The organism is Pseudonocardia parietis (genome assembly GCF_017876315.1).
Taxonomy (GTDB): Bacteria; Actinomycetota; Actinomycetes; order Mycobacteriales; family Pseudonocardiaceae; genus Pseudonocardia; species Pseudonocardia parietis.
Window position 1 is genome coordinate 5,299,565 of sequence record NZ_JAGINU010000001.1, and the last position, 224,875, is coordinate 5,524,439.

The 224,875-nt window shown below is 73.8% G+C and carries 213 protein-coding genes, 1 pseudogene and 1 riboswitch (1 of these 215 only partly in view); of the genes and pseudogenes, 103 read left to right on the top strand and 111 right to left on the bottom strand.

What is annotated here, in order from left to right:
- The 3 genes in view from JOF36_RS24825 to JOF36_RS24835 are tightly spaced (at most 58 nt apart) and all read left to right on the top strand, a layout consistent with a single transcriptional unit that may run on beyond the window.
- Positions 1 to 445, top strand: partial view of an AAA family ATPase gene (locus tag JOF36_RS24825; RefSeq protein WP_372447410.1) — the final stretch only. Its footprint begins 644 nt before the window's first position; the window shows 445 of its 1,089 coding nt (coding positions 645-1,089); the start codon falls outside the window, past its left edge; the stop codon is at positions 443 to 445.
- A 1-nt stretch (position 446) separates the two neighbouring features.
- Positions 447 to 1,817, top strand: a complete 1,371-nt coding sequence (locus JOF36_RS24830) for a DUF58 domain-containing protein (RefSeq protein WP_210031248.1) — start codon at positions 447 to 449, stop codon at positions 1,815 to 1,817.
- Positions 1,818 to 1,875: 58 nt separating this feature from the next.
- A complete protein-coding gene (locus JOF36_RS24835; RefSeq protein ID WP_210031249.1) occupies positions 1,876 to 4,221 on the top strand; it encodes a transglutaminase TgpA family protein in 2,346 nt (781 codons plus the stop codon).
- 419 nt (positions 4,222 to 4,640) lie between these two features.
- Here JOF36_RS24835 and JOF36_RS24840 read toward each other — a convergent pair whose 3' ends face one another.
- Together JOF36_RS24840 and JOF36_RS24845 are read right to left on the bottom strand one after the other, a co-directional pair.
- Positions 4,641 to 5,051: an SCO2097 family morphological protein gene (locus JOF36_RS24840; RefSeq protein ID WP_210031250.1), complete on the bottom strand. Its 411-nt coding sequence runs from the start codon at positions 5,049 to 5,051 to the stop codon at positions 4,641 to 4,643.
- Between the two features lie 339 nt (positions 5,052 to 5,390).
- Entirely contained in the window at positions 5,391 to 6,149 is a 759-nt protein-coding gene (locus JOF36_RS24845; RefSeq protein ID WP_307862579.1) for a class I SAM-dependent methyltransferase, read from the bottom strand.
- 119 nt (positions 6,150 to 6,268) lie between these two features.
- Between JOF36_RS24845 and JOF36_RS24850 the strand changes: the two genes are divergently transcribed.
- Entirely contained in the window at positions 6,269 to 7,108 is an 840-nt protein-coding gene (locus tag JOF36_RS24850; protein ID WP_210031252.1) for a ParA family protein, read from the top strand.
- A 37-nt stretch (positions 7,109 to 7,145) separates the two neighbouring features.
- On the opposite strand, the gene JOF36_RS24855 is transcribed toward JOF36_RS24850, so the two are convergent.
- Both JOF36_RS24855 and JOF36_RS24860 read right to left on the bottom strand, forming a co-directional pair.
- Positions 7,146 to 7,874 carry an SAV_6107 family HEPN domain-containing protein gene (locus JOF36_RS24855; protein WP_210031253.1) on the bottom strand — a complete coding sequence of 243 codons (729 nt, stop codon included), beginning with the start codon at positions 7,872 to 7,874 and terminating at the stop codon, positions 7,146 to 7,148.
- Positions 7,875 to 7,912: 38 nt separating this feature from the next.
- Complete coding sequence (locus tag JOF36_RS24860) at positions 7,913 to 8,242, bottom strand: hypothetical protein (protein ID WP_245352541.1); 330 nt, start codon at positions 8,240 to 8,242, stop codon at positions 7,913 to 7,915.
- Between the two features lie 330 nt (positions 8,243 to 8,572).
- On the opposite strand from JOF36_RS24860, the gene JOF36_RS24865 reads away from it, so the two are divergent.
- Complete coding sequence (locus JOF36_RS24865) at positions 8,573 to 9,196, top strand: GNAT family N-acetyltransferase (protein WP_307862580.1); 624 nt, start codon at positions 8,573 to 8,575, stop codon at positions 9,194 to 9,196.
- Positions 9,197 to 9,234: 38 nt separating this feature from the next.
- Positions 9,235 to 9,933 carry an LppM family (lipo)protein gene (locus JOF36_RS24870; protein ID WP_210031255.1) on the top strand — a complete coding sequence of 233 codons (699 nt, stop codon included), beginning with the start codon at positions 9,235 to 9,237 and terminating at the stop codon, positions 9,931 to 9,933.
- A gap of 50 nt (positions 9,934 to 9,983) precedes the next feature.
- On the opposite strand, the gene JOF36_RS24875 is transcribed toward JOF36_RS24870, so the two are convergent.
- A complete protein-coding gene (locus JOF36_RS24875) occupies positions 9,984 to 10,916 on the bottom strand; it encodes a methylenetetrahydrofolate reductase (protein ID WP_307862581.1) in 933 nt (310 codons plus the stop codon).
- A 121-nt stretch (positions 10,917 to 11,037) separates the two neighbouring features.
- On the opposite strand from JOF36_RS24875, the gene JOF36_RS24880 reads away from it, so the two are divergent.
- From JOF36_RS24880 to JOF36_RS24895, 4 genes are all read left to right on the top strand, one after another.
- Positions 11,038 to 12,156 (top strand): polyprenyl synthetase family protein, encoded by a 1,119-nt coding sequence (locus tag JOF36_RS24880; RefSeq protein ID WP_372447461.1) that lies wholly within the window; start codon positions 11,038 to 11,040, stop codon positions 12,154 to 12,156.
- Complete coding sequence (gene crtI, locus JOF36_RS24885) at positions 12,153 to 13,754, top strand: phytoene desaturase family protein (protein ID WP_210036223.1); 1,602 nt, start codon at positions 12,153 to 12,155, stop codon at positions 13,752 to 13,754. The genes JOF36_RS24880 and crtI overlap by 4 nt, the downstream gene beginning before the upstream one ends.
- Before the next feature lie 266 nt (positions 13,755 to 14,020).
- On the top strand, positions 14,021 to 15,607 hold the full coding sequence (mptB, locus tag JOF36_RS24890; protein ID WP_307862582.1) for a polyprenol phosphomannose-dependent alpha 1,6 mannosyltransferase MptB: 1,587 nt from the start codon (positions 14,021 to 14,023) through the stop codon (positions 15,605 to 15,607).
- Positions 15,597 to 16,574 (top strand): phytoene/squalene synthase family protein, encoded by a 978-nt coding sequence (locus JOF36_RS24895; RefSeq protein ID WP_210036224.1) that lies wholly within the window; start codon positions 15,597 to 15,599, stop codon positions 16,572 to 16,574. Before mptB ends, JOF36_RS24895 begins: the two co-directional genes overlap by 11 nt.
- Positions 16,575 to 16,601: 27 nt before the next feature.
- On the opposite strand, the gene JOF36_RS24900 is transcribed toward JOF36_RS24895, so the two are convergent.
- Entirely contained in the window at positions 16,602 to 16,958 is a 357-nt protein-coding gene (locus JOF36_RS24900; protein WP_210031262.1) for an Rv2175c family DNA-binding protein, read from the bottom strand.
- A gap of 105 nt (positions 16,959 to 17,063) precedes the next feature.
- Between JOF36_RS24900 and pknB the strand changes: the two genes are divergently transcribed.
- Both pknB and JOF36_RS24910 read left to right on the top strand, forming a co-directional pair.
- Positions 17,064 to 18,917 carry a Stk1 family PASTA domain-containing Ser/Thr kinase gene (gene pknB, locus JOF36_RS24905; protein ID WP_210031263.1) on the top strand — a complete coding sequence of 618 codons (1,854 nt, stop codon included), beginning with the start codon at positions 17,064 to 17,066 and terminating at the stop codon, positions 18,915 to 18,917.
- A gap of 116 nt (positions 18,918 to 19,033) precedes the next feature.
- Complete coding sequence (locus JOF36_RS24910) at positions 19,034 to 20,773, top strand: purine-cytosine permease family protein (RefSeq protein ID WP_210031264.1); 1,740 nt, start codon at positions 19,034 to 19,036, stop codon at positions 20,771 to 20,773.
- Here the strand turns inward: JOF36_RS24910 and JOF36_RS24915 are convergent.
- From JOF36_RS24915 to uriH, 3 genes are read right to left on the bottom strand one after another with little or no spacing between them, the layout of a single operon-like run.
- A complete protein-coding gene (locus tag JOF36_RS24915) occupies positions 20,749 to 21,651 on the bottom strand; it encodes a ribokinase (RefSeq protein WP_210031265.1) in 903 nt (300 codons plus the stop codon). The genes JOF36_RS24910 and JOF36_RS24915 overlap by 25 nt on opposite strands.
- Positions 21,648 to 23,078 carry a uridine transporter UriT gene (uriT, locus tag JOF36_RS24920; RefSeq protein ID WP_210031266.1) on the bottom strand — a complete coding sequence of 477 codons (1,431 nt, stop codon included), beginning with the start codon at positions 23,076 to 23,078 and terminating at the stop codon, positions 21,648 to 21,650. Before uriT ends, JOF36_RS24915 begins: the two co-directional genes overlap by 4 nt.
- Positions 23,075 to 24,043, bottom strand: a complete 969-nt coding sequence (gene uriH / locus JOF36_RS24925) for a uridine-preferring nucleoside hydrolase UriH (protein ID WP_210031267.1) — start codon at positions 24,041 to 24,043, stop codon at positions 23,075 to 23,077. The genes uriT and uriH overlap by 4 nt, the downstream gene beginning before the upstream one ends.
- A gap of 113 nt (positions 24,044 to 24,156) precedes the next feature.
- Here uriH and JOF36_RS24930 point away from each other — a divergent pair, with 113 nt between their 5' ends.
- Positions 24,157 to 25,383: a LacI family DNA-binding transcriptional regulator gene (locus JOF36_RS24930; protein WP_210031268.1), complete on the top strand. Its 1,227-nt coding sequence runs from the start codon at positions 24,157 to 24,159 to the stop codon at positions 25,381 to 25,383.
- Between the two features lie 46 nt (positions 25,384 to 25,429).
- On the opposite strand, the gene JOF36_RS24935 is transcribed toward JOF36_RS24930, so the two are convergent.
- From JOF36_RS24935 to JOF36_RS24950, 4 genes are all read right to left on the bottom strand, one after another.
- On the bottom strand, positions 25,430 to 26,179 hold the full coding sequence (locus JOF36_RS24935) for a GIDE domain-containing protein (RefSeq protein WP_210031271.1): 750 nt from the start codon (positions 26,177 to 26,179) through the stop codon (positions 25,430 to 25,432).
- A gap of 44 nt (positions 26,180 to 26,223) precedes the next feature.
- Positions 26,224 to 27,627, bottom strand: coding sequence for a class II 3-deoxy-7-phosphoheptulonate synthase (locus JOF36_RS24940; protein WP_210031272.1), 1,404 nt, complete (start codon positions 27,625 to 27,627; stop codon positions 26,224 to 26,226).
- Between the two features lie 10 nt (positions 27,628 to 27,637).
- Positions 27,638 to 28,156: a polyadenylate-specific 3'-exoribonuclease AS gene (locus tag JOF36_RS24945; RefSeq protein ID WP_210031273.1), complete on the bottom strand. Its 519-nt coding sequence runs from the start codon at positions 28,154 to 28,156 to the stop codon at positions 27,638 to 27,640.
- Positions 28,157 to 28,312: 156 nt separating this feature from the next.
- On the bottom strand, positions 28,313 to 29,068 hold the full coding sequence (locus JOF36_RS24950) for a lysophospholipid acyltransferase family protein (protein WP_210031275.1): 756 nt from the start codon (positions 29,066 to 29,068) through the stop codon (positions 28,313 to 28,315).
- 160 nt (positions 29,069 to 29,228) lie between these two features.
- On the opposite strand from JOF36_RS24950, the gene JOF36_RS24955 reads away from it, so the two are divergent.
- Positions 29,229 to 29,669: a DUF308 domain-containing protein gene (locus JOF36_RS24955; RefSeq protein ID WP_210031276.1), complete on the top strand. Its 441-nt coding sequence runs from the start codon at positions 29,229 to 29,231 to the stop codon at positions 29,667 to 29,669.
- Here the strand turns inward: JOF36_RS24955 and JOF36_RS24960 are convergent.
- The 6 genes from JOF36_RS24960 to JOF36_RS24985 form a co-directional block, all read right to left on the bottom strand.
- On the bottom strand, positions 29,645 to 30,634 hold the full coding sequence (locus tag JOF36_RS24960; RefSeq protein ID WP_307862583.1) for an ROK family protein: 990 nt from the start codon (positions 30,632 to 30,634) through the stop codon (positions 29,645 to 29,647). The genes JOF36_RS24955 and JOF36_RS24960 overlap by 25 nt on opposite strands.
- Positions 30,631 to 31,002: a hypothetical protein gene (locus JOF36_RS24965; protein WP_210031277.1), complete on the bottom strand. Its 372-nt coding sequence runs from the start codon at positions 31,000 to 31,002 to the stop codon at positions 30,631 to 30,633. Before JOF36_RS24965 ends, JOF36_RS24960 begins: the two co-directional genes overlap by 4 nt.
- Positions 30,999 to 32,246 (bottom strand): ArsA family ATPase, encoded by a 1,248-nt coding sequence (locus JOF36_RS24970; protein WP_210031278.1) that lies wholly within the window; start codon positions 32,244 to 32,246, stop codon positions 30,999 to 31,001. The genes JOF36_RS24965 and JOF36_RS24970 overlap by 4 nt, the downstream gene beginning before the upstream one ends.
- Before the next feature lie 92 nt (positions 32,247 to 32,338).
- Entirely contained in the window at positions 32,339 to 32,776 is a 438-nt protein-coding gene (locus tag JOF36_RS24975; RefSeq protein ID WP_210031279.1) for an SRPBCC family protein, read from the bottom strand.
- 21 nt (positions 32,777 to 32,797) lie between these two features.
- Positions 32,798 to 33,592, bottom strand: a complete 795-nt coding sequence (locus JOF36_RS24980; protein WP_210031280.1) for a metallophosphoesterase family protein — start codon at positions 33,590 to 33,592, stop codon at positions 32,798 to 32,800.
- Positions 33,593 to 34,009, bottom strand: a complete 417-nt coding sequence (locus tag JOF36_RS24985; RefSeq protein ID WP_210031281.1) for a polyketide cyclase / dehydrase and lipid transport — start codon at positions 34,007 to 34,009, stop codon at positions 33,593 to 33,595.
- Between the two features lie 174 nt (positions 34,010 to 34,183).
- On the opposite strand from JOF36_RS24985, the gene JOF36_RS24990 reads away from it, so the two are divergent.
- Positions 34,184 to 36,028, top strand: a complete 1,845-nt coding sequence (locus tag JOF36_RS24990) for an AMP-dependent synthetase/ligase (RefSeq protein WP_210031282.1) — start codon at positions 34,184 to 34,186, stop codon at positions 36,026 to 36,028.
- A 52-nt stretch (positions 36,029 to 36,080) separates the two neighbouring features.
- Here JOF36_RS24990 and JOF36_RS24995 read toward each other — a convergent pair whose 3' ends face one another.
- Positions 36,081 to 37,211 (bottom strand): glycosyltransferase family 4 protein, encoded by a 1,131-nt coding sequence (locus JOF36_RS24995; protein ID WP_210031283.1) that lies wholly within the window; start codon positions 37,209 to 37,211, stop codon positions 36,081 to 36,083.
- Between the two features lie 375 nt (positions 37,212 to 37,586).
- Between JOF36_RS24995 and JOF36_RS25000 the strand changes: the two genes are divergently transcribed.
- Positions 37,587 to 37,928: a hypothetical protein gene (locus tag JOF36_RS25000; RefSeq protein ID WP_210031284.1), complete on the top strand. Its 342-nt coding sequence runs from the start codon at positions 37,587 to 37,589 to the stop codon at positions 37,926 to 37,928.
- A 56-nt stretch (positions 37,929 to 37,984) separates the two neighbouring features.
- Here JOF36_RS25000 and JOF36_RS25005 read toward each other — a convergent pair whose 3' ends face one another.
- A complete protein-coding gene (locus JOF36_RS25005) occupies positions 37,985 to 39,472 on the bottom strand; it encodes an NYN domain-containing protein (protein WP_210031285.1) in 1,488 nt (495 codons plus the stop codon).
- Positions 39,473 to 39,580: 108 nt separating this feature from the next.
- On the opposite strand from JOF36_RS25005, the gene JOF36_RS25010 reads away from it, so the two are divergent.
- On the top strand, positions 39,581 to 41,329 hold the full coding sequence (locus tag JOF36_RS25010) for a DEDD exonuclease domain-containing protein (RefSeq protein ID WP_210031293.1): 1,749 nt from the start codon (positions 39,581 to 39,583) through the stop codon (positions 41,327 to 41,329).
- Positions 41,330 to 41,526: 197 nt separating this feature from the next.
- Here the strand turns inward: JOF36_RS25010 and qcrB are convergent, their stop codons facing one another.
- From qcrB to ctaE, 4 genes are all read right to left on the bottom strand, one after another.
- Positions 41,527 to 43,242: a cytochrome bc1 complex cytochrome b subunit gene (gene qcrB / locus JOF36_RS25015; RefSeq protein ID WP_210031295.1), complete on the bottom strand. Its 1,716-nt coding sequence runs from the start codon at positions 43,240 to 43,242 to the stop codon at positions 41,527 to 41,529.
- The gene (gene qcrA, locus JOF36_RS25020; protein WP_281071738.1) at positions 43,239 to 44,375 is read right to left on the bottom strand and encodes a cytochrome bc1 complex Rieske iron-sulfur subunit; all 1,137 of its coding nucleotides are present in this window, start codon (positions 44,373 to 44,375) and stop codon (positions 43,239 to 43,241) included. The genes qcrB and qcrA overlap by 4 nt, the downstream gene beginning before the upstream one ends.
- Positions 44,372 to 45,160 (bottom strand): cytochrome bc1 complex diheme cytochrome c subunit, encoded by a 789-nt coding sequence (gene qcrC / locus JOF36_RS25025; RefSeq protein ID WP_210036227.1) that lies wholly within the window; start codon positions 45,158 to 45,160, stop codon positions 44,372 to 44,374. The genes qcrA and qcrC overlap by 4 nt, the downstream gene beginning before the upstream one ends.
- Before the next feature lie 168 nt (positions 45,161 to 45,328).
- A complete protein-coding gene (gene ctaE / locus JOF36_RS25030; protein ID WP_210031296.1) occupies positions 45,329 to 45,937 on the bottom strand; it encodes an aa3-type cytochrome oxidase subunit III in 609 nt (202 codons plus the stop codon).
- Between the two features lie 243 nt (positions 45,938 to 46,180).
- Between ctaE and JOF36_RS25035 the strand changes: the two genes are divergently transcribed.
- Both JOF36_RS25035 and trpD read left to right on the top strand, forming a co-directional pair.
- Positions 46,181 to 46,576 carry a response regulator transcription factor gene (locus JOF36_RS25035; RefSeq protein WP_372447462.1) on the top strand — a complete coding sequence of 132 codons (396 nt, stop codon included), beginning with the start codon at positions 46,181 to 46,183 and terminating at the stop codon, positions 46,574 to 46,576.
- A 13-nt stretch (positions 46,577 to 46,589) separates the two neighbouring features.
- Positions 46,590 to 47,633: an anthranilate phosphoribosyltransferase gene (trpD, locus tag JOF36_RS25040; protein WP_307862584.1), complete on the top strand. Its 1,044-nt coding sequence runs from the start codon at positions 46,590 to 46,592 to the stop codon at positions 47,631 to 47,633.
- Between the two features lie 55 nt (positions 47,634 to 47,688).
- Here trpD and JOF36_RS25045 read toward each other — a convergent pair whose 3' ends face one another.
- Entirely contained in the window at positions 47,689 to 47,967 is a 279-nt protein-coding gene (locus JOF36_RS25045; protein ID WP_210031298.1) for an Lrp/AsnC family transcriptional regulator, read from the bottom strand.
- Between the two features lie 307 nt (positions 47,968 to 48,274).
- On the opposite strand from JOF36_RS25045, the gene JOF36_RS25050 reads away from it, so the two are divergent.
- Entirely contained in the window at positions 48,275 to 48,583 is a 309-nt protein-coding gene (locus JOF36_RS25050; RefSeq protein ID WP_210031300.1) for a hypothetical protein, read from the top strand.
- A 79-nt stretch (positions 48,584 to 48,662) separates the two neighbouring features.
- On the opposite strand, the gene JOF36_RS25055 is transcribed toward JOF36_RS25050, so the two are convergent.
- The 8 genes from JOF36_RS25055 to JOF36_RS25090 all read right to left on the bottom strand — a co-directional run bounded on the left by JOF36_RS25055 (position 48,663) and on the right by JOF36_RS25090 (position 57,080).
- Entirely contained in the window at positions 48,663 to 50,048 is a 1,386-nt protein-coding gene (locus tag JOF36_RS25055; protein ID WP_210031301.1) for an FAD-dependent oxidoreductase, read from the bottom strand.
- 59 nt (positions 50,049 to 50,107) lie between these two features.
- Positions 50,108 to 51,025 (bottom strand): PaaI family thioesterase, encoded by a 918-nt coding sequence (locus JOF36_RS25060; RefSeq protein ID WP_210031315.1) that lies wholly within the window; start codon positions 51,023 to 51,025, stop codon positions 50,108 to 50,110.
- A gap of 142 nt (positions 51,026 to 51,167) precedes the next feature.
- Positions 51,168 to 52,133 (bottom strand): helix-turn-helix domain-containing protein, encoded by a 966-nt coding sequence (locus JOF36_RS25065; RefSeq protein ID WP_210031317.1) that lies wholly within the window; start codon positions 52,131 to 52,133, stop codon positions 51,168 to 51,170.
- 68 nt (positions 52,134 to 52,201) lie between these two features.
- The gene (locus JOF36_RS25070; RefSeq protein WP_210031320.1) at positions 52,202 to 53,260 is read right to left on the bottom strand and encodes a winged helix DNA-binding domain-containing protein; all 1,059 of its coding nucleotides are present in this window, start codon (positions 53,258 to 53,260) and stop codon (positions 52,202 to 52,204) included.
- 73 nt (positions 53,261 to 53,333) lie between these two features.
- On the bottom strand, positions 53,334 to 54,461 hold the full coding sequence (locus tag JOF36_RS25075; RefSeq protein WP_307862585.1) for an LLM class flavin-dependent oxidoreductase: 1,128 nt from the start codon (positions 54,459 to 54,461) through the stop codon (positions 53,334 to 53,336).
- 70 nt (positions 54,462 to 54,531) lie between these two features.
- On the bottom strand, positions 54,532 to 54,996 hold the full coding sequence (locus tag JOF36_RS25080) for a pyridoxamine 5'-phosphate oxidase family protein (protein ID WP_210031322.1): 465 nt from the start codon (positions 54,994 to 54,996) through the stop codon (positions 54,532 to 54,534).
- A gap of 75 nt (positions 54,997 to 55,071) precedes the next feature.
- Complete coding sequence (locus JOF36_RS25085; protein WP_210031331.1) at positions 55,072 to 55,920, bottom strand: IclR family transcriptional regulator domain-containing protein; 849 nt, start codon at positions 55,918 to 55,920, stop codon at positions 55,072 to 55,074.
- Positions 55,921 to 55,928: 8 nt separating this feature from the next.
- Positions 55,929 to 57,080, bottom strand: coding sequence for a lyase family protein (locus JOF36_RS25090; RefSeq protein ID WP_210031334.1), 1,152 nt, complete (start codon positions 57,078 to 57,080; stop codon positions 55,929 to 55,931).
- Positions 57,081 to 57,121: 41 nt separating this feature from the next.
- Here JOF36_RS25090 and JOF36_RS25095 point away from each other — a divergent pair, with 41 nt between their 5' ends.
- The 5 genes from JOF36_RS25095 to JOF36_RS25115 all read left to right on the top strand — a co-directional run bounded on the left by JOF36_RS25095 (position 57,122) and on the right by JOF36_RS25115 (position 61,300).
- Positions 57,122 to 57,778, top strand: coding sequence for an HAD hydrolase-like protein (locus tag JOF36_RS25095; protein ID WP_245350971.1), 657 nt, complete (start codon positions 57,122 to 57,124; stop codon positions 57,776 to 57,778).
- Positions 57,779 to 57,822: 44 nt separating this feature from the next.
- Positions 57,823 to 58,722, top strand: a complete 900-nt coding sequence (locus tag JOF36_RS25100) for an MOSC domain-containing protein (RefSeq protein ID WP_210031338.1) — start codon at positions 57,823 to 57,825, stop codon at positions 58,720 to 58,722.
- A 213-nt stretch (positions 58,723 to 58,935) separates the two neighbouring features.
- Complete coding sequence (locus JOF36_RS25105; protein WP_210031340.1) at positions 58,936 to 59,130, top strand: hypothetical protein; 195 nt, start codon at positions 58,936 to 58,938, stop codon at positions 59,128 to 59,130.
- Between the two features lie 794 nt (positions 59,131 to 59,924).
- The gene (locus JOF36_RS25110; protein WP_210031342.1) at positions 59,925 to 60,668 is read left to right on the top strand and encodes a CoA transferase subunit A; all 744 of its coding nucleotides are present in this window, start codon (positions 59,925 to 59,927) and stop codon (positions 60,666 to 60,668) included.
- Between the two features lie 5 nt (positions 60,669 to 60,673).
- Positions 60,674 to 61,300, top strand: coding sequence for a 3-oxoacid CoA-transferase subunit B (locus tag JOF36_RS25115; protein WP_281071743.1), 627 nt, complete (start codon positions 60,674 to 60,676; stop codon positions 61,298 to 61,300).
- 45 nt (positions 61,301 to 61,345) lie between these two features.
- On the opposite strand, the gene JOF36_RS25120 is transcribed toward JOF36_RS25115, so the two are convergent.
- Positions 61,346 to 62,551 carry a cytochrome P450 family protein gene (locus JOF36_RS25120; RefSeq protein ID WP_210031343.1) on the bottom strand — a complete coding sequence of 402 codons (1,206 nt, stop codon included), beginning with the start codon at positions 62,549 to 62,551 and terminating at the stop codon, positions 61,346 to 61,348.
- A 39-nt stretch (positions 62,552 to 62,590) separates the two neighbouring features.
- Positions 62,591 to 63,727 (bottom strand): NAD(P)/FAD-dependent oxidoreductase, encoded by a 1,137-nt coding sequence (locus JOF36_RS25125; protein ID WP_210031345.1) that lies wholly within the window; start codon positions 63,725 to 63,727, stop codon positions 62,591 to 62,593.
- 263 nt (positions 63,728 to 63,990) lie between these two features.
- On the opposite strand from JOF36_RS25125, the gene JOF36_RS25130 reads away from it, so the two are divergent.
- From JOF36_RS25130 to JOF36_RS25140, 3 genes are all read left to right on the top strand, one after another.
- On the top strand, positions 63,991 to 64,428 hold the full coding sequence (locus JOF36_RS25130; protein WP_210031347.1) for a hypothetical protein: 438 nt from the start codon (positions 63,991 to 63,993) through the stop codon (positions 64,426 to 64,428).
- Positions 64,429 to 64,651: 223 nt separating this feature from the next.
- Positions 64,652 to 65,359: a 4'-phosphopantetheinyl transferase family protein gene (locus JOF36_RS25135; protein ID WP_307862586.1), complete on the top strand. Its 708-nt coding sequence runs from the start codon at positions 64,652 to 64,654 to the stop codon at positions 65,357 to 65,359.
- Entirely contained in the window at positions 65,356 to 66,960 is a 1,605-nt protein-coding gene (locus JOF36_RS25140) for a DNA polymerase IV (RefSeq protein ID WP_372447411.1), read from the top strand. Before JOF36_RS25135 ends, JOF36_RS25140 begins: the two co-directional genes overlap by 4 nt.
- 16 nt (positions 66,961 to 66,976) lie before the next feature.
- On the opposite strand, the gene JOF36_RS25145 is transcribed toward JOF36_RS25140, so the two are convergent.
- The 7 genes from JOF36_RS25145 to JOF36_RS25175 form a co-directional block, all read right to left on the bottom strand.
- Positions 66,977 to 67,366 (bottom strand): hypothetical protein, encoded by a 390-nt coding sequence (locus tag JOF36_RS25145; RefSeq protein ID WP_210031350.1) that lies wholly within the window; start codon positions 67,364 to 67,366, stop codon positions 66,977 to 66,979.
- A 37-nt stretch (positions 67,367 to 67,403) separates the two neighbouring features.
- Positions 67,404 to 67,572: riboswitch (cobalamin riboswitch) on the bottom strand.
- A 46-nt stretch (positions 67,573 to 67,618) separates the two neighbouring features.
- Positions 67,619 to 68,839 (bottom strand): uroporphyrinogen-III C-methyltransferase, encoded by a 1,221-nt coding sequence (gene cobA, locus JOF36_RS25150; RefSeq protein WP_210031352.1) that lies wholly within the window; start codon positions 68,837 to 68,839, stop codon positions 67,619 to 67,621.
- A gap of 439 nt (positions 68,840 to 69,278) precedes the next feature.
- Positions 69,279 to 69,698 carry a cobalamin biosynthesis protein gene (locus JOF36_RS25155; RefSeq protein WP_210031354.1) on the bottom strand — a complete coding sequence of 140 codons (420 nt, stop codon included), beginning with the start codon at positions 69,696 to 69,698 and terminating at the stop codon, positions 69,279 to 69,281.
- A gap of 76 nt (positions 69,699 to 69,774) precedes the next feature.
- Entirely contained in the window at positions 69,775 to 71,292 is a 1,518-nt protein-coding gene (locus JOF36_RS25160) for a cobyrinic acid a,c-diamide synthase CobB (RefSeq protein ID WP_210031356.1), read from the bottom strand.
- A gap of 16 nt (positions 71,293 to 71,308) precedes the next feature.
- A complete protein-coding gene (gene cobO, locus JOF36_RS25165) occupies positions 71,309 to 71,923 on the bottom strand; it encodes a cob(I)yrinic acid a,c-diamide adenosyltransferase (RefSeq protein WP_210031358.1) in 615 nt (204 codons plus the stop codon).
- 56 nt (positions 71,924 to 71,979) lie between these two features.
- Positions 71,980 to 74,193, bottom strand: a complete 2,214-nt coding sequence (locus JOF36_RS25170; protein WP_210031366.1) for a VWA domain-containing protein — start codon at positions 74,191 to 74,193, stop codon at positions 71,980 to 71,982.
- Positions 74,190 to 75,716, bottom strand: coding sequence for a cobyric acid synthase (locus tag JOF36_RS25175; RefSeq protein ID WP_210036234.1), 1,527 nt, complete (start codon positions 75,714 to 75,716; stop codon positions 74,190 to 74,192). Before JOF36_RS25175 ends, JOF36_RS25170 begins: the two co-directional genes overlap by 4 nt.
- A gap of 46 nt (positions 75,717 to 75,762) precedes the next feature.
- Between JOF36_RS25175 and JOF36_RS25180 the strand changes: the two genes are divergently transcribed.
- The gene (locus tag JOF36_RS25180; protein WP_210031368.1) at positions 75,763 to 76,605 is read left to right on the top strand and encodes an SURF1 family cytochrome oxidase biogenesis protein; all 843 of its coding nucleotides are present in this window, start codon (positions 75,763 to 75,765) and stop codon (positions 76,603 to 76,605) included.
- A 103-nt stretch (positions 76,606 to 76,708) separates the two neighbouring features.
- Here JOF36_RS25180 and JOF36_RS25185 read toward each other — a convergent pair whose 3' ends face one another.
- On the bottom strand, positions 76,709 to 77,656 hold the full coding sequence (locus tag JOF36_RS25185; protein ID WP_210031370.1) for a cobalamin biosynthesis protein: 948 nt from the start codon (positions 77,654 to 77,656) through the stop codon (positions 76,709 to 76,711).
- Between the two features lie 55 nt (positions 77,657 to 77,711).
- Here JOF36_RS25185 and JOF36_RS25190 point away from each other — a divergent pair, with 55 nt between their 5' ends.
- From JOF36_RS25190 to JOF36_RS25200, 3 genes are all read left to right on the top strand, one after another.
- Complete coding sequence (locus JOF36_RS25190; RefSeq protein WP_210031381.1) at positions 77,712 to 78,341, top strand: flavin reductase family protein; 630 nt, start codon at positions 77,712 to 77,714, stop codon at positions 78,339 to 78,341.
- Between the two features lie 197 nt (positions 78,342 to 78,538).
- Positions 78,539 to 79,447: a sugar phosphate isomerase/epimerase family protein gene (locus tag JOF36_RS25195; RefSeq protein WP_210031383.1), complete on the top strand. Its 909-nt coding sequence runs from the start codon at positions 78,539 to 78,541 to the stop codon at positions 79,445 to 79,447.
- Positions 79,448 to 79,457: 10 nt separating this feature from the next.
- Positions 79,458 to 80,057 carry a carboxymuconolactone decarboxylase family protein gene (locus JOF36_RS25200; RefSeq protein ID WP_210031392.1) on the top strand — a complete coding sequence of 200 codons (600 nt, stop codon included), beginning with the start codon at positions 79,458 to 79,460 and terminating at the stop codon, positions 80,055 to 80,057.
- A gap of 26 nt (positions 80,058 to 80,083) precedes the next feature.
- Here the strand turns inward: JOF36_RS25200 and JOF36_RS25205 are convergent, their stop codons facing one another.
- Genes JOF36_RS25205 through JOF36_RS25225 form a run of 5 tightly spaced genes read right to left on the bottom strand, consistent with a single transcriptional unit; the run spans position 80,084 to position 83,926 of the window.
- Entirely contained in the window at positions 80,084 to 80,629 is a 546-nt protein-coding gene (locus JOF36_RS25205) for a hypothetical protein (protein WP_210031394.1), read from the bottom strand.
- Positions 80,626 to 81,330 carry an ABC transporter ATP-binding protein gene (locus tag JOF36_RS25210; protein WP_210031401.1) on the bottom strand — a complete coding sequence of 235 codons (705 nt, stop codon included), beginning with the start codon at positions 81,328 to 81,330 and terminating at the stop codon, positions 80,626 to 80,628. Before JOF36_RS25210 ends, JOF36_RS25205 begins: the two co-directional genes overlap by 4 nt.
- Positions 81,314 to 82,093: an ABC transporter ATP-binding protein gene (locus JOF36_RS25215; protein WP_210031403.1), complete on the bottom strand. Its 780-nt coding sequence runs from the start codon at positions 82,091 to 82,093 to the stop codon at positions 81,314 to 81,316. Before JOF36_RS25215 ends, JOF36_RS25210 begins: the two co-directional genes overlap by 17 nt.
- Positions 82,090 to 83,073, bottom strand: a complete 984-nt coding sequence (locus JOF36_RS25220) for a branched-chain amino acid ABC transporter permease (protein ID WP_210031406.1) — start codon at positions 83,071 to 83,073, stop codon at positions 82,090 to 82,092. Before JOF36_RS25220 ends, JOF36_RS25215 begins: the two co-directional genes overlap by 4 nt.
- Positions 83,066 to 83,926, bottom strand: a complete 861-nt coding sequence (locus JOF36_RS25225) for a branched-chain amino acid ABC transporter permease (protein WP_210031408.1) — start codon at positions 83,924 to 83,926, stop codon at positions 83,066 to 83,068. Before JOF36_RS25225 ends, JOF36_RS25220 begins: the two co-directional genes overlap by 8 nt.
- A 201-nt stretch (positions 83,927 to 84,127) precedes the next feature.
- On the opposite strand from JOF36_RS25225, the gene JOF36_RS25230 reads away from it, so the two are divergent.
- The 6 genes from JOF36_RS25230 to JOF36_RS25255 all read left to right on the top strand — a co-directional run bounded on the left by JOF36_RS25230 (position 84,128) and on the right by JOF36_RS25255 (position 90,269).
- A complete protein-coding gene (locus JOF36_RS25230; protein ID WP_210031415.1) occupies positions 84,128 to 85,099 on the top strand; it encodes a ketopantoate reductase family protein in 972 nt (323 codons plus the stop codon).
- A complete protein-coding gene (locus tag JOF36_RS25235; protein ID WP_210031417.1) occupies positions 85,096 to 86,328 on the top strand; it encodes an MFS transporter in 1,233 nt (410 codons plus the stop codon). The genes JOF36_RS25230 and JOF36_RS25235 overlap by 4 nt, the downstream gene beginning before the upstream one ends.
- Before the next feature lie 64 nt (positions 86,329 to 86,392).
- The gene (locus JOF36_RS25240) at positions 86,393 to 87,085 is read left to right on the top strand and encodes an SDR family NAD(P)-dependent oxidoreductase (RefSeq protein ID WP_210031419.1); all 693 of its coding nucleotides are present in this window, start codon (positions 86,393 to 86,395) and stop codon (positions 87,083 to 87,085) included.
- A gap of 220 nt (positions 87,086 to 87,305) precedes the next feature.
- Positions 87,306 to 88,061 carry a class II aldolase/adducin family protein gene (locus JOF36_RS25245; RefSeq protein WP_210031420.1) on the top strand — a complete coding sequence of 252 codons (756 nt, stop codon included), beginning with the start codon at positions 87,306 to 87,308 and terminating at the stop codon, positions 88,059 to 88,061.
- A gap of 103 nt (positions 88,062 to 88,164) precedes the next feature.
- Positions 88,165 to 89,373 (top strand): ABC transporter substrate-binding protein, encoded by a 1,209-nt coding sequence (locus tag JOF36_RS25250; protein ID WP_210031422.1) that lies wholly within the window; start codon positions 88,165 to 88,167, stop codon positions 89,371 to 89,373.
- 2 nt (positions 89,374 to 89,375) lie between these two features.
- Positions 89,376 to 90,269 (top strand): beta-keto acid cleavage family enzyme, encoded by an 894-nt coding sequence (locus tag JOF36_RS25255; protein WP_210031424.1) that lies wholly within the window; start codon positions 89,376 to 89,378, stop codon positions 90,267 to 90,269.
- Between the two features lie 61 nt (positions 90,270 to 90,330).
- Here the strand turns inward: JOF36_RS25255 and JOF36_RS25260 are convergent, their stop codons facing one another.
- Positions 90,331 to 92,043 carry an AMP-binding protein gene (locus JOF36_RS25260; RefSeq protein ID WP_210031425.1) on the bottom strand — a complete coding sequence of 571 codons (1,713 nt, stop codon included), beginning with the start codon at positions 92,041 to 92,043 and terminating at the stop codon, positions 90,331 to 90,333.
- Between the two features lie 164 nt (positions 92,044 to 92,207).
- On the opposite strand from JOF36_RS25260, the gene JOF36_RS25265 reads away from it, so the two are divergent.
- Both JOF36_RS25265 and JOF36_RS25270 read left to right on the top strand, forming a co-directional pair.
- Complete coding sequence (locus tag JOF36_RS25265; RefSeq protein ID WP_210031427.1) at positions 92,208 to 92,885, top strand: hypothetical protein; 678 nt, start codon at positions 92,208 to 92,210, stop codon at positions 92,883 to 92,885.
- A gap of 97 nt (positions 92,886 to 92,982) precedes the next feature.
- The gene (locus tag JOF36_RS25270; protein ID WP_210031429.1) at positions 92,983 to 93,393 is read left to right on the top strand and encodes an SsgA family sporulation/cell division regulator; all 411 of its coding nucleotides are present in this window, start codon (positions 92,983 to 92,985) and stop codon (positions 93,391 to 93,393) included.
- A gap of 103 nt (positions 93,394 to 93,496) precedes the next feature.
- Here the strand turns inward: JOF36_RS25270 and JOF36_RS25275 are convergent, their stop codons facing one another.
- A complete protein-coding gene (locus tag JOF36_RS25275; protein ID WP_210031431.1) occupies positions 93,497 to 94,009 on the bottom strand; it encodes a DUF5709 domain-containing protein in 513 nt (170 codons plus the stop codon).
- Positions 94,010 to 94,108: 99 nt separating this feature from the next.
- On the opposite strand from JOF36_RS25275, the gene JOF36_RS25280 reads away from it, so the two are divergent.
- Positions 94,109 to 94,690 (top strand): TetR/AcrR family transcriptional regulator, encoded by a 582-nt coding sequence (locus tag JOF36_RS25280; RefSeq protein WP_210031433.1) that lies wholly within the window; start codon positions 94,109 to 94,111, stop codon positions 94,688 to 94,690.
- Here JOF36_RS25280 and JOF36_RS25285 read toward each other — a convergent pair.
- Both JOF36_RS25285 and cobF read right to left on the bottom strand, forming a co-directional pair.
- Positions 94,680 to 95,660: an SDR family NAD(P)-dependent oxidoreductase gene (locus JOF36_RS25285; protein WP_210031434.1), complete on the bottom strand. Its 981-nt coding sequence runs from the start codon at positions 95,658 to 95,660 to the stop codon at positions 94,680 to 94,682. The two genes, JOF36_RS25280 and JOF36_RS25285, sit on opposite strands and share 11 nt — an antisense overlap.
- Before the next feature lie 62 nt (positions 95,661 to 95,722).
- On the bottom strand, positions 95,723 to 96,517 hold the full coding sequence (gene cobF, locus JOF36_RS25290) for a precorrin-6A synthase (deacetylating) (RefSeq protein ID WP_210031436.1): 795 nt from the start codon (positions 96,515 to 96,517) through the stop codon (positions 95,723 to 95,725).
- Between the two features lie 147 nt (positions 96,518 to 96,664).
- Between cobF and JOF36_RS25295 the strand changes: the two genes are divergently transcribed.
- The gene (locus JOF36_RS25295) at positions 96,665 to 97,831 is read left to right on the top strand and encodes a glycosyltransferase family 4 protein (RefSeq protein ID WP_210031437.1); all 1,167 of its coding nucleotides are present in this window, start codon (positions 96,665 to 96,667) and stop codon (positions 97,829 to 97,831) included.
- 6 nt (positions 97,832 to 97,837) lie between these two features.
- Here JOF36_RS25295 and JOF36_RS25300 read toward each other — a convergent pair whose 3' ends face one another.
- From JOF36_RS25300 to JOF36_RS25310, 3 genes are read right to left on the bottom strand one after another with little or no spacing between them, the layout of a single operon-like run.
- A complete protein-coding gene (locus JOF36_RS25300) occupies positions 97,838 to 98,638 on the bottom strand; it encodes a fumarylacetoacetate hydrolase family protein (protein WP_210031438.1) in 801 nt (266 codons plus the stop codon).
- Between the two features lie 4 nt (positions 98,639 to 98,642).
- Positions 98,643 to 101,597, bottom strand: a complete 2,955-nt coding sequence (locus JOF36_RS25305) for an FAD-binding and (Fe-S)-binding domain-containing protein (RefSeq protein ID WP_210031439.1) — start codon at positions 101,595 to 101,597, stop codon at positions 98,643 to 98,645.
- 58 nt (positions 101,598 to 101,655) lie between these two features.
- Positions 101,656 to 102,822, bottom strand: a complete 1,167-nt coding sequence (locus JOF36_RS25310; RefSeq protein ID WP_210031440.1) for a pyridoxal-phosphate-dependent aminotransferase family protein — start codon at positions 102,820 to 102,822, stop codon at positions 101,656 to 101,658.
- Positions 102,823 to 103,068: 246 nt separating this feature from the next.
- Here JOF36_RS25310 and JOF36_RS25315 point away from each other — a divergent pair, with 246 nt between their 5' ends.
- Positions 103,069 to 104,511, top strand: a complete 1,443-nt coding sequence (locus JOF36_RS25315) for an SLC13 family permease (protein ID WP_210031441.1) — start codon at positions 103,069 to 103,071, stop codon at positions 104,509 to 104,511.
- A 29-nt stretch (positions 104,512 to 104,540) separates the two neighbouring features.
- On the opposite strand, the gene JOF36_RS25320 is transcribed toward JOF36_RS25315, so the two are convergent.
- Complete coding sequence (locus tag JOF36_RS25320; protein ID WP_307862587.1) at positions 104,541 to 105,275, bottom strand: GntR family transcriptional regulator; 735 nt, start codon at positions 105,273 to 105,275, stop codon at positions 104,541 to 104,543.
- Positions 105,276 to 105,347: 72 nt separating this feature from the next.
- On the opposite strand from JOF36_RS25320, the gene JOF36_RS25325 reads away from it, so the two are divergent.
- Both JOF36_RS25325 and JOF36_RS25330 read left to right on the top strand, forming a co-directional pair.
- A complete protein-coding gene (locus JOF36_RS25325) occupies positions 105,348 to 106,532 on the top strand; it encodes a CaiB/BaiF CoA transferase family protein (protein WP_210031443.1) in 1,185 nt (394 codons plus the stop codon).
- Complete coding sequence (locus tag JOF36_RS25330) at positions 106,529 to 107,341, top strand: enoyl-CoA hydratase (RefSeq protein WP_307862588.1); 813 nt, start codon at positions 106,529 to 106,531, stop codon at positions 107,339 to 107,341. The genes JOF36_RS25325 and JOF36_RS25330 overlap by 4 nt, the downstream gene beginning before the upstream one ends.
- Here the strand turns inward: JOF36_RS25330 and JOF36_RS25335 are convergent, their stop codons facing one another.
- On the bottom strand, positions 107,342 to 108,607 hold the full coding sequence (locus tag JOF36_RS25335) for a glycosyltransferase family 2 protein (RefSeq protein WP_210031445.1): 1,266 nt from the start codon (positions 108,605 to 108,607) through the stop codon (positions 107,342 to 107,344).
- Positions 108,608 to 109,241: 634 nt separating this feature from the next.
- Between JOF36_RS25335 and JOF36_RS39400 the strand changes: the two genes are divergently transcribed.
- The gene (locus JOF36_RS39400; RefSeq protein ID WP_245350972.1) at positions 109,242 to 110,468 is read left to right on the top strand and encodes a C40 family peptidase; all 1,227 of its coding nucleotides are present in this window, start codon (positions 109,242 to 109,244) and stop codon (positions 110,466 to 110,468) included.
- 76 nt (positions 110,469 to 110,544) lie between these two features.
- Here the strand turns inward: JOF36_RS39400 and galT are convergent, their stop codons facing one another.
- Both galT and JOF36_RS25350 read right to left on the bottom strand, forming a co-directional pair.
- Positions 110,545 to 111,627 (bottom strand): galactose-1-phosphate uridylyltransferase, encoded by a 1,083-nt coding sequence (gene galT, locus JOF36_RS25345; RefSeq protein ID WP_372447463.1) that lies wholly within the window; start codon positions 111,625 to 111,627, stop codon positions 110,545 to 110,547.
- 8 nt (positions 111,628 to 111,635) lie between these two features.
- Positions 111,636 to 112,430 carry a DeoR/GlpR family DNA-binding transcription regulator gene (locus JOF36_RS25350; protein ID WP_210031448.1) on the bottom strand — a complete coding sequence of 265 codons (795 nt, stop codon included), beginning with the start codon at positions 112,428 to 112,430 and terminating at the stop codon, positions 111,636 to 111,638.
- A gap of 318 nt (positions 112,431 to 112,748) precedes the next feature.
- On the opposite strand from JOF36_RS25350, the gene JOF36_RS25355 reads away from it, so the two are divergent.
- From JOF36_RS25355 to JOF36_RS25370, 4 genes are all read left to right on the top strand, one after another.
- Positions 112,749 to 114,434 (top strand): sodium:solute symporter family protein, encoded by a 1,686-nt coding sequence (locus JOF36_RS25355; RefSeq protein ID WP_210031450.1) that lies wholly within the window; start codon positions 112,749 to 112,751, stop codon positions 114,432 to 114,434.
- Positions 114,435 to 114,448: 14 nt separating this feature from the next.
- Positions 114,449 to 114,718, top strand: coding sequence for a hypothetical protein (locus JOF36_RS25360; protein WP_210031452.1), 270 nt, complete (start codon positions 114,449 to 114,451; stop codon positions 114,716 to 114,718).
- A gap of 310 nt (positions 114,719 to 115,028) precedes the next feature.
- Complete coding sequence (locus JOF36_RS25365) at positions 115,029 to 115,655, top strand: IMPACT family protein (RefSeq protein ID WP_210031454.1); 627 nt, start codon at positions 115,029 to 115,031, stop codon at positions 115,653 to 115,655.
- A gap of 4 nt (positions 115,656 to 115,659) precedes the next feature.
- Positions 115,660 to 116,145, top strand: a complete 486-nt coding sequence (locus JOF36_RS25370) for a GNAT family N-acetyltransferase (RefSeq protein ID WP_210031455.1) — start codon at positions 115,660 to 115,662, stop codon at positions 116,143 to 116,145.
- A 24-nt stretch (positions 116,146 to 116,169) separates the two neighbouring features.
- Here the strand turns inward: JOF36_RS25370 and JOF36_RS25375 are convergent, their stop codons facing one another.
- Complete coding sequence (locus tag JOF36_RS25375) at positions 116,170 to 116,958, bottom strand: crotonase/enoyl-CoA hydratase family protein (protein ID WP_210031457.1); 789 nt, start codon at positions 116,956 to 116,958, stop codon at positions 116,170 to 116,172.
- A 9-nt stretch (positions 116,959 to 116,967) separates the two neighbouring features.
- Positions 116,968 to 117,858, bottom strand: coding sequence for an alpha/beta fold hydrolase (locus JOF36_RS25380; RefSeq protein WP_210031459.1), 891 nt, complete (start codon positions 117,856 to 117,858; stop codon positions 116,968 to 116,970).
- A gap of 109 nt (positions 117,859 to 117,967) precedes the next feature.
- Between JOF36_RS25380 and JOF36_RS25385 the strand changes: the two genes are divergently transcribed.
- The 4 genes from JOF36_RS25385 (at position 117,968) to JOF36_RS25400 (ending at position 122,428) form a co-directional block, all read left to right on the top strand.
- Positions 117,968 to 119,797 carry an SDR family oxidoreductase gene (locus JOF36_RS25385; protein WP_307862589.1) on the top strand — a complete coding sequence of 610 codons (1,830 nt, stop codon included), beginning with the start codon at positions 117,968 to 117,970 and terminating at the stop codon, positions 119,795 to 119,797.
- Entirely contained in the window at positions 119,794 to 120,705 is a 912-nt protein-coding gene (locus JOF36_RS25390; protein ID WP_210031461.1) for a metal-dependent hydrolase, read from the top strand. The genes JOF36_RS25385 and JOF36_RS25390 overlap by 4 nt, the downstream gene beginning before the upstream one ends.
- The gene (locus JOF36_RS25395) at positions 120,702 to 121,736 is read left to right on the top strand and encodes a PDR/VanB family oxidoreductase (protein WP_210031463.1); all 1,035 of its coding nucleotides are present in this window, start codon (positions 120,702 to 120,704) and stop codon (positions 121,734 to 121,736) included. Before JOF36_RS25390 ends, JOF36_RS25395 begins: the two co-directional genes overlap by 4 nt.
- An 83-nt stretch (positions 121,737 to 121,819) precedes the next feature.
- Positions 121,820 to 122,428, top strand: a complete 609-nt coding sequence (locus tag JOF36_RS25400) for a TetR/AcrR family transcriptional regulator (RefSeq protein WP_210031465.1) — start codon at positions 121,820 to 121,822, stop codon at positions 122,426 to 122,428.
- A gap of 15 nt (positions 122,429 to 122,443) precedes the next feature.
- On the opposite strand, the gene JOF36_RS25405 is transcribed toward JOF36_RS25400, so the two are convergent.
- The 3 genes from JOF36_RS25405 to JOF36_RS25415 form a co-directional block, all read right to left on the bottom strand.
- Complete coding sequence (locus JOF36_RS25405; RefSeq protein ID WP_210031467.1) at positions 122,444 to 123,808, bottom strand: phosphodiester glycosidase family protein; 1,365 nt, start codon at positions 123,806 to 123,808, stop codon at positions 122,444 to 122,446.
- A 218-nt stretch (positions 123,809 to 124,026) separates the two neighbouring features.
- The gene (locus JOF36_RS25410) at positions 124,027 to 125,409 is read right to left on the bottom strand and encodes an LLM class flavin-dependent oxidoreductase (protein ID WP_210031469.1); all 1,383 of its coding nucleotides are present in this window, start codon (positions 125,407 to 125,409) and stop codon (positions 124,027 to 124,029) included.
- Positions 125,406 to 126,737 carry an MFS transporter gene (locus JOF36_RS25415; RefSeq protein ID WP_210031471.1) on the bottom strand — a complete coding sequence of 444 codons (1,332 nt, stop codon included), beginning with the start codon at positions 126,735 to 126,737 and terminating at the stop codon, positions 125,406 to 125,408. Before JOF36_RS25415 ends, JOF36_RS25410 begins: the two co-directional genes overlap by 4 nt.
- 247 nt (positions 126,738 to 126,984) lie before the next feature.
- Here JOF36_RS25415 and JOF36_RS25420 point away from each other — a divergent pair, with 247 nt between their 5' ends.
- The 3 genes from JOF36_RS25420 to JOF36_RS25430 all read left to right on the top strand — a co-directional run bounded on the left by JOF36_RS25420 (position 126,985) and on the right by JOF36_RS25430 (position 128,377).
- Positions 126,985 to 127,215 carry a hypothetical protein gene (locus JOF36_RS25420; RefSeq protein WP_210031474.1) on the top strand — a complete coding sequence of 77 codons (231 nt, stop codon included), beginning with the start codon at positions 126,985 to 126,987 and terminating at the stop codon, positions 127,213 to 127,215.
- 65 nt (positions 127,216 to 127,280) lie between these two features.
- Positions 127,281 to 127,946 (top strand): DUF1990 family protein, encoded by a 666-nt coding sequence (locus JOF36_RS25425; RefSeq protein WP_307862590.1) that lies wholly within the window; start codon positions 127,281 to 127,283, stop codon positions 127,944 to 127,946.
- 20 nt (positions 127,947 to 127,966) lie between these two features.
- Positions 127,967 to 128,377, top strand: a complete 411-nt coding sequence (locus JOF36_RS25430; protein ID WP_245350973.1) for a DUF5313 family protein — start codon at positions 127,967 to 127,969, stop codon at positions 128,375 to 128,377.
- 18 nt (positions 128,378 to 128,395) lie between these two features.
- Here JOF36_RS25430 and JOF36_RS25435 read toward each other — a convergent pair whose 3' ends face one another.
- Genes JOF36_RS25435 through JOF36_RS25445 form a run of 3 tightly spaced genes read right to left on the bottom strand, consistent with a single transcriptional unit; the run spans position 128,396 to position 131,855 of the window.
- Positions 128,396 to 129,721 (bottom strand): LLM class flavin-dependent oxidoreductase, encoded by a 1,326-nt coding sequence (locus tag JOF36_RS25435; RefSeq protein WP_245350974.1) that lies wholly within the window; start codon positions 129,719 to 129,721, stop codon positions 128,396 to 128,398.
- On the bottom strand, positions 129,718 to 130,647 hold the full coding sequence (locus tag JOF36_RS25440) for an HpcH/HpaI aldolase/citrate lyase family protein (protein ID WP_210031478.1): 930 nt from the start codon (positions 130,645 to 130,647) through the stop codon (positions 129,718 to 129,720). Before JOF36_RS25440 ends, JOF36_RS25435 begins: the two co-directional genes overlap by 4 nt.
- The gene (locus tag JOF36_RS25445; protein WP_210031480.1) at positions 130,647 to 131,855 is read right to left on the bottom strand and encodes a CaiB/BaiF CoA transferase family protein; all 1,209 of its coding nucleotides are present in this window, start codon (positions 131,853 to 131,855) and stop codon (positions 130,647 to 130,649) included. Before JOF36_RS25445 ends, JOF36_RS25440 begins: the two co-directional genes overlap by 1 nt.
- Positions 131,856 to 132,123: 268 nt before the next feature.
- Here JOF36_RS25445 and JOF36_RS25450 point away from each other — a divergent pair, with 268 nt between their 5' ends.
- The 6 genes from JOF36_RS25450 to hepT all read left to right on the top strand — a co-directional run bounded on the left by JOF36_RS25450 (position 132,124) and on the right by hepT (position 137,013).
- A complete protein-coding gene (locus JOF36_RS25450; protein ID WP_210031482.1) occupies positions 132,124 to 133,146 on the top strand; it encodes a LacI family DNA-binding transcriptional regulator in 1,023 nt (340 codons plus the stop codon).
- 28 nt (positions 133,147 to 133,174) lie between these two features.
- Complete coding sequence (locus JOF36_RS25455; protein ID WP_210031484.1) at positions 133,175 to 134,302, top strand: TRAP transporter substrate-binding protein; 1,128 nt, start codon at positions 133,175 to 133,177, stop codon at positions 134,300 to 134,302.
- Complete coding sequence (locus JOF36_RS25460; protein WP_210031492.1) at positions 134,295 to 134,819, top strand: TRAP transporter small permease; 525 nt, start codon at positions 134,295 to 134,297, stop codon at positions 134,817 to 134,819. Before JOF36_RS25455 ends, JOF36_RS25460 begins: the two co-directional genes overlap by 8 nt.
- On the top strand, positions 134,819 to 136,111 hold the full coding sequence (locus JOF36_RS25465) for a TRAP transporter large permease (protein WP_210031494.1): 1,293 nt from the start codon (positions 134,819 to 134,821) through the stop codon (positions 136,109 to 136,111). Before JOF36_RS25460 ends, JOF36_RS25465 begins: the two co-directional genes overlap by 1 nt.
- Before the next feature lie 116 nt (positions 136,112 to 136,227).
- Positions 136,228 to 136,623 (top strand): type VII toxin-antitoxin system MntA family adenylyltransferase antitoxin, encoded by a 396-nt coding sequence (gene mntA / locus JOF36_RS25470; RefSeq protein ID WP_210031496.1) that lies wholly within the window; start codon positions 136,228 to 136,230, stop codon positions 136,621 to 136,623.
- Positions 136,624 to 136,626: 3 nt separating this feature from the next.
- Entirely contained in the window at positions 136,627 to 137,013 is a 387-nt protein-coding gene (gene hepT, locus JOF36_RS25475; RefSeq protein ID WP_210031498.1) for a type VII toxin-antitoxin system HepT family RNase toxin, read from the top strand.
- Positions 137,014 to 137,023: 10 nt separating this feature from the next.
- Here the strand turns inward: hepT and JOF36_RS25480 are convergent, their stop codons facing one another.
- Positions 137,024 to 138,166, bottom strand: coding sequence for a Glu/Leu/Phe/Val family dehydrogenase (locus JOF36_RS25480; RefSeq protein ID WP_245352578.1), 1,143 nt, complete (start codon positions 138,164 to 138,166; stop codon positions 137,024 to 137,026).
- A gap of 336 nt (positions 138,167 to 138,502) precedes the next feature.
- On the opposite strand from JOF36_RS25480, the gene JOF36_RS25485 reads away from it, so the two are divergent.
- From JOF36_RS25485 to JOF36_RS25505, 5 genes are all read left to right on the top strand, one after another.
- A complete protein-coding gene (locus JOF36_RS25485) occupies positions 138,503 to 139,522 on the top strand; it encodes a LysR family transcriptional regulator (protein WP_245350975.1) in 1,020 nt (339 codons plus the stop codon).
- 115 nt (positions 139,523 to 139,637) lie between these two features.
- Complete coding sequence (locus tag JOF36_RS25490; RefSeq protein WP_307862591.1) at positions 139,638 to 141,239, top strand: molybdopterin-dependent oxidoreductase; 1,602 nt, start codon at positions 139,638 to 139,640, stop codon at positions 141,237 to 141,239.
- 156 nt (positions 141,240 to 141,395) lie between these two features.
- Positions 141,396 to 142,091, top strand: a complete 696-nt coding sequence (locus JOF36_RS25495) for a fasciclin domain-containing protein (RefSeq protein ID WP_210031502.1) — start codon at positions 141,396 to 141,398, stop codon at positions 142,089 to 142,091.
- A gap of 105 nt (positions 142,092 to 142,196) precedes the next feature.
- Complete coding sequence (locus JOF36_RS25500; protein WP_210031504.1) at positions 142,197 to 142,595, top strand: VOC family protein; 399 nt, start codon at positions 142,197 to 142,199, stop codon at positions 142,593 to 142,595.
- Positions 142,596 to 142,764: 169 nt separating this feature from the next.
- Positions 142,765 to 144,765, top strand: coding sequence for an oxidoreductase (locus tag JOF36_RS25505; protein WP_210031507.1), 2,001 nt, complete (start codon positions 142,765 to 142,767; stop codon positions 144,763 to 144,765).
- An 88-nt stretch (positions 144,766 to 144,853) separates the two neighbouring features.
- On the opposite strand, the gene JOF36_RS25510 is transcribed toward JOF36_RS25505, so the two are convergent.
- The 16 genes from JOF36_RS25510 to JOF36_RS25585 all read right to left on the bottom strand — a co-directional run bounded on the left by JOF36_RS25510 (position 144,854) and on the right by JOF36_RS25585 (position 158,856).
- Entirely contained in the window at positions 144,854 to 145,966 is a 1,113-nt protein-coding gene (locus JOF36_RS25510) for an alcohol dehydrogenase catalytic domain-containing protein (protein ID WP_210031509.1), read from the bottom strand.
- A 19-nt stretch (positions 145,967 to 145,985) separates the two neighbouring features.
- Positions 145,986 to 147,485: a class I adenylate-forming enzyme family protein gene (locus tag JOF36_RS25515; RefSeq protein ID WP_210031517.1), complete on the bottom strand. Its 1,500-nt coding sequence runs from the start codon at positions 147,483 to 147,485 to the stop codon at positions 145,986 to 145,988.
- A gap of 1 nt (position 147,486) precedes the next feature.
- On the bottom strand, positions 147,487 to 147,807 hold the full coding sequence (locus tag JOF36_RS25520; protein WP_210031519.1) for an EthD domain-containing protein: 321 nt from the start codon (positions 147,805 to 147,807) through the stop codon (positions 147,487 to 147,489).
- Between the two features lie 35 nt (positions 147,808 to 147,842).
- A complete protein-coding gene (locus tag JOF36_RS25525) occupies positions 147,843 to 148,217 on the bottom strand; it encodes a hypothetical protein (RefSeq protein ID WP_210031521.1) in 375 nt (124 codons plus the stop codon).
- Entirely contained in the window at positions 148,214 to 148,579 is a 366-nt protein-coding gene (locus JOF36_RS25530) for a nuclear transport factor 2 family protein (RefSeq protein ID WP_210031523.1), read from the bottom strand. The genes JOF36_RS25525 and JOF36_RS25530 overlap by 4 nt, the downstream gene beginning before the upstream one ends.
- 98 nt (positions 148,580 to 148,677) lie before the next feature.
- Entirely contained in the window at positions 148,678 to 149,328 is a 651-nt protein-coding gene (locus JOF36_RS25535; RefSeq protein ID WP_210031525.1) for a TetR/AcrR family transcriptional regulator, read from the bottom strand.
- Positions 149,329 to 149,389: 61 nt separating this feature from the next.
- Complete coding sequence (locus JOF36_RS25540; protein WP_210031527.1) at positions 149,390 to 150,517, bottom strand: acyl-CoA dehydrogenase family protein; 1,128 nt, start codon at positions 150,515 to 150,517, stop codon at positions 149,390 to 149,392.
- Positions 150,514 to 151,821 carry an acyl-CoA dehydrogenase family protein gene (locus tag JOF36_RS25545; protein WP_210031530.1) on the bottom strand — a complete coding sequence of 436 codons (1,308 nt, stop codon included), beginning with the start codon at positions 151,819 to 151,821 and terminating at the stop codon, positions 150,514 to 150,516. The genes JOF36_RS25540 and JOF36_RS25545 overlap by 4 nt, the downstream gene beginning before the upstream one ends.
- A gap of 10 nt (positions 151,822 to 151,831) precedes the next feature.
- The gene (locus JOF36_RS25550; RefSeq protein ID WP_307862592.1) at positions 151,832 to 152,977 is read right to left on the bottom strand and encodes a thiolase family protein; all 1,146 of its coding nucleotides are present in this window, start codon (positions 152,975 to 152,977) and stop codon (positions 151,832 to 151,834) included.
- On the bottom strand, positions 152,974 to 153,396 hold the full coding sequence (locus JOF36_RS25555) for a Zn-ribbon domain-containing OB-fold protein (RefSeq protein ID WP_210031533.1): 423 nt from the start codon (positions 153,394 to 153,396) through the stop codon (positions 152,974 to 152,976). The genes JOF36_RS25550 and JOF36_RS25555 overlap by 4 nt, the downstream gene beginning before the upstream one ends.
- On the bottom strand, positions 153,393 to 154,190 hold the full coding sequence (locus JOF36_RS25560; RefSeq protein WP_210031535.1) for an SDR family NAD(P)-dependent oxidoreductase: 798 nt from the start codon (positions 154,188 to 154,190) through the stop codon (positions 153,393 to 153,395). The genes JOF36_RS25555 and JOF36_RS25560 overlap by 4 nt, the downstream gene beginning before the upstream one ends.
- Entirely contained in the window at positions 154,187 to 155,425 is a 1,239-nt protein-coding gene (locus tag JOF36_RS25565) for an acyl-CoA dehydrogenase family protein (protein WP_210031542.1), read from the bottom strand. The genes JOF36_RS25560 and JOF36_RS25565 overlap by 4 nt, the downstream gene beginning before the upstream one ends.
- Positions 155,422 to 156,192, bottom strand: a complete 771-nt coding sequence (locus JOF36_RS25570) for an SDR family NAD(P)-dependent oxidoreductase (RefSeq protein WP_307862593.1) — start codon at positions 156,190 to 156,192, stop codon at positions 155,422 to 155,424. The genes JOF36_RS25565 and JOF36_RS25570 overlap by 4 nt, the downstream gene beginning before the upstream one ends.
- Entirely contained in the window at positions 156,189 to 157,211 is a 1,023-nt protein-coding gene (locus JOF36_RS25575) for a phosphotransferase family protein (RefSeq protein ID WP_210031544.1), read from the bottom strand. Before JOF36_RS25575 ends, JOF36_RS25570 begins: the two co-directional genes overlap by 4 nt.
- Before the next feature lie 88 nt (positions 157,212 to 157,299).
- Positions 157,300 to 158,088: an enoyl-CoA hydratase/isomerase family protein gene (locus JOF36_RS25580; RefSeq protein WP_210031546.1), complete on the bottom strand. Its 789-nt coding sequence runs from the start codon at positions 158,086 to 158,088 to the stop codon at positions 157,300 to 157,302.
- A 72-nt stretch (positions 158,089 to 158,160) separates the two neighbouring features.
- Positions 158,161 to 158,856 (bottom strand): nitroreductase family protein, encoded by a 696-nt coding sequence (locus JOF36_RS25585; RefSeq protein WP_210031548.1) that lies wholly within the window; start codon positions 158,854 to 158,856, stop codon positions 158,161 to 158,163.
- A 75-nt stretch (positions 158,857 to 158,931) separates the two neighbouring features.
- On the opposite strand from JOF36_RS25585, the gene JOF36_RS25590 reads away from it, so the two are divergent.
- The gene (locus tag JOF36_RS25590) at positions 158,932 to 159,666 is read left to right on the top strand and encodes an SDR family NAD(P)-dependent oxidoreductase (protein WP_210031550.1); all 735 of its coding nucleotides are present in this window, start codon (positions 158,932 to 158,934) and stop codon (positions 159,664 to 159,666) included.
- Between the two features lie 5 nt (positions 159,667 to 159,671).
- On the opposite strand, the gene JOF36_RS25595 is transcribed toward JOF36_RS25590, so the two are convergent.
- From JOF36_RS25595 to JOF36_RS25610, 4 genes are all read right to left on the bottom strand, one after another.
- Positions 159,672 to 160,685, bottom strand: coding sequence for an alcohol dehydrogenase catalytic domain-containing protein (locus JOF36_RS25595; RefSeq protein ID WP_210031552.1), 1,014 nt, complete (start codon positions 160,683 to 160,685; stop codon positions 159,672 to 159,674).
- Positions 160,686 to 160,747: 62 nt separating this feature from the next.
- A complete protein-coding gene (locus tag JOF36_RS25600) occupies positions 160,748 to 161,512 on the bottom strand; it encodes an SDR family NAD(P)-dependent oxidoreductase (protein ID WP_210031554.1) in 765 nt (254 codons plus the stop codon).
- Between the two features lie 52 nt (positions 161,513 to 161,564).
- Positions 161,565 to 162,893 (bottom strand): MFS transporter, encoded by a 1,329-nt coding sequence (locus JOF36_RS25605; RefSeq protein WP_210031556.1) that lies wholly within the window; start codon positions 162,891 to 162,893, stop codon positions 161,565 to 161,567.
- A 54-nt stretch (positions 162,894 to 162,947) separates the two neighbouring features.
- Positions 162,948 to 164,288, bottom strand: coding sequence for an FAD-dependent oxidoreductase (locus tag JOF36_RS25610; RefSeq protein ID WP_307862594.1), 1,341 nt, complete (start codon positions 164,286 to 164,288; stop codon positions 162,948 to 162,950).
- A 212-nt stretch (positions 164,289 to 164,500) separates the two neighbouring features.
- Between JOF36_RS25610 and JOF36_RS41455 the strand changes: the two genes are divergently transcribed.
- From JOF36_RS41455 to JOF36_RS25640, 7 genes are all read left to right on the top strand, one after another.
- Positions 164,501 to 164,593: a putative leader peptide gene (locus JOF36_RS41455; RefSeq protein WP_372447413.1), complete on the top strand. Its 93-nt coding sequence runs from the start codon at positions 164,501 to 164,503 to the stop codon at positions 164,591 to 164,593.
- A 317-nt stretch (positions 164,594 to 164,910) separates the two neighbouring features.
- Positions 164,911 to 165,756, top strand: coding sequence for an ABC transporter permease (locus JOF36_RS25615; RefSeq protein ID WP_210031560.1), 846 nt, complete (start codon positions 164,911 to 164,913; stop codon positions 165,754 to 165,756).
- Positions 165,729 to 166,442 carry an ABC transporter ATP-binding protein gene (locus JOF36_RS25620; protein ID WP_210031561.1) on the top strand — a complete coding sequence of 238 codons (714 nt, stop codon included), beginning with the start codon at positions 165,729 to 165,731 and terminating at the stop codon, positions 166,440 to 166,442. Before JOF36_RS25615 ends, JOF36_RS25620 begins: the two co-directional genes overlap by 28 nt.
- Positions 166,443 to 166,450: 8 nt before the next feature.
- A complete protein-coding gene (locus JOF36_RS25625) occupies positions 166,451 to 167,560 on the top strand; it encodes an LLM class flavin-dependent oxidoreductase (RefSeq protein WP_210031563.1) in 1,110 nt (369 codons plus the stop codon).
- The gene (locus tag JOF36_RS41055; protein WP_307862595.1) at positions 167,557 to 168,651 is read left to right on the top strand and encodes an Rrf2 family transcriptional regulator; all 1,095 of its coding nucleotides are present in this window, start codon (positions 167,557 to 167,559) and stop codon (positions 168,649 to 168,651) included. Before JOF36_RS25625 ends, JOF36_RS41055 begins: the two co-directional genes overlap by 4 nt.
- Positions 168,648 to 169,133, top strand: a complete 486-nt coding sequence (locus tag JOF36_RS25635) for a cupin domain-containing protein (protein WP_210031565.1) — start codon at positions 168,648 to 168,650, stop codon at positions 169,131 to 169,133. The genes JOF36_RS41055 and JOF36_RS25635 overlap by 4 nt, the downstream gene beginning before the upstream one ends.
- The gene (locus JOF36_RS25640) at positions 169,130 to 170,104 is read left to right on the top strand and encodes an ABC transporter substrate-binding protein (RefSeq protein WP_210031567.1); all 975 of its coding nucleotides are present in this window, start codon (positions 169,130 to 169,132) and stop codon (positions 170,102 to 170,104) included. Before JOF36_RS25635 ends, JOF36_RS25640 begins: the two co-directional genes overlap by 4 nt.
- A gap of 10 nt (positions 170,105 to 170,114) precedes the next feature.
- On the opposite strand, the gene JOF36_RS25645 is transcribed toward JOF36_RS25640, so the two are convergent.
- A complete protein-coding gene (locus JOF36_RS25645; RefSeq protein ID WP_210031576.1) occupies positions 170,115 to 170,438 on the bottom strand; it encodes an NUDIX hydrolase in 324 nt (107 codons plus the stop codon).
- Between the two features lie 96 nt (positions 170,439 to 170,534).
- Here JOF36_RS25645 and JOF36_RS25650 point away from each other — a divergent pair, with 96 nt between their 5' ends.
- Positions 170,535 to 171,875: an NtaA/DmoA family FMN-dependent monooxygenase gene (locus JOF36_RS25650; RefSeq protein ID WP_210031578.1), complete on the top strand. Its 1,341-nt coding sequence runs from the start codon at positions 170,535 to 170,537 to the stop codon at positions 171,873 to 171,875.
- Between the two features lie 13 nt (positions 171,876 to 171,888).
- On the opposite strand, the gene JOF36_RS25655 is transcribed toward JOF36_RS25650, so the two are convergent.
- The 3 genes from JOF36_RS25655 to JOF36_RS25665 all read right to left on the bottom strand — a co-directional run bounded on the left by JOF36_RS25655 (position 171,889) and on the right by JOF36_RS25665 (position 174,762).
- Positions 171,889 to 172,320 carry a DUF3040 domain-containing protein gene (locus JOF36_RS25655; RefSeq protein WP_210031580.1) on the bottom strand — a complete coding sequence of 144 codons (432 nt, stop codon included), beginning with the start codon at positions 172,318 to 172,320 and terminating at the stop codon, positions 171,889 to 171,891.
- Positions 172,321 to 172,439: 119 nt separating this feature from the next.
- On the bottom strand, positions 172,440 to 173,486 hold the full coding sequence (locus tag JOF36_RS25660) for a TerC family protein (protein WP_210031582.1): 1,047 nt from the start codon (positions 173,484 to 173,486) through the stop codon (positions 172,440 to 172,442).
- Between the two features lie 274 nt (positions 173,487 to 173,760).
- Positions 173,761 to 174,762, bottom strand: a complete 1,002-nt coding sequence (locus tag JOF36_RS25665; RefSeq protein WP_210031584.1) for an SDR family NAD(P)-dependent oxidoreductase — start codon at positions 174,760 to 174,762, stop codon at positions 173,761 to 173,763.
- A 257-nt stretch (positions 174,763 to 175,019) separates the two neighbouring features.
- Between JOF36_RS25665 and JOF36_RS25670 the strand changes: the two genes are divergently transcribed.
- Complete coding sequence (locus JOF36_RS25670) at positions 175,020 to 175,850, top strand: SigB/SigF/SigG family RNA polymerase sigma factor (protein WP_210031586.1); 831 nt, start codon at positions 175,020 to 175,022, stop codon at positions 175,848 to 175,850.
- A gap of 6 nt (positions 175,851 to 175,856) precedes the next feature.
- Here the strand turns inward: JOF36_RS25670 and JOF36_RS25675 are convergent, their stop codons facing one another.
- Positions 175,857 to 176,654, bottom strand: a complete 798-nt coding sequence (locus JOF36_RS25675) for an SDR family oxidoreductase (RefSeq protein ID WP_245352589.1) — start codon at positions 176,652 to 176,654, stop codon at positions 175,857 to 175,859.
- 205 nt (positions 176,655 to 176,859) lie between these two features.
- Here JOF36_RS25675 and JOF36_RS25680 point away from each other — a divergent pair, with 205 nt between their 5' ends.
- Both JOF36_RS25680 and JOF36_RS25685 read left to right on the top strand, forming a co-directional pair.
- Positions 176,860 to 177,552 (top strand): universal stress protein, encoded by a 693-nt coding sequence (locus JOF36_RS25680; RefSeq protein WP_210031591.1) that lies wholly within the window; start codon positions 176,860 to 176,862, stop codon positions 177,550 to 177,552.
- 60 nt (positions 177,553 to 177,612) lie between these two features.
- Entirely contained in the window at positions 177,613 to 177,981 is a 369-nt protein-coding gene (locus JOF36_RS25685) for a TraR/DksA family transcriptional regulator (RefSeq protein WP_210031593.1), read from the top strand.
- Positions 177,982 to 178,338: 357 nt separating this feature from the next.
- On the opposite strand, the gene JOF36_RS25690 is transcribed toward JOF36_RS25685, so the two are convergent.
- Positions 178,339 to 178,917: a type 1 glutamine amidotransferase domain-containing protein gene (locus tag JOF36_RS25690; RefSeq protein WP_210031595.1), complete on the bottom strand. Its 579-nt coding sequence runs from the start codon at positions 178,915 to 178,917 to the stop codon at positions 178,339 to 178,341.
- 157 nt (positions 178,918 to 179,074) lie between these two features.
- Here JOF36_RS25690 and JOF36_RS25695 point away from each other — a divergent pair, with 157 nt between their 5' ends.
- Positions 179,075 to 179,356, top strand: a complete 282-nt coding sequence (locus JOF36_RS25695; protein ID WP_210031597.1) for a DUF6343 family protein — start codon at positions 179,075 to 179,077, stop codon at positions 179,354 to 179,356.
- Positions 179,357 to 179,370: 14 nt separating this feature from the next.
- Here the strand turns inward: JOF36_RS25695 and JOF36_RS25700 are convergent, their stop codons facing one another.
- Positions 179,371 to 179,958 (bottom strand): hypothetical protein, encoded by a 588-nt coding sequence (locus JOF36_RS25700; protein WP_210031599.1) that lies wholly within the window; start codon positions 179,956 to 179,958, stop codon positions 179,371 to 179,373.
- 120 nt (positions 179,959 to 180,078) lie between these two features.
- On the opposite strand from JOF36_RS25700, the gene JOF36_RS25705 reads away from it, so the two are divergent.
- A complete protein-coding gene (locus JOF36_RS25705; RefSeq protein WP_210031601.1) occupies positions 180,079 to 180,261 on the top strand; it encodes a hypothetical protein in 183 nt (60 codons plus the stop codon).
- Between the two features lie 25 nt (positions 180,262 to 180,286).
- Here the strand turns inward: JOF36_RS25705 and JOF36_RS41060 are convergent, their stop codons facing one another.
- From JOF36_RS41060 to JOF36_RS25745, 8 genes and pseudogenes are all read right to left on the bottom strand, one after another.
- A complete protein-coding gene (locus tag JOF36_RS41060) occupies positions 180,287 to 181,507 on the bottom strand; it encodes an RsbRD N-terminal domain-containing protein (protein WP_210031603.1) in 1,221 nt (406 codons plus the stop codon).
- A 292-nt stretch (positions 181,508 to 181,799) separates the two neighbouring features.
- Positions 181,800 to 181,916: pseudogene (locus JOF36_RS25715) on the bottom strand (dihydroxy-acid dehydratase domain-containing protein); the annotation flags it as partial.
- Between the two features lie 319 nt (positions 181,917 to 182,235).
- Positions 182,236 to 184,056, bottom strand: a complete 1,821-nt coding sequence (locus tag JOF36_RS25720) for an HNH endonuclease signature motif containing protein (RefSeq protein ID WP_210031605.1) — start codon at positions 184,054 to 184,056, stop codon at positions 182,236 to 182,238.
- A gap of 378 nt (positions 184,057 to 184,434) precedes the next feature.
- A complete protein-coding gene (locus JOF36_RS25725) occupies positions 184,435 to 185,109 on the bottom strand; it encodes a response regulator transcription factor (protein ID WP_307862596.1) in 675 nt (224 codons plus the stop codon).
- A gap of 15 nt (positions 185,110 to 185,124) precedes the next feature.
- Positions 185,125 to 186,354, bottom strand: coding sequence for a sensor histidine kinase (locus JOF36_RS25730; RefSeq protein ID WP_210031607.1), 1,230 nt, complete (start codon positions 186,352 to 186,354; stop codon positions 185,125 to 185,127).
- Positions 186,351 to 187,739 carry a heparan-alpha-glucosaminide N-acetyltransferase domain-containing protein gene (locus JOF36_RS25735; protein ID WP_245350977.1) on the bottom strand — a complete coding sequence of 463 codons (1,389 nt, stop codon included), beginning with the start codon at positions 187,737 to 187,739 and terminating at the stop codon, positions 186,351 to 186,353. The genes JOF36_RS25730 and JOF36_RS25735 overlap by 4 nt, the downstream gene beginning before the upstream one ends.
- Before the next feature lie 390 nt (positions 187,740 to 188,129).
- The gene (locus tag JOF36_RS25740) at positions 188,130 to 188,594 is read right to left on the bottom strand and encodes an RDD family protein (RefSeq protein ID WP_210031609.1); all 465 of its coding nucleotides are present in this window, start codon (positions 188,592 to 188,594) and stop codon (positions 188,130 to 188,132) included.
- 4 nt (positions 188,595 to 188,598) lie between these two features.
- On the bottom strand, positions 188,599 to 189,801 hold the full coding sequence (locus JOF36_RS25745; RefSeq protein ID WP_210031611.1) for a cytochrome P450: 1,203 nt from the start codon (positions 189,799 to 189,801) through the stop codon (positions 188,599 to 188,601).
- 280 nt (positions 189,802 to 190,081) lie between these two features.
- Between JOF36_RS25745 and JOF36_RS25750 the strand changes: the two genes are divergently transcribed.
- Complete coding sequence (locus JOF36_RS25750) at positions 190,082 to 190,747, top strand: TetR/AcrR family transcriptional regulator (RefSeq protein WP_210031613.1); 666 nt, start codon at positions 190,082 to 190,084, stop codon at positions 190,745 to 190,747.
- Here JOF36_RS25750 and JOF36_RS25755 read toward each other — a convergent pair.
- The gene (locus JOF36_RS25755) at positions 190,722 to 192,383 is read right to left on the bottom strand and encodes an APC family permease (RefSeq protein WP_210031621.1); all 1,662 of its coding nucleotides are present in this window, start codon (positions 192,381 to 192,383) and stop codon (positions 190,722 to 190,724) included. The genes JOF36_RS25750 and JOF36_RS25755 overlap by 26 nt on opposite strands.
- A gap of 141 nt (positions 192,384 to 192,524) precedes the next feature.
- Between JOF36_RS25755 and JOF36_RS25760 the strand changes: the two genes are divergently transcribed.
- Positions 192,525 to 193,178 carry a GOLPH3/VPS74 family protein gene (locus JOF36_RS25760; RefSeq protein ID WP_210031623.1) on the top strand — a complete coding sequence of 218 codons (654 nt, stop codon included), beginning with the start codon at positions 192,525 to 192,527 and terminating at the stop codon, positions 193,176 to 193,178.
- A 30-nt stretch (positions 193,179 to 193,208) separates the two neighbouring features.
- On the opposite strand, the gene JOF36_RS25765 is transcribed toward JOF36_RS25760, so the two are convergent.
- Entirely contained in the window at positions 193,209 to 195,071 is a 1,863-nt protein-coding gene (locus JOF36_RS25765; RefSeq protein ID WP_210031631.1) for a primary-amine oxidase, read from the bottom strand.
- A 250-nt stretch (positions 195,072 to 195,321) separates the two neighbouring features.
- Between JOF36_RS25765 and JOF36_RS25770 the strand changes: the two genes are divergently transcribed.
- A complete protein-coding gene (locus JOF36_RS25770; RefSeq protein ID WP_210031633.1) occupies positions 195,322 to 196,113 on the top strand; it encodes a tetratricopeptide repeat protein in 792 nt (263 codons plus the stop codon).
- 23 nt (positions 196,114 to 196,136) lie between these two features.
- Here the strand turns inward: JOF36_RS25770 and JOF36_RS25775 are convergent, their stop codons facing one another.
- Positions 196,137 to 196,754: a TetR/AcrR family transcriptional regulator gene (locus JOF36_RS25775; RefSeq protein ID WP_307862597.1), complete on the bottom strand. Its 618-nt coding sequence runs from the start codon at positions 196,752 to 196,754 to the stop codon at positions 196,137 to 196,139.
- Positions 196,755 to 196,889: 135 nt separating this feature from the next.
- On the opposite strand from JOF36_RS25775, the gene JOF36_RS25780 reads away from it, so the two are divergent.
- From JOF36_RS25780 to JOF36_RS25815, 8 genes are all read left to right on the top strand, one after another.
- A complete protein-coding gene (locus JOF36_RS25780; RefSeq protein WP_210031637.1) occupies positions 196,890 to 198,038 on the top strand; it encodes an acyl-CoA dehydrogenase family protein in 1,149 nt (382 codons plus the stop codon).
- A gap of 26 nt (positions 198,039 to 198,064) precedes the next feature.
- Positions 198,065 to 198,811: an SDR family NAD(P)-dependent oxidoreductase gene (locus JOF36_RS25785; protein WP_210031640.1), complete on the top strand. Its 747-nt coding sequence runs from the start codon at positions 198,065 to 198,067 to the stop codon at positions 198,809 to 198,811.
- 60 nt (positions 198,812 to 198,871) lie between these two features.
- Positions 198,872 to 200,527 (top strand): class I adenylate-forming enzyme family protein, encoded by a 1,656-nt coding sequence (locus tag JOF36_RS25790; protein WP_210031643.1) that lies wholly within the window; start codon positions 198,872 to 198,874, stop codon positions 200,525 to 200,527.
- On the top strand, positions 200,524 to 201,330 hold the full coding sequence (locus JOF36_RS25795; RefSeq protein WP_210031645.1) for an enoyl-CoA hydratase/isomerase family protein: 807 nt from the start codon (positions 200,524 to 200,526) through the stop codon (positions 201,328 to 201,330). The genes JOF36_RS25790 and JOF36_RS25795 overlap by 4 nt, the downstream gene beginning before the upstream one ends.
- A gap of 168 nt (positions 201,331 to 201,498) precedes the next feature.
- Positions 201,499 to 203,286, top strand: a complete 1,788-nt coding sequence (locus JOF36_RS25800; RefSeq protein ID WP_245350978.1) for a C69 family dipeptidase — start codon at positions 201,499 to 201,501, stop codon at positions 203,284 to 203,286.
- Between the two features lie 91 nt (positions 203,287 to 203,377).
- Positions 203,378 to 206,284 carry an FAD-binding and (Fe-S)-binding domain-containing protein gene (locus tag JOF36_RS25805; RefSeq protein ID WP_307862598.1) on the top strand — a complete coding sequence of 969 codons (2,907 nt, stop codon included), beginning with the start codon at positions 203,378 to 203,380 and terminating at the stop codon, positions 206,282 to 206,284.
- A 181-nt stretch (positions 206,285 to 206,465) separates the two neighbouring features.
- A complete protein-coding gene (locus JOF36_RS25810) occupies positions 206,466 to 206,864 on the top strand; it encodes a hypothetical protein (RefSeq protein ID WP_210031659.1) in 399 nt (132 codons plus the stop codon).
- Positions 206,865 to 206,944: 80 nt separating this feature from the next.
- Positions 206,945 to 208,480 (top strand): CoA-acylating methylmalonate-semialdehyde dehydrogenase, encoded by a 1,536-nt coding sequence (locus tag JOF36_RS25815; RefSeq protein ID WP_210031661.1) that lies wholly within the window; start codon positions 206,945 to 206,947, stop codon positions 208,478 to 208,480.
- A 5-nt stretch (positions 208,481 to 208,485) separates the two neighbouring features.
- Here JOF36_RS25815 and JOF36_RS25820 read toward each other — a convergent pair whose 3' ends face one another.
- Positions 208,486 to 209,802: a PucR family transcriptional regulator gene (locus JOF36_RS25820; protein ID WP_245350979.1), complete on the bottom strand. Its 1,317-nt coding sequence runs from the start codon at positions 209,800 to 209,802 to the stop codon at positions 208,486 to 208,488.
- A 94-nt stretch (positions 209,803 to 209,896) separates the two neighbouring features.
- Here JOF36_RS25820 and JOF36_RS25825 point away from each other — a divergent pair, with 94 nt between their 5' ends.
- From JOF36_RS25825 to JOF36_RS25860, 8 genes are all read left to right on the top strand, one after another.
- Positions 209,897 to 210,670, top strand: coding sequence for an ABC transporter ATP-binding protein (locus JOF36_RS25825; protein ID WP_210031663.1), 774 nt, complete (start codon positions 209,897 to 209,899; stop codon positions 210,668 to 210,670).
- Positions 210,667 to 211,398, top strand: a complete 732-nt coding sequence (locus JOF36_RS25830; protein WP_307862599.1) for an ABC transporter ATP-binding protein — start codon at positions 210,667 to 210,669, stop codon at positions 211,396 to 211,398. The genes JOF36_RS25825 and JOF36_RS25830 overlap by 4 nt, the downstream gene beginning before the upstream one ends.
- Positions 211,399 to 211,406: 8 nt before the next feature.
- On the top strand, positions 211,407 to 212,285 hold the full coding sequence (locus JOF36_RS25835; RefSeq protein ID WP_210031675.1) for a branched-chain amino acid ABC transporter permease: 879 nt from the start codon (positions 211,407 to 211,409) through the stop codon (positions 212,283 to 212,285).
- Entirely contained in the window at positions 212,285 to 213,427 is a 1,143-nt protein-coding gene (locus JOF36_RS25840; protein WP_210031677.1) for a branched-chain amino acid ABC transporter permease, read from the top strand. Before JOF36_RS25835 ends, JOF36_RS25840 begins: the two co-directional genes overlap by 1 nt.
- Positions 213,424 to 214,767 (top strand): ABC transporter substrate-binding protein, encoded by a 1,344-nt coding sequence (locus JOF36_RS25845; protein ID WP_210031679.1) that lies wholly within the window; start codon positions 213,424 to 213,426, stop codon positions 214,765 to 214,767. Before JOF36_RS25840 ends, JOF36_RS25845 begins: the two co-directional genes overlap by 4 nt.
- A gap of 93 nt (positions 214,768 to 214,860) precedes the next feature.
- On the top strand, positions 214,861 to 215,562 hold the full coding sequence (locus JOF36_RS25850) for a response regulator transcription factor (RefSeq protein WP_210031681.1): 702 nt from the start codon (positions 214,861 to 214,863) through the stop codon (positions 215,560 to 215,562).
- Positions 215,559 to 216,821: a sensor histidine kinase gene (locus JOF36_RS25855; RefSeq protein ID WP_210031683.1), complete on the top strand. Its 1,263-nt coding sequence runs from the start codon at positions 215,559 to 215,561 to the stop codon at positions 216,819 to 216,821. The genes JOF36_RS25850 and JOF36_RS25855 overlap by 4 nt, the downstream gene beginning before the upstream one ends.
- 242 nt (positions 216,822 to 217,063) lie before the next feature.
- Positions 217,064 to 217,330 (top strand): hypothetical protein, encoded by a 267-nt coding sequence (locus JOF36_RS25860; protein ID WP_210031685.1) that lies wholly within the window; start codon positions 217,064 to 217,066, stop codon positions 217,328 to 217,330.
- Between the two features lie 21 nt (positions 217,331 to 217,351).
- Here the strand turns inward: JOF36_RS25860 and JOF36_RS25865 are convergent, their stop codons facing one another.
- Complete coding sequence (locus JOF36_RS25865; RefSeq protein ID WP_210031687.1) at positions 217,352 to 219,394, bottom strand: beta-galactosidase; 2,043 nt, start codon at positions 219,392 to 219,394, stop codon at positions 217,352 to 217,354.
- Between the two features lie 196 nt (positions 219,395 to 219,590).
- Here JOF36_RS25865 and JOF36_RS25870 point away from each other — a divergent pair, with 196 nt between their 5' ends.
- Complete coding sequence (locus JOF36_RS25870) at positions 219,591 to 220,319, top strand: hypothetical protein (protein WP_210031689.1); 729 nt, start codon at positions 219,591 to 219,593, stop codon at positions 220,317 to 220,319.
- 45 nt (positions 220,320 to 220,364) lie between these two features.
- Here the strand turns inward: JOF36_RS25870 and JOF36_RS25875 are convergent, their stop codons facing one another.
- Positions 220,365 to 221,267, bottom strand: a complete 903-nt coding sequence (locus JOF36_RS25875; RefSeq protein ID WP_210031691.1) for a hypothetical protein — start codon at positions 221,265 to 221,267, stop codon at positions 220,365 to 220,367.
- Positions 221,268 to 221,443: 176 nt separating this feature from the next.
- Between JOF36_RS25875 and JOF36_RS25880 the strand changes: the two genes are divergently transcribed.
- Positions 221,444 to 222,736, top strand: a complete 1,293-nt coding sequence (locus JOF36_RS25880; protein WP_210031694.1) for a cytochrome P450 — start codon at positions 221,444 to 221,446, stop codon at positions 222,734 to 222,736.
- A 197-nt stretch (positions 222,737 to 222,933) separates the two neighbouring features.
- Here JOF36_RS25880 and JOF36_RS25885 read toward each other — a convergent pair whose 3' ends face one another.
- Complete coding sequence (locus JOF36_RS25885; protein ID WP_210031696.1) at positions 222,934 to 224,349, bottom strand: selenium-binding protein SBP56-related protein; 1,416 nt, start codon at positions 224,347 to 224,349, stop codon at positions 222,934 to 222,936.
- Positions 224,350 to 224,875 lie beyond the last annotated feature (526 nt).

Consider the following 224,875-nt stretch of genomic DNA (forward strand, 5'->3'; position numbering starts at 1 on the left):
CCGGATCAGCGTGGGCTACCCGGATCCGGTCGCCGAGCTCGCGATGCTCGACGAGCACGGCACCGACGAGCCGCTGGACCGGATGCGCCCGGTCGCCGACCTGCGCACCCTCCGTTCGATGCTCACCGCGGTCCGCGGCCTGCACACCGCCACCGAGGTGCGGCGCTACTGCGTCGAGATCGTCGGCGCCACCCGCCGGCTGAGCGAGGTGCGCCTCGGCGCCTCGCCGCGCGCGACGCTGCACCTGCTGCGCGCGGCGCGCGCGTGGGCGGCCACGGCGGGGCGCGGCTACGTCGTGCCGGACGACGTCCAGGCCGTCGCCGTCCCCGTGCTGGCGCACCGGCTCCTGCTCGGGCCGGAGGGGGTGGCCGCCCGCCGGTCCACCACGGATCTGGTGCGGGCCGCCGTCGGCCGGGTCGCGGTGCCGTCCCCGCCGCGGGGCTGACGTGGCGGCGCCCGCTCCCGGCGGTCCCGCCGGGTCCACACCGGCCGGTCCGGCGACCACCGGGGCGGGCCGTCCGTCGCAGGCCCCGCCCGCGCCGACCGCCACCACCCGCAAGGAACGCCGGGCCGGGCTGACCGTCCGCGGCCGGTGCCTGCTGGCCGGGGGGCTCGCGATGGTCGTCTCCGCCGTGGCACTCGATGAGCGCGATCTCGTCCGGATCGGCGCCTTCATCGCGCTCCTGCCCTTACTGGCCCTGGTCGTCGCGCTCCGGTCGCGCCGGACGCTGCGGGTCGAACGATCCCTGGAGCCTTCCCGGATCGAGGCCGGCGCATCCGGCACGGCGCTGCTGCGGATCGCGGGCGGCGCGCTGCTGGGTGCGCTGCGGATCGCCGACCACGTCCCGGACGCCGCGGGCCTGTCGGACCGCTACCCGCCACGCTTCACCGTGCACCGGCTCGGCCGGCGCGGCGCCCGGGTCGGCTACCCGTTGCGCCCGGCCGTGCGCGGCGCCTACCGGATCGGCCCGCTGCGCGGGCGCGGTACCGACCCGCTCGGCCTGGCCGAGTTCCGGCACGACCTGCTGCCCGCCGACCGCTGGCTGGTGCTGCCCCGGGTCACCGCGCTGACCGGCCGCCCGTCACTCAGCTCGACCGCCGTCGGCCGTGGCGCCGAGGGCGGCAGCCGCCCGGGTCCCGGCACCCCGGACGTCCTGATCCGGCCGTACCGCCAGGGCGATGAGCTGCGCCGGGTGCACTGGCGCTCCAGCGCACGGCGCGACGAGCTGATGGTCCGGCTCGACGACCGTCCGGACCCGTCCGGCGTGACCCTGCTGCTGGATCGCCGCGACGCCGCGCACCGCGGCCACGGCGCGGGCTCCAGCCTGGAATGGGCCGTGGAGTTCACCGCGAGCGTCGCCGTGCACCTGCTGCGCCGCGGCGAGGCCGTCACCCTGGTCGACGAGTCCGGGGGGTCGCTCGACGACGGCCCGGCCGGCGGAGGCGGCGGGGAGGACCAGGTGCCGGGGCGGCTGGAGGCCCTCGCCGTGCTGCGCCCCTCGGCCACCGCGGACCTCGGCGGCAGCGCTCCCGAACCGGGCACGACGCCGTCCGACGGCGTGCTGGCCGTCCTCGGCGCGGCCACGCCACAGGACGTGACCGGCCTGGTCGCGGCCTGGCCGCGCGGCGGGCACGCGATCCTGCTCGACGTCGACGGCTGGTCGTCCGGGACGTCCCCGGGCCGCCCGGCCGCGGCCGCCGCAACGGTGCTGCGCCGGGCCGGGTGGCAGGCGACCGTCGTGCCCGCCGGGACCAGCGTGCAGCGCGCGTGGGCCGACGCGTGCGGCGAGCTCTCGACCGCGGGAGCCCCCTGGTGACCACCCGCACCACCGCTCGTCCGCTCCGGGCGGCCGGGCCGCTCCCCCGAGGTGTCCGATGACAGCGCCCACCACGCTCCCGCCGTCCGCCGCGGCACCCGCGTCCGGTAGCCCGCCGGGCACTCCACGCTGGAGCACCGTGCTCGCCCCGATCGCGTCCGGGCTCGCGGTGCTGCTGGCCGGGGCGGCGACCGGCGCCGTCGTCGCGGGATCCGCCTGGCTGTGGCATGCGGCCGTTGCGGTGGCGATCGTCGTCGTGACCGGCGCGCTGTTGCTCCGGCTCCGCCCGTGGCTCGCCGCACCCGGCCAGCTCGCCGCGCTGTTGCTGCTGGTCACCGGCTGGTTCACCAGCAGTGGCATGGCCGTCGTGCTGCCCGGGCCGCAGGCACTCGCCGAGCTCGCAACGCTGCTCGGCGGTGCCGGCACGCAGATCGACACCGGACTCCCGCCGGTCGCCGCGACACCGGAGATCCTGCTGCTGGTCACCCTCGGCTTCGGGACCCTGGCGATCGCCGTGTTCGGGCTCGCGGTGACCGTCGCCGCCCCCGCCGCGGCCGGGGTGCCGCTGCTGGTGGTGTTCGCGGTGCCGACCGCGCTCCAGTCCGAGCTGCTGCCCTGGTGGTCGGTGGTCGCGGCCGCCGCCGGGTACGGCGTGCTGCTGCTCCTGCGCCCGGGCCGGCTCCGGCAGGCCCCTGGCGGGATCGCGGTCGTCGCCGTCGCCGTGGCGGGTGCGCTGCTGGCCGGGGTCGCGGCAGGCGCCGTCGGGACCGCGGGCCGGTTCGACGCCGCCGGGGGCGCGGGTGGCGCGGACGGCTCGATCGGGCTGAACCCGTTCACCTCGCTGCGCGGTCAGCTGACCCGCGACGAGCCGCGGGACCTGTTCCGGGTGCAGGGCCTGGAGCGGGCGACCTACCTACGCGCGCTGACCCTGCAGACCTACGTGCCGCAGGAGGGGTGGCAGGCCGGGCGGCCCGCGCCGGGCGTACCGCTGACCGGGCCGCTGCCGCCGTCGACGTCCGGGCCGGCGGCCGAACAGAGCGTGCAGGTCGAGAACCTGGGGTTCCGCGACTACTGGCTGCCGGTGTTCGGCGACCCGACCGCGATCGGTGTCGGGTCCGAGAGCTGGGCCTACGACGCCGCCGGCGGCATCGCCTACAGCGAGCGGCCCCGCGAGGAGGACGGCTGGACGCAGGCCATGCGATTGCCCGAGCCGTCCGCGGAGCAGCTGCGCGGCGCGTCCGGGCCGGTCACCGTGGACCGTGCCTACCTCGACACCGCGGGGGTCGACCCGCGGGTCGCGCAGATCGCGCAGCAGGTCAGCGCGGACGCCGCGACCCCGTTCGACCGCGCGATGGCGATCGAGAACCACTTCACCGGGCCCGGCTCGCCGTTCACCTACAGCCTGGCGACCGCGCCCGGCGGCGGCGGGGACGCGCTGGTCGACTTCCTGACCCGCGGCCGGACCGGGTACTGCGAGCAGTACGCCTCGGCGATGGCCGTGATGCTGCGGGCCGTCGACGTCCCGGCCCGGGTCGCGGTCGGCTTCACCGCGGGCGACGAGGGCGACTCCGGCCGCACGATCACGACCGAGGACGCGCACGCCTGGGTCGAGGCCTGGTTCCCCGGCTACGGCTGGATGACGTTCGACCCGACCCCGCTGGCCGACGGCCGGACCATCGAGCCCGGGTACACGCAGCAGGCCCGCGAGCAGGACGGCGGCACCCCGGCGCAGGAGCAGCCCCCGGCCCCGGAGCCCTCCGCCGCTCCCCCGCCGCCCGCCGGTGACGGTGCCCAGGAGCCGCCCCCCGCCGACGGCCAGGACGGGCCCGGGGACACCGCAGGCTCTTCCTCGTGGTGGCTCCCGATCCTCGCCGGCGCCCTGCTGCTGGCCGGGCTGGTGCTGGTCGCGCTGGTGCCCGGCTGGTGGCGGCGCCGCCAGTACGCCCACCGCGCCGGCCTCGCCCGCGCCGGCGGACCCGCAGCGGCGACGGCCGCCTGGGACGAGGTGCTGGCCGCGTCCCGGGACCACGGCGTCCCGGTCCCGCCCGGGGACACCGTGCGTGCCGCGGCCGCCCGGATCATCGAGCGGCACGACCTGGCCGGGCGCCCGGCGGAGGCGCTGCAGGAGCTGGCCGAGCGGGTCGAGGCGAGCTGGTACGGCGGTCTGCTGCCCGCGCCGGACACCCTCGACGGCCTGGTGGACGAGATCCGCACGGCGATCGCCGCCGGCGGGTCGTCGCTACGGGCGAAGGTGCTGCCACCGTCGGTGGTGCCGGAGTCGGTGCGGCGCCACCGCACCGGGTCCGGCGGGTCCGCCGGATCCGACGCGTCCGGCGCGTCCGGTGCGGAGGAGCCCGCCGAGGCCGTGGGCGGCACGGGGCCCACGGACGCCGAGCGCCGCTGATCATCGGATCAGTGCCGATCGGTGCCACGGATGGCACCGATCGGCATTCAACGGATGATCACCACTCCCAGGACTGCCCAGGCCACCCGGCTGTGCGGGCCCTGGACCGTCGCCCGGCCTGTGCCGGCCCTGGATCGCCCGGCCCGTACGGGTCGCCCGGCTACCCGCGACCCGGCACTCGGAATGCCGGTCACACGCCACCGGCGATGCCCGGACACACCCCGGCCGGGAGGGCTACCGCCATTCGGCGGACCGATCGCTCCCGGAAGCGACCCCGCCACCCGGGCCGGTCATGCCACACACCCCGATCAGGGCACGCACCGTTCCCGTTCCGCTCACGAAACGCACGACGGCGGGGCGGGACACGAGCATGTCCCGCCCCGCCGGACGTCGTACGGGCGGCGCGACGGCCGCCGGGCTCACTCCTGTTCGAAGCGGCGCCGGAAGCGCTCCTCCATCCGGCCGGTGAAGCCGCCGTTCTCGCCGCCGGACTTGTTCTTGGACGGTTCGGTGGCCTCCTCCGCCGACTCGGCGTCCTTGCTCGCGCGGGCGCCGATCGACGTCACCGCGAGCAGGGCACCTCCGAGCATCGCGAGAAAACCGACCACACTGAGCACCGGGATGTCGCCCAGGTACAGCGCCTGGAACGGAATCCCGGCCACGAGCAGGACGAGGCCCAGGACGAAGACCACCGCCCCCTGGATCCGGCGCCGACGAGCAGGCTTGCTCATCCGGCTACCGCTCACGGAAGACGCGAACTTCGGGTCCTCCTGGTAGAGGGCGCGTTCGATCTGTTCGAGCAGGCGCTGCTCGTGCTCGGAGAGCGGCATGCCTTCACCTCCGGCACACGGAATCGGACGGTAGGCCGAATCGACCCGGGCTTCCCTGCCCCGATCGGAACGACGGGCGCCCCACCTGGGCGTCTGAGCACAAGAGTACGAGGCGAAGCGGGTTGCGACCACCCGGACCGGCCAACCCGCACCACTGATCGTCGAGCGGACGGCCTCGTACGGCGTGTCGTTGCCCACCCGCCGCGTTTCGTAACGCCCAGAACCGGGTGGAACACCGGTGTGAACGGCGGGCGGACGGCCACCGACGGCGACCGTGTGGCCCTCGGCACACCACCGGAGATCTCAGCAGCGCCGGAGGTCTCAGTAGCGCCGGAGGTCTCAGTAGCGCCGGGCGAGCAGATGCAGCCGCGGAGCGACCTCACCGAGTTCCGGGACGGTGGACGCGAGGGCGTCCAGCTCGTCGCGCTCCTCGCGCCCGGCCGGCTCGCTCTCCTGGCCCGGCCCGGGAAGCCACGCCTCCAGGGTGCCATCGCCCTGCAGCGCCTCGACCTCCAGCCGCCCGCTGGCGGCGGCGAGCTCGCGCAGCCGGCCGGCGTCGAACCGGCGCAGCAGCGGGTCGTCCGGGCCCGTGCGGCCGTCCGGGTCGGTCAGCAGCGCCCGGGCCTCTGCCAGCCGGCCGGTGGCGACCCGGCCGACGAAGGCGCCGTAGCGGCCCACCGTCAGTACCGAGACCGCACCGCCGGGTGCCGCCGCGCAGGCGAGCGCTGTCAGCACCCGTCCGGGATCGTCGACGACCTCGAGCAGCCCGTGGCCGAGGACCAGGTCGGACCCGTCGGCCGGGGCGACCTCGGCGAGGGTGTCCACGTCGCCGTTCACCGGGGTGATCAGGCCGGTGACCTCGGCCTCGTCGGCCCGCCTGGCGAGCGTCGCGAGCGCGTTCGGGCTGGTGTCCACGACGGTGACGGGGCACCCCGCGATCGCGAGCGGCACCGCCCAGGTCCCGCTGCCGCCCCCGACGTCGAGCACCCGGGGGGTGCGGCCGGTCTCGCGGCGAACCCGGTCGATCTCCCTGTCCAGCAGCCGGAACACGGCGACACCGCGCGCTGCCCCTGCCTGCTCACGTGTCGGCGATCCCACACCCGCAGCCTAGTGGTCGCCCGCCCGTGCACCACCCGCCACACCCGCCCGGCCGCCGTCCGGACGGGCGGCCCGACTCCGCGGGTCACCGGCACACGACCGCACGGTAGGTTGTCCGGATGCAGGTCGTCGCCACGCTCAGTCTCAAGGGCGGCGTCGGGAAGACCACGGTGGCGCTCGGGCTCGCCGGCGCTGCGCAGCGGCACGGTGTGTCCACCCTGGTGGTCGATCTCGACCCCCAGGCCAACGCCACCACCGCACTGGACCCCGAACCGACCACCGCCACGGTCGCCGACGTCCTCGACGAGCCGCGGCGCGCGGTCGTCGAGCGGGCGATCGCGCCGTCGGCATGGGGTGAGGGCCTCGACGTACTGGTCGGTGCGGAACAGACCGAGCGGCACAACCATCCCGACCCGGGCGCGGCGCAGCTCTACCGGCTGGACCGGGCGCTGCAGCGGATGGCGGGCGAGCTGCTCGCCGACGACGGCGGGAACGACTCCGGCCTGGTCGAGGAGCGCTACCGGCTGGTGATCGTGGACTGCCCGCCGTCACTGGGGCAGCTCACGCGCAGCGCGCTGTCCGCCGCAGACCGGGCGATCCTGGTGACCGACCCGACGATGTTCTCGGTGTCCGGCGTGCAGCGGGCCTTCGACGCGGTGCAGACCGAGCGGGAACGGTCGAACGACCGGCTGCAGCCGCTCGGCGTCCTGGTGAACCGGGTGCGGCCGCGCAACACCGAGCACGAGTTCCGCATCGCCGAGCTGCGCGAGCTGTTCGGCCCGCTGGTGTTCAACAGCGTGCTGCCGGACCGGTCGGCGGTGCAGCAGGCGCAGGGTGCCTGCCTGCCGATCCAGGCCTGGGACACCCCCGGTGCACGCGAGATCTCGGCGGTCTTCACCTCGCTGCTCGGGCGGGTGCTGCGCAGCGCCTCCCGGGACCGCCCGGCCGCGTCCGCCTGACACGCTGAGGGTCCGGCCACCGACGGCCCGGCCGGTCTCACCGCGGCAGCAACAGCTGCACCCGCGCGACGAACTGCTCCGCCTGCCGCAGCAGGTCGTCGGCACCACGCCGGTCCACCAGCCGGTCGATCCCCGCCTCGGCCGCCGCCCGGGTCCGCGAGCAGGACGCGAAGAACATCGCCCACTCCTCCAGCTCCGGCGCGACCTCGGCGAGCAGCCGCCAGACGTCCCGCGGGGCTCCACGACGCGGCCGTGGCCGGGCCCGCATCGCCAGCACCGCGGCACCGGCCCGCAACGCCGCGAGGTACGCCGCCGGGTACCGGCGCACCGGCTCGGGCTCTCGATGCGCCTCGGCGAGCTGGTCGGCGGCCTGCCGGAGCAGGGCGAGCGCATCCCGCGAGGGCGGAGCGGCCACCCGGCGGCCGGCCGCGGCCCGACCGGCCGCGGTTCGATCAGCCGTGGCCCGATCGACCGTTGTCCGACCGGGCGTGGCTCGACCCGCCGCGGCCGCATCGCCGCAACCGGCCGCCCCGCGCGGGGCCGACACCGCGACGTCCGGGGCCCGGGCCTCCGGTCCCGGCGCGGCGGGCCTCCCGGGCGCGGGCGTGCCGGCCGGGCACTCCAGCGGCCACAGCCCGTCGGTCACCGCCCGCTCCACCGCCCGGCGGGCAGGCGCACCGGCACCGGTACCCGGCAGTGGCGCGGGAGCCGCCCGCCGGTCCCGCGCCGACGGCAGCCACAGGTCCAGCTCCATCGTCCTGCCCATCACGCACCTCCCATGCCGTGTCACCCGGCTCCGGTCGTTCAACTCCGGTCGTCGATCCCCACCAGGTCCCAGACCCCGGGCCCGGCCCGCATCCGCAGCACCACCTCGCGCGGCGGGTCGTGCGGCACCTCCACCGACCGCGCGAGCACCCGCCAGCAGCTCAACCGGTCCCCGCCGACCGGCATCGGCGACGGGAACGGCCAGGGCGACTCCTCGATCCACTGGTCCCGCACCCCGGTGACCAGGAACCGCTCGCCGCGGCGCGAGGGACGCCGCTGGAACTCGACCGGCTCGCCGTTCTGCCAGCGCACGTCGATGGCCGCCGGCTGCCGCCCCCGGAACAATCGCGAGAAGCCGCCCACCACCATCACCACGCCCCTTCCCGGTCAGCGGGCCTCGGCTCCCGCTCCCCGGCATCGGTTCCCGGGCGCCCGGCGACGGGGTGCTTCCCCCACCCCGCGCACCGGACGCCCGGACGTCGAACACGCGTTCGACCTCATAAGTAGAACGCGTGTTCGACCGGGCGTCAAGTCCGGCATTCCGGTCGTTCCCGGTCCGCGGCGGACGGTCCACCGGCTGCCGGGGGCGGGGCCCCGGCACTCCCGACCCGCGGGCTGCGTCCGGTCGTGATGTGATGGGGCCATGCATTCGGACGCCGACCGCGCGGCGGGCCCCGGCCGCGCCGGGCGGTGGGGCCCGTGACCGCGGCTCCGGCCCGCCCACGCCTGATCGGCCTCGACCGGGGCGACTTCGCCGACCGGCTGGCCGAGGCCATCGACGTCTACGTCACCGCGATGGGCTACCCGCGCTCCACCGCCCGGCAGCGCCGCTCGCTCTGGCTGGAGCACTCCTACCGGCCTGGCTGGCAGGCGGTCGGCTGGCTGAACGAGCGCGACCGGCTCACCGGGATCGGCTACGGCTACTGGGGCGGCCCCGGGCAGTGGTGGTTCGAGGAGGTCCGGCGCGGGCTACTGGCCCGCCGCGGGGACCCGGACGCCGCCGGGACGGACTGGCTGACCGACTACTTCGAGCTGACCGAGCTGCACGTGCACCCCCGGGCCCAGGGCTCCGGGATCGGGGACCGGCTGCTGCGCGCGCTGGCCGACGACACCGGACGCTCCCGCATGCTGCTCTCCACCCCCGAGTACGGCCGGGACTCCCCCGGCCGGGCATGGCGGCTCTACCGGCGCGCCGGCTTCCAGGACGTGCTGCGGGAGCACCTGTTCACCGGTGACCCGCGCCCGTTCGCCGTCCTCGGCCGGGAGCTGCCGCTGCTCCCGCCGGATCACGGAGCGGATCACCCGACACACGCCCCGGCGTGACGCGGGGACGGTCGGTGCCGGGTGGCACGATGACCGCCATGCCGTTCCCCAGGACCGCCGACGTCCCGCGCCGCCGCACGAAGGCCCCCTGGAAGGCCCGCTCGAAGGCTGCGGTACTGCTCGCGGTGCTGGTCCTGGTCACGCTCACCGGCTGCACCCGGGTCCAGGTCGCGATGGCCGTCCAGCCGGACGACACGGTGGACGGCGAGATCGTCGTCGCCACCCCGGAGGGCGCCCCCAACGGGGCGGGTCCCGAGATGACCGTGCCCCCGGAGCTGGAGGGCAAGATCGAGGTGTCGCCGTACGACCAGGACGGGTTCATCGGGTCGCAGGCGGCGTTCGAGGATCTGACCTTCCCCGAGGTGTCCCAGCTGGCCGTCCTGGGCGGGTCCGCCTCCGGCCGGGCCAATCTGGAGATGCGCCGGGTCGGCGAGCGGATCGCGGTGCAGGGCCGTGCCGATCTGACCACGATGCCGGTGGACCGCTCGGACATCCGGCTGGCGATGAGCTTCCCCGGCGAGGTCGTCGAGACCGACGGCGAGGCCGACGGCGGCACCGTCACCTGGACCTTCGCCCCCGGCGAGGTCTCCCCGCTGAACGCCTCGGTGCTCTCCACCGATCCGAACGCACCGTCCGTGCTGGGCTGGTCGCTGCTGCTGACGACGCTGGTCGCGGTGGCGGCGGGCGCGACCGTCCTGCTCGCGCGGCGCGACCGGAACCCGCTGATCCGCAGATGAGACCGCCCGTGTGTGGTCCGGGTCCGCCGGACCACACACGAGCGGAGCGCCTACACCGGCAGAACGGCCTCGGCCCGGTCCGCCGCGCCGCGCCGCGGCGCCAGTCCCAGCCGCTCGACGAGCTCCGTCGTCGCCGTCGACCGGTTGAGCGAGTAGAAGTGGATGCCCGGTACGCCCTCGGCGATGAGCCGCTCGCACAGCTCACCGGTGACCTCCATGCCCGCCGCCCGGAACGCCTTGGCGTCCCCGGTGTAGGGCGCCAGTCGCTCGACCAGCGCCTCCGGCAGCGGAGAGCCGGACAGCTCCGGCCCCTTGTGGAAGGTCTTCTCCGAGGTCAGCGGCATGATCCCGGGCACGAGTGCCTGATCGAACCCGGCCGCCGCGACCCGGTCGCGCAGCCGCAGGAAGCCCTCGGGCTCCAGGAACAGCTGGGTCACCGCGAACTCCGCGCCCGCCCGGAACTTCCCGATCAGCCGCTCGGTGTCGATGTCCAGGTCCGTCGAGCGCGGGTGCCCGTAGGGGAAGGCCGCCACGCCCACACAGAACGGCCCGGATCGCTTGATCAGCGAGACGAGCTCGTCGGCGTACTCGAGCCCCTCCGGGTGCTTGACCCACTCACCCAGCGGGTCACCCGGCGGGTCCCCGCGCAGGGCCATGATGTTGCGCACGCCGGCCGCGGCCAGCGATCCGATCACGTGTCGCAGCTCGTCGACCGAGTGCGACACCGCCGTCAGGTGGGCCATCGAGCACAGCGTGGTGTCGGTGGCGATCCGCTCGACGGTGCGCACGGTGCGGTCACGGCTGGAGCCGCCCGCACCGTAGGTCACCGACACGTACGCCGGGTCGAGCACTTCCAGGCGGCGGATCGCCCGCCAGAGATCTGCCTCGCCCTGGTCGTCCTTCGGCGGAAAGAACTCCACCGCGAAGAAGGGGCGGTCGACACTGATCCGCTCGGTCACCGTGGATACAGAAGTCGTCGTCACGTAGGGGACCCTACGTGCTGATCTCGGTCCTGTCGGTGCCCCAGGACACACCAGCACCCGTCGCCGGGTGCTGAGCGCACCTCATCGATAGCCTGGATCCGTGGTCGACCGCCCCGCTCCCGTGTCCGATTCCTCCGGCCAGACCGACGTCACGGAGGCCGGCGCCGCACCGCTCGACGACGCGCTTCCCCAGCACGTCGAACGCGTGCTGGCCGGGTACCTGGACCGGCGCCGCGCCGACGTGCTGGGTGTCGATCCGGCCGTCGCACAGATCGCCGACGCACTGGCCGGATTCGTGCTGGGCGGCGGGAAGCGGCTGCGGCCGACGTTCGCCTGGTGGGGCTGGCGCGGTGCGGGCGGCGACCCGCGCTCCGAGCACGCCCAGGGAGTCCTGACGGCGATCGCCTCGCTGGAGCTCGTGCAGGCCTGCGCCCTGGTGCACGACGACCTGATGGACGCCTCCGCCACCCGCCGCGGCCGGCCGACGGTGCACGTGGAGTTCGCCCGCACCCACGCGGCGAACGGCTGGTCCGGCCCGGCCGCTCGGTTCGGTGCCGCGGTGGCGATCCTCGCCGGCGATCTCGCCCAGGTGTGGGCCGACGACATGTTCCACTCCGCGGCGCTCCCCGAGGGCGCGCACGCGCGGGCGGCCGAACCGTGGCGGGCGATGCGCACCGAGGTGCTGTCCGGGCAGTACCTGGACGTGCTGGCGCAGGCGTCCGGGGACACCACCGAGGCGACCGCACTCAAGATCGACCGGTTCAAGACGGCGGCCTACACCGTGGAACGCCCGCTCCACCTGGGCGCCGCGATCGCCGGCGCGGACCCGCAGATCCTCGGCGCCTACCGCCGTTACGGCGGGGACATCGGCGTCGCCTTCCAGCTGCGCGACGACCTGCTCGGCGTGTTCGGCGACCCGCGGGTGACCGGCAAGCCGGCAGGCGACGACCTGCGCGAGGGCAAGCGGACGCTGCTGATCGCCTCGGCACTGCAGCGCGCGGAGCAGCGCGGGGACCGGGCCGCCCACGACGTGGTGACCGGCGCTCTCGGGCACCCGGAGCCGGACCTGGAGCGGGTCCGCGCGGTGCTGTCCGAGCTCGGCGCGGTGCAGACCGTCGAACAGCGGATCGCCGCCCTGACCGGGTCCGCCCTGGATGCGCTCGACGCCGCCCCGGTCGCCGAGCCGGGCCGGTCGCACCTGTTCGAGCTGGCCGAGCGCGCCACCCGGCGGGCGTGGTGAGGCGGATCGACGGGCGCACCGACCACGTCGTGGTCGTCGGTGCGGGCCTCGCCGGGCTGTCGGCGGCGCTGCACCTGCTCGGCGCGGGCCGCCGGGTCACGATCGTCGAGCGCGAGTCGTTCCCGGGCGGCCGCGCCGGACGGCTCGACGTCACCGACGCCCACGGCGGATACCGGCTCGACACCGGCCCGACCGTGCTGACCATGCCCGAGCTGCTGGAGTCGGCGCTGGCCGCGGTGGGCGAGACGACGGCGGACCGGCTCGACCTGGTCCGGCTCGACCCGGCGTACCGGGCCGAGTTCGCCGACGGTTCGGCGATCGCGGTGCACACCGACGCCGCCGCGATGGAGCACGAGATCCGCCGGACGTGCGGCCCGGATTCGGCGGCCGGCTACCGGCGGCTGCGGCGCTGGCTGACCGACCTGTACCGGGCCGAGATGGACTCCTTCATCGGCGCGAACATGGACTCGCCGTTCTCGCTGCTCGGACCGGACCTGGCCCGGCTGGCCGCGCTGGGCGGCTTCGGCCGCCTCGGGCGGCGGATCGAGCGGTACCTGCCCGACGAGCGGCTGCAGCGGATCTTCTCGTTCCAGTCGCTCTACGCCGGGGTCGCCCCGCAGCACGCACTGGGCGCGTACGGCGTGATCGCCTACATGGACACCGTCGCCGGGGTGTGGTTCCCCCGCGGCGGCATGCGGGCGATGGGGACCGCACTGGCGTCGGCCGCGGCCGACGCCGGCGCCGAGATCCACTACGGCCGCACGGTGACCGGGCTGGTCCGCTCCGGGGACCGGGTCACCGCCGTCCGGCACCGTGACCAGGACGGCACCTCCGACCGCACCTCCGACGACTCCTCCGGCAGCGGCACCGCCGAGATCGCCTGCGATGCCGTGGTGCTCACGCCGGAGCTGCCGGCCGCCTACGAGCTGCTCGGCGGACCGCCGCGCCGCCCGGCCGGATTGCGCTGGTCACCGTCCGCGGTGGTGGTGCACGCGGGGATGCCCGCGCCCGCCGGGCCGGTGGGAGACGGCGCGCAGCACCACCACACGATCTCGTTCGGCGCCGCCTGGAAACGCACGTTCCGCGAGATCATCGACGACGGCCGTCTGATGAGCGACCCGTCGCTGCTGGTCACCCGGCCCGGGCTGACCGACCCGGGTCTGCAGCCCGCCGGCCGGGAGCTGCTGAGCGTGCTGGCGCCCTGCCCGAACACCGCCGTCGCCCCGGGCATCGACTGGGACCGGGTCGGCCCCGCCTACGCCGAGGAGCTGTTCGGCGTGCTGGCCGACCGCGGGCTGGTCGATCCGGGAGCCGAGCCGAGCTGGACCCGGCTGTGGACGCCGCAGGACTGGACGGACGCGGGGATGGCCGCGGGCACGCCGTTCTCCGCATCGCACACCCTGACGCAGACCGGGCCGTTCCGGCCACGGAACCTGGTGCGGGGGGTGGCCAACGCGGTGCTCGCCGGGTGCGGCACGACGCCCGGCGTCGGCATCCCGCCGGTCCTGATCTCCGGGCGGCTCGCCGCCGAGCGGATCACCGGCGCCCGCCCGGCGGAACACTCCGGCCGGGCCGCGGGGGCCCGGGCGGTGCGCTGAGACCCCGAATCGCGAGCGGCGCCGCGGCGACCCGGAACGGCGGGCGGCGCCGCAGCGACCCGGAATCGCGGGCGGCGCGCGGCGACGCGGGATCTCGGGCGGCGCCACGGCGACCCGGAATCAGCGGCGGCGCCGCGGCCCGGAGGTCGAGGGTCGCGGAACCGGCACTGCGCCGCCCGTGGGACGATCCACCCACGATGACCGCCCATTCCTCGCCCCCGCTCCCCCGTCCGGCGGGTCCCGAGCCGGCCGTTCCGGCCGGGGACGTGAGTGCCCCCCGGAGCGGCAGCCGGCCGTCCCGCCGGGCGGGTCTCGCCGACCGGCTCGGCCGTCCGCCACGTGGCATCCTGCTGCTCGGCCTGGCCGGGACCGTGCTGATGTTCATCGGCGCGCCCGGCGGGGGCGGCATCCCCGTGCGGGACCCGATCCTGGGCAACTCGGCGCTGTCGTTCTGGCGCTACGGCCACGGCCAGATCCTGGCCTCGCTCGTGGTGTACACCGGGCTGGCCCTGATGGTGTGGGCGTGGGTGCGGCTGGGCCGCGAGGTACTCGCCCGCCGGGCCGGAGGGCGCGCGGTGCTGACGGTGTCGGGGATCTGGGCGCTCCCGATGCTGATCACCCCGCCGCTGTTCACCCGGGACCCGTACAGCTACCTCGCGCAGGGCGCCCTGCCGCTGGCCGGGTTCGACCCGTACCTGTTCGGGCCGGACGCGATGGGCGGGATCTTCACCGACAACGTGCACTTCTTCTGGCAGGACACCCCGGCGCCGTACGGGCCGCTGTTCATCCTGCTGGCCCAGGGCATCGTGCTGCTCGTCGGCCAGAACGTGCTCGTCGGCGTGATCGCGATGCGGTTGGCACTGCTCACCGGCGTGGCGCTGCTGATCGCGGTGCTCCCGGCGCTGACCCGCCGGCTCGGCGGGCGCCCCGCGGTGGCGCTGTGGATCGCCGTCGCGAACCCGGTGATGATCGTCCACATGGTCGGCGGGGTACACAACGACCTGCTGGTCGTCGGCCTGATCCCGCTCGCCGCACTGCTCGCGCTGCAGGACCGCCCCGGGTGGGCCGTCGCCGTCGGATCGCTGGCCATGGCGGTCAAGGCCTCGGCCGGGCTGATCCTGCCGTTCCTGGTGCTGATCTGGGCGGCCCGGCTGACCGGCGGGTTCTTCTCCCGGCTGGTCCGGGCGGGTGTCCCGTCGGTGGCGATGTTCCTCGTCGTGTTCGGCGGCTGCACCTGGGTGAGCGGGTTCGGGCTGGGCTGGCTGCCCGCCCTGAGCGCGCCGTCCATGATCGTGAACTGGCTGTCCTGGTCCACCGGGGCCGGGCAGGCGGCCGCCGGGCTGGTCGGGATCGTCGTCGACGAGGTGAACGAGCAGGCGTTCGTCGACACCTTCCGGGCGATCGGCGGCGGCGTGCTCGCCGTGCTCATCGCGGCCCTGTGGTGGAAGGCCCGCGAGGGCGGCACCGTCGCGATCCGGAACGCGGCGATCGCGATGGCCCTCGCCGCCGTGCTGGCGCCGACCACGCTGCCGTGGTATCTGAGCTGGGGTTTCTGCCTGCTGGCGATGACCGCGTGGAGCGCCCGCGGCATGCAGTGGGTGGTGTTCGGCTCGGTCTGGCTGATGATCGTCTACTTCCCGAACGGCGAGACGGCGCTCTACGTCTGGCCGTTCCTGCTGCTGTGCGCCGTCGCCGGCGTGCTGGCCGCGGTCTCGCTGCTGCGCCCGGACCCGCTGGGCCTGCGCCGGGGCCGTCCGCCCGGCGCGCCCGACGATCGGGTGGCCGGCTCCGGGGACCGGTCCGGTGTGCGCGGTACCACCGCGGTGATCGACGGTGTCCGCGATCGCGGCTGAGCGGGCGGTGCGCGCCGAGCTCGACGCCGCCGGCCTGACCGATCCCGCGCTGCGCGCCGCGTACGCAGGCTGCCGGGCGCTGCACGCCGAGCACGGGCGCACGTACTATCTCGCGACCCGGCTGCTCCCCCCGGGGCGCCGGGTGGACATCCACGCGCTCTACGGCTTCGCCCGGTTCGCCGACGAGATCGTCGACGATCCGGCCGGAGCCGGTGGCGGTGACCCGCACGGCGCGCTCGACGCGCTCGACCGCCAGCTCGAGGCCGCGCTGGCCGGGGGCCCGCTGCCGGACAGCCGGCCCGAGGTCGTCGCCGTCGCCGAGACCGCCCGCCGGCACTCGCTGGACCCACAGCTCTTCCGGGACTTCATGGTCTCGATGCGGATGGACCTCACGGTGACGGGCTACCCGACCGACGCGGATCTGGCGGTCTACGTGCACGGCTCGGCCGCCGTCATCGGGCTGCAGACGCTGCCCGTGCTCGGGACGGTGGTACCGCGGGCCGAGGCGGAGCCGCACGCCGCGCTGCTCGGCGTCGCGTTCCAGATGACGAACTTCCTGCGCGACGTGGGCGAGGACCTCGACCGCGGCCGGATCTACCTGCCGGCGGACGAGCTGGCGGCGTTCGGGGTGGATCGCGAGGTGCTCACCTGGTCCCGGCGCACCGGGCGGGCCGATCCCCGGGTCCGGCGCGCGCTCGCCCACCTGGTCGCCCGCACCCGCGCCACCTACCGGCGGGCCGATCCGGGGATCGCGATGCTGGAGCCGGTGTCCCGGGCGTGCGTCGGGGCGGCGCGGACGCTGTACTCGAAGATCCTCGACGAGATCGCCGACGCCGGCTATGACGTGCTGACCCGCCGCGTCGCGGTACCGAACCGGCGCCGCGCCGCCGTCGCGCTACCGGGGCTGGCCCGGGCGCTCACCGTGCGGGGCAGGCAGCTCGCCCGGGAGCGCACCGGCCGCGGCTGAGACGTCCGGCCGGCCCGGAGGCCGCGGTCAGAGGGCCATCGCCTGGGCGCGGCGCGTGACCTCCTTGTGCCTGCCCGCCCGCATCGCACCGATCGGCGAGCCGGGCAGCGACTCGTCCTCGGTGAACAGCCAGGTCAGGATCTCGCGGTCCTGGTAGCCGCCGTCGCGCAGCGAGATGATCGTGCCGGACAGCCCACGCACGACGTCGTCGTCGTCGGTCAGGAACGCTGCCGGGATGACGACCTCACGCTTGTGGCGGAACGACAGCAGCTGGCCGTCGCGCACCAGCTGGACGACACGGGAGGCGGGGATCGACAACCGGGCCGCGACGTCGGAGACGGTCAGCGTCTCCTCGGTGACGGCCGCGGGGAGGGACTCCTTCACAACCGCACACTGTTTCACACCGGTGCGGGCCCGCCCCACCCGTCCCGGCCGGGCCCCTGGACCACCCGCACGGACCGTGACCGACGCTGAAGTAGCCTTCCCGGCGTGAGCGCACCGTCCGGACCGGCACAGCCCGGTACACCGGGTGGGGCCGGGCGGATGGTGGCCGACGGCTCCGCCCCCGCGCTGCTCGACGGCCGCTACCGCATCGGGCCGGTACTGGCCCGCGGCGGGATGTCGACTGTGTACCACGGTACCGACACCCGGCTCGAGCGCGCGGTCGCGATCAAGGTCATGGACCCCCGGATGGCCGGCGACCAGGCGTTCCGTACCCGTTTCGACCGGGAGGCCCGGCTGGCCGCCCGGATCGACCACCCGTCCGTCGTCGCCGTGTACGACCGGGGCACCGTCCCGGCCGGTCCGCTCGGCGAGCCCAGCCTGTTCGTCGTCATGGAGCTGGTCGACGGTGGGACGCTGCGCGACGTGCTGCGCGCCCGCGGTGCGCTCGGGCTGCCGGCCGCGGTGCAGACCCTCGAACCGGTACTGGCAGGGCTCGCCCGCGCACACCGGCTCGGCATGGTGCACCGGGACGTGAAGCCGGAGAACGTGCTCATCGCGTCGTCCGGCGAGGTGAAGGTCGCCGACTTCGGGCTCCTCACCGCGGCCGCGGAGGCCGGTGTCAGCCACGCCGGGATGATCCTCGGGACGATGGCCTACCTGTCCCCGGAGCAGGTGGTCTCCGGGCGTGCCGACGGGCGCAGCGACGTCTACGCCGCCGGCGTCGTCCTCTACGAGATGCTCACCGGGCAGCCGCCCTACACCGCGGACAACCCGCTGTCGGTGGCCTACCGGCATGTGAACGAGGACGTCCCGCCCCCGTCGGCGACCGTCCCCGGTCTTCCCCCGGAGGTGGACGAGCTCGTCGCCCGGGCCACCGCCCGCGACCCGGAGGACCGCCCGGTCGACGCCGAGCACCTCCGCCGCGAGCTGCTCGCAGTCGCCGACCGGCTGGGCCTGCCCCGTACCGGGGTGCCGCGTCCGCCGGGGCCCCCGCCGCCCGACGACGGCGCCACCCTGCCCGCGGCGCCCCGCCGGGTGCACGCCGACGCCGCGGTACGGCCGTCCGGCACCAGGGTCGCGCCGCGCGGGGTGCACGGCACCGCCGTCACCCCGGCGGGTGAGCCGGAGGCGCTGTCGCGGGCCGATCTGCGCTCACAGCGCCGCCGCGGCCGGCGGGTGTTCGCGCTGTGGATGGTGCTGCTGGTGCTGCTCGCCGCGCTCGCCGGTACCGGCGCGTGGTGGCTGGGTTCGGGCCGCTGGACCACCATGCCGGTCGTCACCGGTATGGACCGTGACCGCGCGACGGCCCTGGTCGCCGAGTCGGATCTGGCACCGTCGGTCACCGAGCGGGCCGACGACGAGGTCGCGCCGGACGTCGTCGCCGAGGTCGACCCGGCCGCCGAGACGAGGGTGCTGCGCGGGTCGACGGTCACGCTGATCGTCTCCACCGGGCGCCCCACCGTGCCGGAGGCCCCGGCCGGGAGCTCCGTCGCCGACGTCGAGGAGGCCGTGCGGCAGGCCGGGCTCACCCCCGTCCGGTCGACGACGGCCGAGGAGTTCAGCTCGGACGTGCCGGCCGGCGCGGTGATCCGGACCGACCCGCCGGCGGGCACCCGGCTGCCGGGCGGATCCGCGGTCACGCTGGTCACCAGCAGCGGCGCGAAACCCGCTCCGACGCCACCCACCCCGGAACCGGAGCCCGACCGGCCGTCCGGTGTGCCGTTCGTGATCGGGATGTCGGCCGACGAGGCGGAGGAGCTGCTCGAGTCGAAGGACTTCGACGTCGACATCGACCGCAGTTTCCCGTTCGGCCGCCGCGACGGCCGGGTCGTCGGTCAGGACCCGGACTCGGGCAGCGACGCCGAGCCGGGCGACACGATCACCCTGACCGTTCTCTAGAGCAGCACTGCTCCTCCCTCTGGAGCGGCGCTGCTCCTCGTCCTGCGGCCTCGGCCACCTCACCGGTAGCGTGCCCGAGGCGTAGATCACAGCCCGCCGGTGCAGCGAAGGAGCGTATGGCCGAGAACACTGTGGAGCAGGTCGACCGGCAGATCGAGGGCCTCGATGCCGAGCAGCTCCCCGTCGGCGAACACGAGCTGCACGGACCCGGGCACTTCGGGGGGCTCTATGCCGCCGAGAACGTCGCAGGAACCGAGTTCGTCTTCGGCGCGACCTTCGTGGCCCTCGGCGCCGGGGTCGTCGACGTCCTCATCGGTCTGGCGATCGGTAACCTGCTCGCGGTACTGAGCTTCCGGTTCATCACCGCGCCGATCGCCACGCAGACCCGGCTGAGCGTCTACACCTACCTCGATCGGGCCGCCGGTGGGCTGACCTCGAAGCTCTACAACGGGGTGAACGCGGTCGTCTTCGCGGTCATCTCCGCCGCCATGATCACCGTCTCGGCGACCGCCCTGCGCATCATCTTCGGCTTCCCGGCGCAGGAGGAGGCCTATCCCACTCACTGGGGCTTCGTCGTCCTCGCGCTGGCTTTCGGCGCGGTCGCGGTCCTGGTGGCGGCCTACGGCTTCAACGCGCTCGCCGAGTTCGCCAGCATCTGTGGTCCCTGGCTGATGGTCATGTTCGCGACCGGTGGCCTGGTGCTGATCCCGGCACTCGCCGACTCGGTGACCGGGAGCCCCACGCTGAGCAGCTGGAGCGAGTTCATCGAGATCGGCGGGAGCGCGGTCTTCACGGGTACGACGCCCAGCGGCGAGGCGGGGATCACGCTGGTGGGGATCATCGGGTACGCCTGGGCCGCCAACAGCTTCGCCCACGCCGGGCTCATCGACATGTCGCTGTTGCGGTACGCGAAGAAGAGCTGGTACGGCTACCTGTCCGGCACCGGGATGTTCCTCGGTCACTACATGGCCTGGGTCTCGGCGGGGTTCATGGGCGCGGCAGCGGCGGCGATCGTGTCGACCAGCATCGAGGTCATCGAGCCCGGAGCCGTCGCGTTCCAGGCTCTGGGCTACGCCGGCCTCGTCACCGTCGTCATCGGTGGGTGGACGACGGCCAACGCCAACCTCTATCGCTCCGGACTCGCCGGCCAGGGCATGTTCCCGCAGCTGTCGCGACAGAAGGTGACTCTGATCCTCGGCGCGGTCGTCGTCGTGGCGGCGCTGTTCCCGTTCATCTACCGGGGTTACCTGAACCTGGTGACCTACATCGGGATCGTCCTGGTGCCGATCGGCGGGATCCTGATCGCCGAGCACTACCTGCTGCCGCGCCTCGGGATGACGACGTTCTGGGCGCGCTACAAGGGCACGCGCAACACCCCTGCGCTGCTGGCCTGGGGAATTCCGGTCGCGCTCGCCGTGATGACGCTCGTGCTCGGCCTCGTCCCCGCCTACCTCCTGTTCCCTCCCGTGTTCCTGCTCTCCATCCCCCTGTACATCGTCTTCGCCAGGAGGATGGGTGCAGCCGAGCGGTACCCCGAGGGCGAGGCCGCCGACAAGCTCTTCGCAGAGCGGGTGAAGGTGTTCCACACCGAGCAGGCAGAGAAGGCTGCCACCGGCGGCGACACGACCGACCGCCGGACGCTGACCAGCGTGCTCAAGGTGGTGTGGATCGTCGACCTCGTCGTGATCTCCGCCGGCGCCGTGTTCGTGCTCTTCTTCAGTCCGGACTTCGCCACCTACCTCGAACACCGCGACCTGTTCTTCTGGATCGCAGGCACCGGAACGGTCATCTACTTCCTCGCCGCGTACTGGCGGCTGCGTCGCATGAAGTCCTACGCCCGGCGCGCCTTGGCGTGATCGTCGACCTCTGCCGGTCCGGGCGGGACGTCCTGGAGGCCGTACCGCGCGCGGACGTCCCCGGTGATCTCCGGCAGCTGCGCGCCCGCGACCGTCACCGCGAAGGCGCCCACCCGGACCGCGTGGCGTGCCGCGTCGGCCAGGGTGTCCCCGGCGGCGAGCCGGACCGCGACGGCGGCGAGGAACGCATCCCCGGAGCCGGTGGTGTCCAGCGGCTCCACCCGGAGCGCGTCGACCGTGGTCGTCGCACCGGCGTCGTCGACCACGCAGCCCCGCGCACCGTGCGTGACGATCGTGCGGGCGACCGGGTGCTCCCCCAGCAGCGCGGCCTCGTGCTCGTTGACGACGAGGACGTCGGTGCTCTCCAGCAGCCCGTCCGGAACCGGCCCGAACGGGGAGAGGTTGAGCAGCACCGTCGTGCCGGCCGCGCGGGCGGCCCGGGCCGCGGCCAGCACCGTGTCCAGGGGGGCCTCCAAGGACAGCGTGAGCACCGCGACGCCGTCGAACGCCGGCAGGTCGCCCGCCGACAGGGTCCCGTTCGCACCGGGCGACACGACGATGGTGTTGTCCGCGCACGCGTCGACGGTGATCACCGCGGTACCGGTGGTGGCGTCCGGGCGGGTGGCGACCCGGGTGACGTCCACCCCGGCGGCGGCGACGGAGTCACGCACCAGCGTGCCGTGGGCGTCCGCTCCCACCGCGCCGACCATGGCGACGTCCCCGCCCAGCCGGGCGGCGGCGACGGCCTGGTTGGCGCCCTTCCCGCCGGGCCCGACCACGAGATCGGCCCCGGCGACCGTCTCCCCGGCGGACGGGAACCGCTCGGTCCGGACCACCAGGTCGGCGTTCAACGACCCGACCACCAGCACCGCACTCATCGCACGTCCTCCAGCTCCCGCGGCTGCGGGGTGCCCGTCTCGGCCGTCGCCGGCCGTGGGATCAGCAGCGACATCGCCAGCGCACCGGCGGTGCAGGCGGCGCCGACCAGCATGCCCGCCGAGTACCCCGCGGTGCTCGCCTGCTCCGCGCCACCCACGGCCACCTGCACGGCGGGCAGGACCACGAAGCTGATGCCGGCACCGAGGTTGAACGCGCCGGCGTTCAACCCGGGCAGCATCCCCGGGTTCTCGGGCGGGGACAGCACGATCCCCAGGCCGTTGAGCATGATGTTGGCGATGCCGGCGTAGGTGACACCGAGTACCAGCGTCGCGATCACGAGCATGGTGAACGACCGGACCCCGCCGAACGCCATGAACAGCGTCGCGGCGACGCTGCCGGCGAGACCGATCCGCAGCACGAACCGGTAGCCGAGCACCGGCGCGATCCGGCCGGCGAACGGGCCGACGACCCACCCGATCAGCGCGTACGGCGCGAGCAGCGCCAGCGCGGTCAGGTCGGCCTGCAGCCCGAACCCGGCACCGGTGTTCTGGGCGAGCGAGGCGACCAGCCCGTTGACGACGGCGAACACCCCGGTCATGGTCAGCAGCGTCGTGCCGAGGGTGGCCCAGGTGGCCCGTCGGCGCAGGTACCGGGTCGCGATCAGCGGCTCCTCGGTGCGGTCCTGCAACCGCCAGAACACCACGAACGCCACCACGGCGAGGGCGCCGTACCCACCGACGAGCGGCCAGTTCGCCGCCGCGAGCGCGCCGGCCTCGTCGAACGCCATCAGCAGCGCCCCGACCGACACGACCAGCGGGGCGACGCCGCGCCAGTCCATCCGGGTGCCTGCCGACGGGCGCGACTCGACCCCCCACACCGCGACGAGCGCCAGCGCGACGACGGTCGTCGCGGCGATCACCCAGAAGATCGAACGGAATCCGAAGTGGGTGGCGAGCCAGCCGCCGAGGATCGCGTCGACCCCGGCGACGCCGCCGTTGACCGCGGTGATCAGGCCCAGCGCGGCGCCGTAGCGGCGCGGGTCGGCGATCTCGCTGCGCAGCATCAGCAGGCCGATCGGGACCACCGGGCCGGTGATGCCCTGCAGGATCCGCCCGGCGAACAGCATCTCGACCGAGACGGCGAGGGCGGCGACCGCGCTGCCGACGAGCATCACGGCGAGCATGACCAGCAGGACCCGCCTGCGGCCCGCGATGTCCGAGAGCCGCGGCAGGAACAGCGAGAACATCGCGGCCAGGGTGAAGAACATCGTCTGGGACAGACCGATGGTCGCGTCGTCGGTGCCGAGCTCGCGGGCCATCGTGACCAGCGCGGGGCTGAGCATCGAGGCGTTGAGCTGGAACGCGACACAGGCGGCGAGGACGGCGACGATCAGCGTGACGACCGGCCGCCGGTCGGTGGCGGTCATGCGGACCGCTCCGTCACGCCGTTGCCGGGCTCGCCGATGCGGACCAGCGCGTCGGTCACGAGGTCCCAGAACCGCGCGTGGTCGAGCTCGACGGCGGCGTGCGTGCGGCAGTCCGCCGGGGCGGGACGGCGCAGGTCGACGACCGTCATCCCGGTCGTGTGCCGGCCCGCCGTCTCGACGACGATCGGCGCCGCCACGGTACGGACGATCGTCGGGTCGATGACGTACGCGACCGCGCAGGGGTCGTGCACCGGGGGCGCCTCGAACCCCTGCGCGTCGCGGTAGCTGTGCTCGAAGAACTCGAGCAGCTCGTCGACGAACCGGGCGGGGCCGGTCCCGACGGTGCGGATCGCGTGCCGCACGGCCGGGGTGGCCAGGGCCTGGTGGGTCAGGTCCAGCCCGACCATGACGACCTCCCAGCCGGCCGAGAACACGGCGTCCGCGGCCTCCGGGTCGATCGCGATGTTGAACTCCGCGACCGGGGTCAGGTTGCCGACGTGCACGCCACCGCCCATCAGCACCACCCGCCGCACCCGCTCGACGATCTCCGGGGCGCGCGCCGCGGCGAGGGCGATGTTGGTCAGGCCGCCGGTCGGGACCAGGGTCACGGTGCCCGGCTCGTGGGCCATGACGGTGTCGACGATCAGGTCGACGGCGTGCCCGCCGGTGACGCCGAAGGCGGGTTCGGGCAGCTCCGGCCCGTCCAGTCCGGTCTCGCCGTGGATGTCCACGGCGACCGCGACCTCGCGCTGCAGCGGCCGCTCGGCGCCGGCCGCGAACGGGACGCCGGTGATCCCGGCCAGCGTCGCCACCGACAGGGCGTTGCGGGTGACCTTCGGCAGGGTCTGGTTGCCCACCACGGTGGTGACGGCGAGCAGCTCGATGTCGGGGCTGCCGTGGGCGAGCAGCAGGGCGATCGCGTCGTCGTGCCCGGGGTCGCAGTCCAGGATGATCTTCTCCGCCATGCGCGGATCTCCACCTCGTCGTAGATCTGGGTACTCGGCCGCAGCGCACTCTGCGACGTCAAGCGCGTGACGTCAAGCGCTTGATGTGTGACGCGTACCGGTACCCTCACCGGGTGGACGGAGCGGGAGGGCCGCGGGTGACCGCGGCGATGGTGGCCGAGCGCGCCGGGACCAGTGTCTCGACCGTGTCGCTGGTGGTGAACGGCAAGTCTCGCGGGCGGGTCTCGCCGGCGATCACCGAGCGGGTGCGCACCGCGGTGCACGAGCTGGGCTACGTCGTCGACCACGCCGCGAGCTCGCTGGCCCGGGGACGCACCGACCTCGTCGTGCTGCTGGCCCCGGACCTGCCCAACCCCTACTTCGGCCGGGTCACGACCGGGATCCGCGAGGCGCTCGGCGACCGGCACCAGCTGATGCTGTCGGTCATCGCGAGCGGCACCCAGCCCGGCGCCGACGACGTCCGCCGGGTCGCGGCGTTCCGGCCGGCCGGCCTGCTGGTGCACGCGCCGTCGCCGACCTTCCTCGACGAGCTCGACCCGGGCGGCCCGCCGCTGGTGCTGCTCGACGCCCCCGGGTTCGAGGACCGTGCCGCGACCGTCACCTTCGACCTGCGTCCCGGAGTCCGTGCCCTGGTCGGGCACCTCGCCGCGGCCGGGCACCGGACGATCGCCTACCTCGACGGGGCGACGCCGTCGGCCACCTTCGCCGTGCGTCGCGCGTGGCTGCGCGAGATCGCCGCGACGCACGGCATCACCGTGCTCGGCGCCGGCGACGACCCCGACCGCCCGCCGGCCGCCACCGGCCACGCCCGGGACGGTAGCGCCGGATCAGACCGTGCCCGGGACGGCAGCACCCGATCGGCCCGCACCCCGGACCACAGCACCCGACCGGACCGCGCCCCGGACGACAGCGCCCGATCGGCCCGTACCCCGGACGGCAGCACCCGATCGGACCGTACCCCGGACGGCAGCGCCGGACCGGTGCGCGCCGGGCTCAGCCTGGACGCCGCCGCGGACACGGCGGTCGGCGCGATCCCCGGCTGGCTCGACGCGGGGGCGACGGCGGTCGTCGCGGCCGCCGACACCCTCGCCTACGGGGTACTCGCCGCCGCCCACCGGCTGGGCCTCGACGTGCCCGGTGACCTCGCGGTCGCCGGTTTCGACGACCTGCCGTACTCACAGGTGACCGCTCCCCCGCTGACCAGCGTGGCGCTGCCCGCCGAGGAGCTGGGCCGCGCCGCCGCCCACCGGCTGACCGCGCTGCTCACCGGCACGGACACGCCCGGGCCCGCGCCGCTGGCGTCCCGCCTGGCCGTGCGCGCCAGCACCGCACCGCCGTGAACCGGACACACCCGGGACCCGCGTGTCTCAGAGCAGCACGCGCGACTCAGAGCAGCACGACGACCACAAGGACCAGCACGGCACCGGCCGCGTAGCCGGCGGCCCGGCGCACCGCCGCGCGGCTGCCCGTCCGGCCGCCCTCGATGTGGTCGCTGCGCTCGGACGCGGTCATCGTGAGCGGCTGCTCCGGCGACGCCGCGATCCGCACCTCGTCGCCGTGCAGGCGGGCCTCGCCGATCACGGTGAGCCGGGTACCCGGCTCGATCCGCCACTCGGTGCGCTCGTGGCCCAGTGTCGGGTCGAGCATCCGGAAGACCCCGAAGTCCCGCTCCCCTCCGAGTCCGGGCTCGTGCTCGTCGCGGCGCCGCTCGGCGGCCGGGACGTCGACCTGCGCGTCCCGGGTGTCGACGAGCACCGCCGCGTCGCCGTCCCGCAGCCGGAACCGGGTGTCCCACCGCCGGTCACCGACGACGTCGTGGTCGGTGCCGCCCTTCTTCCCGCGCGAGAGCCGCACCTCGAGCACCCGGAACCACACCGATGCGGTCCCGCTGACCGGCGCGGGCCGGGCGCCCTCCGCCGTCGCCTCGACGGTCCCGGTGAGGGCGACGACCTTCCGGAACGCACCGGCCCCGAGATCGGACCGCACCGCGTCGGCCATCCCGACCAGCTCGGCGACGCCGGCGTGAGTAGCGCCGAGCCCGCGGGTCCACCGGGCGTGACCGGCACGGGCCTCGCCGAACGCCGTCCAGGCCCGCCACCCGAGGATCCCCACGAGTACCAGCAGCACCAGCTCCATGCGCGGAGCCTAGCCGGACGAATCGGACATCCGGCTCGGTAGTACTACCCGCGCAGCATCTCCGCGACGAGGAACGCCAGCTCCAGGCTCTGCTGGGTGTTCAGCCGCGGGTCGCAGGCGGTCTCGTAACGCCCGGCCAGGTCGGTGTCGGAGATTCGCTGCGCGCCGCCCAGGCACTCGGTGACGTCCTCGCCGGTGACCTCGACGTGGATGCCGCCCGGGTGCGTGCCCAGCGAGCGGTGCACCTCGAAGAAGCCCTGCACCTCGTCGACGATCCGGTCGAAGTGCCGGGTCTTGTACCCCGTGGAGGCCTCGTGGGTGTTGCCGTGCATCGGGTCGCACTGCCAGATCACCTTGTGCCCGGAGGCGGTGACCTTCTCGACGATCGCCGGCAGCACGTCGCGGACCTTGTCGTTGCCCATCCGGGAGATCAGCGACAGCCGGCCCGGACGGTTGTGCGGGTCGAGCCGCTCGACGTACTCGACGGCCTGGTCCGGCGTCGTCGTCGGGCCGATCTTCATGCCGATCGGGTTGGCCAGCAGCTCCGCGAACGCGACGTGTGCGCCGTCGAGCTGGCGGGTGCGCTCCCCGATCCAGAGGAAGTGCGTGGACAGGTCGTAGAGCTTCGGCGACGCGCCGCCGCTGTCGTCACGCTCGAGGTCCAGGCGCAGCATGGCGCGCTCGTAGTCGAGCAGCAGCGCCTCGTGGCTGGCGTAGAACTCGACCTGGTGCAGGTTGTGGTCCTGCACGCCGCAGGCGTCCATGAACCGGACCGCGCGGTCGATCTCGGCGGCGACGGCCTCGTACCGCACGCCCGCCGCCGAGGTCCGCACGAAGTCCTTGTTCCAGTCGTGCACCTTGGTCAGGTCGGCCATGCCGGTCGCGGTCAGGCCGCGGACCATGTTCATCGCGGCGGACGCGTTCGCGTAGGCGCGGATCATCCGGGACGGGTCCGGGATCCGGGCCTGCGGGTCGGGGGCGAGCGCGTTGACGATGTCCCCGCGGTAGGATGGCAGGCCCGCCGAGTCGATCGAGCTGCTGCGCGGCTTGGCGTACTGGCCGGCGATCCGGCCGACCTTCACCACCGGCAGCGACGCGCCGTAGGTCAGCACGACGGCCATCTGCAGCAACGTGCGGATCGTGGCCCTGATGTGCGGCTCGGTGTTGTCGACGAACGTCTCGGCGCAGTCGCCGCCCTGCAGCAGGAACGCCTCGCCGTTCGCGACGTCGGCCAGCCGGGTCTGCAGCCGGTCCACCTCGGGCGGCAGCACCACCGGCGGCACGGACTCCAGGACCGTCCGCACGTGGCCGACGTTCTCCGGGTCGGGCCACTCGGGCTGCTGCGCGGCGGGACGGGAGAGGGCGTCGTCCAGCGCGGAGCGCAGGTCCGCGGGCAGCGGCGGCAGCTCCGGGAGGACGTCGATCGGCGCGTCGACGGACCAGTTCACGGGGACCAGCCTAGGCCTGTGCGCTCGGCGCCGGCGTCCCGGCCCCCGTCCCGAGGACCTCGGAGATCACCTCCCACCGGCGCAGGTTGTGCCGGGCGTCGGCGAGCGCGTCGTGCGCGTCCGGGGGCGGCACCGGCAGGGTCGGACGCCCGGCGTCCTCCCAGCGCTGGCGCAGCTCCCGGGTGAACCGGGGCATCGCCCGCGGCAGCGCGGGCATCGCGCCCCACAGCTGGCAGAGCACGACGTGGTCGTAGGCGGCGATCCAGGCCCACAGCTCGACGTCACCGGGCGCCGAGGTGCAGAACTCGAGCAGCTCGTCCCGGATCCGGGACCGGGACATCCACGCCCGGTCCGCCGGCGACGGCAGCTTGGGCAGCACGTTGGCGCGCACCCACTTGCCGGCCCGGTCCGGGTCGAACTCGGTGGAGACCGCGTAGAACTCGCGGCCGTCCTCACCGACGACGCCGATCGACACCAGGTCGATCGTGGTGCCGTCCTCGATGAACTCGCAGTCGTAGAAGAAGCGCATACCCGATCCGTTGTTGCTGGTCAGCGGCCGTTCATCGGCCGCCCGGTCCCCATCTGAGCCTACGTGTCCGGCCGGTGACCGACGCCCGTGGAGCGCCGGCGACGCCTCGCGTACGGGACACTCCACGACCGGTGATCACGCACCGGCCGGCGGGCGTCAGCTCGCCCGCGAGTCCGGCACGTTCGCGTCGGGCCGCTGTCCCGACGAGCGGGACGGGGCGGGCGGCGGCGAGTCGGTCGCGGCCCGCTCCTTGACCGACGCGGCGTAGAGGTCGACGTAGGTCTGCCCGGACAGCTCCATGAGGTTGTACATGATCTCGTCGGTCATCGACCGCTCGATGAACCGGTCCCCGGCCATGCCCTCGTAGCGGCTGAAGTCCAGCGGCTCACCGATGACGATCTGCACCTTGCGCGGGCGCCACATCTTCGAGCCGATCGGGTTCACCCTGTCGGTCCCGACCATCGCGACCGGGATCACCGGGACGCCGGCCTCCAGGGCCATCCGGGCGACACCGGTCTTGCCCTTGTAGAGCCTGCCGTCGGGTGAGCGGGTGCCCTCCGGGTAGATGCCGAGGAGCTTCGCCTCGCCGAGCAGCCGTACCGCGGTGTCCATCGCCGCGCGCGCCGCGGACCCGCCGGAGCGGTCCACCGGCACCTGGCCGACGCCGGTGAAGAACTGCTTCTTGAACCAGCCGCGGACACCGGGCTCGGTGAAGTACTCGCGCTTGGCCAGGAAGGTCACCCGGCGCGGCAGCATCAACGGGAGGAAGAACGAGTCGGCGACCGCCAGGTGGTTGCTGGCGAGGATCGCGCCGCCGTGGAGGGGCACGTTCTCCGCGCCCTTGATCTCGGGTCGGCAGAACAACCGCATCAGCGGGCCGAGCAGGACGAACTTGGACCACCAGTACAGCACCCTGCGCTGCCTCCCTACCGACTTCGCCGGGTCAGCCTACGGAGCGTCCGCCGCTCCTCACAACGGGGCCGTGCTCACGCCCGGTGTGCGTCCCGGCACGGCGGTGGCCCGGGTGGGGCGGCATGACAGGATGGGCCGGCACGAGCCGGGAAGGACGGGCATGGAGCCAGCACGTGGCCGGGGCGACCGACCCGACGACGACTTCGAGTCGATCGTCGCGGACTGGCGCAGCGAGGGTTCGGTCCCCGACTGGCCGCCGGAACCCGCCGAACCGGCCGAACCCGCCGTGCAGCCCCGGGACGGCGCGGTACACCGGCCCGGGCCGTCGGAGCCGGTCGACCAGGACGAGGGGCACTACCACCCGCCCGACCCGCCGCCGCTGCCCCGCCCGGGCCCGCCGGCCGTCGTCGGGGGCGGGCTGATCCTGCTGGGTCTGCTGCTCTGCGTCGCGCCGGGCGTGCTCGGTGCCGGCGGCACCTGGCCGCTGCCGCTGGGCCTGGTGCTGATCGCCGCCGGGCTGACCTGGCTGGTGCTGCGGCTGTGGACCACCGACCCGCGGGACGACGGCCCCGACCTCTACGACGACGGCTCGCGCCTCTGACCCGCGCCCTCCCGCGCCAGGGTGGCCGCGCCCACGACGGCGGCCGCGGCGCCCAGCTGCGCCGTGCGGATCCGGGCCAGCGGCCGGTGTGACGCCCCGGTCGCGATCCGCGCGTAGTGCTCGCGGGCGGCGTCGAGGAACAGCGGCGCGGACACCGAGACCCCGCCGGCGACCACCACGAGGTCCGGGTCGAAGACGTCCGCGACCAGGGACAGCCCCTCCCCCAGCCAGCGGCCCAGGTCGTCGAGCGCGGCCCGGGCGACCGGGTCGCCCTCGCGGGCCGCGGCGGCGACCCGCCTGCCGGTGATCCGGCCGGGGTCGCGGGCCGCCTCACGGGCGAGCACGGAGGGTCCCGGCACGTCGCCGGCCGAGATCAGCTCCAGCGCGGTGGCGGCCAGCGCGGTCCCGCTGCAGTAGCGCTCCCAGCAGCCGCGCTTGCCGCACGGGCAGGCCCGGCCGTCCGGCACGACACGCAGGTGCCCGAGCTCCGGCGCGACCCCGTGCGCCCCGCGGAACAGCTCGCCGCCGAGCAGCAGCGCGCCGCCGATGCCGGTGCCGATCGCGACCAGCACGACGGTGGAGGCCCCGGCCGCGGCCCCGTACCGCCGCTCGGCCAGCGCTGCGGAGTTCGCGTCGTGCTCGACGACGACCGGCAGCCCGCCGAGGCGCTCGGAGATGCGGCCTGCGACCGGGGCGTCGCGCCAGGACAGGTGCGGGGCGTAGCGGACCAGGCCGCGCGGGGCGTCGACGAACCCGGCCAGCGCGAGCCCGGCGGCACGCACCGGGTAGCGGCCGCGGAGCTCCGTGACGGTGCCGGCGATCGCCACCTCGAGGGCGTCGTCGGTGCGCGGGGTCGGTGCCGTGGCGGTGTCGAGGACCTCGCCGTCGGCGTCGACCACACCCGCACGCACGCTGGTCCCACCGACGTCGACCCCGATCGTGAGTGCACGGGGACCCACGCTCACGTCCGGTGCACCACGATCCGCTGGACCGAACGCCCGCGACCGTGCGGGCGGTGGGCGTCCGCGGCCGAGTGGCGCGGCGGCTGCTCGGCCGTCTCCTCCAGCACCGCGACCAGCACGCTCAGCAATCCGCCGGCGTGCACGGCGAGCCGCGCCGCCAGCTCGGAACGCTCGCCGCGCAGCACCGCGACCAGCGCGCACACCGGGCACGCGGTGCAGGCGCCCGGGGCCCCGGGGTCGGGGGCCTGCCCGTCCCCGGCCGCCGTCCCCAGCGGTTCGACGACCGTCCGCAGCCGTTCCAGCAGCTGGAGTGCCAGGGCCCGCAGGTCGTCGGGGATCCCCGCGTGGGCGCCGCAGCCCCGGCCCGTCACGAGGTCATCCAGGTGCCCGGATCGGGCACGAAGCTGATCACCAGCCGGGCGTCGGCGCCGGTGCCCTCCAGCCGGGCACCGGTGGCCTCGCAGCGGCGCAGCACGGCCGGGAGCGACACCACCCGCCGGGAGAACCCGATCCCGACGACCATGTCGTCGCCGATCCGGGCCAGGTCCAGCGGGGCGTCCTGGGCCCCCGGCAGCGCGATGTCCAGCTCGAACTCGGTGTCGCGGGAGACGCCGTGCCCGGCGGTGCGCCGCATCTCCATCAGCGGGCGGACCGGCGCGTCCTCCGGGGCGCCTGCCGGATCGGACTCCCCGTAGATCGAACGCCCCAGCTCGCGCAGCGCGCCGACCCCGGTCGGCTCGGCCGCGGTGTAGCGCACGGCCGTGACCGGGACGTCGGCGCCGAGCTGCCCCAGCTCGCCCAGCACCGCCTGCTGTTCGGTGGCGCGCTCGCGCAGCCAGCGTGCGGCGGGACCGCGTAGCGACCGCGGCGGCCCCGGCATCACCCGGTTCGCCAGCAGCGCGTCCACCCGCAGCTCGTGCAGGGCCAGCGCGGTGAGGGTGCGACGGGTCTCCGCGGCGACCACCCGCTCCGGGGTGAGCACCAGGCGGATCGAGGTGCGGGTGCGGTCGACGAGCAGCGCGCGCAGGCCGGCCAGCTGGTCGGCGAGCGCGCCCAGCGCGTCGACCGTGCGGTCCCAGCCGCCGTTGTCGCTCTTCGCCCCGGCCAGGTTCGCGACCAGCCCGCGGACCGCACGCCGGTGTGCCGGGAACAGCCGCTCCACATACCCGGCCAGTGCCTCGGGCAGGGTCAGCAGCCGCAGCGTCTCGGCGGTCGGCCCGCAGTCGACGACCACGACGTCGTACTCACCGGAGTCGGCGTACCGCGCGACCTCCACCAGCGCGAGGAGGTCCTCCACGCCGGGCAGCACGGTCAGCTCGTCGGCGACGAGCTCGTCGACGCCCGCGCCGGCGAGCATCGTGCGCAGGTGCCCCTGGATCTCGCCCCAGGCGCCCTCCAGCAGGTGCCGGGCCTCGATGTGGGCGGCCCACAGGTTTTCGGCGACCTTCGTGGGCTCGGCGCCCAGCTCGGTGTCCAGGGCGTCACCGAGCGAGTGCGCCGGATCGGTCGACACCACCAGCGCCGAGCGGCCGGATCCCGCGAGCAGCGCGCCCGTCGCCGCGGCGAGAGTGGTCTTGCCGACCCCGCCCTTGCCGGTGAACAGCACGACGCGCACGGGGCGGAGGGTAACGATCGACCCGAAGCGATCTCCGCCCGGACCCGCCGAAGGAGCCTCGTGCCGCTGCTTCGACCCTCGACCGCCGGGCCTCAGGCCTTCTCGACGCGCCGCTTCAGACCCTTCAGCGCGGCGTCGATGATCACTTTCTCGGCCTTGCGACGCAGCATGCCGATCATCGGGAAGTTCACCTCGACGGAGAGCTCGTAGGTGACCTTGGTGCCCGCACCCTCCGGCTCGAGCCGGTAGGCACCGTCCTGCGCCTTCTGGATGCCGCCCTTGACCAGGGTCCAGGTCACCGACCGGTCGTCGTCCGCCCAGTCGTAGTCGAGGGTGTAGGAGTCCTTGATCGCGCCGGCGTCCATAGAGAACCGGACCTGCTTCGCGCGCTCACCCGCGCCGGGATCGAGGATCTCCACGGCGGTGATCTGGCCGGTCCACTCCGGGTACGACTCGAAGTCCGCCACCACGGCCATCACCTGTTCCGGCGGGGCGTCGATGTGGATCGAGGAGGTGGTCGCGTCGGCCATGGCGGCGAGGTTATCCGGTGGCTAGAGCCGGAGCACGTAGGGCCGCTCCAGCGCGCGGAAGTGCCCGACGTTCACGCACTCCGTACGGCCGACCCTGGCCCGGCGGGCGAGCGGCTGGTGGACGTGCCCGAACAGGGCGTGCGACGGCTGCTCGGCCCGGATCCGGGCGGTCAGCGGCGCGCTGGCGATCTCGGCCCGCCGGGTGACGACGTCGTAGGTCAGCACCGGGTGCGCCGGCGGGACGTGGGTGCACAGCAGCTCCGCGGGCCCGAGCGCATCGAGCCGGGCCGTCCAGTCGGAGTGCTCCAGGAAGTACGGCTGCCACGGCCCGGCGCGGCGCGGATCCACCCCCGGCGGGAGCGGGACCCCACCGATGAAACCGATCCGGCGGCCGCCGATCTCGATCACCCGTCCGTCGGCGCGGGTGACGCCCTCGGTCTCCGGCCACGCCTCCGGCATGTCGACGTTGCCCGGGATCGCCCACACCGGCACGCCGAGCGACCCCAGCACGCCGAACAGCGCGGCGTACTGCTCGCGGACCGCCTCCTCGACCGCCGCGGCCGGATCGGCGAACCTGGCCCAGGACCGTTCGAGCAGCCCGAGCATCTGCGCCCGCGGGGCCCCGATCCGGCGCATCCGGCCGAACTCGGCGGCGACCGCGGTGCCGAGCAGCCGGGAGACGATCCCGTTCTGCGGATCCCGGTAGTCGATGAACTCGAGCAGGTCACCGAGCATGATCAGCCCGTCGGCGCCGTCCGCGGCGCGGGCCAGCGCGCGGGCGTTACCGTGGACGTCGGAGACGACGTGCAGCCGCACTCAGTACTTCCCCTCCGCCGGGGCGATCCCGGCCGACGGTGCTGCACCGGCCGGGCGCCCGCCCTCCAGGCGCCGTTTCAGTGCGAACGCGTGCGCCTTGAACTCCCGGTGCCGCCGGTCGCCCTCGGCCCGGTTCCACCGGCGGCGGTTCCCGTCCTGCTGCCCGTACGCGGGGTCGGCCCGCAGGAAGAAGTGCAGGACGGTGCCGTCGAGCACCTCCTCGCACCAGACCTCCATGGTGCCGGTGAGCGCGCCGGTGACCGTCCAGCGCACACCTGCGGGTCCGCGGTCGTCCGCGATCTCCGGGCGCAGGTCGGGCCAGTAGGACGACCACCGCGCGGGGTCGGCGAACTCGGCCGCGACCCGCTCGCGGGACACGGCCAGAAACGTCTCGTCGATCACGTCCACCGCCGGCACACCGGTCAGCGTGCCATCCGCTCCGGACGCCACCTGCGCCCGGCGTTCCCCACCCGTTATGCCCGGGTCGATGTACGCACCCCCTACTTGACGGTAGGTTCGGTCCCGGTCAGGTCGGCGCGCGCTCGTGCCGGCCCGCAATGCCCTGCCGAGGCTGCCAGGAGGTCGATCCCCGTGCGTGAGTACAGCGTCCCCGCCACGGTGTCCGTGGGAGCCGAGGAGTCGCTCTCCGACGCCGTCTTCACCAACGCCGCGCAGCACCCCTCGGACGTGCTCTTCCGCCGCAAGGACGCGGAAGGTGTGTGGACCGAGGTCACCACCCGCGAGTTCGCCGAGCAGGTGACGCGGGTGGCCGCCGGCCTGATCGCCGCGGGCGTGCAGGCCGGCGACCGGGTCGCGGTGCTGTCCCGCACCCGCTACGAGTGGTCGCTGTTCGACTACGCGATCCTCGCGGCGGGCGGCGTCACCGTGCCGATCTACGAGACGTCCTCGCCGGACCAGGTCTCCTGGATCGTCTCCGACTCCGGCGCGGTCGGGATCATCGTCGAGACGGCGGACCACACCGCGACGGTGGAGAAGGTCCGCGACGGCCTGCCGGGCCTGCGCAACATCTGGCAGATCGAGCCGTCGCCCGCCGCGCCGGACGCTCCCTCGGCGGTCGAGCAGCTCACCGGCCTCGGCTCGGACACCCCGGACGACGTGGTGCACGAGCGCCGGGGCGCCGTCCGCGCCGACGACCTCTGCACGCTGATCTACACCTCCGGCACGACCGGCAGGCCCAAGGGCTGCGAGCTCACCCACCGCAACCTGGTCACCGAGGTCCGCACGATCGCCTCGACCATTCCGGACCTGCTCGCGCACGGTGGCTCGGTGCTGCTGTTCCTCCCGCTCGCGCACGTGTTCGGCAAGGTCATCCAGTGCGGCGCGCTGACCACCCGGACCACCGTCGGGCACACGCCGGACGTGAAGAACCTGCTGCCCGACCTGGCCGAGTTCAAGCCGACCTTCCTGCTCGCGGTGCCGCGGGTCTTCGAGAAGGTCTACAACGGCGCGCGGCTCAAGGCGCACAACGACGGCAAGGGCAAGATCTTCGACGCCGCCGCGGAGACCGCGATCGCCTACTCGGAGGCGATCGACACGGGCGGCCCCGGCCTGGTGCTCAAGGCCAAGCACGCGCTGTTCGACAAGCTCGTCTACGGCAAGCTGCGCGCGGCCGTCGGCGGGAACGTCGTCGCTGCCGTCTCCGGGTCCGCGCCGCTCGGCGCCCGGCTGGGCCACTTCTTCCGCGGTATCGGGCTGCCGGTGCTGGAGGGCTACGGGCTCACCGAGACCGCGGCCGGCATCACGCTGAACACGCTCGACGCCCAGCGGATCGGCTCGGTCGGCCGTCCGGTGCCCGGCTGCTCGGCCCGGATCGCCGAGGACGGCGAGCTCCTGCTGCGTGGTGACATCGTCTTCCGGGGGTACTGGAAGAACGAGGAGGCCACGGCCGACGCGATCGAGAGCGACGGCTGGTTCCACTCCGGGGACATCGGCGAGATCGACGACGCCGGGTTCGTCACGATCACCGGCCGGAAGAAGGAGATCATCGTCACCGCGGGCGGCAAGAACGTCGCCCCGGCGGTGCTCGAGGACCGGCTGCGGGCGCACCCGCTGGTCGGGCAGTGCATCGTGATCGGCGACAAGAAGCCGTTCATCTCGGCGCTGGTCACCATCGACCCGGATGCGCTGCCGGGCTGGCGCGAGCGCAACGGCAAGCCGGCCGGCGCGGGTGGATCGGCGTCGGACCTCGTCGACGACCCGGAGCTGCGGGGCGAGATCGCCGCGGCGGTCGAGGAGGCCAACCAGGCGGTGTCGCGGGCCGAGCAGATCCGCAAGTTCCGGATCCTGCCCACCGACTTCTCCGAGGCGGGCGGTGAGCTCACGCCGACCCTGAAGGTCAAGCGCGCGGTCGTCGTCGACTCGCACTCCGAGGACATCGAGGCGCTCTACTCCGGCACCACGGCCGACCGGAGCTGAGCTCCGCACGCTGCGCTCCGCGCCGATGTTCGCTCCGCACGCTGCGCTCAGCTCAGCCGGGCTGCAGGAAGGACCGCAGGCGGGCCGCGGACGCCGGGCCGCCCCAGACCCGGCGCACCCGCTCGCGACCGGCCCGGCCCATCGCCGCCGCCCGCCGCGGGTCGGTCAGCAGATCGGCGACCCGGCAGGCGAGCGCCGCCACGTCCCGGCCACCGACGACGTACCCGGTGACGCCCTCCTCGACGGTCTCCGGCGCCCCGCCCGAGTCCCCCGCGACGACCGGCAGGCCGGACGCCGCCGCCTCCAGCAGGGCGATGCCCAGGCCCTCGACGTCCAGGCCGCCGAGGTGCGTGCGGCAGGGCAGCGCGAAGACGTCACCGGCCGCATGGTGTGCGGCCAGCTCACCGGACGGGACCCCACCGGTCAGTACGACGGCGTCACCCACCCCGTGCCGGTCGGCCAGGTGCTGCAGCCGGTCCCGGTACGGGCCGCCGCCGACCAGCAGCAGCCGGGTGCCGGGCACGCGTTCCCGGATCCGCGGCAGCGCCGCGACCAGCACGTCCTGTCCCTTGCGCGGCACCAGCCGGGACACGCAGCTGACGACCGGTGCGTCACCCAGGCCGTACCGCTCGCGGATCGCGGCGCGGGCGGCCGGGTCGGGGGCGAAGCGGGTGGTGTCCACCGGAGGCGGCAGCGGCTCCAGCGCGGCGTCCGGGCCGAACGCGGCGGCGAACCGGTCGCGGGTCCAGCGGGAGACGGTCGTGACGACGTCGGCGTCGGATCCGATCCGGCGCAGGGCGTGCCGGGCGCCGGGCAGCATCGACCAGCCGACCTCGTGTCCGTGCGTGGTCGCGACGACGCGGGCGATCCCGGCCCGGCGCCGCAGGTACGGCCCGAGCAGCCCCAGCGGGGCGGCGGCCCCGAACCAGACGGCATCCGCGCCGTGCTCGCGGGCGAGACCCGCGGCGCGCCGTGCGACACCGGGGACCGGGAGCATCACCGAGGTCGGATGCCGGTGCACCGGGAACGGGAGCGTCGCGTCGAACTCCCGGTCCCCGCGCCACGCGGGCGCGTAGACGACCAGCTCACCGGGCGGCAGCGCGCGGGCGAGATCGTGCAGGTAGCTCTGGATCCCGCCGGGACGCGGCGGGAAGTCGTTGGTCACCAGCAGCGTGCGCGCCACGGCCGCCGACCGTATCGGCCGGGCACCACACCCGAGGGACCGGGACGGCGGCGCCGCACGCGTCGGGACGCGCCGGGGACGCGGGCCGCCGTCCGGCCTCGGGGAGCGGACGGACCGCTCGGCCCCACCGGTGCTCCGGGGTACTCCCGTCGGGGCGGGAGCACCGGGCCGGGCCGGCCGGGATGACGGGGATCATCCGGCGGCACGACCGGTGAGGACGTCCTGCTGCCCGGATCAACGAGCGCGGACGGTGCACGGTTACGGATCGGCAACGAGAACCTCGCAGGAGCCCGTGGGGCTCCGGCGCCCGCATTCTGTCGGACCCCTCCCCTAGCGTCCGCGGCGATCGCACGAAAGCTCCACGAGGGAGGCACCATGCTCGTCGACTGCGACCGCTGCGAGGTCCGCGGCACCGCCTGCGGTGACTGCGTGATCGGTGTGCTCATGAACGTGCCCGAGATCGACCGCCCGATCCCGTACCTGCCGGTCGACCTGTCCGCCGAGGTCGCCGTGAGCGCCGGCGGCCCGGTGGGCGGGCCGGTCGAGTTCGCCGAACCCGAACGCCGCGCCCTGCAGGTACTCGCCGACCACGGCCTGATCCCGCACCTGCGGCTGGTGGAACCGGCCCGTCCCGGGCCGGGCACCGCGGCGGACCGACCGATGCTGCCGGTGCCGGCGGTGCCGCCACGTACGCAGCGCCACCGTGACGCAGGGTGAGCCGCCGTGACGCGGGGTGAGCTACTGTGACGCAAGGTGAGCCGCGGAGCCCCTGCTCAGCCGCCCAGCCGGCGCAGCAGGACGGCGGAGGGCACGGTGTGCGCCCCGCGCCGCCGCACCGACCGCACGACCTCCTGGTCCGAGGTGGCGACGAGCAGCGGGCGACCGCACGGCTCGGCGGCGACCAGGTCGCGCACCACGTCGTCGGCGATCACCCCGGCCTCGCTGAACAGGACGCGGACCCCGCGAGTTCCGCGCAGCGGCGCCGCGCTGACGGCCGCGCCGTCGAACACCACCGTGATCTCGACGCCGGTGCGGGCGCCGAGGGCTCCCAGCTGACCCACCAGCCGGGATCGCTGGTCGGCGAGCGGCAGGTCCGGGTAGCCGGTCTTGCTGACGTTGTAGCCGTCGACGATCAGGTGCACCGACGGCACGGCGAGCAGCGTGTCCAGCGCGGCGAGCCCGTCGACCGGGACCCCGGCCCGGCCGCTGACGGCCGCGCCGTCGCCTGCGGTCCCCACCGTTCCCGCGACGAAGTCGGCCGGCCGCGGCCCGCCGGCGCCGATGTCGAGCTCCCGGCGCAGCCCCGCGATCGCACCCCCGACGGTGTCCAGCAGCAGTTCCAGGCGCACCTCGTCGCCACGCCGGGCATCGCGTGCGGCCTGCCGGGCGGCGGCGACCTCCCGGGCGGCGGACTCGGCCCGGCGGTGCTCCTGCTCGGCGCGCTCCCGCTCGGTCTCGCACTCCGCACGCGCCTGCGCCAACCGGTCGTCGGCACCGGCACGCAGCCGGGCGACCTCGGCCTCCAGCTCGGCGCGGGCGTCGAGGGCGGAGCGCAGCTTCGCACCCTGCTCGCTGACCCGGCGCCGCATCTGCTGGTACTCCGCCTCGCGGTCGGCGACGAGCGCCTGCGCCTGCTCGCGTTCCTCGCCGAGCTCGGCCCGCACCCGTTCGAGCTCGGCGGTGACCTTGTCGACCTTCGCGAGCGCCTCGTCCCGCTCGGCACGCAGCGCGGACAGGTCACCGGACTGCTCGACCTCGGCGACCCGGCGAGCGGCCAGCGGATCACCGGTCAGCAGCGCGACCGCCGCCGCGTCGAGCTTGTCCACCGGCGCGGGGAGGTCCCCGGACGGGTCGGCGGGATCGGCGGGTTCCTCGCGGTCGGGAAGCTCCAGCTCGCCCGGCCGGTGCTCGGCCCACCACGCGACGACCACCGCCCGGAAGGCGGCATCCTGCTCGAGCCGGGTGACCAGGAGGTGGCCGCCGAGACGGGCCCGCTTGGCGGGGGTGAACTTGGCGAACCGGCGCAGCGGCGGGGGCACCTCGGTCGGCGACAGACCGCCCAGGGCGATGCCGGCGATCTCGGCCAGCCGCGCACGCAGCGGGGACGGCAACGGCGGCCAGGGGTCACCCGCCCCGGCCCCGGCCCCGGCTCCGGCTCCGGCGCAGGGCTGCCCCGCAGCATCCGGCTCCGGCTCCGGCTCCGGACACGACGGGGCGCCGGTGCCCGTGGGGCCCGGTGCCCCTCCGTCGTCGTGCGCCATCGGTCCAGGCTATCCCCGACCGCGGCAGCACGCCGACGCCCCGCGCTGCCCGGGCCCGGCCCGGCGGCCTTCGAACATACTGTCGGGCCCCGGCGCTACCGTGCGCGAGTGACCACCTGCTCCCCGCAGCTCGCGTTCGACGAGCTGGGCACACCGCTGCGCGACGTCACGTTCTGCGTCCTCGACCTGGAGACCACCGGCGGCAGCCACCGGACCGACGCCATCACCGAGGTCGGAGCGGTCCTGGTCCGCGGAGGGCAACGGATCGGTGAGCTGTCGACACTGGTCGATCCGGGAGCGCGGATTCCGGCCGACATCACCCGCCTGACCGGGATCACGAACGGGATGCTCGCCGGGGCACCGCCACTCGGCGCGGTACTCCCGTCGGTGCTGGACCTGCTGCAGGGCTCGGTGCTGGTCGCGCACAACGCCCCGTTCGACACCGGGTTCCTGCGTGCCGCGTGCGAGCGCCACGAGCGCCCGTGGCCCACGCCCCCGATCCTGTGCACCGCCCGGCTCGCCCGGGCGGTGCTCCCGCGCAGCGAGTGCCCCAGCGTCCGGCTCGGTGCCCTCGCCGAGCACTTCGGCTGCACCACCACGCCGGACCACCGGGCGCTCACCGACGCACGGGCCACCGTCGAGGTGCTGCACCACCTGCTCGAACGGATCGGGAACCTCGGGGTGCAGAGCCTGGAGGAGCTCGTCGCACTGGTGAAGGACCGGGCGCCGCACCGCCCGACCACGGCGCAGCGGCAGCGCAGGCACCTCGCGAACGGCGTGCCGTCGGCCCCGGGGGTGTACCTGTTCCGCGGCGGGGGCGACGAGGTGCTCTACGTCGGCACCAGCGGCGACCTGCACCGCCGGGTCCGGTCGTACTTCACCGCCGGGGAGCGGCGGCGCCGGGTCCGGGACATGGTGGCCCAGGCCGAACGGGTCGACACCGTCGTCTGTGCCCACGCGCTGGAGGCCTCGGTCCGCGAGCTGCGGCTGATCGCGGCGCACCGCCCCCGCTACAACCGGCGTTCCCGCAACCCGGGCCGGAGCTGGTGGGTGGCGCCGACCGCCGAGGCGTTCCCCCGCCTCTCGGTCGTGTCGACGCCGCGCGAGGGGGCGCTGGGGCCGTTCACGTCCCGCAGTGCCGCGACCGAGGTCCTCGACGCCGCGCTGGAGGCGGTGCCGCTGCGCCGGTGCACGATCCGGATCCCGGCCCGCCGGCCGTCCGCCACCCCCTGCGCGCTGCACGAGCTGGGCCGCTGTGCCGCGCCGTGCGCCGGGCTGCAGCCGCCCGACGACTACGCACCCGCGGTCGACTCGTGGCTCGATCTCGTCGCGGGCCGCGACGACGCCCCGCTGCGCACCCTCGCCGCGGCCGTCGACACCCGCTCCGCGGACGGCCGCTACGAGTCCGCGGCCCGGGTCCGCGACCGGCTGGCCGCGCTCGCCTCCGGCGTCGACCGTGCGGGCACGCTGGCCGGGCTCGCGTCGCTCGAGGAGGTCGTCGGGGCCCGGCCGGACGGCTCCGGCGGCTGGGAGCTCGCCGTCCTGCGGTACGGGCGCCTCGCCGCCGCGGGGAACGCGCCGCGCGGGGTCCGCCCGATGCCGGTGGTGGAGGCGCTGCGCGCGGGGGCGCAGACCGTGCTGCCCGGGCCCGGACCGCTGCGCGGGGCCCCGCCCGAGGAGGTCCGGCTGCTGTACCGCTGGCTCACCGGCGGGGGCACCCGCCTGGTGTACAGCACGCCGTCCTGGGCCGAACCCGCACACGGCGCCGGCCCGTGGCGGGCCTGGGCCGAGCGCGCCCGCGAGGCATCCCACCGCACCGGCGACCACGCCCCGGACGAACCGGCCCGCACCGTCTGAGCCGGCCTCCGACCACCACGTCCGGCCACGACGCCCGGCCACGAACTCCGACTGCGCCTCCGACTACGACTTCCGGTTACGGCCTCCGACCACTACCGCTGACCACGACCGCTGACACGACGAGGCCCCGGGCGGAGCGGGTGCTCCGGCCCGGGGCCTCGTCGTCGGTGTGGCGCTAGTACCGCGTCACCGGACGGTCACTCGGTCGGCTGCTGCGGACGACCACCGTCGTCCGGGCGACCGGCGAGCTCCTCGCGGCGCGACTCGAGCTCGCGGCGGGCGGCCGCCCGCTCGTCGCGCTCGGCCAGCTCCCGCTCGTGCGCCTCGTGCTGGGCCTGGGCCAGAGCGCGCGACTCGTCGGCCGGGTCCGGCGACAGCATCGAACCGGGGACCGGCTCGCCTGCCGAGCCCAGCTGGTTCATCCGCTTGGGCACCGAGGTGCCCTGGTAGGCCAGCTCGATCGGGTGCCCGTGCGAGTCGACACCGGCCAGCGGCTGGTGCACCTCGATGAACTCGCCGTGCGGCAGCCGCTTGATGATGCCGGTCTCGATGCCGTGCTCGAGCACCGCGCGGTCCGACTTCTGCAGTCCGAGGCACCAGCGGTAGGTGACCCAGTACACGATCGGCGGCAGGATCATCAGGCCCAGCCGGCCGGCCCAGGTCGTCGCGTTCAGCGAGATGTGGAAGAAGTACGAGATCCAGTCGTTGAACCCGCACATCACGAGCCACAGGTAGAACGTGATCCCCATCGCGCCCAGCGCCGTGCGGACCGGGACGTCCCGCGGGCGCTGCAGCAGGTTGTGCAGCGCGTCGTCGCCGGTGAACCGGCGCTCGATGGACGGATAGGCCCCCGCCAGCACGAACAGCACCGGCAGGAAGCCCGCGGTCGGGATGAACGCGGACGGGATCGTGTAGGTCCCGAAGAGGTAGAACTCCCACGGCGGGAAGATCCGGCCCATGCCCTCGGACCACAGCATGTAGAAGTCGGGCTGCGATCCCGCGGAGATGTGCGAGGCGTCGTACGGGCCGAGCGTCCAGACCCCGTTGATCTGGAACAGACCGGAGATCAGGGCCAGCACGCCGGCGACGACCGCGAAGAAGGCACCGCCCTTGGCCGCGAACTGCGGAAGGATCCGCACGCCGACCACGTTCTTCTCGGTCCGGCCGGGACCGGGGAACTGGGTGTGCTTCTGGTACCACACCAGACCCAGGTGCACCGCGATCAGCGCGAGGATGATCCCGGGCAGCACCAGCACGTGGATGATGTAGAGCCTCGGGATGATCTCCGTACCCGGGAACTCGCCGCCGAACAGCGCCCAGTGCACCCAGGTTCCCATGATCGGCACGGTCAGCGTGATGCCCGAGGCGATCCGCAGACCGACACCGGAGAGCAGGTCGTCCGGCAGGCCGTAGCCGGTGAAGCCCTCGAAGGTGCCGAGCAGGATCAGCACGATGCCGATGATCCAGTTGGCCTCACGCGGCTTGCGGAACGCTCCGGTGAAGAACACCCGGAACATGTGGATGATCATCGAGGCCACGAACAGCAGCGCCGCCCAGTGGTGCAGCTGGCGCATGAACAACCCGCCGCGGACCTCGAACGAGATCTCGAGGGTGGACTCGTAGGCGCGCGACATGTGCACGCCGCGGAGCGGGTCGTACGGGCCGTTGTAGACGACCTCCTCCATCGAGGGGTCGAAGAACAGGCCCAGGTAGGTGCCCGACAGCAGCAGGATGATGAAGCTGTAGAGCGCGATCTCGCCCAGCATGAACGACCAGTGGGTCGGGAAGACCTTGTTGAACTGCTTCCGCAGCCCGGCCGCCGGGTGGTAACGCTGGTCCAGCTGGTCGAGAGCCTCAGCGGCTCTGGCGGACGACCCTCCCGAAGAGGACGTCGGCGTGGTGATCGAACTCATGTCGTCTTCGGCCTCTCCCAGAACGCGGGTCCGACGGGCTCCACGAAGTCGCTCCGGGCGACGAAGTAGCCCTCCTCGTTCACCGTGATCGGCAGCTGTGGCAACGGACGCGCGGCCGGGCCGAAGACCGGCTCCGCGTCCTGGGTCGCCAGGAACTGCGACTGGTGGCAGGGGCACAGGATGCGGTTGTCCTGTGCCTGGTACAGCGATGTCGGGCAGCCGAGGTGGGTGCAGACCTTCGACCAGGCGTAGTAGTCGCCGTAGCTGAAGTCCTCCTGGCCGGGCCGCGCCGTCACCTGCGTGCCCGGGCGCAGGCGGATGAGCATGACCGGCGCGTCGGAGGCGCGCTGCGCGTGCAGCAGCTCCTCCTCGTGCCCGCGCTCACTCTCCCGGAAGGGGAAGACCGTCATCATCGAACCCGGCTCCATGTCCTCGGGCCGCACGCGTGCGATCTCGCCGACGATACCGGTGTCGGTACGCAGGTACACGGTCTCGTTGCCCTCGGGGCGCCAGCCGGTGTGCCACAGCGGCGCCTCCTCCCCCGCGGCCCACGGGTTGCGGATGATCCCGCCGAGCGCGATGGCGCCGGTGCCGACCCCGAGCACGGCGGCCGACAGGCCGGCCGAGCGCAGGATCAGCTTGCGGCGGCCCAGCGTGCTCTTCTCCCCCGCGTCGGCCAGCTGCGCCATGAACGTGCGCCGGTCGACCTCGTCCGACCGGCCGTCGTGGCGCTGCTGCACCGCGACCTCGTGCGGCCACAGCTTCTTGACCATCAGGATCACCGCGATCCCCAGCGCGAGGATCGAGAACCCGAAGGTGAACCCGATGACCGGGGTGTACAGCGAGTAGATCTCGTGGCCGGGCTCGCCGGCGTTGACGTACTCCCACGGCCACCAGATGAAGGCGACCAGGAACGCGAGCCCGGACAGCGCAGAGATCAGGAACCACAGCGCGACCGAACGCTCGGCCCGCTTCTCCGCCCTGGTCCCCGGGATCGGGTGCGGCGGAGCGTTGTGCACGACCTCGACGTCGTCGAGCTCACCGGCCAGTCGGGCCAGCTGCTCGGGCGTCATCGCGTCGAGCTCCTCCTGGGTCGGGCGACGGCCCGGCCCGGTGCTGACGTCGCTGCTCAACTCTTCGCCCCCAACCAGATCGCGAACCCGACCAGCCCGGACATGACGACCATGAAGATGAAGACACCCTCGGCCGTCGGGCCGAGCCCCATCAGGGCGTTGCCACCCGGGTGGTTGGTCCCGTTGACCGACTTGATGTACGCGATGATGTCGCGCTTCTCCTCCGGCGTGAGCTGCTGGTCGGAGAACCGCGGCATGTTCTGCGGACCGGTCTGCATCGCGGTGTAGATCTGCGACTCGCTGGCCGGAGCCAGGGCCGGCGCGTACTTGCCGGACGACAGCGCGCCGCCGACACCGGTGAAGTTGTGGCACGACGCGCAGTTCAGGCGGTACAGCACGCCGCCCCGCCCCGGGTCGTCACCGCGCAGCGCCTCGCCCCGATCGGCCGGGGTGACCGGGCCGCCGCCGTTGGCCTGGATGTAGGCGCCCAGCGCCTCCAGGTTCGCGCGGCCCTCGCCCGTCTCCGGGTCGAAGATCGGCAGCGGGTGCTTGCGATCGGCCTGGGCCTCCTGGCGGGCCATCGGCATGCGACCCGAGGAGACCTGGAAGTAGACCGCCGCGTCGCCGACACCGATCAGGCTCGGTCCGCGGTCCGCCTCACCCTGCAGGTTCGATCCGTGACAGGTGATGCAGGTGTTGTTGTAGAGCTCCTCGCCCTTGGCGATCAGCGCGGCGTCCGGCTGCGCCTGCGCGACCTGCGGCTGGGGCGCGAAGGCGGCGTAGAGGAAGCCGACGGACAACAGGCCCAGACCGATGGCGAGGGCGCCCGCGATCCGGCGGCGCATCTTGCCGTGCGGACGGCGGCCGCCGGGCTTCTGGTCCGGCCGGTTGCCCGGTGGAGGATTCTGGGCTGTGCCCTCGGGATTCTCGGTCATCGCTGGGGTCTTCCAACCTCGACGTCGTGGCGGGTGGGGAGTCTCGGGACGGGAGCGGGCTGCAGTCGCTACTGCCCGTTATCGGATGAAGTAGATGACGGCGAACAGCCCGATCCACACCACGTCGACGAAGTGCCAGTAGTAGGACACGACGATCGCTGCAGTGGCCTGTGCCGGGGTGAACTTGCTCAGTTTCGTGCGGATGATCAGGTAGACGAAGGCGATCAGACCACCGATGACGTGCAGGCCGTGGAAGCCGGTCGCCATGTAGAAGACCGAGCCGTAGGCGCTGGAGGCCATGGTGGTGCCGTCCTCGACGAGGACCAGGTACTCGTAGCCCTGGCCGAGGACGAAGACCGTCCCCATCGCCAGCGTCAGCAGGTACCACCGGCGCAGCCCGAACACGTCCCCACGCTCGGCCGCGAACACGCCGAACTGGCACGTGAACGAGGACGCCACCAGGATGATGGTGATCGTCAACGCGTACGGGACGTTGAGGTGCGTCGGAGGCGGCGGCCAGGGGCCGTCGTTCTGCGCTCGCGCGGTGAAGTACATCGCGAACAGCCCGGCGAAGAACATCAGCTCGCTGGAGAGCCAGACGATGGTGCCGATGCTGACCAGGTTGGGTCGGTTCAGCGAGTGGATCCGCGCGCTGATGTTGGGTGCCGCTGTCGTCACGCCCGGCATTATGACCCGAGCCGAACTTCTACGGCTTGTCGGGATACCCCTTGTCGCATCACGATCGGCGAACGGCGCCCATGATCAGGGCGTCTGCACCGGCCGGCGTGCCCCCGCGAGCCCGGTCCCGGGGGTGTTGCGCGGATCGACGTTCGGGTGTCGCGGCCCGTTCCCCTAGTATCCGCACCCGTGGCGAGCGGAGCAGCGGCAGAGATCGGCGGCGCGGCCGGATCGGTGACGGGGACCAGCACGGTGCTGGTCTACAGCCACCGGCCCGAGATCCGTGAGGGCATCATCAACTCGGTCGGGCGACGCCCGGCACCGGACGTGGGCCGGGTGCGGTACGTCGAGGCCGCCGGCATCGCCGACGTCCTCGCTTCCTGCGACGCAGGGGAGGCCGACCTGCTGATCCTCGACGGCGAGGCACAGCCGACCGGTGGCATGGGCGTGGCGAAACAGCTGCGGCACGAGATCGTCGACTGTCCCCCGATCGTGCTGACCGTCCGCCGCCGCGACGACCGCTGGCTGGCGACGTGGTCGGAGGCGGACGCGGTGCTGGTGCACCCGCTCGACCCGATCGAGGCCGCCGAGGTGGTCGCGCAGGTGCTGCGCGGCTCCCGGGCCGGAACACTGACCGAGAACGAATAGGACACCCCACCGCGTGAGCGCATCGACCTGGCCCTCCGTGATCGGCCGCCTGATGGCCGGCGAGGACGTCACCGCCGAGGAGTCGACCTGGGCGATGGGACAGGTCTTCGCCGGCGAGGCCACACCCGCGCAGCTCGCGGGCTTCCTCGTCGCGCTGCGCGCGAAGGGCGAGACACCGGCCGAGATCTCGGGCATGGCCGACGCGATGCTGGCGCACGCGCTGCGGGTGGACGTCCCCGGCCGCGCCGTGGACGTCGTCGGCACCGGTGGCGACCAGGCACACACGGTCAACATCTCCACGATGGCGGCGATCGTCGTCGCGGCCGCCGGGGCGCCGGTGGTCAAGCACGGCGGCCGGGCCGCGTCCTCCCAGTCCGGGACGGCGGACGTGCTCGAGGCGCTCGGCGTCGCGATCGAGCTGACCCCGGCCGCGGTGGAACGCTGCGTGGCGGAGCTGGGCATCGGGTTCTGCTTCGCGCAGGCGTTCCACCCGGCCATGCGCTACGCCGGCGGGGTGCGGCGCGAGCTGGGCGTCCCGACGGCGATGAACCTGCTCGGCCCGCTGTCCAACCCGGCCCAGCCGGCGACCGGCCTGATCGGCTGCGCGGAGCCGCGGCACGCCGCGACGATGGCCGAGGTGTTCGCCCGGCGCGGCAAGTCGGTGCTGGTGGTGCGGGGCGACGACGGCCTGGACGAGCTGACCACGACCACCACGAGCACGGTCTGGATCGCCGACGGCGGCACGGTGCGCCGGGAGCGCCTCGACCCGGCCGCGCTGGGTGTGCGGCCGGCCACCACCGAGGACCTGCGCGGCGGCACCCCGGACGTGAACGCCGCCGTGGTGCGGGACCTGCTGGCCGGCAAGGCCGGCCCGGTCCGCGACGCCGTGCTGCTCAACGCCGCCGGGGCCCTGGCCGCGCACCGCGGGGTCGGTGACGACCTGGCGACGGCCATCGGCGACGCCCTCGACGCCGTCACCCGGGCGGTCGACTCCGGCGCCGGCGCGGACCTGCTGAGCCGCTGGGCGGCCCTGTCCAGCTCGCTGGCGAACAGCTGACCGGAGTCGTCCTGTCGACCCGGCGCGGTGCCGGCCGGCACCGCAGGGGTCACGGTCAGTCGAGACCGATCGCGTAGGCCACGTCGGTGTCGGCCTTGGAGTAGGACCGGAAGGCGATGTGCGTGTCGGTCCCGACGACGCCGTCGACCTTGCTGAGGTGGCCCGCGATGATGTCGGCGAGCTGCTCGTGCTCGCGCACCTTGACGATCGCGATCAGGTCGACGTCCCCGGCGCACGAGTAGACCTCGGCGACCCCGTCGAGGTCGGCGATCGCCTGCGCGGTCTCGGGGATCCGGTCGGCGGCGGTGTGCACCAGGACGATCGCGGTGATCACGGCGGGGTTCCCCCTCGGGACGGCGGTCCGGCGCAACGCGCCGATCGGTCGCCGGTCAGGTTAGTGCGGGCTTCCGGTGTGGCGCAGGCCCCACCTGCTTGCTACGGTGAGCGGCATGCGCCCCGTCGAGCACACCCCTGCTCCGAGCGCAGTGTCGGCCGCACGACTTCTCGCGGTAGTAACACTGCGCGTCGGCTGACCCAGGCTGCCGCCGCGCCGCGCCCGATCCCAGGCGCACTCTCTCGTATGCCGAGACCTGGCTCGCGTTCTGAGCATCTTCTCGCGCAACGCACGGAGCCCACTCATCATGAGCATCACCGCCGACCGCCCGACCACCTTCAGCTTCCCCGCCGGTTCCGGCAGGCCCGAGGACATCGCGGCCCGGATGCCCCGCCGGCACACCGTCGTCACCAGCGACGGCCTGCACGGCGCCATGCAGGTCGCGACCGCGCTGCAGACCTGCGGCCGCACCCTGCGGGAGTTCTGCGTCGATGTCCGCGAGGGCGTCGCCTACGGCTCGGTCATCTGCACCATGTCGATGACGCCTGCCGAGGCCGCCGACTTCGAGAGCCGGATGCTCGCGATGCCGTGCGTCCTGGCCGTCGACCCGTACTGATCAGCGACCCGTACTGACCGGCGCCGACCCGTACTGGTCGGCGCCGGGCGCGTGCTGATCGACGCCCGACGCCCGGGCCTCACCGGGGCGAGGTCCGGCTCCCGCGGGCGGCATCCAGCATCGCCGCCCGCTCGGCGATCTTGACCCGTTCGGTGCCGCCGCGCCGCTCCCCCAGCGCCTTCTCGGCGGCGTCGAGGCGCTGCCAGTCGTCCCACAGCACCGGCTCGAGGCCGAACTCGCGCAGGCGTTCCAGCACGGCGTCGCCACCCGGCCGGGGCGGCGACGCCAGGCCGGGGAGGTCGGCCAGCACCGAGGCGGCGGTCTCGGCGCCGTCCGCCTTGTTGGTGCCGATCACCCCGGTGGGGCCGCGCTTGATCCAGCCGGTCACGTAGCTGCCGCGCACCGGTTCCCCGCCCAGCAGCACCCGCCCGGCATCGTGCGGCACGGTGCCGGTGGCCTCGTCGAAGGGGAGCCCGGCGATCGGTTCGCCGGCGTAGCCGATGGCGCGGACGACCAGCCCGGCGTCGAGCACCTCGGTCTCCCCCGTCCCCCGGACCCGGTCACCGTCGCCGATCTCGTTGCGCTGCACCTCGACGCCGGCGACACGGCCGCCGTCGTCGCCGATCAGCCGGACCGGGCTGCGCAGGAAGCGCAGGTGGATCCGGCGCCGCCCGCCTGCACCGGGCGGGTCGGCCGCCCACGCGGTGAGCGTCTCGATGTTCTGCCGCATCCGGCGTTCCGCGGGCTCCTCCACACCGGCGGCGAGCACGCCGTCGTCGTGCACGCGCACCTCGACGTCGTCGAGCTTCGCCAGCGCCCGCAGCTCGGCCGGGGTGAACCTGACGTGCTGCGGCCCGCGCCGGATCAGCACGTGCACGTCGGTGACGGCGCTGTCGCGCAGCCGGTCCAGCACCGTGTCGTGCAGGTCGGTGGCGGCCAGGTCCTCGGCCGGGCGGGCGAGCACCCGGGCCACGTCGATCGCGACGTTGCCGGCGCCGACCACGACCACCCCGGGCCGGTCGAGCGCCGGTCCCGGGCCCGCCGCATCGGGGTGCCCGCAGTACCAGGAGACGAACGCGCCGGAGCCGACCGAGCCGGTCAGGTCCTCACCGTCGACGCCGAGCGCGCGGTCGACGGCGCTGCCCGTGGCGTGCACGACGGCGTGGTAGTGCTCGCGCAGGATCTCACCGGGGATGCCGGAGTCGCCGACCTGGGTGTTCCCGAGGAACCGCACCCGAGCGGCGTCGTCGAACGTGGAGACCAGCGCGCGGATCACCGACTTCATCTTGAGGTGATCGGGCGCGACGCCGTAGCGCACCAGGCCGTAGGGGGCGGGGAGCCGGTCGACCACGTCGACGTGCACGTCCGGGTCCGCCTCGAGCAGGGCCTCTGCGGTGTAGAGGCCGGACGGGCCGGAGCCGATCACCGCGACCCGATAGGGCCGCTGGTCGGGCAGGGACGTCATCGATCGCACCTCCGTGTACGGATGGTCACGACGCTAACAGCAGCTCCCGCCGCGGGCGATCATCCCGCGGTGCGGAGGCCCCCGCCCACCGCGCGCACCGCGGGACGCCCGTCGGGAAGCAACAGCTCGGTGCGCACCGACCAGAACCGGCGGCCGTCCCGGACGATCTCGGAGCGCGCGCGCAGGGTGGTGTCGACATGGGCCGGGCGCAGGAAGTCGACGGTCAGCGACAGCGGCCGGACCTGGTCTGCACCGGCCCGCCGCAGGTGCGACGCCTGCGCCGACTGTGCGAGCCCGGAGAGCACCGCACCGTGCGTGGTCCCGTTGAGGTTCACCGTCGAGGGCCCGGGCGTGAACACCGCGTCACCGGTCGCGTCGTCGATCTCGAGGTTCTCCGGTGCGAGCCGGGCCGGGTCGAACGGCGGCAGCGTCGAGCGGAAGTCGGCGCCGTCGGTGCTGCCGGTGCCGTCGGTGCGGGGCGCCGCATCCGGGTCGATCGACCCACCGGGGCGCGCGAGCCCGCCCGGCCGGTCCGGGACGGCGGTGAGCGCCATCGTGACGACGGCGTGCGCGACCAGCACACCGGTGTCGTCGCGCATCTCGGCCCGGCCGACCCCGATCTCGTCGTCGAGGTGCAACAGGGTCAGCTCGGCGACGAGCCAGCGCGCGTCCGGCGCGGGCGCACCCGCGAGGTCGATGCGCAGGTCCAGGGTGGGCGCCCCGGCGTCCAGGCGCGCCGTGGAGTAGACGAGGTAGCCGATCCCGGAGTCGGCGAGCAGCGCGGGCAGCACGGTCAGGACCCGGCCGTCGCCGGTGCGGACGCCGTCGTGCAGCGGGGCGCGCAACCGCGTCCGGTCCCGGGAGGATGACGGGTCGGGCTCCATCCCGAGGCCGGTCTCGACCGGGGCCCACCGCATCCGCTCACGGGTCGAGGGACCGGGACGGTGGGTGCTGGACGGCGCTGTCGTTCCGGTCATGCCCGTCATCGTGCGACAGGGACGCGGTACGCCGGGACCCGCGCCGCTGTGCCATCGATCACGCAGGGCCATCGATCACGCAGGGCCCCGCTCGCGCAGGGCCGCCGCTCACGCAGGGCCATCGATCACGCAGGGCAGGCGATCACGCGGGCTGGGCGTCCCGGTTGCAGCGGAACGTGCTGCGGTAGTCGGCCGGGGCGACGCCGAGGGTCCGCCGGAAGTGGTGGCGCAGCAGTGCCGCGGTGCCGAACCCGGAGCGGGCGGCGACCGCGTCCATCCCGAGGTCGGTCTCCTCCAGCAGGGTGCGGGCGTGCAGCACCCGCTGCGCGGAGATCCACCGGTGCGGGGTGGTGCCGGTCTCCTCGACGAACCGGCGGGCGAAGGTCCGCTCGGACATCGCCGCCCGCCGGGCCAGCGCAGCGACCGTGTGCTCGCCGTCCAGGTTCTCCAGCAACCACGCGAGCACCGGGGCGAGCGAGTCCGCGGTGCACTCCGGCACCGGCAGGTCGACGAACTGCCGCTGGCCGCCCTCGCGCTGCGGCGGGACGACCATCCGGCGGGCGATGCCGTTCGCGGCGACACCGCCGAGCTCGCGGCGGACCAGGTGCAGGCAGGCGTCGATCCCGGCGGCGGTGCCCGCGCCGGTGACGAGGTCGCCGTCGTCGACGTAGAGGGCGTCGTCCTCCACGAGCGCCTCCGGGTGGGCACGGCGCAGCTCGTCGGCGTGCAACCAGTGCACGGTGCAGCGGCGCCCGTCGAGCAGGCCGGCGGCGCCGAGCACGAACACCCCGGAGCAGACCGACAGGATCGTCGCGCCGCGGGCGCTCGCCTCCCGCAGCGCGTCGAGGGCGGCCGGCGGGAACTCGCGCAGGGCGGTCGCGGCGACACAGACCAGGTCGGCGCCGGGCAACGCGTCCAGACCGTGCTCGGGAGTGACCGTGATGCCGCTCTTCGTGCTCAGCGGCCGCCCCGCCTCGACCCCGCAGACCGACCAGTCGAACGCGGGCAGCCCGTCGTCGGAACGGTCCAGGCCGAACACCTCGCAGAGCACGCCGAACTCGAAGATCGCCAGCTCGTCGAGCACCAGCACGGAGACGCTGCGCAGCATGGACCGACGATAGGCGCGGCAGGAACGCGCCGTCCAGCGAGATACTGCCGTCCGCCGTCGGGATCCCGTCAGGACGCGTGCCAGGCGGTCAGTCGCTCGGCCTCCTCGTCGACGGCCCGGCGGTCATCACCGGTCAGCTCGGCGAACGGCTCGACGGCGACGCACCCGTCCCGGTACGTCCAGGTGCCGGCGACCCGCCCGTCGACCAGGAAGGTCGGCGCGGAACGCGGCTTCGTCGTCGCGAACACGTGGTGGCGGTGCTCGGCGGGCAGGATCCGCGCGCGGGCGGCGTGCCCGAGCAGCAGGACGGCGTCGAACGGGCCGAGGAAGCGGACCGGGGCGGGGGTGCGCGGATCGGGCAGCGGGGCGCGCGGGAGGTCGACCAGTTCGGTGCCGTCCTCGGCGCTGAACCGGCGCAGGGTCAGCTCCCCCAGCGCGGTGCGCGCGACACCGACCGGCCAGCCGGCGAACCGGGCGACGTCCGGGGCCGACGCGGGGCCGAACGCGCTCAGGTAGCGGCGGGTGAGCTCGACCTGCGCCTCGCCGGAGCCGGTCTCCGGGTCCGGCGACACCGGGCCGCCGCGGGTGTCGACGAGGCCGTAGACGTGGGCTCGCGGTGTCTCCCAGGTCCCGGCGGGCGGTACGCGGACCAGGCCGATCCAGTGCTGGACGCCCGGGAACGTCCCCGGGGGGAGTCCACGCGCGGCGAGCTCCGCGGTGATCTCGGCCTGCCGGCGCGGGCCGTCGGCCAGGAACTCCCGCACGGCCCGGGCGGCCGCGGCCATGTCGGCGTCGGTGACGTCGCGGTGCATCCGCAGCCACCCGGCCCGCTGCTGCGTGCGCACGGCCGCCGTGAACGGGCCGTGGTCGCGGCGCGCCAGCATGTGGATGGTCGAGCGCATCGCCCAGGCCTGGACGACGCGGCCGTCGTGCAGCATCGCGGTCAGGTCGGCGCGGTCGAACTCCGCCAGCCGGGCGTACAGGCCCAGATAGCCCGACGGCGCGTGCTGGGTCTGCAGCCCGCACAGCCGGCGCAGGGCCCGCGGCACCGTCAGATCGGCACGCTCGAGCAGCAGCTGGCGCGCGAGCAGGGCGCGCAACGACTCGTCCGCACCCAGAACCCGCACCGGCTCCCCCGTATGATCGACCGTTGTGGAGCGGAGCGCACGCTACGCGTACGCGGCACTCCACGACCGTCGATCATGTCACCACGTACCGGTTCACCGGGCGGGTCAGCCCGAACCGCTCGCGCAGCGACCCGCCGTACGGGGCGGGTGCGATCGCGTCGCCGAGCGCGGGCAGCAGCTCGTCCACGATCTCGTCGATCCCCGACGGCAGCGCCAGCGGCACGAACACGAACCCGTCGGCGGCGTGCTCCTCGGCCGCCTCACGCAGCAGCGTCGCCAGCTCCCCCGGGTCGCCGACGTGGCGCACCGTCGACGGCGCGACGTCCGCGCCGGCCGGTGCGAGCCCGTCCAGCTCCCGCAGCCGGTCGTCGGCGCCGGGCCCGAGCAGGGTCTCGACGTCCAGCAGCACCGCGACCCGGTCCGGGTCCCGGCCGGCCTCGGCGACGGCGGCGCGGACCCGGTCGCGGGCCTCGGCCGCACCGGCGACCGTGTCCGCGGCGATCCGGACGACGTCGGCGTAGCGCCCCACCACCGGCAGCGCGGCCGGCTCGTCGCCGCGCAGCACGGTCAGCGGGTGGCCCTGCGGCGGGCGCGGGGTGATCGACGGGCCCTTCACGCCGAAGAACTCGCCGGTGAAGTCGATGTGGTGGAGCCTGTCCCGGTCGACGAACCGGCCGGTGGCCGCGTCGCGGATCTCGGCGTCGTCCTCCCAGGAGTCCCAGAGCCGGGCGACGACCTCGATCACCTCACCGGTCTCCCGCCACAGCGCGGCGGGCTCCGCCGGATCGGTGCGGCCGAACAGGTCGGCCTCGGCCCGGGTGCTGGACACGTCGGGCTGCCAGCCGGCGCGGCCGGTGGCGACGAAGTCGAGGGTGGCGATCGCCTTGGACAGGTGGAACGGCTCGGTGTGGGTGACGGTCGCCGTGGGGACGATGCCGATGCCGGGTACGGCGGGCGCGACCCGAGCGGCGATCGCGACGGCGTCGAGGGTGCCGGGCAGCGCGGCCGGGTCCGACGGCGGCGGGAGCAGCGAGTCGGGCAGCGCGACCAGGTCGAGGCCGCCGCGGGCCGCGGTGCGGACCAGACCCACGTGGTGCTCGGCGGCGAAGAGCCGGTCCGGGTCGACGCCCGGCAGCCGCCATGCGCCGGGGTGCCGCCCCGCCGCCCCGAGTTCGACCGCCAGGTGCAGACGTCCGCTCACCGTGCCTCCTCGTCGTGCCTCCTGCGGGCCAACCCGCCGGCGGTTCCCGATGTTCCCCGCGAGGCCGGCGTCAGCGCGTGCGGGCGACGATCCGGTCCAGGCCGTCCGGGCCGGCGTGCCAGGCGACGATGCGGTGCAGCCGCACCCGGATCGGCTGGGCGAACACCTGCCGCCAGGCATCGAGGTCCTGCCCGCCGAGCATCGTCCGGTACTTCTCACCGAACGCCCGCAGCTCGGCGGGCGGCGGCTCGCCGGCCAGTACCGCGTCGCCCTCGGCCAGGACGACGTCGGTACCGGACGCGGCCGTGTCCAGCGCCAGGCACACCCCGGGCCGCCTCCGCAACCGGCCGACCTTCTCGGTGTCCGGACGGCTGAAGATCACGATCTCGGGATCGGTGAACAGGAACCAGACGGGCACCGAGTGCGGCCGGGCGTCGTCGCCGACGGTGGTCAGCCAGACGACCGGCTCGGACGCCAGCCGGGCCGCGGCATGGTCGTGCCGGACGTCGGCCGGGTCGAGCAGCGGAGCGGTCATCGCGAACTCCCGTCCCTACAGCCGTCGGGGTGCCGTGTGATCGGCGTCATGGTGTCCATGCCGGACGATGGTCCCCTATCCGGACGCCCGCAAGTCGGCTTCGATCGCCGCCGCGCACGCCCGGAGCTCGGGGAGCACCTCGGTGCGCAGCACATCGGCGTCCCGGCGGGACGCGTGGGTGGACACGTTCGCCGCCGCCGTCACCCATCCGGCGCGGTCGTGCACCGGGACCGCGATCGACCGCAGGCCTGCCTCCAGCTCCTGGTCGACGACGCAGTGCCCGTCGGCCCGGACCCGCTCCAGCTCCGCGCGCAGCTCGCCCGCCCCGGCGATCGTGTGCTCGGTGAGGGTCTCCGTGCGCAGCCCGGCCAGGTAGGTGTCCAGGGTGGACGCCGGCAGCGCGGCCAGCAGAACCCGGCCCATCGACGTCGCGTAGGCCGGGAAGCGGGTACCGATGGTGATCGTCACCGTCATGATCCGGGAGGTGGGGACCCGGGCGACGTAGACGACGTCGTAGCCGGTCACCGGGTCGCCGTCGAGCACCGAGATCGACGCCGACTCCCGCACCGTCGCGACCAGGCGTTCCAGGTGTGGGGCCGCGATCTCGGGCAGTCCCATCGCGGACAGGTACGACCAGCCGAGCTCGAGCACCCGCGGGGTCAGCGCGAACAGCCTGCCGTCGGTGCGGACGTAGCCCTCGTCGGCGAGGGTGAGCAGGAACCGCCGCGCGGCCGCCCGGGTGAGGCCGGTGGCCCGCGCGACGTCGGCGAGGGTCTGCTGTGGACGGTCGCCGTCGAACGAGCGGATGACGGCCAGCCCCCGCGACAGCGAGCGGACCTGCTCCCGGCGCTCCCCGGTCTCCTCCGGGACGGCGCCGGCTCCCCGATCGTCCGGTACGGCACCGGCACCCGGGCCCGGCGGCACGGCCCGGCTCACTGCGGCCGCCCGGCGAGCACCCGGTCCACCAGCTCGGTGGCGTGCCCGGTCCCGGCACCCTGCGCCCCGGCGGCGAGCGCGAGGTTGCGGGCCATCGCGTCCTCGTGGATCTGCAGGCCCTCCAGGCAGACCCGCAGCCGGGCCGCCGCGCCCGCGGTGACGCGCAGCAGGCCGGTGAGCGTCTCCCACTCGGCGTGCCATGCCCCGGCCGCGCGCTGGAACTCCTGCTCGGCACCCGCCAGCAGGGTCGCCACCAGCCCGGGTGCCCGCTTCGCCGCGCCGCGAGCGGTCACCGCCGCCGCCGGGTTCCGCTTGTGCGGCATCGACGACGAGTCGCCCGGCGTCGCCTCGGACACCTCGCCGACCTCGGTCGCCGACAGCAGCACGACGTCGGTCGCCGGCTTGGCGCAGACCCCCGCCGCGACGCCGAGCGCACCGGCCAGCTCACCGATCCGGCTGCGCTCGGTGTGCCACGGGACGCCCTGCGGCGCCAGCCCGAGCCGTACGGCGAGCGCGTCGGCGACGGCCGGACCGTGCGGATGCGAGGCGGCGAGCGTGCCCGCGGCGCCGCCGTACTGGACGGGGAGCTCGTCGAGCACCTGCCCGAGGCGCACGCGGGCCCGGTCCAGGCCCGCGCACCAGTTCGCGGCGACCAGGCCGAACGTGGTCGGCAGCGCCTGCTGGCCCAGCGTCCGGGCTGCACAGGGGGTGTCGCGGTGCGCGCGGGCCAGCTCGGCCGCGGCAGCGGCGCAGGCGGTCAGGTCGTCGACGATCCGGTGCCCGGCCCGGCGGGTGAGCAGCATGAGCGCGGTGTCCAGGACGTCCTGGCTGGTCGCGCCCGGGTGCACGGCCCGCTCGGAACCCGGCTGGATCCGGGCCGCGGCCGCCTTGAGCCGCTTGACCAGCGGGATCACCGGGTTGCCACCCTCGACCGATTCGGTCGCCAGCTCGGCCGGGTCCACCCCCGCGACGGCGGCGACGGCCCGCTCGACACCGTCCGCGTCGGTCTCGGAGACCGTCCCCTGTTCCGCCGCGACGGCCGAGAGTGCCAGCTCGACCTCCAGCAGCGCCGCGATCCAGGCTCCGTCGTCGAGCAGCCCGTCCACCCGGCAGGCACCCGACAGCGGCCCGAAGAGCGTGTTCGCCATGCGGACGAGTGTACGCAGATCGCACTCGGGCTCCGGGGATAATGGGTGCCGTGCTGACCCACATCCTGCTCGACCTCGACGGCACCCTCGTCGACTCGGCCCCCGGCATCCTCGGCTCGTTGCGGCGCGCGATCGACGAGGCCGGCCTCGACGTCCCCGACTCCGCGCTGGGCACCCACCTGCTCGGCCCGCCGCTCTACCGCTCGCTGCCCCCGATCCTCGGTGTCGAGGGCGCCGCGACCGTGCTGCCGATCTACCGCCGGATCTACGGCGACGAGGACGGCTGCCTCGACTGCGTGCCCTACCCCGGCATCGAGACGCTGCTGCGCGCGCTGCACGAGGCGGGCGTCACGATGGCACTCGCGACCAGCAAGGCCGAACCGCCCGCGCACAAGATCCTCGCCCACCACGGCTGGACCGACCTGTTCACCGAGATCGTCGGCGACACCCGTGCCGCCGAGCGACCGACCAAGGGCGCGGTGGTCGGCGAGGCGCTGCGCCGGCTCGGCCACCCGTCCGGCACCTCCGCCCCGCTGATGGTCGGCGACCGGCTGCACGACGTCGAGGGCTCGGCCGAGCACGGCCTGCGCTGCGTCGGTGCGGGCTGGGGGTATGCCGAACCCGGCGAGCTGGAGGCCGCGGGTGCCGCGACCGTGTACGCATCCGCGGACGATCTGCGGGTGGCACTCCTCGGTTGAGGCGATCCTCGCGCTGAGCGGGCGCAGCCGGTAGACACCGGGGCATGACGGTCGTGTCACTGCACCGGTACCCGGTCAAGTCCATGCTCGGCGAGTCCGTGGAGCGTTCGGTGGTGACCGGGCGAGGCCTGCTCGGCGATCGGGCACTGGCCGTGTACGACGTCGAGTCCGGCACCGTCGCGAGTGCGAAGGTGCCCCGCCTGTGGGCCGGACTGCTGGACTTCTCCGCCCGGTTCGCCGCCGATCCGGAGCCGGGGCGGTCGCTGCCCGAGGTCGAGGTCCGCTTCCCGGACGGCTCCATGCTGCGCTCCGACGACTCCGGAATGGACACCGCGCTCTCCGCGGCACTGGGCCGGGAGGTGCGGCTGATCGCCGAGCCGCCGGAGGGCAGCCAGTTCGAGGAGGTGTGGCCGGAGATCGACGGCCTGCCGATCGACCAGCTGGCCCCCGGACAGCTGATCGAGGGGACGACGGCGCGGCGCGAGGACTCGGGTGAACCGGTGAGCCGGTTCGACGTCTCCGCGTTCGGCGCGCCGGGGACCTTCTTCGACCTGTCCACCCTGCACGTCCTCACCGAGTCCACCCTGGACCGGCTGCGCGAGCTGTCGCCGGGGACCACGTTCGACGTCCGCCGCTACCGGCCGAACATCATGCTGAACGGCGCCGACGCCGGCTTCGTCGAGAACGACTGGCCGGGCTCGGACGGGACCATCGGCGGCGTCGGCGTGCGGTACTCGTTCGCCACCATGCGCTGCGTGATGACGACACTCGCCCAGAGCGACCTGCCCCGCGACGCCGACATCCTGCGCACCGTCGCGAAGCACAACCGAATCGAGATCCCGCAGGTCGGTGGGGTGTGGGCGTGCGCAGGGGTGTACGCCGACGTCACCGGCGACGGAGAGATCGCCGTCGGGGACGACTACACGGCACCCACCACGGCCTGATCGCCCACCCACACTGGTCGCCCGGGTCGCGCACCCCGGACCGGACGCGCGAGGGCACCCTCGAGGCACCTGCGCCACTCGAGGCACCCGCGCCACTCGAGGCACCTGCCGCCACGAGCGTGCCCTCCCGGGCGCCGACCCGGGCCGTCGAACGCCGGTCCGATCATCGAGCAGGACGTCATCCGGGTCGGCCACGGCGACACCACCGCCGACATGGTGCGGCTCCAGTACGCCGGCGTGCCCGCCCGCATCGTTCTGCCGCGCCGGCTGATGCTGGTCGCGACGCCGGTAGCGGCGACCGTGGAGATCGTCGTGCGGCGGGCCGGGACATCGAGCGCCTGGCCCTGGCGCTCGCTGACCCGCCTGGCCCTGGCGCTCGCTGACCCGCCTGGTCCTAGCGCTCGCTGACCCGCCTGACCCAGCCGCTGCTCGACCACCTGCGCGCCTCGGCCGCGCGGATGCGGCCCGCGGCTGAGCCGGCACGCCGAGAACCGGGTACTGATCAAGGGCGACCGGACCGTCGTCCTCCGACAGCCCGGTCCGCCGCCGCGCCCCACCGCTACTCCCCGCGTCTCTCCCGCCGAGATGCAGCTCAGCGGGGCGTGGAGATCGACAATTCCCGCTGAGCCGCATCTCGGCGCGAATCGTCCGGGGTCGGGGTCGCGCTCGCCGATGCCCCGCACGTAGGCGGTCCGCACTCGCCGAGATGCAGTTCAGTGCACGAGAGAGGTCAACAAGTCGCCCTCGGCTGCATCTCGGCGAGTGGAGTCGCCATGATCACCGGTTGTGGAGTGTGACGTACGCGTGCCGTACGCAGCACTCCACAACCGGCGATCACCGAGCAGCCGGCGCGCGCCGACCGCGGCGGAGAGCCACTCGCGCGGCGCGCATGAGCGGGCGGCCGGCTTCGCGCACATCGCGGCGGCCCGGGCCCTCCACGCCGGCCGCAGCAGCCCGCGGCGAGCCCTGCTCCGCGCCGCAGCCCGAGGCTCCGCGCCGCGGCGCAAGGCTCCGCGCCGCAGCCGGTGCCGAGCCTGCTCCGCGCCGAGCCCGCTCCGCGCACAGCCCGCGCCGCGCACAACCCGCGCCCCGCACAGCCTGCGCCGCGCACAACCCGCGCGAGCCACCGGTGTTCGCAGAGCGAACGCTTGTACGTTTCTCGAACACTGCGGTACAGTGCGGGTCGACGGAGGTGCGTGTTGATGGACAAGGTGGTGGCATCCGCCGCGGAGGCGGTCGCCGATATCGGTGACGGTGCGTCGCTGGCGGTCGGTGGGTTCGGGATGTCCGGGGTGCCGACGGTGTTGATCGCGGCGGTGCTCGAGCAGGGCGCGACCGGCCTGGAGACGATCTCGAACAACCTGGGTGTGGACGGGTTCGGGCTGGGCACGTTGTTGGCGGCGGGGCGGATCCGGCGCACGATCGGCTCCTATGTCGGCAACAACAAGGAGTTCGCCCGCCAGTACCTGGCCGGGGAGATCGAGTTGGAGCTGACCCCGCAGGGCACCCTGGCCGAGCGGTTGCGGGCCGGGGGTGCGGGGATCGCGGCGTTCTACACCCCGGCCGGGGTCGGGACGCTGGTCGCCGAGGGCGGGCTGCCGTGGCGCCATCACCCGGACGGGTCGGTGGCGGTGGCGTCCCCGGCCAAGGAGGTCCGCGAGTTCGCCGGCGCCTCGTATGTGCTCGAGCAGGCACTGGTGCCCGACTTCGGGCTGGTGCACGCCTGGAAGGGCGACCGGCACGGCAACCTCGTCTACCGGCGCTCGGCCCGCAACTTCAACCCCGATGCCGCCGCGGCCGGGACGGTCACGATCGCGCAGGTCGAGCACCTGGTCGAGCCCGGTGAGATCGACCCGGACCACGTACACACCCCCGGTATCCACGTCGAACGCGTGGTGCACGTGCCCGAGGTGGACAAGCCGGTCGAGTTCAGGACGGTGCGCTGACAATCATGGCTCTCACACGTGAACAGATGGCCGCCCGGGTCGCCGACGAGCTGCCCGACGGTTCCTATGTCAACCTCGGGATCGGGATGCCGACCCTGGTACCCGGCTACATCCCGGCCGGGCGCACGGTGGTGCTGCACTCGGAGAACGGCATCCTCGGAGTCGGCCCCTACCCGGGCGACGACGAGGTCGACCCCGACCTGATCAACGCCGGGAAGGAGACCGTCACGGTCAACGACGGCGCCGCCTACTTCGGGTCCTCGGACTCGTTCGGCCAGATCCGGGCGGGCAAGCTCGACGTCGCGGTACTGGGCGGGATGGAGGTCGCCGCGAACGGCGACCTGGCGAACTGGGCCGTCCCCGGCAAAATGATCAAGGGGATGGGTGGGGCGATGGACCTGGTACACGGTGCCAAGCGGGTCATCGTGATGATGGATCATGTGGCCAGGGACGGCTCGGCGAAGATCGTCGAACGCTGCTCCCTGCCGATCACCGGTCTGGGTTGCGTGACCCGGATCGTGACGGACCTGGCCGTGATCGACGTGACCGGGGACGGCCTCGTACTGGTCGAGACCGCCCCCGGCGTCACCCCGGACGAGGTCCGCGAGAAGACCGGCACCGCACTACGTTGATGCACTCCTGAGTGGGTGGCCACGACCGGGGCCGTGACCACCTACTCACGTGTGGCTACGCCGCACGGGCATGCTCGTCAGGCCGCGGATCAGCGTCGACTCCCGGTAGGTCAGCTCCGCGGGGTCGACAGCGAGCTCCAGGTCCGGGCGCTGCTCGATGAGCTTGCCGATCGCGACCCGGCCCTCGGTGCGGGCGAGCTGCGCGCCCAGGCAGAAGTGGATGCCGTGGCCGAAGAACACCCCGCTCGAGGCGTCGCGGGTGATGTCCAGCTCGTCCGGCCGCTCGGCCCACTCCGGGTCCCGGTTCGCGGCGGCCAGGCCCAGCATCACGGTGGCCCCGGCAGGGATGGTCACCCCGGAGTAGGTCACCTCCTCGGTGGCGAACCGCAGCGGCGTGTTCGACACCGGCGACTCGTAGCGCAGGAACTCCTCGACCGCCGAGTTGAGCAGCGACGGGTCGTCCTGCAGCAGCGTCCGCTGCTCGGGGTGGGTCAGCAGGGCGAGCACGCCGTTGCCGATGAGGTTGACCGTCGTCTCGTGCCCGGCGATGAGCAGCAGCATCGCCATCGCGACCAGCTCCTCGCCGGACAGCCGGTCGCCGTCCTCGTCGCTGACCGCGAGCAGCGACGACAGGAGCGCGTCGTCGGGCTCGGTGCGCTTGCGCTCGAGGAGCTCGCTCAGGTAGCCGTGCAGGCTCCCCATCGCGGCGAACTTCTCCTCCCCCGGCGAGTCGTCGACCATCACCGACGACCACGCGGAGAACTGGTCCCGATCCTCCGCCGGCACCCCGAGAAGCTCGCAGATCACCAGCACCGGGACCAGGAACGCGTACTCGCGCATGAGGTCCACCGGCCGGTCGTCGGGCAGCTGGTCGAGCAGCTCCTGGGTGATCTCCTCGACCCGCGGCTGCAGCTCGTTCATCCGGCGGACCGTGAACGACCGGCTCACCAGCTTCCGCAGCCGGGTGTGGTCCGGCGGGTCCATCAGGAGCATCATCGGCGTCGGCGCGGCCGCGTGCTCGCCGCGCTTCTCCTCGGGCAGCGTGTAACGCCAGTCCTTGCTCAGCCGCGGATCGACGAACGCCTCGCGGACGTCGGAGTAGCGGGTGAGCAGCCACGCCGGGCCGTCGGGCAGTGCGAGCTCGCGCACCGGATCCTCGGCGCGCAGCGCGGCGTATGCGGGATGGGGGTCCGTCCAGAACGCGCCCGAGAACAGTTCGTGCTGCTCGGTGCCGGTGGTGGTCAGCGCCATACCCTCATGGTGCCAGCCCGACGTAAGCGCGCGCTTACATCAGTCCAGCCGTGTGGCCGAGCACACTCCCGGAGCCAGTGCGACGTCGTCGGGGGCCGGCCGTCCGAGGATCACCGACGCGGCCAGCGCAGCCAGCGCCGGCGCGGACTCGATACCCGATCCGCCCTGTCCGGCGACGAAGTGGAACCCGGGATGGCCCGCCCGCTCCCCCAGGACCGGAGCGCGGTCCGCGGCGAACGTCCGCAGGCCCGCCCACGCGGTACGCACCGAGCGCAGCCCGAGCGTCGTCGCCTCGCCGACCCGGTCCAGGGCGAGCGCGACGTCGAGCTCATCGGGGCGGGCGTCGCCGGGAGCCTGCGGGGTCTCGTCGGCCGGGGACACCAGGACCGTGTCCGCCTCCGGTTTGAGGTACCAGCGCTCGGCCGCGTCGGCGATCAGCGGCAGCGGGGCGCCGGCGGGAGTCAGGACGGACGGGTCCGGCACCGGGCAGGCGGCGATCGTCCGCCGGTACGGGGTCAGCCCCGCTCCGGGGACGCCCGCGAGGGCCGCGACCTCGTCGGCCCACGCCCCGGCCGCGTCGACGACGGCGCCCGCGCGGACGACGTGCCCGGCCGCCGTCCGGACGACCCAGCCGGCACCGTCACGGACCAGCTCCGCCACCCGCGCCCCGCGGAGCACGGTTCCGCCGCGGGCCCGCAGGCCGCGGCGGTAGCCGTCGTGCAGGGCGGTGGCGTCGACGTCGGCGGCACCGGCGGTCCAGGCGGCGGCGTGCGGCGTGCGGCGCAGGACGGGTGCGCGGCGCTGTGCCTCGGCCGGATCCAGCGCGACGGGTGCGCCCGGCTCACCGCGCTGCTCGGCCAGCATGGCCGCGAGCCCGGCTGCACCCTCGTCGTCGACACCGATGTGCAGGACCGGGCGCGGGGAGAGCAGCGGCGGAGTGCCGAGCTCGCGCTCCAGGCGGGCGAACCGCGGACCGGAGGCGTCGATCAGTGCCCGGAACGGGCCCGCCCCGTGCCCGGGGATGTAGGTCGCCGCGGACCGCGCGGTGGAGTGCACCGGCATGTCGGCCTCCGCCTCGAGCAGCACGACGCCGGTATGCGCGGCCAGCTCGTACGCCACCGAGACGCCGGCGATCCCGCCGCCGACGACCACCAGGTCCGTCACGTGCTCGTCCATCGCCTCCGACCGTAGTCGCGGAAAACCGGTGGCGGCCGGTGCCGGGCGTTCCCTATCGTCGTCGCCATGCTGATCCGGTTCCTCTGAGCGACCCGCGGAGCGTTCTCCGCGTCCCTCGCCGCCGGCCCGTGACGTCGTCCACCGGGCCCGGAACCGATCCTGCGCACTCGTCGCGCGCCTGCTTCCGGAGCACGTCACCGGCCCCTCGCGTCTTCATCCACCCGCACCCGTCACGGGTGCGTCCGCCCACGCAGGAGGCCCGTATGCGAACCACCCGATCCCGCTCCACCGACCCGGCGAACACCACTTCACCCGTGCCCGGCCCGCTCGGTTCCCCGCTCGTCGGGGAGGGTCCGGCACCGCTCGACCTCCGGAGCAACGGAGAAGGCCCGGCACCGCTCGGCGCGCTGAGCACCGGAGAGAGTCCGGCACCGCTCCGGGGCGCCGGGGAGGGTCCGGCACCACTCGACGGCGTCGGCGACGGCTCGGCGGCGCACGGCTCGGCGGCGCACGGCTCGCCTGCCACCGAGGACGGTGCGGCGCCTGTTCGCCCGGCGAACCGTGCCGAGCGTCGGGCCGCCCGGCGCGGTCGCGCCTCGGAGTCGGCCGGCGGCCCGGCCGTCCCGCGCAACGCCGGTCCGGCGCCGCACGCGAAACCCGTGCACGTCCGCACGGACTTCGCGGCGCGTCGCAGCGGCTGAGCCACCGGGGGCCGTGTCCGTGTCCGACGAACGGGCACGGTCCCCGGCCGCCATGGGCTGCCCGATCGAGGAGCGGACGTCGCACACCGCCGGGGGATCGCGCACCGGGTGCAGCCGGTGCGCGGTCCTCTGTCGAGGTGCGAGGTTCCCGGGGCTGCGCGCGGGGCGTGATCACACCCGGGACCGCTCCCGGGCCGGGTGGGCTCGTGCGACGCTGGACGGCGTGACCGTCACCGTCTGGTGGGCCGCGCCGACCGATCCGGTGTCGCGGCCCGATCTCGTCGCGTTGCTGGACGAGCACGAACGTCAGCGGATGGCCGCGCTCCGCCGCGACGACGACCGCGCCCGCTACCTGGCCGCGCACGCGCTGACCCGCCTGGTGCTGGCGTCGCGCCTGGGCGGCGACCCGGCCGCGCTCGACATGGACCGCACCTGCGGCTGCGGCAAGCCGCACGGCAAGCCGCGGCTCGCCGGCCACCGCGACGCCCCCGGCTTCTCGCTGACCCATTCCGGCGCGCTCGTCGGCGTGGCGCTCGGGGCCGGCCCGGTCGGCGTCGACGTCGAGCGGCACCGTCCGCTGTCGGACCTGGACGGCCTCGCCCGGCACACCCTCTCCCCCGCCGAGCGTCGATCCGGGGACCTCGGCGCCGACGGCTTCCTGGTCACCTGGACCCGCAAGGAAGCCCTGCTCAAGGCCACCGGCACGGGCCTGGCCAGCCCGATGGACGCGATCACGCTGTCGGATCCGGGCGCCCCGGCCCGCGTCCTGGACTGGCCGGACGCCGGCGGCCCCTGGTGGGTCGCCGATGTCGTGACCCCGCACGACGACCACCCCGGCGCGGTCGCCGGTGCCGGGCACAGCGCCCCGGCGATCACGGTCGCGGACGGCGACGCCGTTCTGTCGGTGGTCCGGGGCACCATGAGCCGGTGACGACGGCGGAGAGGAGTGGCGCCCGCTGGGTGCTGCACCTGGACATGGACGCGTTCTTCGCGTCCGCCGAGCAGCTCACCCGGCCCACCCTGGCCGATCGCCCGGTGCTGGTCGGCGGGGCCGGCCCGCGCGGTGTCGTCGCGGGCGCGAGCTACCAGGCGCGGGTGTTCGGAGCGCGCTCGGCGATGCCGATGGGCCAGGCCCGGCGGCGGTGCCCGCACGCGACCGTGCTGCCGCCCCGGTTCGCGCTGTACAAGGCGCTCTCGGACGAGGTGATGGGCGTCCTCGCGGAGTTCTCGCCGGTGCTGGAACCGGTGTCGGTGGACGAGGCCTTCGTCGAGCCACCGTCGCTGGCCGGGGCGTCGCCGTCGGAGGTCGAGGAGTTCGGCACGGCGCTGCGCGTGGCGGTGCGGGAGCGGACCGGGCTGCCGGCGTCGGTCGGGGCCGGCTCGGGCAAACAGGTCGCGAAGATCGCATCCGAGCTGGCGAAGCCGGACGGGCTGCGGGTCGTCGCGCACGCCGAGCAGGACGCGGTGCTCGCCCCGCTGCCGGTGCGGTCACTGTGGGGCATCGGGCCGGTGTCCGGCGAGGCGCTGCGCAAGATCGGCATCGAGACGATCGGGCAGCTCGCCGCGATGGACGGTCGCGAGGTCGCAGGCGTCCTCGGCGCCGCGATGGGGTCCGAGCTGCACCGGCTGGCCCGCGGGATCGACGACCGCCCGGTCGCCCCGCGCGGGGCGGCGAAGCAGATCAGCGCGGAGACGACGTTCGACACCGACCTGACCACGATGTCCGCCGTGCACTCCGCCGTCGAGTCGATCTGCGTCGCGGTGCACCGGCGGCTGGTCGCCGACGGCCGCGCGGCCCGCACCGTGACCGTCAAGGCCCGGACCGGGGACTTCGTGACCCACACCCGGTCGGAGACGACGCCGTTCGCCGGCCGGGACCTGTCGACGCTGACAGCGGTGGCGCGGCGGCTGGCGGACACCGCGGTCGGCCAGGGCGGGGTGCGGCTGCTCGGCGTGTCGGTGTCCGGCTTCGGCGACGAACCGCCGCCGGCATTGTTCGACGCGGTGCCGTCCGACCAGGGCTGGACGGCCGCACCGGCCGCGCTGTCCGACCCCGCACCAGCCGACACAGCACCGTCGGCTGTTCAGTCCGGCCCGGCACCGTCGGCTGTCCCGTCCGGCCCGGCACCGTCGGCTGCCCGGTCCGGGCCGGCACCGTCGGCCGTGCTGTCCGACACCGCCCCGCCGGTCACCGGCCCCGGTGCGCCGGAGGCCCCGCCGGACGGTCGCACGGTGATCATCGACACCCCGCTCGCGCCCGGCCCCGACCCGCACGCGATCGGCCCGAACACCGGCCGCCCGGACACCCTCCGCCCGGACCGCGAGCCGGACCCGGACCGTCCGTGGCGGGCCGGCGACGACGTGCACCACCCCGAGCACGGCCACGGCTGGGTGCAGGGCGCCGGGCACGGCCGCGTCACCGTGCGGTTCGAGACGGCGTTCACCGGGCCGGGCCGGACCCGCACCCTGGACGCGGCCGACCCGGAGCTGACCCGCGCCGACCCGCTGCACAGCTGGCGCCCGGCGTCCTGACCCGGCGGGCGGGGGTTCAGCCGATCATCGGGCCCCGGTGCGGCGGCGCCACGCGTGTCCCGGCCGGCATCCGGACGTCGAGGTCCGGCGCCGTACACGCGAGGCCGTCGAGCACCGCACCCAGTCCGACGTCGCCGGACGGCTCCCCCGCGACCAGGAGCACCCCGGTGCCGGGCGGGGCCGCATCGGCCCACGCGGTGATCCGGGCGACGGCGTCGCCCGGGGTGACCCGTTCCACCCGCCACGCCTCGGCGTAGAACAGCGCCACCGACTCGGGGCCGCGCGGGAACGTGAACACGGTGTCGGCCTCGGCCAGCAGGTCCTCGACCCCGTGCCCGGCCGGCGCGGACGCACCGGCCGGCTCGGTGCCGAGCACGACCAGGCCGGGGTGCACGTCGTCACTCATCGCCAGTCCTCCCCGAGGGTCCTCGCCCTCAGACACAGAGATACGTGCGACGACGGCCAGTGTCCTGGCTTCCGGATCGTCGTGTGCCCCTGCCTTCCCGCCCTGCGTCGGGCCGTGGCAATGGGGTGGGACACACTCCCCGGTGACAGTGGCGGGACCGCGCCGGAATCGCACCGGCTTCCTGCACCGTCGTCGGCGGTCAGCCCACCACGCGGCGGTCCGGGGGTCAACCGCTGGGGTCGGAGCCCACACCTAGCCCCCGACGGGTGCCTCCAGCCCGGCGACCGGACCGATCACGACGATCGCCGGCGGGTTGATCTCCTCCTGCGCGGCGACGTCCTCGGCGGTCTCCAGGGTGGTGCGCACGGTGCGCTGGATGCGGGTGGTGCCGTCCTGCACGATCAGCACCGGTGTCTGCGGGGGGCGTCCGTGGGTGATCAGGGCGTCGGCGAACCGGCCGAGCCGCTCGACGGCCATCATCAGCACGATCGTGCCGGTCATCCGCCCGAGCGCGGCCCAGTCGGTGAGGCTGCGCGGATCGCCCGGCGCGACGTGCCCGGACACGACGACGATCTCGTGGGCCACCCCGCGGTGGCTGACCGGCGTCCCGGCGACGGCGGGCGCGGCGAACGCGCTGGTGATGCCGGGGACGACGGTGACCGGGACCCCGGCGGCCGCGCAGGCCTGGACCTCCTCGAACCCGCGGCCGTAGACGAACGGGTCACCGCCCTTGAGCCGGACGACGAACCGGCCCGCCCGGGCGTGCCCGATCATCAGCTCGTTGATCTTCTCCTGGGCCATCGCGCGGCCGTAGGGGATCTTGGAGGCGTCGATCACCTCGACGTCCGGCGAGAGCTCGTCCATGAGGTCGCGCGGGCCGAGCCGGTCGGCGACGACGACCTGGGCGCGCGACAGCAGCCGGCGCCCGCGGACGGTGATCAGCTCGGGGTCCCCGGGCCCGCCGCCCACCAGGGCGACCCCGGGCGCCGGGGCCTCGGCGTTCTCGTCGACGACGCCGGCCTGCAGCGCCTCGACCAGCGCGGTCCGCACGGCCGCCGAGCGGCGGTGCGCGCCCCGGGCGAGGACGCCGACGGTGAGTCCGTCGTGCGCGCCGGTCGCCGGGGTGACGGCGGTGCCGCGCGCCCCGTCGTCGGCGCGGACGCAGAAGACGCGGGTCCGCTCGGCCTCGGCGGTGACGGCCTCGTTCACGACGGCGTCGTCGGTGGCGGCGATGGCGTACCAGGCGCCGGTGAGGTCGCCGTCGGTGTAGCGGCGTGCGGTCCAGGTGATCTCGGCGGCCGACACCATGCCCTCGACGGCCGGGGTGACCTCCGGCGAGACGACCTCGACCACGGCGCCTGCGGCGATCAGCCGGGCGATCCGGCGCTGGGCGACCTGCCCCCCGCCGACGACGACGACCCGTCGGCCGGACAGGTCCAGTCCGACCAGATACTGCTCGTGCTGCGCGCTCAACGGCGTTCCTCTCCCGGGGGTGTCCGCGCCCGGACGTGGGCCTATCCCACCGGCGACGAGGTCCGGCTCCCGGCCCCGGGCAGGCCCGGTGCGCGGTCACGGTGGCGGGACCGCCCCGGGCTCGCACCGGGTTCCCGTTCGACGGCGACGATCGAGGGTAGCGACCGGCGCGGCGTCACCGAGGCCGCGGAGGCCAACCCCACATCCGGAACCGGACCCCCGGCACGGAACCGGACGGAACGGGACGGGACAGGACAGGACAGCGAGCCGGGGTCCAGGCCGCGAACCGAACGGACCGGCTCAGCGAGCCGCGGCCGGCGGGACGTGAACCGGCGGGACGGGAACCGGCGAGTTGTGAACCGGCGGGGGCGCGAACGGCGGGGCATGGCCGGTGGGGCATGGCCGGTGGGGCATGGCCGGTGGGGCATGAACCAGCAGGTCAGCGAGTGCGGCGGCGGGCTACCGCGACCGTGACGCCGTCGCCGGTGGTCTTCGGCACCACGAGCTCGGCTCCCGGCCCGGCGGCGAGCAGGGCCGCGGCCTCGGCGACCCCCGGTGCCCCGGTGGCGGCCGCGACGCGTTCGCTCGGGTTCGGGACCGCGATCGCGGCGAGCTCGTCGGGGGTGAAGCCCAGCGGCACCCGCGGTGCGACGGCCGCGAGCAGACCGGGCTCGGTCAGCCGCCGGTCCAGCGTCGCGACGACCGCGGAGCCCAGGTCCGGCCCGGGACCCGCGGCGACCCGGTCCAGCAGCTCCCGCACCGCCCGCTCAGGTGTGCCCGGCCGCAGCCCGATCCCGATCGCGACCCGCACCGGGACACTCGCATCCGCCGCGCCGCGGTCTCCCGACCCGGCGCTCACCCCCGCGACCGCCTGGTGATCACCCGTTGTGGAGTGCAGCGTTCGCTACGCGTGCGCTGTGCTCCCCAACGGGTGATCATGCGGCGGCGACGAAGCGGGCCACGGCCCCGGGAACCCCCGCCGGATGGGTGTGCAGGAACGACGCGTGCACCCGGGCCTCGACGAAGCCCTCGGGCTCCCCGTCCCGCCACGCCCAGGCCGGCGCGGCTCCGGCCCGCGGGGTGACGGTGCACCGGTGGAACTCGTGCGCCCCGGCCCGGCTCCCGGCGGGGAACAGCACGGAGCCGGACACGGCGACGGCGTCGCGGTAGCCCAGGGTGAGCGACGAGGACATCGCGGCCGTCGCGTCGAGGACCCCGCACATCGGCGCCCCGTCCAGCTCGCGGCACAGGTAGAGCAACCCACCGCACTCGGCGTGCACCGGCGCGCCGGACCGGGCCAACCGGGCCACGTCCGCCCGTAGCGACGCGTTCTCGCCGAGTGCGCCGACGTGCTCCTCCGGGAACCCGCCCGGCAGGACGAGCGCGGCTGTCCGGTCCGGCAGCGCCGGGTCGCGCAACGGGTCGACGGTGACCACCTCGGCCCCGGCCGCGGCGAGCAGCTCGGCGTGCTCGGCGTACCCGAACCCGAACGCCGGTCCACCGGCCAGTGCGACGACGGGCCGCTGCCCCGGCCGGGCTGCCCGGAGCTGCTCACCGCGCCCGGCCCCGGCCCCGGACACCTGCCCCGATGCCCCAGGCGCCGGCCCTGACACCGCGTGGGACCCCTTCGATGCGCCCGGCGCCCCGAGGGTGTCCCTCGCGGCGCCCAGGTCGCCCTCGGCCGCAGCCGGTGCGAGGCCGGCCCCGTCCCGGGCGGCGGCGATCTCGGCGCCCGGGTCCCAGGCGGGGCCGGGCGGCAGCGGGTCCGCCAGCGCGACGACGGCGTCGAGGTCGACGTGCGCCGCGACCAGCTCCGCCATCGCGTCCACGGCGGCGGTCGCCGCGGCACCGTGCTCGGCGGCGGTGACCAGACCGAGGTGCCGGGAGGGCACCGCCAGCTCGGCCCGGCGCGGCAGCGCGCCGAGCACCGGTAGCCCGGCCTCGTCGGCCGCGGCCCGCAGGACCTCCTCGTGGCGCGCCGAGCCGACCCGGTTGAGGATCACGCCGCCGATCCGGACCGACGGGTCGAAGGAGCGGAACCCGTGCAGCAGCGCGGCCAGCGACCGGGACTGCCCGCGGACGTCGACCACCAGCACGACCGGCGCGCCCAGCGCCGCCGCCACCGAGGCGGTCGAGCCGGCACCGTCGGGGATGCGGCCGTCGAACAGCCCCATCACGCCCTCGATCACCGCGATGTCCGAGCCCGCGGCCCCGTGCCGGGCCAGCGGCGCCAGCCGCTGCGGGCCCTGCAGCACGACGTCGAGGTTCCGGCCGGGCCGCCGGGCCGCGAGGGCGTGGTAACCGGGGTCGATGTAGTCCGGGCCGACCTTGAACGGCGCGACCCGGGTACCGCGCCGTTGCAGCGCCGCCATGAGACCGGTGGCCACGGTGGTCTTGCCGCTGCCCGACGACGGCGCGGCGATCACCACCGCGCGCGGCGTCACCCCGCTCACGCGACCGCCACCCGAGTCACCACTCGATCCCCCGCTGCCCCTTCTGGCCGTCGTCCATCGGATGCTTGATCTTCGTCGTCTCCATGACGAGGTCGGCGGCGTCGATCAGCGCCTGCGGGGCGTCCCGGCCGGTGATGATCACGTGCTGGTGCCCGGGCCGCTCCGTCAGCGCCTCCACCACCTCGTCGACGGAGATCCAGCCCCACTTGAGCGGGTAGGTGAACTCGTCGAGGACGTACACCCCGTGGCGCTCGTCGCGCAGCCGGCGGCGGATCTCGGCCCAGCCCTCGACGGCGTCGGCGGCGTGGTCGGTCTCGCTGCCCTTCCGGCGCGACCAGGACCAGCCCGAGCCCATCTTGTGCCACTCGACCGGGCCGCCCTGCCCGGTCTGCTCGTGCACCGTCCCGAGCGCGCGGAACGCCTCCTCCTCGCCGACCTTCCACTTCGCCGACTTCACGAACTGGAACACGCCGATCGACCAGCCCTGGTTCCAGCCGCGCAGCGCCATCCCGAACGCGGCGGTCGACTTCCCCTTCATCACGCCGGTGTGCACCACCAGCAACGGCCGGTTCCGGCGCTGGCGGGTGGTCAGCCCGTCGTCGGGCGTGACGCTCACCTGTCCCTGCGGCACGGTCTCGCTCCTTCCAGTACTGACATTCGGTGCTGACGTGCGGTGCTGCTGCGCGCTCAGGCGGCGCGCGCGGAGCGCACCACGCCGCCCACGCTGTCGGCGGTCAGCTCGTCAAGGGTCACGAGATCGCCTCCGCCGGCAGCGGCCAGCGGCGCGGCCAGGCCGAGCCGGACGTGCCCGCTCTCGCAGTCGACGACGACGGTGTGCACGCCGTCCGCGGCCAGCAGCCCGGCGGCACGGCGGGCGTCGGCCACCGGATCGCCACCCGCGCGGGCGGCGACGGTGGCCCGGCCGTCGGTGAGCAGGACCAGCAGCGGGCGCCGCCGCGGGTCGCGGCGCCGCTCGGCGGCGAGCACGGCGCGCGCCTTCAGCAGGCCCTCGGCGAGCGGGGTGCGGCCGCCGGTCCGCAGCTTCGCGAGGCGCTGCTGCGCCGCCGGGACCGACGACGTCGGCGGCAGCGCCAGCTCGGCCGCGCGGGCCCGGAACGTCACCAGCCCGACCTTGTCCCGGCGCTGGTAGGCGTCGCGGAGCAGGCCGAGGACGGCGCCGGAGACGGCCGTCATGCGCTTGCGGGCGGCCATCGACCCGGACGCGTCGACGACGAACAGCACCAGGTTCCCCTCGCGTCCCTCCCGCTCGGCGCGGCGCAGGTCGTCGCGCCGGACGAGCAGTCCCGGTCCGCTGCGGCCGCGTGCGGCCTGGTGCGGGGCGGCGGCGAGGACGGTCGCCGGCAGGTGCAGGTCCGCGGCCCGGGTGGCGCCGGAGTCCGTGGGGCGCACGACGCGGCCGGTGTCGGTCCGTGCCCGGGACCGGCGCCCGGGCGCACCCGCGCCGAGACCGGGGACGGTGAACTTGCGGACCGTGGCCCGGTGCAGTCGCGCCGCGTCCCCGAGGGCGACGGCGCGCCCCGCTCCCCCGTCCCCGCCGACCTCCGGGGCGTCCTGGGCCTCGGAACCATCCGTCCCGGCATCGTGGCCGTCGGCGCGGGGGTCCTCGCTGGCGTCCGAGCCCGCTCCCGCCGGATCCTGCGTCCCCGGGTCGCCGGACGCCTCGGAGGTGTCCTTCGCAGCATCGGAGCCTGGCGCCCCCGGGTCCTCGGAACCCGCCGAGCCGTCGGGCCCGGCGTCGGGGCCGGCCTCCGGGCCGGCCTCGGGGTCGGTGCCGCCGTCCGGGCCGCCGTCGGGGTCCTCGGGGCCGTCGTCACCGGGACCGCCGGGGTTCGGGTCGTCGTCCGGGTCCTCGGGGCCGAGATCCTCCTCGGCGTCGCGCAGCGCCTCCTCGAGGTCCTTCTCGTCCAGGCCCGGCTCGTCGAACGGGTCGCGGCGGCGCCGGTGCGGCAGCGCGAGCCGGGCGGCGACGCGGACGTCGTCCTCGGTGACGGCGGTCCGCCCCTCCCAGGCGGCGTGCGCGGCGGCGGCCCGGGTGATGACCAGGTCGGCGCGCATCCCGTCGACGTCGAACCGGGCGCACACGAACGCGATCCGCCGCAGCTCCCGGTCGGACACGCGCACCGAGGCGACCCGCTCGCGGGCGATCCGGAGCCGCTCGGCGGTGTCGCTCTCGGCGGCGGCGAACCGGGCAGCGAACCCGGCCGGGTCGTCCTCGAACGCCATCCGCCGCCGGGTCACCTCGACCCGCGTGTCGACGTCACGCGAGGCCCGTACCTCGACGGTCAGCCCGAACCGGTCGAGCAGCTGCGGACGCAGCTCGCCCTCCTCCGGGTTCATCGTCCCGACCAGCAGGAACCGGGCCGCGTGCGAGACGGAGACGCCGTCGCGCTCGACGTGCGCGCGCCCCATCGCGGCCGCATCGAGGAGCAGGTCGACCAGGTGGTCGTGCAGCAGGTTGACCTCGTCGACGTAGAGCACGCCGCGGTGCGCGTCGGCGAGCAGCCCCGGCTGGTAGGCGCGCCTGCCTTCGGACAGCGCTCGCTCCAGGTCCAGCGACCCGACGAGGCGGTCCTCGGTCGCGCCGACCGGCAGCTCGACGAGCGTCGCCGGACGCGCCCCGGCCGACGCGCCGGGCAGGTGCGGCCCGTCCGGGCAGTCCGGGTCCGGTGCCGCCGGGTCGCACCCGAACCGGCACCCCTCGACGACGTCGAGGTCCGGCAGCAGCGCGGCCAGCGCGCGCACGGCCGTCGACTTCGCGGTGCCCTTCTCCCCGCGCACGAGCACCCCGCCGACACCGGGGTGAACGGCGTTGAGCAGCAGGGCCAGTCGCAGGTCGTCGTGGCCGACGACGGCGGAGAAGGGGAACCGGGGGGAACTCACGGCCGTGAGGCTGCCAGACCGGAGGCCAGCACCGGGAGGTCCGCGGGAGCACCGTGTCCGATCACATGTTCAAGTGAGGACATGTCGAGGTGATGTTCGACCAGGTCTGCCAGCAGATCCTGCTGCCGGACCCGCTCCGCGGCGAACGACGTGTCCTCCGCCACCCGGAAACCGCGCCGGCCGGCCTCGGCGGCGAGCCGGGTGAGCAGCGCCCGGCGGAACCCGTCGTTCTCCGCCAGCCCGTGCCAGTGCGTGCCGAGGACGTGGCCGCGGTCGCTGCCCTCGTCCCCGAGGAGTCCGGGGTCACCGGAGCGCACCACCCGGCCGTGATGGATCTCGTAGCCGGTGACGGTCTCGCCCCACGCCGTCGTCGTCGGGGTGCCCAGGTGCTTGACCGGGTCGAACGCGATCTCGAGGTCCAGCAGCCCCAGCCCGTCGACGCGGGTGCCGGCGTCGGCCTCCACCCCGTCCGGGTCGGCGATCGAGCGGCCCAGCATCTGGTAACCGCCGCAGATCCCCAGCACCGGCCGCCCGGCCGCGGCGTGGGCCAGCACGGCGTCGGCCATCCCGGACGAGCGCAGCCACGCCAGGTCGGTGACGGTGGACTTCGAACCGGGCAGGACGACGACGTCGGTGTCGGCGATCCGCGACGGCTCGGTCACGTACCGCACGGCGACGCCCGGTTCGCAGGCCAGCGCCTCGGCGTCGGTGGCGTTGGAGATCCGCGGGAACCGGACGACCGACACCCGCAGCCACTGCTCGCCGCGCGGCGGGGCGGGCCGCCCGAGGACGCCGTCGGCGACCGCGGAGAGCGAGTCCTCGGCGTCCAGCCAGAGCCCGTCGACGAACGGGAGCACCCCCAGGGTCGGCCGCCCGGTCAGCGTGCGCAGCTGGTCGAGGCCGGGCTCGAGCAGCCGCGGGTCGCCCCGGAACTTGTTGATCACGAAGCCGGCGACCAGCGCCTGGTCGGCCGGCTCGAGCACGGCGAGGGTGCCGAACAGGTGCGCGAGGACACCGCCCCGGTCGATGTCGCCGACGACGAGCACCGGCAGCCCGACCCGGCGCGCGAGCCCCATGTTGGCCAGGTCGGTGGCCCGCAGGTTGATCTCGGCCGGGGAGCCCGCACCCTCGCAGACGACGACGTCGTAGCGGCTGCGCAGGGTCGCGAGCGACTCCGCGACGACGTCGGCCAGCGCCGCGGTGCGGTGCCGGTAGGACAGCGCCGACACCTGCCCGTCGGCCCGTCCCCGCACCACGACCTGGGAGGTCCGGTCGCCGCCGGGCTTCAGGAGCACCGGGTTGAGGTCGACGCCCGGTGTGATCCCGCACGCGTGGGCCTGCATGGCCTGGGCGCGACCGATCTCACCACCGTCCGGGGTGACGACGGAGTTGTTACTCATGTTCTGCGCCTTGAACGGCGCCACCGACACCCCGCGCCGGTGCAACCACCGGCAGATCCCGGCGACGACGGCGCTCTTGCCGGCGTCCGACGTCGTCCCGGCGATCAGGACCGCTCCACGCATGACCACGCGATCAGTATCACCGGTGCGCCGCGGCTACCCTGGGACCGTGCGTTTCCTGCTGCGTCCCGGGTGGATCGCCTTCACGGTCGCCGTGCTGGCGTTCGTGGTCCTCTGCTACACGCTTCTCGCGCCGTGGCAGTTCGACCGGGAGGCCGAGCGGGACGCGCAGAACGAGGCCATCGCCGCCGCCGATGCGACGCCTGCGGTGCCGTTCGACGAGCTCGTCCCGGCGGGCGCGGCCGTGTCCGACGACGAGGTCTGGCGCCGCGTCGCGCTCACCGGCACCTTCGAGCCCGACGCCGAGGCGCTGGTCCGGCTGCGCGTCGTCGACGGCGCCCCGGCCTACGAGGTGCTGACGCCGCTGCGGCTGGCCGACGGGCGCCTGGTCGTCGTCAACCGGGGATCGGTCGCGGCGGGCGACGGCGGCGTCGTCCCGGAGTTCGCGCCGGCACCGGCCGGGCAGGTGACCGTCGAGGGGCGGTTGCGGCTGAACGAGAACGATCCGCAGGGCCGCGCGCCGCTGTTCGACGGCGACACCCGCCAGATCTACGCCGCCGACTCCCGGGCCGTGGCGGACGCGACCGGTACGACCCCGGTCGAGGGCGTCGTCTCGCTGGAGCAGGGGCAGCCCGGCGTGCTGAACCCGATCCCGATCGCGCCGCCCGGCGGCGGGGCCCCGTTCACCAACTTCTCCTACGCGCTGCAGTGGCTGACGTTCGGTCTGGTCGCGCTGGTGGCGCTGGGGATCTTCATCCGGCTCGAGCTGCTGCAGCGACGCGGGCGCCGGGCCTCCGCGGGCAGCCTGCGCGACCAGCTGTCCGGCCGCGACGGGTACGGGACGGACCAGGATCCCGGTGGGTCGGACAAGGAGAAGTCCCCGGTGCGGTGAACGCGTTCCGCGGAACGCGAACCTCCCGCACGTCAGGCCGCATTCCCCGGGCCCATCGCGTAGGCCGCATTCCCCGGGTACCTCGCGTTCCGCGGAACGCGCGTCAGCGGACGCTGCGCCCGAGTACGGACGCAGCACCCACCGCGAGCAGCCCGGTCACCCCCGCGACCAGCCGCGACAGCCGGGCCGCCCGGTGCAGGTCCGCGGTCCCGGGCCGGCGCCCGTCCCCCAGCGACGGGCGTTCCTCGATGCCGTAGGCGTAGGTCGTCGCCCCGCCCAGTCGCAGCCCGAGGGCGCCGGCGGCGGTGGCCTCGACCGGGCCGGCGTTCGGGCTCGGGTGCCCGCCCGCGTCCCGTCGCCAGGCCCGCAGCGCGACCCGCGGCGAGCCGCCGACCAGCGGCGCGACGGCGACGGTGACCGCCGCGGCCAGCCGGGCCGGCCCGAGGTTGACCAGGTCGTCGAGCCGCGCGGCGGCCCAGCCGAACCGGGCGTGGCGCGCCGACCGGTAGCCGACCATCGCGTCGAGGGTGTTGACGGCCCGGTACCCGAGCAGCCCCGGCACCCCGGCGACGGCGCCCCAGACCAGCGGCCCGACGACGGCGTCGGAGGTGTTCTCCGCCAGCGACTCGACCCCGGCGCGGGCCATGCCGTCGTCGTCGAGCAGGGCGGGATCGCGGGCGCACAGGCTCGGGATGCGTGCCCGCGCGGCCGCCCGGTCCCCGGCGTCCAGGGCAGTGGCGAGCGCCGCGCCCTCGCGCACCAGCGACGTCCCGCCCAGCGCGACCCAGGCCGACACGGCGGTGAGCACGGTCCGGGCCGCGGGACGGTCGGCGAGGCGGTGCTCCGCGAGGGCACCGGCCAGGACGACGCCGCCGACCAGCACCGCCGTGTACGCGACGCCCGCGGTGCGTGAGTCGCCGTACAGGCGCTGCTCCAGCCGGGTGGCGAGCGTCCCGAACCCGGCCACGGGGTGCCCGCGGCGCGGGTCGCCCAGCACCGCGTCCGCCAGGATCCCGATCATCAGCCCGGCCGCCCGGGCACTGTCGCGCATGGGAACCGACCGTAGGGCGGCGGTGTCCGGGGCCGACAGGGGAGGATCTAGCACCATGCGCACGGACCTGAACCCCTCCGAGCTGGGCTCCGGCCCCTTCTACAAGCTGCTGACCAGCGTCGTCGTCCCCCGCCCGATCGCCTGGGTGTCCACCCGATCCGCCGAGGGCGTCGACAACCTGGCCCCGCACTCGTTCTTCACGGTCTCCTGCGTCGACCCGCCGATGATCCAGTTCACATCGGTCGGGAAGAAGGACTCGCTGCGCAACGTCTCGCAGACCCGGGAGTTCGTCGTCTGCCTGGCCGGTGAGCCGATGTTCGAGAAGATCAACGCCACGTCGACCGACTTCCCCGCCGAGATCAGCGAGTTCACCTCGGTCGGCCTGACCCCCGAGCCGAGCGCCACGGTCGCGCCGTTCCGGGTCGCCGAGTCTCCGGTCGCGCTCGAATGCGTGCTGCACGCGAACATCGAGCTCGGCAACTCGACGGTGGTGATCGGCCGCGTGACCCACGCGTCGATCGACGAGGACGTGTTCGTCACCGACGCCCGCGGCAACCACCTGCCCGACGTCCGCAGGCTGGCCCCGCTGGCCCGGCTCGGGCGCAACGAGTGGTCCCGGCTCGGCGAGGTCGTCGAGATCAGCCGGATCCCGTACAAGGACTGGCCGGGCCACTACGGGCAGTGACTCCTCGTCCGGCGGCACCGCCTCGCGCCGGGTCTGAGGAGTCCCACCTGAGCAGCCCCACCGCCGGGCTGTCCGCGGTAGCATCCATTAGGCGTCAGTGTCCTGACGACTAACTGAGAGGGCCTGACGACCAGCGGGGGCCGGCGACCAACGGAGGTGTGCGTGCGCACGGTGGCTGCTGCCCGGCGGGCGCGAGCGTGACCACGCACGGCCGTCCACTGGCCCTCGCCGCCGGAACCGTGCCCGACCTCGATCCCGCGGCCGCCGTACGGTGCGCCGCCGACGCGGGCTATTCCCTGGCGGGGGTGCGCCTCACGGGAGCACACCCGGCGGACTCGGTCCGGCCGGTCGCCGCCGCGCTGACCGCCACCGGTGTCGGGCTCCTCGACGTCGAGTACGTCCGGCTCCTGCCGGGACCGTTGTCCGACGCCCAGCGCCGGGTCGCCGATGCCGCCGGTGAGCTGGGCGCCCGGCACCTGCTGGTGGTCAGCGACGATCCGGACGAGGCCGCGACCTGCGCGAAGCTCGCCGAGCTCGGCGAGCTGCTCGCCGGGTCCCCGACCCGGCCGGCGCTCGAGTTCATGCTGTTCACCGCGGTGCGGACACCGATCGACGCGGTACGCATCGCACATGCCGTCCCCGGTGTGGGGGTGGTGCTCGACGTCCTGCACCTGCACCGCGCTGCCGGCCCTGCCACGGGCGACGCCGCGGGCCCTGCCATCGACCCTGCCATCGACCCCGCCGTCGACCCCGCCGTCGACCCCGCCATCGACCCCGCGGTGATCAGCTACGCGCAGCTGTGCGACGTCACTGCGGCGGTAGCGCCCGCGGACCCTGACGGGCTCGCCGACGAGGCCCGGCACCGTCGGGAACCGCCCGGCCGGGGCCTGCTGGCACTGGACCGGTTCGTGGCCGCGTTGCCGCCGGCCTGCCCGATCAGCGTAGAGGTGCAGTCGGCCCGGCTCACCTCCGCGCTGGGCCCCGCCGCCCGTGCGGCGCTCGTGCTGGACGCGGCGCAGACGGTGCTCGCCCGCGCACGGCCGCAGCCGCCCTCCGTACCCACCATCGGCGGCGGCGGGCTCCCGCCCGGCGTCATCCCGTCCTGAGGAGCGACCCATGGCCCGGCTGCGCGCACTTCCCCTCGCCGACTTCGATCCCGCTCTGCGCACCACGCTCGGTCCGGCCGCCGACGCCGACCCGCAGGGCCTCGGGCTGCTGCGGGTCTTCGCCCAGCGTCCGGAGCTGGCCCGCGCCTTCCTCGCGTTCCGCTCCGAGCTCACCGCGCGGTCGGACCTGCCGCCGCGGCTGCTGGAGCTGGTCCGGCTGCGGGTCGCCTTCCACAACCAGTGCCGCAGCTGCATGGCCCTGCGCACGGCGGGCGGTGCGGCCGACGGCGTCACCGAGGCGCTCGTCTGCTCACTGGAACGCCCGGCGGAGGCCCCCGACCTCACCGAGGCGGAGAAGGCGGCGCTGACCTACGCCGACCTGCTCGCGACCGACCACCTCGCCGTCGACGACGCGGTGTTCGACCGGCTGCGTCTGCACTTCGGCGAGCCGCAGATCGTCGAGCTCGGCGTCGCGCTCGCGGTGTTCATCGGGTTCGGGCGGCTCTCGGCCACCTGGGACCTGGTCGACGACCTGCCCGAGCGCTTCCACGACCGCGACGCCCCGGTGACCCCGTGGGGCGACGGGACGGTCGTGGCCGACCACCGCTGACGCCTCCGGGCGGCAGCACGCGGTCGTCAGCGGGCGATGCGCCAGGTGCAGTGCTCCGCCGGGTCCGCCGGCGGAGCGACGGTCCACCGTCCGCCGCCGTGCCCGGCGATCGTGTGCATGCACCGCGCGCAGTACCGGGGCCGCTCGGCAGGCACGCCCTCGACCTCCCCGTCACCGACGGTCGCGGTGGCGGGATGGTCGCGCCAGTACCGCAGCCCGCTGCCGCACTCGTGCCGGAACTCGACGGCGTCGGCCGTCTCGTGCACGGTCCCGGTGGAGCCGTGCGCACGGAGCAGCGCGGCGATCGCAGCCGGGTCGATCCGGTCCGGCACCAGGGCGTCGAGCCCGACCCGGGTGCGGTCGACCAGCTCGTCGAGCACCTCCTGCAGCGGCGTGCCGTGGTCGACGGCCACGTCGATCGCCGCCGCGATGATGCCGATCAGGCGGTCGTGCAGCTCGCGCCAGCGCGCGTGCTCGGCCTCGACGAGTGCCGCCACCTGCGGTGACGGGCCGAGGGCGGCCAGCCGCTCGGGCAACGGTGTCAGGTCGAGTGGCCCGGGATCGGTGCTCATCGCAGGTAGGAGCCGGCGAGGTCACCGGAACGCAGCAGCACCGCGGAGTCGTCGTCGAGGACGTTGCGCCCGTCCCGCATGACGTAGGTGCGGTCGGAGACCTCCAGCACGGACGCCTGCTGCTCGACGACGAGGAACGTGACGCCGTCGTCGCGCAGGTCGCGGATGATCGCGAACAGCTCGCTCACGATCCGCGGGGCCAGGCCGAAGGACAGCTCGTCGATCATGAGCAGGGTCGGGCGCGACATCAGTGCGCGGCCGAGCGCGAGCATCTGCTGCTGCCCGCCGGACAGTGACGCCGCGGGTGCGGCCAGCCGCGCGGACAGCTCCGGGAAGATCTCCAGCACCCGGTCGCGGTCCGCCCGCCCCTGCACGGGCGACCGCCGGGCGGCGACCAGCCCGAGGTCGAGGTTCTCGCGCACCGACAGCGTCTGGAAGATGCCGCGGCCCTCCGGCAGCTGGCACAGGCCCAGTGCGGCCCGCTGCTCCGGCGGGGTGCGGCCGAGATCGCGGCCGTCGAAGCTCACGGTTCCCGACCAGGCGGGCAGCACGCCGGACAGGGCGCGCATCAGCGTGGTCTTGCCGGTGCCGTTCGGCCCCAGCACGGTGACGATCTCGCCGCGGTCCACCGCGAGCGACACCTCGTGCAGCACCTCGAGCCGGCCGTAGCCGGTCTGCAGCCTCTCAACGGTCAGTAGCAAAGCCGGCTCCCAGGTAGGCCTCGACCACCACGGCGTCGTCCAGCACCTCGGCCGGAGGGCCGTCGGCGATGATCCGGCCGAAGTGCAGCACGGCGACCCGCGGGCACAGCCGGCTGATCAGTTTGAGGTCGTGTTCGATGATCACGACGGCGGTGGTTCCGCCGGCCAGATAGCCGTCGAGCCCTCCGACGAGGGCCTCGACGTCCTCGGCACCCAGCCCCGCGGCCGGCTCGTCGAGCAGGAGCAGGTGCGGTTCGTTCACCAGGCCGCGGGCCACCTCGATGATCTTCTGACTGCCGATCGGGAACGCCGCGGCGGGCTCCTGCGCCTGGTCGGCGAGCCCGAACCGGTCCAGCAGCTCGTGGGCACGCGCGCGCACCGCCGCCTCCTGGCGACGGGCCGAACCCAGCCCGAACAGCTCGGCGAGGTGGCCGCGGCGATGATGGCGGTGCCCGCCGAGCATGACGTTCTCCAGCGCCGAGAGCGCGGAGACCACCCGGGGGGTCTGGAACGTCCGGGCGACACCCCGGGCGGCGATGTCCTGCGGGCGCGCGCCGACCACCGAGGCGCCCCGCACGCGGACGTCGCCCGCGGTCGGCCGGACGTATCCCGAGATCAGGTTGAGGCAGGTCGTCTTGCCCGCCCCGTTGGGCCCGATGAGGCCGGTGAACCCGGCCCCGATCTCCAGCACGAGCTCGTCGAGCACCACGTTGCCGCCGAAGGACTTCCGGACGTCGTCGATCTCCACCAGCGGCGCGCTCATGCCGACCTCTCCGTGATCTCCCGGCCGGGCGCCGGCCGGCGTCCGAGCAACCGGCCCGTCCATCGGGCCCGGCGCACCTCGGCGACCAGCGAGACGAGCCCGCCCCGCAGGAACCCGATCGCCACCATCAGCGCGACGCCGTACGCGAGGCTCTGCAGTGCGCCGAAGTCCTGGAACAGCTCCACCAGCAGCACGGTGACCACCGCACCGACACACGGGCCCCACATCGTGCCCGCACCGCCGAGGAAGACCATGACGAGCATCGGGACCAGCAGGTTCATGTCGAACATGGTGGGGAAGACGAAGGTCTGCAGCTGCCCGTACAACGCACCGGCGACCGCGGCGACGAACCCCGAGACCACGAACGCCGTGAGCCGGTAGCGGACCGCGGGGATGCCCAGCGAGCCGACGACCGGCCCGAGGTCGCGCACGGCCTGCAGGGTACGACCGAAGCGCCCCCGCAACGCCCGCCACGCGCAGCCGTAGACGACCACCACGACCAGCACCGTGAGGAAGTACAGCGACGCAGGTGTGGTGAGCGGGGGCAGCTGCCAGGCCGGGACGGCGAGACCGGCCCCGCCGCCGGTGACCGGGCCGCCTGCGATGAAGGCCTCGACGATGACCAGCCCGAATGCGAGCGTCGCGATGGCGAGGAAGAACCCGCTGAGCCGGATCGCCGGGAACCCGATCAGCAGCGCCACGACCCCGGCGGCGACACCGACCAGCGGGATGGTCACCAGGAACGGCACGCCGGCGCCGGTGAGGATCGCGCTGCCGTAGGCGCCGACCCCGAACAGTGCGGCGTGTGCGAGGCCGATCTGGCCCGACCAGCCGACCAGGATGTCGAATCCCAGCGCGGCCACCGCATAGACGAGGATCAGGTTCGCGATGAACAGGATGTAGTTGTTCGCCGCGAACGGGAGCGCGACGAGCAGGGCCACCACGACCACCGGCACCGCGGCCGACACCGCCCTAGACATGACGCAGCCGCATCCCGGTCGCGAAGCCGGTCGGCCGCAGGAGCAGGACGACCACGACGGCCAGCAACGCGACGGCCGCCTGCGCGCTCGTGGAGATGTAGAGGCCGGCGAGGTTGGTCAGCACCCCGAGCACGAGGCCCCCGGCGAACGTCCCCCACAGCGAGGTGAAGCCGCCCATCGTCGCGGCGACGAACGCGTAGACGATGAGGAAGTGCGCCGAGGTGGTGGACACCAGCGTGGACTGGGCCTGCAGCATGATCGCGATCGCCGCGATGCCGCCACCGATCCCCCAGGCCAGGGCGGACAGCCTGCCCACCCGCACCCCGACCAGGCGTGCGGTGGCCCGGTTCTCGGCGGCCGCCCGCATCCCCGCGCCGAGCGGCGAGGCGAAGAAGGCCGACAGCACGACGGCGGCGAGCGCGCCGACCCCGATCGTGACGAGCTGGGCGACACTCAGCGCCGACCCCGCGACGACCAGGTACGACTCGCTCCACGGAGCGCGGAACTCCTTCGAGGTCTGCCCCCACACCAGTGAGATCAGGGCGCTGAGCGCGAGCCCGAGCCCGATCGTCATGAGCAGCATCGGGAAGTGCCCGTGCCCGGCGAGCCTGCGCATCAGGAGCAGGTCGACGAGGACCGCGGCGAGCACGCCCGCGACGATGGTCACCACCACGGCGACCCAGAAGCTCAGGCCCGAGCCGTTGAACATGTGGCCGACATAGGTGGCGAGCAGGCCGATCTCGGCCATGGCGAAGTTCGGCACGTCGGCCGCCTTCATCACCACCACGATGGCCATTCCCAGCAGGCTGTACCAGCTACCCGCCTCGAGACCGCTGAGGATCGACTGCAGCATCGCCGACCTTCCACGTCGTCGTGTCGCGGGCACCCGGCCCACCACTGGGGCGGAGATTACGAGCACGGCGTCAGCGTGGTCAACAAGCTAGCGACGCCCGGGGCCGACCGGATGCACGTTGCACGGCACATGCGTAGGAAACGCACACGAACGTCGCTAGCATGCTCACGACGATGGCGGTGCGACACGGTCGGGGTGCGGATGGTGCGGGTCGGCGTGCTGGGAGCAGGCGGTGTCGGTTCGGCGCTCGCGGCGATGCTGCACCGGGCGGACCCGGCGGCGGGTGCCGTCCTCATCGGACGCCCGGGCCCGCACCTGGACCGGATCGCCCGCCACGGGCTGCGGGTGCGCCCCGCCGGCGGCCCGGAGTGGGTGACCCACCCCGACGCCCGCCCCGCGGACGCCGTGCCCGCCGGATCGCTCGACGTGTTGGTCCTGCTCACCAAGGCCTTCGACGGGGCGGCCGCGGTCGCGGGAACCGCGCACCTGCTCGCACCGGGCGGGGTCGCGGTCAGCCTGCAGAACGGGCTCGGCAACGACGCCGTGCTGGCGGCGGAGTTCGGCGGAGCCCGCGCGCTCGCCGGGGTCACGACGATCGGGGCGGCGCGGCAGGAACCCGGTGAGGTCGCCGTCGCGGCCGGGACCGCGGCGGGTCGCTCGCTCACCCACGTCGGACCGCTCGGCCAGGCCTGCGCCCCCGCGGAGTGCGCCGCCCGGGTCGCCGGGGTGCTGAGCGCGGCCGGCCTGCCCTGCGTGGCGGTGACCGACGCGGCGGCCCAGGTGTGGGGCAAGCTCGCGATGGCCGTGATGAGTCCGGTCAGCGCCGTACTCGGCCTCCCGGTCGGCGCGGTGTGGGCCCAGCCGGACGGGCGTGCGCTGGTGCGTGCGATGTTCGACGAGGTCGTGACCGTGGCTGCCGGTGACGGCGTCGTCCTGGACCGGGACGCGGCGTGGGCGCACGCCGCCGCGACGTTCGAGCACACCGGCGAGCACCGCACCTCGATGTGCGACGACGTGCTGGCGGGCCGGCCGACCGAGCTCGACGCGATGGCCGGAGCCGTCGAGCGCCGCGGCCGCGCGCACGGTCTCGATCTCCCGGCGCACACCGCGGTACTCCGGCTGCTGCGCATCCGCATCGGGGCGGCCCGCCCACCGGCGGCGGTCTCCACGTGAGGCGTTCCCCGGCCGCGGTCGTCGCGGTGAGCGCGGTGACGACGGCCTTCGGCAGCTACCCGGGCTTCCTCTTCGGGTTCCTCGGCCCCGCGCTGCAGGCCGATCTGGGCCTGACCCGGTTCGAGGTGGGCCTGCTGGTCGGGGTCTGCTTCGGCGCGACGGGCCTGGGGTCGACGGTCGGCGGGCACCTCGCGGAGCGGCTGGGAGCACGGTGGGCAGTGACCCTCGACCAGCTGGTCGTCGCCGTGGCGCTGCTGGTCGCCGCGCTCGTCCCCGACTACCGCGTGCTGCTCGCCGCCGCGGCCGTGTCGGGGTTCGGCTACGCCCTGACCAACGCCGGGACGAACATGGCGGTGGCCGCCGCGCTCCCCCCGCATCGCCACGGGGTCGCGCTGGCCGTCAAGACCGCGGGGGTGCCGCTGCTGGTCGCGGTCTCCGCGGTGGTCGCCGTGGGGCTGGCCGAACGGTTCGGCTGGCAGCTCGTGCTCGCCGGCAGCGTCCCGCTGCTGCTGGTGGTCGGCGGGCTCGCCGCGGCAGTGCTCCCGGCCGCCCGCAGCACGGACCGCTCCGGCAGCCTCCCCGGGCCGCGCGGTGCCGAGGGTCGCAGCGTCCTCCCGCGCGGGTTCCTCCTGTTCCCGGTCGCGGCGTTCGGCCTGGTCGCCGGGACCCAGCCGCTGTTCTCCTGGATGGTGCCGTTCCTGCACGAGGCGGGCGGCGTGAGCCTGTCGACGGCCGGTGCACTCACCTCGGCCGGTTCGCTCCTGGCCGTGGTGGGCATGGTGGTCACCGCGCGCGCGTCCGACCGCGCCGCCGCGGCGAACCGGCTGCCGACGATCGCGGTGCTCTGCGTGCTCATCGCAGCCGGGCTGGGGTTGCTCGTCGCCGGGATCACCGGAGGCATCGGGCTGCTGCTGCCCGGCCTGCTGATCGCCACCGTCTGCCAGCTGAGCGCGATCAGCCTGCTGCACGCCGCGGTCATCGCGGCGGCCCCGGCCGCCGTCGGGCGGGCGACGGGCGTGACGATGTCGGGCTACTACCTGGGCGCGCTGGCCGGCGCACCGCTGTTCGGACTGCTGGTGGACGCCTCCGGTAGCTACGGCACCGCCTGGGGCTGCTGCGTCGCGCTCGTGCTGATCGGGGCCGCGTGCTTCCTGCGCTGCCGTCGGGTCGGAGCGGCACCCGCAGGGTCCCCCGTCGATCGGCAACCGGTCTCTTGCCCCGGCCACTGAGCGACGTTAGCGTCCTGACGACGGTCACGGACGACTCGCAGCGTTGCGGTCGGCAGGAGGCGGCATGGGTGCGACGGAGCGGGTGCTGGTCACCGGCGGGGCATCGGGTATCGGCGCGGCGACGGCCGAGCACCTGCGCGGCGAGGGCTGGGACGTCGTCGTCGCGGACCTCGAGCCGGGCTCCGGCGGTGTCCGGCTCGACGTGACCGACGAGATCGCCTGGGATCGCGCGCTCGACGCGTGCTGGCCGCTCACCGCGCTCGTCAACTGTGCCGGGTTCCGCAGCCGGGCGCCGCTGGTGGACCTGGCGGTCGACGAGTTCGACCGAATGCTCGCGGTGCACGTGCGCGGCACGTTCCTCGGCATCCGGGGCTGCGCACGGCGCTGGCGCGACGACCGGTCCCCCGGCACCGTCGTCGCGGTCAGCTCGGTGACCCACACCCACGCGGTCGGCGGGCAACCGCACTACGTCGCCGCCAAGTCGGGTGTGGCCGGGCTGGTCCGGGCCGCGGCCGTCGAACTCGCCGACGACCGGATCCGGGTCAACGCCGTCGCCCCGGGCGTCATCCGCACACCGATGACGGCCGACCGGCTCGGCGATCCCGGTCAGCGGGCGTGGCTCGAGGACAGGATCCCGGCACGTCGCCCCGGGGAGCCCGACGAGGTCGCCGCGAGCATCGCGTTCCTGCTGTCGGCCGGGGCCGGCTACGTCACCGGCACGGTGCTCGCCGTGGACGGCGGCTGGACCGCCTGCTGATCGGCCGTCCGGCTCGAACCGCCCTCAGCACGGAATACGTCGTCGCATTGTTGACGCCGAATGGAGCACTGAGCGAAAGCGTCGGCGCCCTTCCCTATCCAACCACGTTATCGAGCAAACGAAAGCGTCGTAAAGAACCTAGCGACTTACCCTCTTCTGTCCGCTAGAGTCCGCCCTGACGTCCGGGAAGCGGCAGCGCAGCCGTGAAGGAGACGAGACGATGACGACGATCAGCGGACGACCGGCGAGCACACCGGTCACCGGCGAGGACGACCCCCGGTTCCGGATCGCCGCGGCGCGGCGGATCCTGCACCGTGAGGGCCTCGACAGCCAGGTGGGCGGGCACGTCAGCCTGCGGGTACCGGGCGAGGACGCGTTCTGGGTGACCCCGTTCCAGTACTTCGACGAGACCCTGCCCGAGCACGTCAGCAAGGTCGGGTTCGGCCTGGAGGTGCTCGAGCACGGGACGTTGGAGCCCTCGCCGGGCATCAACTTCCACGCCTCGATCTACCGGGCCCGGCCCGACGTCAACTGTGTGATCCACACCCACGGGTTCCACATGTCGGTGCTGACGACCACCGGGGTGCCGTTCGGCATGTACTACGACTACTCGTCGCTGTTCCACGAGGACGTGGAGTACTTCAAGGACGATCCCACGATGGTGCCCTCCGAGGAGGGCGAGCTGATGGCGAAGGTGCTCGGCGAGAAGCGGGCGCTGCTGATGAGCCACCACGGCTCGCTCCACGTCGGCAGCTCCCTGGAGACCACCTCGATCGAGGCCGTCCTGCTCGAGCTGTGCTCGCGCTACCAGCTCGCGGCGATGGCCGTGAACGGCACGGAGCTCGACGAGCAGACGGTCCGCAGCTACCGCCACGCCTACCTGAAGTACGGGCTGCGCGAGCAGATGTGGGAGGCCAACTACCGGCGCCTGCGTCGCAGCGACCCCGACCTGTTCGAGTCCCTCCCCCAGTCCTGACAGCGCAGTCCTGACAGCGCACTTCTGACAGCGCACTTCTGACAGCGGCGCCTTCCGCGCTCCGCTCCCCCGCCGCCGCCACGCGGCCGAGAAGGGAACCGTCATGCCACGATCGAGGCCGTTCCTGGTCGGCTGCCTCGCCGCGCTCACCCTCACCGTGACCGCGTGCGGGAACATCACCACCGGCGAGGCGGGCGGCGAGGCAGCCCCGCCGGGGATCACCGACTCGACCATCAAGCTCGGTACCTCGATGCCCGTCACCGGGGTCGCGCAGCTCGCGGGCCAGGGACTGGAGGCGGGCCTGCGGATCGCTGCCGAAGAGATCAACGCGAACGGCGGGATCGGCGGGCGGCAGATCGAGCTCGTCGTCCTCGACGACGGGTTCAAGCCCGACCGCCTCGTGGCCAACGTCCAGCGGCTCGTCTCCCAGGAGCAGGTGTACGCGCTCGTCGCACCGTCCGGGTCGCAGGCGCTGGCGGGTACCTACGCGACGCTGGCCCAGACCGGGACACCGATGTGGGGCCCGGTCTCGCCGCCCGACCCGGAACAGCGGGAGGTCTTCCTGCTCGGCGCGACCCGCACCGTGCAGGCCCGGGTCGCGCTCGACCACTTCGCCGATCTCGGGGCGAACCGGATCGCCTTCATCGGCCAGGAGAACGACCTCGGCAAGGAGGGCAACGCCGCCCTCGACCAGCAGGTGCCGCGCAACCCCGGCATGGAGGTCGTGGCGCGCGCCGGTGTCCAGCAGGGCAGCACCGACGTCGCCTCCGCGGTGAACGCCGTGATCGACGCCCGGCCCGACGCGCTGCTGGTCTCGACCGACAACAACCAGCTCGCGCTGATCCTCAAGCAGCTGCGCAGCCGCGGGGTCGACATCCCGGTCGCAGCCGACCAGGGCGCCGGGGGCACCGGCGCGCAGAGCACGGTCGGCCCGGCGGGCGAGGCCGCCGAGGGCCTGGTCGGCGCGTTCCAGGTCGACGTCGTCTCGACCGACAACCCGGAGGTCGAGCACTGGCGCACCCTCGCCCAGGCCTACGACGGGCCCGAGGCGACCAGCGGGTTCTCGCTGCAGACCTACGGCTACCTCAAGGCCTTCGCCGAGATCATCGAACGCGCGGGCGACGACGTGTCCCACGCGCACTTCGCCGCCACCGCCGAGAAGCTCGCCGAGGACCCGATCGACCTCGGCTCGATGCCGCAGATCGAGTGCGGCCCGCTGCCCGGCGGCCACACGTGCGTCCAGCAGGCCGGCCTGGCCGAGTTCCGGGACGGGGCCTGGCAGGTCCTGAAGCCGTTCACAGCCCCGAGGTAGAGATGACCGACAACGAACTGATCATCGAGGTCCGCTGCAACGAGTCGACGATGCGTGGTGCGAACCCGCACCTGCCGTACTCGTCCGAGGAGATCATCAGGGAAGCGGTACGCAGCCACGACGCCGGTGCCGCGATGATCCACTGGCACGGTCGCGACGCCACGACCGGCGCACCGGACAACTCCGTGGAGCTCTACCGGGAGGTGGAGGCGGGCATCCGGGCGGCGACCGACCTGATCACGAAGCCGACGCTGGGCTACATCAGCCAGACCGGCGTCGAGGAACGCGTCAAACATGTGCGCGCGCTCGCCGACGACCCGCGGATGCGCTTCGACGCGGCACCGGTCGACTTCGGGTCGATGAACATCGACACCTGGGACGCCCGGGCGACCCGGTTCGTGCCCGGCGACGGCGTCTACATCAACAGCCGCAACGACATCGAGTCGGTGCTGGGCACCTTCGCCGACCTGTCGACGTTCGTCACCACCGTGTGCTGGGACGTCGGGCAGATCCGCACCGCGTTGTGCTACCGCGAGATGGGGCTCGCGCCGAGCACCACGCTGTGGGAGTTCGTGTTCACCGGTGCGAGCAGGCCGTCGAGCGCGGGGACCAACGTGCACGCGCTGAACGCGATGATCGCCGAGATTCCGGCGGGCGAGCCGTGGCAGCTGATGTGCTACGGCGGCGACGTCCTGCCGCTGGCCGCGCTGGCGATCGTTCTCGGCGGGCACGTGTCGATCGGGCTCGGCGACCACGACTACGCCCGTTTCGGCACCCCGCACAACGGCGAGCTCGTCGACAAGGTGGTGCGGCTCGCGGACACGCTGGACCGGCCGGTCGCGAGCCCGGCCCGCGCCCGCGAGCGGCTGGGGATGACGCCGCTGCCCCCGGCCTGATCGCCCGGTCCCGTCCGGTGGCCCCGGCCCGGGTGCGCTCCGCACCGGGGCCGGGCACCGCTCACAGCGTGAACTCGGTGGACGGCTGCGCGGCCGGGTCGGCGTGGATCTCGTCCTCCCGCCCGCGCAGCTCGACCCGGCGGATCTTGCCGGAGATCGTCTTGGGCAGCTCGGAGAACTCGAGCCTGCGGACCCGCTTGTAGGGCGCGAGGTTGTCGTAGGCGAACCGCAGGATCTCCTGCGCGGTCTCCTCGGTCGGCTCGTAGCCCTTGGCGAGCACCACGTAGGCCTTCGGCACGGCGAGGCGCAGCGGGTCCGGGGACGGCACGATCGCGGCCTCCGCGACCGCGGGGTGCTCGATCAGCACGCTCTCCAGCTCGAACGGGCTGATCCGGTAGTCGCTGGCCTTGAACACGTCGTCGGCGCGCCCGACGTAGGTGATGTAGCCGTTCTCGTCACGGGAGCCGACGTCGCCGGTGTGGTAGAAGCCGCCGGCCATCGCCTCGGCGTTGCGCTCGGGGTCGTCGGCGTAGCCGACCATCAGTCCGGTCGGGCGGTGGTTCAGGTCCAGGCAGATCTCGCCCTCGTCGGCGACCTCTCCGGTCGCGGGGTCGACGAGCGCGACGACGAACCCCGGGACGGGCCGGCCCATCGATCCCGGCTTCACCGGCTGGGCGGGCGGGTTGCCGATCAGCAGCGAGGTCTCGGTCTGCCCGAAGCCGTCCCGGATCCGCTGCCCCCAGGCCTTCTCGACCTGCTCGATGATCTCCGGGTTGAGCGGCTCCCCGGCCCCGACGACCTTGGCGGGCGGCGAGGACAGCGAGGACAGGTCGGCCTGGATGAGCATCCGCCACACCGTCGGCGGCGCGCAGAAGCTGGTCACGCCGCAGTCGGCGAGCACCGAGAACACCGACTCGGCGTCGAACTTCGCGTAGTTCATGACCAGGACCGTCGCCTCGGCGATCCACGGCGCGAACACGTTCGACCAGGCGTGCTTGGCCCAGCCGGGCGAGGAGATGTTGAGGTGCACGTCGCCGGGCTCCAGCCCGATCCAGTACATCGTGGACAGGTGCCCGACCGGGTACGACGTGTGGGTGTGCTCGACCAGCTTCGGCTTCGCCGTGGTGCCGGAGGTGAAGTAGAGCAGCAGCGTGTCGGTGGCCTTCGTGGCACCGTCGACCTCGAACACCGCCGAGGCGTCGTAGGCCTCGGCGGAGTAGTCGCGCCAGCCGTCCGCCGCGCCCCGGACCGCGATCCGGGTGTAGTCACCGTCGACGCCGTCGAACTTGCCGGTGTCCCCCGCCCCGACCACGACGTGGCGCGCCCCGCCCCGGTCCACCCGGTCCTGCAGGTCGGCCGGGGTGAGCAGGGTGGTCGCCGGGATGACGACGGCGCCCAGCTTCATCGCCGCGAGCAGCGTCTCCCACAGCTCCAGCTGGTTGCCCAGCATCAGGATCACCCGGTCGCCGCGCGCGACCCCCTGGGCACGCAGCCAGTTCGCGACCCGGTTCGAGCGCTCGGCGAGCTCGGCATAGGTCCAGTACGCCTGCGAGCCGTCCTGCTCGACGATCCACAGCGCCCGCCGGGCGCCGCGCTGCGGGTCGGCGGCGACGACGTCGAAGTGGTCCAGCGCGAAGTTGAACTCGTCGAGCTCGGGCCAGCGGAAGTCGCGGTAGGCCGTGTCGTAGTCCTCGCGGTGGGTCAGCAGGAAGTCGCGGGCGGCGAGGAACTGCTCCGTCGCTCCCGTCGCCGCAGCACCGGTGTCCGCTGTCATGTGCATGCACCTCGTCGGGCTCGTGCGTGGTCGTGCGTGCGGGGGCAGGCCCCGGCGGCGACAGTAGTCACTCCGCCGCGGCGGGGCACCCGGCGACATCGATCACCGGAACGTGGTCGTGGTGCCTGCCCCGCCGGGGCGGGTGATGATCGTAGGGTTCCCGCGTGACCGCGCCGAACCTGCCGAAGGTGACGCCGTCCGCCGCGCCGAGGAGCCCGGCCCGATCCCCGCGGCGGCGCTGGTCCGCGCGCGTGCGCGTCGGCCGGTACGGGCCCCGGCTCCTCCTGCGGGGTGCGTTCGTCGGCGTCGCACTGCTGGTACTGGTGCTGCTGCTGGCCGGCTGCGGCAACGGCGAGCTGCCCGCGGCGTGGCAGACGCCCGCCCCGGCGCCGCCGCCGGTCACGACCGCGAGCCCGACGCCGTCACCGACGCCCACGCCGACGACGCCCCCGGCCACCCCGTCCCCGGCCCCGGAGACCACGGCCCCGACGACCACCGGGGACCCCGGCGGCGACACGGGCGAGGGGACCGGTGGCGGACCGGCCCCGCAGGCCCGGGCGGCCACCCCGCTGTGGCCGGCCGGTGACACGGCCACCGCGCAGCGGATGCAGCAGCAGGCGGACCGCGGCAGCGACCCGTGGCTGCTGGACCCCGAGGAGGTCACGCTCTCCTACGTGGGGGCCGAGCTGGGGTACCGGGACCCGACGCTCACCCGGCTGGACACGGGGACGTTCGCCGCGTCGGACGGCCGCTCCCCCGCCAGGACGACGGTGACCCTGGAGCAGACCGTCCGGCAGGGTCCGGGCGGGATCTGGCTCGTCACGAAGAACGCGAACGGGTGAATCAGCGCTGAGAATGCAGCGCCCGAGGGGTCTGCGGCGATGTTTCAGGTGAGGCCGCCACACATCCCGGCGGTCCGGGGCCAGGAGGGCGAGCACGATGACCAGCGAGTCGATCCAACAGGATGTCTTCACCGTGTTGCACGGGCAGGCGTCACCGATCGTCAGCCGCTGGGCGTTCCGCGCGTCGGACCCGTTCGCGATCTCGTTCTCGGTGCGCCGCTCGACCGACCGCTGGATCGAGTGGCTGGTCGCCCGTGACCTGGTGATCGAGGGGCTGACCACCCCGACCGGGATCGGCGACATCCGGATGGCGCCGCGGCGGGTGGACGGCTACGACGTCGTCGAGATCGAGATCCGCTCGGACGGCGGGTCCGCCGTCCTCGAGGTCGACCGGGACCTGCTGGCCCAGTTCGTCGACGCCACGCTGGAGATCGTCGATCTCGGCGAGGAGAACGACCACCTCGATCTCGACACCGCGATCGCCCGGCTGACCGGCAGCGCGGCCTGAGCCTGTGAACTGGGCGTGACGCAGAGGCGTCGCGCCGGCCCCGGGGAACGTACGGGGGCCCCGGACCGGTGATCGGGTCCGGGACCCTCGTGCGGCCGTCTCGTCAGTCCCGCCCCCTCGCCCATCCGGGGTCGGTGTCGGCATCCCACTCGGCGTCGGCCGCGGCCTCGTCGGCCCGGTCGGCGTCCTGGGCGAGCTGCTCGCTGACCTCCGGGTCCTCGGCCGGTGACTCGTCGACGACCGGGATGATCCCCGCGTCGACGTCGTGCACCGCGGCCTCCTCGGCACCGGCCGCGCCGCCGTCGACACCGACGTCCTGGGCGTCGTCGCTGTCCGGCCCGTCCGTGACCAGCCGCCCGGAGCGGTCCGTCTCGTCGATCGGCAGCTCGTCGGGGAGCTCCCGGGCCAGCCGGTCGTCGAGGTTCTCGCCGTCGCGCTCGCCGGCCGGGGTGACGGCGTGGTCGTCGACGCCGTAGGGGCGGTCCGGCGGGATGTACCCGGAGTCCAGCGGGTCGGTGCCCGAGGGTCCGGTCAGCGCCTCGTCGGTGTCCAGCTGCAGCGCGGACGCCATGTCCGGCGCCTCGGGCTGGAACTCGTTCTCCTCGCCTGCTGCCATGGGAAGCGTGTCTCCTCGGATCTCGTTCGCGGACGTGCCGGGGAGGTACCCGGGGACGTGTCCGGTCATGCGCGGAACGCCGGGCGCTACGGTCCTCGGGTGACCGCCGCCCCGCCCGCGCGCTCCGGTGACGCCACCCGCCGCGCACTGCTCGCCGCCGCCGCGGAGCTGTTCACCGAGCACGGCTACGACCGGACGCCGGTGCGGGCCATCGCGGAGCGGGCCGGGGTGAACCAGGCGCTGCTGTTCCGCTACTTCGGCAGCAAGGACGCGCTGTTCGCCCGGGTCGCGGCGGAGCGGGCGCTGGCCGTGCTGCACGGCGGCCCACCGGAGGAGCTGCTGGAACGGATCCTCCGGTCGATCCTGGACCGCGGCTGCGGGCCCGAGCGCGACCTGTTCGGCTCGGTCGTCCGGTCGGCCGGGACGTCCGAGGCGGCGGCCGCGGTACGGGCGGAGCTGGCCGGGGCGTTCACCGCCGCCTTCGCCGCGCGGGCCACCGGCGCCGCGGACGAGCGCGAGGCGGAGCTGCGTGCGGAGCTGCTGCTCGCCTGGCTGCTGGGACTGAGCCTGGTGCACCCGCTGCTGCCCGACGGCGCGGTGGGCCGGGCCGAGCCGGGCGACGTCCACGCCCACGTCGGGCGCGCCGCCACCGCGCTGCTGGAGGATCCGCTCAGCGGGTGAGCCGGTCCACCTCGGCGCGGAAGCGTTCCCGCTGCCCGGCGGTCTCCCGGGTGCGCGACAGGTAGTGCGTGGGGCGGGGCGTGCGGTCGTGCCAGAACCGGCCGGTCCCGATCGCCGAGGACGGCGCAGCGGCCAGCCACACCGCCGTGTCGGCGCCCTGGGCCGGGGTGCGCAGCACCGGCCCGACGATCCGGTCGAACAACGGCAGCGACCCGGTGACGCCCGGTGTCGCGGCCCAGCCGGGGTGCAGGGCGTGCACGGTGACGCCGCGGGGTGCGAGCTCGTCGGCGAGCAGGCCGGTCGCCACGACCTGCATCCGCTTGGTCCGGGCGTAGGCCGCGGTGCCGCCGTAGTCACGCCGGGTGAACTGCAGGTCGTCGTCGTGCAGCGGCTGGGCGTACATCCCGCCGGACGAGACGATGATCACCCGCGAGTCGGTTCCCGAGCGTTCCGCCCCGGTGGCGAGGGTGTCGGCGAGCAGCCGGGTCAGCAGCAGCGGGCCGAGGACGTGCACGGCCAGGGCCAACTCGTTGCCCTCGGACGTCTCGGACCGCTGCTCCGGCATGAGCCCGGCGTTGTGCACGAGGACGTCGAGGGCGTCGGTCTCGGTCGCGAACCGGGTCGCGAACGCCCGCACCTGCGCCAGCTCGCCGACGTCGCAGATCTGGATCGGCAGCCGCTCGCGGGACAGCCCGGGCACGGCGTCGGCGATCCGGTCCTGCGCCGCGCGCCCCTTGTCCATCGACCGGACCAGCAGGTGGACGGTCGCGCCGAGCCGCGCCAAACCGGTCGCCGCCGCCTCCCCCAGCCCGCTGCCCGCCCCGGTGACCAGCGCGGTGCGCCCGGCCAGTGCGCCGCGCGGCGGGTCGGCCCGGTCACCGGTCCAGCCACGCCTGCGGAGCAGGTACCCGAGCTTCGAGTAGCCGGGAACCAGGGTCCGGTCGAGGACGGTGTCGAGCGCGGTCAGCACGTCACCGATCCGACCACAGTCCCGGGCCCGCCGCCCGGCGGGCACGGCAGGCGGAGGCCTGCTCAGCGGCCGTCGGCGCCCCGGCGCAGCAGGTAGGTGTCCATGATCCAGCCCTTGCGCTCGCGGGCGGCCGCCCGGATCTCGAGGATCTCGTCCGCCACCTCGTCGAGCGGGCCCGCGACCAGCAGCTCGTCCGGTGTGCCCAGGTAGGCACCCCAGTAGACGTGCAGGTCCGCGCGCTGCTCCGGCGGGAGCGTGGCGAAGGCCGTGCGGCCGTCCAGCATGACCACGACGTCGTCGACGTCGGCGGGCATCCCGTCGGCGATCCGCCGGCCGGTGGTGATCAGGACCGGCCGGCCGACCCGGTTGAGGATCAGCCGGTGGGCCGCGGCGAGGGCGGCGACGCTGGAGATGCCGGCGATCGACTCGACCGCCCACTCCCCCTCGATCCCGTCGAGGACCCGGTCGAGCAGCCGGAGCGTGCCGTCGTACAGCGACGGGTCGCCCCACACCAGGAAGGCGCCCGTCCCGCCGTCGGCGAGCTCGGTCGCGAGCATCTCCCGGTACAGCTCGGCCCGCCGGTCCTGCCAGTCGACGACGACGTCGCGGTACCGCCCGTCGTCGCGCTCGACCTCCGTGCCGCGGTCGCGATCGACCTCGGGCGCGGTGACGAGCCGGTGGCCGCCGTCCGGGCGGTGCCTGCCCAGGATCTCGGTGCGCAGGGCGAGCAGATCGTCCTTGACGTCGCCCTTGTCGATGACGAACACCACGTCGGCGCGCCGCAGGGCGGCCACCGCCTGGAGGGTCATGTGGTCCGGATCGCCGGCCCCGATCCCGATCACCAGCACCGTACGCACGCCACCGACCGTAATGGACGGGAGCGGCCCGCCCGGCCGTGGCACCGGGTGAGTGCCCGCCACACCCGTCACCGGCCGTCGTCACTCGGTAGTGTCTCCGGGGCCGCCGACCGACGTACCCGCTCCACCTCCGGGAGGCCGAAGCACGTGAAGATCGCACATCTCGTCGAGTCCCTCGACTCCCGTGGCGTCGCCGCCGCGCTCACCGACCTGGCCGAGGCCGCTCCGGCCGCCGGGTTCGACGTCCTGGTGGTCGCCCTGACCCCGTCGGGCCACCCCGCCGTCGCCGCCCGGCTCGAACGCGCGGGTGCGGCCCCGGTGGAGCTGAACGTGGCGCCGTGGGACCCCCGCGCCGTGTTCAAGGTCGTCTCGGCGCTGCGCGCGCACGGCGTCGACCTGGTCCACACGCACGGCCTGCGACCGGACGTCGTCGGGTCGGCCGCGGCCGTCCGCCTGCGGCTCCCGGCGGTCTCGACCCTGCACCACATCCACACCGAACCCGCGGACCGCGGCGACCACCTCCGCCGGACGGCGAAGATCCTCGCCCGCAAGCGGTTCATGACCCGCACGATCGCGACGTCGGCGCTGCAACGGGACTGGTACCGCCAGGTCGCAGGCTCGACCGCCGGACTCTCGGTCATCCCGGACGGCGCCGCCGACCCGGGCGCCGGAACCCCGGAGTCGGCCGCCCGGCTGCGCCGCGGGCTCGGCGTCGACGAGAACGAGGTCGTCGCCGTCTCGGTGGCGCCGATGCGCCGCGGAAAGGGCCAGGACATGCTGCTCGACGCGGTCGCGGAGCTGGCCCCGGAGGAGCCGGTCACCGTGGTCCTCGGCGGCGACGGCCCGCTGCGGCCGTGGCTGGAGTCCCGGGTGGCCGGCGACGACGCGTTGTCCGGCCGGGTCACGTTCCGCCGGGCGGGCGACCCGGTCGAGCTGCTGCGGGCCGCCGACATCCAGCTGCACACCACGCGGCACGACACGATGCCGCGGATGCTCGTGCTCGGTCAGGGCACCGGGACACCCGCCGTCGCGACCCGGGTCGGTGGGATCCCGGAGATCGTCACCCGGGACACCGGCGCGCTCACGCCGGTGTCGGCGTCCCGGATCGCGGACGAGCTGGTCCGGATGGCGCACGACCCGGAGCTGCGGGCCCGGCGCGGTGCGGCGGCCCGGGCGCGGTTCCTGGAGCGCTTCGAGTCCTCACGCTGGGCGGCGCGGCTCGGCGAGGTCTACCGCAGCGCGCTCGGGTACGTCGACGCCCCGGTCGCGGCCGAGCTCGATGCACCGGAGGCGGTCGCACCGGGCGGGGCATGATTCCCGTCATGGAGCCGGGCGGTCGGCGACCGGGTTGGTGAGGGCGCCGATGCCCTCGATCTCGACGGTGACCCGGTCCCCCGCCACCATCGGCCCCACCCCGGCCGGGCTCCCGGTCAGCACCACGTCACCGGGGCTCAGGGTGATCCACCGGGTCACCCAGGCCAGGATCGCCGGCACCGAGAAGATCATCCGGCCGGTGTCGGACTCCTGGACCGTGCGGTCACCGAGCCGGGTCCGCAGCGCCAGCGCGCCGGTGCCGGCGTCGGTCTCGATCCACGGCCCGAGCGGGCAGAAGGTGTCGGCGCTCTTGGCCCGGGTCCACTGCCCGTCGGCACGCCAGTCGTGCGCGGTGACGTCGTTGGCGCAGGTCAGGCCGAGTACGTGGGTCATCGCGTCGCGCTCGGTGACGTCGCGGGCGGTCCGGCCGATCACCACGGCCAGCTCGCCCTCGTACTCCAGCCGCTCCACCTGCGCGGGCCGCAGCACCGGCTCGCCCGGCCCGGCGACGGCGTTCGGCGCCTTGAGGAACAGCGCCGGGTGCTCCGGCCAGGGCCGCCCCTTCTCCTCGAGCTGGCAGGGATAGTTGCTGCCGACGCACACGATGGTGCGGGGGTCGCACGGGGCGAGCAGCCCGACCTCGTCGAGCCGGCCGACGACGGCGCCGGGGCGGCGGCCGGGGCCGGGGCCGGGGCCAGGAGCGGGCGCTGACGGGTCGAGCGCCCGGACCAGGTCCCCGTCCGCGCTCGGCTCCACACAGCCCTGCCGGACGGTCCCGTCGCCGTCGGTGAACCGGACGAGCCGCACCGGTTCAGCCCCGCCCGCCGAGTGCCTCGCGCACCAGCTCCAGCGGATGCCAGGCGGTCCGCCCGACACCGTGGAAGATCTGCTGGCGGCACGACACCCCGGTCGCGGCGACCAGCGTGTCGTCCGGCTCGGACTCGATCGCCGGGAACAGCCGGTCCCGCCCGACCGCCATCGACGTGTCGTAGTGCTCGGCCTCGAACCCGAACGAACCGGCCATCCCGCAGCACCCCGAGTCGATCTCGGCGACCTCCAGGCCCGGGATGCGGCGCAGCAGGGCGAGCGTCGCGGCCGTGCCGACCTCCGCCTTCTGGTGGCAGTGCCCGTGGAACACCACCCGCCGCCCGCTCAGGCCCGACACCTCCGGCAGCCGGAGCCTGCCGTCGTCGATCGCCTCGACCAGGAGCTCCTCGACCTGCCGGACCCGCGCGGCGACCTGCTCGGCCTCCGGCGTGCGGCCGAGCAGCGCCAGCGTCTCGTCCCGCAGCGTGAACACGCACGACGGCTCGCACCCGACGATCGGCGAGCCGAGATCGGTGTCCCGGGCCAGCGAGGTGACCAGGCCGGACGCCTTGCGCCGGGCGTCGTCGACCAGGCCCTTGGACAGGCTCGACCGGCCGCAGCAGCCCCCGCCGGCCAGCTCGACGGTCCACCCGGCGCGTTCGAGCAGCTCGATGGCGGCCCGGCCGATGTGCGGCTCGGTGTAGGTGGTGAAGGAGTCGGCGAGCCAGTTCACGGTGCCGGCGCCGCCCGGTGCGGGCCGGTCCCGGCGCCGGTTCCAGCGCACCAGGTTCTGCCGGGCGAACCGGGGCAGCGGCCGGGCCGCGCTGATCCCGACGGTGCGTTCCAGCAGCGCCCGCAACGGACCGATCCGGTTCGGCAGGTTCGACAGCGGGGCCGTGGCCGACCCGAGCCGGTTGAGCGAGCGGATCGCGCCGAACACCCGCGAGCGCAGCGGTGTCCCGTGCTGTTCGTGGTGGTGGTACAGCGCCTCGGACTTCAGCGACGCCATGTCGACACCCATCGGGCACTCGCTCTTGCACGCCTTGCAGCCGAGGCAGAGATCGAGGATCTCGTGCAGCCGCTCGTCGCCGAGTGCCGCCGCCGGGTCCGGCTCGGACAGCGCCTTGACCAGCGCGTTCGCCCGGCCCCGCGTGGAGTGCTCCTCCTGCAGTGTCACCTGGTACGACGGGCACATCACCCCGTCCGACGACTTGCGGCACAGCCCGATGTTCATGCACCGGTCGGCGGCGTCGCGCATGGTCGTGCCCCCGCCCGCGCCGATCACCTCGAACGAGAGCGCAGTGTTCAACGGCGGTGCCGGGGGCAGCGCGTCGCGGTCGCGCAGGTTGTCGGTCATCGGCGGCGCGTCGACGATCTTGCCGGGGTTCATCACGCCCGCCGGGTCGAACAGCCGCTTGACCTCGCGCATCGCCTCGTAGAGCTCGTCGCCGAAGATCTCCCGGTTGAACTCCGAGCGGGCCAGGCCGTCGCCGTGCTCGCTGGAGTTGACCCCGCCGTACTCGGCGACCAGATTCTTGATCTTCTCGGCGACCACCCGCATCGTGTCGACCTGCTCGGGATCGGTGAGATCGACGAACGGGCGGATGTGCAGGCAGCCGACCGAGCAGTGGCCGTAGAACCCGGCCTCGAGGCCGTGCTCGTCGAGGATCGCGGCGAACCGCTCGGTGTAGGAGGCCAGGTGCTCGGGGGCGACCGCGGTGTCCTCGATGAACGCCAGCGGGCGCCGGGTGCCCTCCCCGGCCGCCATCAGCAGCCCGAGGCTGGACTTGCGGACCTTCAGCAGCGCGGCCTGCTCGGCCGGGGTGACCAGCTTGAGGGTGTGGTAGCCGTGCCCGTGCCGCTGCCAGAGATCGGCGACCGCGTCGACCTTCGCGACGAGCTCGTCGGTGTCGTCGCCGGAGAACGACACGAACAACAGCGCCGCCGGGTCCCCGACGAGATGGTTGCCCAGGTCGGCGTACTCGATCTTGCGGCGGGACAGGTCGAGGATCGTCTTGTCCATCATCTCGACCTGGTGCGGCGAGCAGCTCAGCGCGTCCAGGGTCGCCGAGATCGCCCCGTGGGTGGTCGCGAAGTGCCCGACCGCGTACACGGTGCGCTTCGGCTTCGGGACGAGATCGACGACGGCGCGGGTCGCCAGTACCAGGGTCCCCTCGGCGCCGACGACGAACTTCGCCAGGTCGAACGGGTTCGCCTCGCCGTAGCCGGCGAGCCGGTCGAGCCGGTAGCCGCAGGCCCGCCGCCAGAACAGCGGCATGCCCTCGGCGATCGTCTTCTCGTGTGCGGTGACCAGCTCGGGCAGCTCCCGGTAGATCCGGCCCTCGAGGGTGTCGGCCTCGGCGCGCCGTAGCCGCTCGTTCTCGTCGACCGGCTCGAGGCGGGCGGTGGACCCGTCGGAGAGGACGACGTCGAGCGCCCGGATGTGGTCGATCGTCATCCCGAAGGTGAGCGAGCCGCTACCCGCCGAGTTGTTGCCGAGCATCCCGCCGATGGTCGCCCGGTTGCTGGTGGAGGTGTCGGGCCCGAACATCAGCCCGTGCGCGGCGGCCGCCTGGTTGAGCTGGTCCTGCACGACCCCGGTCTCGACGACGGCGGTGCGTGCTGCCGGGTCGATCTCGACGATCCGGTTCAGGTGCCGGGACAGGTCCAGCACCAGCCCGGGGCCGACGGTCTGCCCGGCAAGGCTGGTGCCCGCCCCGCGGGGCACGACCGGGACGCCGTACTCGCCCGCGGTCCGCACGGCCGCGGCGACGTCGTCGTGGGTCCTCGGGAAGACGACGCCCAGCGGCGTGATCGCGTACATGCTGGCGTCCCGGGAGAACAGGTGCCGGGTGTAGTCGTCGAAGGCGACCTCGCCGCTCACCCGGGAACGCAGCGCGTCCTGGAGACCGGCGGGTGCGGGGGCCGGGCGGGCGGGACGGGTCAGCTCGGCGGTCATCGTGGTGGGTCCTCTCGCGACGGTGCGACGGGGGATGTCCGGAGGGAGCGGCGCGGGCTCAGCCGGCCTGCAGGCGCTCCAGCGCGGCGTCCAGCCCGCCCGGGTCGATCTTCACCCCGGCCAGGGTCAGTCCCATCTGGACCCCCGCGAGGGTCCCCGCCAGGGTCAGGTCGTTGAACGAGCCGAGGTGCCCGATCCGGAAGACCTTCCCGGCGAGCTTGCCCAGCCCGGCGCCCAGCGACATGTCGAAGCGGTCGAGGATGACCGCCCGGACCTTGTCGGCGTCGACGTCGGCGGGCACCAGCACCGCGGTGAGCGCCCCGGAGTGCTCGCGCTCGTCGAGGCACAGCACCTCCAGGCCCCACCCGCGCACGGCGGCCCGGGTGGCCTCGGCGTGCCGGGCGTGCCGGGCGAAGACGTTCTCCAGGCCCTCGTCGTACAGCAGGCGCAGGGCCTCGCGCAGGCCGTACATCAGGTTCGTGTTCGGGGTGTAGGTGAAGAAGCCGCGCTCGTTCGCGGCGAGCATCGGGCCCCAGTCCCAGAAGACGCGCGGCAGGGTCGCGGTCCGCGAGGCCGCCAGCGCCTTGTCGCTGATCGCGTTGAAGCTCATGCCCGGCGGCAGCATCAGGCCCTTCTGCGAGCCGGCGACCGTGACGTCGACCCCCCACTCGTCGTGCCGGTAGTCGATCGACCCGAGCGAGGAGATCGTGTCGACCAGCAGCAGCGCCGGGTGCCCGGCGGCGTCGATCGCCGCCCGGATCTCCGGGATCCGGCTGGTCACCCCGGTCGAGGTCTCGTTGTGCACCACGCAGACGGCCTTGATGCGGTGCCCGGTGTCGGCCGCCAGCCGCTCCTCGACGATCGCCGGGTCGGCACCGTGGCGCCAGTCGCCCGGCACGAAGTGGACCTCCAGCCCGAGCCGGCCCGCCATCTCCTGCCACAGCGTGGCGAAGTGCCCGGTCTCGAAGGTGAGCACGGCGTCACCGGGGTTCAGGGTGTTGACCAGCGCGGCCTCCCACGCCCCGGTACCGGTGGCCGGGTAGATCACGACGGGGTTCGTGGTCCCGAACACCGGCCGGATGTCGCGTAGCAGCTCACGACCCATCGCCTGGAACTCCGGGCCCCGGTGGTCGATCGTCGGCGCCGCCATCGCCCGGAGCACGGAGTCCGGGACGTTGGTGGGACCGGGGATCTGCAGGAAATGGCGCCCTGCCGCGTACGTCATATGTCCTCCACGCTCGGTGCCGGTCTGTCGCACGGCGAAATCCGGCCTCGCCAGTAGACGGTATACCTGGTTACAGTCTTCCGTCGAGACACCCGAACCGACCACGGAGCACACGCGCAGTGTGATCCGGCCTACACCCCCGGAGGAACCGAACTTCCGCGAAGCGGAATGGTGGCCGCCACGCGAGGCCGCCTCTCACGTCCCTGCCTGTGTCAATGCCGACCACAGAGGATCCAGAGGATCGAGATGTCCATCCAGCTCATCACCGTCGTGGCACTAGTCCTGATCTTCCTGATAGCCACCGTCCTGCCGGTCCACATGGGAGCCCTCGCGTTCGTCGCGGCGTTCGTCGTCGGGACCGCCTTCGTCGGGGAGGACTCCGACGAGATCGTCGCGGGCTTCCCGGGCGACCTGTTCGTGATCCTGGTGGGCGTCACCCTGCTGTTCGCGATAGCGAAGGGGAACGGGACCGTCGACCGCCTGGTCCAGATGGCCGTCCGGGCCGTGGGCGGGCGGATCGCCCTGATCCCGTGGGTGATGTTCGGCGTCACCGCGGTGCTCACCGCGGTCGGGGCGGTCGTCCCGGCCGCGGTCGCCATCATCGCCCCGATCGGGATGGTGTTCGCGGTCCGCCACCGCATCAACCCGATGATGATGGGCCTGCTCATCATCAACGGCGCCAGCGCCGGCGGGTTCTCGCCGATGAGCATCTTCGGCAGCATCACCAACGGCGTCGTCGAACGGAACGCACTGCCCGGCAGCCCGCTGCTGCTGTTCCTCGCCTCGTTCCTGTTCAACACCGTGCTCAGCGTCGTGGTGTTCTTCCTCTTCGGCGGCCGCGAGCTGATCCGCCGGTCCGCGGAGGCCACGACCGGCACGCGGGGCGGTGCGGGGTCGATCGCCATGGCGGCCGAGCCGGCCACGTCGGTGGCACTGGCCGGTGGCGCGGTGCGGACCCACCGGACCCCGCCCCGGAGCGGGGGCACCGGCGACGGGAGCAACCGTGACGGGGACGGGGACGGGGACACCGGCGGCACCGACGACGACGCACCCCGCCCGGACACCGACGACGATCCCGGTGAGGACGCCCCGCTGAACCGGGACCACGTGCTCACCATCCTCGGACTGGTGGCCCTCGCGGTCGGCGCGCTGGCGTTCGGCCTCGACGTCGGGTTCACCGCCCTCACCGTCGCCGTCGTGCTGTCGCTGATCTCCCCGGCGTCGGCGAAGGCGGCAGTCGGTCAGGTCGCGTGGCCCACGGTGCTGCTGATCTGCGGCATCGTGACGTTCGTGGCGCTCATGGAGCGCGTCGGGACGATCGAGTGGCTGGGCAACCTCGTCACCCAGATCGGCTCACCCCTGCTGTCGGCGATCATCATCTGCCTGATCGGGGCGATCGTCTCGGCGTTCGCGTCCACCACCGGCATCCTGGGCGCGCTGATCCCGCTCGCCGTGCCGTTCCTGCTGGCGGGCGAGGTGGGGCCGATCGGGATGATCATCGCGTTGGCGATCTCGTCCTCGGTGGTCGACTCCTCACCGTTCTCCACCAGCGGTGCGCTCGTCGTGGCCAACGCGCCGGCCGACCAGAGCGACCGGGTGTTCCGCAGCCTGATGATCTGGGGCTTCAGCATGTGCGCGATCGCCCCGCTCACCACCTGGATGCTCTTCGTCGTGCCCGGCTGGGGCTGATGGGCCGCCGCCCGGCCGGGGCTGCCGGGCTACCGGCGCTCCCGCCGGGCGGCCAGCCACTCCTCGGACTCCGGGGTGCCGCCCTCGAGCTGGTCGATCACGTCGAGCAGGAACGACGCGTGACCGTGCTCGGCCAGCGCGCGCTGTGCCTGCGCCGGATCGCCGGCCTCGATGACGGCCAGCAGCTCGCGGTGCCGCTCGACGTTGTCCAGCAGGGTCTCGACGTCGCGGCGGGCGGCCCGGTTCAGCGCGAAGCAGAGCAGCATCTGGAACGAGAGCGCGCGGTAGGCCTCGGTCAGCCGGGAGTGGCCTGCCAGCGCGACCACCGCGAGGTGGAACTCGAACTTGCGCTGCATGAAGCGGGTCTCGTCGCCGGCCCGGCCCGCCTCCTCGAAGTCGCGCAGCGCGGCGCGGCAGCGCTCGAACCGGGCCGGCGAGCGCACGGGCAGGGCGAGCTGCACCGCGAACGACTCCAGCTCCTCACGCAGGGTCACGATCTCGAAGACGTCGTGCCGGGTGAGCGAGCGGACCGTGGCGCCCCGGCGCGAGTGCGTGACGACCAGCCCCTCGTGCGAGAGCGCCTGCAACGCCTCCCGCAGCGGGGGCCGGGACACCCCGAGCCGTTCGGTCAGCCGCGCCTCGACCAGCCGCTCCCCGAGCTTCAGCTCACCGGAGAAGATCATGCCGCGCAACGCGTCGGCGGCCAGCTCGGCCATGCTCGGCGGCACGACGATCCGCCGGTCCCCGGAATCCACCGCGGTCATCGGCATCATCCTCCATATCGACTGTCAGTATACCGTATGTCAGCCTGGATCCCCGGGCCGAGGAGGTAGTCCATGACCACCGTCCCACCCCTGCACGGAGTGCTCGTGATCGAGGTCGGCGCGTTCATGGCGGCGCCGTTCGCCACCATGCAGCTCGCCGACCTGGGCGCACGCGTCGTCAAGATCGAGCCGCCGGGTGGTGGCGACCCGACCCGGTCGGCCGGGCCGTTCCTGGACGGCGAGAGCTCACCGTTCCTGCGGCTGAACCGCAACAAGGAGTCGGTCGTGCTGGACCTGAAGTCCGACCAGGGCCGGGCCGCCTTCCTCGCCCTCGTCGACCGGGCCGACGTCGTCGTCGAGAACCTGCGCCCCGGGGCGATGGACCGGCTGGGGCTGGGCTACCCGGAGCTGAGCGCACGGCGACCGGAGATCGTGTACGCGTCGGCGTCCGGCTGGGGGCAGGACGGCGCGGCGGCCGGGCGGGCGGGCCTGGACATCATGGCCCAGGCGGCCAGCGGCCTGATGAGCGTCACCGGCGCCCCGGACGGCGACCCGGTCAAGGTCGGGGTGCCGGTCTGCGACCTGGTCACCGCGCTGTACGTGGCCCTCGCGGTCACCGCCGCCCTGCGTGAGCGGGACCGCTCGGGCACCGGGCAGCACATCGACGTCTCGCTGCTGGAGTCGGGCGTGTCGCTGGCCGTGTGGGAGGCCGGGATGTACTTCGGGGACGGCGAGGTGGCGGTCCGGCAGGGCTCGGCCCACCAGCGCTACGCGCCGTACCAGGCGATCCGCACCGGCGACGGCCACGTGACGGTCGGCGCCAACACGCCCCGGCTGTGGTCGGCGCTGTGCCGGGCCCTCGATCTGGCCCGGCTGGCGGTCGACCCGCGCTTCGCCGACGCCCCGGACCGGCTCGCGAACCGGGAGGCACTCGTCGCCCGGATCGAGGAGGTCACCACCACGATGACCGCGGCGCAGGTCCTTGCGGCACTGCGGGCCGAAGGCGTGCCGTGCGCCGTCATCGCCGGGTACGACGAGGTGTTCACCGACCCGGTCCTGGCCGACCGGGACTTCTTCTGGGAGGCCCGCCACCCCGATCTCGGGCCGGTACGCCAGCTCGGATCGCCGATGCGGTTCTCCCGCACCCCGGTGCGGCGCGGCGACGCGGGCCCCCCGCTCGGGTCGGGGACCGCGGACGTGCTCGCCGAGCTGCGCGCGCCGGCGCTGCACGCGCCGGCGCCGGGGAGCAACCGGTGAGCGCCCCCGGGAACGACGCCGGGAACGACACGGGGAACGACGCCGGCAACGACACCGTGACCGGCCTCGCCGACGGGGTCCTGACCCTCACCTTCCGCCGGGTCGCCCAGCACAACGCGCTGACCTGGGCGATGTACGACGCGCTGGTCGCGGCCTGCGACCGGGCCGACACCGACGACGCGGTCCGGGTGCTGGTCGTGCGCGGCGACGGCGGACGGGCCTTCGTGGCGGGCACCGACATCGGGCAGTTCGCGGCGTTCACCTCCGGCGCCGACGGGGTGGCCTACGAGCGGCAGGTGACGGCCGTCCTCGACCGGATCCGGGCCGTCGAGGTACCCACCGTGGCCGCCGTCGACGGGTTCTGCGTCGGCGGCGGGCTCGGGATCGCCTGCGCCACCGACCTGCGCATCGCCACCCCGGGGTCCCGGTTCGGCGTCCCGATCGCACGGACCCTGGGCAACTGTCTCTCGGCGCGCACCCTCGATCTCCTGGTCGAGACGCTGGGCCGCGGGCTGACCGCGGACCTGCTGCTCACCGCGCGGCTCCTGGAGACCGGCGAGGCCCGGCTCGTCCCCGGCTTCCTGCACGCGGTCGTCGACGACCTGGACGCGGGCCTGACGGACCTGACCGGGCGACTGGCGAGCGGGGCACCGCTCACCATCTGGGCGACGAAGGAGCTGCTCCGGCGCCCGCCCGGGGACCGCGGCGACGACACCGCCGTCGTCGAGCGGGTCTACGGCTCCGCGGACTTCCGGGGCGCGGTCGCGGCGTTCGGCGCGGGGAGCCGGCCGGAGTGGACCGGCCGCTGATCAGAGCGTGGGCCGCGGCCGGGTCAGCGGCGGGCAGACCCCGCCCTCGGCCCGGACCTGCTGCCGGGTCCGCAGGTAGAGCACGGTCCCGGAGGCGAGCCCGCGCACCTTGCGGGTGGCGGCACCACCGGGCAGCGCGACGGTCTCCTGGTGGCGCCGTGCCGCAACCTCCGGCGCCTGCGCCACCTCGCCCGGCCGCGACCGCGGCGCGCCCTCGCCGGGCCGCCCGGCCGACTCCCGGCGCACGATCTCCCGCAGCCGCGCGACGGCGGCCGGGAACCGGCGCATCGCCAGCCGGCGCGCCCGCGGGTCCATCGCCACCTTGCCCAGGAACGCGCCCAGCCCGAGCGCGTAGCCGGCGAGCTGGTCGCGGAGCTCCTCGTCGGAGGGCCGGTGGTGGTGCCAGACGTAGGCCGCAGGCAGGTAGGCGAGCGTCCCGCCGCCCAGCACGATCCGCACCAGCAGCTCGATGTCCTCGCCCCCGCGGGTCGGCCGGCCCGGGCCGAGCGCCTCGTCGAAGCCGCCCAGCTCCCGGACCCGCCCGGTCCGCACCGCGAGGTTCGCGCCGATCCCGAACAGCCCCGGCGAGAAGGGGAACACCGGCGCGTCCGACGGCGGGTCGTCCAGCCGGAACCGGCGCTGGACGAATCCCTTGTTCCAGGCCAGCGCGACATCCGCGGCCCGTTCCTGCGCGGTCTCCAACCGGGCGGCCAGTACCGGCCCGCTCAGCCCGGTGAGCTGCGGATCGGCGGCGAACGCGCCGGCGATCCGCGACGCCCAGCCCGGGTCCGGCTCGGTGTCGTCGTCGGTGAACGCGACGACGGGGGTCCGTGCCTCGGCCAGGCCCCGGTTGCGACCGACCGACGCCCCGCGGCGCGGCTCGCGGACGTAGTAGACGCCGTCACCGCCGAACTCCTCGACGACGGCGCGGGTCCGGCCGTCCGGAGGATCGTTGTCGACGACGAGCACGGTCAGGTCCGGATGGTCCCCGGCGAGGATCGCCGCCACGCAGCGACGGACGCTCTCCGGCCGCCCCCGGGTGGCCACGACGACGGTCATCGGCTCGGCCGACGTCGGCGGCGACGCCGGGGGCTCGGCACCCGCGACGGTCGCCGCGGCCCGGGCGAGCTCGTCCGCGGTGGCACGGCCCCGGCGCAGCGCGACATCCACCTGGCCGACGGGCACACCGGTGTCGGTCACCAGCAGCCGCGCCGTGCCGAACCGCTCGGGGACCTGCAGGTCCGTGGCGGGCTCCCGGCCCGGCACGCGCCGGTGGGGTGTCTCCCCGACCCAGATCGGGCCGGATGGTCGGTCCGGCACTTCGCAGGCCTCCGGTGGTCGTCGCATCGTCCACCGCCGGTCGCGCCGCGAGCAGGGTCGTGCGGCGCCGGTCCGGCGGGGCTGTCGTGGTGGGTACGGACCGGCGGGCCGGTCCGGTTCGGGTGCGGGGTCGGGATGGGGCACGGCTCACGCGGGTCGCGGTGTGGTCGTGATGATGGTGGCGGTGTGGTGGTGATGGTGGTGGCCCCACGATCGTGGCAGAACCACCCATACCGCTCGCCCACCACCGCCGCACCCTTCTGCTAAGACCGCTCACCGCAACGGAGCGACCGGATGACTCGAACGGCGCAGCGTGCGCACCGTTCGGCGGCGGATTCGCGCGGGAATCGCGCCGGACCGCCCGTTCGTCGCAGACACCGTCGAGCCTCCGGGCGGGTGAGTCACGGAGCGGTTACGGTCCCTCGTGCTGGTCGGCGAGATGTCGGCTGGTGCGCCTGGTCGGCCGTCAGCTCCCCGCCCGCCGACTCTCCCCCTGGCGCCCACCCAGCACGTGGCGGGGCGGACACACGTCCGGCTCTTCCCCGAGAGCCGATGTGCCCGTGGCGGCGAGGAACCACGCATGACCACTGCACTGCATCCGGCCGACACCCCCGACGTCACCGGCACCGACTCCACCGGCACCGACCTCACCGGCACCGAGGTACCCCGTCGTCGTCGCGACCGCGACGCGGCCTCCGGCATCTCCGCGGCCGACCTGCTCGCCCGCTTCAGCGAGGCCGGCTTCGACACCCCCGCCTCCGGCGGCCGCCGCGCCGCCCGTGCGAGCGGCACCGACGCCCACGGCCCGGCGATCGAGCAGATCGACACTGCGTCCGAGCAGCTCGGCACCACGTACGAGCAGCTCGGCACCCCGTCCGAGCGGCTCGACACCTCCCCGACCGGGCTGCCCGTGATCGGCGCCGGGACCGACGACACCGTCGTGACCCGCGACGTCCCGGCGGGCGTCACCGCGCGGTCCGCGATCGGCCTCATCCAGGGCACCTCCGAGACCGGCCCGTTCGGCACCCGGCCGCGCGCGATCGCCGCCACCGTGTCGGCGACGCTGGTCGGCGCCACCGCCGTGATGGGCGTCGTGACCAGCCTCGGCGCCCCGGACCAGGCCCCCGACGAGCAGGCCTCCGGAGTCGACCTGGCCGGGGTGAACAACGAGGCCACGATGAAGCTGTCGGTGCCCGCCGCCGGCTCCGAGCAGGGCGGCGCGGGCACCAGCGAGGCCGCGACGTCGCTCAGCGCCGGTCTGGAGCAGGTCACCGCCGCGGTCCCGCAGGCGTTCGAGCAGGCCGACGCCGCCCGCATCGCCGCGGTCGCCCACCAGGAGGAGGCGCAGAAGCGCGCCGACGAGGCACGCGAGCGGGCCCAGGAGGCCGGCTCGAGCGCGCGCGACGGAGCGGGCTCCGGCGAGGTCGCGGGCGACCCGGTCACCGACTTCAGCGGCTCCGCGAACGGGCTGCAGGCCCTCGCGGCGGCCGAGTCCAAGCTCGGCACGCCGTACCAGTGGGGCGCCACCGGCCCGAGCGCGTTCGACTGCTCCGGCCTCATGGTCTGGGCGTTCGAGCAGATCGGCGTGGACCTGCCGCGCACCTCCAGTGCGCAGGCCCAGGCGGACGGCGAGTCGGTGTCCAAGAGCGACCTCAAGCCCGGCGACCTGGTGTTCTTCTACTCCCCGGTCAGCCACGTGGGCATCTACGCGGGCAACGGCAAGATCCTGCACGCGTCGACCAGCGGCGAGCCGGTCAAGTACTCCGATGTGGACGCCATGCCGTTCAACAGCGCGACCCGGGTCTGAGCCGACCCGGGCACGCAGAACGTTCGAGGCCGGGCCCCTGGGGAGGGGCCCGGCCTCGACGCACGTCCGGGCGCGGTCAGAGACCGCGCAGCCGCGCCGCCACCGCCTCCGGCAGCACGTCCGAGATGAACGCACCCGCCCCGGACTCCGAGCCCGCCAGGTACTTGATCTTCCCGGGGGCCCGGCGGATCGAGTGCAGGCGCAGGTGCAACCGGGCGTCGGCGCGGCCGTCGGACTCCCGGACCGGGGCCTGGTTCCAGCCGGCCACGTAGGGCAGCTCGTCGTCGTAGAGCGCGTCGAGGCGACGCAGGACGTCCAGGTAGATCCGCGGGAACTCGGCCCGCTGCTCCTCGTCCAGCGCGGGCAGGTCCGGCGTCGGCCGGTGCGGGTAGAGGTGCACCTCGACCGGCCAGCGTGCGGCCTCCGGCACGAACGCCGTCCAGTGCTCGCCGGCGACGACGACCCGCTCCCCCGCCCGCTCGGCGGCCAGCGCCACGTCGAACAGGTTCTCCCCCGTGGCCGCACGGTGCGCCGCGACGTGCGCCAGCATCCGCTGCGGGAACGGCGGCACGTAGGGGTACGCGTAGATCTGGCCGTGCGGGTGCGACAGCGTCACCCCGATCTCGGCGCCCCGGTTCTCGAACGGGAACACGTACCGCACGCCCGGCCGGGCGCCCAGGTCCGCGGTCCGGTCGGCCCAGGCCTCGAGCACCAGCCGGACCCGCTCCGGGGGGAGCCGGGAGAACGGCGTCGCGTGGTCGTCGGTGAAGCACACGACCTCGCAGCGTCCGGCGGCGGCGACCGGGGCGTCCGGACCCGTCTCCGGGGGCGGTGCGCCCGGAGCCGACCCGAACGACGGGAACCGGTTCTCGAACGCCACGACCTCGTAGCCGGGCGCCGGGATCTCGGTGAGCCTGCCGTCCCGGCTCGGGCACAGCGGGCACTGGTCGGCAGGCGGCTGGTAGGTCCGGTCCTGGCGGTGCGCCGCGATCGTGACCCACTCGCCGGCCAGCGCGTCGTACCGGAGCTGGGAGGCCGGCGTCACCGCGGGCAGGTCACGCCGGTCGACGAGATCGGCGGGATCGCGCGGCGGGTGCCCGGGACCGTCGAACCAGAGGATCTCCCGGCCGTCGGCCATCCGCGTCGAGAGCTTGCGCACCGTCTCCATCACTGCCTTCCGGGGCGGACGACGACCACGCGGTCCACCTCGCCCTCGAGGACCGCGCGGTCGGCGTCGGCGAGTCCGGCGTCGGTGACCAGGACGTCCGCCTCGTTCAGTTCGGCGATGGTCGAGATGCCGACCGTCCCCCACTTCGTGTGGTCGGCGACGACGACGAGCTGCTGACCCGCGTCGACCAGCGCGCGGTTGGTGTCGCGCTCGGTCAGGTTCGGTGTCGAGAACCCGGCGGCGGCGCTCATGCCGTGCACGCCGAGGAACACGATCTCCAGGTTCAGCGAGCGCAGCGCGGCGATCGCGACCGGCCCGACCAGCGCCTCCGACGGCGTGCGCACCCCACCGGTGAGGATCACCGTCGACCCGCGGGCCTCGGCGCCACCGGTGTGCAGTGCCTCGGCGACGGCGAGCGAGTTCGTGACCACGGTCAGCCGCGCGATCTTCGCCAGCCGGTGCGCGAGCCGCCACGTCGTCGTACCCGCGGAGAGGCCGACGGCCGACCCGGGGGTGACCAGCGTGGCGGCCTCGGCGGCGATCGCGTCCTTCTCCTCGAGCTCCCGGACGGACTTCGCCGAGAACCCCGGCTCCTCCGTGGTGTGCTCGCCGATCGCCGTCGCCCCGCCGTGCACCTTGTCCACCAGGCGCCTGCGGGCGAGGACGTCGAGGTCGCGGCGCACCGTCATCTCGGACACGCCGAGATGGTCGGCCAGCTCGGACACCCGGACCGCCCCGTGCGACCGCACCCGCTCCACGATGACCTCGCGCCGCTGCTCGGCGAGCAGGCTCATGGCGCGGCATCCGGGCGGCAGGTCGACGTCACCCGAACACAATGCAACAAAACCGAACGATCTGCAAGCTCGGGCCAACCGGGCCGTATCTGCTCGTCAGGCGCCGGGCAAGGTCACCGCACGATATCGAATTCGCGCGAACGTGTTCACTTCTGTCCGACTTCGGTTTACCTTGTGCGCTGGCCTGTGCAGCACGAAAGCCACACGACGCACCCGGGCCGACAGCAGACAGGCGGACTCGACGGCGAGGAGCTTCCGAATGGATCACCGCGAGACGACCCCGGGGCGGGTCGCGCAGGGCCGACGGGAGGCCGCGGCATGACGTCCCAGGAGATTCTCCGCCTGGATGCGAACATCGTCGACTACCTGCTGGTCGCCTTCTACTTCACCCTGGTACTCGGCATCGGCTACGCGGCACGGCGCTCGGTCTCGTCCAGCCTGGACTTCCTGCTGTCCGGCCGCTCGTTGCCGGCCTGGATCACCGGCCTGGCGTTCATCTCGGCCAACCTCGGCGCGATCGAGCTCATCGGCATGGTGGCCAACGGTGCCCAGTTCGGCATACCGACGGTGCACTACTACTGGCTCGGCGCGATCCCGGCGATGGTGTTCCTCGGCATCGTGATGATGCCGTTCTACTACGGTTCGCAGGCGCGCAGCGTCCCGGAGTTCCTGCTCAAGCGGTTCAACCAGACCACCCAGCGGGTGCAGGCCGTGATCTTCGCCGTGGCCTCGATCCTGATCGCCGGCGTCAACCTGTTCTCGCTCGGGCTCGTCCTGGAGGCGCTGCTCGGCTGGCCGCTGTACGTGGCGGTGCCGGTCGCGGCCGTCGTCGTCCTCGGCTACATCACCCTCGGCGGCCTCTCCGCGGCGATCTACACCGAGGTACTGCAGTTCTTCGTGATCCTCGCGCTGCTCATCCCGCTGACCGTGGCCGGGCTCAACCGGATCGGCGGCTGGGACGGCCTGACCCGGGCGGTCACCGAGGGCCCCAGCGGCGGGGCCGATCTCAACGCGTGGCCGGGAACCTCGCTGACCGAGATCGAGAACCCGTTCCTGTCGGTACTGGGCATCGTGTTCGGTCTCGGCTTCGTGCTCTCCTTCGGGTACTGGACCACGAACTTCGCCGAGGTGCAGCGGGCGCTCTCGGCCAAGAGCATGTCGGCCGCCCGGCGCACGCCGCTCATCGGCGCGTTCCCGAAGGCGCTGGTCGTGCTGGTCATCGTGACCCCCGGCATGATCGCCGGGATCCTGATCCCGCAGATCACCGCCCTCAAGGCGGGTGGCGGCGAGTCGGTCGACGGCATCACCTACAACAACGCGCTGTCGCTGCTGATGAAGGAGGTCCTGCCGAACGGCATCCTCGGCGTCGCGATCGCCGGCCTGCTCGCCGCGTTCATGGCCGGTATGGCGGCGAACATCAGCTCGTTCAACACCGTGTTCACCTACGACATCTGGCAGGACTGGGTCCGCCCCGGCCGCGACGACGGCTACTACCTGCAGGTCGGCCGGCTGGTGACGATCATCGGCTGTGTGCTGGCGATCGGTACCGCGTTCATCGCGTCCGGCTCCCAGAACCTGATGGACTACATCCAGTCGCTGTTCAGCTTCTTCAACGCGCCGCTGTTCGCGATCTTCATCCTCGGCCTGTTCTGGAAGCGGATGACCGGGCCGTCGGCCTGGATCGGCCTGCTGTCGGGTACCGCCGCCGCGATCGCGGTGGACGTCCTGGTGCGGTTCGAGGTCCTCGAGATGTCCAACCAGGCAGGCAGCTTCGTCGGGGCGATCGCCGCGTTCGTCGTCGGTGTCGGGGTCGCCGGAGCGGTCTCGATGGTGACCGCACCACGGCCGGAGGCCGAACTGGCCGGGCTGGTCTGGAGCCTCACCCCGAAGGCGGCGCGCACGCACTCCACCGAGGGTGACGACGCGGGCTGGTACCGCTCGCCCGCGGTGCTCGCTGTCGCCGTACTCGCCCTGACCGTCATCCTCTACATCGTGACCGGCTGAGCAGGAGCGCAGAGATGACCGAGAAGAACACCCCGGTATCGACCACGGCGACCAGCCTGTTCGACCTGCGTTCGGTGATCGCCCTGCTGTTCGGGGTCTACGGCATCGTGCTGGTGATCATGGGCCTGGTCTCCGGGAACGATCCCGAGAACCTGGCCAAGACCGGCGGGACCAACCTGAACCTGCACACCGGCATCGGCATGCTGGTGCTCGGCGCGCTCTTCGTGCTGTGGGTGCGGCTGCGGCCGCTGAAGATCCCCACGGTCGTCGACGAGCAGGACTGACCGCTCCCCGCCCGCAGCCGGCGGGCCGGGGTCAGCGCCCCCGGTTCGCCGGCGTCGGGTAGACCGGGTTGAACGCCTGCAGGGTGTAGGCGTCGATCCGGCGGGCGATCCGGCCGAGGCCGGAGCGCAGGGTGCGGAAGGTGGCGCTCATGGGTGGAGTTCCCTTCATCGGAGTACTGCGAGGAGGGGGCGTCGGGCCGGGTGGGGCGGACGGCCTCCTCACCGGACACGTCCAGTCTGCACTGAATCGATCCCGGAGCGCCGTCGATGGGGAGCCGGGTCACGATGTGACCTGCGACGAGGTGCCGCCGTGCGGGTGATCGCCGGAGACGGCGAGCACGAGATCGAGATCGCGCGGTCCCGGTTCCGGTGCACCGTGGCCCGGGTGCCCGGCATCGACGCGGCCTCCGCCGTGATCGAGAAGGTCCGCCGCGCCGGCCCGGACGCGACCCACCACGGCACGGCACTGCGGCTCGGCGACCCGGAGACCGGCGGCCTCACCGCACGGTCCAACGACGACGGCGAACCGTCCGGTACCGCGGGCGTCCCGATGCTGGAGGTGCTGTCGCGCCGCGACCTGACCGACGTCGTCGCCGTCGTCTCGCGCTGGTTCGGTGGCACCAAGCTCGGTGCCGGCGGCCTGGTCCGCGCGTACTCCGGCGTGCTGTCCGAGACCCTCGACACCGTCGGGACGTTGCGCCGGGTCCGGCACCGCGAGCTGCTCCTCGCCGCGCCGCACGACCGGGCCGGACGATTGGAGCACGACCTGCGGCACTCGCCGTACCGGCTGCACGAGGTCGAGCACGGCGCCGACGTGACCTTCACCGTCGCGGTCGCGGAGACCGGCCTGGCCGGCTTCACGGACTGGCTCGCCGCACACACCGGCGGTTCCGTCGACGCCCTCGACGCCGGCCCGCGCGACCTGTACCTACCCTGACCAGGTGGAGATCCGCGAGGCGACCGACGACGACTGGCCGGCGATCTGGGCGGTGCTGCGCCCGATCTTCGCCGAGGGCCGCACCTACACCGTGCCGCTCGACGCCGGGGAGGCGTCGGCCCGCGCGATGTGGATGCTCCCGCCGCCCGGCCGGGTCGTGGTGGCCGTCGACGGCGGCGAGATCGTGGGCACCGCGAAGACCGGCCCGAACCAGCCCGGCCCCGGCGCGCACGTCGCCACGGCGAGCTTCGCGGTCGATCCCACCCGCGCCGGGCGCGGCACCGGACGGGCACTCGGCGAGCACGTGCTCGACCTCGCCCGCTCCGCCGGCTACGCGGCGATGCAGTTCAACGCCGTCGTCGAGACCAACACCCGGGCGGTCGCGCTCTGGCACTCACTCGGTTTCCGGACCATCGGGATCGTGCCGGACGCCTTCACCCTCCCCGACGGCACGCGGACCGGCCTGCACGTGATGCACACCCACCTGTGAGCCGGCGTGAGTCAGCGCTGTGGGTCAGCGCCCCTTCCAGACCGGGTCGCGCTTCTCGGCGAACGCGGTGGCGCCCTCCCGGGCGTCCTGCGAGGTCAGCACCGGGGTGGTGATCTCGTTGTGCCGCTCCCAGCGATCCGCACCCCAGCCGGGGCTCTCCAGCACGATCCGCTTCGAGGCGGCGACACCGAGCGGACCGTTGGCTGCGATCCGCGCGGCCAGCTCGCACGCCGCGTCGATCGCGCCGCCGTCGTCGACGATCCGGTTGACCAGCCCGGCCGCCTCGGCCCGGGCGGCGTCGATCGGGTCCCCGGTCAGCAGCATCTCCAGCGCGAGCGCGCGCGGCACCCGGTTGGCCAGCTCCAGCGCACCGCCGGCCGCCGCGACCAGCGACCGCTTCACCTCGGGCACCCCGAACCGGGCGCCCCGGCCGGCCACGACCAGGTCGCAGGCCAGCATGAGCTCGAACCCACCGGCCAGCGCCCACCCCTCGACCGCGGCGATCATCGGCTTGCGCGGCGGCACCTGGGTGATGCCGCAGAGCCCGCGGCCGGGGATCGAGGGCTGCTCCCCCTTGAGGAAGGCCTTCAGGTCCATGCCCGCGGAGAACGCCCCGCCCGCACCCGCGAGGACGCCGGCGCGCAGCTCGTCGTCGGCGTCCAGCTCGTCGACGGCCGCGGCGACCGCCTTCGCGACGTTCTCGTTGATCGCGTTCTTCGCCCGCGGGCGGTTGATGGTGATCAGCTGGACACCGTTGCGGCGCTCGACCAGCACCTCGGACTCGGAAACGGTCAGGTCTGACTGCTCTGTCATGATCCCACTTTAGAACGCCGGAGCGGCCACCGGCACCGAGTGCTCCCAGTCGGCGAGCAGCGTGCGCAACGCGGTGACCAGAGCCAGCGGCTGGTCGACCATGACGTGGTGCCCGGCGCCGGGGATCTCGACGACGGGTGCGGCACGACCCATCCGGTCCACCACCATCTCGCCCATGTCGGCCGGGACGAGACCGTGCTCGGCCCGGAACAGCGCGATCCGGCAACCGGGGCGCCCGAGGTCACCGGGCGTCAGGCCGATCCCTCCGAAGATCCTCGGGTCGAACTTCCAGCTCCAGCCGCCCTCGACCGGGCGGATGCTGTGCTCGGCGATGTACCGGTGCACGTACGGCAGGTCGCCCCGCTGCTCGGGCACGGTGCGGAACCGGGCGAGCAGGGCCTCCCGGTCGGCATGCACCCGCGCCGGCCCGAACGCCCGTTGCTGGCGGGCGGCGAGCTCCTCCGGGGACCGCTCCCGCACCGGCGAGTCGACGGCGACCGCACCGGCCAGCTCCTCGCCGTAGCGCAGGGCGGCGGCGAGCGTCACGAAGCCGCCCATGCTGTGCCCGATCAGCGTCGGCCGCTCACCGAGACCGGCGTGGCCGATCACCACCTTGAGCTCGGCGGCCCAGCGGTCCAGGTCGTAGGACGGTGCTCGACCGGAGTCACCGTGCCCGGACAGGTCGACGGCGACGACCCGGCGGGCGCCCTCGACCAGGAGCGGGGCGACGTGGTCCCACCAGCGGCCGTGCGCGGCGCCGCCGTGCACCAGCAGGACGCCCGGGCCGCCGGGCTCGCCCCAGGTCCGGTAGGCGATCGACACGCCGTCGGCATCGGCGCGGCCGGTGTCGCACGGCGCGGCGAGCGCCGTCGTGAACCAGCTGGGCGGCTGCTCGGACACGCACGGCTCCGTTCACCGAGGACGAGGACCCGGCGAACGTACCCCGTCCCCGCCGATCCACGATCCGGGCGGGCTAGCGCCTTGTTGACACGTTTTCTATGATGACGGGGTGTCTCACAGTGACGTGGCAGAGCGCACCAGGACGGTCGCCACCCCCGACGGGCTCCAGCTCGCCGTCGCCGAGCGGGGCGATGCCTCCCGCCCGACGGTCGTCGCCGTGCACGGCTATCCGGACGACCGGCACGTCTGGGACGGCGTCGCCGAGTTGCTCGCCGTCGACCACCACGTGGTGAGCTACGACGTCCGCGGGCACGGCGGCTCGGACGCCCCGGCCGGCCGGGCGGGCTACGACCTGGAGCTGCTCGCCGCCGACCTGCGCGCGGTGTGCGACGCCGTCTCCCCCGACGCCCCGGTGCACCTGATCGCCCACGACTGGGGCGCGATCCAGACCTGGCACGCGGTGACCGGGCACGGGCTCGACGGCCGGGTCGCGTCGTTCACGTCGATCTCCGGGCCGAGTCTCGACCACGTGGGGCTGTTCCTGCGCCGGCGCGGCCCCCGCGACCTGCGCTCCGTGCTCTCCCAGGCGGCGCACTCCTGGTACGCGCTCGCCTTCCGGCTCCCGGTGCTGCCCGAGCTCGCCGTGCGCAGCGGCGCGCTCGGCGCGTTGGTCTCCCGCAAGGAGGGCATCGGACGCCCCTCGGTACGCGACGCCGTGAACGGGCTCGAGCTGTACCGGCGCAACCTGCCACGGCGGCTGGGCCGGCCGCAGCCGCGCCGGACGGGCGTGCCGGTGCAGGTCCTGGTGCCGCGCGGGGACGCCTACGTGACCCCGGCGCTCGCCACCTCCGCCGCGGAGTTCGCCCCGGACCTGCGCGTGCGGTACCTGCCCGGCGGGCACTGGATCGTGCGGCATCGGCCCGCGGTGATCGCCCGCTGCGTGCGCGAGATCGTCGCGGAGACCGGCGGGGCGGAGACCGGCGGGCACGCCCCTGCTCCCGCGCTGACCCGGGCCCGGGCCCGGGGCGCCGCACTGGTCGCCGCACGGGGGCGCCGGACCGGCGCCGTGCGCTGGGACGGGGGCCTCGCCGTCGTCACCGGGGCGGGGAGCGGGATCGGCCGGGCGACGGCGCGGGCCCTCGCGGACCGCGGGACGCGCGTCGTCGTCGCGGACCTGTCGGAGGACGGCACCGCGCAGACCGTCGAGCTGATCGAGCGCCGGCACGGGGCCGGGCGCGCGGTCGCGCGGCGGGTCGACGTCGCCGACGACACCGCCGTCGCCGAGCTGGCCGCCCGGGTCGCTGCCGAGCAGGGGGTGCCGGACCTCGTCGTCAACAACGCCGGGATCGCCGTCGCCGGGCCGTTCGCCGACACCACGCTCGAGCAGTGGCAGCGGATCGTCGACGTCAACCTGTGGGGCGTCGTCCACGGGTGCCGGCACTTCGGTGCGCTGCTCACCGAGCACGGCGAGGGCGGGCACCTGGTGAACGTCGCCTCGGCCGCGGCCTACCTGCCGTCGCGTGCGCTGCCGGCGTACGCGACGACGAAGGCCGCGGTGCTGATGCTGTCCGAGTGCCTGCGCGCCGAGCTGGCAGGCGAGGGCATCGGCGTCACCGCGCTGTGCCCGGGACTCGTGAACACCCCGATCACCACCAGCGCCCGGTTCGCGGGCGCCGACGATGCGGAGCAGGACGCTCGCCGCCGTGCCGCCGCCGCCGCCTACGCCCGTCGCGGCTACACCCCGGAGCGGGTCGCGGCGCGCCTGGTCCGGGCGGTGGAGAAGAACCTGCCACTGGCCCCGGTGACCGCCGAGTCCCACGCCGCGCTGCTGGCGTCCCGGCTGTCCCCCGGCCTGCTGCGCGCCGTCGCCCGCCTCGACGGCGGGCCCCGCTTCGGCGGCACCCGCTACGCAACCGTCCGAAAGGAGCACCGCCCGTGAGTACCACCCGCCCGGACGACGACCGGGTCGTCCTGCAGGCCCGCGACGTCCGGTTCGACTTCGCCGGCCTGCGCACCGACTGGATCCCCGGCGAGCCGTTCGCCTCCCACGTCATCGACGTGCTGCACCTGCTGCTCCCCGAGGGCGAGCGCTGGTTCGTCGAGGTGTTCTCCCAGGTACTGCCCATGGTGCACGACGAGGCCCTCGCGGAGGACGTCCGCGGCTTCATCGGGCAGGAGGCGATGCACGCGGCCTCGCACCAGGGAGCGCTGGACCACCTGCTCGACGCCGGCGTGGACGTCTCCCGGTTCGTCGAGCAGGTCGAGTGGATCTTCAGCGAGCTGCTGGGCGAGCGTGGGCTGACCGGTGCCGAAGCCCGGGAGTGGCTGGTCGAGCGGGTCGGGCTGATCGCGGCGGTCGAGCACTTCACGGCGGTGCTGGGCGACTGGATCCTGCACTCCCCCGAGCTCGACGCGGCGGGCGCGGACGCCGAGATGCTGGACATGCTGCGCTGGCACGGCGCGGAGGAGGTCGAGCACCGCAGCGTCGCGCACGACCTGTACACCCATCTCGACGGCCGGTACCTGCGCCGGGTCCGGGCCATGCTGGTCGGCGGGCCTGCGCTGGCCAAGCTCTGGACGGACGGCACCGCGCAGCTGTGTGCGCGGGACCCGCAGCTGCGTGGGACGCCGCAGCGCCGGACCCGCCTGCGGGACTACGTGCGCGCGGCCCGGCGCGGGCTGGTGCCCGGGCCGTGGGTGTTCGCGAGAGCGGTGCTGACCTACCTGAACCCCCGGTTCCACCCGGCACGCCACGGCGACACCGACGCCGCCATCGCCTACCTGGCCGTGTCGCCCGCCGCCCGGCGCGCCGACGGTCGCGGGGACGGTCGCGAGGACACAGCATGAGTACAGCACCCCCGCCGTACCCGAACCCCGCCGCGACGGCGCTCGCGGCGATCACCACCGTCAGCCAGCGGATGGCGGTCCGCAGCGGCCGGCGACGCCGCCCGGCCGGGCCGGTGGAGCGGACGCTGCAGGTCGAGGTGCGTGCGGTGCGGCGGCCGTGCCCGGACGTCGCCGTGCTCGACCTCGTCCCGATCACATCGGCACCGCTGCCCGGGTGGGGCCCGGGCGCGCACGTCGACGTCGAGCTCCCCTCCGGTCTGCTCCGTCAGTACTCGCTGTGCGGCGACCCGGCGGACCGCTCGGCGTACCGGATCGCGGTGCGCGCGGTGCCGGGCGGTGCCGGATCGGCCGAGGTGCACGCGCTGACCCCCGGGGCACGGTTGCGGCTGCGCGGTCCGCGCAACGCGTTCCCGCTGGCCACGGCGCCGTCCTACCTGTTCCTGGCCGGCGGCATCGGGATCACCCCGATCGCGCCGATGGTGCGCGCGGCGCACGCGGCCGGCCTGCCGTGGCGGCTCGTCCACACCGGACGCGACCTGGCGTCGATGCCGCTCTCCGGCGAGCTGGCCGCGCTCGCCCCGGACCGGGTGGTGCGCCGCCCGGACGACGGCGGCGTCCCCCGCCCCGAGCAGCTGCTGTCCGGTGTGGACGCCGATGCGGCGGTCTACTGCTGCGGGCCACCCCCGATGATCGAGGCGGTGCGCCGCGCGCTGCCGGCAGCGCAGCGGTTCCACTCCGAGCGGTTCTCCCCACCGCCGATCCGCGACGGGCGGCCGTTCACCGTGCGGATCGTGGGCGGCCCGGAGGTCACCGTGCCCGCGGACCGGTCCGCGCTCGACGCGGTCCGCGAAATACGCCCGGAGGTGCCGTACTCGTGCCGGCAGGGGTTCTGCGGGACCTGCCACGTCCGGCTGGTCGCGGGGACGACGACGATCGACCCCACCCGCCCCGATCCGGCAGGCCCCGGCCGCACCGCGCTGTGCGTCGGCCGGGCGGAGGGCGATGGGGTCACGGTGGACCTCGGTCGCTGATGCTCGCTCCCTTGTCCCGGCTCAGCTCACCGGCGACGAACAGGGCGATGTCGCAGCGGAGCGGGCCCGTACGCTCGGTGGTGATGACCTCCTCACCGGCACGATCACCGCGGCGGATGACGCCGCAGGCACGGCGGGCCCAGCTGGTGTCCGCGGCGCTGGATCTCTACGGCCGGCTGTCCCCGGAGGACGTCGGGGTCGAGGACGTCACGCGTGCCGCCGACGTCTCGCGGGCCCTGTTCTACCGGTACTTCTCCGGGGTCGAGGAGCTGCAGGTCGCGGCGCTGGGCACCATCGTCGACGAGCTCGTGTCGCGGATAGCGCTCTCCGGCGACGGACCGCTGAACGCGCAGCTGGCAGCGGTGCTGGACGTGTTCCTCGACGTGGTCGAACGGCACGCCCGCGCCTACGTGGCCCTGCTGCGCAGCGGCTCGGTGGTCTCGACCGGGGCGACCGACGCGCTCGTCGACGGGGTCCGGGACCACATGGTGGATCTGCTGTGCGTGCGCGGCGGGGTGCCGGACCCCACGCCGCTGCAGCTGATGACGCTGCGCGGATGGGTCGCGCTCGTCGAGGGGTCGGCGCTGTCCTGGCTGGAGGCGGGCCGTGAACCCGATCGCGGCGAGCTGCGGGACTGGCTGGTGGAGCAGCTCTTCGCGATGCTGGCGGTGACCCTCGGCCGCTCCTCCTGAGCGGCCGGCGCCGGCTCAGCCCTCGACGATCCCGATGGCGTTCGGGACCGGCCGCTGGGCGTCCTCGGACGGGCGGTTCACCACCTGACCGCGGTACACCAGCGTCGAGGAGCCGCCGCCGTCGAGGTTGACGCCGTCGACGGCGCCGGCCCGGCGCAGCTGCTCGGCGGTCTCCGCGAGGGTGAGGCCGGCACTGGTGGAGTCGCGGCCGTCGGCGGTGAGCAGCACCAGGCGTCCGTCCTCGGTGACGCCGGCGGCGCTGCGCGGGTCGCGGGACGCCGTGTCGAGGCCGGGGACGGGGGCGCCGTCGCGCAGGACCGGGCTGCCGCCGACCGCGGTCTCGGCCTCCGCACCGGACCCGGTGGTGACCCGCTGCCGGACCGTGACCCGGTCGCCGACGGCGAGCCCGCGCAGCGCGGCCGCACCCTCGTCGCGGCCGGCGAGGATCTGCTCGCCCGCGGGGATCGGGCCGCTGCCGGGCGGGCGGACGGCGGTGACCCGGTCGTCGCGGACCACGACCTCGACCCGGTCCGGCGCGCACGGGGCGTCCCGGTCGGTGTCGCTGCCGCACAGGGCCGCGGCCCGGTCGCCGTTCCAGTCGGCGGTGAACAGCCCGATGCCGCCGACCGGGACCGCGTAGGCGTTGAGCGAGCGGATCGGCAACGTGCCCCCGGGCCCGACGGCCGACGCCACGAGGGTGAGCCGGTCCAGCCGGGGGGTGCCGCCGGCGTCGATCGTGAGGGCGTCCCCGGGCTCGCTGCCGGGGACCGCCGGTGCGAGCCGCCGCCCGGGCGGGACCGCGGAGGTGAGCATCCTGCCGTCCCGGACCGACGGCCCGGCGGGTGCGTTGCTGCGCGCGAGATCGAAGAAGTCGCCGTTGACGGCGGCGACCGTGCCGCCCCGCTCGGCGTGCACCGGCACGGTCGCCCGCTCCCCCACGCTCGCTCCGGTGAGCAGCGTGGCGCGGATGCTCGACCGGCGCAGGTCGGCCACCACGACGTCGGTGGTCACCGGTCCCGCCGGGGTGGCGATCCGCTCCTCGCGGTGGGTGACGGCCGGTGCCCGCTGCGCCGCGGAGTCCCGGGCTCCGGGTGCCGTGAGGGTGCCGCTCGAGACCTCGGGCGCCGGAAGGGCGCCGCGGGCGGCACCCCGCACGGGCCCCGCGGCACCCCCGGCCCCGGCTCGGTCCCCGCTCGTCGCGGCGACGGCATTCTGCGCTGACCCGGACCCACCGGACCCACCGGCGACGCCGGCGTGCGCGGCGAGATCACCGGAGGACGCGACGGTGGCCGGCCCACCGCCGACGGAGGACGGGACCAGCGCGCAGACGACGGCCGCGCCCAGCAGCGCCGCGCTCCGCCCGTGCACCCGTCCCGCCATGACTGCTCCCCCGGTCGACGACCAACCGGGGCCGACATGATCACGGAAGCGGGGGTGCGGGCCGCCGGGCCCGGCCCGGGAACGCCGGATTCACCAGGTCGTGGGTCGCCTACCCGTGGCGCGGCGCGAGCGCAGTCACCGCCGCACGTTCATGATCCGCGTTTCGGGAGTCCCGGGTGCGGCCCGCGCCGCCCCGGCTCCCAGGACGCGGATCATGGTCAGGGGCGGCCCGCTCGCAGCGCGCGGTACCCGGCCGCGGGGTGGTCGGACGCGAGGCGGGCGCCGTCGCCGGTGCCGTAGCGCTCGCGCAGGGTGGCCCCGGCGGCGTCGTCCTGGCCGGGGACCCGTCCGCGCCGGCGCAGTTCCGGCACCACGTGGGTGACGACGTCGGCCATCGTCCCCGGCGTCACCGCGTAGGCGAGGTTGAACCCGTCCAGGTCCGCCTCGTCGGCCCAGCGTTCCAGCTCGTCGGCGACCGTCGACCCGGATCCGACGACGACCGGTCCCCGCCCGCCGACCGTGACGAACTCGGCGAGCTCGCCGACCGTCCAGTCCCGGTCCGGCCCGGTGAACGACGCCAGCGCCGAGCGCGTCGCGTCGGTCTGCACGTACTCGAGCTTCTCCTCCGGCGACGCCCCCGCGAGGTCCACACCGGACCACCCGCCGAACAGCGCCAGCGCGGCCTGCGGGTCGGTCAGTGCCAGGTACTCCTCGAGGGTCGCCCGCGCGGCCTCGTCGGACTCCCCGGCGATCGCGGTCAGCATCGCGAAGATCTTCACCGACCGCGGGTCGCGGCCCGCCTTCTCCGCCTCGAGCCGGACCGCGTCCACCGAGCGGCGCACCACCGCGGGCGACGGGCCCGACACGAACACGGCCTCGGCGTGCGTCCCGGCGAACCGGGCCCCGCGCGGCGACGCGCCTGCCTGGAAGATCACCGGGGTGCGCTGCGGCGACGGCGCGGACAGGAACGGGCCGGGCACGTCGAACCAGCGCCCGTGGTGCCCGATGTCGTGGACCTCGGCCGGATCGGTGAAGACCCCGGTCGCCCTGTCGCGGACGACGGCGTCGTCGGTCCAGGAGCCCTCCCACAGCTTGTAGCAGACCTCCAGGAACTCCTCGGCGAGCTCGTAGCGGTCGTCGTGCGGGATCTGCCCGGACCGGCCGAGGTTGCGTGCCGCGGAGTCCAGGTAGGACGTGACGACGTTCCACGCCACCCGGCCCCGGGTGAGGTGGTCGAGGGTCGCGAACCTGCGCGCCAGCGCGTACGGGTGCTCGTAGGCGACCGAGACGGTCACCCCGAACCCGAGCCGCGAGGTCACCCCGGCCATCGCCGGGACCAGCAGCAGCGGATCGACCATCGGCACCTGCGCGGCGGCCCGGACGGCCGCGTCACGGGAGCCGCCGTACACGTCGTAGACCCCGAGCACGTCGGCCAGGAACAGCGCGTCGAATCCGCCGTCCTCCAGCATCCGGGCCAGCGACGTCCAGTGCTCCAGGTCGGTGTAGCGGTGCCCCTCGTCCGACGGGTGGCGCCACAGCCCGGCGGACTGGTGCCCGACGCAGCCCATGTCGAAGGCGTTGAGCAGGATACGGCGGGTCATGCGGCGACTTCCTCCCGGTCGGGGGTGCGGCGCAGGCCGGTCCGGTGGGTCTCCCGGGACAGCACGGTGCACGTGATCGTGATGGCGAACAGCAGGACGAAGTATCCCCAGATCAGCCAGGGCCGCCCGTCCCCGGCCAGCAACAGCGCGGTCGCGACCAGCGGCGTCGTCCCGCCGATCACGGACCCGATCTGGTAGCCGAGCGAGGCGCCGCTGTAGCGGACGCGGGTGTCGAACAGCTCGCTGTACCAGGCGGCCTGCGGACCGTACATGGCGTCGTGGAACAGGTTCACCAGTACCACCATCGCGACGATGATCAGCGCGGTCGAGCCGGTGTCGAGCAGCAGGAAGAACACCCCGAGGAACAGCGGGGCCCCGATCGCACCGACCAGGTAGACGGGTTTGCGGCCGACCCGGTCGGACAGGATCGCCCACAGCGGTGTCGAGAACAGCCCGATCGCGGAGGCGACGATGACGGCGGTCAGCCCGGCTCCCTCGGAGGCGTCGGGACCCTGCGCGAGGTAGGTCAGCGCGAACGTCGTCGCGAGGATGTAGACCGAGTTCTGCGCGATCCGGGTACCGATCGTCAGCAGCACCGTGCGCCATTCGGTGCGCAGCACCTCCACCACGGGGCGGCGGGCCAGCGTGCCCGCCTCGCGGGCCGCGGTGAACACGGCCGGGTCGGTCAGCGTCAACCGGATCGCCAGGCCGACGACCACCAGGACGAAGCTGAGCAGGAACGGGATCCGCCAGGCACCGGCGAGGAACGCCTCCTTCCCGGCGATCCCGAGCACCGAGGCGTACACCCCGGACGCGAGCAGCATTCCGGCCGACGAGCCGATCTGCGGGAAGCTGCCGTACAGGCCGCGCCTGGTCTCGGTCTCGGCGTGCTCGACGGCCATCAGGACCGCGCCCGCCCACTCGGCGCCGACCGCCAGCCCCTGCAGCAGCCGCAGGACGACCAACAGCAGCGGCGCGAACAGTCCCGCCGTCGGGTAGGTGGGCAGCAGGCCGATCAGCGTCGTCGCGGCCCCCATCAGGACCAGCGACCCGACGAGCACGGCGCGCCGGCCGATCCGGTCACCGAGGTGGCCCGCGACGACCGCGCCGATCGGCCGGGCACCGAACCCGGCGGCATAGGTGGCGAACGACGCCAGCACCCCGGTCGCCGGGTCGACGTCGGAGAAGAACAGCGGGCCGAACACCAGTGCCGCGGCGGTCGCGTAGAGGTAGAAGTCGTACCACTCGATGGTGGTGCCGATCAGGCTGGCGACGGCGGCGCGGCGCGGGGTGGCACCGGGGCGCGCGGCGGTGGACGTGCTGGACACGGGTGACCTGCCTGGGGTGGGCGGACCGGAGACGGTCCGGTGTGGATGGTGACCGGGGCTGGGTCAGCGACAGGCGTGCGACGACAGCCGGCCGTGGTCCAACCACCGCCGGCGGGTCAGCTCCGTGCCCTCCACGCCGCACAGCCGATCAGACCGGCACTGTCCTGCGCAACGGAGAGTGATCGGAAACGCGCCACCGCCGTCGCCGCACGGGTGTAGGTCGCCCGCGAGCGGGGAAGCCCCGGTCATGACGGTGGGTGGGGTTCTGCGCCGGGCCGGGCTGCGGGGAGCACAGTTCCAGTGGCTCTCGGCGGGTTCGGTGGGCCTGTCGATCGGGCTGTGGCTGCGCGCCAAGACGGTCGACCAGGACGAGCGGGGGAACGCCGAGCGCCGGGCGCTCTTCGTCGGGTTGTGGCCGTCGCTGCTCTGGGTGATCGGCGAGTCGGTGCGACGCGAGGAGAGGGGTGGGCGGTCCTGAGCCGGCACGCTCGCCCGTCCGGGGCGCACCGCGCCACCGACCTCACCCGGCTCACCGGGCTGCCGGTGAACTTCGACCCCGCCGAGGCACCGGCCGCGACCGGCACGCCGGGCTGGCACGTCGACCACGGGCGCGCCCTCGTCGGCACCGAGCCGCCGGGCGACCCGGTCCCGGGCGGGGACTGGGAGCGCGCCTGCGCGGTGCTGCGCGACTACCAGTTCACCGACCACGAACGGCTCCGCGGCTTCTTCCGGCCCGACGACGAGCTGATCGGCCGCGACATGCTCCTCGAGGGGCGGTTCGGTGTGCTGCGCTTCCACCTGGGGGTGCGGGTCACCGCGGTCGTCGACGAGGTCCGCGACGGCACCCGGGTCTGGGGCTGGACCTACGACACGCTGCGAGGACACCTCGAGCAGGGCCGGCTCACCTACGAGGTGGTGAAGGACCTCGCGTCCGGCCAGGTGGAGTTCGTGATCCGCGCGTACTCCCGGCCGGCCCGCATCCCGAACCCGGTCTACCGGCTCGGGTTCGCCCTGTTCGGGCGCGGGGTGCAGCTGGAGTTCTACCATCGGGCAGGTCAGCGGGTCCGTGACCTCGTCGGCGCGGCGCGGGCCGGGCGGCCCCTTCCGGAACCGGTGCCCGGGCCGGACGGGATCGCCGCCGCGCCGCAGGACAGCCCGCGGCACTGGACCGACGCCGTCGCGGTGCTGGTCCGCCACCCGGGGGCATGAACCGGGAGATGGAGACCGACATGACTCGCCCGAACCCGTTGCGCTGGCTGGCCTACGCCTTCGGCGCCCGATTGCCCGAGCGGCACCACACCTGGGTGCTGCACGACGTCACCTGCCGTACCTGGTGGCTGCGCCATCTCGCCCGGACGACGGTGCAGCTGATCCCGCTGCTCGTGCTGCTCTACCTGGTCGTCCCGGGGCCGCCCTGGGTGCGGCTCGGCGCGATCACCGCCGGTGCCGTCATCGGCTACTTCTACTCGTTCGTCTACGTGGTCGAGGCGTCGGAGACACGGGTGATGAAGGCCGGTTACCCCGTCGGGGCTGCCGCGGCGACCCGGGAGGCGCGCCGGGCCGAGCAGCACGTCGACGCCCGGATGCGCTACGACGAGATCCACCGCGACCGGCGCGACCGGGACGACCGCGCCGGCTGACTCGAGCCTGCGCGCAGTTCAGGGCCGGGCCAGACCGAGCCGGTCCCGCAGCGTCGTGCCCTCGTAGGAGGTGCGGAACAGCCCGCGGCGCTGCAGCTCCGGGACGACCATCGCGACGAACTCCTCGAAGGCGCCGGGCAGGTGGGTCGCGGCCAGCACGAAGCCGTCACACGCCCCGGACCGGAACCACTCCTCCATCCCGTCGGCCACCTGCGCCGGCGTCCCGACGAACCGCGGCCCCTGCAACAGGGTCGCCCGGTGCGCGGCGAGATCGCGCACGGTCACCGGGCGGTCCAGATGGCGCGCGACGCCCTCGGCCAGCCCGCGGATCCCGCGGCCGGCGGCCATCATCTCCTCGGTGACCGGGTCGTCGAGGTCGTGCACGGAGAAGTCGTAGTTGTTGACCTCGGACAGCAGCGCCAGCGACGCCAGCGGGTGCACGTACTCGTCGAGGAACAGCCGCTCCTTCTCCCGGGCGATGGCCTCGGTCTCCCCGACCACGGTGTAGGCCATCGGGAGCAGCCGCACCTCCTTCGGGTCCCGCCCGGCGTCGGCGACGGCCTGCTTCTGCTCTGCGTACTGCTGTTGCGCGACGGCCAGCCCGGGGGCCGCGGTGAAGACGAGGTCGGCCCACCGGCCGGCGAAGCTGCGGCCGCGCCCGGACGAGCCGGCCTGCAGGATCGTCGGCCGCCCCTGCGGGGTGCGCGGCACGGTCAGCGGGCCGCGCACCGAGAAGTACTCGCCGCGGTGGTCGATCTCGTGCACCTTGTCCGGGTCGGCGAACTCGCCGGAGGCCCGGTCCATGACCAGGGCGCCGTCCTCCCAGGAGTCCCACAGCGCGGTGACCGCCTCCAGGAACTCGTCGGCCCGGTCGTAGCGCTCGTCGTGGCCGAGATGGGTGTCGCGGCCGAAGTTCTGCGCCTCCGAGTCGTTGACCGAGGTCACGACGTTCCACGCGGCACGCCCGCCGGACAGGTGGTCCAGGGTCGCGAACGTGCGGGCGACGTGGAACGGGTCGTAGTAGGTCGTGGAGTAGGTCGCCCCGACACCGATCCGCTCGGTCGCCGCGACGATCCCACCGAGCACGGCGGTCAGGTCGAGCTTCACCGGGCGGGCCCCGTAGCGCACGGCGTCGGCGACCGAGTTTCCGTAGACCCCCGGCATCGCCAGCCGGTCGTCGAAGAACACCAGGTCGAACAGGCCGCGTTCCAGGGTGCGCGCGATCCGCGTGTAGTAGCCCATGGACAGGAACGACAGGTCAGCCGAGGGGTAGCGCCACGACCCGGAGTACACCGTGACGTTGCCGGCCTGCATGAACCCGACCAGGGTCATCTGCCCGTTCATCGAACCTCCCCGCCGTCGCGGCCCAGCAGGGCCGCCTTCGTCCGGACGGTCTCGGCGTGCCGCAGGTGGGCCGCGTCGACCAGCATCCCGTCGAGGCCGGTGGCACCGCGGCCCGCGGCCTCGGCGTCGCGGTAGGCCGCGACGGTGCGCCGCGCGTGCGCGATCTCCTCCGGCGTGGGTGCGAACACGTCGTTCGCCGGCTCCACCTGGGAGGGGTGGATCGCCCACTTGCCGGCGAAGCCCATGGCGCCGGCCCGCTCGCAGGCGGTCCGGTAGCCGTCGGGGTCGCGGTAGTTCGGGTACGGCGCGTCGACCGCCTCGATGCCCGCCGCCCGGGCCGCCACCACGATCCGCGAGCGGGCGTAGTGCCAGAGGTCGCCCGGGTAGTCGGCGCGCGGGTCGAAGTTGGTGTCGACGCGGGCGCCCTGCGACGCCGAGAAGTCACCGGCCCCGAAGATCAGTGCCTCCAGCCGGTCCGAGGAGCGGGCGATCGCGTCGACCTCCTGGAGGCCCTCGACCTCCTCGATCAGCACCTCCAGGCCGATCCGTTTCCCCAGCCCGAGCGTCTCCTCCAGCTGGGTGAGCAGCACGTCCACCCACCACACGTCCCGGGCCGCGCGCACCTTCGGCACGATGATCACGTCCAGCGCCTCGCGGGCAGCGGTGACCACCTCGATCACGTCGCCGTGCGCCCACCGGGTGTCGACGCCGTTCATCCGGATCGCCCGGGTCGTGGCGCCCCAGTCCAGCTCGCGCAGCGCCCGGGCCGCCTTCGGCCGGGCCGCCTCGCGTTCGGCGGGCGCGCAGGCGTCCTCCAGGTCCAGGAACACCAGGTCGGCGCCGGCGGCCGCGGCCTTGGCGAACATGTGCTCGTTGCTCGCCGGGGTGGCGAGCTCGCTGCGCCGGGCGCGGACCGGTCGGGACATCAGAGCACCTCCTGGGCACGGAGCTCGGCGAGGCGGGCGTCGTCGAGGCCGAGCAGCTCGCGGTAGACCTCGTCGGTGTGCGCGCCGAGCGACGGGCCGAGGTGGGTGATCCGGCCCGGGGTGGCCGAGAACCGCGGTACCGGGGCCTGCACCCGCATCTCGCCCAGGTCGTCGTCGGCGACCCGGGGGTAGGTGTCGCGCGCGACGAGCTGCGGGTCGGCGAGCAGCTGCGGGGCGTCGTAGACCGGTGCGGCGGCGACGTCGGCCTCCTCGAACACCGCCATCGCCTCCTCCAGGGTCCGCCCGGCGATCCAGTCCGCCATCACCTCGTCGATCTCGCCTGCGTGCTTCAGCCGTTGCTGGGCCTCGGCGAACCGCGGGTCCGAGGTCAGGTCCGGGCGCCCGACGGCACGCAGTGCCCGCATCGCGATCGTCGGCGCGGACCCGGACATGGCCAGCCAGTGCCCGTCGGCGGTGCGGTAGGTGTTGCGCGGGGCCGAGATGTCCCACCGGTTGCCGGTGCGGTTCGGCACGGCCCCCAGCTGGTCGTAGGTGAGCACCGGCTGCTCGATCAGCCGCGCGAGGGGCTCGATCAGGTTGATGTCGATCAGCTGGCCGCTGCCGCCGCGGGCGTCGCGGTGGTAGAGCGCCATCATCACCGCCCAGGTCGCGGTGAGTGCGGCGACGCCGTCGGCGAGCATGAACGAGGGCAGCGTGGGCGGCCCGTCCGGATGCCCGGTGAGGTGGGCGAACCCGCTCATCGCCTCGCCGAGGGTGCCGAACCCCGGCCGGTCGGACTTCGGCCCGCCCGCCCCGTAGCCGGTGACGTGCACGGTCACCAGTCCCGGGTTGCGGGCCGACAGCGACGCGTGGTCCAGCCCCCACCGCTCCAGGGTCGACGGACGCAGGTTGAGCACCACGACGTCGGCGGTGTCCACCAGCCCGCGCAGCAGGTCCCGGCCTGCCTCGAGCCGCAGGTTCGCGGTCACCGAGCGCTTGTTGCGCGACACCGACTTCCACATCAGACCGACGCCGTCGCGCTGGGCGCCCCACTGGCGCAGTGGGTCTCCGCCGTCGGGCTGCTCGACCTTGATCACGTCGGCCCCGTGCTCGCCGAGCCAGGTGGCGATCAGTGGCCCCGCGGCCAGGGTCGCGGCGTCGACGACCCGCAGGCCCGCCAACGGTCCGGTACTCGCCGCGCCGGTCATCGACCGACCTCCTCCGCCTCGTCGCGTGACGCTCGGATTGTGTAAAGCTTTACAAACCCGAACGTGGTCGAGTACAGCACGGCCCCGCCAATCCGGTCAACACGCTCCGGGCACCCACCGGCGAACCGCGCTTCGTCGATCACCCAACACGCCCTGGAGACCGCGGGACCAGGGTTGACGGGAGATGCCCGGCCGTGTCTCCTGGTACCCCTCGGTGCCGGCTCAGCAGGGTCGTCCCCGCCCGGTCGTCGATGTAAAGGTTTGCTCCATGCCGGCTCGCACGCGTCGCGGTGAGGTCGGCGTCGTCGATCTGGCCCGCGAGCTGGGGGTCTCCACCGCGACCGTCTCACGTGCCCTCAACGGCAGCGCGCAGGTACGACCGGAGCTGGCCCGCCGGATCCGCGACCACGCCCGGGACCGCGGCTACGTCGCGAACCGGCACGCCCGCGCGCTCTCGTCGAACTCCAGCCGTGCCTTCGTCGGGTTCGTGATCCCCTATGTCGACACGCCGGCCTACTCGGCCGTGGCCGCCCAGTGCGCCCGGCTGCTGTCCGCCGACGGAACGCAGATGATCCTCACGATCACCGAGAACGACCCGCGGCGCGAGCTGGACCAGATCCGGGACCTGGTGGCGACCCGGGTCGCGGGCATGGTCGTCTCCCCCAGCACGGGCATCCTCGCCGGCACCCGCGAGCTGCTGCGGGAGCTGCCGGTAGTGCAGTTCCACCGCAGCTGCGGGATCGACGCGCCCGGGGTCTACAGCGACGACACCGCCCTGGGCGACGCGGTCACCCGGCTCGTCGACCTCGGGCACCGGCGGATCGGCTACATCGGTCCGAGCCGGGCGATCTCGAACGGTGCCGCCCGGCTGGCCGCCGTCCGCGACGGCGCCGCGGCCGCCGGCCTCGACCCGGACTCCCTGGCGGTACGGCTGCTCGAACCGGCCACCGACCAGGGCGCGGGCGCCGTTCGGGAGCTGCTGCACCGCGCCGACCGCCCGACCGCGCTGGTCGTCGGTGGCGGGACGCTGTCGCTGGCCGTCGCCCGTGCGGTCCGCGCCTCGGGGCTGCGCCTGCCCGGGGACCTGTCCCTGGTCGTCTACGGGGACCCGGCGTGGTTCGCGCTGCACGACCCGCCGCTGAGCGTCGTCTCCATCGACTACCCCGAGCTGGCCCGGCGGGCGGCGCGTCTGCTGCTCGACCGCATCGGCGGGGACTCGTCCGGCGACGTGCTGTTGACGTCCGAGCTGCACATCGGCGGCTCGACCGGTCCCCCACCGCCGGGGGCCTGACCCGCGCACCGACCCGAGGAGGACAGGGTTGTCCACACCGACCGGGCCGTCCCGGCACCGCCCACCCACGCGCACGTGGCGCGCGGCCGCCGTGGTGCTGGCCGTGGCCATGACCCTGACCGCCTGCGGGACGGCGCCCCCCGACGACGGCGCTCCACCGGGCGTGGTCACCCTCCGGATCGGCGACTCCTACCCACCGAGCCATCCGGCCTCGCGGGGCGGCGTCGACTTCTTCGTCGAGCGGGCCGTCGCCCTCTCGGAAGGACGCCTGGCCTTCGACTACTTCCCGTCCGCGCAGCTGGGCAAGGCCGAGGACCACGTCGCGCTCACCCGCTCCGGGGCGATCGACATCGGTGTGGTGTCCCCGCCCTACCTGGCCGACCGGCTGCCGCTGTCGAACGTGGCCGACCTGCCCGGGATGAGCACCGACGCCTGCCGACCGGCCGCGGCACTGAGCTCGCTGATGTCGCCGGGCGCTCCGGACGGCACCGGCGCCGGGATCCTGCACACCGCCGAGTACGGCCCGCAGGGCCTGCGGATGCTCTTCGTCGGCGTCCAGCCCGGCTACGAGGTGATGACCGTGGATGCCCCGGTCACCACACCGTCCGACCTGGCCGGGCTGCAGCTGCGGTCCTCGGGTGGCGTGCTGGACCAGGCCGTGCAGGCCCTCGGCGCGGCGCCGGTCTCGATCGCCGGGCCGGAGATGTACGAGGCGCTGTCACGGGGCACCGTCGACGGGACGACGCTGCCGCCGATGAGCGCCACCCCGTACCGCCTCGACGAGGTCACCACCGACGCGACCCTCGGCGCCCCGCTGGGCAGCTTCACCCTGAGCTACGTCGTCGGCGAGAGCACGTGGGAGCGGCTGCCCGACGACCTGCGCGCGGTGCTGACCCGGGCCGGCGCCGAGACCACCGCCCACCTGTGCACGGCCATCGAGCAGGAGAACGAGCGGTCCCGGACCTCGCTCGCCGAAGGCGGGCTGGACTTCACCCCGCTCACGCCGGAGCAGATCGAGCAGTGGCGCACCGCGCTGGCACCGGTGCGCGGCCAGTGGGTCGCGGACATGGAGGAGCGCGGGCTGCCGGGTGCGGCGACCCTGGACGCGATGGAGCAGGCACTCGCCACCACCGGGCGGGGTGGTTCGGATGGCTGACCGGCTCCTGCGCCGCGTCGAGGACGCGCTGGGTGTCCTCGCCGGTCTCGCGCTCGCGGCGATGGCGCTGCTGATGGGTGCCGAGGTGGTGGCCCGCTACGTGCTCGGCTCCCCGTTGTCCTGGGCGGTCGGGCTGGTCAGCAACTACCTGATGGTCGCGTTCTTCTACCTCGGCCTGCCGGTCACCGTCCGGGAGGGCGCGCACGTGGCGATCGACGTCGTCTACGACCGGCTCCCCCGCGCGCTGCGGCCGTGGTGCGACCGGCTGGCCGCGGCCACCGGGCTCGTGTTCCTGCTCGCCGTCGCGGTCGGTGGGCTCCTGCTCACCACGGACGCCGCCGCGGGCGGGTACGCGCCGCCTGCCGGGTCCGCGGAGCTGCCCTGGCCGGTGTGGACCTCGGCGGTCATGGTCCCGCTCGGCGCGCTCGTCGCCGCGGCACGGCTGGTGCTGCTCCTCGTGGAGGGGGCGCCCGCCACGGTCCCGGAGACCGACCCCACCAGCACGGAGGTGCGCTGATGCTCGTCGCCGGAGTCCTGCTCCTGCTGCTGGTCCTGCTGCTGCTCCGGGTCCCGGTCGGGTTCGCGATCGGGGCGACCGGCCTGGTCGGCCTGCTGTCCTACGGCGGCCTGCCCGTCCTCGCCGGGTTCCTGGAGACCGCCCCGCACTCGGCGATCGCGTCGCACTCGCTGGCCCCCATCCCCCTGTTCATCCTGATGGCGCAGTTCGTGCTGCTCAGCGGTGTCGCCACGGAGCTGTTCGACGCCGCGCGGATCTGGGTCGGCCGGCTCCCGGCCGGGCTCGGTGTCGGGACGACGGTGTCCGGCGCCGCGTTCGCCGCCGTGTCCGGGTCGTCCACCGCGGCCGCGGCGACGCTGGCCGCCACCTCCATCCCGGAGATGGAACGGCGCGGCTACGACGGCCGGCTGGCCAACGGCCTGGTCGCCGTGGTCGGGACCCTCGCGGCGATGGTGCCGCCGAGCATCATCCTGGTGTTCTACGCGATCCTCGCCGAGGCGAGCGTCGGCAAGGTGCTGCTCGCCGGGTTCCTCCCCGGCCTGCTCATCACGCTCGCGATCATCGTGACGACGTTGCTGCTGGTCCGCCGCAACCCCGACCTCGCCCCGCGCGGTGAGGCGCACCCGGTGGCGGTCAAGGTCCGCACGCTGACCGCGGTGGGCCCGGTCCTGATGCTGTTCCTGCTGGTCGTCGGCGGGATCTACATCGGACTCGCCACCCCGACCGAGGCAGCCGCGCTCGGCGCGACCGGCGCGTTCGTGCTGTGTGCACTCCGGCGCAAGGCCACCCTCGCGGGCGTCCGGAAGGCACTGGGCGCCACGCTGGCCTCCAGCGCGATGATCCTGCTGATCATCATGGCGGCGTTCCTGTTCGGCTACTTCCTGACCCTGACCCGGGTCACGCAGGGGCTGGTGGACACGATCGGCGGGCTCGCCGCGCCACCGACGGTGATCTTCCTGCTGATCGCCCTGATCTACCTGGTGCTGGGCGCGTTCATGGACCAGATCGCGATCCTCGCGCTGACCGTGCCCATCGTGCTGCCGGTGATCGAGGAGCTCGGCTACGACCCGATCTGGTTCGGCGTCATGGTGGTGCTGCTGGCCGAGATCGGCCTGGTCACTCCCCCGCTGGGACTCAACGTCTTCATCGTCGCGCGGGCCACCGGCCGTCCGCCGGAACAGATCTTCCGTGCGGTCGTGCCCTACATCGTGGCGATGCTCCTGCTGGTGCTGCTGTTCACCGCGTTCCCGCAGATCGTGCTCTGGATCCCCGAGACGATGGGCGGGTCGTAGCTTTCCCGCCGAGATGCGCCGCAGCGGGAATTGTCGATCTCTCCGGCCCGCTGAGCTGCATCTCGGCGGGAACGATCCGTGCTCGGGTCGAGGCCGGGCTGTGCCACGATGGCCGCATGGAGCCCGGCCTCGACGCGGTCCTCGCCGCGCACGACGTGGCGGTGGCCTACCTGTTCGGCTCGCGCGCCGAGGGCACCGCGCGGGCGGGGAGCGACCACGACGTCGCCGTGCTGTTCACCGGCGAGGAACCGGTGCTGGACGCGACCGAGCGGCTCGCCGCCGACCTGGCCGTGCCGCTCGGTACCCGGGTCGACGTCGTCGACCTCGCGCGGGCGGGCCTTGAGCTGCGCGGCACGGTCGCCGACAACGGGCGGCTGCTGTTCAGCGCCGACGAGACCATCCGGGTCCGGTTCGAAGTGGATGCTCGCATGCGGTGGATCGAGTTCCGGCCCGTGCTCGAGGAGACGACGCAGTCGTTCCTCGAACGTGTGGCGCGAGAAGGGTTGCGGTAGACGATGGTCGACGCCGACCGGGTCCGCCGGCTCCTGGTGATGCTCGAGCACTACCGGGACCTGTTGGCGGAGGACCGCCCGGACCCCTACCGCCGCAGGCACCTGGTGCAGACCGCCGCACAGATCTGCATCGACCTCGCCAACCACGTGATCGCCTCGGACGGGCACCGCACCCCGCGCGACTACGGGGACGCCTTCCGCGTGCTCGCCGAGGTCGGCGTACTGGACAACGGCCTGGCCGGCCGCATGGTGTCGCTCGCCGGCGCTCGGAACCTCATCGTGCACCTCTACGCCGAGGTCGACGACGATCTCCTCGCCCGCAGCATCCGGGAGGGTGGCCTCGACGATCTCGGGGGCTTCGCCGCCCGGATCGCAGCCCTCGCGGTCTGACCCACGACGATCAGGGGATGACGACCGGGGACACGGTCGGCGCCGGCTCGTCGGCCCAGCGGTGGCCGGTCTCGCGCGGGGTGACGCCCTCCTCGGTCCACGCGGCCATGAGCTGCGCGACCTTGGTGTGCATCACGGTGCGCAGGCGGTCGAACGAGGTGTCCGGGGCGTCGTCGACCTGGCCGAGCAGCAGCCACCAGGCCCAGGCGACGGCGCCGGCGTTGGCGACGAAGTCCGGCAGCACCGGGATGCCGCGGGCGGCCAGCATGGCCTCGGCCTCCGGCGTGGTCGCGGCGTTGGCGGCCTCCACGACGACCCGGGCGCGGACGTCGTAGGAGTTGTCCGGGGTGATCGCGTAGGAGATCGCGGCCGGGACCAGGATGTCGGCGTCGGCGGAGAGGATCGCGGCACGCGGCAGCTGCTCGACGCCGTCGGGCAGCCGCGAGCGGTCGATCTCGCCGTAGCCGTCACGCAGGGCCAGCAGCGCCGGGACGTCGAGGCCGTCGGCGCTGTACAGGGTGCCGGCGGCGTCGGCCACCGTGGTGACCTTCATCCCGGCCTCGTGCAGGTAGTACGCGGCGGACCCGCCCATGGTGCCGACGCCCTGGATGGCGACCGTGGTCTCGGAGGGCACCTGGCCCCAGGACACGGCGGCGGCCAGGCAGGAGTGGGCGACACCGTAGCCGCCGATCACGTCACCGAGCTCGAACCCGCCCTCGACCTCCGCCTTCAGGCCGGCGCGGACCCGCGCCAGGGTGGCGGCCGGGTCGTCGGAGCGGCCGATCGCGGCGTGGAAGCTCTGGCCGAGACCGAGCCGGCCGAAGACCTCGTCGATCAGGTGCTGCGGCACGCCGAGGTCCTCGGCGGTCACCCAGTGCCGGTCGAGCCACGGGCGCATGGCCTCGCAGAACCGCTCCAGCACCTCGACGGCGCGCGGGTCCTTCGGGTCGAAGTCGATGCCGCCCTTGGCCCCGCCGACCGGCAGGTCGAAGGTCGCGGTCTTGTTCGCCATGCCGCGGGCCAGGTCCTCGACCTCGCTGAGCGTGCACCCGGCACGCATCCGGGTGCCGCCGGTGGCCAGACCGGACCGCAGGGTGTGCACGACGAGGTAGCCGATGGCGCCGGTCGCCGAGTCGTTCCACTGCAGTCGCATGTACGGCTCGGACCGGCGGACGGCGGGGGTCGCGGGGGTGACGGCGGGGACACCGGCCCCGGTAACGGTCTGCGCGGTCACCTGCGGGATGCCCCCGGCCGGGTTCTGCATCGTCGTCATAGCGACCCACCTCCTATCGTGCTCGTACCGGCGTCGTACCCGAGGGGCAACGCCGGTCGCTTCAGTGCCGGTCCGGACCTCGTCGTCCCCCGGTCGGTGGCTCGTCGACCGGTAGCCCCAGCGTGGGGCCGGGCGGGCCCCGCGTCCATTTACGGATCATTCACGGCGACGTTCACCTTTCCTGCACAGCGCACGGCTGCCACTAGGCTCGTCGGCATGGACCTGTCGATCCCGCGCCTGCGCATGCTGCGCGAGCTGCACCGTCGCGGGACGATCACGGCAGCCGCGACGGCGCTGCACTACACCGCCTCGGCGGTGTCCCAGCAGCTCGCGCAGCTGGAACGTGACGTCGGGACGCGACTGTTCGAACGCCGGGGACGCCGGGTGCAGCTCACCGACCTCGGAGTACTGCTCGCCGAGCACGCCGAGGAGATCCTCACCTCGGTCGAGCGCGCGACCCAGGCGCTGGAGGAGGCCGGGGAGTCGGTCGCCGCGAAGATCACCGCCGGGGTGTGGGCCTCGGTCGCGTCCGGACTGCTCCCGGGCGCGCTCACCTCGCTGGCGCGCAGCCATCCGGGCGTCGTCGTCCGGACCCGCGAGCTCGCCCCCGAGGCGACGGCGGCCGCGGTCCGCGACGGCGCGCTCGACCTGTCGTTCGTCATCGACTACTCGAACTACCCGATGACGTGGGACCGGGGGCTGGAACGCGCGGTGATCGCGGTCGAGCGGCTCTACGCCGCCGTCCCGGCCGGTGCGGTGCCCGCGGCCAGCGTGACCCTCGCCGAGCTCGCCGAGCACCCGTGGATCCTGTCCCCCGCGCGCTCGCACTTCGGGCACGCCGTCCGGCTCGCCTGCCAGTCCGCCGGCTTCACCCCGCGGATCGACCACGAGGTGGAGGAGCAGGCCACCGCGATGGCGATGGTCGCCGCGGGGCTGGGGGTGACGCTGGTGACCGACCTGGGCCTGGCGTTGCGACCACCGGGAGTGGACGTCGTCGCGCTCGGCGAGGCCCTGACCCGGACCGTGTCGCTGGCCTACCGCACGAACACCGCGCGCCGGGCCGCTCTGATGCTGGTCGTCGACGCGGTCCGGACGGCCGCGGCGGAGAAGGGGCTGGGTGCCGACACGGCGCTGCCCGCCCCGACCACCGCCGAGCCCGACCCCGCACCGGTGCCCGATCCCGCACCGTCGCCCGACCCCGTCGCAGCCCCGGCCGGGCGGCTCGGTCTGCGCTGACCCACCGCGTCCCGGCCCAGGATCGAACCGAATCACCATTCCGGTTCGAAGAACTGTCGTGCGGACCGGGGAGCAGGCGGACGGAAACGGGGCGGGCCCCGTTCTGCGGCGATTCGTGGCGATCGCGGTGGAACTGCTCGCGATTCTCGCCGCGGTCGGCTCCGGCCATCTCGTCGCCGGATTCCTGGCACCCTCGTCGTCACCGTTCGTCGCGATCGGTGACGCCGTCGTGCGACTGTCGCCGCAGCCGGTCGTCGAGTTCGCGAAATCCGCGTTCGGCACGGCCGACAAGCTCGTCCTGCTCGCCGGGATCGCCGTGCTGCTGGTGCTGGTCGCCACCGTCGGCGGGGTGGCCGCGCGCCGCCGCCCGGCCCCCGGGACGGCCGTGGTGATCGTGCTGGGGCTGCTCGGGATCGCGGCGGTCGCGACGGCCCCGGCGCTGCAACCGGCCGGCCTCCTGGCACCGGTGACCGCGCTGCTGGTCGGCGTCCTCGTGCAGCGGAGCCTGCACCGGCTCGCCACGGCAGCAGCCGCGGAGCACCGTGCCGAGGCCGGCGCGGGAGCCTCGGTCGGCGCGGGAGCCTCGGTCGGCGCCGGCAATCACGGTGCCGGTGCCCGGGGCCCGGCCCGGCTGCGCCGCCGTACCGCGCTGACGGGCGCGTCCGCGGCCGTCCTCGTGGGCTCGTTCGCCGCCGCGGGCGGGGGCGCCGCGCTCGCCTCGTCCGGCCGCGGCATCGCGGACTCCCGGGCCGCGCTGACCCGGCGGCTGGCCGCCGCCCGGTTCGCCGAACGCGCTCCGGCGATCCCGGGCTCCGCCGCCTTCCCGGATCTCGGCACCACCCCGTTCATCACCTCCAACGCCGACTTCTACCGGATCGACGTCGCCCTGCGGATCCCGGCGGTCCGCGCCGAGGACTGGACCCTGCGCGTGCACGGCCGGGTCGCCCGCGAGCTGGCCCTCACCATGGACGACCTGCTGGAGCGCCCGCTGGTCGAGCGAACCATCACGATGACCTGCGTCTCCAACACCGTCGGCGGGAACCTGGTGTCCACGGCCGATTTCGTCGGCGTCGAGCTCGCGCCGCTGCTGCGCGAGGCCGGGATCGACCCCGGCGCCGACCAGATCGTCGCCACCAGCCGGGACGGCTGGACCGCGGGCACCCCGACGGCGACCGTCCTCGAACCCGGTCGCGGCGCGCTTCTCGTGGTCGGCATGAACGGCGAGGCACTGCCCCCCGAACACGGCTTCCCGGTCCGGATGATCGTCCCCGGCCTCTACGGCTACGTCTCGGCGACCAAGTGGCTGACCGAGCTGGAGCTGACCACGTTCGCCCAGCGCAGCGTCTACTGGCGCGACCGCGGCTGGGCCGAGCGGGCGCCGATCAAGACCCAGTGCCGGATCGACGCGCCGGTCGGGTTCAGCCGGCTCGCGCCCGGCCGGGTCCAGGTCGCCGGGGTCGCGTGGGCGCAGCCGGTCGGGATCGCGGGCGTCGAGGTCCGCGCCGACGACGGGCCGTGGGTCCGGGCCGAACTGGCGACCGAGGTCGGTCCGAACACCTGGCGGATGTGGCGTGCCGAGCTCGATCTGGGGTCCGGCAGCCACACCCTGACGGCCCGGGCCACCGACCGGCGCGGCGACACCCAGACCGCCGAGCGTGTCGACCCGATCCCGGACGGCGCGACGGGGTGGCCATCGGTGATCGTCACCGTCGCCTGAGCCATCCCGGAAATCGCCGGACCGCGATTCCGTGGCCACCCCCTGCAATTTTCCGGCACTCCGCAGAATTCTCGACGATTTCCGAACCGGAACACCGGGCCGTCCGAATAACTCTGCGAAGCGATCGACAGTCCCCCTCCGAAAGGAAACCGCGACATGCGCGCGACCCGCACCCTCTCCACCGTCGGCGTCCTCGCCGCACTGACCCTCGGTCTCGCCGCCTGTGGCGGCGGCGCCGAGCCGGCCGCGTCGGCCCCGCCGATGTCGTCCGCGCCGATGTCCTCCGAGCCGATGTCGTCGGCCCCGGCCATGCCCGCGGCGGCGGACGGCGTCACCACCAACGACGACGTGTTCGGCCCGGCCTGCGGGCAGCTCCCGCAGGGCGACGAGCCGGGTTCGCTGAACGCGATGGGCCCGCAGCCGGTCGCCACGGCGGCGAGCAGCAACCCGCTGCTGAGCACGCTCGTCACCGCCGTCGGCAAGGTGCCCGGCCTGGCCGACACGCTGAACCAGCAGGAGGCGATCACCGTCTTCGCCCCGGCCAACGACGCCTTCACCGCCGTCCAGGAGCAGGTGGGCGAGGAGCAGTTCAACGCGCTGCTGGCGGACACCGAGATGCTGCAGGGGCTGCTGTCCTACCACGTGACCCCGCAGCGCATGGACGCCGCGGGCCTGGTGGAGGCGAAGACCGTGTCCCAGCTGGCCGGCGGTGACCTGACCATCGGCGGCACCCCGGAGGCCCCGACCGTCACCGACGGCATGGGCAACACCGCGAACGTCCTCTGCGGCAACATCCCGACCTCGAACGCCACCGTCTTCGTGATCGACAAGGTGCTCATGCCGAAGGGCTGACCGTACGATCCCGGTGTGCCCCGTCCGGTCGGAGGGGCACACCGGATCCGTCCGGCTGATACACAGACCGGGACCGTCGCACGCCGAGAGCTAGGGAGCTCCACCGTGGCCTTTCCCGGACTGCAGCACGTCGCACTGACCGTGGCCGACATCGAGCGCAGCACGACGTGGTACTCGGCGCTGTTCGGCGCGGACCCCGTCCTGGTCGAGGACGAGGAGGGTGGCCGCTTCCACCACACCGTCTTCGCCCTGGACGGCGGAATGCTCTTCGGCCTGCACACCCACCAGGGCCGGGAGTCGAAGGACGCCTTCGACGAGCACCGCACCGGGCTCGACCACGTCGGGTTCTCCGTCGGCTCGCACGCCGAGCTGGAGCAGTGGGCGCAGAAGCTGACCGAGCTGGGCATCGCCCATGACGGCATCAAGAAGGCGCACTACGGCAGCGCCATCTCCTTCCGCGACCCGGACAACATCGCGCTGGAGTTCTTCACCGGCCCGGAGTGATCCCGGCCGGCCTCCCGCCGAGTGGCACGTGTCCACCGCGCGATCCGGCGCGCACGGGACGTACCACTCGGCGGGCACGGGCCGCCGGAGCGACCGAGACGCGCGCCCGGAGCCCGGGCCGCGCATCGGCACCGTTGGCGAACTGAATTCACTTTGCTAGCTTCGCCCCATGACGACTGACGACGCTCGGCGCCCCGGCGCGGCCATCGACAGTCCACGTGGCAGGCCCGCACCGGCACACCCGGCAGCAGCACCCCTGACGATCGGTGCCCTCACCCTGCGGAACCGGCTCGTGGTGTCCGCCCACGGGCTCGCGACCGTCTCCGACGGCGTGCCGAACGCCCACGACCAGGCGTACTGGCGGCGGCTCGCCGCCGGCGGTGCTGCGCTGCTCGTCGCGGGAGGTACGCAGGTCTCCCCGGAGTCGATGCCGCGGAACCGGATCCTGACCGAGGCATTCGACGAACGCGCGGCTCCCGGGCTCGCCGCCCGTGCCGAGGCCATGCGATCCGGCGGAGCTGCTGCGGGGATACAGCTCGGGCACCTCGGACGCGAGACGCTCGGCGCGGGGACGTTCCTCCCGTTCGTGGCTCCCAGCCCGGTCCCCGGCCCGCGGGAGCCCGCGCCGGCCCGGCCGCTGCGCACCGACGAGATCGCCCTGATCGCGGAGGACTTCCGGGTCAGCACCCGCCGCTGTGTCGAGGCCGGCTTCCAGGTCGTCGAGATCCACGCGGCCCACGGCTATCTGCTGGCCCAGTTCCTGTCCCGCTCGGCGAACACGCGAGCCGACCGCTACGGCGGTGACGCGGCGGGCCGGGCACGCGCGCTGGCCGAGGTCGTGCAGGCCGTACGAGCCGGTGCGGGCGAGGACGTCGTCGTCGGGGTCCGGGTCTCGGTGGAAGGCGACGGCCCGGCCCATCTCCGGCTGGAGGAGCTCGCGGAGCTGCTGACACACGTACAGGCCGCGGCACCGTTCGACTACCTGAACCTGACCTGGGGCGATCGCGGCCGCTACGTCCCGGACATGGCCACCACCCGGCCACCCCTACTGGGGCGTACGCACGAGCTGCGGGACGCGTTGGGCGTCCCGCTGCTGCTCTGCGCAGCGTTCCGGCGATCGGCCGACATCGCCGAGGCGCTGGAGTCGGGCGCCGCCGATCTCGTCGGCGGGGCACGCGCCCACATCGCCGACCCCGATTTCGCCACCAAGGTCCTCGACGACCGCGATGCCGAGATCCGGCCGTGCGTGGCATGCCTCCAGGACTGTCGCAGCTACGAACCGACCGGTCTCTGCGCGGTCAACCCCGACCTGGCTCCCGCAGGTTCGCCGCGGAAGCCGGCGCTGCCGTGGCGGCCGGGCGGACACCGGCCGAGGGGGCCGCGGGTCGTGGTCGTCGGCGCGGGTCCCGCGGGGCTGGAGTTCGCGGTGACCGCGGCGGCCCGGGACGGGGTCGAGGTCACCGTGCTGGAGCGGTCGGACCGGATCGGCGGCCAGCTGCGCTCCGCCGCGAGTGCCCCGCACCGCACCGGGTGGTCCGACCTGCTGGGCTACTACCGGCGGCGGCTCGACGCGCTCGGGGTCGAGGTTCGGCTCGGTACGGAAGCGACGGAGGGGAACCTGGCCGGCGCGGACGAGATCGTGTGGGCGACCGGGGCGCGGGAGAACCCGCCGTCGTTGGACGGCGCGGTCACCGCCGAGGCCTTCCTCCGCGCCCCGTCCGCGTGGTGGTCCGGTGCGGGCAGCGTGGCGGTGTGCGACGACGGGTTCGGGAGCTGGCTCGGGATCGGTGCGGTCGAGGCGGCCCTCGCGGAGGGGCTGCCGGTCACCCTCGTCACCCCGGGCACCGGGTTCGCGGGCGGGATCCCGGGTGAGTCCCGGACCCAGCTCCTCGAACGGCTGGCGAACCGTCCACTGGAGATTCGGCTGCCGGCCACACCGGACCGATGGTCGAACGGTGTGCTGCACGTGCGCTCCGTGCTCGACGGAACCGAGCACGCGGTGCCGGCCGACCGAGTCGTGCAGGTCGGCACACGCCATCCGAGAGCCGTGCCCTTCCCGGACCGGGTGGCAGCGACGTGGATCGGGGACGCCGTCGCGCCGCGGGGTGTGAGCCACGCGATCGCCGAGGGCCGAGCCGCTGCTGAAGAAATGACAGCGCACGTCGGATGAGTCGAGCACGCCGGGGTGTCACGCTCCCGGCCCGCTCGACACCACTGCGGCCCGCCCGCGGATCCTCGGCCCGACGCGGCCGGCCGGGTCACGGGAGAACGACCCCGCGCACGTTCTTCCCGGCGGCCTGGTCCGCGAAGCCGTCCTGGATCCGGTCGAGCGGATAGCGGGCGGTGACCAGGCGGTCGAGCGGGATACGACCCCTGCCGTACAGGTCGAGCAGAGTGCGCAGACCTTCCCGGGGCGACCACGAGCCGGCCAGGCAGCCGACCAGCTGCTTCTCGTAGGACTGCATGTCCCGCAGGCTCATCCGGACCTCGTGCTCGGTGTCGCCGTGCACGTTGACGACGACGGCCCGGCCCTGCTTACCGAGCAGCGCCATGGCGTCGGCCATGGCGGAGCTGTCGCCGCTTCCCATGCACAGGACGACCTGGTCCGCGAGCCGCCCCCGCGTCTCATCACGCAGCTCCGGCAGGAGTTCGGCCATCGAGGCCGCGGTGCCGTCGGCCCCGAGCTCGATCGCCGCCGCACGCTTGCCCGGGACGGGATCGACCGCCCACACCTGCGCAGCCCCTGCGTACCGGGCCCCGAGCAGGGCCATCGCCCCGATCCCGCCGACCCCCACGATCACGGCCGTGTCCCCGGTCCGGACAGCCGCCGTGTTGACCGCGGCACCCCACCCGGTCACACCGGCACAGCCGAGGAGGCAGACCGACTCCATCGGCAGGGAAGGCTCGAACCGCACCACGCTGCGCTCGTGCACGACCGTGCGGGTCGCGAAGGAGCCCACGAAGCAGAACGACCCGAGCTCGGCACCCCGCGCACGCCTCCGGGCGGTCCCGTCCGCGATCGCGAAACCCTCCGCGACTCCGGCACCCAGCTCGCAGAGATGCTGCCGGCCACCGGCACAGTCCGTGCAGACCCCGCACGCCGGCATGAAGGCGAACACGACGTGATCGCCCTCTTCGACCAGCGTGACGCCCGGCCCGACCGCCTCGACGACGCCGGCGCCCTCGTGTCCGCCGACCATCGGCCGGCGCAGGCCCGCGTACCCACCCGATGCGAGGTGGGCATCGCTGTGACACAGGCCCGCGGCCTCGACACGCACCAGCACCTCGCCCTGGCGAGGCGGATCCAGTTCGACCGATTCGACCGCCCACGTGCGCCGGCCGGGCCAGACCACAGCGGCTTTCGCGTCCACGACGAGCTCCTTCCGGCGGTCAGTGCCGGGCCGGCTCGCGGTCGGCCGCGAGCGAGCACGCCAGCCTGATCGCGTCCGTCCGGGACAGCTTGCCGACCCTGTTCTGCGGTAGCGCATCGACGACGAACACGTGCTCGGGCCATTTGCCCTTCGCCAGACCCGCTGTCTCCAGGTGCTCCTGCACCGCCGCCAGGCCGAGATCGCGCTGCGACGTCACGAGCAGGACCGCGACCCGCTCCCCCAGCACGTCGTCCGGCACGGGAACCGCGCAGACCTGTTCGACGGACGGATGACGGGCGACGGCGCTCTCGACCTCGTGGATATCGATGTTGCGGCCGCCCCGGATGATGATGTCCTTCTCCCGGCCGCGGACCGCCACCCGGCCCTCGGCGTCGATCGACATGAGGTCACCGGTCGTGAGATAGCCGTCGGCGGTCAGCTCGGGGGACGCGACGGTGCCCGAATGGGCATACCCGGCGAAGAGCGAGGGCCCCCGGACCTGAGCGCGCCCGACCGTCCCGGCCGGCACGGCGGTTCCGACCTCGTCGACGACCCGCAGATGGGTACCGGTGAACGGCACACCATCGGTACCGAGGCGGACATTCCCGGGATCGGAGGGGAGCGACGTCGTGTGTCCGAGGCACTCCGACATCCCGAAGACACGCAGGATGTGAGTGCCCAGACGCTCCTCTGCCCGGGCCAGCGCGCCGCTGTCCATCGGACCGCCACCGACGGTCATGGCCGTCATCGCCGACAGCATCCCCGGCTCAGGTGCGTGCATGCCCATCTGTAGCGCCATGGTCGGCACACACATCGTCCACCGGACACCGTGTTCGGCCATCATCCGGACGGCGTCGGGCGGGCTCCACCTCTCCGTCAGCAGCATCGGGGCGCCGAGCATGAGCGGGAGATACAGACCGAAACAGACCGCGGCGGCGGACGACAGCGGCACGAGCGCGGCGACCGGGTCCCCCGGCTCCAGCCCGACCGCCTCGATCGTCGACCTGCCCGCATAGCGCAGGGCCGCCTCCGACTGGACGACCCCCTTGGCACGGCCGGTCGAGCCGGAGGTCAGTCCGATGACCACCCCGTCGCCCCATCGCCCCGGACGCGTTCCGGTCCGCCCGGCGAGCACCCAGCCGTCCAGGACCGGCGTGCCGATCGCCCCCACGGTCTCGGTGGCCCAGACCTCCGCGATCGCCGGAGCGGTGACGACGACGTCCGGGTCGATGTCCTCGCACGCCGCCGTGAACTCGTGGCGCGTGGCGTGCCCGCTGAGCAGTGCGAGCGTGCCCTCCACCCGACCGACCGCCACGGCACACACGACGGTGCGCCACGTGTTCTCGGCCTGGAGCAGGACGGTCGGGTGCGGCCCGGTGCTGTCGACGAGGGCGTCGGCGAGATCCCGGGCGGCCGCCATGACCGATCCGAGGGTGTGCCTCCCCGCGCTGTCGATCGCGACGGTCAGCTCGGGGTCGTTCGCGACCCGCAGGTCGAGTTCGGAAACCAGTTCGCGCATATCAGCCCCGGAACATCTCGCGCTCGTCACCGAGCTGCGCGAGGCGCCGGCCCCGCATGGAACCGACATGGCGCAGGGCGGCCTTCCACTCCTCGCTCGCGAGGGCGGCGCGGGCAGCCTCCTCGTTGTCGAAGCTGAGGACCGACAACCCGTCCCAGCCCTCGGAGCGTTCCTCGAGTGCGCTGGTCACCGCGGTGTGGCGCCAGGCGCGCAGGCCGGGGAGCGGGTAGGTCACCTCGGCGTGCTCGCCACGCCACCACGAGATGAACTCGTCGTGCGTCCATTCCGGTGGGCGGGCGGCGAGCAGAGCGAGATTGAACATGACGCCTCCTTGCGCAGTGGCCGGCAGGTGCCGGCTCAGATCGTCTCGATGTCCAGGGCCGGCGACCGGCCGATCATCAGGGCCGTCACCCGCCCGTCGGGGGCGAGCCGGGCCGATGCCACGAACGTCGACTCGAAGGCGCCGGCCCGGCGGGCCTGGCCGAGCACCAACTCGTCCCGGCCGACGAGGGCCCGGGACAGGACGTGGTGGGTCAGCACACCCTTCTCCCGCTGATCCAGGTAGCCCTCCAGCTCCGCACGACTGCCGGCGAAGTCCGTCGCCGCTCCGCCTCCGGTCCCGAAGACGATCGAGAACCGGAAGCCGGGCGCGAGCATGTCCAGGATCCGCTCCGGCTCGTCCGAGTCGAGCGTGGCGAACCAGCGGTCGAGCACGCCGTCCGCGGGGGTCATGCGGCAGCCCCCGGCAGCTGGTACATCGTGAAGCTCGGGTGGAAGAACGACTGGTAGCGGGCGAGCCGTCCGTTCTCCGAGACGAGCCCGACGGAGACGAACCCCCCGGTGCCACGGCCGTCGCCCTCGGAGATGAAGCCGTAGACCATTTCCATGTCGCCGTCGACGGAGCGGCGGAGCACGTTGTGTCTGCGTCCGACGGAAGGCCGGCCGGAGATGTAGGCGGCGAGGTCCGCACGTCCGGACCCGGACACCTCTCCGGTCGGCAGCGCCAACAGGAACTCGATGTCCGGCTCGACCAGGTCGAGCCCGCTCAGCGGGTTCGGCCCGTCGAGGCAGGCGAAGTAGTCGTCAATGAGCACGCGACCGTCCTCTACAGCAAGTGACTTGAATTCAGTTCAGTACAGAGGTTATGTCCTGCCCGGAGTTCGGGCAAGGGCCGTGGCCGGTCGTCACGACATCAACCGGAGGGCTGCTCCGGGGTGTGGGCGTCGACCATCCGGACACAGCACCCGCAGATGAAGTCGGCGATCGCCGGCAGTTCCATCGAGCCGTCCGGCCGGTACCACCGCCAGACGCTGACGACGAGGCCGAGCAGGCTCCGTGCCATGAGCACCGGGTCGTGCCGTGCGAGCTCCCCGCGCTCGATGCCCTGCTGGACCAGATCCGCCCAGTTGCGCTCGATCCGTGCGACGAGCTTCCGGCACGCCTGCCGCTCGGCCTCCTCGCGCTCCGAGGTCCGCCGCCCGGACAGGAGCGCGATGTTGGACTGCAGGATGCGGTTCTGCTGCACCTCCTGCGGCGAGATGTCGAACGCCGCCCGAACCGCGGCGCACACCGCGTCGTGCGCTGATCCCGAGTCCGCCACCGCCGCCCTGAAGGCATCGTCGGAGTTGCGCAGCCCGAGTCGCATGATCGTCAGCAAACAGTGGGTCTTCGACTCGAAGTAGTGGTACAGCGCGGGCTGACCGATCCCGACCCGTTCGGCCACCTGCGACCACTTGGTTCCCTCGAAGCCGACTTCGCCGAAACACTCGACGGCCGCCGCGAGGATGGCCGGTCGCTTGGATCGGGGGCCGTCGTCGGCCTCGGTCAGCGCTTCGATGCTCATCTGGGTGACCTTTCGCAGGACGGTGCAACCAGCGTAGCGACCGACCCGAACTGGTTTCGGGTCACGTCGCCCGCGCTACCCCGGGGAGAGCCGCGAGCAGCGCCTCGGTGCCCCCGAGGTCACCGTCCGGCAGGACCCGGCTGGATGCGGCGCGCCGAACGTGGAGATGGGCGGGATGTTCCCAGGTGAACCCGATCCCGCCGTGCACCTGAACGTTCTCGCCGGCCACCCAGGAGTAGGCCCGTCCGCAGACCAGTGCCGCGGTCGCCGCGGCGGTCCGCAGGTTCTCCCGGTCGTCGGCGGCACAGGCGGCGGCCCAGAGCGACACCGACCTGGCGGCCTCGAGCTGGACCACCATCTCGGCACAGCGGTGCTTGATCGCCTGGAAGGTTCCGATGGGGCGCCCGAACTGCATGCGGTCGCCTGCGTGGCGGACCGACATGTCGAGCGCCGCCTCGGTTCCGCCGGTCTGCTCGCACGCCAACGCCGTCCGCGTGCGGTCCCGCACCCGGTCGAGTACTGCGGCAGCCGTGTCCGGCCCGGCGATCAGCCGTCCGGGACTGTCCCGGAACCCGACGCTCGCCAGCGGACGCGTGAGGTCGAGGGTGCGGCTCGAGGTCGCCGTCACCCCGGGTGCCCCGGCCTCCACCGCGATGACGACCGGCCCGTCCGGCGTCGCCGCCGCGACCAGGACGATGTCCGCCGTTGCGCCGTCGACCACCAGCTCCTTCGTGCCGCTCACCCGCCAGCCACCGTCCGGCGCCCGCTCACCGCTCACCGGACCGGCGGCCCGGTCCGACGTGGCCGCGGTGTCGACCAGCCCGACGGTGGCCGTCTCGGCGCCGGTGATCAGGCGCGCGGACAGTTCCTCGTCGCCGGCCTCGGCGAGCAGCCCGAGGGCCATGACCGACGTCGAGAGCCAGGGCAGCCGGGCCAGCGAGCGTCCCATCTCCTCGGCCACCACCGCGACCTCGCGGAAGCTCGCTCCGGCACCGCCCAGACGTTCCGGGATGTCCAACCCGGCAGCACCCAGCTCCCCGGCGAACCGTTTCCAGACTCGCGTGCGGAGCGCGGCGTCGTCGGAGCGACCGTGCAGCACCGCATCGGCGTCACCGTGGTGAGCGAGGAAGTCGCGCACGACCTCCCGCAGCGCCTCGGCGTCTGCGTCCGGGGTCAGGACCGGGATCATCGTGGTTCTCCCTCGTCGCCTGCCTCGGCGAGCACCTCGGCGAAGCGCCGGCGCGCCTGTGCCTCCATGGTCGGGCGGATGTAGGGCGGGAACAGGCCGTCGTCGGGCTCGGTACCGCGCAACAGCGCCTGGGCGAGGTTGACCTTGTGTACCTCGGTCGCCCCGTCGGCCAGGCCCATGTGGAACGACTCCATGACCCACTTGCCGAAGGGGAGCTCCTTGGAAATGCCGAGGGAGCCGTGGATCTGGATCGCCCGCCCGGCGACGTCGGACAGGACGCGGGGCATCGCCGCCTTGACGGCCGCGATGTCGGCGCGCACGCGCTTGTAGTCGTTGTACTGGTCGATTCGCCACGCGGTGCGCAGGACCAGCAGCCGGAACTGCTCGAGCTGGATCCACGAGTCGGCGATCATCTCCTGCACCAGCTGCTTGTCGGCGAGCCGGGTGCCCTTGCTGGTCCGCGACACGGCTCGACGCTTCATCATCTCGAAAGCGGACTGCACGAGCCCGACCGTGCGCATGGCGTGATGGATCCGGCCGCCGCCGAGCCGGGTCTGGGCGACGGCGAAGCCCTCGCCCCGCTCACCGAGAAGGTTCTCGGCCGGTACCCGGACGTCGTTGTACCGCAGGTACTGGTGGGTTCCGACCGGTTCCTCGTGCCCCCAGACCGACACGTCGCGGATCCGTTCGAGGCCCGGGGAGTCGGCCGGCACGACGAACATGGACATCGAACGGTGCGCCGGTGCGTCGGGCTCGGTCACCGCCATGACGATGAGGAACTCGGCGAACAGGGCATGGCTGGAGAACCACTTCTCACCGGTGATGACCCACTCGTCGCCGTCCGGGCGGGCGGTCGTGCGGAAGCCCGTCGGGTCCGACCCACCGTGTGGCTCGGTCATCGAGAAACACGACACGATGTCTCCGGCGACGAGCGGGTCGAGGTAGGTCCGGCGCAGGTGCTCCGAGCCGTAATGGGCGAGGATCTCGGCGTTCCCGGAGTCGGGCGCCTGACATCCGAACACCACGGGCCCGGAATGGGTCCGGCCGAGCTTCTCGTTGAGCAGGGCGAGGCGCAGCTGTCCGTACCCCTTCCCGCCGAGCTCGGGCCCGAGGTGACAGGCCCACAGGTCGTGCTCGCGGACCACCTGCTGCAGCGGCTTGATCAGTGCGTTGCGGACCGGGTCTCGCGGGTTCCACGCGTGCTCCACGACGTGGTCGACCGGCTCGACCTGCTCCCGGACGAACGTCTCGACCCAGTCGAGCTCCTGCGCGACGTCCTCGTCGGACTCGAAACCCCAAGCCATCTTCGACTCCTCAGCGTGTGAGCACCGTGCAGGCGGAGATGCCCGGTGCTCCGTAGACGTGGGTGAACCCGACCTGCGGCTCGCCGGGCACCTGGCGGGCGCCGGCCTCGCCGCGGAGCTGCAGCACGTTCTCGTGCACCTGCCGCAGTCCGGATGCGCCGATGGGTTCCCCGTTGGCCAGGCAGCCGCCGTCGGTGTTGATCGGCAGCCGACCGTCGATCCCGGTCGCGCCGGACCGGATCAGTTCCTCCTGCTCCCCGTCGGCGCAGAGTCCGGTCTCGGCCATGTGCATGAGTTCGGCACCGGACTCGGTGTCCTGCACCTGGGCGACGTCGACCTCGGACGGAGCGACACCCGCGGCGTCGAAGGCCGCACGGGACGCCTCGACGGTCGGCGAGTCGGCCCGGTCGAGTGCCAGCCACGGCGCGAAGACCTCGAACGAGCCGTACCGCCGGCTGCGGAACGCAGCGCCGCGCAGGAACACCGGACGGTCGGTGTAGGTGCGGGCGAGATCCGCGCGGCAGAGGACGAGCGCCACCGCGCCCTCCCCCGGGGAGCAGTACATGTACTGGGTCAACGGATGCGAGATCATCGGCGCCGCGGCGATCTCCGCGGCACTGATCTCCTTCGTCCGCCAGGCCATCGGGTTGCGCGCACCGTTGCGGAACGCCTTCTCCGCGATCGTGGCGAGGACGGCCCGGTCCATGCCGTGCTCGTGCAGGTAACGCTGGACCTTCATCCCGAAGAACTGTGTGGTGACCATCAACCCGGTCTCGCCGTACCACGAGCCGATCCCGTGATCGGCGGGATCGGTGTCGAACGCCCCACGGGGGTGCTTGTCGAAACCGATCACGATGCCGACGTCGTGTGCACCGGACGCGATGGCCGCCTGAGCGGAGATCAGCGCCGAGCCCCCGGTGGCGCAGCCGTTGTAGACGTTGATGAACGGCAGTCCGGTCAGGCCGAGCTCGGAGACGAGCGTGTCGGCGTCGCCCGCGGAGTGTGATCCGCCGAAGGCGAACTGCATGTCCGAGAACCTCAGGCGGGCGTCGGCGAGTGCGGCACGTGCGGCGTGCACGGCCTGCGCCCGGCCCGGCACTCCCTCGGTACGGCCGAACCGGTGCATCCCGGCTCCGACGATCGCGACGCCGGTCACCGGTCTGCCCCGGTGACCGGCGCGAAGGCGAAGGTATGGGTCGGCCCGCCGTCGTCGGCGGCGTCGCGGAACGGACTGATCACGATCTCCATCGGCATTCCGATCCACAGTCGGTCGGGCTCGGATTCGGTGAGTCTGGCCTCGACCAGGAGCTGGTCGGCGAGCTCGACGTAGCCGACCCCGTAGGGCTCGTAGGCGGGGGTACCGGTGTAGGGCGGTTTGGGCCGGAATCCCTGCACCGTCCACGTCCACAGCGTGCCGGTACGAGCGAGCGGAACGTCCTCCATCGCCGTGCCGGTGCACCGCGGGCACCCGCCCTGGCGGGGGAACGTGTGGGCCGAGCACTCCGTGCACCGGCTCCCGAGCAGGGCCGGCCCCTCCGGGGTCTCGGTGAGCAGCGAGTCGACGACGAACGTCACGGCGCGGCCAGCCGTCCGCCGTCGACGGTCAGGAGGCTGCCCGTCGTGTAACCCGCCGTGGGTCCGCACAGGTACAGGGCGGCGCCCACGATCTCCTCGGGCTCACCGACCCGCCGCGACGGCCAGCTCTGCGCCATGTCGTGGACCGCGTCCATGTCCCAGGCCTTGCTGATGTCGGTCCGGAAGGGCCCGGCGACGATGGTGTTGACCCGCACCGTGGGGCCGTACTCCTGGGCGAAACCCGCGGTGAGCGTGTTGAGCGCCGACTTGGCGGCGGCATACGGGAGGTCCGACGCGGTCGGCCTGCCGGACGCCATCGACGAGACGTTCAGGATCGCTCCCCCGCCCCGCTCGGCCATCCGCCGCCCGGCCACCGCCATCATGCGGAACGGGCCCTTGAGATTCACCGCGAGGACCTTGTCGAACAGCTCCTCGCCGACCTCGTCCAAACTGGGATAGACCGGGGCGATGCCGGCGTTGTTGACCAGCACGTCGACCGGTCCGAGACCGTCCTCCACCTCGTCGAGCAGCGCGTCGAGCCGCCCCCACTCGCCGACGTGCGCGCCGTGTCCCGTCACGCGCTGCCCGGTAGCGGCCGCCAGCTCGGCGGCGAGCTCGACGCACGCCTCCTGCTTCCGGGAGACGATGGCGACGTCGGCGCCGGCGGCCGCGAACGCGACCGCGATCTCCCGGCCCAGCCCGCGCGACCCACCGGTGACCAGCGCGGTACGGCCGGCCATCGGTGAGCCGGAGGAGCGGGTCGCTGCCACGGCGTCGGCCACGGTTCTTCTCATCGGGGGATGTCCTTCCACGGCACGCCTCGGTCGGCGCGCGGTTCCGGGGGGAGGCCGAGCAGGCGCTCGGCGATGATCGTGCGCTGGATCTCGTCCGAGCCGCCGGCGATCCGGTAGCCCGGGGCGCCGAGCACGTGCTCGGTCCAGCGGTACGTGCCGTCTCCGGCATCGGCCACGAGGCGGGGACCCAGGATCCGCGCCGCGGCCTCGGAGACCAGCGTGAGCCGCTGTGCCCAGACGAGCTTGCGGAGCGACCCGAGCGCACCCGGTTCGTCCCCGGCGAGCCGGGCCTCCCGGTCACGCTGCGCGGACAGCTCCGCGACCTTCTCGGCGACCCACACCTCGCCGAGCAGCCGCCGGACCTCCGGGTCGTCGGTGCGCCCCAGCATCCGGGCGTCACGCAGCAGGTCGGCGAACCCACCGCCCAGGTCGGCGTTCGCGCCGGAGTGGCCACGTTCGAAGCCGAGCGTCGCGAGGGTGACGCTCCATCCCGCGCCGACCTCACCGAGCCGCAGCGAGTCCGGCACCCGGACGTCGTCCAGGAAGACCTCGCAGAACGAGGTCCCGCCGGACATCTGCCGCAGCGGCCGGACGTCGACGCCTGCGGTGTCCATCGGCAGCAGGAACGCCGTGAGCCCCTTGTGCTTCGGCGCCTCGGGATCCGTGCGGCAGATCAGCTCGCCCCAGCCCGCGAACTGCGCTCCGGAGCTCCACACCTTCTGCCCGTTGATCACCCAGTCGTCCCCGTCACGGACTGCACGGGTCGCCAGCCCGGCGAGGTCCGATCCCGCCGACGGCTCGGAGAACAGCTGGCAGGCGAGCTGGTCGCCGCGCAGCAGCGGGGAGACGAGCAGCTCACGCTGGGCCGGCGTGCCGAACATCTGCACCGTCGGGGCGATCAGCGCGGTGCTCACCGAGGTGAGCTCGTGCTGGCCGGGGGTCTCGAACTCCCGCTCGGTGTCGGCGAAGACCTCCTCGTGCAGGCCGGTCAGGCCGGCCCCACCGTCCTCGAGCCGCCAGGTCAGTGCGCCGTACCCGGCGTCGAACTTGACCCGGAGCCAGTCCTGGATGCGCTCGAGGAGCGCGCGCTCCTCGGCGAAGGGCAGGTCGTGGAAGACCGACACCGGTCGCCGGTCATCGTCGCGGCGTGGCGGCAGCCGGTCGGTGAGCCACGCTCGCGCGGTACGGCCGAACTCGGCGAGCTCCTCCGCGCCCACCGCGGTGGTCGCGCTCATCGCGCCGTCCACCCCCCGTCGACGGCCAGGACCTGCCCGGTGACATATGTGCTGGCCGGAGAGGCCAGGAACAGCAGTGCGGTGTCGAGCTCGGGAGGGCTGCCGGGTCGTCGCAGCATCGTGTTCCTCTCGATCCAGCGGACCGAACGCTCGTCGGCGAACAGGTCCTCGTTCATCTCCGTGCGGAACCACCCCGGGGCGAGTGCGTTCACCCGTATCCCCGACCGACCCCAATGGCCGGCCAGTTCCCGGGTGAGACCGACCAACCCCGCCTTCGACGACGCGTAGCTCGCACCCCCGAGCGGCGCGGCGGACACCAGGCCCAGGACCGAGCTGATGTTCACGATCGACAACCCGTCCGGGCCGGGGTGACGGGCCGCGAGCTGTGCCAGGTGGAACGGGGCGACGAGGTTGGTGTTCAGGACACCGGCGAACCCGGCCGGGGTCTCGTCGGCGGGCTTCGCGCCGCTCTCGACGCCGGCGTTGTTCACCAACACGTCGATCGAGCCGGAGCCGCCTGCCACCGCGGCGTCGATCAGCGCCGTCCGGTCGGTCTCCTCGGAGACGTCGGCCACCACCGGGTGCAGCCGGTCGTCGTCCGCCGCGATCTCGGCCAGCTTCGCGGCGCGCCGCGCCGCGACGAACACGGTCGCGCCCGCCGCGGCGAGGACACCGGCGAAACGCACTCCCAACCCGGAGGATGCGCCGGTGACCACCGCGGTGCGCCCGGTCAGATCGAACAGCTCGGCCGGGGCGGGCGCCGTCACGACGGCTTCCCGTCGAGCACCGACCCCGCCGACCGGATGAGGGCCAGGATCGTGGGGGGCAGCTGTTCCTGGACCGGGTCGTGGTGCCGGCCCTCACGGTGCCGGCGCAGGTTGTGCCCCATGATCGCCGCCATCTTCAACCGGCCCAGCGCCCGGAACCACATGGTGTCCGTACCGGTTCCGCCGTCGGTTCCGCGGGCCTCCCGGTAGACGTGCAGGAGTTCGTCCTCGCCCGGCAACCCGGAGACGACACTCCCGACCCCGGGGAACAGCGCACCGTCGGTGAAGACTCCGAACCAGCCCAGGTCGACCCGGGGATCGCCCAGCCCCCAGATCTCCCAGTCGACCAGGGCGGTCGGCCGGGCCCCGTCGCAGAGCAGGTTCCCCAGGCGGAAGTCGCCGTGCACGAGAACGGGGGCCACCGGATCGGGGGCCGTCGCGGCAAGGTGGTCGAGAAGCTCGGCCGCGCCGGGACGCAGGTCCGCCGGCACCGCCTCCATCGTCCGGGTCCACCGCTCCAGCTCGTCGGCGGGCCCGGACACCTCCGGCGGGGTACCGCCGGCGGCGGCGATCCCGCCGGTGAGGGTGTCGAGATCGACAGCGTGCAGGGCGCCCAGGACGCGAGCCGCCTCGAGCATCCGCAGCCGGGACAGCACGCTGTCGGCACCACCCGCGGGATCGAGGACCGGTTCGAGGGCCTCACCCGCCGCGAACTCCATCGCGAACCACCCGGGCGCTTCCTCGCTTCGCGCGACCACCGCCGGTACCGGGAGTCCGGACCCCGCCAGGGCCGACAGCACGTGCGACTGCCGCAGGACGTCGTTGCGACCGGTCGGCTCGCGTCCCGGCGGCACCGCCTTGACCACGAGCGGCATCCCGCCCACGTCGATGCGGTAGGTCAGGCCCGAGCGCCCACCTTCCAGCACGGTGAGCGGCCCCGCGGCGGCCGAACCGAGCTCGGCGCACACACGCGCCGCGAGCTGCGGATCGGCATCCCGGGGAACATCGGTCCGGGTCATGTCTGTCCTCCTCGACGAGGTCGGCTCCGCCTGGCACGCGCCGGCGGTCCGGGCTGCACGCGGACCGCCGGCGCCACACGGTCGGTCGTCAGCGCCCCGTCCACTTGGGCTCGCGCTTCTCGAGGAAGGCGGCGACCCCTTCCGCGGCGTCGTCGGAGTTCAAGGTGACACCCACTGCCATGTGCTCGAGCACCATCAGCGAGGCGATGTCGGCATCGAGCCCCCGGTCCACCGCCATCTTGGTCAGCTTCATCTGGAACGGGCTCTTGTCGGTGAGGTGGCTGATGAACTCCTCAACCGTCTCGTCCAGCTTCTCGGCCGGCGCGCTGGCGTTGACCAGGTCGAACGCGTCGGCCTCGGCCCCGGTCAGCAGCTTCCCGGTCAGCATCAGCTCCTTGGTCTTGCGGATGCCGAGCATGCGCGGGAGGCGGTAGATCGGCCCGGCGCCACCGAAGAGGGCACGACGGATGTGGAAGTCACCGATCCGGGCGGTCTCGTCGGCGATGGCGAAGTCGCACGAGATCATGACCTCGAACCCGCCTGCGGTGACGTAGCCCTCCAGCACCGCGACGGACGGCGTCGACATGTTGTAGAGCCGGTCGCACACCTTCGCCGAGACCACCGCGACGTCCATCGCCGTGCTGGTGCCGATGTAGTCGGCCTGCAGGCTGTCCAGGTCGAACCCGGAGGAGAAGGTGTTGCCCCGGCCGCGCACGACGGCGACGCGCAGCTCCGGGTCCGACTCGATCTCGGTGATGATCTCGTCGAGCCGGTGCAGCATCGGGACCGTGATGCAGTTGCGCTTGTGCGGCCGGTTGAACCAGATCCGGGCGACGTGACCGTCCCGCTCGAACTGGATGTCGTCCTCGACTGCCATGCGTCCTCCAGAAATTGAATTGAACTCAGTTAAGTTTGCGGAGCCGGCCAGGAACTGTCAAGCCCCTCGCCTTTACGGGGACCGCAGAACGCCCTGCAGCGGCTCCGGTCCCGCCCGCGTCGCATCCCAGCCGTCCCAGTGCACGACCTCGTCGACGCCGGGCCTGCCCGCCCGGCGGAAGTCCGTGCCCACGGTCCACGCCACGGGGGTGAGGCAGACCTGCTGCACCCGGTCGTAGGGGATGCCGAGCAGCTCGGCAGCGTCCCGTTCGCGCGCGAGATGCATGGTGGTCCAGCAGGTCCCCAACCCACGAGCACGCGCGGCCAGCATGAAGCTCCACATCGCCGGAAGCACCCCACCCAGGAGCGAGGCACTCGTCATCGCCGGCACCCCGTCCAGGCGCACCCCGTCCAGGCAGCCGATCACGATCGTGCCGACCTCGTGCAGCGCCCGCTCGAGCGCGTCCGCGGACAGCGCCGTCCGCTGCTGCCTGCGCGTCGCAGCCGGATCCGATGTGGGCACTCGGCCGATGTAGCCCGGAGAGTCGCGGTAGCTGTTGCGATAGACGTCGGAGTAGAGGTCCGCCAGCCCTTTCCGCAGCTCCGCATCGCGGACGACGACGAACCGGGTCCGTGCGACCGCCGAACCGGCAGGCGCCTGGATCGCGAGGTCGACACACTCGCGGACGAGCTCGACGGGGACCTCGCGGTCAGGGTCGAGCCGTCGGCGGACCGCCCGTGTCGTGGACAGAACCTCGTCGATGTGCATAATTTGAATCAATATCAGTTCAGGAGTGATGTCAAGACTTCTGCGCGCCTGGACCCCTCGGGAACGGAGTACGACATGACCGCACGACTGCTCGACCGGACCGTGTTGCTGACCGGCGCCACCGGCGGTCTCGGCACCGCGATCGCAGCCCGGCTTCTCGAGGAGGGTGCCGAGGTCGTCCTCACCGACGTCGACGAGGACCGCTGTGCCGAGCTCGCCGCGACGCTCGGTGGCCGCACCCGGACCGCGGCACTCGACGTGGCGTCCGAGCAGGACTGGATGGCAACGGTCGAGCGGGTCGGACGGCTGGACGGTCTCGTCAACAACGCGGGAGTCGGCAGCCCGGGTACCGTCGTCGACGAGACCCGGTCACGATGGGACGACGTCATCGCCGTCGATCAGCTGGGGACCTGGCTCGGGATGAAGTACTGCGGGCCGCTGCTGGAGGACGGCGGCGGCGCCGTCGTCAACGTCGGTTCGATCCTCGGCACGACGGGCGGGCTGGGCAACAGCATCGCCTACGCCGCCGCCAAGGGAGCCGTCCGCTCGCTGACCCTCAACGCCGCGCTGCACTGGGCCGCCCGCGGCGTGCGGGTGAACACCGTCGTCCCCGGGTTCATCGGCACCGACCAGCTCCTCGAGCGCTTCGCGGAGACCGAGCGGCACCGGTCGATGCTCGCGAACACCCCGATGGGACGGCTGGGACACCCCGCTGAGGTGGCCGCCGCCGTGGCGTTCCTGCTCAGCGACGACGCCGGGTACACGACCGGTTCGGAGTTGCTCGTCGACGGTGGTTGGTCGGCCCGCTGACCGGATCAGTCCGGGACGAGCACGGCGCGCCCGATGACCTGCCCCCGGCGCAGCCGGGCGAATGCCTGCCCCGCCTCGGACAAGGCGAATGTCGTCGTGTGCGCCGTGAGCACCCCGGCACGGGCGAGCTCCACGGTGGCGACCAGTTCGTCCCGCGAGCCCCAGAACGGCATGCGGACCACGAGTCCGGACGGAAGCGTGCCCGGCTTGCGAACCGGCAGCGTCCCTCCCCCACCACCCACCACCACGAGTTCGCCGGCGGCGCGGAGAAGCGGCACCGCGGCGTCGAGCGTGGCCTGTGCCGCGACGAAGTCCAGCACGACATCGGCGCCCCGGCCCGCCGACACCTCGGCGACCACGGCCGCGGCGGTGTCCGGCCGCGCAGCCGCGTGCGCGCCGCAGGCCCTGGCAAGCTCGAGCGCTTCCGCCCGGGTGTCCACGGCGACGACCTGCGCGCGGGTCATCGCACGCAGGATGCCGACCGCCATGTGGCCGAGCCCCCCGACCCCGATGACGACCACCACGGCGTCCGGCTCGCACAGCGCGGGGGTGCAACTCGCGACGGCGTGGTAGGAGGTCAGGCCGGCGTCGGTCAGGGCCGCCGCCGTGACGGGATCGAGGCCGTCGGCCGGCACCAGTCGTGATCGGTCGACGACGACCGCATCGGCCATGCCGCCGTCGATCCCGAGCCCGAGACCGACGGCCGGCAGCGAGGCCCGCCGATCGCAGTAGTTGGTCCGGCCGGCCACGCAACGCGGGCACCGGGCACAGCCGACGGGGGCGTGCACGACGACCTGTGTCCCGATCAGATCCTTTCCCACACCCTCCCCGGCTGCTTCGACACGCCCGCAGATCTCGTGACCGAAGGTGAACGGCAGCGGCCAGCCCATCCCGTCCCGGTCGACGACGTGCAGGTCGGAGTGGCAGATGCCGGCCGCGAGCACCTTCAGCCGGACCTCACCGGCCCCGGGTTCCGGAATCGGCAGTCCCGTCGACCCGACCGCGCCGGCGCTCGTCATCCGGAATCCCCGCATCGCTCCCCTGCCCCTCGTACCTCGCCGTCCCGCTGTCCCCGGCCCGGTCACACCGCGCTGTATCCGCCGTCGACGGGGTACGCCGCCCCGGTCACGAACGATGCTCGGCTGCTCAGCAGGAACGTCACGACGTCGGCGATCTCGGTGGGAGCAGCCGCCCGCCGGATCGGCGGTACGACGCGGCCCGGGACCCCGGAACGCGCCACCGGATCGAGCCCCGCCCGCGCGGAGCTGTTCCCGGCCAGCCCGGTGTCGACCAGGCCGGGGCACACGCAGTTCGCCCGTAGCCCGCGATCGGCGTATTCCGCCGCGAGCCCACGGGTCAGTGCCAGCACCCCTCCCTTGGAGGCGTCGTATGCCGGGGAACGGCCCGCCGCCACCAGGGATCCGACCGAGCCGACGGTGACGACGGCGGGATCCTCGCCGTCCAGGAGCGACGGCAGAGCGGCACGGACACAGAGGAAGGTGCCGGTCAGGTTGACGCCGAGGACGGTCTCCCAGGACTGCAGGGTCATCTCGGCCGTCGGCGAGCCGTCGGTGACTCCGGCGCAGGTGACCAGCCCGTCCATGCCTCCCAGGAATTCGGAGGCCGTGTCGAACGCGGCGGACACCGACGACTCGTCACGGACGTCGCAGCGCACGGGCAGGAGCCGCCCGTCCGCATCCCCGGCTGCGGAATGGTCGGGGGCGAGGTCCATGGCGACCACGGACGCGCCCTCGTCCAGCAGCCGGGCGGCGACCGCCCGCCCGATACCGCTTCCCGCCCCGGTCACCACGACACGGCGCCCGCGCGCCTCGCCCGACATCGTCATGAGCTCCTTCCGTTCGGCGATGCTGCCCGCTGCGGCCCCGACACCGTGGCCGTCACGCGGCCGATGCCGGACTGTCGGTCCGTTGCGTGTGACCGGCCAGCTCGTCCCGGGAGGTCTCGCGCATCCAGCCGACCACCAGCAGGCCGACCACTGCGGCGAACACCAGGTAGAAGCCGGGGGCCAGGGTATTGCCGGTCATCGAGACCAGGCCGGTCGCCACCACGGAGACGGCGCCCGAGCCGATGACCCCGCCGATGTTGAAACCGATCGAGACACCGCTGTACCGCACGCGGGTGGGGAACTGCTCCGTGTACACGGTGTAGACGACGCCCTGGCAGATGCCGAACGGCACGTTCAGCACGAGCGCGGCGATCGTCGCCAGGACGAGCGAACCCTGCTGCATCACCCAGAAGCACGGCACCGCGAGCACGAGGAAGCCGACGAGCCCACCGGCCAGCACCGCCCGCCGGCCGAAGCGGTCACTCATGGCGCCGGCCCACGGGATCAGGCCGATCGGCAGCAGCGTGATCAGCACGATCAACCAGAGCGACCACGTCAGCGAGTAGCCGAGCACCGCCGAGAGGTGCACGAGTAGATACACCGAGCTCAACCCGCCCGTCGTCATGGTGGCGTAGGCGATGAGCACCACCCGCAGGACGGAGCGGGGGTGGTTGCGCATGACCTCGCTGATCGGTGCCTTCGGCGGTTCCGCCTCGGCGACCATCTCCTGGAACAGCGGCGAGTCCTCGACCCGCATCCGGTAGAGGACCGCGAACACCAGGAGCGGACCGGCGACGAGGAAGGGGACCCGCCAACCCCACGCCGCCATCTGCTCGGGCGTGGTGAGCGCACTGATCGTTCCCACGACACCCGCTGCTCCGGCCAGGCCCAGCGCGATGCCGATCGAGGTCGCCGACCCGAAGAGTCCGCGCCGGCGCTGCGGCGCGGACTCGGTCGCCAGCGACGCGGCACCGCCGATCTCTCCGCCCGCGGAGAAGCCCTGAGCCATCCGCAGGACGGTGAGCAGGATCGGCGCCAGCACACCGATCTCGGCGTAGGTCGGGAGCAGCCCGGTGACGACCGTCGCGACTCCCATCACGGCAACCGTCACCATCAGGACCGACCGGCGGCCCCGGCGGTCGCCGAGCCGGCCGAAGAAGAAGCCGCCCAGCGGGCGCGCGAGGAACCCGCTCGCCGCGATACCGAGCGTGCCGAGCAGCCCGATCAGGCCGTCCGCGGTGGGGAAGAACAGCGGCGCGAGAACGACTGCCAGGTAGCCGTAGATCGCGAAGTCGTAGTACTCGATCGCAGTGCCCACCGCGGCTGCGGTGCTGGCCCGGCGTCCCACCCGCTCGGCGGACCCGGGAGATGACTGTGACATCGGCGCTCCTTTGCGCGTGCGAGTGGCGCGACACATCCTCGACCGAAGTTACGCCTAAACTGACCTCAGTTCAATCCGTTCGGCCGCATCGTCGGCCGCGGCCAGCGCGAGAACCATGGCCGGGGCGAGGCCCCCGGCGTAGGCGTCGCGATACAGACCGCCGATGTCGGAGCCCGCAGCACGCAGACCGGGGATCACGTCACCGGTGTCCCTCAGCACCCGCCCCCGGCCGTCGACCCGGACACCGGCGAAGGGGAACGTGATCGCCGCCGTCGCCTCCAGCACGTAGTAGGGCGGCTCGTCGAGCGGGCGCGCATCCTCGGCCCGGCCGGGCGTCGGGTCACCGGACAGGGTTCGCGCGAGCTCCGCAGCGATGCGCTCGCCGTCGTACCCCCACTCCGGCGGCATGCTCGCGAAGTCCTCGACGGAGTCGGCGACCACGGCGCGGGCCCCCCGTCGGCCCGCCAGCGCGAACTTGTCGTTCGCCGGCCCGCCCTCGACGTAGGAGGTCAGGACGTGCTCGCGGTAGCCCTTGGCGTCGGTGACCAGCAGACCGCGCGCCTCGGGCTGGTCCACGAGCGCCATCGTGGTGAGGTGGTCGCCGAGCGTCTCGTCGACGAATCGTTCGCCGTGCAGGTTGAACAGCACCGCGTGCTCGCTGTAGTAGAGCGCCAGCTCGACGAAGAGCTCGGGGGTGAGCGTGACACCGGTCGGCACCAGGTGCCCGTAGAACCCACCGCCACTGTTGACGACCACTCCGCCGACCGCCTCGGCGAGGCGGAGGCCGGCGCCGGCGCTGTGCGGGTTGGACCGCAGCGGGATGTCCGTCGCGCAGCGGTGGACGTGGACCGCCCGCAACCCGCGGTCGGCCTGGAAACCACCGGTCGCCAGCAGCGTCGTGCCGGCCCGCACCGTCCGCCGCGTTCCGTCCGCGAGGACGAGGTCCGCACCACGGATCCGCCCCTCGTCGTCCGGACACAGCCGCTCCGTCCGCGCCCCGAGCAGGAGCTCCCCCTCTGCGACGACCCTCGACCGGCACCCCTCGATGAACGCGGACGTGTCGAACTGGTGACCGGTCCCGTACCTCAGCACCGGAACAGCGGGACCACACGGCACCCCCAGGTCACGGACGAAGTCCAGCGCTGCGGGAAAACCCTCGACCACGGCGGCGCGCAGGTCCGGGTCGCCCTGTGGGTTCACCTCGTCCATCACCTCGTGACTCGGCGCCGACCAGAGATAGCCCGCGTACCGCGCGGAGCCGCCCACCTCGGCGGCCTTCTCCACCAGCACGACACGCAGACCGCGCCGGATCGCCCGGACAGCCGCGGTGAGCCCCGCCATGCCACCTCCGATCACGAGGAGATCGACGTCGTCCGGGGTGTGCGTAGAGCTCACATGTCCTCCTGTAGCCATGATGGAAAAATAGCTGAAGCAACTTCAATTCAGGATTACTTCAGGCTCGGCTCCGGTCAAGCGTGCCGCCACATGTCCCCTCTGCGATCCGGGCCGACCCTCCACGAGCAGCGGTCCCACCCACCGAATTCGCAGTGACTCCAATCCCAACTTCAGGGGTTGGGTTTCCTTCTCGACCGGGCTACCGTCGCCCCATGACCGGATCGACACTGCTGACCACGCGGGGGCACATCGACCTCCAACGCGTCGCGTCGGCGCTCTGTCGTCCCTCCCGCTCCCGCCGGTAACGCGCCGTCACCCGCGCACCGGTCACTGATCATCGAGTAGGCCGATCACCGAGTGCCGCTGATCCCCGGCCGCAGGGCGACCTCCGGCCCCAGCTGACCCTGGTCCCTCGTGATCATCGGCTGCTGCCGATCACCGTTCGTCACCGGCACCGGCACCGGCACCGGCACCGGGCCGGCCCCGCAGCTGACCGCACCGGCTCGACCGGTCCGCGGTCCAGCGGGCCGCGCCACCCGGCCCCGGCACCCGGCCCCGGGACCCGTCGCCCGGCCATCACGAGGCCCACCGCATCCGCCCCGACCACCTCCAGGGGAGCCCCATGACCACGACCGCCGAACGGGCCCGCGCCCAGGCCCCGCCCGACGTCGAGATCCTCCGCACCCGGCATGAACGAGGCCCGAGCCGGGTGCCGCGCTGGCTGGTGAAGACCGCCTCGCCGGTCGTGCTCGTCGCGTTGTGGCAGCTGCTGTCCAGCACCGGCGTGCTGCCCCGCGACGTCCTCGCCTCCCCCGCCGTCGTCCTCTCCACCGCCGCCGACATGTGGGCCGAGGGAACGGTGCAGAGCGCCGTCGGCGTCTCCCTGCTGCGCGTCCTGGCCGGGATCGCGATCGGGCTGGTCACCGCCGTCGTGCTCGCCACACTCTCGGGCCTGTTCCGCCGCGGCGAGGACGTGATCGACGCGCCGGTCCAGATGCTGCGCACCGTGCCGGTGATCGGCCTGATCCCGCTGCTGATCATCTGGTTCGGCATCGGCGAGGAGCCGAAGATCGTCCTGATCGCGCTGGCCGTGACGTTCCCGCTGTACATGAACCTCTTCGGCGGGATCCGCAACGTCGACGCCACGCTGGTGGAGGCCGCGCGCACCCTCGGACTCGGCTGGTTCGGCCAGGTCCGGCACGTGATCCTGCCGTCGGCGATGCCGCAGTTCCTGATCGGACTGCGCTACGCCCTCGGCACCGCGTGGCTGGCACTGGTGTTCGGCGAGACGATCAACGCGACCTCGGGCATCGGGTACGAGATGAACACCGCCCGGGAGTTCTTCCAGACCGACGTGATCGTCGTCTGCCTCGCCCTCTACGCACTGCTCGGACTGCTCGGCGACGCCGTCGTGCGGCTGCTGGAGAGGGGGTTCCTGTCGTGGCGACCGGCGTTCAGCGGGCAGTGAACCCGGTGGCGGTCCGCGGCCTGAGCCGCCGCTTCGGCGACCGCACCGTGCTCACCGATCTCGATCTCGACATCGAGCCGGGCCAGTTCGTGGCGCTGCTCGGCGCGTCCGGCTGCGGCAAGTCCACCCTGTTGCGGATCCTCGCCGACCTCGACCACGACGTCACCGGCGAGGTCACCGTCGCGAAGCGGCGCGCCGTCGGGTTCCAGGCGCCCCGGCTGCTGCCGTGGAAGACGGTGTGGCGCAACGTCGTCATGGGTCTGCCCGGCCGGCCGGACCGGGCCCGCGCGGAGGCGGCGCTGGACGAGGTCGGCCTGTCGCACCGCACCGACGTGTGGCCGAAGGTGCTCTCCGGCGGCGAGGCCCAGCGTGCCGCGCTGGCCCGTGCCCTGGTCCGTGAGCCCGACCTGCTGCTGCTCGACGAGCCGTTCTCCGCGCTCGACGCGCTCACCCGCATCACCGCGCGGCGGCTCGTGGAGGAGCTGTGGCAGCGGCACGGCTGCGCGGTCCTGCTCGTGACCCACGACGTCGAGGAGGCGCTCGTGCTCGCCGACCGCGTGCTCGTCATGGACCGGGGGCGGATCGACCACGACGCCCTCGTGCCCCTCGACCGCCCGCGCGACGTCACCCACCCCGACTTCCAGCGCCTGCGTGCCGAGCTGCTCGGCCGCCTCGGCGTCCACTAGGAGGAACCGTGTCCGTCGAGTTCATCGGCATGATCGGGACCCAGGAGGTCTCGGAGATCCACCCCGCCGCCGGCCCGGTGATCGACCGCGCCACCGTGCGCGAGTTCGTCGCCGCGCACGAGGAGGCCGGCTTCGACAAGGTGCTGGTGGGGCACTCGTCGTCCACACCGGACGGTCTGCAGGTCGCCGCGTACGCTGCCGCACACTCGGAGCGGCTCGGGTTCCTCGTCGCGCACCGGCCCGGGTTCACCGCGCCGACCCTCGCGGCCCGTCAGTACGCCACGCTCGACCACTTCTCCGGTGGCGGCCGGGTCGCGATGCACGTCATCTCCGGCGGCAGCGACGTCGACCAGCGCCGCGACGGCGACTGGCTGGACAAGGACGAGCGCTACGCCCGCACCGACGAGTACCTGTCCGTGGTGCGTCGCACCTGGTCCGAGCCGGGGGCCTTCGACCAGCACGGCGAGCACTACCGCGTCGCCGGCGTGAACCAGGAGGTCCGGCCGCTCGCGCCGATCCCGGTCTACTTCGGTGGCTCGTCCGAGGCGGCCTACCGGGTGGGCGGCCGGCACGCCGACGTCTTCGCGCTCTGGGGCGAGCCCCTCGCGGGCACCGCCGAGCAGATCACCCGGGTGCACGAGGCGGCCCGCGCCGCCGGGCGCGCCGAGCCACCGCGGATCAGCGTGTCGTTCCGCCCGATCCTCGGCGACACCGAGGAGCAGGCGTGGGCCCGCGCGCACGACATCCGGGACCGGATCGTCGCCGCGAAGGGCGGCCACGGGTCCTTCACCGGGTCCCGGATGCGCGAGGCCGGAGCCCCCGCCAACGTCGGCTCGCAGCGGCTGCTCGCCGCGGCGGAGGCCGGGGAGGTCCACGACCGGTGCCTCTGGACGGCGACCGCCGCGGCCTCCGGTGCGGCAGGCAACTCGACCGCGCTCGTCGGCACCCCCGACACCGTCGCCGCGGCACTGGCCGACTACGTCGACATCGGCGTCGGCACGCTGCTGATCCGCGGCTACGACCCGGTCGCCGACGCCCGCCGCTACGGCCGTGAGCTGCTACCCGCGGTGCACGCGGAGCTGGCCCGGCGCGGCGCGGCCGTGGGGGTGCCGGCGTGAGCGCCCCCGCTCCCGCCGCCCCGGCCCGCTGGACGCCGGACGGCACCTCGCGCGGCACCGTCGTCGTGCTCACCGGTCGCGGTGAGCATCCCGGCGTCTACGCCCGCCTCGGCAGGCGGCTCGCGTTCGACGGCTGGACGGTCGCCGCATCGTCTCCCGGCGCGACCGGAACGGACGTCGCCGCGGTCCTCGACGGAGCGACCGGGGCCCGGGTCCTGCTCGGCTCGGACACCGGGGCGCTGCTGGCCTGGGAGCTCGCCGCCGACGGCTCCGTCGAGCTCGACGCCCTGGTCCTGGCCGCGCTCCCGGCCGCGCCGCCGGACCCGGCACCGCCACGAAGCCACGAGGACGAGCTCGACGCCCGCACCGCCTGTCCGGTGCACCGCGGCATCCTCGAGGCCGACCCGGGGTTCCGGTGGGGCGCACTCGACGAGGCACCTCCCCCGGTGCCGTCGGCCGCGCTGCCCGACGTGCCGGTGCTCTGGCTGCACGGCGACGCCGATCCGGTCGCCCCGGCCGCCGCGGTCCGCGCGCTGGCCCGGGACACCGACGACCTCGCCGTCGTCGCCGACGGGGTGCACGACGTGCTCAACGACCAGTTCCACCGGATCGTCGCCGCCCGGCTGGTGCAGTTCCTGGAGAAGGTCGCCAAGGGCGCGGCGTTCGTCGCCCCCGCCGCGGCCGCACCCGCGGGGGGCCGGCGCGCCGCGCCGCTCACCGTGTCCGCCCGGCTCGACCACGCCCTGCGGGCACTCGCCGAGCTGGTGGCCGCCGGGGACGGCACCGTCACCTGCGACGCCATCGCCCGCGCCCGCGGGATCCCGCTGAACTCGCTGGTCAACATCATGCTGCAGCTGCGCCGGGCCGGTCTCGTGACCAGCAGGCGCGGCTGCGAGGGCGGCTACCGGCTCGCCCGCCCGGCGGACGAGATCACCGTCGCCGACGTCGTCCGGGCCACCGAGGGGGCACTCGCCGCCATCCGTGACACCGGCCCCGCCGCCGTCCTCTGGGCGGATCTCGAACGCACCGTCGCCGACTTCCTCACCGGCCACACCCTGACCGTCCTCACCCCGGAGAGCACCCCCCGATGAGCAGCACCACCGATCCCTTCCACCCCGATCTCGGACCCGGCACCGACGCGACCCCGCCGGCGCACGCCCGGGTGCACCTGGTCCGCGGCGCCGATCTGTCCGCCGACACCGCGCAGACCAGCGGGATGTCCCGGCGGGAAGCCGTCAGCGGCCGCACCGTCGGCTCGCACAAGCTCTGGACCGGCGAGACGCACGTCGCCCCCGCCACGAACTCCGGCGACCACCACCACGGCGAGGCCGAGACGTCGATCTACGTGGTCAGCGGCCGCCCGCGGTTCGTGTTCCACGACGGCACCGGCGAGGTCGTTCTGCAGACCGAGCCGGGCGACTACGTGTTCGTCCCGCCCTACGTCCCGCACCGCGAGGAGAACCCCGACCCCGACAACCCGGCGGTCGTCGTGATCTCGCGCAGCACCCAGGAGGGGATCGTCGTGAACCTCCCCGCGCTCACCCCGCTCACCGATCCGGAGACCGCACCGTGACCCGCCGGCTCATCCTGCCCGCACTCCTGTCCACGCTGGCCGTGGTGCTCGCCGGCTGCTCCGGCGCCTCCGACGACGGCCCGGCCGACCTCTCGCAGGTCACCCTGCGGGTCGGCGACCAGGCCGGGATCCAGCAGGCGGTCGTCGAGGCATCCGGTGCGCTGGAGGGGACGCCGTACACGGTCGAGTGGGCGCAGTTCCCGGCCGCCGCGCCGGTGCTGGAGGCACTGCGCGGCGAGGCGATCGACGCCGGCATCGCCGGTGACGCGCCCACGCTGACGGCGCTGTCGTCCACCGACCGGATCAGGATCGTCGAGGCCACGCGGTCACCGAGCCAGGGCGGGCTGGCCCTGCTCGTCGGCCAAGACTCGCCGATCCGCTCGGTCGCCGACCTGCGCGGGAAGACCGTCTCCCCGACCACCCAGGGCAGCATCGGCCACTACCTGCTGCTGCGTTCCCTGGAGGAGGCCGGCGTGCCACCCGCGGAGGTGAACATCTCGTTCCTGCAGCCGGTCGACGCGGCCGCCGCGATGAACTCCGGCGCGATCGACGCCTGGTCCACCTGGGATCCCTACACCGCGGTGGCCCAGCAGGAGTCCGGCGCCCGGATCCTGCGCGACGCCGAGGGGCTCGGCACCGGGCTGACCTTCCTGAACGCCAACACCGCGGCCCTCGAGGACGCCGGCACCCGCGCCGCGCTCACCGACTTCACCGAGCGCTACGCCCGGGCGCTGCAGTGGGCCAGGGAGAACCCGCAGGACAACTCGGCGATCTACGCGACGCTGACCGGCCGGCCCGCCGCCGTCGCCGACCTGATGGCCGACCGGGCCCAGCGGGCGACCGAGCCGCTCTCGCCGGAGCTGACCGCCGAGCTGCAGGAGGTCGCCGACCGTTATGTCGGCTACGACGTGCTGCGCAACCCGGTCGACGTCGCGTCGGCCATGGAGGACCTCGGCGCCCCGGCACCCTGATCCGCGCCGGTCAGCCCGGTGCCCCCGGAAGGACGCTCACGGCGACGTCGACGATGTCGGCACGTGGCTCGAGCCGGGGTACCTCGGCGATCGGCACCCACCGTGCGAAGTCGGTCGTGCCACCCACTTCGGTGGTCCCCAGCTCCCCGCCCGTGATGGTGGCAGCGAGGACGAAGCGCTGGGAACGCCACGGACGACGATCACCTGTGCGTGGCGCGGTGACGTGGTGCTCGGCGAGGACCTGCCCGACGTCCACCCGGTAGCCGGTCTCCTCCCACACCTCCCGGACGACCGCGGCCCGGATGGACTCGTCGAACTCGACCCCGATGATCACCGGTCGTGGAGGGGAGCGAACGGCACCTCGGGGAACACCGTCGTTCCCCCGGTGTTGCACCGGTAGGAGACCGCACGAGGAGTCGGAGGCCCCCTCATGCCGCGCAAGCAGATCCACCTCGCCGCACACTTCCCGGGCGTCAACAACACCACGGTCTGGAGCGACCCGGCGTCGGGCAGCCACATCGAGTTCGAGTCGTTCGCACACTTCGCGCGGACCGCCGAGCGGGCCAGGTTCGACTTCCTGTTCCTCGCCGAGGGGCTGCGGCTGCGCGAGCATCGCGGGCAGATCTACGACCTGGACGTGGTGGGCCGGCCGGACACCTTCACCGTCCTGAACGCGCTGGCCGCGGTCACCGACCGGCTCGGCCTGGCCGGGACGATCAACTCGACCTTCACCGAGCCGTACGACGTCGCCCGCCAGTTCGCGAGCCTGGACCACCTCTCGGGCGGGCGCGCGGCGTGGAACGTCGTCACCTCGTGGGACGCGTTCACCGGGGAGAACTTCCGCCGGGGCGGATTCCTGCCCAAGGACGAGCGCTACTCGCGGGCGAAGGAGCAGCTCGCCGCCACCTCCGCGATCTGGGACTCCCGGACCGGGCCGGACGATCGTGGCGGTTTCGCGTTCCGCTCCGACCAGTTCGACATCCACGGCCGGTTCGCGCTGCCGCGCAGCCCACAGGGCCGCCCGGTGATCCTGCAGGCCGGGGACTCCGAGGAGGGCCGCGAGTTCGCCGCGGCGTCGGCCGACGCGATCTTCTCCCGGCACGCCGAGCCGGAGGCGGGGCGGGCGTTCCTGGCCGACGTCAAGGGGCGCCTCGCCCGCTACGGCCGCGGGTGGGACGACCTCAAGATCCTTCCGGCGGCGACGTACGTGCTGGGCGACACCGACGCCGAGGCCGCCGAGCGCGCCGAGACGGTCCGGTACCAGCAGGTCAGCCCGCAGACGGCGATCGTGTTCGCCGAGCAGCTGTGGAACACCGACCTCTCGGGCCGGGATCCGGACGGCCCGCTGCCGGAGTTCGACCCGGTCGAGGGCGAGCTCGTCTCGCAGGGCCGGGCCAGTGTGCGGCAGTACCGGGACCCGAAGACCGTCGCCGACCAGTGGCGGGCGCTCGCGGCGGAGAAGAAGCTGTCACTGCGCGAGACCGTGATCGAGGTGACCGGCCGGCACACCTTCGTCGGCAGCCCGGCGACGGTCGCCGCGGCGATCGACGACGCCGTGCAGTCCGACGCCGCGGACGGCTACGTCCTCGTTCCGCACGTCACTCCCGGCGGGCTGGACGAGTTCGCGGACCAGGTGGTCCCCCTGCTGCAGGAACGCGGCTCCTTCCGCACCGACTACGCCGGTACGACGCTGCGCGAGCACCTCGGCCTGCCCCCTGTCGCGACGACGACCGATCCGACGCAGGCCGCCGTCGCGGCGCCGGGAGCCTGACGGGCCCGGGCGCTCAGGTCCGGTGGTCCTCGTCGTCGTCGCGCTTCTCCCCTTCGCTCTCGTAGTAGCCCTCCCGCTTCGCGCGGACGGCGATCATCGCCATCGCGAACGGGATGCCGAGCAGCAGGCCGAACGACAGCAGCCCGGCCAGCCACTCGCCCGGGACCAGCACGAGCACGATCACGCCGATCGCGACGCCCTGCAGGATCCGGTCGAGCGGGGCGCGATCGACGGCGCCACGCGCGCCACCGGTGGACTCCAGCGAGGACATCTCGGAGTTCAGGTCGGGGTCGGACCTGCTCAGCTCGCTCTCCAGGTCCGAGAGCGAACGCTCCTCCGCGCGGTTCAGCGGACGGGCGAACGGGCGAGGTTCCGGATCCGGCGCACCCCCGGCCGGCTGCGGCGGCGGGGGCGGGGGCGGCAGGGGCGGTGGCGTGACAGACATGATCTTCCTCCTCGGTGCCGGCGTGGCCGGCCTTCCGAGCAACCCGTCGGACCCCTCTCATGCTATCGAAACGGACAAAGCTCCGCGCGCCCGCGAAACCGCGAGAGTTCCGGGGTGGTCTACTCCTCGGTGGACCGGCCGTGGCCCGAGGTCCGGGTGAGCTCGCGCCCGTCCTTCTCCTCCGCGGCCCGCTTGCGCGACACGACGAGGCTGGCGATCGCGGCGACGGCGATCGTGCCGGTGATGACGAGCAGCGACAGCCAGATCGGCACCTCGGGGACCGGCACCGGCTGTCCGCCGTTGATGAACGGCACGTTGTTCTCGTGCAGCGCGTGCAGGGTCAGCTTCACGCCGATGAAGGCGAGGATGACGGCCAGGCCGTGCGCCAGGAAGATCAGCCGCTCCAGCAGCCCACCGATGAGGAAGTAGAGCTGGCGCAGACCGAGCAGGGCGAACGCGTTCGCGGTGAAGACCAGGAACGGCTCCTGGGTCAGGCCGAAGATCGCGGGGATCGAGTCGAACGCGAACAGCAGGTCGGTCAGCCCGATCGCCACGATGACCAGCGCCATCGGGGTCAGCAGCCGCTTGCCGTCGATCCGGGTGGTGAGCTTCGCGCCGTCGTACTCGGTCGAGGTCGGGAGCACCCTGCGGACCATGCGGATCAGCCGGGAGTCGCCCGCGTCGCCCGCGTCCTGCTCGTGCCCGCCCGACAGGGCCTCCTTGATCTGAGAGTACGCCAGCCAGAACAGGACGATCGCGAAGAGGTAGAACACGGCGACGAAACGCTCGATGATCACCGCGCCGACCGCGATGAACGCACCTCGCATGACGATCGCGATCGCGATGCCGATCAGCAGCACCTTCTGCTGGTGCACCTTGGGCACCGCGAACGCCGTCATGATCAGCAGGAAGACGAACAGGTTGTCGACCGACAGTGCCTTCTCGGTCAGCCAGCCGGCCATGTACTCGCCGCCGTACTGCCAGCCGGAGAAGACGCCGACGCCGACGCCGAAGAGCAGGGCGAGCGCGATGTAGCCGGCCGACCAGATCGCCGACTCGCGCAGTGTCGGCTCGTGCGGGTCGCGGGCGTGCCCGACGAAGTCGAACACGAGCATGCCGATGATGGCGGCGACGGTCGCCAGCCATACCCAGAGCGGAACGTTCACAGGGGTTTCCTCCAGCGCAGGATCGAGCACTGAAGGTCTCCTCCGCCCGCTGATCGCGGACCGGCCCCACCGGGAACAGCTCGTCCTGATTCCGTGGTGACGGCGGCGCCGTGTCGGGAGTACTCCCCTTCGTGGGGAGAACGCTAGGGCACGGTGCTCGATCTTCGACAGTCCGGAGGATCGCGACCTTCGTCACCGCTGTCCGTTTCGCCCCTGGGGCGCTGCTTCTCGGAGCGGGACCCTGCGGGCTCCTCGCGCACCCGCCCGGCCGGGGTCAGCCGGTGGCCAGCCGCACGGTGGCGCCGCCGCGGACCGGCTGCTGAACCGGCCGCGGGGGTGCCGGCAGGCGCCGGACGACGGTGCCCCGGGCGGGTGCTGCCCGCACCACCGGCAGTGGGCCGCTGCCGAGCTCCCGCGGTGCCGGAGCCCCCTCGGCCGGGACGTGGGCCGGGCGGGCCGGCAGCTCGGGCAGCGCGGGCAGGGCGGCGGCACCGGCCGGCAGCAGGCGGAGCAGGGCGGGCGCGTCCCGGAACGGGGTCGGCACCGGCGACGGCCGGGTGTGCCCGGCTCCGTGGTGGGGCTCCGGCCGGGCGCACCGCTCGCGGCCCGCGACCTTCGCGGCCAGCCGCAGTGCCGTCCGCGGCGAGGCCAGACACCCGGTGAGCGCGCGGTGGAGCCGGCCGGGCGCGGACAGCGTGCGGCCGCGGTCCAGGTCGTCGAGCGAGCGGCGTACGACCATCCGCAGCTCCGTCCACGGCGGTCCCGCCGGGTCGTCGTGGCCGCGGATCCGCCCGGCGTCGACGGCGGTGACCGTCACCCCGGTCCCCTGCAGCGACGCGGCGACGGTGCCGGTGAACGCCGGCACCCAGGACTGCGCGGCATCGTGGTCGTTGCCGCTCGACGGCGGAGGGCCTGCGACGTTGAGGATCCCGCCGCGGCCGCGGGCGGCCATCACCGACGCGGCCGCCCGGGTCAGCCGCAGCACTGCGGCCGTGGTCGCCTCGGCCTCGGCGCCGGCGTTGTTCACCAGCAGCTCGATCGGCGGGGCGGGATCGGCGATCCGCCGCTCGACCGCTGCCGGCCCGGCCGGGTCGGTGAGGTCCGCGGCGAGCGTCTCGACGATGGCGCCGGTGGCGCGGCCGATCCGTTCGGCCGTGGCGGCCAGCCGGTCGGCGTCCCGGGCGACCAGGACGATCGAGTACCCGCGTTCGGCGAGCTCGCGGGCGTAGGCCTCGCCGAGTCCGCGGCTTCCCCCGGTGACCAGTGCTGTCGGCATGCGTCGCACAGTAGGGACCGTTCGCTGTGCGGCCACTGAGAACCTGTGCGGCCACTGAGAACTTGTGTGGCCACTGAGAACGGCCGACGATCCGGCACCGGGACGCGGTCGGCCTCCCCACGCGGCCGGTTGTCCCGCTCGATCACGACGGCTACCGTGGCCGGTCCCGGTTCCACGCCCCGTTCGGAGAACCGTGGCTCGATCCGTTCAGCACGCAGCGGACCCCGCATCAGCCGTAGGCGAAGGCGAGGCAGTCCATGCGCACCCGCACCCGTCCCACTGCGACCGCCCCCACCCGCGACGGCCGGCACGGCTACGACCACCTCGTCCCGGTCCTGGAACAGCTCGCCGCCACCCCCGTCGCGGACGCGGACCGCCGGGCGCTGCGCGAGCACGTCATCCGGGAGTTCCGCCCGCTGGTGCGCAACCTGTCCCGGCGGTTCGCCCAGGGCGGGAACAGCGCCGAGGACATCGAGCAGGCAGGGATGCTCGGCCTGGTCAAGGCCATCGACCGCTACGACCCGGCGGCCGCGACCGGCGGCCCGCTCGGCTTCCTGGTGCCGAGCATCCGCGGCGAGATGAAGCGGTATCTGCGGGACCGGTCCTGGGCCGTCCGGGTGCCGCGCGACCTCAAGGACCTCGCCGTCCGGGTCCGGAGCACGGCCGACACGCTCGGGCAGCGCCTGGGCCGGGCGCCGCGGCCGTCCGAACTGGCCCGCGAACTGGATGTGACCACCGACGAGGTGATCGACGCCCTCGGCGCGCTCGACTCGCACCACGCCCGCTCGCTGGACGCGCGCACCGGGGACGGGTCCGGAGACGGCGGCGGGGACGGCGGCGGCACCCCGCTCGGCGAGCTGATCGGCGGCGAGGACCCGGGCCTCGAGGTCGCCGCGCACCGTGCGGAACTGCACGCGGTGATCGGCGCCCTGCCCGAGCGGGAGCGGCGGATCCTGATGATGCGGTTCTTCGGTGACAGCACCCAGTCGCAGATCGCGGCACAGCTGGGCATCTCGCAGATGCACGTGTCCCGCCTGCTGTCGCGCACGCTGACGCAGCTCCGTGAGCAGCTCACCGAGCACGACTGACGACGCTCAGCCGGGCATCGTCTCCCCACCGACCGGGGCGAGCACCTCCCCGGTGTAGTACGACGACAGCGCCGGAGCCGCGAAGAACACGTAGGACGGGGCGATCTCGTCCGGAGCGGCCGGCCGGCCCATGGGGACCTGCTCCCCGAAGCCCTCGACCTTCCCCTCGGGCATCGTCGCCGGGATCAGCGGCGTCCACACCGGGCCGGGTGCGACGCAGTTGACCCGGATCCCACGCGGTGTCAGCGACTGCGCGAGCGAGTACGTCAGCGACTGCACGGCGCCCTTGGTGGCCGAGTAGTCGATGAGGGACTTGTTGCCCCGCAACCCGTTGACCGACCCGGTGTTGATGATCGCGCCACCGTCGGGCAGATGGTCCAGCGCGGCCCTGGTGACGCGGAAGAAGCTGTGCACGTTCACCTCGAAGGTGCGCAGCCACTTCTCGTCGGAGATCTCCGACAACGAGTCGTACGGTTCCTGGGTCGCGATGTTGTTGACCAGTGTGTCCAGCCGGCCGAGCTCCTCGACGGTACGGCCGACGATCTGCGAACAGTGCGCGGCGTCGCCGAGGTCGCCGGGCAGCAGCAGGCACCGGCGTCCCTGCGCCCGTACCAGCTCCGCGGTGTGCTCGGCATCGGCGTGCTCGGTCAGGTAGGCCACCGCGACGTCCGCGCCCTCCTTCGCGAAAGCGACCGAGACCGCACGGCCGATGCCGGAGTCGCCCCCGGTCACCAGGGCGACGGTGCCGTCGAGCAGGCCGCGCCCCCGGTAGTCGCGCATCTCGTCGCGGGGATGCGGCTCCATCTCGCCGGTGCTCCCGGGTGGGGTCTGCTGCTGGGCGGGCGGGCTGTCGGTCACGCGTGCTCCCTCGTGTCGGTTGGTGACGCGGCTACCCCCGGACCCGGCGCGGCAAACGGCGGCCGGGGCGCTCGGGCCGGATGCGGTCATCGGGGATTCCGTACGGCGTCTGCGGGTAACCACGCACCGGAACCGACACTGGAGGTGAACCGTGCGACACGGTGAATCCGGCCGCGGGCAGGCCGACCTGCACCCGCACGACCACGTCGACCGGATGGCCCCGGACCCGCGTCCGGGCCCCGGGGCAGCGGCCTCGCCGGACGTGCTCCCCGAGCGCCCCGGCCGACCACCCGCCTCGAGCGACGGCGACGGCGACGGCGCGGCCCCCGCCGGCCCGGAGCACGACCCTGCCCCCGACCTGCCCGAAGCCGGGCGGTACCGGTCACCGGAACCGGGCGCGGACCCGTCCGGAGCGGTCGCGCCGGTGACCGGGACCGTGGTCGTCGGCGTCGACGGCACGCCCGCATCGACGGCCGCGCTGACCTGGGCGCGCAGTGTGGTGGGCGTTGGTGCCCGGATCGTCGCGGTGACCACGTGGCAGGAGCCGGTACAGACGTCCCCCATCGGTGCGCGCGGTGGTCACCGCAGGCAGTCCGACGCGGAGCGGATGCTGGACGACACCCTGCGCGGCGCCGGCATGACGGACGGGGTGGAGCGGGTGGTCGAACGCGGCCGCCCGGGCACGGTCCTGGCCGAACGGTCCCGCGACGCACAGCTGCTCGTGCTCGGCAACCGCCGGCGCGGCCCGCTCAGCGCCGTCGGATCGGCCGTGCAGGACTGCTTGCGACACGCATCCTGCCCGGTCGTGGTGATCCCGGACGGCCCGGCGGCCGACACCGACTGACCGATCGACGGTGACCGGAGGCCCGATGCCGGCCGTGAGCGCACGACGAGAGGAGCACCGATGGACCCCGAGAGGGCACGGACCCTGCTGCACGAGGAACTGGCCTGGACGGCGGAGACCGCCGATCTGGCCACCGAGGACGCGCCCGCCGGACCGGATGCGGATCGCCTGGCCGCGGGCACGGACTTCGGGGACTCCGGCTCCCGCGCCACGGAGTCCATGGACCACGACCTCACGGTGAACACCCTGCGCGGGCGCCGGGAGCGGGTGGAGGAGGCGCTCGCCCGGCTGGACCGGGGCGAGTACGGGCGGTGCGCCGTCTGCGGCGCCGAGATCGACGACGAGCGCCTGGAGATCCGTCCGGAGACCGACCGCTGCCGCGAGCACCCCGAGGACGACCGGCAGATGCCCGGCCCGGTCGAGAGCTGAGCCGTCAAGAATCGAGCGGGTCGGGAACCGAGCGGGGCGAGCACAGGGCGGGACGAGCACAGGGGGCACGAGAACCGAGCGCGGACGAGTACGGCCCGGACCCCGAGGATCCACCTCCTCGGGATCCGGGCCGTTCGGCGGTCCGGGTTGCCTCGCCGGTCCGGGCCGCTCGCCGATCCGGGCTATCTCGCCGGCCCGAGCCGTTCGCCGGTCCGGGCTACCTCGCCGGTCCGGGCTACCTCGCCGGTCCGGGCTACCTCGCCGGTCCGGGCTACCTCGCCGGTCCGGGCTACCTCGCCGGTCCGGGCTACCTCGCCGGTCCGGGCTACCTCGCCGGCCCGGACCGGCCGGTCCGGACTACGCGGTCGCGCCCTCGGGGTGCACCCGGTGCCTGCCCTCCGCGAACTCCTCGATGATCTTCGCGCAGAACGCGTCGAGGTCGTCCGGGTTGCGGCTGGTCACCAGACCCTCGTCCGTGCAGACCTGCTCGTCGACGACGGTCGCGCCGGCGTTGCGCAGGTCGGTCCGGATGCTCGGGTACGACGTCAGCGTCCGTCCCCGGACGACGTCGGCCTCGACCAGCGTCCACGGGCCGTGGCAGATCGCGCCGACCGGCTTGCCCGCGGCGAAGAACGCCCGGACGAAGCCGACCGCTTTCTCGTCCACCCGCAGGTTGTCCGGGTTGACGGTGCCGCCGGGCAGTACGAGCGCGTCGTAGTCGTCGGCGGAGACGTCGCCGACCGCCCTGTCGACCTCGAACTTCTCGGCCGGGTTGATGTCGCTGTTCATCGACTGGATCGGGTCGGTCGACAGGGAGACCAGCTCGACCCGGGCCCCGGCCTTGCGCAGCTCCTCGCGAGGGCGCGTCAGCTCCACCTGCTCCACACCGTCCGCGGCCAGGATCGCGACCGTCCGTCCCTGGAGTTCGTTCGCCACCGTGGGTTCCTCCGTTCTTGTCGATGCCTCATCGGGGACCTCCCTCGGCTTCCCGCTGGGGCGCGCTCCAATCCCGCCGGCCGACCCCGTCACGCCGCGGTGTGCCTGCGCCGGCGCCGGGTACCCGTCCGGTACCGGCACGATCGAGGAGGTACCGATGAACGCCGAGCGGGAACGGCGCCGCGAGGGCTACCGGCAGGGTCTGCCCGACCACCACGACCCCACGGCGGGGATCGGCGGCGCGCCACCGGCCCACAGCGCGCTCACCCTGCGCGCGGTGCTCGCCGGATTCGGGTTCGTCGTCGCAGCCGTCGGCGCCGTACTCGCGGCGACGGCCGGAATCACCTGGTTCGCCGTGGTGCTCGCGGTGATCGCGGTCGTCGCGCTCGTCGATCTGATCTGGATCCTGTACCGCAAGCGCCGCGGTGAGCCCGGCTGATCTCGCCGTTCTGCTCAGCCGCCCGGCTGACGGGTACCGGTCGGCACGGCCGGCCCGTCGTCCGGGGACGCCCCGCCGACCCGCTGTGCCGCCTCGACGCACGTCGCGGCCCGGATGACGGCGGGTGCCTCGGAGTCGAGGCCGTACAGCTGCGGGCCGGGCAGGTCCGGGGTGAGCGCGCGGGCGTCGTCGGTGACGGCGGCGAAACCCGCCCGGCCGTACGCCCAGACCGCGCGGTCGCCGTCGCTCTCGGCCAGGTCCTCGCCGACCACCGGGGCGGCGAGCAGGGCCAGGCCTTCATCGGGGACGACGTAGCGTTCGTCGGCAGCCACGGCACCGGCGGGCAACGCACCGGCGAGCGCGTCGAAGTCGGTCGCCCGCGCCGGGGCGCAGGACCGGAGCGCCGCCCCGGGGTCGGTGGCGGCGAGCCGCGCGAACTCCCGCGCGTCCGCGGCGGGGCCGTCGAGCTCCTTGCCCGCCTGTGCCTCGGCCGGGCCGAGGAACGCGCCGAACCCGAGGACGACCGTTGCCAGCAGCCCGCCGGCCGCCAGCAGGACGCCCACGCACCAGGCCACGGTGCGCGCGACCATGGACCGGCTCATGTCCACATACGCTAGCGGGGTACGGGTGAGTCGGCGACCTGCTGTTCCGCTGGACGGGCGCGCTTGCCCGGGCCGGTAACCTGGCCCGCACACAGGACATCGTGGTCCGGAGGTGCATCGATGCCCGACCAGCTCGCCGACGTCGTCCCGCTGTGCCGCGCGATCCGCCACGACGATCTCCCCGGCGTCCACTGCCCACACTGCGCCTCCCCGACCGTCGACGACGGCTGGGCCACCGTGCTCCCGTTCGGCCCCCTCCCCCGCGCCCGCCAGACCCGCTGTCCCCCGGCGACCGCGCGCTGACCGCATCCGCCCGCCCGTCCCGGTGTCAGTCGGCCGGATGCAGGACGACGGTGCCCAGCGTGCGGCAGGCCAGCAGGGCGACCTCGACGTCGAGGCGTCCCTCCGAGAGCGCTCGTCCCCGGGCCTCCTCGGCGCGGCGCAACCGGTACTGCACCGAGTTCTTGTGCAGGTGCAGCTCCGCGGCAGCGGCGGCGAGGCTGCCGCCCGCGCGCAGATAGGCACCCACGGTGTCGCGCAACCGCTCGTGCTGCTCGTCATCGGCCGCGAGATCACCCAGGACCTCCCGCACCCACGAGCCCAGCAGCTCGACGTCACCGCCGAGCAGCAGCAGCGGCCCGAGGGACGCCGCCGTCGTCACCGCGCGCCGGGCAGCCGGCGCGGCCGCGGCGACGACCGCCTGGACCTGCCGGGCGCGTCGGTGCGAGCGGCGGAACCCGTCGAGGTCGTGCTCCGGGGTGCCGAACGCCGCGAACACCTCTTCCTGCTCGAGTTCGACGTCCCGGGCCGCCGGTACGGGGTACCAGGCCCACAGCGTCGCCCCGTCCGGCGCGACGACAAGCGGTGGCCGTGGGCACCCGAGTGCCTCCCCCGCCGCCGCGACCGCGCGTTCCAGGGCTCGCCCCGGGTCGGCGACGCCGGGCGCGGACCAGAACACCGCGGCAAGGTGCTCGCCCGTCACCGGATGCCCGAGCGTCCGTTCCACCTCGGAGGCCGTCCCGCCGCGGCCGGCGAGCACGGCGTCCACCATGGCCAGCCGGGCCGCGTCGCGGCGACGCACCCAGCCGTCCCGCTCGGACTGGTGGACGGCGACCATGTCCTCCGAGACCCGGTCCACGTAGCCGAACGCCACCGACGACAGTTCCCGCACGGCCGCCGCGAGTTCGTCCGCGTCGAGGCCCGCCGACGCGATCCGGGAGATCAGCACCTGCTGGAACGCCGCTTGCCCGAGCCGGTACGCGCGCAGCAGCACGGTGACCGCTACGCCCTGCTGAGCCAGCCGGCGAGCGATGTCGGTCGCAGCCGCCGGGACGGGCGCGTCGTCCGGGTCCCCGCCGCCGGTGAGCACGGTGAGCGCGCCGTCCAGGGAACCTTCGATCGTCGCGACCAGCAGCTCACGAACCCGGGGATCACGGCCCAGGTCGGGCAGCCCGGCGTCGATCTCGGCGAGGACGCGCTCGGTGAGGGACCCGGAGTCGTCCCGGACCGCGCCGGCGAGACGGGCGAGTGTGTCGGACACCGGGGGCACGGACGGAGACGGTAGCGCGCCCGAGCACCCGATCTCCCGGGGCCGGCCCGGGGGCGGGGCCTGAGCCGGGGCCGAGCGCGGGCCCGCGAGATCGGGCCGTCCGGACCTCGGAGTCGCGAGTGGCCGGCTCCGGTCGAGACGCACCTCCCGGCCCGGGCACGTGTTCCTCGGGCGGATCCCCGCGGATCCGCGGAGTTCCTGCCTCGAACGGTCCCGGCCCCAGCGGGCCTCGACGCGTTCCGCGGAACGCGAGGCACGCGTTGCTCGGCGGATCCCCGGGCCTCTCGGAGTTGTCGTGCGAGAGCGCGACGGCGGTCGACATCGCGATGACGTCGCGGGAGAACAGCGACAGCTCCATGCCGGCGCGGCCCTGGGTGATGCCGTCGCACATGGCGGGCACGCCGCCCGTTTCTGCATCGAGCAGCCCCGCGCCCAGCGAGCCCCGACCGCGTTCCGCGGAACGCGGGGCGAACGCGCCGCTCGAGCGTCATGCCCCTGTTCGAGCCATGCCCTGCTCGAGCCATGCCCTGCTCGAGCCATGCCCTGCTCGAGCCATGCCTCGGTCGGGCGGTACCCCTGTTCGGGCCGTACCCCTGTTCGGGCAGTGCCCCTGTTCGAGCGACGCCCCTGTTCAGCGATGCCCCTGTTCAGCCGGGTCCCTGTTCAGCCGGGTCCCTGTTCGAAGCGATGCCCCTGTTCAGCGGGGTCCCTGGTCAGCGGGGTCCATTTCAGGCGGCCATCGGGGCGGGGCGCGGAGGGAGCAGAGCATCGAGGATCGGAGCCGGATCGAGGCGGTCGCCGTACCAGTCCGGAGTGAGGCTGGTGCGGTCGATCTCCAGCCGGGCCCGGGTGTTCATCTCGATCAGCGCTTCGGCGCCACCGCTCAACGGCTCTGCGGTGGGGGCGACGCGGGTTCCGTCCGGCCGGTACACGTCCCAGCCGCCCCCTGGCCGCTGCCCGATCCGGTAGTCGTGGTCGTGCATCAGCCGGTGATGGAACCCGCAGATCAGCACGAGATTGTCCACATCGGTCGGACCGCCGCGAAGCCAGTGCCGGACGTGATGTGCATGCAGGTGACGGGTGCGGTCACAGCCGGGGAACTGGCAGCCACCGCCATCGGCGCTGTCGCGGGCGGTGAGCGCGGCGATCTGTGCCGGGCTGGCCAGGCGACGGGCACGACCGAGGTAGAGCCGGTTCGTCGCGCGGTCCTCGAGAAGGACCTGGACACGGGCGTCGCACGCCAGACGCTGCGCGGTCGCCGCCGGGAGCTCGGGGCCGCTCGCCACCTGGGCGGTCCCGGCGGTGACATCGAGATGGACCACGACCTGAGCGGTGCCGCGCCCGACCACCGGCCCGGACGTGTCGTCCTGCCGGCCGGCCAGCTCCAGCAGCGCATCGGCGCGCCGGGCCGCGACCCGGTCCGTCACCGGGCCCGGTTCCTGTTCGAGAGCGCACTGGTCGAGATCCTGCGGCGGGGTGGCGACCGGGTGCTCGACCGGTGCCGGCACCGGTACCCGTGGCGGGACGCGGGCCTCGATCGCGGCGATCAGGACGGCGCCGTCCTCCGGGGTGAAGCGGCCCCGCAGGACCACGGAACCGTCGGCGTCGTGATACCAGCTCAGGGATCGGCGGGCGGCGATGTCGGCAGGCGGTGTCCGGCGCCGGCGAACCGCGCGTACGACGGTCTCGACATGGCTCGCTGTTCCCGACAGGGCCAGCTCCAGAAGGATCTGCTCCGCGCTCTCCGGGTCGACGGGTACGGCGGTCGAGGCCGTGCTCCCCGGACCCGCACGCCCCTCGGAGGCACCACCGCCCGCGGCCCCGCCGGCAGCGTGGTCGGCAGCGTTGTCGACGTCGACGTCGACGTCGACGTCGACGCTGCCCCCACCACTCGCATTGCCCGCGCCACCCTCGTTGCCTGCCCTCTCCGCGTTGTCCGCGCTGCGCCCGTTGTCCGCGCTGCCCCCGTTGTCCGCACTGCCCCCGTTGCCCGCACTGCCCCCGTTGCCCGCACTGCCTTCAACGCCCGTACTGCCTGCGCCCGTACTGCCTGCGGAGCTGCCCGAGGTGCCGGACGCGGCGGCGATGGTAGTCGCGTCGGTGGCGGTGGCGTCGCCGGTGGCGGTGGCGTCGCCGGCGGTGGTGGTGGCGTCGGTAGTGGTGGTGGCGGTGGCGGCGATGTCGTCGTGGACAACGGTGTCCGAGCCGGCCACCCGGGTGATCGCGCGGACCTTCGAGTAGGAGATCCGGCCGGCGGCGAACGCGGCGGTGATACGAGGGAGGTTGGTCAGGGCACGGGCGACCCGTAGGTGCTCGGTCGCGGTCCGCAGGCTCATCCCCGCCCGCCACGACAACCAGTGCGCACACGAACGGACACCGACGCCCGCCCAGCCACCACGCTCGTCGAACTCGGCCAGCAACTGCAGGAACCGGCATTCGGCGGCGGCGATGTGCCCAGCCAGACCGAGCAGTTCCGATTCCAGGTCTGGCAGGTTCAGGACGGGCGCCGGGTCAGGCGATTCGGCGGCTGGATCGGTGACGATGGGCATCGCGACACCTCCGGGTGATCGAACTGCTGTTCGATCCGAAGTGTGGCAGGCGGGTACGACAGTTTCGCCCGACCCGACCCGACCCGACCCGACCCGATCCGCTCCGCTCCGTCCCGCTCCGGAGCCGATCGACCCGACGGTGGGTGCGCGCCGCGAGGCGGGGAAGAGCGCCCACCATCCGGGATCGCGACAGCCCGGCCGCCGGTGCGCTGTCGGCGAATGACGCGCCGGGCCGCCTACAACCGTCACGACCGAGGTTCGAGCGCCCGGCCCGCGGATCGGGAGCATCGAGTGCGTTCCGCGGAACGCGGACTCAGGCTCCGCACCACCCGTTCCGGCTGCGGAGTCAGGTGTGGAGGTCGGCGACGATCCGCACGGTCAGGTCACCAGGCCTGCGCGGAACGCCAGGGCGACCAGCTGGACGCGGTCGCGGCACTGTGTCTTCGCCAGCAGGTGTCCCACGTGGGTCTTGACCGTGGCCTCGGAAACGACCAGCTCTGCCATGAGCTCGGCGTTCGACCGGCCACCGCCGACCAGCGTCAGCACCTCCCGCTCGCGCGGGGTGAGTTCGGCGAGCGTGGCCTGCGCGTCCGGAGCCCCGGCGGCGGGTTCCGGCGTGGACAGCAACGGCGCGGTGGCCCGCAGCAGGCGACGGGTCGACACCGGATCGACGACCGAGTCCCCGCTGTGGACGGTACGCACGGCGTCGATCAGTCCCTGCGGTCGCACGTCCTTGAGCAGGAAGCCGCTCGCCCCGGCCCCGATCGCCGCAGTCACCGACTCGTCGAGGTCGAAGGTCGTCAGCACGAGGACCTTCAGCCCCGGATGCGCGGCGAGCGCCCGCCGGGTGGCCTCGATGCCGTCCAGGCGCGGCATCCGGACGTCCATCAGCACGACGTCGACGTCGGTGCGATCGAGCTCGGCGAGTGCCTGCTCGCCGTCCCCGGCCTGGGCGACGACGGTGAGGTCGTCACACGAGTCGAGCACCATCGCGAAGCCGGCGCGGACGAGTTCCTGGTCGTCGACCAGCATCAGTCGGACGGGGTCGGTCACGGGTCTCCTCACGGTTCACTGTGTCGTCAGTGGCAGCCGCAGCCGCACGGCCCACCCGCCGTCCGGGTGTGGGCCGGTCTCGACGGAGCCGCCGTGCAGGGCGGCCCGCTCGCGCATGCCGGTCAGCCCGTGCCCGCCGCGGGGCGGTCGCGGGACGGGGTGGCGGGCGCCCTCGTCGCGGACCCGGACGACCAGCTCGTCGTCGGTCCACTCCAGACGGACATGGGCCGGTGTGCCGGGCCCGGCATGCTTGATCACGTTGGTCAGAGCCTCCTGCACCACCCGGTAGGCGGTGAGGCCGGGGCCGGTGGCGATCGGGCGGGGCGTCCCGGTGGTCTCCAGGTCGACCCGCAGACCGCCGGCGCGGACCTGCTCGACCAGCGCCGGGACGTCGTCGGTACCGGGTTGCGGTCGCCCCGCCGCATCCGGGCCCTCGTCGTCCACACCGGAGTCACGCAGCATCTCCAGCAACCCGCGGACGTCACCCAGCGCCTCCCGGCCGGTGTCGGCGATCCCGGCGAGCACCTCGACCGCCCTGGCCGGGTCGCGCTGCGCGGCGAACTGGCCGCCGTCGGCCTGGGCGATGATCCCGGACAGCGAGTGCGCGACGACGTCGTGCACCTCCCGGGAGATCCGGGAACGCTCGGCGAGCAGCTCGATCCGCACCTCCTGGCGCCGGCTCTCCTCCAGCAGCCGGGCGCGTTCGCGCAGGCCCTCGGTGTGCCGGAACGACGCCCGGCGCAGTGAGCCTGCCAGCCACACGCCTGCGGCGATGCCCAGCGCCGAGCCGATCAGCCAGAGCAGCACCAGCGAGTGGTCCGGGCCGACGGGCTCGGTCAGCAGCTGCACCACCGATCGGACGGTCGCACCGGACAGCAGCAGCAGGAACGCCGCCGCACCGGCCCAGCGGGGACCGTAGGCGATCGCCGAGTAGCCCATGACGAGCGCGGGCAGCAGGATCACCGCCGCCGTCCCCACGATCGCCAGCTGCGCCACCCCGGCGACGACGGCGGTGGCGACGGCCGCGGGGATCGGGTGCGTGCGGCGGAACACCACCGGCGCCGCCGCCAGCACCGCGACGACCAGCGCCGCTGCCTGCATCGCTCGGGGAACCCTTCCCTCGAGCGTCCAGCTGATCGCGATCCACAGCAGGAGCGCGGCGAGCACGGCGTCGACGACGATCGGGTTTCGGCGGCACAGCATGGCGAACCGCTCGACCAGCATCGGCTCCTCGGCGGCGTTCACCGCGCACCCGCCGCGCGGGTCGAGACGCTGTGCACCAGCGACTCGAGCGGCCCCCGGCCGACGAGACCCCGCCAGCCGGTCGCGAGCAGGACGGCGACCGCGCAGAACGCCGCAGTGGTCGCCCACGGCGTCGTCTGCGGCGTGTCACCGACGAGCGCCAGCGCGACAATGTGTCCGGTGTAGAGGGTCAGGGCGAGTGCGCCGGTGGCCGCGAGCGGCTCGAGCAGGCCCCCGAGGGCGCGAGCGGCGAGCAGGCACAGGGCGAGTACCGCGACCGCGATGCCGGAGGCGCCGACGACGTCGAACGGGCTGCCGCTGTGCGGTATGGCGGTGAGCAGCCAGGTCGGCGTCGTGGTCGGGACGGTGCCGTAGGACCCGGCACCCACGATCTCCAGCACGCCCGCGGGCGGCATCCCGAGCACCGCGGACATCGGCTCGACAGCCCGGAGCAGCGCCTGCCGCCCGCCGAGCACGTCCATGGCGAGCCATGATCCCCCGTACCCGATCGTGGCCCCCGCCAGGCCCCCGGCCAGCAGCCGGCCCGCACACGCGCGCAGGTCGAGCCGACCGATCGCCATGCCCAGCAGGAGGAACGGCATCCAGGTCAGGACCGGGTAGGCCCCGGAGAGCAGCACGGTGTCCAGTGCACGCACCAGCCCGGCCGCCGAGGTGAGGTCGGACGCGTGCATCACGTTGCCGAGCAGCAGCTGCCCGGCGTCGTTGCGCGGCCCCGGCAGGACCGAGCGCAGCGCGAACGACAGCAGCGGCCCGGCCACCGCCCACACCGCAGCGATCATCGCGAGCACCACCGGCCTCGCGAACAGCAGCGGCAGCACCAGCAGGAACTCGACGCCGTAGACGACCAGGATCACCATCGGCCCGGTGCTCACCGCGGCCAGGACCAGCCCGAGTCCGACCAGCAGCAGCGCGCGCACCGCGACCCGGCGGCGCAGCCGCGACCGGACACCGGAGTCGTCCGAGCCCAGGACCGGCGCGACGAGCAGGGCCAGCGACACCCCGCCGAGCAGTCCGAACAGGACGGCGGCGCGGCCGTTCACGAGCTGCCACAGCCCGGCCGAAGCATCGGCGGTGGCGACGTGGACGACGATCATCCCGAGGACGGCGAGGCCGCGCGCGGCGTCGACGCCGGTGAGCCGGGTGCGGCCGGGAGGGCCCGTGCCGGTCCGGTGGCGGCCGGTAGTCCACGGTCGGCCGGTGGATATGACGGCACCGGGGCGCACGAGACCGGCCGGGCCGGCCGCGCCGGGAGACGCAGCGGCACCGGGGGCCGGGGCGGGTGGCGGGGTGCGTGTGGGAACGGCCTTGAACCGCCCGGCCGCGGTGACGGCGGGGTGGCCGGCGGCGGCCGGGTCGAGCGTGGTCATGGAGTAGACGATCTCGCCGGACCCGGTCCCGGCGCGTCGGAGCAGCGGTGGATCCTGCGCCTCCGACCACGGTCGGAGCGGCGGACGGGCGTATCCGCACGGGGTGGGACGACACGGCCGTGACAGAGAGGGGCGGGCTCGTGCCGTCGAGCGCGGCTCACCGGGCGGGACGCCTGGACGCCTGGACGCCTGGACGCCTGGACGCGACTGTTCGACGGTCATGATCGCTGTGTGTGGAGCCGAAGCGACGCTGCCCGTCGCTCTCACTCCACTCGCGACGATCCCGGTACGTCGTACGTGGTCAGCCGTGGAGTGCGAGCGTCCGGGCTCGGCAGATGGTGCCCGCGGAGACTCGCTCACCTGGTGGGCGAGTCACACACACAGAGAGAGTCAGTCGACGGGTTCGACGACCGTGCCGGTCAGCCGGTCCCCGAGTCGCTGGGTGCGCCGGCCGAGCAGCATCGACACGATGCCGACCAGACCGAGGAACACCAGGTCGATCGGGAGCACGAGCCCACGGAACACGTGCTGCCAGAAACCCGCCGGGCCACCGTCGTCGACACTGCGCACCCGCAATCCCAGCAGCCACATCCCGATCGTCCGGCCGGTCAGAGCGGGCAGCAGGACGAGCAGCAGCACGAACGGGACCGGATGCACGCCGTCCCACGGGGTCAGCGCCACGGGCGAACCGGCCGGGCCGGTGTCCGGCACGAGCCAGAACGACGCCGTCGCGGCCACCACCACGACGAACAGATCCACGACACCCTGCAGCAGCCGGTACGGGATCGAGGCCGGCAGCCTCCCGGCGACGGTCGTGTCGGGCGTCGTGATGCGTTGCTCCACGTCTCGGGGCACCGGCTCACCAGGCCACCGGGAGCTCCTCCAGACCGAAGATCGCCTTGTGGCTCGCCCAGGCGACACCGTTCTCGCCGGTGGCCAGGCGCAGGTCCGGGAACCGGCGCAGCAGCGCGGGGAAGGCCACCCGCATCTCGGCGCGGGCCAGGGGTGCGCCGAGGCAGTGGTGGATGCCGTGCCCGAACGCGACGTGGTTGGTCGCCCGGCGGGTCACGTCGAGCCGGTCCGGGTCGTCGGTCACGGCGGGATCCCGGTTGGCCGCGGGCAGGTTGAACAGCACCAGCTCCCCCGCCCGGATCGTGCTGCCGTCGATCTCGACGTCGCGGGTCGCGAGCCGGGGCGAGCCGGAGTTGACGATCGAGAGCCAGCGCAGCAGCTCCTCGACGGCACCCGGGACGGCGTCGGGGTCGTCGCGCACCAGCGCGAGCTGCGCGGGATGGCGCAGCAGGGCCAGTGTGCCGAGGGCGAGCATGTTCGAGGTCGTCTCGTGCCCGGCGACGAGCAGCAGGTTCGCGATCCCGACGAGCTCCGCGTCGGACATCGCGTCGGCGTGCTCGCGGATCAGCATCCCGAGCAGGTCCTCGCCGGGTGCGCAGCGGGCCCTCGCCACCAGGTCCTGCATGTAGGCCAGTGCCTCGGCGGCGAGTGCCGTCCGCTCCTGCTCGCCGAGGGTCATGTCCAGCTGGCGGGCGGTGCGGGTCTGGAACTCGTCCTGATCGGCCGGCGGCACCCCGAGCAGCTCGCAGATCACCAGCGACGGGACGGGCAGCGCGAAGTGCGCGACCAGGTCGGCAGGCGGTCCGAGCCGCGCCACGGCGTCGAGGTGGTCGTCGACGATCTCCACGATCCGGGGTTCGAGCCGGCGCATCCGGCGCACTGTGAACTCCGGGGTGAGCAGCCGGCGCAGGCGGGTGTGGTCGGGCGGGTCGAGGGAGAGCAGGTTGCCGGAACGGTCCCCGGAGAGCTGGCGGGGGTCCCGGCGCGGCCCGTCCGTCAGGTCCTGCGGCGTCCAGCCGTTGCGGAACGTCCCGGCGTCACCGAGCATCCGGCGGACGTCGGCGTGCCGGGTCAGCAGCCGGGCGGCCGGGCCGAACGGTGTCGGGACCCGGGCGACGCCGGGCTGCTCGCGCAGCGCCTCCGCGTCCGGCGCGGGACCGAAGCCGTCGCGGCGCAGCTCGATCGGCCGAGGGTCCTCTGTGGTGGTCACGGTGTCCTCCGTGGACGTCGGGTTCGGTCGGTCCGACCGCCCGTGTCATGTCGTCGAGGCCGTTCGCGGCGGTGCGCGGCGGTGCGCGGCGGTGGGGGCGCGCCCGCCGGAGCGGCCGGCGAACGGGACGATGCACACTCCTGCGACACCGGCGCGGACGGCCCGACGGTAAGTCAGTCAATTGACTGAACGCAAGTCGATGCGCTTTCCTCGGTACCGCGGGCGGCGAGCGAGCGGGCGGGCGGCGGGCGGGCGGCGAGCGGGCGGCGATGGGAGTGTCATGCACAGGGTGGACCGGGGACGCCGGACGGACCGCGCGGCGGAGACCCGGGAACGCATCCTCGACGCGGCCGAGCGGCTGTTCGCCGAGCACGGCGTGCACGCCGTGTCGAACCGCGCGGTCGCCGAGGCCGCCGGGCAGGGCAACAACACCGTGGTCGGCTACCACTTCGGCACCAAGACCGACTTGGTCCGTGCGCTCATCCGCAGGCACGCCGGTGCGGTGGACGCCCGGCGCGAGGCGATGGTGGCCGCGCTCGGGCCGGCCCCGGGCGTGCGCGACTGGGTGGACGCCCTGGTCCGGCCGGGCGCCGAGCACCTCGCCGCGGCCGGGCCGCCGACCTGGTACGCCCGGTTCGGCGCCCAGGTGATGACCGACCCGGCGCTGCGCGAGATCATGGTCGCCGAGTCGCTCACGTCGCCGACGCTGACCGCCGTGCTCGACGGGCTGGGCAGCTGCCTGGACGTGATGCCGGTCGAGGTCCGCCTCGAACGCGCCGACATCTGCCGCCAGCTGCTCGTGCACCACTTCGCCGAGCGCGAGCGGGCACTCGCCGACGGCCTGCCCACACCCCGGGCGTCCTGGGCGGACGCCGCGACCGGCCTGGTCGACGCGATCGTCGGGGTGTGGACGGCCCCGGTCAGTCCCGCAGGTCGGGACGCTTGAACTCGGTGGTCTCCTCCTCGCGAGGAGAACCGGGCATCGTGAACACCGTGGTGTCCCCCTCCTCCGACGTGGCGTCGTCGGCCGGCTCCGCGGTCCCGGCACCGGACCAGTCGGCCGGCCCGGTCTCGCCGCTGCGACGGCGGTAGACCGCAGGCGCGCCGGCGTCGGGTGCGACACCGTCCGGGGCAGGCGCGCCGCCGCCGATTCCGGCGTAGACCTCGGGTCGGGAACGCCGCAGCTGCAGCGCCCAGCCCGCGCCGGCCAGCGCGGCGAGCAGCACGACACCGGGTAGCACCCAGCGGGCGGGCGAGGTCGGGTCGCTCCCGAGCAGCGCGTCGAAGTTGCCGACCAGCACCACGAGGATCGCCAGGAGCAGCACCGCCGCGAGCGCCGGGGCGATCAGCCGCGCCCACAGCGACGCCGGCGCGGACCGGTGCTGCCGGAAGAACCCGATGACGGCGACGGACGTACCGGCCATCAGCAGGACGACGCCGAGCGCGGAGAGTCCGGAGAACCAGCTGAACAGCGCGAGCATCGGGTCCGCCCCGACCACCGCGAACCCGATCACGACCACCAGCGCCAGCGCGGACTGGGCCAGCGAGCCCGCGACCGGGCCGCCGGAGCGCGCGCCGACGGTGGCCAGCACCTCGGGCAGCACCCGATCGCGGCCGAGGGCGAACAGGTAGCGGGCGACGCTGTTGTGGAAGCTGAGCAGCGCCGCGAACACGCTGGTGAGCATCAGCAGGGTGGCGATGTCGGCGACCACCGGCCCGAACGCCTCGGCCAGCGGCGCGAACACCAGGCCGGGCCCCTCCGCCGCGGCGCGCGCCTGTAGCTGCGACGGCCCGGTCGAGGCGACCATCGCCCAGGCCGAGAGCGCGTAGAACACGCCGGTGAAGGTCACGGCGATGAACGTCGCGCGGGCGACCGTGGTGCGCGGGTCGCGGGCCTCCTCGGAGTAGATCGCACCGGACTCGAACCCGGTGAACGACGCCACGGTGAACGCGACGACCGCACCGATCCCGCCCGCGAACAGCGTTGCCGGCATCAGCGGCTCGAGCGGCACCGTGCCCTCGGCGGGCCCGGTGAACCCGACGATGTCGAACGCGACGACGACGATGACCTCGACGATGAGCAGCACCGCCAGCACCCGGGCGTTCAGGTCGACCCGCAGCATCCCGAGCCGGCCGACGGCGAGCATCGCCAGCAGCGCCCAGCTCCACCAGGGCAGCCGCAGCCCGGCGACACCGGCGACGAAGTCCGACATCGCCGCGCCGAACAGGCCGTAGAGCGCGATCTGGATCGCGTTGTAGCCGACCAGCGCGACGAACGAACCCGCGACACCGGCCGGACGGCCGAGCCCGCGAGCGAGATAGGAGTAGAAGGCTCCGGCATTCGCGACGTGACGGCTCATCGCGGCGTAGCCGACCGCGAACAGGACGAGCACCGCGGCGACACCGAGGAACGCGAGGGGCACGCCCTGGTTGCCGCTCACCGCGTAGGCGGTGGTGACCCCACCGGCGAGCACGGTGAGCGGGGCGGATGCGGCGACGGTGAAGAACACCAGATGCACCACACCGAGACGACGCCGCCGCAGGCCGGGGACCTGCCGGTCGGATGTCGCGGTTGCCGACATGCGCGGCTCCAAGATCTTCAGAGGAATTGTTCGACGGTGCAAAATGATAGCGTGGAGTGACAAGCTGTTCGCAATAGGAACAAAAGCACTCGCGTTATGCGCTTGACCGATTACCGAGTGTGAGTCCCCGGGGGTTATGACGTGGAGCAAGATGCGCTCGCGAACGGTGTGTTCCTGATCGCCTTCGACGAGGCCGCCGGCCGTTCCGGGCTGGCACCGGACCTGCTCGCCTGCGGGCTGGTCGGTGCCCAGCTCGCAGACCTGGTGGCCGTGGGCGCGCTGAGCGTCGACCCGGAGCACCGGGTCGTCGCCACCCGGCCCGGCCCGACCCGCCCCGCCGGTGGGGAGGCCGCGACCCTGGTCCTCGACAGCATCGCGCACGAACCCCGGTCGCATCCGGTCCGTGCCTGGATCGACGCGCTCGGCGGCCCGCTGCTCGACGCCGTCCGCAACGATCTCGTGCAGCGCGGTGTCCTGGTGCAGACCTCCGAACGAAGCCTGCTCGGCCGCCGCAGGCCCCGGCTGGCCATCGCGGACCCACCCGCGGCACGCGCCCCGGGCACCGCGCTGCGCAGCATGATCCGGCACCCCGCCACCTTCACCCTGGACGGCGCGGTCACCCTCGCGGTGATCGCCGCACTCGGTGTCGAGCGCCTGCTGGAGCCCGAGGTCGACCGCGCCACGGCGCGCAGCCTCGCCCAGGACGCCGCCCAGCACTTCCCGGAGCCACTCGCCCGGCTGCAGGCCGGGCTGGCCGAGACCGCCGCCGCCGTCAGCGTCGCGGTCCGCCGCTGACGACACCCTCCGCCCTGCCACGGCGCGGGCTCAGTGCCCGGGCGGGACATCCAGGGTCGGGTTCCGGTCGAAGAAGCCGGACGGTGTCAGGCGGAAACCGCAGGACGCCGTCGGCATCACCGGCCAGTCCTCCGGCCGCGGGAAGTGCGTGACCCCGAAGGTGTGCCACAGGGTCAGCTCGGCACCGTCGACGCCCCGGTCCTCGGCCACCCACTGCGGCAGCCCCGCGTGCCCGGCGTGCTGGTTGACCAGCTCCCCTGCCGGGTAGCGACGGTCCGGGTCGTAGGCGGTCACCCAGAGGTGCTTCGTCGCGAACGCGGCACGCGCGGTGATCGACGCGGAGTCGTCGGCCAGCAGGGTCGGGCCGTCCTCGGGCTCGAGCACGTACGCGGTCGGCTCGCCGAGCCGGTTGCGCCGCTGCGCCGACGACACCCGCCAGACCCGGCCGGCGCCGCGGTCCGCGACCCGGCCGGCGTCGCGTTCGGAGGTGATCGGGGTGACCGACCGCTCGAACGCGTTGCCGTAGGGGTTCTCGGCGGAGACCGGCAGCCGTCGCACGTCCAGCTCGTCCACCCGGCCGGCCGGACCGTCGACGGTCAGGTCGAGCCGGGCGCAGAACAGGTGCTGGTGGTACGGCGCGCCCAGGCCCGGTGCGATCTCGGTCGCCCACCGCGACGCGCGGTCGTCGTAGGCGCCGGTGAACACGACGCCGGTGGACTTGACGTCCAGCTCGATCGCCCCGTCCTGGTGCAGGTGCCAGTAGAAGCCGTAGTCGTAGTTCCCGATCGTGGCGAAGAACGAGATCACCAGGCGCCGGCGCCGGCGCACGACCTGCTTGCCGGTGAAGACGTCGGTGTGCTTCCAGAGGACGCCGTCGTCCTCCTCGTGCAGGCAGATCGCGTTGCGGATGGTGCGCGGCCGGGCGTCCGGGTCGGCGACGACGGCGTCGAAGTAGTGGATCTCGCCGACGCAGTCGCAGCCCAGCTCCAGGGAGTTGGCCTGCTGACCGAGCAGGTACTCGCCCGCGTCGAAGTAGTTCTGCCAGAACCGCACGGGACCCGGGTCGGCATACGGGACGACCATCTCCGCGACCGCCACCCGGTGCGCCACCGGCCGGTCCTGGATGGACAGCTGGTGCAGGACGAGCCCCTCGCGCGGGTCGAACCCGACCCGGAACCGCCAGCCCTCCCAGGCGACGACGTCGTCGTCGGACACCGTGAAGCTCGGCCCCTCGGGCTGGGTGACGTGCAGCGGCTTCCGGGTCTCCCGGTAGGGCCCGTCACCGAAGTTGCCCTCCTCCTGCGGGACGGCGACGACACCGGTGTCGATCAGCTCGATCACCTTGCGCTCCAGCAGGTCCACATAGGCGACGACGCCGTCGACCGGGTGCGCCCACGGGCTGTCGTCCGGCCGGTGCTGCAGGAACGACAGCACCCGCAGCATCCGGCGCCCCCGCTCGCCCGGCAGGTCGAACGAGCCGGCCGAGAGCGGGCACGCGGCCACGAGCGAGACGTCGTCGATCCCGCGCTTCGCCATCGCGTCGCGCCAGGCGGGGTCGGCCTTGACGATCGCGTCGACGCCCTCCATCTCCTCACCGGTGATCGGCGGCTGGCCGTCGGTGGCGGGGTCGTGCTCGATCCGCTCGTCGATCACGGCCCGGGTGAGCGAGGCGATCACGGTCCGGGAGTCGCCGGTCGCCCGGTCGAGCAGCACGGCACGGACGCGGCGGTCCGCCGGTTCGCCGTCGCGGTGCGCCGCGACCACAGCGCGGCTCGGCTCCTCGAGCCCCAGGACGGGTACCCGCACGCCGGGGCCGAGCAGGTCGTGCTCGGCGAGCTGGGCGCGCGCGGCGTCGATCTCGTCGGCGGTCAGCCGGGACAGCGGGTGGGTCATCGGGCTTCTCCAGACGTACCGGGTGCGCCGCCGACGATGCCACGATGGATCATTCGGGCCCCGACACCCCGCCGATCACGACCGGGCGTCCCCGGATGGCAACTCAGTGTCACGAACCGGTGTGACCTGCGCCTCTACTGTCGCCCCGATGTTCGCAGACGTCCCGGTTCTCGGTACGTTGCGTAGCGATTCAGTAGGCCGATCGGGTTGTCGTTCGGTGAAGCGTCCTGCGAGGAGGCCTGGAGCGATCATGAGTGACAGCGTTTTCGCCGGCTCCCCGTTCCTGCGGGAGAGCGCGGCGGTCGACGACCGCGCCGCCGGTGCGCGGGCCGGTCTGCGCGCCCGCCACGACCGCGCCGCGACCGACGTCCGCAGCGCGGGCCGGGCCGACGACGAGGACGGTCTGCTCGACGCGACCCGCCGGCTGGAGCAGGTCCTCGCCGCCGCGCGCCGCGACCTCGGCCCGGCCGACCCCGACACCCTCGTCGTCGAGGGCAGCCTGGCCGTCGCCTACCTGCTCGGCGACGACGAGACCCGCGGCCTCGGCCTGGCGTCGCGCAACCTGGCGTCCCGCGAGCGGGCGTTCGGTCCCGACCACCCGGCCTCGCTCGCCGCCGCCGACGCGGTCGCCGCCGCACACCGGATCACCGGACGTCCGGAGGAGGCGGTCACCCGGCACGAGGACGTGGTCACCCGCCGGTGCCGCGTGCTCGGTGACGCCCACCCCTGCACCGTCGCGTCCCGTGCCGCGCTCGCGCAGGCCCGCGGCGAGACCGGCGACCTGCGCGGCGCGGCCGTCCTGCTCTCGTCCACCTTGGACACCGCGGACCGGTTCCTCGGCGCGGCACACCCGGTGACGATGGACGTCCGGGAGCTGCTCGCCGAGTGCCTGGACGCGCAGCGCCGCGGAGAGCTGGCCGCGCGCGCCCGTGCCGACGACACCGAGCTGCTCCCCCTCGTGCCGGCACCGGACCGGCGCGAGCAGCGCCGCAGGCGGCCGTTCTTCGACCGCCCGTCCGGGCCGCTGCCCGCCGTCTCCTGACCCCGGGTCGCGCGGCTGCGAACTCAGCCGACCAGCTTCATCAGCGTGTCGGTGACCTCGTCGAGTGCGCGCTCCAGCGCCCGGCCACGCAGGCCGCCGCACCACTCCGGGGCCTGACTCATCGCGGCGTGCATGCACTGGAGCGTGGCGTCCGTGCTCACCACCGCGAACTCCCCGCTCGCCAGCCCCTCCTCGAGCACGGTCCGGAACACCCGGTCGTGCCGGCGGCGCAGCTCCTTGATCCGGGTCCGGTGCTCGTCGGGCCAGGTGCTGGGCACCAGGAAGAGCCGTAGCGCCGCCGGGTACTCGCGGACGGCGATGCACACGTGCTCGCGGACCAGCGCCCGCAGCCGCTGCGCGGGAGTCCCCTCGCGACCGGCGGGCAGCCGCTCCAACCGCGTGCTCCAGTCGTCGCCGAGGGTCTCGATCGCCGCGGTGATCAGCTCGTCCTTGCCGGGGAAGTAGTAGTAGAGCGACCCCTTGGTCACGTCCAGCCGCTCGGCGACGTCCTCGAGGCTCACGTCCTCGTAGCCACGCTCACCGACGAGCTCGGCCGCCGTGGTGAGGATCTGCCGGATCCGCCTGTCCCGCTTGCGCTGCACCCGCCCGACCGGCTCGGCCTCCGCCCCTGCCTGCGTCACGCGCACCTCCTCCGACCTCAGTGTCGCACCGCCCCGCCCAGGGCCACCGGCGAGTCGAGTATTGACCATTGGTTCAGATTTTGCCATGTTGGTCAGTGTTCGACGCAAGGGTCGACATCGAGAGGAGCCGGTGGCGTGGACCTCGCCCCCAGCGACACCCAGCGCGCGTACCGCGACCGGGCGGCCTCGTTCGCGAGGAGCACACTGCTGCCCGGCTACCGGGACCGCGAGGCCGCGGGCCGGATCGAGCCCGACCTGCGCCGCGAGATGGGCGGCCTGGGCCTCCTCGCGCCGCAGCTGCCCGCCGAGCTCGGTGGTGGCGGGACCGACCGGCTCACCACCGGCCTGGTCGTCGAGGAGATCGGCCGCGGTGACATCAACGCCGGGTACCTGGTCGTGGTCGGCGCGCTGACCGGCCAGATCCTCGCCGCCAACGCGACCCCGGAGCTCGCCGAGCACTGGGTGCCGCGGATCTGTTCCGGTGAGCAGATCGTCGGGATCGGACTGACCGAGCCGCACGCCGGATCCGACGCCGGTGTCCCCCGGCTGACCGCGACCCGGGACGGCACCGACTGGGTGCTCGACGGCGTGAAGTCGCTGTCGTTCGCCGCCGACGCCGCCGCGGCCGTCGTCTTCGCCCGCACCGGCGACTCCACCGACCGCGGCCGCGACATCAGCGCGTTCCTCGTCCCGCTCGACCGGCCCGGCGTGACCGTCGAGCAGTACCCGGACATGGGCACCCGCGCGGTCGGCCGCGGCGCGGTCCACCTCGACCGGGTGCGCGTGCCCGGCGATCACCTGCTCGGCCCGGAAGGGCGCGGGTTCGGCCAGGTCATGGCCGGGTTCGACTTCTCCCGGGCGCTGATCGGGCTGCAGTGCGTCGGCTGCGCGCAGCAGACCGTCGACGAGACGTGGAGCTACGTGTCCACACGGGAGGCGTTCGACCGGCCGCTGTCGGCCAACCAGGGCGTCTCGTTCCCGCTCGCCGAGGCCGAGACCCTGCTCGCCGCCGCCCGGGCGCTCTGTCACCGCGCACTGTGGCTCGCCGACACCGGCGCGCCGCACACCGCCGAGGCCGCGATGTGCAAGTGGTTCGCCCCGAAGACCGCCTACGACCAGATCAACCAGTGCCTGCTCCTGCACGGCCAGTACGGCTACCGCACCGAGCTGCCGATCGAGCAGCGGATGCGCGACGTCCTCGGCCTGCAGATCGGCGACGGCACCGCCCAGATCATGAAGCTCGTGATCGCCCGGCAGCGCGTGGGCCGCGAGCTCGCCCCCTGAGACGAACGACTCCGAGGAGACACCCGATGGGCAGGATGGACGACAGGACCGCGATCGTGACCGGTGCCGGGCGCGGCATCGGCCGCGCGATCGCGGAGCGGCTCGCCGCCGAGGGCGCCTCGGTCGCCGTCACCGACGTCGACGAGGCGACCGCGACGGACACCGCGGCCGAGATCGGCGGCAAGGCCGTCGGGATCCGGGCCGACGTCACCGACCCGGAGTCGTTGCGGGCCATGGTGGAGCAGGTCCGTGGCGCGTTCGGCCGGATCGACGTCCTGGTGAACAACGCCGGCTGGGACAAGGTCGGCCCGTTCGTCGACTCCGACCCCGCCGACTGGGACAAGATCATCCAGATCAACCTCTACGGCGTCCTGCACACCTCGCAGGCCGTGGTGCCGGTCATGATCGAACAGGGCGGCGGCACCGTGGTGAACCTGGCCTCCGACGCCGGCCGGGTCGGCTCGTCCGGCGAGGCCGTCTACTCCGCGGCCAAGGGCGGGATCATCTCGTTCACCAAGACCCTGGCCCGCGAGGTCGCCCGGCACGGGATCAACGCCAACTGCGTGTGCCCGGGACCGACCGACACCGCACTGTTCGCCTCGGTCGTCGAGGGCAACGACAAGCTGCGCGACGCACTGGTCAAGGCGATCCCGTTCCGGCGGCTCGCCCAGCCGGAGGACCTGGCTGCCACCGTCGCGTTCTTCGCCTCGCCGGACGCGTCCTACCTGACCGGCCAGACCGTCAGCGTCAGCGGCGGCCTGTCGATGGTCTGACCCACCCGACGGTCCGACCCACCCGACCCGATCACCGTCGCCCTCGACGAGGAGGAGCCGATGTACACCTACGACCCCACTGGGTTCCGTGAGTGGTTCGAGCAGGACTTCACCTACCTGGCCGGATTCCGGCGCACCGTCCGCCGGTTCGGCCGCCGGACCGCCCTGGTCGACCCGGCGACGGGTGCGCACGAGACCTACGCCGAGCTGGGCACCCGGGTGGACGCGCTGGCACGCGGCCTCCTCGCCTCCGGCGTCCGGCCCGGCGACGTCGTCACCTACCAGCTGTACAACTCCCCCGACTTCGCCCGGCTCTACCTGGCCACCCAGGCGGCGGGCGCGGTCGGCTCACCGATCAACTTCCGGCTCGCCGCCGGGGAGATCGCGCACGTGCTCGACGACAGCGCCCCGACGGTGTTCGTCTACGACACCGAGCTGGGCGCGACCGTGCGCGACGCGCTGGAGCTGGCCACGCACCGGCCGTCGCTGCTCGTGGCCTGCGGTGACGGTGAGCCGCTGCCCGGCGCCGTCCCGATCGGCGAGCTGGAACGCGCCGGGGACGCCCTGCCGGACCCGGGCCGCACCACCTACGACGAGACGACCCGGCTCTACACCTCGGGCACCACCGGGATGCCCAAGGGCGTCCCGCTGAACAGCCTGGTCGAGGTGTTCAGCGCGCACGACGTGATCATGCACTTCCCGCTCGGCCCGGAGGATCTGACGCTGAACATGACGCCGTGGTTCCACCGCGGCGGGCTCTACTCGGGCGGGCCGAACCCGGCGTTCTACGTCGGTGCCGGGGTGCTGCCGCTGCGCACGTTCGATCCGCACCGCGTTCTCGACCTGGTCGGCGAGCACGGGCTGACCTACCTGATCGGTGCGCCGACCAACCTGGAGATGCTGGCCGCCGCCCAGACCGAGCGGCCACGGGACCTGTCGTCGCTGCGCGGGATCGTGACCATGGGCGCTCCGCTGGAGCGGGCGGCGTGCCTGCGCTACCAGGAGGTGCTCACTCCGCGGATCTTCAACGGCTACGGCACCACCGAGACGTTCTGGAACACGTTCCTGCGCCCCGAGGACCTGCCGGAGCACGCCGGGACGACCGGCCGCGCCTGCACCGACGACGACGTCCGCGTCGTGCGCATCGACGACACCGGCCGGGCGGATCCGGAGGCGGTCGTCGCCCGGGACGGCGACGAGGTCGGCGAGGTCGTGGTCCGCTCCCCCAAGGGCGGCTACGCCTACACCGGCGACGCCGACCAGGAGAAGTTCGCGGGCGGCTGGGTCCGGCTCGGCGACCTCGCGACCTGGGACGCCGACGAGTTCGTGACGATCGTCGGCCGCAAGGACGACATGCTCGTGACCGGTGGGGAGAACGTCCACCCGGCCCAGGTGGAGGAGGTGCTCAACCAGCATCCGGGCATCGCGGACTCGCTGGTCGTCGGCGTGCCGGACGAGCGGTGGGGCCGCCGCGTGGTGGCCTACGTCGTGCGCTCCGATCCCGGTCTGACCACGGCGGGCTGCGACGCGCACTGCCGCGCGCACCCGATGCTCGCCGACTTCAAGCGTCCGCGCGGCTACCGCTTCGTCGACACCCTGCCCCTCACCGCCACCGGCAAGAAGATCCACTACAAGGCGGCCGCCCAAGCCGCCGACGACGACACCCGCGGCCTGTTCGAGCCCGCGGGTGCGCGCCCGGAAGGAGTTCAGCGATGACCCTCGACCCGAACACCTACTCCCAGCTGGCCTTCGAGCGCCGCGAGGACGGCGTCCTGCTCATCACGATCAACAACCCGGCGAAGTACAACGCCGCCGACGAGCAGCTGCACGGCGAGCTCGCCCGGGTCTGGACCGACGTGTCGAAGGACCCGCAGACCCGGGTCGCGGTGATCACCGGTGCCGGGAAGGCGTTCTCGGCAGGCGGCGACCTGGACATGGTCGAGCGGCTGGCGGGTGACCACGAGCGCGTCTCGCACATGCTCAACGAGATGAGCGACCTGGTCTACAACATCATCAACTGCGAGAAGCCGATCGTCTCCGCGATCAACGGGGTGGCCGTCGGCGCGGGCGTGGTGGTGGCGTTGCTGGCCGACATCGCGATCTGCGCCGAGGACGCCAAGCTCGGCGACGGGCACGTCAAGCTGGGTGTGTCGGCCGGCGACCACGCCGCGATCATCTGGCCGCTGCTGGCCGGGATGGCCAAGGCCCGCTACTACCTGCTCACCGGGGAGATGGTCACCGGCGCCGAGGCCGAGCGCCTCGGCATGGTCGCCAAGGCACTCCCCCGCGACCAGGTGCTCGACGAGTCGCTGCGGGTCGCGCACACCCTGGCCACGGGCTCGCAGCAGGCGATCCGGCTGACCAAGCGCTCGCTGAACAGCTGGCTGCGCACCGCCGGACCGACGTTCGACGCCTCTGCCGCCTACGAGATGCTCTGCTTCATGGGACCGGACGTCGTCGAGGGCGCCGCGGCGCTGCGCGAGAAGCGCGCGCCGAAGTTCCCCTCCACCCAGAGCTGAGCGCGACCCCGAGATCACCCGTTGTGGAGTGCCACGAACGTCTGCCGTTCGCCGCACTCCCCAACGGGTGATCACCGCCCTGGAGGATCACGACTCGACCGGTCGGTCGCCGGGCACTACCGTCCGGCATTCGGCGGACCGGACGGGGACGGTATGCGGCGGATGGCGATGGCCGGGGTGCTGGGGCTGCTGCTGACGCTGGCGTCGGTGGCGCCGGCCCAGGCCCGGGAGGAACCGTCGCCTCCGCCCACCCGGCCGGACAAGAGCTTCGCCGTCTACATCGGAGCGAACCTGACCGCCGACGGGCACCCGTTCCTCGGCGGGTTCGGCCACGAGCCGTCCAGCCACTGGATCGACGTGGTCCCCCGCCGCCAGCACCCGCCCGGGGCGACGGTCCCGGTCGGGGCCACCGCCCAGGCGGACATCCCGGGCGAGCTGACCCGCATCCCGCAGGCCCCCGAGACCGCCCGCTACCTCACGTCGCACTACTCGGAGTTCGTCGGGTTCCCGGCCCCGCTGACCAACGGCGGCCTCAACGAGCACGGTGTCGCGGCCCGGGACGTCTGGTCGGACTCCCGGCCCGAGCTGGTCGAACAGACACCGACCCCGCAGCGCGGGCCGACCTACAGCGACCTGTCGCGGATCGCGATGGAACGCGCGCGCACCGCCCGGGAGGCGGTCGAGATCGTCGGCGGCCTGATCGACCGGTACGGCTACACCACCTACGGCGGCAACTCGCACCTGTTCGCGGACGAGAACGAGGGCTGGGTGCTGGTCGAGATGGCCGGCGGCCAGGGGCTCTGGGCGGCCGAGCGGCTCGGGCCCGACGAGGTCCGCGTCTCCTACCCCGGCTACATCGGCGAGTTCCCCACCACTCCGGACGCCGATCACCTGTCCTCGCCGAACCTGGTGAGCTACGCGATCGACCGCGGCTGGTGGCGCCCCGGCGCCCCGTTCGACGTGCAGCAGGTCTACGGCATCCCGTTCCCCGGCCGGCCGGTCCCGGTGGGCGGTGTCGCCGATCCGGCGGATCCCTCCCCGTACCGGCACCCGCCGTCGCTGGAGGAGGAGTTCCGCAGGCTGGCCCCGGTCACGCTGCAGGACGTGCAGCGGATCGTGCGCGACCCGCGCTGGTCCGACGACCGCGCCGGCTACGGCCAGGTCGCCGAGCTTGCCGACGACGTACCCGATCCCGGTCTGCGCACGCTCTGGATCGCCGTGACCGCGGCCGCCACCGCGCCCTACATCCCGTTCCACATCGGCACCACCGAGGTGCCCGTGGAGTACCGCCAGCACCGCTACCTCACCCACGACTCGGCGGCGGAGTACCTGGATCCGCAGTTCGCCGAGCAGGAGGCCACCGAGTACGCGACACAGACGTTCAAGCGCCTGATGTACGCGACGTGCTCGCGGCCGCAGGAGTATCTCGGCACGGTGACCGCGGCGCTGGAGGGCTTCGAGGCCACAGAGCTGGAACAGCTGCCGGACGTGCAGCGCCGGGCCGCCGAGCGGTACGCCGCGGGTGACCGGGCCGGGGCCGAGCGGGAGCTCACCGAGGCGACCGCCCGCTGGGCCGGCGACGGGCTCGCACTGGGCAACCACCTGCTCGACGACGTCCTGGCCCGCAGCCGGGCGGCCGACGGCGGGCTGCGCGAACCCGAGGTGGCCCTCCCGCCCGGGGAGACCCCGGGTGCGCAGAGCCGGAGCATGACCCTGCGCAGCGAGGAGTCCGCCCGCGACCGGATGCACTGCGATCTCGGCGGCGGCTGGGCCGAGGGCGGCACGCTGGCCCGCAAGGGCGACTACGGGGACCCGGCGGACGTGCCCGACCTGCGGGAGGACGGCGGCGGGATCCCGGCCTGGGTGCCGGTCGCGGCCGGGGCGGGCGGCCTCGTCGTCGGCGCCGCGGTGGTGTGGGCCGTGCTGCGGGTGCGCCGCGGCAAGACCGGCGGCTGAATCGGGCGCCTCAACCTGACACACCCGGGCGGCGGTGTTCCGGGCGCACGGCATGGTGGGATCGGTCGGACCACACGCGAGGAGGCCCGTCGTGAGCAGCACCGTGAACACCACCCCGGCGAGCAGCAACGCAGGCCGGGACACGGACGGCCGTCCGGCCCCCGGTCTGCACGAGACGCTGGCGACGGCGGTCCGCCCGGAGGCCGTCCGGACCCGGGCGATCGATGTGCTGGGCATGGCGCACGACGCCTCGCACTTCGCCCGCACCCCGCGCGCGGTGGTCACCGTGCAGGGTGCCGACGACGTCGCCCGGCTGTTCACCGCGTCCGCCGCGACCGGTGTGCCGCTGACGTTCCGCGCCGGCGGCACCAGCCTGTCCGGCCAGGCCGTGACCGACGGGATCCTGGTCGACGCCCGGCGCCACTTCCGCGGCATCGAGATCCTCGACGACGGCACCCGGGTCCGGGTCGGGCCCGGCGCGACCGTACGGGCGATCAACACCCGGCTCGCCCGCCACGGCCGGATGCTCGGCCCGGACCCGGCCAGCGAGGTCGCCTGCACCCTCGGCGGCGTCGTCGCGAACAACTCGTCCGGGATGGCCTGCGGCACCGCCGCGAACAGCTACGCGCTGCTCGACTCCCTCGAGATCGTCCTGCCGTCCGGGACCACACTGGACACCGGACACCCCGGCGCCGACGACGAGCTGCGCGCCCGCGAACCCGACCTGTGGGCCGGGCTGGCCCGGCTGCGGGACCGCCTGCGCGGCAACGAGGCCACCCGCACGAGCATCGAGACGCAGTTCTCGCTCAAGAACACGATGGGCTACGGGCTGAACTCGTTCCTCGACCACGACCGCCCGGTCGACATCCTCACCCACCTGATCGTCGGCTCCGAGGGCACGCTCGCGTTCATCACCTCGATCACCATGCGCACCGTGCCCGTGCTGGCCCACACCCGCACCGGACTGCTGGTGTTCTCCGACCTCGCCGAGGCCAACCGCGCGCTGCCCGATCTCGTCGACTCCCGGCCCGCCACGATCGAGCTGCTCGACGCCACCTCGCTGCGCGTCGGGCAGGCCGACACCGACGCCGACCCCCGCCTGCGCGCCCTGTCCGTCGACGCACACGCGGCACTGCTGGTCGAGTACCGCGGGCACACCGCCGCCGAGGTCGACGAGCTCGCCGGGGCCGCGTCGGGGCTGCTGGGACGGCTCCCGCTGCACGGCCCGCGCGAGCTGTCCGCCGACCCGGCGGCCAAGGCCGGGCTGTGGAAGCTGCGCAAGGGCCTCTACGCCAAGGTCGCCGGCGCGCGGCCCCCCGGCACCGCCGCGCTGCTGGAGGACATCGCCGTCCCGGTCCCGGACCTGCTCGCGACCTGCGAGGGCCTGATCGAGCTGTTCGGCCGCCACGGCTACGACGACGCGGTGATCTTCGGCCACGCCAAGGACGGCAACGTCCACTTCATGCTCACCGAGCGGCTCGGCGACTCCGGCGGAGACACCAGCGGCCGCGACCGGTTCGGCCGCTTCACCGACGACATGGTCGACCTCGTGCTCGCCCACGGCGGCACGCTCAAGGCCGAGCACGGCACCGGGCGGATGATGACCCCGTTCGTCCGCCGCCAGTACGGCGACGACCTCTACCAGGTCATGCAGGAGATCAAACGACTCTGCGACCCGCACGGGCTGCTCTCACCCGGGGTCGTCCTCGACGAGGATCCCGCCGCGCACCTGTCCGACCTCAAGTCCGCCCCACCGGTCGAGTCCGAGGTGGACCGCTGCGTGGAGTGCGGGTTCTGCGAACCCGTCTGCCCCAGCCGCGACCTGACCACCACACCGCGCCAGCGGATCGTGCTGCGCCGCGAGCTCGAGAAGGCCCGCGCCGCCGGTGACCACGCACTGGTCGCCGAGCTGGAGGACGACTACGCCTACGACGGCGTCGACACCTGCGCCGTCGACGGCATGTGCGGCACCGCCTGCCCGGTCACGATCAACACCGGCGACCTGATCCGGCGCCTGCGCGCCGAACGCCCGCAGAAGACCGCCGCGAAGGGCTGGGAGTTCGCCGCCAAGCACTGGAACGCCACGACCCGGCTCGCCGGGACCGCCCTGACCGTCGCGAAGAAGGTCCCCGGCGCCGGCCCGGCGTCCGCGGCGCTGCGGAAGGTCGTCGGACCCGAGCAGGTACCGCAATGGGCCCCCGACCTGCCCGCCGGTGGCGCCCACCGCGTCCCGAGCGGGCTGGTCTCGCAGCGCGCCGCGGTCGCCGACCTGGTGCTGTTCTCCTCCTGCACCGGCGCCATGTTCGGCTCCACCTCCGGCTCCACCGGCGGGGCCGGCGGGGACCGGGGCGCCGCGGAGGCGTTCGTCCGGCTCTGCCACCGCGCCGGCGTCCGGGCCACGGCGCCCGAGAACCTGCCGTCGCTGTGCTGCGGCACCCCCTGGAAGTCCAAGGGCCTGTCCGACGGCGCCGCCGCGATGGCCCAACGAGTGCTGCCCGCACTCTGGACGGCCACCCGGCGCGGCGCGATCCCGGTCGTGTCCGACGCGTCGTCGTGCACCGAGGGGCTGCGGGTCATGATCGCCTCCGGACCCGCGCAGTACCACGGCATCGAGGTGCTCGACTCCGTGTCCTACGCCGCCGAGCACCTGCTGCCCAAGGTCACGGTGCGCGAGCCGCTGGGCCGGCTCGTGCTCCACCCGACCTGCTCGGCGACCCAGCTCGGCCTGGTCGAACCGCTGCGCCGCCTCGCCGCCGCGGTCGCGACGGACGTCGTCGTGCCCGACTCCTGGGGATGCTGCGGATTCGCCGGCGACCGCGGGCTGCTGCACCCCGAGCTCACCGCCTCGGCCACCGCCGAGCAGGCCTGGGAGATCGCCGGGATCGACGCCGACGCCCACGCCTCCTGCAACCGGACCTGCGAGATCGGGATGAGCCGGGCCACCGGCCGCGACTACGTCCACGTGCTCGAACTGCTGGAGCGGGCCACCCGCGGCTGACCGTCACGACCTGCCGCCGACACTCACCCGGATCAGTGACGCCGTACCGTCGTGCGTCACTCTCCGACTTGATTCTCGTGACCTTTTACGATCAAGTACTTGTTTGGAGCGCTGCATTCCGGGAAAGAATGTCCGTGATGCGCACTTCCGAGGGGCAGTGCGCAGTGGGAGGAGCCGGGACGTGACCGTTGTGAGCACCGGGACACCGACGAGCACCGTGATGGCCGTCGTCCGCGTCGAGGCCCCGGCCGGGGTCGACGCGCCGGCGGTGGAAGCCGAACTGACCCGAGCACTGCACGAGCACCGGAAGCGGCCGATGACCGTCGAGCTGTCGCTCGCCGACGGCACCGGACCGTGGCCGCGCCGCGGGCCGACGCGCTACGCCTTCGTCGCCGTCCTGACCCTCGCCGGGCGCACCGTGCCGGACCGGCTGGCGCGCAAGGTCGAGAAGATCGCCCGGAAGGCGCTCGAGCGGCGGTTCGGCCGCCCGGCCGGCGCACAGGTGCGCACCGACATGACCGACGCCGAAGCCGGTGCCTACTGGTACAGCCTGCGCGGGACGCCCCACCGGCAGGCGTGAGCGGCGGCCGGTCCCACGGTGTACGACGGGAGCAGGGCCGCCGGCGGCCCGGCCCAGGACGGCTCCCGAGAAGAGGAATGATGACGAGCACGATCGACGACCAGGTCGAGACCCGGACGCTGCACCACTGGGCAGGCGGGAAGCCCGTCGAGGGCACCTCCGGGCGCTTCTCCGACGTCACGAACCCGGCCACCGGCGCCGTCACCGCGCACCTGCCCCTGGCCGACGCCGACGAGGCCGCGTCCGTGATCGCCGCCGCGCAGGCCGCGTTCCCCGGCTGGCGCGACACCAGCCTGAGCCGGCGCACCCAGATCCTGTTCCGCTTCCGCGAGCTGCTCAACCAGCGGGCGCCCGAGCTCGCCGAGCTGATCACCGCCGAGCACGGCAAGGTTCTCTCCGACGCCGCCGGGGAGGTCGCCCGCGGTCAGGAGGTCGTCGAGTTCGCCTGCGGCATGCCGCACCTGCTCAAGGGCTCGGCCACCGAGAACGCCTCCACCGGCGTCGACGTCCACTCGGTCCGCCAGCCGCTCGGCGTCGTCGGCATCATCAGCCCGTTCAACTTCCCGGCCATGGTCCCGATGTGGTTCTTCCCCATCGCCGTCGCCGCCGGCAACACCGTCGTCCTCAAGCCCTCGGAGAAGGTCCCCTCCGCCGCGCTGTGGATGGCCGAACTCTGGCGCGAGGCCGGGCTCCCGGACGGGGTGTTCAACGTCCTGAACGGCGACAGGACCGCCGTCGACGCACTGCTCACCAGCCCGGACGTCAAGTCCGTCAGCTTCGTCGGCTCCACCCCGATCGCCCGCTACGTCTACGAGACCGCCACCGCGCACGGCAAGCGCGTCCAGGCACTCGGCGGCGCGAAGAACCACATGGTCGTCCTGCCCGACGCCGACCTCGACCTCGCCGCCGACCAGGCCGTCAACGCCGGCTTCGGCTCCGCGGGCGAACGCTGCATGGCCGTCTCCGCGCTCGTGGCGGTCGGCGACATCGCCGACACCCTCGTCGACAAGATCGCCGAACGGGCCCGCGCCCTGCACACCGGTGACGGCCGCCGCTCCTGCGACATGGGTCCCCTGGTCACCGCCGCCGCCCGCGAACGCGTCACCGGCTACATCGACGCCGGCGAGACCGAGGGCGCCACCGTCGTCGTCGACGGCCGCACCGGTGAGTACGACGCCGACCCGGCCCCGGACACCGACGGCGGCTTCTTCGTCGGCCCCACCCTGCTCGACCGGGTCGGCACCGGCATGAGCGTCTACACCGACGAGATCTTCGGCCCCGTCCTCTCCGTGCTCCGCGTGGACACCTACGAACAGGCCGTCGACCTGGTCAACGCCAACCCCTACGGCAACGGCACCGCGATCTTCACCAACGACGGCGGTGCGGCCCGGCGCTTCCAGAACGAGGTCGAGGTCGGCATGATCGGCGTGAACGTGCCGGTCCCCGTCCCGATGGCCTACTACAGCTTCGGCGGCTGGAAGAACTCGCTGTTCGGCGACACCCACGCCCACGGCACCGAGGGCGTGCACTTCTTCACCCGCGCCAAGGTCGTCACCACCCGCTGGCTCGACCCCAGCCACGCCGGCGTCGACCTCGGCTTCCCCACCAACGGCTGACGTGCTCAGGGGACCCGGCGGGAGCGCAGCCCCATCAGCCCGAGGGTGAGCAGCAGCCGGTCCCGCGGATCGCCGAGCGACCGGCCGGTGACGGACTCGATCCGGCGCAACCGGTAGATCACCGTGTTGCGGTGGCAGAACAACGTCCGCGCCGCGTGGGTCGGTGAGCCGCCGCAGCTCAGCAGGGCGTCGAGGGTGTGGAGAAGGGTGTCCCGGTCGGCGTCGGGCAGGTCGAGCAGCCCGGCCAGCGCCGTGCGGGTCAGCCGGTCGACGAGCTCGGGGCTGTCCGCGAGCAGCGCCTCCGGCAGCCGCTCGTCGAGCGCGGCCAGACCGCTGCCGCTCACGGTGCGCACGGCCGTGCGGGCCAACCGGTAACCGGCGGCCACCCCGGACGGGCCGTCGACCGGCGGGGACATCCCGGCCCGGCCGGTCACGCACGGCCGCAGCATCTCGACGACCTCGCCGTGGGCCCGCGAACCCAGCGCGACCAGCCCCACCAGTTCCTGCTCGCGCAGCACCCAGGACGACACGACCGAGTGCCCCGCCAGCGTCCGGTGCGGCTCCTGCAACGGGTCGGTGCCCGCACCGTCCAGGCACCCCACGACCACGACCAGCGCCCCGGAGTCGGGCAGGCCGAGCACCCCCACCGCCTCCCGGGCGAAGACCGGGTCCCGGCCGCGCCCGGCCAGCAACGCGTCCAGGACGGCGTGCCGGCGGCTGAGGTCCTGGCTGCGCACCCGCTGCTCCTCCTGCCGGTAGGCGTCGACCAGCGCCGAGGAGCTCCCGTCGTGGGTGCGCCACACGTAGCTCGCGGCGTCGAGCAGGGCGAGGTCGTACGCCCCGTCGAAACGCCGGCGGGAGGTCTGCAGCAGCGACTCCCAGAGCAGCCGCCCGCCCAGCCGGTAGGCGCGCAGCACCGCCTCCAGCGGGACCCCCTGGCGGGCCCGCCGCCGCCCCGTCGCCCGGGTGGAGTCGGCCGGGTCGACGCCCTCGGGCACCCGGTCGGCCAGCACCTCGATCCCGCGCTGCAGGTTCGACCGGCAGGCGTCACGCAGCTCGTCGAGCAGGTCGAGTTCCACGTAACACGGTTCGCGCCGCAGGATCTGCAGCGTGAGCCGGTCGGTCAGGCTGTCCACCTCGTCCAGCAGCACACCGCCCAACTCGCGCAGGGCTGCCTCGACCGACGCAGCGAGCGGCCGGGCCCGCGGCGGCTCCCCCTCGTCGGACAGCACGGCGTCACTGTGCACCGCGCGCACCCGGCCGTCCATCGATTCGGGCACACAGCCCAGGGTCCGGGCATCGATGTTGGGCGCTGCGCCCATAGCGGTGACTGGACGCGACGCCCAATCTGTAACCCCATCGAGTGGGCCCGATCACACGGATCCGGGTGCGACGACCACCGGCGAAGGAGCAGGCATGGCCGCCACCGAGCCGCTGTTCCGGGTCGACGGGATCGGGGTCCGCTTCGGCGGTCTGGTCGCGTTGGACGAGGTCTCGCTGTCCGTGGCCCCCGGCGAGGTGCACGGCGTGATCGGGCCGAACGGGGCGGGCAAGACGACGCTGTTCAACGTCTGCTGCGGGTTCGTCCGGCCGGACACCGGGTCGCTGGCCTGGCACGGGGAACCGGTCCACAACCTGGCGCCGCACCGGCTGGCGCGGATGGGGATCGCCCGCACGCTGCAGGGGGTGGGCCTGTTCCGGGGCCTCACCGTCCTGGAGAACGTGATGGTCGGCGCGGACCGGCATCACCGCGCGGGGTTCTTCTCGGCGCTGCTGGCGTTGCGCCGATCGGACGCCGACGAGCGTGCACTGCGAACACGGTCGGGCGCCGTTCTCGCGGAGCTGGGCGTCGAGACCTATGCCGACCGGCTGCCCGGCAGCCTGCCCTACCCGGTGCAGAAGCGGGTGGCGCTGGCCAGGGCCCTGGTCGCCGGCCCCGAGATGCTCCTGCTCGACGAGCCCGCCAGCGGGCTGGGCGCCGACGACATGGCCGAGCTCGGTGAGCGGATCCGCTCGCTGCGCGACCGGACGGCCGTGGTCCTGGTGGAACACCACATGGACCTGGTGATGAGCGTCTGCGACACGATCACGGTGCTGGACTTCGGACGGGTGGTCGCCGCGGGCACCCCCGACCAGGTACGCGACGACCCCGCCGTGATCGACGCCTACCTGGGTGAGGAGGCCCGGTGAGCACGGCACCGGTGACCGCGGCGCTCGAGGTCCGGGGGCTGAGCACGGCCTACGGCCCGGTGACGGCGCTGGAGGAGGTCGACGTCACCGCCGAGCGGGGCCGGATCACCGCCGTGCTCGGCGCGAACGGTGCCGGCAAGTCCACGCTGCTGCGCACGATCTCCGGGCTGGTCCCGGCCGGGGCGGGCGAGGTGCTCGTCGGCGGGGTGGACCACACCCGCTCACCCGCCGAGCGGATCGCGCGGGCCGGCGTCGCGCACGTCCCCGAGGGCCGGGGCGTGATCACCGAGCTGACGGTGGAGGAGAACCTGCGCCTGGGCGCCTTGCTGGGTACCGCGCGCAAGCGCACCGACCGGTCGCTCGACGACGTCTACACGATGTTCCCGCCACTGGCCGAGCGCCGCAGTCGCAACTGCGACACCCTCTCCGGCGGGGAGCGTCAGATGCTGGTGATCGGGCGGGCGTTGCTGTGCGGGCCCGACGTGCTGCTGCTCGACGAGCCGTCGCTCGGACTCGCCCCGCGGGTCGTCGGGCAGATCTTCGGCCTGCTGCGCGAGCTGGTGGACGCCGCGGACATCAGCGTGCTGCTGGTCGAGCAGAACGCGCGCAGCGCCCTGTCCATCGCCGACGTCGGGGTGGTGCTCAACCTCGGCCGCGTGGTCGCCCGCGACGACGCCGCCGTGCTGGCCGCCGACGACGGGCTCCGCCACGCCTACCTGGGCTTCTAGGGGAGAACATGCAGCAGTTCCTGAACGTGACGCTGACCGGGCTGAGCCAGGGCGCGATCTACGCGGCGTTCGCACTGGCCCTGGTGCTGATCTGGCGCTCCACCCGGATCGTGAACTTCGCCCAGGGCTCGATGGCCATGTTCACCACCTACCTGGCCCTGATCGTGATCGAGCGGACCGGTTCCTACTGGCTGGGGCTGGTGGTCGCGCTCGGCGCAGGCCTGCTGCTCGGGGCCGGGATCGAACGGCTGATCATCCGCCGGGTCGAGGGCGGGCCGGAGCTGAGCGCCATCATCGTCACGCTGGGCCTGTTCGTGGCCATCCAGGCGCTGGCCGCGATCATGTTCGGTGCCACGTTCCGCTCGTTCCCGGCCCCGTTCGACCTGCGCGGGATCGTGGTCGGCGGGGTGAACATCGCCTTCACCCCGTTCTCGATGTTCGTGATCGGCTCGGTCGTGCTGGTGATGGGCGCGCTGGTGGCGTTGTTCCGGTTCACCGACGTCGGCCTGCAGATGCGCGCCGCGGCCTTCAACGGCGAGGTGGCCCGGCTGCTCGGCGTCCCGGTCGGGCGGTTGCTGACGCTGGGCTGGGCACTGGCCGCGGTGGTCGGTTCGCTGTCCGGTCTGCTGATCGCCGGGGGCAGCCTGGTCTACCCGGCCTACATGGACCCGATCATCGTCTACGGGTTCGTGGCGGCCGTGCTGGGCGGGCTGGACTCCCCGGGCGGCGCCGTCGTCGGCGGGCTGACGATCGGGCTGGCCCTGAGCTACGTCAGCGGCTACCTCGGCAGCGAGCTGGTCGCGCTCACCGCGCTGGCGATCCTGGTCGCGGTGCTGCTGGCCCGCCCGCAGGGCCTGTTCGCCCGGACCGCGGCGCGGCGGGTCTGATGGCCACGCCCGTGCGGGACGACGAGAGCGGCGAGGCGACGACGCCGGCGCGCCCGCGGCCCCTGGACGCCGTGCGACGGTGGCAGCCGCGCTCCACGTTCGGCAGGCACGCGCTGCGGGTGCTCGCCGGGATCGCGGTCGTGGTGCTGGTCCTGGAGACGACCAGCCCGTTCCGCAACTCCCAGTTCGCGACGCTGGCCTACTACGCGATCGCCGCGGCCGGGCTGACCGTGCTCACCGGGCTGAACGGGCAGATCTCGCTGGGGCACGGCGCGCTGATGGCGGTCGGTGCGTACACCACCGGCCTGCTGCTCGGCTCGGCCGGCCCGCCGCCGCTGGTCCTGGTGATGCTCGCGGCCGCGGCGGTGACCGCGGTGGTCGGGGTCGTCGTCGGTGCCGCGGCCTCCCGCCTGCACGGCCCGTACCTGGCCGGCGCGACACTGGCGTTCGCGGTCGCGGTGCCCGGGCTGGCTATCTACTTCGACGGCGTGCTCGGCGGCGAGCAGGGCATGCAGATCGACTCGCCGCGGGCCCCGGCCTGGTTCGCCGACGCGATCTACTTCCTGTCCGCCAACGACATGTCCGGCGCCAAGTACCTGGCCTACATCGGCTGGGCCACGCTGCTGGTGGTCCTGCTGCTGCTGGCCAACCTCGCCGCGAGCCGGGTCGGACGGGTGTGGCGGGCGGTGCGCGACGACGAGGTCGCGGCCGAGCTGGCCGGTATCCGGCCGGGGCCGGTGCGGGTGCTGGCGTTCACCGTCAGCGCGGCGTGCGCCGGCCTGGCCGGGGCGGTGCTCGGCATCGTCGTGCGGCTGGCCGCACCCAGCGGGTTCACCATCGTGCTGTCCCTGGGGCTGCTCACCGCCGTGGTCGTCGGCGGGCTGGGCAGCCTCACCGGCGCCCTGCTCGGCGGCGCGCTGCTGGTGTTCCTGCCCCCGGCGGTGACCAACCTGGGCCAGGCCGCGGGGCTGAGCGGCGTGGCCGCCGCCGAGCTCGCCCCGCTCGTCTACGGCGTGGTGCTCGTGCTGGTGGTGCTGCTCGCCCCGACCGGCGTGGTGGGCACGGTCGGCAGGCTCTGGCGCTCGGCCAGGAACCCGAACCCGAACAACTCGAACTCGAACTCGACGAGGAGGTCGCGATGAGCAGGTTCGACGTGCGGAGACCCGGTGCGACCGGGAGGAGCCGGGCGGTGGTGCTCGCGCTCGTCACCGCCGTGGCCCTGCTGCTCTCGGCGTGCGGCGCCGGCGGGCGACCGTCCGGTGAGGAGGGCGGGGCCCAGCCCGGCATCACGCCGCAGAGCGTCAAGGTCGGTGCGCACTTCCCGCTGACCGGCGTCGCGTCCCCCGGCTACAGCGACATCCCCACCGGCACCCAGGCGTACTTCGCCTACGTCAACGCGAACGGCGGGGTGAACGGGCGCCAGATCGAGTACGTGTTCCGTGACGACGCCTACAACCCCACCCAGACCAGCCAGGTCGTCAACGAGCTCGTGCTGCAGGACCAGGTCTTCGCGATGCTCGGCGGACTGGGTACACCGACACACTCCGCGGTGCTGGACTACCTCAACAGCGAGGGCGTGCCGGACCTGTTCGTGTCGTCGGGCTCGCTGCTGTGGAACCAGCCGGAGCGCAACCCGCAGACGTTCGGGTGGCAGCCCGACTACGAGATCGAAGCCAAGATCATCGGCCAGTACGTGGCGCAGAACTTCCCGGACGCCAAGGTCGGCCTGTTCCTGCAGGACGACGACCTGGGCCGGGACGCCGAGGTCGGGGTCCGGCGCTACCTGGACGCCCAGATCGTCGCCGCGGAGCGCTACACGCCCGGCAACACCGACGTCGCCCCGCAGATCGCCGCCCTGCAGGCCTCCGGCGCCGACCTGGTGATCGGGTTCAACGTGCCGTCCTACACGGCGCTGTCGCAGCTGCAGTCGCTGCGGCTCAACTACACGCCGCAGTGGGTCTACAGCAACATCGGTTCCGACCCGGCGCTGGTCGGGTCGCTGCTGGCGCGCTTCTCCGAGGGCGCGGTCACCGATGCGGGGCTGCTGGACGGGGTTCTCACGACCGAGTACCTGCCCAGCGTCGAGGCCACCGCCGACCCGTGGACCCAGCTGTTCACCCGGGTCTGGCAGGAGCACGGCACCGGTGGCGAGCTGACCAACTTCCGGATCTACGGCATGGCCCAGGCGTACGCGTTCGTGCAGGCGCTGCAGGCCGCGGGCCCGGAGCCGACGCGGGAGGGGCTCGTCTCCGCCGTCGAGCGGGAGGGAGCGCAGATGCAGGGCCCGTGGCTGGCGCCCTACCGGTTCTCCGAGCAGAGCCACGCGGGGATCTCCGGGGTGAAGATGAGCCGGATCGCCGGGGCGGGCACCGAGGACCTGACACCGGTCCAGGTCACCGACAACGGGGAGGCTCCGATCACCGCCTACCAGGGCCCGCCGAGCACCCCGCCGCCGAACGGGATCCCCGTCCCGCCGGCCTGAGCGGTGCCGCCGCCGTCGTGAGTGGAGTGCGCGACACCCCGCGGACGGGGCAGGATGTGGGCCTGCCGCACGTACGAGCCGGGGACCGCACCGATGAGCGCACGGATCCTGCTGGTCGAGGACGATCACACGATCGGTGATGTCCTGCTGGGCAGCCTCACCGGCCACGGCTACGCGGCCCACTGGGAACGCAGTGGCGGCACCGCCCTCGCCGCGGCCGAGCGGACTGCCTACGATCTCGTGCTGCTCGACCTCGGCCTCCCCGATCTCGACGGCGTCGAGGTCTGCCGCCGGCTGCGGGTGCTGCGACCCGAGACCGTCGTCGTCATCCTCACCGCGCGGGCCGCGGAGATGGACGTGGTGCTCGGGCTGGAGGCCGGTGCCGACGACTACCTGACCAAGCCGGTGCGGCTCGCGGAGCTGCTCGCCCGGGTCCGCGCGCACCTGCGGCGGGCCGGCGGCGAGCGGTCCGAGGACGTGCTCGAGGTCGGCGACCTGCGGGTCGACACCGGGGCCCGGCGCGCGTCGGTCGCCGGGCACGAGGTGGAGCTGCGGGCCCGTGAGTTCGACCTGCTCGCCCGGCTCGCCCGCGATCCCGGGACGGCGCTGAGCCGCGAGGTGCTGATGGCCGACGTGTGGGACGAGCACTGGTTCGGCTCGACGAAGACCCTCGACGTGCACGTCGCCGCCGTCCGCAGGCACCTCACCGGGCTCCCCGCGGGCCGGGTGCCGGTGATCACGACGTTGCGCGGGCACGGCTACCGGCTCGAGCTGCCTGCGGCGCCGCCGCCGTGAGGGTCCGGATCGTGCGCCTCGCGCTGGTCGCCGCGTCGGTCGCACTGCTGCTGTTCGGCGGCCCGCTCGCCGTCGGCCTCGGGCTGTACGCGTTCGCCGAGGAACGCAGCTCGATGCAGCGGATCGCGGACTTCGCCGCCATGTCGGTCTACGACGACCTGGACCACGACCAGATCCCCCGGCGGCTACCGGACGGGCCGGACGACACCGCCGCCGTCGCCCTCTACGACGACGACGCCGACCTGCTCGTCGGCGACGGCCCCCGGGTGGGCGACGAGGAGGTCGACCGGGTGCTGGACCGCGGGATCCTCCGCGCCCCGTCCGGCGAGCTCGTCGTCGTCGCCCCGGTCCGCGACGGTCTCGACGTCATCGGCGCGATCCGGGTGGCGGTCTCCCCCGGTGCTGTGCTCGCCGGCCTGGTGCCGTTGTGGCTGGGGATGCTGGCGTTCGCCGGGCTGGTGCTGCTCGCGGTGTGGTTCCTCGCCCGGCGCCTGGCCGAGCGACTGTCCCGCCCGATGGAGGAGCTGGCGCACGACGCCGGTCGGCTCGGCGAGGGCGACTTCTCGGTACGACCGGCACCGACCGGGATGCCCGAGGTCGACCGGGTCGGCGCCGCGCTGGGCGAGACGGCGGAGCGGCTGGACGACCTGCTGGCCCGGGAGCGGGCGTTCTCGGCGGAGGCGTCGCACCAGCTCCGGACCCCGCTCGCCGGGCTGCGCCTGCGGCTGGAGTCCGCACTGGACGGTCCCGGCCCACTGGGCCGGGCGACCGTCACCGACGGGCTCGCGTCGATCGACCGGCTGGAGCGCACGATCGACGAGCTGCTGCTGCTCGCCAGGGAGCGGCGGCGCGGCGCGGTGCCGGTGGACGTCGCCCGGTTGCTCGCCGAGGCCGAGTCCGAGTGGACCGAGCGCCTCGCCCGCGACGGCCGCACGTTCCGCACCGCGCGGCAGGCGGACCTGCCCGACCCACCCGCCTCCGCGGCGGCGGTGCGCCAGATCGTCGGCGTGCTGCTGGACAACGCGCTGGCGCACGGCGCGGGCACGGTGACGGTCACCGCGCGCGAGGCCGGCCCGGACGCCGTCGCGCTGGACGTCGCGGATGAGGGCCCCGGCGTCGCCCCGGAGGATCTCTCCGGCTCCCGGGACGGGCTCGGGGTCGCGCTGGCCCGGCGGCTCGCCGAGGCCGAGGGCGGGCGGTTGACCGCCGACCGGTCACCGTCGGTGGTGACCCTGTTGCTCCCCCTCGATCCGCCCTGAGCGTTTACCATCCCCTTACCTTCGGCTGGACCTCCGCTGGGGCGTCCCCATCTAGTGTCCTCGGCGAGGGAAGGGAGGCCCACGATGACCGCTCCGGCACACGACACCGCGTCCGGGATCGCCCGGGATCTGGTCTTCCTCGCCGTCGCGGGCGACGACGAGCTGGCCGCACTCGGCTTCGGCTACGCCACCGTCCGGATGACGGCCGGGGCACCCCGGACCCGGTACCCGCCGGCACCCTGGTGCTGCACTGGTCCGACCCGGAGTCCTCGACGTGGGGCAGGCGACGGCAACGGGTCTGCCTGTCCGTCACCGGCTGCCGCCCACCGGCCCTGGTCACGGCCGCGCTCCAGCGGGCCGGCGCGGTCCTGCGGTCGCTCCCGGTCCCCCGGCCGCCGATCGTCGCGGTCACCCCGTCGGCCCCGCTGGTGCAGCTCCGGGTCGCCGGTCGGGCGGTCACGACCGGGTTCGAGATCCTCACCCGGGCCGACCCGCTCGACCGACCGTGAGCCGGCGGTACCGGCCTGCGGTCACCGGTCCGGCAGGACGGTCACCCCGCGGCCGGGCAGGACGTCCGACCGCAGCCCGGCCAGTGCCTCGATCCCGCCGAGCGGGGCGAGGTCGACCGGCGCGTCCCCGCGGTTGACCAGGAACCGGAACCCCTCCCGGCGGACCAGCTCGACCCGGCCGGCCAGCTCGCCCGGCAGCTCGGGCACGATTCCGGCCGCATCGAGCAGCCGGCGCAGCAGCGGGCCGCGGTCGGCGAGCCGGGTCGACACGTAGGACGCCGACCCCCGCCCCACCGGGCGCCGGGTGACGGCAGGTGATCCGGCCAGGTCCGCGGCCGCGACGGCGGTGCCGCCGCCCGTGTAGCGGACGAGCACCTCGACCGACGGGTCGACGACGTCGACCGGCTCGGTCCACACGTCGGCGACCGAGCCGTCGTCGAGGGTGACGGTGCCGCCCGGCTCCAGCGGGGCGAACTCCTCCACCCGGATCCCGAGCAGCTCCCGCAGCGCGCCGGGGTAGCCGCCGAGGACGGCGTGCGCGTGGTCGTCGACGATCCCGGACCACCAGGTCGTGACGAGGTGGCCGCCCGCGTCGACGAACGCCGCCAGCTCCGCGGCCCGCTCCGGGCCGACGACGTGCAGCATCGGCGCGACGACGATGTCGTATCCGGCGAGCGCGGCCCCGGCAAGCTCGGCCCCGGCCGGCACGACGTCGGCCCGCACGCCGGCGTCCAGGAAGGCCCGGTACCAACCGGCGGCCTCGTCCTTGTAGCGCACCCGGTCGCTCGGGGTGAACGGCTGCTCGGCGGCCCACCACGACGGCCAGTCGAACAGCACCGCGACCCGGGCCGGGACCCGTCGCGAGCCCGCCACCTCCGCCAGGCCCCGCAGCCGGTCCCCGAGCGCGACGACGTCACGGAACATCCGGGAGTCCGGACCGGTGTGCGGCACCATCGCGGAGTGGAACTTCTCCGCGCCCGCCGCGGACTGGCGCCACTGGAAGTAGCAGATCGCGTCGGCGCCGTGCGCCAGGTGGGTGAGGGCGTCGCGGTGCATCTCCCCCGGCCGTTTCGGCCGGTTGATCTCCTGCCAGCTCACCGCCGACGTCGAGTGCTCCATCAGCCACCACGGGGCCCCGCCGGCGAGGTTGCCGGTCAGGTTCGCCGAGAACGACAGCTCGTCGCGGGCGTGCGGGCCGGGGACCACGTAGTGGTCGTTGGACACGATGTCGATCTCCGGGACCCACGTGGCGTAGTCCATCCCGCGGGTCTCGTTCATCACCATGAAGTTGGTGGTCACCGGCACGTCCGGGGTGAGCTCGCGCAGCACGGCCACCTCGGCGCGCAGGTGCTCGCGCAGCGCGTCGGAGCAGAAGCGGGCGAAGTCGAGCTGCTGGCCGGGGTTGGGGTGGGTCCCCGCGGGGACGCGGCCCGGTGTCCGGATCTCCTCCCAGTCGCCGTGGTGCTGGGACCAGAACGACGTGCCCCAGGCCCGGTTCAGCGCGTCCAGGTCGCCGCCGTGACGCTCGCGCAGCCAGTCGCGGAAGGCGATCCGGGCGTCGGGCGAGTGGTCCTCGACGTTGTGGCAGCCGAGCTCGTTGGAGACGTGCCAGGCCGCCAGGGCCGGGTGCTCGCCGTAGCGGTGGGCCATCGCGCGGACCAGGTCGAGAGCGTAGCGGCGGAAGACCGGCGAGGTCGGCCGCCAGTGCTGGCGCCCGCCCGGCCCGACGGTCCGGCCGTCGGCGTCCACCGGGAGGATCTCCGGGTGCCGGTGGTGCATCCACGGCGGCGGGGACGCCGTCGCGGTGGCCAGGTCGACGGCGATCCCGCCCTCGTGCAGCAGATCGAGCACCTCGTCGAGCCAGCCGAACTCCCACCGGTCCGGCGCGGGCTGCAGCCGGGCCCAGGAGAAGACGCCGACGGTCGCCACCGTCACGCCGGCCTCGCGCATCAGCGCGACATCGGACGCCCAGACGTCCGGCGTCCACTGCTCGGGGTTGTAGTCGGCACCGAACTCGATCCGGGGGTGCGTGGGGCCGGGGGTCCGGCGGAGCCAGGGGGTCATCGGAGGTCCTCTCGGGTCCCGTGCGGTTGTGTTCGATGCTGCGCGGACCTGTGCGTCAGGTCGAGCAACGCCCGCGCGCGGCACGCCCGGCGACCGGTGTCTGTCCCGCGATGACCGGAAACTGCCCGGGATTCCGGACGTTCACGCAGGTAGGGGGCCCGATGGTGGGCACGGTGATCTCACGTACGGTGCGGCCATGGCTACCGAGACGACCCGAGAGACGGAGACCACCCCGGCCGGCACGGAGGCGGCCGAGACCGACCGCACGGACACGGGTTCGACCGCGACTGCCACCACCGGGGCGACGGCCGAGCCGGCCGCCACCGACACCCCGGCGAACACCGGGAACACCGACGAGCCGGCGGAGTCCGGGGACACCGGCACCGGGTCGACCCCGGCGAAGCCCGTGGAGACCGCAGGGACCGCAGGGACCGCGAGCACCCCGGCCGAGCGGCGCCCGACCGCTGACGAGGGCACCTCGGACGGACAGGACGCTCCGGCCGCGCGCGCCTCGACCGGGACCGCCGCCGGTGGCGGCGCCGTCGTCGGCGTGGGCCTCGGACTGGCCTCGCTGCTCGGCACCCCGCTCAGCGACATGCTGCGTGACCGCGCGCAGCTGGTCGGCCAGATCGAGTCCTTCAGCGGGATGTCCGGCGACCAGGTCGACGCGTTCTACGGTGCCCCGTGGCACACCGCCGCCCTGGTCAACGGCGCGGTCGCGCTGATCGCCGTCATCGTCGGCGCGGTGCTGCTGCTCGGCCCGGTGCGCAAGCCGAGCGCCCCCACGTGGGCACGGCCGGTCGCCCTCGGCGGTCTCGTGCTCGGCGTGCTGGGACTGTTCGTGGCCGGCGGGATGTACATCGACCTGTTCGCGGCACAGCCTGCCCTGCCCGCGATGCCGGCGATGCCGGGTATGCCCGGATAGGTCGCGCCCGGGCTCGGGCCCACCGCAGTGCCCGAGCCCGCCCGCTCAGACCTTCTGTGCAGAACTCTCCTGTGCCGACCGGCTCGCCTCGACGTCGGCGCGCCACTGCCGCCACCCGGCGAAGTTCCCGCTCCCGGGGGTGGCCGGGGTCGCCACGTGCTCGAACGGGGAGAGGTGCGGCGCAGACCCCTCGCCCGGGTCGAGCAGTCGCTCGCACAGCCCCAGGTCCGCCTCGAGCGAGGGGCCCGCACCGACCACCCGGTCACCAGTCGGGGTGAAGTAGGAGACCCGTGCGCTGCGCGCCGCCGCGACGGCCCGCACCTGATGCGGCTCGAGCGCCGCCCGCTCGTCGGACGTGATGAACGGCGTGTGCCAGTCGCCGGCCGCGACGTGCCGGGGGGTGGACCCGGTCCGGGCGTCCCGCATGGCTGCGGCCGCGTCGTAGATCGGCAGGTACGCCAGCGGCGCACCCGTGTCGTCGGTGGCCAGACGCTGGTCGAAGAAGTTGTCCCACGCCGTGGCGGAGACGACCACGGTGTGCATCAGGTACGGCTCGAGGATCCGGTTGACCTCCTGCTTGTGCACGCCGAGCTCGAGTCCTGCCTGCGCCCGGTCCAGCGCCGTCTCCACGCTCTGCATCCACCACGCGAGCACGTCCGCCCACTGCGGCGAGCCCGGCTCGATGAACTCGTGCGCGTTCATCCCCGGCTTGTTCACCGAGAACGCCCGCGGCACGTACGGCGAGCGCCGGACGTACTCGATCATCCGCTTGACCGGCACGGCGCGCGAGGACGCGGAGTTCCGGGAGAACGCGCGGTGGGTGTTCAGCTCGGCCAGCGCGGAGCGCGGCAGCGTCACGACCATCGTGGTCAGCCGGTCACCCGCCTCGTTGACCGAGTCTGCGACGACCCTCGCATCGACCTTCGTGACCTCGGGCAAACCTGACAACTTCTTCGCTCCCTCGTCCGGACCGTGCCCCGCCCTGCGCCGACGGTGCCCCGACCATCGCACCACCGACGCCGGCGGCGCCATCTTGGCGCCACTTCCTTGACATGGCGCCATGTTGGCGCCATATTTGGCGCATGGTCGCGTCTCGCACGCACCCGGTCACGAGAGGAAATCCGATGAGCCGAACGGTTCCCGTCCCCCACGGCCTCCCCATGGAGCGCGATGCGGGCCCCTTCGACCCGCCCTCCGGCGTCACCCGGCTGCGCGAGGCCCGCCCGGTCAGCCCCATGGTCTTCCCCGACGGCCACGAGGGCTGGCTCGTCACCGGCTACCACGAGGTCCGCCGGCTCATGGCCGACACGCGGTTCAGCTCCCGCCAGGACATCGGCATCCTGCACGTCCCGTTCGAGACGCCCGGCATGCCGACCCCCACCGAACCGTCCCCCCAGGAGCCGGGCCTGTTCATCTCGATGGACCCGCCGGACCACACCCGGCTGCGGCGCATGCTCACCGGCGCGTTCACCGTGCGACGCATGCGGCAGCTCGAGGAGCACATCAGCGATGTCGTCGAGCGGCAGCTGGACGAGATGGCGCGGCTGCCCGGGCCCGTCGACCTGGTCGAGGCCTTCGCCCTGCCGGTGCCCTCGCTGGTGATCTGCGAGCTGCTCGGTGTGCCCTACGCCGACCGGGAGAGCTTCCAGGGCGACTCGGCCCAGTTCCTGGTCAAGGACCAGTCGCTCGAGGAGAAGATGGCGGCGTACACGGCGCTGTCCACCTATCTGTCCGAACTGGTCACGCGCAAGCGCGCCGCCCCCGGCGAGGACATCCTGTCCGACCTGGCCCGCCGGGACGACGTCACCATCGAGGAACTGGTCGGCATCGCGTTCCTGCTCCTGCTCGCGGGCCACGAGACCACCGCCAACATGCTGGCGCTGGGCACCTTCGCGCTCCTCGAGCACCCCGACCAGATGGCCGCCCTGCGCGCCGATCCGGACCTGCTGCCCGGTGCCGTCGAGGAGCTCATGCGCTACCTGTCCGTCGTCGACATCCTCCTTCGCTACGCCACGGAGGACATCGAGCTCGGTGGCGAGACGATCGGTGCAGGATCGACCGTCGTCGTCTCGATGCTGGCCGCCAACCGCGACCCCCGGCACTTCGACGACCCCGACACCCTGGACATCCGCCGCACGGCCCGCGGTCAGCTGGCCTTCGGTCACGGCGTCCACCAGTGCCTCGGGCAGCAGCTGGCCCGCATCGAGATGCGCGCCGGTTTCGGCGGCCTGCTACGGCGCTTCCCGACACTCGAGCTCGCCGTTCCCGCCGGCGACGTGCGACTCAAGACCGACATGACCATCTACGGCGTCCACGAGCTGCCGGTCACCTGGGTCGAACAGCCCGCTGAGCCGCGGGGGTCCACCGCGCGTGCGGGAGCGGCTCCCGCCGCTGTGCGGCATCAGGCACCGGCGTAGCACTCCCGTGCACCGCCCGGACATCGACAACCCGCTGTTGATCGACGGCATCAGGGTCAAGCCCCGTCAGGGGGCGGCTTCACGATCAGCAGCTTGCGCCCGAACCCGCTCCGAGACCGCCGCAGGCCGGCCTTCCCGTCGTCGTCGGCTCCGACAGCACCCACCGATGTGTGAACGAGCGCCGTCGACGACCCTGGTCAGGAGCGATAGCAGTACGAGTCGGACGAGGCGTCACCGCCCTGGAGGCGGACCTGGTGCACGCGAAGCCCGCGGAAGGCGTCGCCATGCGGGAAGAAGCCGGCGTCGACCGAGAGTCCCCCTGCTGGGTCGGCGTCGAGCTTGGCCATCCAGGCACCGACCCCGTCCGGGTAGAACTGGTCGTCGAGCGCCCCGTAGAGCGAGTTCGTGAAGTAGACCCGCTGCCCGTCCCGGCTGACCTCCACCATCTGCGGGCCACCGGCCAGCGGCAGGTCCGGGCGGGCCGGGTGCGGGGTCCGGCGCACGATCCCGCCCAGGCGCATCGAGCCGGTCTCGCGCGGCTGCGCCGGGTCGGACACGTCGAACTGTTTCATCTCCCCGGTCCCCCAACAGGACACGTAGAGGAATCGGTCGTCGACCGAGAGGTCGATGTCGGTGATGATCGGCGGAACGGCGCCGAACGGTTGCAGCGCGGGCGGCAGCTGGTCGGTCTCGGCCGGTTCGGCCGGAACGGTGATGACCTTCTCGGCCTTCCACTGCCCGGCGGTGTCGTCGAGGTACCAGCGCCACACCGAGCCGGACAGATCCTCGGTGGAGATGACGACACCGACGAAGCCCCAGGTGGCCTCCGGGTCGTGCGAGGGCCGCACCTCCAGCGCCATCTGGTGCTGCGCTCCCAGGTCGATGCGCTGCACATGCCGGCCCGCGGCCAGGTCCCAGAAGTGGATCGAATGCCCGTACCTGTTGCCCAGCAGTAGCTCCGGCACGAGTCCGTCTTCGATCATCGACGGGCTGCCCCACTCGCTGGAGATCAGCACGTTGCGGTTCAGATGCCACCAGGCGTCGTAGTGGAAGTGCTGCGGGCCACGGTCGGTCTCCCAGGCACGCAGGACCTCGAAGGTGTCGTGGTCGAGCAGCGCGATCCCGCCGGGCCCGTCGTCATCGCCCTCCCCACCACCGAGGCAGGTCATGAACACCCCGTCCGGGCCGCAGTGCATGGTGTGTGGACGGGAGTAGCCGGCCCGGTCGGAGAGCTCCTTCGCGGTGACCGTCCGGACCAGCCGGGGCGAGCGCGGGTCCGGCTCGGTGTCCAGGACGTGGATGTCCGACGAGCGCAGACCCGGCACGAGCAGGTACCGGCGGGCCAGCCCGGACACGTCGTGTCCCTCGTGCGCCAGAGCGCTGGAGCAGGCGTTCCAGCCGAAGTGGTGGAGCTCTCCGCCCCCTGGCACCGGGGTCCAGCCGATCACGGTCCCGTAGCCGGACGAGCCCTGCGCTACGTCGATGACCACCATCGCGTCCTCGGTCTGACCGCCCCGATCGAACGCGGCCACGTAAGCGAGCTGCTCGGGCGGCGCGGCAGCGGCGTCGGCCGGCGAGCGGTAGAAGGTCGGGTCGATGGTCGTAGTGCTCATGTCGGTCCTCAGCGTCTCGATGATCGATCGGCGCGCGGCGGCACCGGATCGCGACCGGGCCGGTGGTCGGCGATTCGGCTCGCGGCAACCTCTGAGGTGACATGTCAGATCAGGACCGTGCCATCCCGCCGGGCCGGCACCGCCGTTCAGTCTGCGGCCGACGCCCGGACCTGGGAGCCGAACCACCCGGCCGGCAGACGCCTCGCGGGCGAGTTTCCCCACGATTGACTACCCCGAACAGCCGGGCGGTACGAGGGAATGCGCCGTCAGTCGACGGACGAGAAGGACGCGGGCCCCCTTCCTGCGCGCGCTCAGGGATGGCGACGGACGGTGCACACCCGTGGAGACGGCGGGCCGCTATGGACGATCGGCGCGACGCCGTTCGAGTCCGCTACCCGGGACCGACCGAGCACAGCAGGGCGACGGCGGTCGCGTCCCGGTCGGGCCGGTAGGTGTACACCGGGCAGGTAGCGGTCGTCGGCACTCCGGCGACGTCGATGTTGTCCTCCACCGCCACGAGCGCAGG

What these genes read in the sequence shown, in the direction of transcription:
- JOF36_RS24835 (WP_210031249.1), top strand. Translation starts at nt 1,876, where the DNA reads ATGACAGCGCCCACCACGCTCCCGCCGTCCGCCGCGGCACCCGCGTCC.
- JOF36_RS24840 (WP_210031250.1), bottom strand. Translation starts at nt 5,051, where the DNA reads ATGCCGCTCTCCGAGCACGAGCAGCGCCTGCTCGAACAGATCGAACGC.
- JOF36_RS24850 (WP_210031252.1), top strand. Translation starts at nt 6,269, where the DNA reads ATGCAGGTCGTCGCCACGCTCAGTCTCAAGGGCGGCGTCGGGAAGACC.
- JOF36_RS24855 (WP_210031253.1), bottom strand. Translation starts at nt 7,874, where the DNA reads ATGGGCAGGACGATGGAGCTGGACCTGTGGCTGCCGTCGGCGCGGGAC.
- JOF36_RS24860 (WP_245352541.1), bottom strand. Translation starts at nt 8,242, where the DNA reads ATGGTGGTGGGCGGCTTCTCGCGATTGTTCCGGGGGCGGCAGCCGGCG.
- JOF36_RS24870 (WP_210031255.1), top strand. Translation starts at nt 9,235, where the DNA reads ATGCCGTTCCCCAGGACCGCCGACGTCCCGCGCCGCCGCACGAAGGCC.
- JOF36_RS24910 (WP_210031264.1), top strand. Translation starts at nt 19,034, where the DNA reads ATGGCCGAGAACACTGTGGAGCAGGTCGACCGGCAGATCGAGGGCCTC.
- JOF36_RS24915 (WP_210031265.1), bottom strand. Translation starts at nt 21,651, where the DNA reads ATGAGTGCGGTGCTGGTGGTCGGGTCGTTGAACGCCGACCTGGTGGTC.
- uriT (WP_210031266.1), bottom strand. Translation starts at nt 23,078, where the DNA reads ATGACCGCCACCGACCGGCGGCCGGTCGTCACGCTGATCGTCGCCGTC.
- uriH (WP_210031267.1), bottom strand. Translation starts at nt 24,043, where the DNA reads ATGGCGGAGAAGATCATCCTGGACTGCGACCCCGGGCACGACGACGCG.
- JOF36_RS24935 (WP_210031271.1), bottom strand. Translation starts at nt 26,179, where the DNA reads ATGGAGCTGGTGCTGCTGGTACTCGTGGGGATCCTCGGGTGGCGGGCC.
- JOF36_RS24945 (WP_210031273.1), bottom strand. Translation starts at nt 28,156, where the DNA reads ATGCGCTTCTTCTACGACTGCGAGTTCATCGAGGACGGCACCACGATC.
- JOF36_RS24955 (WP_210031276.1), top strand. Translation starts at nt 29,229, where the DNA reads ATGGAGCCAGCACGTGGCCGGGGCGACCGACCCGACGACGACTTCGAG.
- JOF36_RS24975 (WP_210031279.1), bottom strand. Translation starts at nt 32,776, where the DNA reads ATGGCCGACGCGACCACCTCCTCGATCCACATCGACGCCCCGCCGGAA.
- JOF36_RS25000 (WP_210031284.1), top strand. Translation starts at nt 37,587, where the DNA reads ATGCTCGTCGACTGCGACCGCTGCGAGGTCCGCGGCACCGCCTGCGGT.
- JOF36_RS25005 (WP_210031285.1), bottom strand. Translation starts at nt 39,472, where the DNA reads ATGGCGCACGACGACGGAGGGGCACCGGGCCCCACGGGCACCGGCGCC.
- qcrB (WP_210031295.1), bottom strand. Translation starts at nt 43,242, where the DNA reads ATGAGTTCGATCACCACGCCGACGTCCTCTTCGGGAGGGTCGTCCGCC.
- qcrC (WP_210036227.1), bottom strand. Translation starts at nt 45,160, where the DNA reads ATGCGCCGCCGGATCGCGGGCGCCCTCGCCATCGGTCTGGGCCTGTTG.
- ctaE (WP_210031296.1), bottom strand. Translation starts at nt 45,937, where the DNA reads ATGCCGGGCGTGACGACAGCGGCACCCAACATCAGCGCGCGGATCCAC.
- JOF36_RS25050 (WP_210031300.1), top strand. Translation starts at nt 48,275, where the DNA reads ATGAGCATCACCGCCGACCGCCCGACCACCTTCAGCTTCCCCGCCGGT.
- JOF36_RS25055 (WP_210031301.1), bottom strand. Translation starts at nt 50,048, where the DNA reads ATGACGTCCCTGCCCGACCAGCGGCCCTATCGGGTCGCGGTGATCGGC.
- JOF36_RS25060 (WP_210031315.1), bottom strand. Translation starts at nt 51,025, where the DNA reads ATGACCGGAACGACAGCGCCGTCCAGCACCCACCGTCCCGGTCCCTCG.
- JOF36_RS25065 (WP_210031317.1), bottom strand. Translation starts at nt 52,133, where the DNA reads ATGCTGCGCAGCGTCTCCGTGCTGGTGCTCGACGAGCTGGCGATCTTC.
- JOF36_RS25080 (WP_210031322.1), bottom strand. Translation starts at nt 54,996, where the DNA reads ATGACCGCTCCGCTGCTCGACCCGGCCGACGTCCGGCACGACCATGCC.
- JOF36_RS25090 (WP_210031334.1), bottom strand. Translation starts at nt 57,080, where the DNA reads ATGGCGAACACGCTCTTCGGGCCGCTGTCGGGTGCCTGCCGGGTGGAC.
- JOF36_RS25095 (WP_245350971.1), top strand. Translation starts at nt 57,122, where the DNA reads ATGGGTGCCGTGCTGACCCACATCCTGCTCGACCTCGACGGCACCCTC.
- JOF36_RS25100 (WP_210031338.1), top strand. Translation starts at nt 57,823, where the DNA reads ATGACGGTCGTGTCACTGCACCGGTACCCGGTCAAGTCCATGCTCGGC.
- JOF36_RS25105 (WP_210031340.1), top strand. Translation starts at nt 58,936, where the DNA reads ATGGTGCGGCTCCAGTACGCCGGCGTGCCCGCCCGCATCGTTCTGCCG.
- JOF36_RS25110 (WP_210031342.1), top strand. Translation starts at nt 59,925, where the DNA reads ATGGACAAGGTGGTGGCATCCGCCGCGGAGGCGGTCGCCGATATCGGT.
- JOF36_RS25115 (WP_281071743.1), top strand. Translation starts at nt 60,674, where the DNA reads ATGGCTCTCACACGTGAACAGATGGCCGCCCGGGTCGCCGACGAGCTG.
- JOF36_RS25120 (WP_210031343.1), bottom strand. Translation starts at nt 62,551, where the DNA reads ATGGCGCTGACCACCACCGGCACCGAGCAGCACGAACTGTTCTCGGGC.
- JOF36_RS25125 (WP_210031345.1), bottom strand. Translation starts at nt 63,727, where the DNA reads ATGGACGAGCACGTGACGGACCTGGTGGTCGTCGGCGGCGGGATCGCC.
- JOF36_RS25130 (WP_210031347.1), top strand. Translation starts at nt 63,991, where the DNA reads ATGCGAACCACCCGATCCCGCTCCACCGACCCGGCGAACACCACTTCA.
- JOF36_RS25145 (WP_210031350.1), bottom strand. Translation starts at nt 67,366, where the DNA reads ATGAGTGACGACGTGCACCCCGGCCTGGTCGTGCTCGGCACCGAGCCG.
- JOF36_RS25175 (WP_210036234.1), bottom strand. Translation starts at nt 75,716, where the DNA reads ATGCGTGGAGCGGTCCTGATCGCCGGGACGACGTCGGACGCCGGCAAG.
- JOF36_RS25185 (WP_210031370.1), bottom strand. Translation starts at nt 77,656, where the DNA reads ATGCGCGACAGTGCCCGGGCGGCCGGGCTGATGATCGGGATCCTGGCG.
- JOF36_RS25190 (WP_210031381.1), top strand. Translation starts at nt 77,712, where the DNA reads ATGCGCACGGACCTGAACCCCTCCGAGCTGGGCTCCGGCCCCTTCTAC.
- JOF36_RS25200 (WP_210031392.1), top strand. Translation starts at nt 79,458, where the DNA reads ATGGCCCGGCTGCGCGCACTTCCCCTCGCCGACTTCGATCCCGCTCTG.
- JOF36_RS25205 (WP_210031394.1), bottom strand. Translation starts at nt 80,629, where the DNA reads ATGAGCACCGATCCCGGGCCACTCGACCTGACACCGTTGCCCGAGCGG.
- JOF36_RS25215 (WP_210031403.1), bottom strand. Translation starts at nt 82,093, where the DNA reads ATGAGCGCGCCGCTGGTGGAGATCGACGACGTCCGGAAGTCCTTCGGC.
- JOF36_RS25220 (WP_210031406.1), bottom strand. Translation starts at nt 83,073, where the DNA reads ATGTCTAGGGCGGTGTCGGCCGCGGTGCCGGTGGTCGTGGTGGCCCTG.
- JOF36_RS25225 (WP_210031408.1), bottom strand. Translation starts at nt 83,926, where the DNA reads ATGCTGCAGTCGATCCTCAGCGGTCTCGAGGCGGGTAGCTGGTACAGC.
- JOF36_RS25230 (WP_210031415.1), top strand. Translation starts at nt 84,128, where the DNA reads ATGGTGCGGGTCGGCGTGCTGGGAGCAGGCGGTGTCGGTTCGGCGCTC.
- JOF36_RS25240 (WP_210031419.1), top strand. Translation starts at nt 86,393, where the DNA reads ATGGGTGCGACGGAGCGGGTGCTGGTCACCGGCGGGGCATCGGGTATC.
- JOF36_RS25245 (WP_210031420.1), top strand. Translation starts at nt 87,306, where the DNA reads ATGACGACGATCAGCGGACGACCGGCGAGCACACCGGTCACCGGCGAG.
- JOF36_RS25250 (WP_210031422.1), top strand. Translation starts at nt 88,165, where the DNA reads ATGCCACGATCGAGGCCGTTCCTGGTCGGCTGCCTCGCCGCGCTCACC.
- JOF36_RS25255 (WP_210031424.1), top strand. Translation starts at nt 89,376, where the DNA reads ATGACCGACAACGAACTGATCATCGAGGTCCGCTGCAACGAGTCGACG.
- JOF36_RS25260 (WP_210031425.1), bottom strand. Translation starts at nt 92,043, where the DNA reads ATGACAGCGGACACCGGTGCTGCGGCGACGGGAGCGACGGAGCAGTTC.
- JOF36_RS25270 (WP_210031429.1), top strand. Translation starts at nt 92,983, where the DNA reads ATGACCAGCGAGTCGATCCAACAGGATGTCTTCACCGTGTTGCACGGG.
- JOF36_RS25275 (WP_210031431.1), bottom strand. Translation starts at nt 94,009, where the DNA reads ATGGCAGCAGGCGAGGAGAACGAGTTCCAGCCCGAGGCGCCGGACATG.
- JOF36_RS25305 (WP_210031439.1), bottom strand. Translation starts at nt 101,597, where the DNA reads ATGACCGCCGAGCTGACCCGTCCCGCCCGCCCGGCCCCCGCACCCGCC.
- JOF36_RS25310 (WP_210031440.1), bottom strand. Translation starts at nt 102,822, where the DNA reads ATGACGTACGCGGCAGGGCGCCATTTCCTGCAGATCCCCGGTCCCACC.
- JOF36_RS25315 (WP_210031441.1), top strand. Translation starts at nt 103,069, where the DNA reads ATGTCCATCCAGCTCATCACCGTCGTGGCACTAGTCCTGATCTTCCTG.
- JOF36_RS25320 (WP_307862587.1), bottom strand. Translation starts at nt 105,275, where the DNA reads ATGACCGCGGTGGATTCCGGGGACCGGCGGATCGTCGTGCCGCCGAGC.
- JOF36_RS25325 (WP_210031443.1), top strand. Translation starts at nt 105,348, where the DNA reads ATGACCACCGTCCCACCCCTGCACGGAGTGCTCGTGATCGAGGTCGGC.
- JOF36_RS39400 (WP_245350972.1), top strand. Translation starts at nt 109,242, where the DNA reads ATGACCACTGCACTGCATCCGGCCGACACCCCCGACGTCACCGGCACC.
- JOF36_RS25350 (WP_210031448.1), bottom strand. Translation starts at nt 112,430, where the DNA reads ATGAGCCTGCTCGCCGAGCAGCGGCGCGAGGTCATCGTGGAGCGGGTG.
- JOF36_RS25355 (WP_210031450.1), top strand. Translation starts at nt 112,749, where the DNA reads ATGACGTCCCAGGAGATTCTCCGCCTGGATGCGAACATCGTCGACTAC.
- JOF36_RS25360 (WP_210031452.1), top strand. Translation starts at nt 114,449, where the DNA reads ATGACCGAGAAGAACACCCCGGTATCGACCACGGCGACCAGCCTGTTC.
- JOF36_RS25375 (WP_210031457.1), bottom strand. Translation starts at nt 116,958, where the DNA reads ATGACAGAGCAGTCAGACCTGACCGTTTCCGAGTCCGAGGTGCTGGTC.
- JOF36_RS25395 (WP_210031463.1), top strand. Translation starts at nt 120,702, where the DNA reads ATGAGTACAGCACCCCCGCCGTACCCGAACCCCGCCGCGACGGCGCTC.
- JOF36_RS25400 (WP_210031465.1), top strand. Translation starts at nt 121,820, where the DNA reads ATGACCTCCTCACCGGCACGATCACCGCGGCGGATGACGCCGCAGGCA.
- JOF36_RS25405 (WP_210031467.1), bottom strand. Translation starts at nt 123,808, where the DNA reads ATGGCGGGACGGGTGCACGGGCGGAGCGCGGCGCTGCTGGGCGCGGCC.
- JOF36_RS25410 (WP_210031469.1), bottom strand. Translation starts at nt 125,409, where the DNA reads ATGACCCGCCGTATCCTGCTCAACGCCTTCGACATGGGCTGCGTCGGG.
- JOF36_RS25420 (WP_210031474.1), top strand. Translation starts at nt 126,985, where the DNA reads ATGACGGTGGGTGGGGTTCTGCGCCGGGCCGGGCTGCGGGGAGCACAG.
- JOF36_RS25430 (WP_245350973.1), top strand. Translation starts at nt 127,967, where the DNA reads ATGACTCGCCCGAACCCGTTGCGCTGGCTGGCCTACGCCTTCGGCGCC.
- JOF36_RS25435 (WP_245350974.1), bottom strand. Translation starts at nt 129,721, where the DNA reads ATGAACGGGCAGATGACCCTGGTCGGGTTCATGCAGGCCGGCAACGTC.
- JOF36_RS25440 (WP_210031478.1), bottom strand. Translation starts at nt 130,647, where the DNA reads ATGTCCCGACCGGTCCGCGCCCGGCGCAGCGAGCTCGCCACCCCGGCG.
- JOF36_RS25445 (WP_210031480.1), bottom strand. Translation starts at nt 131,855, where the DNA reads ATGACCGGCGCGGCGAGTACCGGACCGTTGGCGGGCCTGCGGGTCGTC.
- JOF36_RS25450 (WP_210031482.1), top strand. Translation starts at nt 132,124, where the DNA reads ATGCCGGCTCGCACGCGTCGCGGTGAGGTCGGCGTCGTCGATCTGGCC.
- JOF36_RS25460 (WP_210031492.1), top strand. Translation starts at nt 134,295, where the DNA reads ATGGCTGACCGGCTCCTGCGCCGCGTCGAGGACGCGCTGGGTGTCCTC.
- JOF36_RS25465 (WP_210031494.1), top strand. Translation starts at nt 134,819, where the DNA reads ATGCTCGTCGCCGGAGTCCTGCTCCTGCTGCTGGTCCTGCTGCTGCTC.
- mntA (WP_210031496.1), top strand. Translation starts at nt 136,228, where the DNA reads ATGGAGCCCGGCCTCGACGCGGTCCTCGCCGCGCACGACGTGGCGGTG.
- hepT (WP_210031498.1), top strand. Translation starts at nt 136,627, where the DNA reads ATGGTCGACGCCGACCGGGTCCGCCGGCTCCTGGTGATGCTCGAGCAC.
- JOF36_RS25480 (WP_245352578.1), bottom strand. Translation starts at nt 138,166, where the DNA reads ATGCGACTGCAGTGGAACGACTCGGCGACCGGCGCCATCGGCTACCTC.
- JOF36_RS25485 (WP_245350975.1), top strand. Translation starts at nt 138,503, where the DNA reads ATGGACCTGTCGATCCCGCGCCTGCGCATGCTGCGCGAGCTGCACCGT.
- JOF36_RS25495 (WP_210031502.1), top strand. Translation starts at nt 141,396, where the DNA reads ATGCGCGCGACCCGCACCCTCTCCACCGTCGGCGTCCTCGCCGCACTG.
- JOF36_RS25505 (WP_210031507.1), top strand. Translation starts at nt 142,765, where the DNA reads ATGACGACTGACGACGCTCGGCGCCCCGGCGCGGCCATCGACAGTCCA.
- JOF36_RS25515 (WP_210031517.1), bottom strand. Translation starts at nt 147,485, where the DNA reads ATGCGCGAACTGGTTTCCGAACTCGACCTGCGGGTCGCGAACGACCCC.
- JOF36_RS25520 (WP_210031519.1), bottom strand. Translation starts at nt 147,807, where the DNA reads ATGTTCAATCTCGCTCTGCTCGCCGCCCGCCCACCGGAATGGACGCAC.
- JOF36_RS25525 (WP_210031521.1), bottom strand. Translation starts at nt 148,217, where the DNA reads ATGACCCCCGCGGACGGCGTGCTCGACCGCTGGTTCGCCACGCTCGAC.
- JOF36_RS25535 (WP_210031525.1), bottom strand. Translation starts at nt 149,328, where the DNA reads ATGAGCATCGAAGCGCTGACCGAGGCCGACGACGGCCCCCGATCCAAG.
- JOF36_RS25540 (WP_210031527.1), bottom strand. Translation starts at nt 150,517, where the DNA reads ATGATCCCGGTCCTGACCCCGGACGCAGACGCCGAGGCGCTGCGGGAG.
- JOF36_RS25545 (WP_210031530.1), bottom strand. Translation starts at nt 151,821, where the DNA reads ATGGCTTGGGGTTTCGAGTCCGACGAGGACGTCGCGCAGGAGCTCGAC.
- JOF36_RS25560 (WP_210031535.1), bottom strand. Translation starts at nt 154,190, where the DNA reads ATGAGAAGAACCGTGGCCGACGCCGTGGCAGCGACCCGCTCCTCCGGC.
- JOF36_RS25565 (WP_210031542.1), bottom strand. Translation starts at nt 155,425, where the DNA reads ATGAGCGCGACCACCGCGGTGGGCGCGGAGGAGCTCGCCGAGTTCGGC.
- JOF36_RS25575 (WP_210031544.1), bottom strand. Translation starts at nt 157,211, where the DNA reads ATGACCCGGACCGATGTTCCCCGGGATGCCGATCCGCAGCTCGCGGCG.
- JOF36_RS25580 (WP_210031546.1), bottom strand. Translation starts at nt 158,088, where the DNA reads ATGGCAGTCGAGGACGACATCCAGTTCGAGCGGGACGGTCACGTCGCC.
- JOF36_RS25585 (WP_210031548.1), bottom strand. Translation starts at nt 158,856, where the DNA reads ATGCACATCGACGAGGTTCTGTCCACGACACGGGCGGTCCGCCGACGG.
- JOF36_RS25590 (WP_210031550.1), top strand. Translation starts at nt 158,932, where the DNA reads ATGACCGCACGACTGCTCGACCGGACCGTGTTGCTGACCGGCGCCACC.
- JOF36_RS25595 (WP_210031552.1), bottom strand. Translation starts at nt 160,685, where the DNA reads ATGACGAGCGCCGGCGCGGTCGGGTCGACGGGACTGCCGATTCCGGAA.
- JOF36_RS25600 (WP_210031554.1), bottom strand. Translation starts at nt 161,512, where the DNA reads ATGACGATGTCGGGCGAGGCGCGCGGGCGCCGTGTCGTGGTGACCGGG.
- JOF36_RS25605 (WP_210031556.1), bottom strand. Translation starts at nt 162,893, where the DNA reads ATGTCACAGTCATCTCCCGGGTCCGCCGAGCGGGTGGGACGCCGGGCC.
- JOF36_RS41455 (WP_372447413.1), top strand. Translation starts at nt 164,501, where the DNA reads ATGACCGGATCGACACTGCTGACCACGCGGGGGCACATCGACCTCCAA.
- JOF36_RS25615 (WP_210031560.1), top strand. Translation starts at nt 164,911, where the DNA reads ATGACCACGACCGCCGAACGGGCCCGCGCCCAGGCCCCGCCCGACGTC.
- JOF36_RS25635 (WP_210031565.1), top strand. Translation starts at nt 168,648, where the DNA reads ATGAGCAGCACCACCGATCCCTTCCACCCCGATCTCGGACCCGGCACC.
- JOF36_RS25650 (WP_210031578.1), top strand. Translation starts at nt 170,535, where the DNA reads ATGCCGCGCAAGCAGATCCACCTCGCCGCACACTTCCCGGGCGTCAAC.
- JOF36_RS25655 (WP_210031580.1), bottom strand. Translation starts at nt 172,320, where the DNA reads ATGTCTGTCACGCCACCGCCCCTGCCGCCCCCGCCCCCGCCGCCGCAG.
- JOF36_RS25665 (WP_210031584.1), bottom strand. Translation starts at nt 174,762, where the DNA reads ATGCCGACAGCACTGGTCACCGGGGGAAGCCGCGGACTCGGCGAGGCC.
- JOF36_RS25670 (WP_210031586.1), top strand. Translation starts at nt 175,020, where the DNA reads ATGCGCACCCGCACCCGTCCCACTGCGACCGCCCCCACCCGCGACGGC.
- JOF36_RS25675 (WP_245352589.1), bottom strand. Translation starts at nt 176,654, where the DNA reads ATGGAGCCGCATCCCCGCGACGAGATGCGCGACTACCGGGGGCGCGGC.
- JOF36_RS25685 (WP_210031593.1), top strand. Translation starts at nt 177,613, where the DNA reads ATGGACCCCGAGAGGGCACGGACCCTGCTGCACGAGGAACTGGCCTGG.
- JOF36_RS25695 (WP_210031597.1), top strand. Translation starts at nt 179,075, where the DNA reads ATGAACGCCGAGCGGGAACGGCGCCGCGAGGGCTACCGGCAGGGTCTG.
- JOF36_RS25700 (WP_210031599.1), bottom strand. Translation starts at nt 179,958, where the DNA reads ATGAGCCGGTCCATGGTCGCGCGCACCGTGGCCTGGTGCGTGGGCGTC.
- JOF36_RS25705 (WP_210031601.1), top strand. Translation starts at nt 180,079, where the DNA reads ATGCCCGACCAGCTCGCCGACGTCGTCCCGCTGTGCCGCGCGATCCGC.
- JOF36_RS25720 (WP_210031605.1), bottom strand. Translation starts at nt 184,056, where the DNA reads ATGCCCATCGTCACCGATCCAGCCGCCGAATCGCCTGACCCGGCGCCC.
- JOF36_RS25735 (WP_245350977.1), bottom strand. Translation starts at nt 187,739, where the DNA reads ATGACCACGCTCGACCCGGCCGCCGCCGGCCACCCCGCCGTCACCGCG.
- JOF36_RS25750 (WP_210031613.1), top strand. Translation starts at nt 190,082, where the DNA reads ATGCACAGGGTGGACCGGGGACGCCGGACGGACCGCGCGGCGGAGACC.
- JOF36_RS25755 (WP_210031621.1), bottom strand. Translation starts at nt 192,383, where the DNA reads ATGTCGGCAACCGCGACATCCGACCGGCAGGTCCCCGGCCTGCGGCGG.
- JOF36_RS25765 (WP_210031631.1), bottom strand. Translation starts at nt 195,071, where the DNA reads ATGACCCACCCGCTGTCCCGGCTGACCGCCGACGAGATCGACGCCGCG.
- JOF36_RS25770 (WP_210031633.1), top strand. Translation starts at nt 195,322, where the DNA reads ATGAGTGACAGCGTTTTCGCCGGCTCCCCGTTCCTGCGGGAGAGCGCG.
- JOF36_RS25785 (WP_210031640.1), top strand. Translation starts at nt 198,065, where the DNA reads ATGGGCAGGATGGACGACAGGACCGCGATCGTGACCGGTGCCGGGCGC.
- JOF36_RS25790 (WP_210031643.1), top strand. Translation starts at nt 198,872, where the DNA reads ATGTACACCTACGACCCCACTGGGTTCCGTGAGTGGTTCGAGCAGGAC.
- JOF36_RS25795 (WP_210031645.1), top strand. Translation starts at nt 200,524, where the DNA reads ATGACCCTCGACCCGAACACCTACTCCCAGCTGGCCTTCGAGCGCCGC.
- JOF36_RS25800 (WP_245350978.1), top strand. Translation starts at nt 201,499, where the DNA reads ATGGCCGGGGTGCTGGGGCTGCTGCTGACGCTGGCGTCGGTGGCGCCG.
- JOF36_RS25815 (WP_210031661.1), top strand. Translation starts at nt 206,945, where the DNA reads ATGACGAGCACGATCGACGACCAGGTCGAGACCCGGACGCTGCACCAC.
- JOF36_RS25820 (WP_245350979.1), bottom strand. Translation starts at nt 209,802, where the DNA reads ATGGGCGCAGCGCCCAACATCGATGCCCGGACCCTGGGCTGTGTGCCC.
- JOF36_RS25825 (WP_210031663.1), top strand. Translation starts at nt 209,897, where the DNA reads ATGGCCGCCACCGAGCCGCTGTTCCGGGTCGACGGGATCGGGGTCCGC.
- JOF36_RS25835 (WP_210031675.1), top strand. Translation starts at nt 211,407, where the DNA reads ATGCAGCAGTTCCTGAACGTGACGCTGACCGGGCTGAGCCAGGGCGCG.
- JOF36_RS25840 (WP_210031677.1), top strand. Translation starts at nt 212,285, where the DNA reads ATGGCCACGCCCGTGCGGGACGACGAGAGCGGCGAGGCGACGACGCCG.
- JOF36_RS25845 (WP_210031679.1), top strand. Translation starts at nt 213,424, where the DNA reads ATGAGCAGGTTCGACGTGCGGAGACCCGGTGCGACCGGGAGGAGCCGG.
- JOF36_RS25850 (WP_210031681.1), top strand. Translation starts at nt 214,861, where the DNA reads ATGAGCGCACGGATCCTGCTGGTCGAGGACGATCACACGATCGGTGAT.
- JOF36_RS25865 (WP_210031687.1), bottom strand. Translation starts at nt 219,394, where the DNA reads ATGACCCCCTGGCTCCGCCGGACCCCCGGCCCCACGCACCCCCGGATC.
- JOF36_RS25870 (WP_210031689.1), top strand. Translation starts at nt 219,591, where the DNA reads ATGGCTACCGAGACGACCCGAGAGACGGAGACCACCCCGGCCGGCACG.
- JOF36_RS25880 (WP_210031694.1), top strand. Translation starts at nt 221,444, where the DNA reads ATGAGCCGAACGGTTCCCGTCCCCCACGGCCTCCCCATGGAGCGCGAT.
- JOF36_RS25885 (WP_210031696.1), bottom strand. Translation starts at nt 224,349, where the DNA reads ATGAGCACTACGACCATCGACCCGACCTTCTACCGCTCGCCGGCCGAC.